General features: G+C 71.0%; 206 protein-coding genes, 5 tRNA genes and 2 pseudogenes (1 of these 213 running past the window's edge). 145 read left to right on the top strand and 68 right to left on the bottom strand.

The features are described 5' to 3' along the window. Nucleotides 1–676 precede the first annotated feature (676 nt). Entirely contained in the window at nt 677–1,351 is a 675-nt protein-coding gene (locus tag ACFYW3_RS13110) for a pyridoxal 5'-phosphate synthase (protein WP_389386252.1), read from the bottom strand. A gap of 380 nt (nt 1,352–1,731) precedes the next feature. Continuing rightward, complete coding sequence (locus ACFYW3_RS13105) at nt 1,732–2,937, bottom strand: acetyl-CoA acetyltransferase (protein ID WP_389386251.1); 1,206 nt, start codon at nt 2,935–2,937, stop codon at nt 1,732–1,734. Between the two features lie 135 nt (nt 2,938–3,072). Between ACFYW3_RS13105 and ACFYW3_RS13100 the strand changes: the two genes are divergently transcribed. The 3 genes from ACFYW3_RS13100 to ACFYW3_RS13090 all read left to right on the top strand — a co-directional run bounded on the left by ACFYW3_RS13100 (nt 3,073) and on the right by ACFYW3_RS13090 (nt 5,169). Further along, complete coding sequence (locus ACFYW3_RS13100; protein WP_389386250.1) at nt 3,073–3,324, top strand: hypothetical protein; 252 nt, start codon at nt 3,073–3,075, stop codon at nt 3,322–3,324. A gap of 103 nt (nt 3,325–3,427) precedes the next feature. Further along, entirely contained in the window at nt 3,428–4,693 is a 1,266-nt protein-coding gene (locus tag ACFYW3_RS13095) for an acyl-CoA dehydrogenase family protein (protein WP_389386249.1), read from the top strand. Next, complete coding sequence (locus ACFYW3_RS13090; protein ID WP_351758658.1) at nt 4,693–5,169, top strand: nitroreductase family deazaflavin-dependent oxidoreductase; 477 nt, start codon at nt 4,693–4,695, stop codon at nt 5,167–5,169. Before ACFYW3_RS13095 ends, ACFYW3_RS13090 begins: the two co-directional genes overlap by 1 nt. Nucleotides 5,170–5,369: 200 nt before the next feature. Here the strand turns inward: ACFYW3_RS13090 and ACFYW3_RS13085 are convergent, their stop codons facing one another. Then, nucleotides 5,370–6,017 (bottom strand): TetR family transcriptional regulator, encoded by a 648-nt coding sequence (locus tag ACFYW3_RS13085; protein ID WP_053681170.1) that lies wholly within the window; start codon nt 6,015–6,017, stop codon nt 5,370–5,372. A gap of 372 nt (nt 6,018–6,389) precedes the next feature. Here ACFYW3_RS13085 and ACFYW3_RS13080 point away from each other — a divergent pair, with 372 nt between their 5' ends. The 3 genes from ACFYW3_RS13080 (at nt 6,390) to ACFYW3_RS13070 (ending at nt 10,408) form a co-directional block, all read left to right on the top strand. After that, the gene (locus tag ACFYW3_RS13080; RefSeq protein WP_389386248.1) at nt 6,390–7,202 is read left to right on the top strand and encodes a VOC family protein; all 813 of its coding nucleotides are present in this window, start codon (nt 6,390–6,392) and stop codon (nt 7,200–7,202) included. Between the two features lie 222 nt (nt 7,203–7,424). Continuing rightward, nucleotides 7,425–9,857 (top strand): PQQ-binding-like beta-propeller repeat protein, encoded by a 2,433-nt coding sequence (locus ACFYW3_RS13075; RefSeq protein ID WP_351758663.1) that lies wholly within the window; start codon nt 7,425–7,427, stop codon nt 9,855–9,857. A 56-nt stretch (nt 9,858–9,913) separates the two neighbouring features. Beyond that, on the top strand, nt 9,914–10,408 hold the full coding sequence (locus tag ACFYW3_RS13070) for a peptidylprolyl isomerase (protein ID WP_053681176.1): 495 nt from the start codon (nt 9,914–9,916) through the stop codon (nt 10,406–10,408). Between the two features lie 98 nt (nt 10,409–10,506). On the opposite strand, the gene ACFYW3_RS13065 is transcribed toward ACFYW3_RS13070, so the two are convergent. Further along, nucleotides 10,507–11,349, bottom strand: coding sequence for an SDR family oxidoreductase (locus ACFYW3_RS13065; protein ID WP_389386247.1), 843 nt, complete (start codon nt 11,347–11,349; stop codon nt 10,507–10,509). Nucleotides 11,350–11,450: 101 nt separating this feature from the next. Between ACFYW3_RS13065 and ACFYW3_RS13060 the strand changes: the two genes are divergently transcribed. After that, on the top strand, nt 11,451–11,954 hold the full coding sequence (locus ACFYW3_RS13060) for a MarR family winged helix-turn-helix transcriptional regulator (RefSeq protein ID WP_389386246.1): 504 nt from the start codon (nt 11,451–11,453) through the stop codon (nt 11,952–11,954). Nucleotides 11,955–12,002: 48 nt separating this feature from the next. Here ACFYW3_RS13060 and ACFYW3_RS13055 read toward each other — a convergent pair whose 3' ends face one another. Next, complete coding sequence (locus ACFYW3_RS13055; RefSeq protein ID WP_389386245.1) at nt 12,003–12,704, bottom strand: hypothetical protein; 702 nt, start codon at nt 12,702–12,704, stop codon at nt 12,003–12,005. Nucleotides 12,705–12,854: 150 nt separating this feature from the next. After that, nucleotides 12,855–13,298, bottom strand: a complete 444-nt coding sequence (locus ACFYW3_RS13050; RefSeq protein WP_351758673.1) for an SRPBCC domain-containing protein — start codon at nt 13,296–13,298, stop codon at nt 12,855–12,857. Nucleotides 13,299–13,576: 278 nt separating this feature from the next. On the opposite strand from ACFYW3_RS13050, the gene ACFYW3_RS13045 reads away from it, so the two are divergent. Beyond that, complete coding sequence (locus ACFYW3_RS13045; RefSeq protein WP_389386244.1) at nt 13,577–14,194, top strand: hypothetical protein; 618 nt, start codon at nt 13,577–13,579, stop codon at nt 14,192–14,194. Between the two features lie 91 nt (nt 14,195–14,285). On the opposite strand, the gene ACFYW3_RS13040 is transcribed toward ACFYW3_RS13045, so the two are convergent. The 3 genes from ACFYW3_RS13040 to ACFYW3_RS13030 all read right to left on the bottom strand — a co-directional run bounded on the left by ACFYW3_RS13040 (nt 14,286) and on the right by ACFYW3_RS13030 (nt 16,749). Then, nucleotides 14,286–15,062 (bottom strand): enoyl-CoA hydratase/isomerase family protein, encoded by a 777-nt coding sequence (locus ACFYW3_RS13040; RefSeq protein ID WP_389386243.1) that lies wholly within the window; start codon nt 15,060–15,062, stop codon nt 14,286–14,288. Next, entirely contained in the window at nt 15,059–15,478 is a 420-nt protein-coding gene (locus tag ACFYW3_RS13035; RefSeq protein WP_351758719.1) for an OB-fold domain-containing protein, read from the bottom strand. The genes ACFYW3_RS13040 and ACFYW3_RS13035 overlap by 4 nt, the downstream gene beginning before the upstream one ends. A gap of 119 nt (nt 15,479–15,597) precedes the next feature. Then, nucleotides 15,598–16,749 carry a lipid-transfer protein gene (locus ACFYW3_RS13030; RefSeq protein WP_351758681.1) on the bottom strand — a complete coding sequence of 384 codons (1,152 nt, stop codon included), beginning with the start codon at nt 16,747–16,749 and terminating at the stop codon, nt 15,598–15,600. A 93-nt stretch (nt 16,750–16,842) separates the two neighbouring features. Between ACFYW3_RS13030 and ACFYW3_RS13025 the strand changes: the two genes are divergently transcribed. After that, on the top strand, nt 16,843–18,588 hold the full coding sequence (locus ACFYW3_RS13025; protein WP_389386242.1) for a FadD3 family acyl-CoA ligase: 1,746 nt from the start codon (nt 16,843–16,845) through the stop codon (nt 18,586–18,588). Nucleotides 18,589–18,615: 27 nt separating this feature from the next. Here ACFYW3_RS13025 and ACFYW3_RS13020 read toward each other — a convergent pair whose 3' ends face one another. From ACFYW3_RS13020 to ACFYW3_RS13010, 3 genes are all read right to left on the bottom strand, one after another. Beyond that, nucleotides 18,616–19,362, bottom strand: coding sequence for a class I SAM-dependent methyltransferase (locus ACFYW3_RS13020; RefSeq protein WP_351758685.1), 747 nt, complete (start codon nt 19,360–19,362; stop codon nt 18,616–18,618). Between the two features lie 197 nt (nt 19,363–19,559). Further along, nucleotides 19,560–19,751 carry a hypothetical protein gene (locus tag ACFYW3_RS13015; protein ID WP_351758688.1) on the bottom strand — a complete coding sequence of 64 codons (192 nt, stop codon included), beginning with the start codon at nt 19,749–19,751 and terminating at the stop codon, nt 19,560–19,562. Between the two features lie 172 nt (nt 19,752–19,923). Continuing rightward, nucleotides 19,924–23,046, bottom strand: coding sequence for a BTAD domain-containing putative transcriptional regulator (locus tag ACFYW3_RS13010; RefSeq protein ID WP_389386241.1), 3,123 nt, complete (start codon nt 23,044–23,046; stop codon nt 19,924–19,926). Nucleotides 23,047–23,189: 143 nt separating this feature from the next. Here ACFYW3_RS13010 and ACFYW3_RS13005 point away from each other — a divergent pair, with 143 nt between their 5' ends. Beyond that, nucleotides 23,190–24,410, top strand: coding sequence for an amidohydrolase family protein (locus ACFYW3_RS13005; RefSeq protein ID WP_351758693.1), 1,221 nt, complete (start codon nt 23,190–23,192; stop codon nt 24,408–24,410). A gap of 497 nt (nt 24,411–24,907) precedes the next feature. Further along, nucleotides 24,908–25,564 (top strand): trypsin-like serine peptidase, encoded by a 657-nt coding sequence (locus ACFYW3_RS13000; RefSeq protein WP_389386240.1) that lies wholly within the window; start codon nt 24,908–24,910, stop codon nt 25,562–25,564. 145 nt (nt 25,565–25,709) lie between these two features. On the opposite strand, the gene ACFYW3_RS12995 is transcribed toward ACFYW3_RS13000, so the two are convergent. Beyond that, nucleotides 25,710–26,150 (bottom strand): NUDIX domain-containing protein, encoded by a 441-nt coding sequence (locus ACFYW3_RS12995; RefSeq protein ID WP_351758698.1) that lies wholly within the window; start codon nt 26,148–26,150, stop codon nt 25,710–25,712. A gap of 231 nt (nt 26,151–26,381) precedes the next feature. Continuing rightward, nucleotides 26,382–26,993 carry an alpha/beta hydrolase gene (locus ACFYW3_RS12990; RefSeq protein ID WP_351758701.1) on the bottom strand — a complete coding sequence of 204 codons (612 nt, stop codon included), beginning with the start codon at nt 26,991–26,993 and terminating at the stop codon, nt 26,382–26,384. A gap of 856 nt (nt 26,994–27,849) precedes the next feature. Between ACFYW3_RS12990 and ACFYW3_RS12985 the strand changes: the two genes are divergently transcribed. Continuing rightward, nucleotides 27,850–28,683 carry a L,D-transpeptidase family protein gene (locus ACFYW3_RS12985; RefSeq protein WP_351758704.1) on the top strand — a complete coding sequence of 278 codons (834 nt, stop codon included), beginning with the start codon at nt 27,850–27,852 and terminating at the stop codon, nt 28,681–28,683. Here the strand turns inward: ACFYW3_RS12985 and ACFYW3_RS12980 are convergent. Beyond that, nucleotides 28,661–29,320, bottom strand: coding sequence for a hypothetical protein (locus ACFYW3_RS12980; protein WP_389386239.1), 660 nt, complete (start codon nt 29,318–29,320; stop codon nt 28,661–28,663). The genes ACFYW3_RS12985 and ACFYW3_RS12980 overlap by 23 nt on opposite strands. Before the next feature lie 269 nt (nt 29,321–29,589). On the opposite strand from ACFYW3_RS12980, the gene ACFYW3_RS12975 reads away from it, so the two are divergent. The 5 genes from ACFYW3_RS12975 (at nt 29,590) to ACFYW3_RS12955 (ending at nt 36,459) form a co-directional block, all read left to right on the top strand. Continuing rightward, nucleotides 29,590–30,537: an LLM class F420-dependent oxidoreductase gene (locus tag ACFYW3_RS12975; protein ID WP_389386238.1), complete on the top strand. Its 948-nt coding sequence runs from the start codon at nt 29,590–29,592 to the stop codon at nt 30,535–30,537. A gap of 16 nt (nt 30,538–30,553) precedes the next feature. Continuing rightward, entirely contained in the window at nt 30,554–31,339 is a 786-nt protein-coding gene (locus ACFYW3_RS12970; protein WP_389386237.1) for an SDR family NAD(P)-dependent oxidoreductase, read from the top strand. A gap of 108 nt (nt 31,340–31,447) precedes the next feature. Next, the gene (locus tag ACFYW3_RS12965) at nt 31,448–32,575 is read left to right on the top strand and encodes an LLM class flavin-dependent oxidoreductase (protein ID WP_351758712.1); all 1,128 of its coding nucleotides are present in this window, start codon (nt 31,448–31,450) and stop codon (nt 32,573–32,575) included. 675 nt (nt 32,576–33,250) lie between these two features. Beyond that, nucleotides 33,251–34,990, top strand: coding sequence for an amidohydrolase family protein (locus ACFYW3_RS12960; RefSeq protein ID WP_389386236.1), 1,740 nt, complete (start codon nt 33,251–33,253; stop codon nt 34,988–34,990). Continuing rightward, nucleotides 34,987–36,459 carry an aldehyde dehydrogenase family protein gene (locus tag ACFYW3_RS12955; RefSeq protein ID WP_389386235.1) on the top strand — a complete coding sequence of 491 codons (1,473 nt, stop codon included), beginning with the start codon at nt 34,987–34,989 and terminating at the stop codon, nt 36,457–36,459. The genes ACFYW3_RS12960 and ACFYW3_RS12955 overlap by 4 nt, the downstream gene beginning before the upstream one ends. A gap of 110 nt (nt 36,460–36,569) precedes the next feature. On the opposite strand, the gene ACFYW3_RS12950 is transcribed toward ACFYW3_RS12955, so the two are convergent. Further along, the gene (locus ACFYW3_RS12950) at nt 36,570–38,423 is read right to left on the bottom strand and encodes a hypothetical protein (protein ID WP_389386234.1); all 1,854 of its coding nucleotides are present in this window, start codon (nt 38,421–38,423) and stop codon (nt 36,570–36,572) included. A gap of 28 nt (nt 38,424–38,451) precedes the next feature. Continuing rightward, on the bottom strand, nt 38,452–39,567 hold the full coding sequence (locus ACFYW3_RS12945; protein WP_389386233.1) for a DNA alkylation repair protein: 1,116 nt from the start codon (nt 39,565–39,567) through the stop codon (nt 38,452–38,454). 271 nt (nt 39,568–39,838) lie between these two features. Here ACFYW3_RS12945 and ACFYW3_RS12940 point away from each other — a divergent pair, with 271 nt between their 5' ends. The 3 genes from ACFYW3_RS12940 to ACFYW3_RS12930 all read left to right on the top strand — a co-directional run bounded on the left by ACFYW3_RS12940 (nt 39,839) and on the right by ACFYW3_RS12930 (nt 42,409). After that, complete coding sequence (locus ACFYW3_RS12940; protein WP_351385089.1) at nt 39,839–41,398, top strand: APC family permease; 1,560 nt, start codon at nt 39,839–39,841, stop codon at nt 41,396–41,398. A 166-nt stretch (nt 41,399–41,564) separates the two neighbouring features. Then, a complete protein-coding gene (locus ACFYW3_RS12935; protein ID WP_351752180.1) occupies nt 41,565–41,861 on the top strand; it encodes a hypothetical protein in 297 nt (98 codons plus the stop codon). A 332-nt stretch (nt 41,862–42,193) separates the two neighbouring features. After that, entirely contained in the window at nt 42,194–42,409 is a 216-nt protein-coding gene (locus ACFYW3_RS12930; protein WP_351385093.1) for a DUF6243 family protein, read from the top strand. Nucleotides 42,410–42,555: 146 nt separating this feature from the next. On the opposite strand, the gene ACFYW3_RS12925 is transcribed toward ACFYW3_RS12930, so the two are convergent. Both ACFYW3_RS12925 and ACFYW3_RS12920 read right to left on the bottom strand, forming a co-directional pair. Further along, nucleotides 42,556–42,954: a VOC family protein gene (locus ACFYW3_RS12925; RefSeq protein WP_351752178.1), complete on the bottom strand. Its 399-nt coding sequence runs from the start codon at nt 42,952–42,954 to the stop codon at nt 42,556–42,558. A gap of 119 nt (nt 42,955–43,073) precedes the next feature. Next, nucleotides 43,074–43,592: an FBP domain-containing protein gene (locus ACFYW3_RS12920; RefSeq protein WP_351752177.1), complete on the bottom strand. Its 519-nt coding sequence runs from the start codon at nt 43,590–43,592 to the stop codon at nt 43,074–43,076. Between the two features lie 149 nt (nt 43,593–43,741). Here ACFYW3_RS12920 and ACFYW3_RS12915 point away from each other — a divergent pair, with 149 nt between their 5' ends. After that, nucleotides 43,742–44,077 carry a hypothetical protein gene (locus ACFYW3_RS12915; RefSeq protein WP_351385101.1) on the top strand — a complete coding sequence of 112 codons (336 nt, stop codon included), beginning with the start codon at nt 43,742–43,744 and terminating at the stop codon, nt 44,075–44,077. 9 nt (nt 44,078–44,086) lie between these two features. On the opposite strand, the gene ACFYW3_RS12910 is transcribed toward ACFYW3_RS12915, so the two are convergent. Both ACFYW3_RS12910 and ACFYW3_RS12905 read right to left on the bottom strand, forming a co-directional pair. After that, the gene (locus ACFYW3_RS12910) at nt 44,087–44,329 is read right to left on the bottom strand and encodes a DUF397 domain-containing protein (protein ID WP_351752176.1); all 243 of its coding nucleotides are present in this window, start codon (nt 44,327–44,329) and stop codon (nt 44,087–44,089) included. Then, nucleotides 44,326–45,162: a helix-turn-helix transcriptional regulator gene (locus ACFYW3_RS12905; RefSeq protein WP_351752174.1), complete on the bottom strand. Its 837-nt coding sequence runs from the start codon at nt 45,160–45,162 to the stop codon at nt 44,326–44,328. The genes ACFYW3_RS12910 and ACFYW3_RS12905 overlap by 4 nt, the downstream gene beginning before the upstream one ends. A gap of 127 nt (nt 45,163–45,289) precedes the next feature. Here ACFYW3_RS12905 and ACFYW3_RS12900 point away from each other — a divergent pair, with 127 nt between their 5' ends. The 3 genes from ACFYW3_RS12900 (at nt 45,290) to ACFYW3_RS12890 (ending at nt 48,030) form a co-directional block, all read left to right on the top strand. Next, nucleotides 45,290–45,730, top strand: a complete 441-nt coding sequence (locus ACFYW3_RS12900) for an ATP-binding protein (RefSeq protein WP_389386232.1) — start codon at nt 45,290–45,292, stop codon at nt 45,728–45,730. A 54-nt stretch (nt 45,731–45,784) separates the two neighbouring features. Then, complete coding sequence (locus ACFYW3_RS12895; protein WP_351752170.1) at nt 45,785–46,300, top strand: DinB family protein; 516 nt, start codon at nt 45,785–45,787, stop codon at nt 46,298–46,300. A 101-nt stretch (nt 46,301–46,401) separates the two neighbouring features. Beyond that, nucleotides 46,402–48,030, top strand: a complete 1,629-nt coding sequence (locus tag ACFYW3_RS12890) for an NACHT domain-containing protein (RefSeq protein ID WP_389386231.1) — start codon at nt 46,402–46,404, stop codon at nt 48,028–48,030. Nucleotides 48,031–48,045: 15 nt separating this feature from the next. On the opposite strand, the gene ACFYW3_RS12885 is transcribed toward ACFYW3_RS12890, so the two are convergent. Further along, nucleotides 48,046–48,624, bottom strand: coding sequence for a hypothetical protein (locus ACFYW3_RS12885; protein WP_389386230.1), 579 nt, complete (start codon nt 48,622–48,624; stop codon nt 48,046–48,048). A gap of 108 nt (nt 48,625–48,732) precedes the next feature. Beyond that, a complete protein-coding gene (locus ACFYW3_RS12880; RefSeq protein WP_389386229.1) occupies nt 48,733–49,593 on the bottom strand; it encodes a TIGR03619 family F420-dependent LLM class oxidoreductase in 861 nt (286 codons plus the stop codon). A 111-nt stretch (nt 49,594–49,704) separates the two neighbouring features. On the opposite strand from ACFYW3_RS12880, the gene ACFYW3_RS12875 reads away from it, so the two are divergent. Further along, entirely contained in the window at nt 49,705–50,457 is a 753-nt protein-coding gene (locus ACFYW3_RS12875; protein WP_389386228.1) for a hypothetical protein, read from the top strand. A 67-nt stretch (nt 50,458–50,524) separates the two neighbouring features. Here the strand turns inward: ACFYW3_RS12875 and ACFYW3_RS12870 are convergent. After that, nucleotides 50,525–51,637, bottom strand: a pseudogene (locus ACFYW3_RS12870) (ADP-ribosylglycohydrolase family protein). Nucleotides 51,638–52,098: 461 nt separating this feature from the next. On the opposite strand from ACFYW3_RS12870, the gene ACFYW3_RS12865 reads away from it, so the two are divergent. Then, the gene (locus ACFYW3_RS12865) at nt 52,099–53,181 is read left to right on the top strand and encodes a tyrosine-protein phosphatase (RefSeq protein WP_389386227.1); all 1,083 of its coding nucleotides are present in this window, start codon (nt 52,099–52,101) and stop codon (nt 53,179–53,181) included. A 165-nt stretch (nt 53,182–53,346) separates the two neighbouring features. Here ACFYW3_RS12865 and ACFYW3_RS12860 read toward each other — a convergent pair whose 3' ends face one another. Together ACFYW3_RS12860 and ACFYW3_RS12855 are read right to left on the bottom strand one after the other, a co-directional pair. Then, on the bottom strand, nt 53,347–55,938 hold the full coding sequence (locus tag ACFYW3_RS12860) for a bifunctional FO biosynthesis protein CofGH (protein ID WP_351752160.1): 2,592 nt from the start codon (nt 55,936–55,938) through the stop codon (nt 53,347–53,349). A 40-nt stretch (nt 55,939–55,978) separates the two neighbouring features. Continuing rightward, nucleotides 55,979–56,761, bottom strand: a complete 783-nt coding sequence (locus tag ACFYW3_RS12855) for an SDR family oxidoreductase (RefSeq protein WP_389386226.1) — start codon at nt 56,759–56,761, stop codon at nt 55,979–55,981. A 403-nt stretch (nt 56,762–57,164) separates the two neighbouring features. On the opposite strand from ACFYW3_RS12855, the gene ACFYW3_RS12850 reads away from it, so the two are divergent. Continuing rightward, the gene (locus ACFYW3_RS12850) at nt 57,165–58,943 is read left to right on the top strand and encodes a lytic murein transglycosylase (protein WP_389386225.1); all 1,779 of its coding nucleotides are present in this window, start codon (nt 57,165–57,167) and stop codon (nt 58,941–58,943) included. A gap of 196 nt (nt 58,944–59,139) precedes the next feature. Here the strand turns inward: ACFYW3_RS12850 and ACFYW3_RS12845 are convergent, their stop codons facing one another. Then, complete coding sequence (locus ACFYW3_RS12845; RefSeq protein WP_015610594.1) at nt 59,140–59,343, bottom strand: cold-shock protein; 204 nt, start codon at nt 59,341–59,343, stop codon at nt 59,140–59,142. Nucleotides 59,344–59,580: 237 nt separating this feature from the next. Here ACFYW3_RS12845 and ACFYW3_RS12840 point away from each other — a divergent pair, with 237 nt between their 5' ends. The 4 genes from ACFYW3_RS12840 to ACFYW3_RS12825 all read left to right on the top strand — a co-directional run bounded on the left by ACFYW3_RS12840 (nt 59,581) and on the right by ACFYW3_RS12825 (nt 64,483). Then, nucleotides 59,581–60,444 carry a menaquinone biosynthetic enzyme MqnA/MqnD family protein gene (locus ACFYW3_RS12840; protein WP_389386224.1) on the top strand — a complete coding sequence of 288 codons (864 nt, stop codon included), beginning with the start codon at nt 59,581–59,583 and terminating at the stop codon, nt 60,442–60,444. 353 nt (nt 60,445–60,797) lie between these two features. Further along, complete coding sequence (locus ACFYW3_RS12835; RefSeq protein ID WP_389386223.1) at nt 60,798–62,519, top strand: serine/threonine-protein kinase; 1,722 nt, start codon at nt 60,798–60,800, stop codon at nt 62,517–62,519. Nucleotides 62,520–62,607: 88 nt separating this feature from the next. Next, entirely contained in the window at nt 62,608–63,807 is a 1,200-nt protein-coding gene (gene mqnC / locus ACFYW3_RS12830; protein ID WP_351752154.1) for a cyclic dehypoxanthinyl futalosine synthase, read from the top strand. 13 nt (nt 63,808–63,820) lie between these two features. After that, the gene (locus tag ACFYW3_RS12825; protein ID WP_389386222.1) at nt 63,821–64,483 is read left to right on the top strand and encodes a hypothetical protein; all 663 of its coding nucleotides are present in this window, start codon (nt 63,821–63,823) and stop codon (nt 64,481–64,483) included. On the opposite strand, the gene ACFYW3_RS12820 is transcribed toward ACFYW3_RS12825, so the two are convergent. Further along, nucleotides 64,449–64,844 (bottom strand): helix-turn-helix transcriptional regulator, encoded by a 396-nt coding sequence (locus ACFYW3_RS12820; RefSeq protein ID WP_389386221.1) that lies wholly within the window; start codon nt 64,842–64,844, stop codon nt 64,449–64,451. The two genes, ACFYW3_RS12825 and ACFYW3_RS12820, sit on opposite strands and share 35 nt — an antisense overlap. 44 nt (nt 64,845–64,888) lie before the next feature. Continuing rightward, on the bottom strand, nt 64,889–65,818 hold the full coding sequence (locus tag ACFYW3_RS12815; protein WP_389386220.1) for a DUF3152 domain-containing protein: 930 nt from the start codon (nt 65,816–65,818) through the stop codon (nt 64,889–64,891). 256 nt (nt 65,819–66,074) lie between these two features. Between ACFYW3_RS12815 and ACFYW3_RS12810 the strand changes: the two genes are divergently transcribed. Both ACFYW3_RS12810 and ACFYW3_RS12805 read left to right on the top strand, forming a co-directional pair. Then, a complete protein-coding gene (locus ACFYW3_RS12810; protein ID WP_351752148.1) occupies nt 66,075–66,767 on the top strand; it encodes a demethylmenaquinone methyltransferase in 693 nt (230 codons plus the stop codon). 6 nt (nt 66,768–66,773) lie between these two features. Next, nucleotides 66,774–67,775: a glutaminase gene (locus tag ACFYW3_RS12805; protein ID WP_389386219.1), complete on the top strand. Its 1,002-nt coding sequence runs from the start codon at nt 66,774–66,776 to the stop codon at nt 67,773–67,775. A 22-nt stretch (nt 67,776–67,797) separates the two neighbouring features. Here ACFYW3_RS12805 and ACFYW3_RS12800 read toward each other — a convergent pair whose 3' ends face one another. After that, entirely contained in the window at nt 67,798–68,316 is a 519-nt protein-coding gene (locus ACFYW3_RS12800; protein ID WP_351752146.1) for a GNAT family N-acetyltransferase, read from the bottom strand. Nucleotides 68,317–68,413: 97 nt separating this feature from the next. Here ACFYW3_RS12800 and ACFYW3_RS12795 point away from each other — a divergent pair, with 97 nt between their 5' ends. Beyond that, on the top strand, nt 68,414–69,697 hold the full coding sequence (locus ACFYW3_RS12795; protein ID WP_053678931.1) for a geranylgeranyl reductase family protein: 1,284 nt from the start codon (nt 68,414–68,416) through the stop codon (nt 69,695–69,697). A 60-nt stretch (nt 69,698–69,757) separates the two neighbouring features. On the opposite strand, the gene ACFYW3_RS12790 is transcribed toward ACFYW3_RS12795, so the two are convergent. From ACFYW3_RS12790 to ACFYW3_RS12760, 7 genes are all read right to left on the bottom strand, one after another. Continuing rightward, nucleotides 69,758–70,207 carry a DNA-binding protein gene (locus ACFYW3_RS12790; RefSeq protein ID WP_351752145.1) on the bottom strand — a complete coding sequence of 150 codons (450 nt, stop codon included), beginning with the start codon at nt 70,205–70,207 and terminating at the stop codon, nt 69,758–69,760. Beyond that, the gene (locus ACFYW3_RS12785) at nt 70,201–70,443 is read right to left on the bottom strand and encodes a hypothetical protein (RefSeq protein WP_147420012.1); all 243 of its coding nucleotides are present in this window, start codon (nt 70,441–70,443) and stop codon (nt 70,201–70,203) included. Before ACFYW3_RS12785 ends, ACFYW3_RS12790 begins: the two co-directional genes overlap by 7 nt. A 126-nt stretch (nt 70,444–70,569) precedes the next feature. Beyond that, entirely contained in the window at nt 70,570–70,935 is a 366-nt protein-coding gene (locus tag ACFYW3_RS12780; RefSeq protein WP_389386218.1) for a hypothetical protein, read from the bottom strand. Nucleotides 70,936–70,981: 46 nt separating this feature from the next. After that, complete coding sequence (locus ACFYW3_RS12775; protein ID WP_389386275.1) at nt 70,982–72,238, bottom strand: ABC transporter permease; 1,257 nt, start codon at nt 72,236–72,238, stop codon at nt 70,982–70,984. Between the two features lie 245 nt (nt 72,239–72,483). Continuing rightward, nucleotides 72,484–73,248 carry an ABC transporter ATP-binding protein gene (locus ACFYW3_RS12770; RefSeq protein ID WP_389386217.1) on the bottom strand — a complete coding sequence of 255 codons (765 nt, stop codon included), beginning with the start codon at nt 73,246–73,248 and terminating at the stop codon, nt 72,484–72,486. Beyond that, the gene (locus ACFYW3_RS12765; RefSeq protein WP_389386216.1) at nt 73,245–75,089 is read right to left on the bottom strand and encodes a peptidoglycan-binding protein; all 1,845 of its coding nucleotides are present in this window, start codon (nt 75,087–75,089) and stop codon (nt 73,245–73,247) included. The genes ACFYW3_RS12770 and ACFYW3_RS12765 overlap by 4 nt, the downstream gene beginning before the upstream one ends. Continuing rightward, a complete protein-coding gene (locus tag ACFYW3_RS12760) occupies nt 75,086–75,571 on the bottom strand; it encodes a hypothetical protein (RefSeq protein WP_351752141.1) in 486 nt (161 codons plus the stop codon). Before ACFYW3_RS12760 ends, ACFYW3_RS12765 begins: the two co-directional genes overlap by 4 nt. A 245-nt stretch (nt 75,572–75,816) precedes the next feature. Between ACFYW3_RS12760 and ACFYW3_RS12755 the strand changes: the two genes are divergently transcribed. Next, a complete protein-coding gene (locus ACFYW3_RS12755; protein WP_351752139.1) occupies nt 75,817–76,224 on the top strand; it encodes a hypothetical protein in 408 nt (135 codons plus the stop codon). Nucleotides 76,225–76,251: 27 nt separating this feature from the next. Beyond that, nucleotides 76,252–77,226 (top strand): hypothetical protein, encoded by a 975-nt coding sequence (locus tag ACFYW3_RS12750; protein ID WP_389386215.1) that lies wholly within the window; start codon nt 76,252–76,254, stop codon nt 77,224–77,226. Nucleotides 77,227–77,847: 621 nt separating this feature from the next. Here the strand turns inward: ACFYW3_RS12750 and ACFYW3_RS12745 are convergent. Beyond that, entirely contained in the window at nt 77,848–78,717 is an 870-nt protein-coding gene (locus ACFYW3_RS12745) for an NlpC/P60 family protein (protein ID WP_351752135.1), read from the bottom strand. Between the two features lie 804 nt (nt 78,718–79,521). On the opposite strand from ACFYW3_RS12745, the gene ACFYW3_RS12740 reads away from it, so the two are divergent. From ACFYW3_RS12740 to nuoN, 14 genes are read left to right on the top strand one after another with little or no spacing between them, the layout of a single operon-like run. Further along, nucleotides 79,522–79,881 carry an NADH-quinone oxidoreductase subunit A gene (locus tag ACFYW3_RS12740; RefSeq protein ID WP_053678945.1) on the top strand — a complete coding sequence of 120 codons (360 nt, stop codon included), beginning with the start codon at nt 79,522–79,524 and terminating at the stop codon, nt 79,879–79,881. A 15-nt stretch (nt 79,882–79,896) separates the two neighbouring features. After that, the gene (locus tag ACFYW3_RS12735) at nt 79,897–80,451 is read left to right on the top strand and encodes an NADH-quinone oxidoreductase subunit B family protein (RefSeq protein ID WP_053678947.1); all 555 of its coding nucleotides are present in this window, start codon (nt 79,897–79,899) and stop codon (nt 80,449–80,451) included. Then, on the top strand, nt 80,448–81,188 hold the full coding sequence (locus ACFYW3_RS12730) for an NADH-quinone oxidoreductase subunit C (RefSeq protein WP_351752134.1): 741 nt from the start codon (nt 80,448–80,450) through the stop codon (nt 81,186–81,188). The genes ACFYW3_RS12735 and ACFYW3_RS12730 overlap by 4 nt, the downstream gene beginning before the upstream one ends. Continuing rightward, the gene (locus tag ACFYW3_RS12725) at nt 81,188–82,513 is read left to right on the top strand and encodes an NADH-quinone oxidoreductase subunit D (protein ID WP_351752132.1); all 1,326 of its coding nucleotides are present in this window, start codon (nt 81,188–81,190) and stop codon (nt 82,511–82,513) included. The genes ACFYW3_RS12730 and ACFYW3_RS12725 overlap by 1 nt, the downstream gene beginning before the upstream one ends. 50 nt (nt 82,514–82,563) lie before the next feature. Next, nucleotides 82,564–83,382 (top strand): NADH-quinone oxidoreductase subunit NuoE, encoded by an 819-nt coding sequence (gene nuoE, locus ACFYW3_RS12720; RefSeq protein ID WP_266950650.1) that lies wholly within the window; start codon nt 82,564–82,566, stop codon nt 83,380–83,382. Continuing rightward, nucleotides 83,382–84,731 carry an NADH-quinone oxidoreductase subunit NuoF gene (gene nuoF / locus ACFYW3_RS12715; RefSeq protein WP_351752131.1) on the top strand — a complete coding sequence of 450 codons (1,350 nt, stop codon included), beginning with the start codon at nt 83,382–83,384 and terminating at the stop codon, nt 84,729–84,731. The genes nuoE and nuoF overlap by 1 nt, the downstream gene beginning before the upstream one ends. Next, complete coding sequence (locus ACFYW3_RS12710) at nt 84,728–87,235, top strand: NADH-quinone oxidoreductase subunit G (protein WP_389386214.1); 2,508 nt, start codon at nt 84,728–84,730, stop codon at nt 87,233–87,235. The genes nuoF and ACFYW3_RS12710 overlap by 4 nt, the downstream gene beginning before the upstream one ends. Next, on the top strand, nt 87,232–88,602 hold the full coding sequence (gene nuoH / locus ACFYW3_RS12705) for an NADH-quinone oxidoreductase subunit NuoH (RefSeq protein ID WP_389386213.1): 1,371 nt from the start codon (nt 87,232–87,234) through the stop codon (nt 88,600–88,602). Before ACFYW3_RS12710 ends, nuoH begins: the two co-directional genes overlap by 4 nt. Next, on the top strand, nt 88,595–89,233 hold the full coding sequence (nuoI, locus tag ACFYW3_RS12700; RefSeq protein ID WP_389386212.1) for an NADH-quinone oxidoreductase subunit NuoI: 639 nt from the start codon (nt 88,595–88,597) through the stop codon (nt 89,231–89,233). Before nuoH ends, nuoI begins: the two co-directional genes overlap by 8 nt. Next, nucleotides 89,230–90,042 (top strand): NADH-quinone oxidoreductase subunit J, encoded by an 813-nt coding sequence (locus ACFYW3_RS12695; protein WP_351385182.1) that lies wholly within the window; start codon nt 89,230–89,232, stop codon nt 90,040–90,042. Before nuoI ends, ACFYW3_RS12695 begins: the two co-directional genes overlap by 4 nt. Then, on the top strand, nt 90,039–90,338 hold the full coding sequence (nuoK, locus tag ACFYW3_RS12690) for an NADH-quinone oxidoreductase subunit NuoK (protein WP_267798417.1): 300 nt from the start codon (nt 90,039–90,041) through the stop codon (nt 90,336–90,338). The genes ACFYW3_RS12695 and nuoK (ACFYW3_RS12690) overlap by 4 nt, the downstream gene beginning before the upstream one ends. A 13-nt stretch (nt 90,339–90,351) precedes the next feature. Next, nucleotides 90,352–92,247 carry an NADH-quinone oxidoreductase subunit L gene (nuoL, locus tag ACFYW3_RS12685; protein WP_351752123.1) on the top strand — a complete coding sequence of 632 codons (1,896 nt, stop codon included), beginning with the start codon at nt 90,352–90,354 and terminating at the stop codon, nt 92,245–92,247. Nucleotide 92,248: 1 nt separating this feature from the next. Then, on the top strand, nt 92,249–93,865 hold the full coding sequence (locus ACFYW3_RS12680; protein ID WP_351752122.1) for an NADH-quinone oxidoreductase subunit M: 1,617 nt from the start codon (nt 92,249–92,251) through the stop codon (nt 93,863–93,865). A gap of 5 nt (nt 93,866–93,870) precedes the next feature. Next, nucleotides 93,871–95,517: an NADH-quinone oxidoreductase subunit NuoN gene (nuoN, locus tag ACFYW3_RS12675; RefSeq protein ID WP_389386274.1), complete on the top strand. Its 1,647-nt coding sequence runs from the start codon at nt 93,871–93,873 to the stop codon at nt 95,515–95,517. A gap of 66 nt (nt 95,518–95,583) precedes the next feature. On the opposite strand, the gene ACFYW3_RS12670 is transcribed toward nuoN, so the two are convergent. The 3 genes from ACFYW3_RS12670 to fahA all read right to left on the bottom strand — a co-directional run bounded on the left by ACFYW3_RS12670 (nt 95,584) and on the right by fahA (nt 98,259). Next, entirely contained in the window at nt 95,584–96,183 is a 600-nt protein-coding gene (locus tag ACFYW3_RS12670; protein WP_389386211.1) for a Uma2 family endonuclease, read from the bottom strand. A 99-nt stretch (nt 96,184–96,282) separates the two neighbouring features. After that, entirely contained in the window at nt 96,283–96,897 is a 615-nt protein-coding gene (locus ACFYW3_RS12665; RefSeq protein WP_351752115.1) for a hypothetical protein, read from the bottom strand. 138 nt (nt 96,898–97,035) lie between these two features. Further along, nucleotides 97,036–98,259, bottom strand: a complete 1,224-nt coding sequence (gene fahA / locus ACFYW3_RS12660) for a fumarylacetoacetase (protein WP_389386210.1) — start codon at nt 98,257–98,259, stop codon at nt 97,036–97,038. Nucleotides 98,260–98,400: 141 nt separating this feature from the next. Here fahA and ACFYW3_RS12655 point away from each other — a divergent pair, with 141 nt between their 5' ends. Beyond that, a complete protein-coding gene (locus ACFYW3_RS12655; RefSeq protein ID WP_351752113.1) occupies nt 98,401–99,207 on the top strand; it encodes an HAD family hydrolase in 807 nt (268 codons plus the stop codon). A 31-nt stretch (nt 99,208–99,238) separates the two neighbouring features. On the opposite strand, the gene ACFYW3_RS12650 is transcribed toward ACFYW3_RS12655, so the two are convergent. Both ACFYW3_RS12650 and ACFYW3_RS12645 read right to left on the bottom strand, forming a co-directional pair. After that, nucleotides 99,239–101,242, bottom strand: a complete 2,004-nt coding sequence (locus ACFYW3_RS12650) for a CocE/NonD family hydrolase (RefSeq protein WP_389386273.1) — start codon at nt 101,240–101,242, stop codon at nt 99,239–99,241. Between the two features lie 243 nt (nt 101,243–101,485). Then, nucleotides 101,486–101,647, bottom strand: a pseudogene (locus ACFYW3_RS12645) (MFS transporter); the annotation flags it as partial. Nucleotides 101,648–101,864: 217 nt separating this feature from the next. Between ACFYW3_RS12645 and ACFYW3_RS12640 the strand changes: the two are divergent. From ACFYW3_RS12640 to ACFYW3_RS12625, 4 genes are all read left to right on the top strand, one after another. Continuing rightward, nucleotides 101,865–102,875, top strand: a complete 1,011-nt coding sequence (locus ACFYW3_RS12640) for a polyprenyl synthetase family protein (protein ID WP_267798408.1) — start codon at nt 101,865–101,867, stop codon at nt 102,873–102,875. A 254-nt stretch (nt 102,876–103,129) separates the two neighbouring features. Continuing rightward, nucleotides 103,130–104,344 carry a DUF2092 domain-containing protein gene (locus tag ACFYW3_RS12635; protein ID WP_351752110.1) on the top strand — a complete coding sequence of 405 codons (1,215 nt, stop codon included), beginning with the start codon at nt 103,130–103,132 and terminating at the stop codon, nt 104,342–104,344. Between the two features lie 119 nt (nt 104,345–104,463). Continuing rightward, nucleotides 104,464–104,667 carry a hypothetical protein gene (locus ACFYW3_RS12630; RefSeq protein ID WP_229886015.1) on the top strand — a complete coding sequence of 68 codons (204 nt, stop codon included), beginning with the start codon at nt 104,464–104,466 and terminating at the stop codon, nt 104,665–104,667. After that, nucleotides 104,664–105,080: a hypothetical protein gene (locus tag ACFYW3_RS12625; protein ID WP_234350048.1), complete on the top strand. Its 417-nt coding sequence runs from the start codon at nt 104,664–104,666 to the stop codon at nt 105,078–105,080. Before ACFYW3_RS12630 ends, ACFYW3_RS12625 begins: the two co-directional genes overlap by 4 nt. A 123-nt stretch (nt 105,081–105,203) precedes the next feature. Here the strand turns inward: ACFYW3_RS12625 and ACFYW3_RS12620 are convergent, their stop codons facing one another. The 3 genes from ACFYW3_RS12620 to ACFYW3_RS12610 form a co-directional block, all read right to left on the bottom strand. Next, nucleotides 105,204–106,523, bottom strand: coding sequence for a M28 family metallopeptidase (locus ACFYW3_RS12620; RefSeq protein WP_351752109.1), 1,320 nt, complete (start codon nt 106,521–106,523; stop codon nt 105,204–105,206). Nucleotides 106,524–106,729: 206 nt separating this feature from the next. Further along, entirely contained in the window at nt 106,730–107,704 is a 975-nt protein-coding gene (rarD, locus tag ACFYW3_RS12615) for an EamA family transporter RarD (RefSeq protein WP_389386209.1), read from the bottom strand. A gap of 179 nt (nt 107,705–107,883) precedes the next feature. After that, nucleotides 107,884–108,741, bottom strand: a complete 858-nt coding sequence (locus ACFYW3_RS12610) for an SDR family oxidoreductase (RefSeq protein ID WP_389386208.1) — start codon at nt 108,739–108,741, stop codon at nt 107,884–107,886. 123 nt (nt 108,742–108,864) lie between these two features. On the opposite strand from ACFYW3_RS12610, the gene ACFYW3_RS12605 reads away from it, so the two are divergent. Further along, nucleotides 108,865–109,227, top strand: a complete 363-nt coding sequence (locus ACFYW3_RS12605) for a winged helix-turn-helix transcriptional regulator (protein WP_389386207.1) — start codon at nt 108,865–108,867, stop codon at nt 109,225–109,227. Nucleotides 109,228–109,373: 146 nt separating this feature from the next. Here ACFYW3_RS12605 and ACFYW3_RS12600 read toward each other — a convergent pair whose 3' ends face one another. The 5 genes from ACFYW3_RS12600 to ACFYW3_RS12580 all read right to left on the bottom strand — a co-directional run bounded on the left by ACFYW3_RS12600 (nt 109,374) and on the right by ACFYW3_RS12580 (nt 116,434). After that, entirely contained in the window at nt 109,374–110,453 is a 1,080-nt protein-coding gene (locus ACFYW3_RS12600) for a 2-oxoacid:ferredoxin oxidoreductase subunit beta (protein ID WP_389386206.1), read from the bottom strand. Continuing rightward, on the bottom strand, nt 110,446–112,395 hold the full coding sequence (locus ACFYW3_RS12595) for a 2-oxoacid:acceptor oxidoreductase subunit alpha (protein WP_389386205.1): 1,950 nt from the start codon (nt 112,393–112,395) through the stop codon (nt 110,446–110,448). The genes ACFYW3_RS12600 and ACFYW3_RS12595 overlap by 8 nt, the downstream gene beginning before the upstream one ends. A gap of 234 nt (nt 112,396–112,629) precedes the next feature. Next, nucleotides 112,630–113,289 (bottom strand): response regulator transcription factor, encoded by a 660-nt coding sequence (locus ACFYW3_RS12590; RefSeq protein WP_351752187.1) that lies wholly within the window; start codon nt 113,287–113,289, stop codon nt 112,630–112,632. Between the two features lie 320 nt (nt 113,290–113,609). Further along, on the bottom strand, nt 113,610–114,938 hold the full coding sequence (locus ACFYW3_RS12585) for a sensor histidine kinase (RefSeq protein ID WP_389386204.1): 1,329 nt from the start codon (nt 114,936–114,938) through the stop codon (nt 113,610–113,612). A 305-nt stretch (nt 114,939–115,243) separates the two neighbouring features. Next, nucleotides 115,244–116,434, bottom strand: a complete 1,191-nt coding sequence (locus tag ACFYW3_RS12580; RefSeq protein ID WP_351752100.1) for a sensor domain-containing protein — start codon at nt 116,432–116,434, stop codon at nt 115,244–115,246. A 156-nt stretch (nt 116,435–116,590) separates the two neighbouring features. On the opposite strand from ACFYW3_RS12580, the gene ACFYW3_RS12575 reads away from it, so the two are divergent. From ACFYW3_RS12575 to ACFYW3_RS12520, 12 genes are all read left to right on the top strand, one after another. After that, nucleotides 116,591–116,998, top strand: a complete 408-nt coding sequence (locus tag ACFYW3_RS12575) for an NADH-quinone oxidoreductase subunit A (RefSeq protein ID WP_267796350.1) — start codon at nt 116,591–116,593, stop codon at nt 116,996–116,998. Next, a complete protein-coding gene (locus ACFYW3_RS12570; protein ID WP_351752098.1) occupies nt 116,989–117,594 on the top strand; it encodes an NADH-quinone oxidoreductase subunit B family protein in 606 nt (201 codons plus the stop codon). The genes ACFYW3_RS12575 and ACFYW3_RS12570 overlap by 10 nt, the downstream gene beginning before the upstream one ends. Further along, nucleotides 117,591–118,754, top strand: a complete 1,164-nt coding sequence (locus tag ACFYW3_RS12565; protein WP_389386203.1) for an NADH-quinone oxidoreductase subunit C — start codon at nt 117,591–117,593, stop codon at nt 118,752–118,754. The genes ACFYW3_RS12570 and ACFYW3_RS12565 overlap by 4 nt, the downstream gene beginning before the upstream one ends. Then, complete coding sequence (locus ACFYW3_RS12560; RefSeq protein WP_351385770.1) at nt 118,751–119,719, top strand: complex I subunit 1 family protein; 969 nt, start codon at nt 118,751–118,753, stop codon at nt 119,717–119,719. The genes ACFYW3_RS12565 and ACFYW3_RS12560 overlap by 4 nt, the downstream gene beginning before the upstream one ends. Further along, nucleotides 119,719–120,312 carry a NuoI/complex I 23 kDa subunit family protein gene (locus ACFYW3_RS12555; protein ID WP_389386202.1) on the top strand — a complete coding sequence of 198 codons (594 nt, stop codon included), beginning with the start codon at nt 119,719–119,721 and terminating at the stop codon, nt 120,310–120,312. Before ACFYW3_RS12560 ends, ACFYW3_RS12555 begins: the two co-directional genes overlap by 1 nt. Beyond that, nucleotides 120,309–120,893: an NADH-quinone oxidoreductase subunit J gene (locus ACFYW3_RS12550; RefSeq protein WP_351752095.1), complete on the top strand. Its 585-nt coding sequence runs from the start codon at nt 120,309–120,311 to the stop codon at nt 120,891–120,893. The genes ACFYW3_RS12555 and ACFYW3_RS12550 overlap by 4 nt, the downstream gene beginning before the upstream one ends. Next, nucleotides 120,893–121,249 (top strand): NADH-quinone oxidoreductase subunit NuoK, encoded by a 357-nt coding sequence (nuoK, locus tag ACFYW3_RS12545; protein ID WP_053682653.1) that lies wholly within the window; start codon nt 120,893–120,895, stop codon nt 121,247–121,249. The genes ACFYW3_RS12550 and nuoK (ACFYW3_RS12545) overlap by 1 nt, the downstream gene beginning before the upstream one ends. After that, a complete protein-coding gene (locus tag ACFYW3_RS12540) occupies nt 121,246–123,294 on the top strand; it encodes an NADH-quinone oxidoreductase subunit L (protein ID WP_351752093.1) in 2,049 nt (682 codons plus the stop codon). The genes nuoK (ACFYW3_RS12545) and ACFYW3_RS12540 overlap by 4 nt, the downstream gene beginning before the upstream one ends. A gap of 38 nt (nt 123,295–123,332) precedes the next feature. Next, nucleotides 123,333–124,886 carry a NuoM family protein gene (locus ACFYW3_RS12535; protein ID WP_389386272.1) on the top strand — a complete coding sequence of 518 codons (1,554 nt, stop codon included), beginning with the start codon at nt 123,333–123,335 and terminating at the stop codon, nt 124,884–124,886. Then, a complete protein-coding gene (locus tag ACFYW3_RS12530; protein ID WP_389386201.1) occupies nt 124,883–126,442 on the top strand; it encodes an NADH-quinone oxidoreductase subunit N in 1,560 nt (519 codons plus the stop codon). Before ACFYW3_RS12535 ends, ACFYW3_RS12530 begins: the two co-directional genes overlap by 4 nt. Nucleotides 126,443–126,695: 253 nt before the next feature. Then, complete coding sequence (gene htpX, locus ACFYW3_RS12525) at nt 126,696–127,559, top strand: zinc metalloprotease HtpX (RefSeq protein ID WP_266970183.1); 864 nt, start codon at nt 126,696–126,698, stop codon at nt 127,557–127,559. Continuing rightward, nucleotides 127,556–127,948 carry a YccF domain-containing protein gene (locus tag ACFYW3_RS12520; RefSeq protein ID WP_351752089.1) on the top strand — a complete coding sequence of 131 codons (393 nt, stop codon included), beginning with the start codon at nt 127,556–127,558 and terminating at the stop codon, nt 127,946–127,948. The genes htpX and ACFYW3_RS12520 overlap by 4 nt, the downstream gene beginning before the upstream one ends. 98 nt (nt 127,949–128,046) lie before the next feature. Here the strand turns inward: ACFYW3_RS12520 and ACFYW3_RS12515 are convergent, their stop codons facing one another. The 3 genes from ACFYW3_RS12515 to ACFYW3_RS12505 all read right to left on the bottom strand — a co-directional run bounded on the left by ACFYW3_RS12515 (nt 128,047) and on the right by ACFYW3_RS12505 (nt 130,661). Continuing rightward, on the bottom strand, nt 128,047–129,480 hold the full coding sequence (locus ACFYW3_RS12515) for a SulP family inorganic anion transporter (RefSeq protein WP_389386200.1): 1,434 nt from the start codon (nt 129,478–129,480) through the stop codon (nt 128,047–128,049). 426 nt (nt 129,481–129,906) lie between these two features. After that, nucleotides 129,907–129,981: transfer RNA gene (locus tag ACFYW3_RS12510), tRNA-Ala, on the bottom strand. A gap of 191 nt (nt 129,982–130,172) precedes the next feature. Continuing rightward, a complete protein-coding gene (locus ACFYW3_RS12505; protein WP_351752086.1) occupies nt 130,173–130,661 on the bottom strand; it encodes a YajQ family cyclic di-GMP-binding protein in 489 nt (162 codons plus the stop codon). A 200-nt stretch (nt 130,662–130,861) separates the two neighbouring features. Between ACFYW3_RS12505 and ACFYW3_RS12500 the strand changes: the two genes are divergently transcribed. After that, nucleotides 130,862–130,943 (top strand) — tRNA-Tyr (locus ACFYW3_RS12500). A 59-nt stretch (nt 130,944–131,002) separates the two neighbouring features. Here the strand turns inward: ACFYW3_RS12500 and ACFYW3_RS12495 are convergent. Then, entirely contained in the window at nt 131,003–131,500 is a 498-nt protein-coding gene (locus tag ACFYW3_RS12495; RefSeq protein WP_351752084.1) for a hypothetical protein, read from the bottom strand. Nucleotides 131,501–131,604: 104 nt separating this feature from the next. Here ACFYW3_RS12495 and ACFYW3_RS12490 point away from each other — a divergent pair, with 104 nt between their 5' ends. Continuing rightward, nucleotides 131,605–132,045, top strand: coding sequence for a DUF3574 domain-containing protein (locus ACFYW3_RS12490; RefSeq protein ID WP_351752082.1), 441 nt, complete (start codon nt 131,605–131,607; stop codon nt 132,043–132,045). A 44-nt stretch (nt 132,046–132,089) separates the two neighbouring features. Here ACFYW3_RS12490 and ACFYW3_RS12485 read toward each other — a convergent pair whose 3' ends face one another. Together ACFYW3_RS12485 and ACFYW3_RS12480 are read right to left on the bottom strand one after the other, a co-directional pair. Then, a complete protein-coding gene (locus ACFYW3_RS12485) occupies nt 132,090–132,746 on the bottom strand; it encodes an SDR family oxidoreductase (protein WP_351752081.1) in 657 nt (218 codons plus the stop codon). A gap of 64 nt (nt 132,747–132,810) precedes the next feature. Then, entirely contained in the window at nt 132,811–134,133 is a 1,323-nt protein-coding gene (locus tag ACFYW3_RS12480) for an amidohydrolase family protein (RefSeq protein WP_351752079.1), read from the bottom strand. 384 nt (nt 134,134–134,517) lie between these two features. Here ACFYW3_RS12480 and ACFYW3_RS12475 point away from each other — a divergent pair. From ACFYW3_RS12475 to ACFYW3_RS12455, 5 genes are all read left to right on the top strand, one after another. Continuing rightward, nucleotides 134,518–134,590 (top strand) — tRNA-Thr (locus tag ACFYW3_RS12475). A gap of 48 nt (nt 134,591–134,638) precedes the next feature. After that, nucleotides 134,639–134,711 (top strand) — tRNA-Met (locus tag ACFYW3_RS12470). A gap of 89 nt (nt 134,712–134,800) precedes the next feature. After that, a complete protein-coding gene (gene rpmG / locus ACFYW3_RS12465; protein ID WP_006604855.1) occupies nt 134,801–134,965 on the top strand; it encodes a 50S ribosomal protein L33 in 165 nt (54 codons plus the stop codon). Nucleotides 134,966–135,182: 217 nt separating this feature from the next. Then, nucleotides 135,183–135,635: a MaoC family dehydratase N-terminal domain-containing protein gene (locus ACFYW3_RS12460; RefSeq protein WP_351752077.1), complete on the top strand. Its 453-nt coding sequence runs from the start codon at nt 135,183–135,185 to the stop codon at nt 135,633–135,635. A 1-nt stretch (nt 135,636) separates the two neighbouring features. Then, nucleotides 135,637–136,065 (top strand): MaoC family dehydratase, encoded by a 429-nt coding sequence (locus ACFYW3_RS12455; protein WP_389386199.1) that lies wholly within the window; start codon nt 135,637–135,639, stop codon nt 136,063–136,065. Nucleotides 136,066–136,137: 72 nt separating this feature from the next. On the opposite strand, the gene ACFYW3_RS12450 is transcribed toward ACFYW3_RS12455, so the two are convergent. After that, nucleotides 136,138–136,686 (bottom strand): NADPH-dependent FMN reductase, encoded by a 549-nt coding sequence (locus ACFYW3_RS12450; RefSeq protein WP_389386198.1) that lies wholly within the window; start codon nt 136,684–136,686, stop codon nt 136,138–136,140. Between the two features lie 102 nt (nt 136,687–136,788). Here ACFYW3_RS12450 and ACFYW3_RS12445 point away from each other — a divergent pair, with 102 nt between their 5' ends. The 4 genes from ACFYW3_RS12445 (at nt 136,789) to ACFYW3_RS12430 (ending at nt 140,567) form a co-directional block, all read left to right on the top strand. After that, nucleotides 136,789–137,373: a TetR/AcrR family transcriptional regulator gene (locus tag ACFYW3_RS12445; protein WP_389386197.1), complete on the top strand. Its 585-nt coding sequence runs from the start codon at nt 136,789–136,791 to the stop codon at nt 137,371–137,373. Between the two features lie 111 nt (nt 137,374–137,484). After that, entirely contained in the window at nt 137,485–138,975 is a 1,491-nt protein-coding gene (locus ACFYW3_RS12440) for a DHA2 family efflux MFS transporter permease subunit (RefSeq protein ID WP_389386196.1), read from the top strand. Nucleotides 138,976–138,986: 11 nt separating this feature from the next. Continuing rightward, nucleotides 138,987–140,135, top strand: a complete 1,149-nt coding sequence (locus ACFYW3_RS12435) for a UDP-N-acetylmuramate dehydrogenase (RefSeq protein WP_389386195.1) — start codon at nt 138,987–138,989, stop codon at nt 140,133–140,135. Between the two features lie 15 nt (nt 140,136–140,150). Next, the gene (locus ACFYW3_RS12430; RefSeq protein WP_389386194.1) at nt 140,151–140,567 is read left to right on the top strand and encodes a hypothetical protein; all 417 of its coding nucleotides are present in this window, start codon (nt 140,151–140,153) and stop codon (nt 140,565–140,567) included. Here the strand turns inward: ACFYW3_RS12430 and ACFYW3_RS12425 are convergent. Next, nucleotides 140,557–141,576, bottom strand: coding sequence for an adenosine deaminase (locus ACFYW3_RS12425; protein WP_053682635.1), 1,020 nt, complete (start codon nt 141,574–141,576; stop codon nt 140,557–140,559). The two genes, ACFYW3_RS12430 and ACFYW3_RS12425, sit on opposite strands and share 11 nt — an antisense overlap. A 164-nt stretch (nt 141,577–141,740) precedes the next feature. Next, nucleotides 141,741–142,967: a pyridoxal phosphate-dependent aminotransferase gene (locus ACFYW3_RS12420; RefSeq protein WP_351752067.1), complete on the bottom strand. Its 1,227-nt coding sequence runs from the start codon at nt 142,965–142,967 to the stop codon at nt 141,741–141,743. Nucleotides 142,968–143,171: 204 nt separating this feature from the next. Between ACFYW3_RS12420 and ACFYW3_RS12415 the strand changes: the two genes are divergently transcribed. The 10 genes from ACFYW3_RS12415 (at nt 143,172) to ACFYW3_RS12370 (ending at nt 156,523) form a co-directional block, all read left to right on the top strand. Further along, nucleotides 143,172–143,244 (top strand) — tRNA-Trp (locus ACFYW3_RS12415). Nucleotides 143,245–143,349: 105 nt separating this feature from the next. Next, a complete protein-coding gene (secE, locus tag ACFYW3_RS12410; RefSeq protein WP_030298162.1) occupies nt 143,350–143,631 on the top strand; it encodes a preprotein translocase subunit SecE in 282 nt (93 codons plus the stop codon). Between the two features lie 84 nt (nt 143,632–143,715). Continuing rightward, nucleotides 143,716–144,633 carry a transcription termination/antitermination protein NusG gene (gene nusG / locus ACFYW3_RS12405; protein WP_389386193.1) on the top strand — a complete coding sequence of 306 codons (918 nt, stop codon included), beginning with the start codon at nt 143,716–143,718 and terminating at the stop codon, nt 144,631–144,633. 168 nt (nt 144,634–144,801) lie between these two features. Then, nucleotides 144,802–145,236 (top strand): 50S ribosomal protein L11, encoded by a 435-nt coding sequence (gene rplK, locus ACFYW3_RS12400; protein WP_053682632.1) that lies wholly within the window; start codon nt 144,802–144,804, stop codon nt 145,234–145,236. Between the two features lie 91 nt (nt 145,237–145,327). Beyond that, nucleotides 145,328–146,056: a 50S ribosomal protein L1 gene (gene rplA / locus ACFYW3_RS12395; protein ID WP_053682631.1), complete on the top strand. Its 729-nt coding sequence runs from the start codon at nt 145,328–145,330 to the stop codon at nt 146,054–146,056. A gap of 211 nt (nt 146,057–146,267) precedes the next feature. Further along, nucleotides 146,268–147,137, top strand: coding sequence for an LppX_LprAFG lipoprotein (locus ACFYW3_RS12390; protein WP_351752064.1), 870 nt, complete (start codon nt 146,268–146,270; stop codon nt 147,135–147,137). A gap of 286 nt (nt 147,138–147,423) precedes the next feature. After that, entirely contained in the window at nt 147,424–147,954 is a 531-nt protein-coding gene (rplJ, locus tag ACFYW3_RS12385) for a 50S ribosomal protein L10 (RefSeq protein ID WP_008739730.1), read from the top strand. A 110-nt stretch (nt 147,955–148,064) separates the two neighbouring features. Beyond that, complete coding sequence (gene rplL, locus ACFYW3_RS12380) at nt 148,065–148,448, top strand: 50S ribosomal protein L7/L12 (RefSeq protein WP_037792014.1); 384 nt, start codon at nt 148,065–148,067, stop codon at nt 148,446–148,448. A gap of 595 nt (nt 148,449–149,043) precedes the next feature. Beyond that, a complete protein-coding gene (rpoB, locus tag ACFYW3_RS12375) occupies nt 149,044–152,526 on the top strand; it encodes a DNA-directed RNA polymerase subunit beta (RefSeq protein WP_351385736.1) in 3,483 nt (1,160 codons plus the stop codon). A gap of 97 nt (nt 152,527–152,623) precedes the next feature. Next, complete coding sequence (locus ACFYW3_RS12370; protein ID WP_053682628.1) at nt 152,624–156,523, top strand: DNA-directed RNA polymerase subunit beta'; 3,900 nt, start codon at nt 152,624–152,626, stop codon at nt 156,521–156,523. A 288-nt stretch (nt 156,524–156,811) separates the two neighbouring features. Here ACFYW3_RS12370 and ACFYW3_RS12365 read toward each other — a convergent pair whose 3' ends face one another. Further along, nucleotides 156,812–159,301, bottom strand: a complete 2,490-nt coding sequence (locus ACFYW3_RS12365; RefSeq protein ID WP_389386192.1) for a YfhO family protein — start codon at nt 159,299–159,301, stop codon at nt 156,812–156,814. 464 nt (nt 159,302–159,765) lie between these two features. Here ACFYW3_RS12365 and rpsL point away from each other — a divergent pair, with 464 nt between their 5' ends. From rpsL to tuf, 4 genes are all read left to right on the top strand, one after another. Next, nucleotides 159,766–160,137, top strand: a complete 372-nt coding sequence (gene rpsL / locus ACFYW3_RS12360; RefSeq protein ID WP_007265893.1) for a 30S ribosomal protein S12 — start codon at nt 159,766–159,768, stop codon at nt 160,135–160,137. 2 nt (nt 160,138–160,139) lie between these two features. Next, nucleotides 160,140–160,610 carry a 30S ribosomal protein S7 gene (gene rpsG, locus ACFYW3_RS12355; RefSeq protein WP_215144016.1) on the top strand — a complete coding sequence of 157 codons (471 nt, stop codon included), beginning with the start codon at nt 160,140–160,142 and terminating at the stop codon, nt 160,608–160,610. Nucleotides 160,611–160,649: 39 nt separating this feature from the next. Continuing rightward, complete coding sequence (fusA, locus tag ACFYW3_RS12350) at nt 160,650–162,776, top strand: elongation factor G (RefSeq protein ID WP_053682625.1); 2,127 nt, start codon at nt 160,650–160,652, stop codon at nt 162,774–162,776. A 150-nt stretch (nt 162,777–162,926) separates the two neighbouring features. Further along, the gene (gene tuf, locus ACFYW3_RS12345) at nt 162,927–164,120 is read left to right on the top strand and encodes an elongation factor Tu (protein ID WP_053682624.1); all 1,194 of its coding nucleotides are present in this window, start codon (nt 162,927–162,929) and stop codon (nt 164,118–164,120) included. A gap of 174 nt (nt 164,121–164,294) precedes the next feature. On the opposite strand, the gene ACFYW3_RS12340 is transcribed toward tuf, so the two are convergent. Further along, nucleotides 164,295–165,236, bottom strand: a complete 942-nt coding sequence (locus tag ACFYW3_RS12340) for a helix-turn-helix domain-containing protein (RefSeq protein ID WP_389386191.1) — start codon at nt 165,234–165,236, stop codon at nt 164,295–164,297. 488 nt (nt 165,237–165,724) lie between these two features. Here ACFYW3_RS12340 and ACFYW3_RS12335 point away from each other — a divergent pair, with 488 nt between their 5' ends. The 37 genes from ACFYW3_RS12335 (at nt 165,725) to glmM (ending at nt 190,378) form a co-directional block, all read left to right on the top strand. After that, nucleotides 165,725–166,909, top strand: coding sequence for a hypothetical protein (locus ACFYW3_RS12335; protein ID WP_389386190.1), 1,185 nt, complete (start codon nt 165,725–165,727; stop codon nt 166,907–166,909). A gap of 462 nt (nt 166,910–167,371) precedes the next feature. After that, nucleotides 167,372–167,680 (top strand): 30S ribosomal protein S10, encoded by a 309-nt coding sequence (gene rpsJ, locus ACFYW3_RS12330; RefSeq protein WP_003948644.1) that lies wholly within the window; start codon nt 167,372–167,374, stop codon nt 167,678–167,680. Nucleotides 167,681–167,694: 14 nt separating this feature from the next. Then, the gene (rplC, locus tag ACFYW3_RS12325; RefSeq protein ID WP_053682621.1) at nt 167,695–168,339 is read left to right on the top strand and encodes a 50S ribosomal protein L3; all 645 of its coding nucleotides are present in this window, start codon (nt 167,695–167,697) and stop codon (nt 168,337–168,339) included. Nucleotides 168,340–168,343: 4 nt separating this feature from the next. Further along, nucleotides 168,344–168,994: a 50S ribosomal protein L4 gene (gene rplD / locus ACFYW3_RS12320; protein ID WP_031146574.1), complete on the top strand. Its 651-nt coding sequence runs from the start codon at nt 168,344–168,346 to the stop codon at nt 168,992–168,994. Continuing rightward, nucleotides 168,994–169,317: a 50S ribosomal protein L23 gene (gene rplW, locus ACFYW3_RS12315; RefSeq protein WP_037792012.1), complete on the top strand. Its 324-nt coding sequence runs from the start codon at nt 168,994–168,996 to the stop codon at nt 169,315–169,317. The genes rplD and rplW overlap by 1 nt, the downstream gene beginning before the upstream one ends. Nucleotides 169,318–169,357: 40 nt before the next feature. After that, nucleotides 169,358–170,194, top strand: a complete 837-nt coding sequence (rplB, locus tag ACFYW3_RS12310; RefSeq protein ID WP_008739715.1) for a 50S ribosomal protein L2 — start codon at nt 169,358–169,360, stop codon at nt 170,192–170,194. Nucleotides 170,195–170,206: 12 nt separating this feature from the next. Beyond that, the gene (gene rpsS / locus ACFYW3_RS12305; protein WP_023539342.1) at nt 170,207–170,488 is read left to right on the top strand and encodes a 30S ribosomal protein S19; all 282 of its coding nucleotides are present in this window, start codon (nt 170,207–170,209) and stop codon (nt 170,486–170,488) included. A gap of 43 nt (nt 170,489–170,531) precedes the next feature. Then, the gene (gene rplV, locus ACFYW3_RS12300; RefSeq protein WP_037792011.1) at nt 170,532–170,879 is read left to right on the top strand and encodes a 50S ribosomal protein L22; all 348 of its coding nucleotides are present in this window, start codon (nt 170,532–170,534) and stop codon (nt 170,877–170,879) included. Continuing rightward, nucleotides 170,879–171,718 (top strand): 30S ribosomal protein S3, encoded by an 840-nt coding sequence (gene rpsC, locus ACFYW3_RS12295; protein WP_053682620.1) that lies wholly within the window; start codon nt 170,879–170,881, stop codon nt 171,716–171,718. The genes rplV and rpsC overlap by 1 nt, the downstream gene beginning before the upstream one ends. Before the next feature lie 5 nt (nt 171,719–171,723). Then, complete coding sequence (gene rplP, locus ACFYW3_RS12290; RefSeq protein WP_030026326.1) at nt 171,724–172,143, top strand: 50S ribosomal protein L16; 420 nt, start codon at nt 171,724–171,726, stop codon at nt 172,141–172,143. Next, on the top strand, nt 172,143–172,367 hold the full coding sequence (gene rpmC / locus ACFYW3_RS12285; RefSeq protein ID WP_008739703.1) for a 50S ribosomal protein L29: 225 nt from the start codon (nt 172,143–172,145) through the stop codon (nt 172,365–172,367). Before rplP ends, rpmC begins: the two co-directional genes overlap by 1 nt. Continuing rightward, entirely contained in the window at nt 172,367–172,648 is a 282-nt protein-coding gene (gene rpsQ, locus ACFYW3_RS12280) for a 30S ribosomal protein S17 (protein WP_053682619.1), read from the top strand. The genes rpmC and rpsQ overlap by 1 nt, the downstream gene beginning before the upstream one ends. Nucleotides 172,649–172,771: 123 nt before the next feature. Continuing rightward, complete coding sequence (gene rplN, locus ACFYW3_RS12275; protein ID WP_053682618.1) at nt 172,772–173,140, top strand: 50S ribosomal protein L14; 369 nt, start codon at nt 172,772–172,774, stop codon at nt 173,138–173,140. A 2-nt stretch (nt 173,141–173,142) separates the two neighbouring features. Then, nucleotides 173,143–173,466, top strand: a complete 324-nt coding sequence (rplX, locus tag ACFYW3_RS12270) for a 50S ribosomal protein L24 (protein WP_053682617.1) — start codon at nt 173,143–173,145, stop codon at nt 173,464–173,466. Then, the gene (gene rplE / locus ACFYW3_RS12265; protein ID WP_030388859.1) at nt 173,466–174,017 is read left to right on the top strand and encodes a 50S ribosomal protein L5; all 552 of its coding nucleotides are present in this window, start codon (nt 173,466–173,468) and stop codon (nt 174,015–174,017) included. Before rplX ends, rplE begins: the two co-directional genes overlap by 1 nt. 5 nt (nt 174,018–174,022) lie before the next feature. Continuing rightward, entirely contained in the window at nt 174,023–174,208 is a 186-nt protein-coding gene (locus ACFYW3_RS12260) for a type Z 30S ribosomal protein S14 (protein ID WP_003956452.1), read from the top strand. Between the two features lie 223 nt (nt 174,209–174,431). After that, a complete protein-coding gene (gene rpsH, locus ACFYW3_RS12255) occupies nt 174,432–174,830 on the top strand; it encodes a 30S ribosomal protein S8 (RefSeq protein WP_007265911.1) in 399 nt (132 codons plus the stop codon). 20 nt (nt 174,831–174,850) lie between these two features. Then, on the top strand, nt 174,851–175,390 hold the full coding sequence (gene rplF / locus ACFYW3_RS12250) for a 50S ribosomal protein L6 (RefSeq protein WP_053682616.1): 540 nt from the start codon (nt 174,851–174,853) through the stop codon (nt 175,388–175,390). Nucleotides 175,391–175,392: 2 nt separating this feature from the next. After that, nucleotides 175,393–175,776: a 50S ribosomal protein L18 gene (gene rplR, locus ACFYW3_RS12245; protein WP_008739696.1), complete on the top strand. Its 384-nt coding sequence runs from the start codon at nt 175,393–175,395 to the stop codon at nt 175,774–175,776. Nucleotides 175,777–175,821: 45 nt separating this feature from the next. Next, nucleotides 175,822–176,424: a 30S ribosomal protein S5 gene (rpsE, locus tag ACFYW3_RS12240; protein ID WP_053682615.1), complete on the top strand. Its 603-nt coding sequence runs from the start codon at nt 175,822–175,824 to the stop codon at nt 176,422–176,424. Further along, nucleotides 176,424–176,606, top strand: coding sequence for a 50S ribosomal protein L30 (gene rpmD, locus ACFYW3_RS12235; protein ID WP_053682614.1), 183 nt, complete (start codon nt 176,424–176,426; stop codon nt 176,604–176,606). Before rpsE ends, rpmD begins: the two co-directional genes overlap by 1 nt. A 1-nt stretch (nt 176,607) precedes the next feature. Next, complete coding sequence (gene rplO, locus ACFYW3_RS12230; RefSeq protein WP_053682613.1) at nt 176,608–177,063, top strand: 50S ribosomal protein L15; 456 nt, start codon at nt 176,608–176,610, stop codon at nt 177,061–177,063. Nucleotides 177,064–177,249: 186 nt separating this feature from the next. Further along, entirely contained in the window at nt 177,250–178,563 is a 1,314-nt protein-coding gene (gene secY / locus ACFYW3_RS12225; protein ID WP_351754545.1) for a preprotein translocase subunit SecY, read from the top strand. Next, nucleotides 178,563–179,210, top strand: a complete 648-nt coding sequence (locus ACFYW3_RS12220) for an adenylate kinase (RefSeq protein ID WP_053682611.1) — start codon at nt 178,563–178,565, stop codon at nt 179,208–179,210. Before secY ends, ACFYW3_RS12220 begins: the two co-directional genes overlap by 1 nt. Before the next feature lie 92 nt (nt 179,211–179,302). Continuing rightward, nucleotides 179,303–180,139 (top strand): type I methionyl aminopeptidase, encoded by an 837-nt coding sequence (gene map / locus ACFYW3_RS12215; protein WP_053682610.1) that lies wholly within the window; start codon nt 179,303–179,305, stop codon nt 180,137–180,139. A gap of 143 nt (nt 180,140–180,282) precedes the next feature. Further along, entirely contained in the window at nt 180,283–180,504 is a 222-nt protein-coding gene (gene infA, locus ACFYW3_RS12210) for a translation initiation factor IF-1 (RefSeq protein ID WP_003956442.1), read from the top strand. A 73-nt stretch (nt 180,505–180,577) separates the two neighbouring features. Next, nucleotides 180,578–180,691: a 50S ribosomal protein L36 gene (rpmJ, locus tag ACFYW3_RS12205; RefSeq protein WP_003956441.1), complete on the top strand. Its 114-nt coding sequence runs from the start codon at nt 180,578–180,580 to the stop codon at nt 180,689–180,691. 200 nt (nt 180,692–180,891) lie between these two features. Then, the gene (gene rpsM, locus ACFYW3_RS12200) at nt 180,892–181,272 is read left to right on the top strand and encodes a 30S ribosomal protein S13 (protein WP_254387356.1); all 381 of its coding nucleotides are present in this window, start codon (nt 180,892–180,894) and stop codon (nt 181,270–181,272) included. Between the two features lie 54 nt (nt 181,273–181,326). Next, the gene (gene rpsK / locus ACFYW3_RS12195; protein ID WP_053682608.1) at nt 181,327–181,731 is read left to right on the top strand and encodes a 30S ribosomal protein S11; all 405 of its coding nucleotides are present in this window, start codon (nt 181,327–181,329) and stop codon (nt 181,729–181,731) included. A 137-nt stretch (nt 181,732–181,868) separates the two neighbouring features. Beyond that, nucleotides 181,869–182,891 (top strand): DNA-directed RNA polymerase subunit alpha, encoded by a 1,023-nt coding sequence (locus ACFYW3_RS12190; protein ID WP_008739666.1) that lies wholly within the window; start codon nt 181,869–181,871, stop codon nt 182,889–182,891. A gap of 98 nt (nt 182,892–182,989) precedes the next feature. Then, nucleotides 182,990–183,472 carry a 50S ribosomal protein L17 gene (gene rplQ / locus ACFYW3_RS12185; protein WP_351754538.1) on the top strand — a complete coding sequence of 161 codons (483 nt, stop codon included), beginning with the start codon at nt 182,990–182,992 and terminating at the stop codon, nt 183,470–183,472. A gap of 112 nt (nt 183,473–183,584) precedes the next feature. Then, a complete protein-coding gene (truA, locus tag ACFYW3_RS12180; protein ID WP_351754535.1) occupies nt 183,585–184,436 on the top strand; it encodes a tRNA pseudouridine(38-40) synthase TruA in 852 nt (283 codons plus the stop codon). Between the two features lie 44 nt (nt 184,437–184,480). After that, complete coding sequence (locus ACFYW3_RS12175; RefSeq protein ID WP_053682605.1) at nt 184,481–186,109, top strand: ABC-F family ATP-binding cassette domain-containing protein; 1,629 nt, start codon at nt 184,481–184,483, stop codon at nt 186,107–186,109. A 262-nt stretch (nt 186,110–186,371) separates the two neighbouring features. Continuing rightward, the gene (locus ACFYW3_RS12170) at nt 186,372–187,643 is read left to right on the top strand and encodes a glycosyltransferase family 87 protein (RefSeq protein WP_351754532.1); all 1,272 of its coding nucleotides are present in this window, start codon (nt 186,372–186,374) and stop codon (nt 187,641–187,643) included. A gap of 233 nt (nt 187,644–187,876) precedes the next feature. Beyond that, on the top strand, nt 187,877–188,320 hold the full coding sequence (gene rplM, locus ACFYW3_RS12165; protein WP_030230678.1) for a 50S ribosomal protein L13: 444 nt from the start codon (nt 187,877–187,879) through the stop codon (nt 188,318–188,320). A 42-nt stretch (nt 188,321–188,362) separates the two neighbouring features. Beyond that, complete coding sequence (gene rpsI / locus ACFYW3_RS12160; RefSeq protein ID WP_053682604.1) at nt 188,363–188,884, top strand: 30S ribosomal protein S9; 522 nt, start codon at nt 188,363–188,365, stop codon at nt 188,882–188,884. A 135-nt stretch (nt 188,885–189,019) separates the two neighbouring features. After that, complete coding sequence (gene glmM / locus ACFYW3_RS12155; protein WP_351754530.1) at nt 189,020–190,378, top strand: phosphoglucosamine mutase; 1,359 nt, start codon at nt 189,020–189,022, stop codon at nt 190,376–190,378. Nucleotides 190,379–190,391: 13 nt separating this feature from the next. Here the strand turns inward: glmM and ACFYW3_RS12150 are convergent, their stop codons facing one another. Both ACFYW3_RS12150 and coaA read right to left on the bottom strand, forming a co-directional pair. Beyond that, nucleotides 190,392–191,339 (bottom strand): DUF389 domain-containing protein, encoded by a 948-nt coding sequence (locus tag ACFYW3_RS12150; protein ID WP_351754528.1) that lies wholly within the window; start codon nt 191,337–191,339, stop codon nt 190,392–190,394. A gap of 29 nt (nt 191,340–191,368) precedes the next feature. After that, nucleotides 191,369–192,388, bottom strand: a complete 1,020-nt coding sequence (gene coaA / locus ACFYW3_RS12145; RefSeq protein ID WP_351380144.1) for a type I pantothenate kinase — start codon at nt 192,386–192,388, stop codon at nt 191,369–191,371. A 278-nt stretch (nt 192,389–192,666) separates the two neighbouring features. On the opposite strand from coaA, the gene ACFYW3_RS12140 reads away from it, so the two are divergent. From ACFYW3_RS12140 to ACFYW3_RS12105, 8 genes are all read left to right on the top strand, one after another. Beyond that, nucleotides 192,667–193,422 (top strand): hypothetical protein, encoded by a 756-nt coding sequence (locus ACFYW3_RS12140; RefSeq protein ID WP_351754525.1) that lies wholly within the window; start codon nt 192,667–192,669, stop codon nt 193,420–193,422. Between the two features lie 109 nt (nt 193,423–193,531). Continuing rightward, nucleotides 193,532–195,379: a glutamine--fructose-6-phosphate transaminase (isomerizing) gene (gene glmS / locus ACFYW3_RS12135; RefSeq protein WP_351754522.1), complete on the top strand. Its 1,848-nt coding sequence runs from the start codon at nt 193,532–193,534 to the stop codon at nt 195,377–195,379. 75 nt (nt 195,380–195,454) lie between these two features. Then, on the top strand, nt 195,455–195,823 hold the full coding sequence (locus ACFYW3_RS12130) for a holo-ACP synthase (protein ID WP_267796309.1): 369 nt from the start codon (nt 195,455–195,457) through the stop codon (nt 195,821–195,823). A gap of 126 nt (nt 195,824–195,949) precedes the next feature. Next, the gene (locus ACFYW3_RS12125) at nt 195,950–197,362 is read left to right on the top strand and encodes an NAD(P)H-hydrate dehydratase (RefSeq protein ID WP_389386189.1); all 1,413 of its coding nucleotides are present in this window, start codon (nt 195,950–195,952) and stop codon (nt 197,360–197,362) included. 71 nt (nt 197,363–197,433) lie between these two features. Continuing rightward, a complete protein-coding gene (alr, locus tag ACFYW3_RS12120) occupies nt 197,434–198,570 on the top strand; it encodes an alanine racemase (RefSeq protein WP_351754516.1) in 1,137 nt (378 codons plus the stop codon). Between the two features lie 68 nt (nt 198,571–198,638). Next, on the top strand, nt 198,639–199,778 hold the full coding sequence (locus tag ACFYW3_RS12115; RefSeq protein ID WP_389386271.1) for an alpha/beta hydrolase: 1,140 nt from the start codon (nt 198,639–198,641) through the stop codon (nt 199,776–199,778). Then, entirely contained in the window at nt 199,735–200,310 is a 576-nt protein-coding gene (tsaE, locus tag ACFYW3_RS12110; protein WP_389386188.1) for a tRNA (adenosine(37)-N6)-threonylcarbamoyltransferase complex ATPase subunit type 1 TsaE, read from the top strand. Before ACFYW3_RS12115 ends, tsaE begins: the two co-directional genes overlap by 44 nt. A 120-nt stretch (nt 200,311–200,430) precedes the next feature. After that, nucleotides 200,431–200,610: a hypothetical protein gene (locus ACFYW3_RS12105; protein ID WP_351754512.1), complete on the top strand. Its 180-nt coding sequence runs from the start codon at nt 200,431–200,433 to the stop codon at nt 200,608–200,610. A gap of 78 nt (nt 200,611–200,688) precedes the next feature. On the opposite strand, the gene ACFYW3_RS12100 is transcribed toward ACFYW3_RS12105, so the two are convergent. Continuing rightward, the gene (locus ACFYW3_RS12100) at nt 200,689–201,249 is read right to left on the bottom strand and encodes a hypothetical protein (RefSeq protein ID WP_351754510.1); all 561 of its coding nucleotides are present in this window, start codon (nt 201,247–201,249) and stop codon (nt 200,689–200,691) included. Between the two features lie 170 nt (nt 201,250–201,419). Here ACFYW3_RS12100 and tsaB point away from each other — a divergent pair, with 170 nt between their 5' ends. The 5 genes from tsaB (at nt 201,420) to ACFYW3_RS12075 (ending at nt 204,980) form a co-directional block, all read left to right on the top strand. Next, a complete protein-coding gene (tsaB, locus tag ACFYW3_RS12095) occupies nt 201,420–202,082 on the top strand; it encodes a tRNA (adenosine(37)-N6)-threonylcarbamoyltransferase complex dimerization subunit type 1 TsaB (protein ID WP_351754507.1) in 663 nt (220 codons plus the stop codon). Beyond that, a complete protein-coding gene (gene rimI / locus ACFYW3_RS12090) occupies nt 202,079–202,600 on the top strand; it encodes a ribosomal protein S18-alanine N-acetyltransferase (RefSeq protein WP_351754504.1) in 522 nt (173 codons plus the stop codon). The genes tsaB and rimI overlap by 4 nt, the downstream gene beginning before the upstream one ends. After that, nucleotides 202,593–203,729, top strand: a complete 1,137-nt coding sequence (tsaD, locus tag ACFYW3_RS12085) for a tRNA (adenosine(37)-N6)-threonylcarbamoyltransferase complex transferase subunit TsaD (RefSeq protein ID WP_351754502.1) — start codon at nt 202,593–202,595, stop codon at nt 203,727–203,729. Before rimI ends, tsaD begins: the two co-directional genes overlap by 8 nt. Next, nucleotides 203,726–203,998: a hypothetical protein gene (locus ACFYW3_RS12080; RefSeq protein WP_351380123.1), complete on the top strand. Its 273-nt coding sequence runs from the start codon at nt 203,726–203,728 to the stop codon at nt 203,996–203,998. Before tsaD ends, ACFYW3_RS12080 begins: the two co-directional genes overlap by 4 nt. Before the next feature lie 193 nt (nt 203,999–204,191). Then, nucleotides 204,192–204,980 (top strand): hypothetical protein, encoded by a 789-nt coding sequence (locus tag ACFYW3_RS12075; protein ID WP_389386187.1) that lies wholly within the window; start codon nt 204,192–204,194, stop codon nt 204,978–204,980. Here ACFYW3_RS12075 and ACFYW3_RS12070 read toward each other — a convergent pair. Next, the gene (locus ACFYW3_RS12070; RefSeq protein WP_389386186.1) at nt 204,886–206,172 is read right to left on the bottom strand and encodes a methyltransferase domain-containing protein; all 1,287 of its coding nucleotides are present in this window, start codon (nt 206,170–206,172) and stop codon (nt 204,886–204,888) included. The two genes, ACFYW3_RS12075 and ACFYW3_RS12070, sit on opposite strands and share 95 nt — an antisense overlap. On the opposite strand from ACFYW3_RS12070, the gene ACFYW3_RS12065 reads away from it, so the two are divergent. After that, nucleotides 206,155–207,090: a polysaccharide deacetylase family protein gene (locus ACFYW3_RS12065; protein WP_389386185.1), complete on the top strand. Its 936-nt coding sequence runs from the start codon at nt 206,155–206,157 to the stop codon at nt 207,088–207,090. The genes ACFYW3_RS12070 and ACFYW3_RS12065 overlap by 18 nt on opposite strands. Before the next feature lie 252 nt (nt 207,091–207,342). Continuing rightward, nucleotides 207,343–208,302, top strand: coding sequence for a polysaccharide deacetylase family protein (locus ACFYW3_RS12060; RefSeq protein WP_389386270.1), 960 nt, complete (start codon nt 207,343–207,345; stop codon nt 208,300–208,302). 153 nt (nt 208,303–208,455) lie between these two features. Here the strand turns inward: ACFYW3_RS12060 and ACFYW3_RS12055 are convergent, their stop codons facing one another. Together ACFYW3_RS12055 and ACFYW3_RS12050 are read right to left on the bottom strand one after the other, a co-directional pair. Next, entirely contained in the window at nt 208,456–209,892 is a 1,437-nt protein-coding gene (locus ACFYW3_RS12055; protein WP_389386184.1) for an FtsW/RodA/SpoVE family cell cycle protein, read from the bottom strand. Then, on the bottom strand, nt 209,880–210,302 hold the 3' portion of the coding sequence (locus ACFYW3_RS12050) for an LCP family protein (RefSeq protein WP_389386183.1). 732 nt of this gene lie beyond the right edge of the window; 423 of the gene's 1,155 nt are visible here — the last part of the coding sequence; its start codon lies off the right edge, out of view — the gene reads right to left on this strand; it ends in the stop codon at nt 209,880–209,882. The genes ACFYW3_RS12055 and ACFYW3_RS12050 overlap by 13 nt, the downstream gene beginning before the upstream one ends.

Below are 210,302 nucleotides of genomic sequence, written 5' to 3'. Positions count from 1 at the left end.
GGTGGTTGCGCGCCACAAATCCCACTTCTACGTCCCGGCCGACACCCCACCCCGTCCCCGCCCCCGACCGACAGTCCGACCCCCGTGGAGTGCAAACCGCCGCTCGGGTGTGCCGCCCTTCCGTTCCGGGTCCGGCACATTCAGCCTCGCCGGCGCCGGGTGGCCCTTCCGGTTCGGGCCCGTTGATTCAGCCTCGCCGGCGTTTGAGGCGCGGGGTATGGGGCGGAGCCCCGTGAAGCTCGGCGGAGCCGGGGGTGCTTCGCGCGATGGTGGTGCGGGTTGACGTACCGGCTTCGCCGTCTGTTTCCGGTTCGGGTCGCCCCATCCAGCCTCGCCGGCGTTTGAGGCGCGGGTGCCGAGCCGCTTTCCCGGTTCCGTCCGGCAATCCCAGCCTCGCCGGCGTTTGAGGCGCGGGGGTGCGGGGCGGAGCCCCGTGAAGCTCGGCGGAGCCGGGGGTGCTTCGCGCGATGGTGGTGCGGGTTGACGTACCGGCTTCGCCGTCTGTTTCCGGTTCGGGTCGCCCCATCCAGCCCCGCCGGCGTTTGAGGCGCGGGGCCTCCCGGTTCGGGCTCGCTGATTCGGCCTCGCCGGCGTTTGAGGCGCGGGGTGGAGCCCCGTGAGTTCGGCGGTGGCGCGGGCCTGTGGCAACCCCGGCGTTCGGCGCGGGGCGGGTCTGTCAGGGCCAGAGGAGGGTTCGGGTCCAGGGGCCGGTGGGGGTGCGGCGGTAGTGGAGGCGGGTGTGGCGGCGGGCCGCGTCACCCTGGAAGAACTCGGCTTCCGTCGCGTCGAGCACGTACCGCGTCCACGTCGGCGCCACCGCGTCCGGCTCGGCGCCCGCGCGCTCCCACGCCGCCGCCGATGCCTCGGCCAGGTCCGCGAGGGAGGGGAGGACCTCGCTCTGGTGTCCCGTCAGGGCGGCGGCGAGCGCGCCGCGGGACCTGACCGCGAGGTCCGCTCGGCTTTCCTCGGGTCCGCATGCCGTGACCCGGCCGCGGAGGCGGATCTGCCGGCCGACCGCGGGCCAGTAGAAGCCGAGGGCGGCTTCGGGGTGGGCCGCGAGTTGGCGCCCCTTCTCGCTGGTGGCGTGCGAGGCGAAGTGCCAGCCGCGCTCGTCGGCGTCGTGCAGCATCAGCGTGCGTACGTCGGGGCGCCCTTCGGCGTCCACCGTGGCCAGGGTCATCGTGTGCGGTTCGAGCTGTCCGGCCTCGGCGGCGTCGACGAGCCACTCCCGGAAGAGGGGGAGCGGGTCGCTCGGTGCCGTGTCCGGGTCGAAGGTGGGCAGCCGGGTGTCCCACACGCGCAGGGAGTGGAGGGTGGCGTGGAAGTCGGCGTCGCTCGTCTCACTGGTCATGGCGCCATCGAACACCATCGCACCAATGGGGGGATTGTCCTCACGCGGGCGAACTGCCGTTTACCACTGGTGGCCGGGCCGGCCGGTTCGCCGTCGGTGATCCGGTCCTCGGCTCCGGTGGCGCCGATCTCCGAGCCGCCGACGGCCTCGCCGACCCCGACGCCCACCCGGGTGGTGCTGCCGAAGGCGACCCCGGCCGACGAGGGCGCCGTCGGAGCCCGCGGCGGCGGATTGCGGGATCGTCTCCGACGCGGGGAACCGCTACAACGCCGGCCAGTTCTGCCGCGAGGTCGACGTGGGACGGTCCACCCGCGCGGGCAACGGCCGGTTCATCCACTGCCGGCAGGACGGCAAGCAGCCGCGCCGGCAGTACTGAGGTCTCAGCCCCGGCCCAGGATGACCGTCCCCGAGGAGCAGAACCAGCCGCCCGTGCCCGAGGCCAGGGCGACCTCGGGGAGTCGGCCGCCCGCCTTGGTGACCTGGCCGGCGCCGGCCTCGCCGCGGAGTTGGCGTACGGCCTCGACCAGCAGGAAGAGGCCGCGCATGCCGGGGTGGCAGGCCGAGAGGCCGCCGCCGTCGGTGTTGACGGGGAGTTCCCCGTCGCGCAGCAGCCGGCCCTTCTCGACGAACGCGCCGCCCTCGCCCTTCGCGCAGAAGCCGAGGTCCTCCAGGGTCACGAGGGTCATGTACGTGAAGGCGTCGTAGATCTCGGCGAGATCGACGTCCGCCGGGGTCAGTCCGGCGCGTTCGAAGGCCTGGCGGCCGGAGACTGCGGCCGGGGAGACGGTGAAGTCCTCCCATTCCGACATGGTGGTGTGGGAGACGGAGGCGCCGGTGCCCAGGATCCAGACCGGGGCCTTCGCCGTGTCCGGTACGAGGTCCTCGGCGACCAGCAGGACCGCGCAGCCGCCGTCGGAGCGGATGCAGCAGTGCAGTTTGGTGAACGGGTCCGCGATCATGTCGGAGGAGAGGACCTCGTCCACGGTGAGCGGGGTGCGGAACATCGCGTCCGGGTTGGAGGCGGCGTTCGCCCGGGCCTGTACGGCCACCGACGCGAGCTGTTCCAGGGTCGTGCCGTACTCGTGCATGTGGCGGCGGGCGGCCATCGCGTACTTGGCGACCAGTGTGTGTCCGTACGGGACCTCGAACTGGAGGGGTCCTCGTGCGCCGAAGGAGAGGTTCGCGGTGCGCCTGCGGGCCTTGATGTCGGCGCGGGCGGTGGATCCGTAGACCAGCAGGACGGCCCGGGCGTGGCCGGCGGCGATGGCGTCGGCTGCGTGGGCGGCCATCACCTCCCAGGTCGAGCCGCCGACCGAGGTGGAGTCGACCCAGGTGGGGCGCAGTCCCAGGTACTCGGCCACCTCGATCGGGGCCAGGGCGCCGAGGCCGGCGGAGGCGAAGCCGTCGATGACGGACCGGTCGAGCCCGGAGTCGGCGAGGGCTCGGCGGGCGGCCTGCGCGTGCAGGGCGTAGGGGGTGGGGCCGTCCACCCGGCCGCAGTCCGAGAGGGCGACGCCGGCGACCGCGACCCGGCGGCGCGGTGTGGGGGCGGTGGGGGTTCGGGGCGGTCCAGACAGTCCAGGCATGGGGCGACGGTATATCTGACGCTGCGTCAGACGCTAGTGCGTGAAGGGGGGTTGGCTCGGTTGTTCTCTTTCGTCGCGACCGTTCGCGCCGGAAGTGCGATGCGGGTCCCGCGCCCCGGCTCGTACGGTCGCCTCATGACTTCCTCGCCTTCCGCGGACCACCCGCTCAAGGGGGTGGTGGCCCTGCTCGGCGGTGTCCTGCTCGTCGGTGGCGTCAGCTCCCTGCTGCACGAGTGGTTCGGCTTCATCCGCTTCCTGGGCTTCATGCGCCTCCTGCGCTTCCTCGTCCCCGACGGTCTCGAGATCCTCGGCGGCGTCGTCATGGTCTGCCTGGGCTGCGCACTCCTCGCGCTCTCCAAGCTCCTCGGCGGGCGGGGTCGCCGCTGACCGCCCCCTCGCGGGTCGTCGAACCCCCCTCGCCCGCCCCCTGTGCATCTGGCTCCCGCCGCCCTAACATGACGGCCCGTCAGATACGGGGAGGAGCCCGACGATGGATGCCGCCTTCACCGCGGAGCAGCACGAGATGCGCCGCACCCTGCGCGAAATCCTGGGCAAACACTGTGGCCCGGACGAGGTCAGGGCCGCCGTTCGCACCGCCGCCGGACACGACCGTGAACTGTGGCGGCAGCTCGCCCGGCAGCTCGGCCTGCCGGGCATCGCCGTCGCCGAGGAGTACGGCGGCGTCGGATGCGCCCCGGCCGACCTCGCCCTGGCCTGCGAGGAGACCGGCCGGGTCCTGCTGCCCTCGCCGCTGCTCGCCACCGCCGTACTCGCCGCGCCGCTGATCGGCGCGCTCGGGACGGAGGCCCAGCGCGCCGCGCTGCTGCCCCCGCTCGCCGCCGGCGGGCTGACCGCCGCACTCGCCGTACCCGGGCCCGCCCTGGCCACGGCCCTCGCGCTGACCGCCGACAACGTGCCGGGGGAGTGGGCCGGCGGCGGTCGCGCCGGTGGGGTGCAGGCCACGTCGGGGGAGAGCGGCTGGCGGCTCTACGGGGAGGTCCCCCAGGTACTGGACGGCCACAGCGCCGGACTGCTCCTCGTCGCCGCGCACACCGGTGGTTTCGCCCGCAGTCGGACCCTGCTGTTCCTCGTGCGGGAGGACGCGCCCGGACTCGTACGTGCCCGGCAGTCCACCCTCGACGAGACCAGGCCCCAGGGCAGGATCCAATTGCGCGACGTGACCGCCGAATTGCTCGGGGACGGGCAGGGGGACGTGCCGGCGGCCCTCGCCGCCACCGGGCGCACCGCGGCCGGAGTGCTGGCCGCCGAGGCGGTCGGCGCGGCGGATCAGGCGCTGGCCCGCACCGTGGACCACGTACGGCAGCGCGAGCAGTTCGGTCGCGCCATCGGATCCTTCCAGGCGGTCAAACACCGCCTCGCGGACCTCTACGTCCAGGTGCAGGCGGCCCGCTCCGCCGCCTACTACGCCGCCTGGGACCCGGAACAGGGCGCCCTCGCCCTCGCGCAGGCGCTGGAGGCGCTGCGGATCACCTCGGGTGAGGCGATCCAACTGCACGGCGGCATCGGGTTCACCTGGGAACACGACGCGCACCTGTACTTCAAGCGGGCCGCGGCCGACGAACTGCTCTTCGGGCCGGTGCACCGGCTGCGGGCGCACGCCGCCCGGCGGGCGGGCCTGTTCGGCCCGACCGCGACCGCGACCGGGTCGACGTCCACGACCGCGGCCACATCCACGACCACCACCGAGTCCACGACCACCACCGAGTCCACGACCACGGAGAGGATGGCCGTCTGATGGCTCCCGTCGGCGTCAGGCTGATGCAGAAGGTCTCCTCGACCATGCTGTTCGCCAAGATCGCACCACACGTCATCCCTGCCATGGACAAGGCCGTGCACAGGCTGACCCGCGGCAAGGTCATCCTGAGCGCGCAGATGCTGCCCGGTGTGATCCTCACCGCCAAGGGGGCCAGGTCCGGGCTGCCGCGCACCACGCCGCTCGCCTGCATGCCGGAGGACGACGGCGCGAGCTGGCTGCTGATCGGCTCCAACTTCGGCCGCCCCGGACACCCTGCCTGGACCGGGAACCTGATCAAACACCCGGACGCGGAGGTGAGTTGGCGCGGTCGGGACATCGCCGTACGGGCCCGGCTGCTGCAGGGCGAGGAACGCGCGGCGGCGTGGCAGGCGGCGCTGAGGTTCTGGCCGCCGTACGCGACGTACCAGGCGCGCATCGAGCGCGAGATCCGGCTGTTCCGCCTGGAGCGTCGCTGACCGCGGCGGAGGTCCGGGTGAAGCCCGGCGGGAAGCCGGTGGAGCGCCGGCGGGAGGCCGGTGGTGGGCCGACGGGGTCGGCGGGTGTGGACCGGCGGGGTCGGCGGTGAGCGCCGGCGGGGACCGGTGGGGCGGTGGGGGCTGCGGGAGCGGGCCCGGGCGGCGGACCAGGACCCCTGGCGGGGGCCCGGGGTCCGCCGCTACTTGGTCGGCTTCTTGCCGGTGATGCCGAGGTGGACGAGCAGCGCCAGGTTCGGCTTGAGCTCGGCCTGCTTGACGCCCCAGGTCTGGAAGCCCTTCTGGTGCGAGGCGACCGCGGCCAGCATCGCGACCAGCGAACCGGCCATCGCCGCCGGGCTGAGGTCCTTGTCGACCTTGCCCTTGGCCTGGAGTTCCTTCATCGACTCCGTGAGGGAGTTGGTGACGGAGTTCAGGATCTTCATGCGGATCTTGTAGAACCGCTTGTCGCCCTCGGCCGCGCCGAGGTCGACGACCCGGAGGATCGCGTCGTTGCGTCGCCAGAACTCCAGGAACCCTTCGACGAGTTCCTCGGCCGCGGCCCAGCCGGCCTTGCCGACCCAGTTGCGGCCTTCGACGAGCGCCGTCAACTGCGCGCCCTCCGTGGCCATTTGTTCGGCGATCTCCAGGACGGCGCCCTCGACGTCCGGGAAGTACTGGTAGAAGGTCGCGGGGGAGGTTCCGGCCTTGCGGGCGACGTCGATCACCTTGACGTCGCGGTACGGCGAGGAGCTGAGCATCTCGCTGAGGCAGTCGAGCAGCTTCTGCCGCGTCGCCTGGCCGCGCCGGCCGGCGACACGCCCGTCGACGGTGCGTACTTGTCCTGTCATGCCGTCAGCTTACCGAGGGGTGATCGGGGCGCTATTCGGCCGCCTGCAAATGGGGTTACGAGGCCGCCGGCCTGCACGGAAGCGGCTGCCGGACGGCTCGCCGACCGGGCCTGCGGGGCGGGATCCGCGCCCTGCGGGCGAAGGTTCGCGCCGGCTGTTTCCGGCCGGCGCGCACCACCGGCGCCGCCCCCGTGCCCCGCCCGCGCCCCGCCCGCGCTCGGGACCTGCCCGCGCCCCCGATCGGGACCCGGTGCGTATCGTGACGTATCCCCCGAATAGTCTTGTCAACAGGCTGTGGACAAGTTTTCGGACACATCATGGCTGGGAGGTACGGAGGGTACACATCCCCGCAGAACGGAAGGAACCGGGCTGATGGCCGCATTCGCGGAAGGCTCCCCCTGCTGGGTGGACGCCTCGCTTCCGGACGTCGAGGCGGGCAAGCGCTTCTACGGTGAGCTCTTCGGATGGTCCTTCGGCGACAGCGCGGGCGCCCGGTACGGCCACTACACGCAGGCCTACGCCCGGGGCCACAACGTGGCCGCCCTCGCCCCCAAGCCCGACGGCCGGATGCCCACCGTCTGGGGCGTCTACCTGTACACCTCCGACGCCTACGCCTGCGCCGCCCGCATCCGGGCCGCCGGCGGCCAGATGGTGATGGACCCCCAGCCCGTGGGCCCGTACGGCACCGCCGCCATGGCGGCCGACCCCGGCGGGGCCGTCTTCGGGCTGTGGCAGCCCGGCACCCACCACGGCTTCGAAGCGCAGCAACAGCCCTACACCTACTGCTGGTCGGAGGTGTACACCCGGGCCCGCGACGCCGTGGACGTCTTCTACGGCAAGGTCTTCGGGTACGTCGCCGAGGACCAGGACGACCCCGAGACCGGCATCGAGTACCGCGTCTGGTCCCCGCCCGGCAACCGGGCCGGATCCGACACCGCCGTGCTGGGGCGCAGCCTGATCACCGACGCCTTCCCGGAGATCATGCCCGCGCACTTCCTGGTCTACTTCGCGGTCCCGGACTGCGACCAGACCGTCGCCACCGTGCAGCGCCTCGGTGGCCGCGTCACCGCCGATGCCTTCGACACGCCGTACGGGCGGATCGCCGTCGTCGCGGACGATCAGGGGGCCGTCTTCGGCCTGCTCTCGGAGCCCCGGACCAAAGCCGCTCCCGAAAGCCACGCCTGACCCGGGGCCGGACCCGGCGCGGGCCTGACAGAATCGAGCTTGCGCGACGTCCGGCACCGCCGGGGTGAGACGCTGCACGGGTGCGGTGGGGCGAACCCCCGTACGCGGGACCCGTACGCGGGACCCGCATGGCAGGCCCTGCGCGGAATCGACCGCCGTGCCGTTGTGCGTGCTGGTGGAAGCGGGTCCGGCGTGGGCCCGTACGGGGAGGTGTGGAGGCGAGTGGTGGAGCAGCTGACGCAGCACGACCCGAGACGGATCGGCCCCTTCGAGGTGCTGGGACGGCTCGGCGCCGGCGGCATGGGGCTGGTCTATCTCGCGCGGTCGGCGTCCGGACGTCGGGTCGCGATCAAGACGGTGCGGACCGAACTCGCCGAGGACCAGTTGTTCCGGGTGCGCTTCACCCGCGAGGTGGAGGCGGCGCGCGCCGTCTCCGGCTTCTACACCGCGGCCGTCGTCGACGCCGACCCGCGTGCGGCGGTGCCCTGGCTGGCCACCGCGTACGTTCCGGCGCCCTCGCTGGAGGAGATCGTCAACGAGTGCGGGCCCATGCCCGCGCAGGCCGTGCGGTGGCTCGCGGCCGGCATCGCCGAGGCCCTGCAGTCCATCCACGGCGCCGGACTCGTCCACCGCGACCTGAAGCCGTCCAACGTGCTCGTCGTCGAGGACGGCCCGCGCGTCATCGACTTCGGCATCGCCAGCGGGGTCTCCAACACCCGCCTGACCATGACGAACGTCGCCGTGGGCACCCCCGCCTACATGTCGCCGGAGCAGGCCAAGGACTCGCGCAGCGTCAAGGGCGCCAGCGACGTGTTCTCGCTCGGCTCCACGCTGGTCTTCGCGGCGACCGGCCACCCGCCCTACCACGGCGCGAACCCCGTCGAGACGGTGTTCATGCTGCTGCGCGAGGGTCCCAACCTCGAAGGGCTCCCCGACGAGCTGCGGCCGCTGATCGAGTCCTGCATGCAGATGGAGGCCGGCCGGCGCCCCAGTCCCGCCGACCTCCAGGCGCAACTGGCCCCGCACCTCTTCGACGGCGACGACGACAGCGGTACCGCCTCGGCGTGGCTCCCGGGGCGCGCCGTCGCGATGATCGAGGCCCGCCGCGCGGGCCTGCGCACCGCGGCCGTCCCGTCCGGTCGGCCCGCGTCCGGTCGGCCCGCGCCGGGCCGCCCCGCCTCCGGGGACGGCCACGGACCGGCCTCCGGCCCGTCCACGCACCGCCGCCAGCGCGGGGCCGACCCCTGGGCGGACCCGCGGACCGGCCAGGCCGCCCCGCCGCGCCCGCACCACCCGCCGCAGCCGGGCCTGGTGCCCTCCGGCGATCCCGTGCGGCTCGGCGCCTCGCCGGTGCCGATCGGGCCCGGGCCCCGCGCCACGGCCGCCGCGTCCTCCGCGATGGTGGCGGACAAGGCGACCGGCTGGATCCGGCCGCCCGGCGGCGGTACGGCCTCGGCGGTGGAGGCCGTGCCGGCCGTGACCGGCGCGCCCGCCGTCCCGAGCCCCGGCCCGTCCCCGGACAGCGGCCGCTGGCGCCCGTGGCGCTTCCGCATGTCCAACGAGGTCTGGGGCACCCCGACCGTCGCGGGCGATCTGCTGTACGTCACCTCCTTCGAGGTGCACGCCCTGGACGTCGGCAGTGGTCGCCGGCAGTTCAAGACCCGCGACGTCGCCTGGTCGATGGCCGTCTCCGACGGCCGTATCCACGCCTCCGACGGGCCCTCCCTGTACGCGCTGGACTCCTCCGACGGCTCCGAGCGGTGGCGTCTGGCCACCGACGCCTGGGTGTACGCGCTGCGCGCCGACCGGGGCACCGTCATCACCGCCACCCGCGGTGGCGGCGTCCAGGGATGGGAGGCCTCCAACGGCCAGAAGCTGTGGGAGCTGGCCGGCGCCCAGTCCGACTTCGAGACCCCCGAGGCGGCCCCCGTCCTGCACGAGGGCACCGTCTACGTGTGGCAGGACGCCCGGCTGCGCGCCCTGGACGCCCGCAGCGGCCTGGAGGCCTGGTCGTATCCCGTCGGAGACGCCGCCGCGTGCGGCAACGTCCCCGTACGGGTCACGCCGGCCCCCGACGGCAACGTCTACGTCGCCGCCGGCACCCGCGTGCTGTCCGTGGACCGGGCCTCCGGTCGGGTCCGCTGGCACTTCGAGGCCCCGGCGGTGTTCCTGGCGGCCCCGGCGTTCGCGCCGGGCGCGGCCGTGACCGGCGGCGGGGTCTACCTCGTCGACTACCTGGGCACCGTCTACGCCCTCGACGCGGTCACCGGCAAGGACCGCTGGCGCATCGCCACCGAGCCCCGGCAGTCGGCGGACCCGGTGGTCGTGGCCAACGGCAACGTCCACCTGGGGTCGGGCAGTGCCCTGTACACGCTCGACGCGGTCACCGGCACCCCGAAGTGGCGGTTCGCGGCGGGCGGCGAGATCACCGGCCTGCCCGCGGTCGCGGACGGCCGGGTGCACTTCGGCTCGGCGGACCACTGCCTGTACACCCTGGACGCGGCGGGCGGTCAGCTCCGCTGGAAGCTGGCGACCGGCGGCGAGATCACCGGGGCTCCGGTGGCGGAGGCGGGGGTGGTGTACGCGTGCAGCAAGGACCGCTGCGTGTACGCCCTGGACGCGGCGAAGGGCACGGGTACCCGTACCGGCACGTGACGGCGCCGCGGCCCCGCCGATTCGCGTACCGCACCGGGAGTGACAGGATGGACCCCATGAGCAACGTTTACTTCGACATCAACATCAACGGCGAGGCCGCCGGCCGCATCGTCTTCAACCTCTTCGACGAGGTCGTTCCGAAGACGGCGCAGAACTTCCGCGAGCTGGCCACCGGCCAGCACGGCTTCGGCTACGCGGGTTCGCCGTTCCACCGCGTCATCCCCCAGTTCATGCTGCAGGGTGGTGACTTCACCAACCAGAACGGCACGGGCGGCAAGAGCATCTACGGCGAGAAGTTCGCCGACGAGAACTTCGACCTGAAGCACGACCGCCCGTTCCTGCTGTCGATGGCGAACGCCGGCCGCAACACCAACGGCTCGCAGTTCTTCATCACCACCGTCGTCACCCCGTGGCTCGACGGCAAGCACGTCGTCTTCGGCGAGGTCGTCGAGGGTTCGGACCTGGTCCAGAAGATCGAGTCCCTCGGTTCCCAGTCGGGCGCCACCCGCGCCAAGATCGAGATCGCCGCCTCGGGCGTCGTCGAGAAGTGATCTGACCCACCCGCGTTCGCGCCGGACGGCCCCGCCCCCCTCGGGGGGACCGGGGCCGCCGCCATGTCCGGCCCCTTCCGCTCCCGCCGGCGGGGCGGTCAGCGGCCGGTGAAGGCGGCGGCGTTCTCGCGGGCCCACTGGCCGAAGGTGCGCGCGGGGGTGCCGAGCAGGGTCTCGGTGGTGTCGGCGAGGGCGACCGGGGTGACGGTGGCGGCTGCCCACAGGTCGAGCAGGGAGCCGACCACGGGGGCCGGCATGTGCCGGCCCATCTCCCGCTCGGCCTCGGCGCGGGTGATCTCCTCCACGGGGACGTCCCGACCGATGACGTCGGAGATCACGGCGAGCTGTTCGCGGAACGTCAGCGACCGGGGGCCGGTCAGGGTGATCGCGCGGCCGGCGAGGTCCTCGCCGGTGAGGGCGCGGACCGCGATGTCGGCGATGTCGTCGGGGTGGATGGGGGCGAGGGCGGCGTCGGGGTGGGCGAGCCGGACGGGCTGCCGACGGCCGATGGAGTGGGCCCAGCCCAGCGCGTTGCCGGCGAAGGCGTCCGGGCGCAGCAGCGTCACCGTGAACGGGGCGTCCGCCAGGGCGCGTTCGACCCGGAGGCTGTGCGAGGCGAGCGGATCGGTGTCGGCGCCGGGTGCGAGGACCGAGGCGGAGGACAGCAGCACGACGTGCTCCACGCCGGCGGAAGCGGCCGCCTCGACCAGGTCGTGGATGCCGTCGGGCTCGGGGTAGAGGAACACGCTGCGGATGCCGGCGAGTGCGGGGGCGAAGGTCTCGGGGCGGTTCAGGGTCAGTTCGACGGTGTCGACGCCGGCCGGGACGGCCAGTTCGGCGGGTTCGGCACTGGCGGCACGGACGGCGAGACCGCCGGCGTGGAGGCGGTCGAGGACCGCCCGGCCGATCCTGCCGCGGGCTCCGGTGACGAGGACGGTCATGGGACGGCTCCATTCATGGTTGCGTACATATGCATGCTTGCATGCATGTAATTTCACGTCAACACATATGTGGTCCCTGCCATGAATGTACGATGCGGCACATGACGACGAGCGAGCCGAACCAGCCGAAGACGGCCGAAGAGCTGTTGGACGCCGTGGGCCCGGCCTTCTCCAAGCTGCGCCGAACCTCACTGCTGGAGGTCGAGAACCCCATCTCGGCGAAGGACCTCAGCCGCACGCTGGTGCTCAACCACGTCATGGAGGCCACCAGGGACCCCGAGCAGGAGATCACCGTCGGAGGGGTCGCCGAACTCCTCGCGGTGGACCCCTCGGTCGCGAGTCGGATGGTCACCGACAACATCAAGGCCGGCTACCTGATCCGCGGCGCCTCCCAACAGGACGGCCGCCGCAGCGTGCTCCACCTCAGCCCGGCCGGGCACGAGCTCATGGAACGCTTCCGCCGCCATCAGCGCTCGGCCTTCGAGTACATCACCGCCGGCTGGCCGGAAGGCGAACGACTGGACTTCGCCCGCCTCATGCTCAAGTACGTCGACTCCCTTGACGACCTGCGCCAACGCGGCCCGGCCGCCGACGCCCCGCACTGAACCGACGCGCTGAACCGACCGCCGCGCCGACCCGACGGCCACGACGGACTACGGCTGCTCCCGCGTCGGGGGCGGCCGGTCCCACGGCTCGGTCGCCGGGTCGGCCGGGCCCGAAGGCGGCGGGTACGCGGTGTTCGGGCCCGGGGGATACGAACCCTGCGGCCGGTCGGGGGCCGGCGGGTACGAGGCGTCCGGAGGGTACGACCCACTCGGCGGGTGCGGGTCGCCCCGCGGGTACGAGGCGGGCGGGGGATACGGATCGCTCGGCGGGTACGAGGCGTTCGGCGGGTACGGGGCGTCCGTGGCGGGGAGGTCGCGCGGCCGGCGGCGCGCGGGGCGACCGCGCATCACGAACGCCGCGAGGATGAGCAGCGCGCCGCCCCCGAAGGCGTTGGCGACCCCGTCGCCGAGGCCCCCGCCGTCACCGCCGACCGAGAGGCTGCCCGCGGCCTGCCCCTGGCGGACCATCCACAGCACGGCGAAGCCGATGACGATCACGCCCGCGAGGGCCATCAGCAGCCGTGAGCGCAGCAGGATCGCCGTGAGGGTGAGGAGCGCGGCGAGCACGAAGGGCATCACGAACGAGGCGAGCAGCGCGCCCCTGGCGTCGGTCACTCCGGCGGACGAGAAGAGGTCCGCGAGGCGGTAGTCCCGCCCGTGCCGGCCCTCGTACCAGACGCGGAAGGGGCTCCACACGGCCACCGTCGCCCCGATCAGGCCCAGCAGGGAGCCGAGTACGTTGCGGATCAATGCCCGGCCCTCCGAGGTGGCGGTCGTGATCGAGCGGTCGTGATCCCGACGCTACGCCCCCGCCCCCCGACCCCGCACGCCGGACGGTGCGGGCGGGGTCGGGGCGGGGGAGGCCGGGCGCAGGCGGGGCGCCCGGCGGGTGCGGGCGGCTCAGGGGGTGGTGGGCGCGGATTCGACGCGGGCGCGCAGGGCCTCGTTCATCGCCGCGAAGTCGCGGGCGTTCCTCGTCAGGAGCCTGCCGAGGAAGGGGGCCAGTAGCCCGCGGACGCGTTCGCCGTGCTCCAGCCGGGTGGTGCGGCCCGGACCCTCGGTCAGGTGGAAGAAGTGCTCGGTGTCGAGGAGACCGGGGGCGAGGGTCCTGCGGACCCAGCGCAGTTCGGCACCGGGCCGGGCCGCCACGACCCTCGGCCGCAGGGTGATCGGGTCGCCGGCCTCCGGGTACGTCCGCAGGGTCAGCCGCTCGCCCGGGACCGGCTCGCCGTACGCCTCGCGGATGTACGGGTTCCACGTGCAGTGGCGGGGCAGGTCGGACAGGGTCGCCCAGACCTCTTCGGGCGTCGCGTCGATGGTGATGGTGGTGGAGATGGTGCGCACTGGTGCGGTGCTCCTCGTGGTGGTCGGTGTGCACCGAAGGGACGCGGGGGTGTGCGGTTCCGCCACCGGGTTCGGTGGTCGGGATGGAACCACGGATTCCGGCCGCCGTGACCGGCGGTCCGGGGATCTTCGCCGCCGGCGAAGAGAGCGGAATCAAGTCTTCCGGTCATGGTCAGACGTATGCCGATACGTCCGGCCACCGAGGCGTCCGGCCCCGTTCACCCGCCCCGCACGGCTGGTAGCGTGGCGCGCCGTTGCCCAGGGGGAGGGGTCAGGTCATGGTGGCTGGACGTCGTGTCAGGTTCATCGCCGTTCTCGTCGGGGTGGTGCTCGCGCTCACCGGCTTCTCCTCGCACGGCGGGTCGAGCGGCAAGAGCAAGAGCGGTGGAGGCGGCTGCTCCAGCTCCAAGAGCGGCTCCAAGAGGAAGTCCCACAGCGGGAGCAACAGCAGCAACAACAGCAGCGGCAACAACAGCAACAGCAACAGCGGGAACTCGACGTCCTCGCCCACTCCGACCGCCGGCGCCCGCGCGGAACTCGTCACCTGCGCCGCCCCGGGCCGACCCGAGGCCACGCTCAAGGTCACTTCCGGGTCGGGCGTCGAGGGCACCTTCTCGGTGTCCGTGGTCTTCGAGGGAGCGAACGGGCGGGTCGACTCCGGCTCCGCCGAGGTGCGGCTGAAGTCGGGCGAGAGCCGCACCGTGGACGTGCCGATGACGTCCCCGGACCGTGTCGCCGACGTCCTGCGGTGCGTGGTCGGGCGCGTCGAGACCGTCTCGTCCTCGACGGCCCGCCCGTCGTCGACCCCGAGCAGGGGCTCCGGCGGCACCTCGGGGTCCACGTCCACGAGCAAGCCCAGGACCACGACCAAACCGAAGTCGAGGTCCACCCGCTGAGCCCCAGGCCCGTCGCCCCCGGCCGTCGCGCCCGACCGCGCCGCGACCGGCCGCCGAGTCGTCGCCCGTCCGACCCGTCGCCGCCGCGCGGTCAGCGCACCCGCGGTTCAGGTGCCGATCGCCGGTCGGTGAACAGGGCCGCCTGGCGCTCCGGCGGCAGGTTGCCCAGGGTGATCAGCGCCGGTGCCTGGTCCAGGGCCTGGTGCAGCGCGGCCCGTTTCGCCGACCAGAGCGCGCGCACGGTGCCCTGTACCGCCTCCGTCGGATGGCCGGCCAGGATCTCGGCCGACCGCAGCGCCGCCGGCAGCAGTTCCTCGGGGGCGGTCACCTCCGAGACGAGGCCGATCTCGTACGCCCGCCGCGCGGAGAGCCGTTCGGCCGTGCCCATCAGCGACATCCGGGCGGCCTCGCCGAAGGGCATGCGCTGCGCCATGTACACGGCCTCGTAGGCGCTGACCATCCCGTAGCTGGTGTGCGGGTCGAAGTACGTCGCCGTCGACGAGGAGACGATGAACTCCGACTCGCCCAGCAGGTAGAACGCCCCGCCGCACGCCATGCCGTTGACGGCGGCGACCACCGGCTTCCACAGGTCGGCCGCCTTCGGGCCGATGGCGATCAGCGGATCGTCCATCGCGTACGGGGACGCGGGCTGCGGCACCTCCACGGACCGGTCGACGCCGGTACAGAAGGCCGCCCCGCCCGCGCCCGTGAGCACCACCGCCCGCACGTCCTCGTCGAAGCGGAACTCCCGCCATGTGGACGTCAGTTCGGCCGCCATGGCCAGGTCGACGGCATTGTGCCGGTGTTCCCGGTCCAGGGTGACCACCGCGACCCCGGTCGTCTTGTCCCGCTCCACCCGCACGGTCACGACTTCTCCAGGACCCAGCGCGGCACGGCGATCCCGCCGGTCTCGGTGAACACGACCTGGACCCGTGCCCCGATCCGCAGCCGGGCCGGGTCCACCGAGTCCAGCGGGGCGTCGGCCGAGGTCACGAGGTTGCCGACCAGCCGGATGTGCGGGGCGTCGGCGAGCTCGACGAGGATCACGTTGTACGGGGCCTGCGCGGCGTAGGCGGGCAGCAGGGGCGGGTGGGGCCGGACGTAGGACCAGATGCGGCCCCGGCCGTTCGTCGGCCGCCACTCGGAGGCGAAGGACCGGCAGTGCGGGCAGCAGGGGCGCGGCGGGAAGCGGAGTCGGCCGCAGTCGGAGCAGGCCTGGACGCGCAGTTCGCCCCGGGCGGTGTACTCCCAGAAGGGGGCGCCGTCCTCGTCCGGGACGGGCAGGAGGAGCGCGTCGGTACCGGGAACGGCCGCGTCCGCGGTCGAGGCGGAGGCGGGCGTCGCGGGCGGGGGCGTCGCGGCGGCGGGCGTCGCGGAGGGGGTCACGGCGGCGGTCACGGGGATCAGCTCCTCAGCAGGATCGCGGACGTCGGGACACCCTCGCCCGCCGTCACCAGGCAGGTCGCGGCGTCCGGAACCTGGGCGGTGGAGACACCGCGCAGTTGCTTGACGCCCTCGTTGATCAGGTTGAAACCGTGGACGTAGGCCTCGCTCAGCCCCCCTCCCCCGGTGTTGATCGGGAGCCGGCCGCCCATCTCCAGCGCCCCGCCCTCGGTGAACGCGGCGCCCTCGCCGCGCCCGCAGAAGCCGTAGCCCTCCAGGGAGAGCGGGATCAGCGGGGTGAAGGCGTCGTAGATCTGGGCGACGTGCACGTCCTGGGGCCCGAAGTCGGCCTGCTTCCACAGGTGCCGGGCGGCCGTCCAGGCGGGGCCGGAGAGCGGGTCGTCGTTCCAGTAGTTGACCATCCCGTGGTGCTGGGCGGGCAGGCCCTGGGCGACGGAGTGCACGTAGACGGGTCTCTGGCGGCAATCGCGGGCCCGTTCGGCGGAGACGATCACGCAGGCGAGCGCCCCGTCCGTCTCCAGGCAGTTGTCGAAGAGGCAGAGCGGGTCGCTGATCATGCGGGAGGTCATGTACATCTCGCGGGTCAACGGGCGCTCGTACATCATGGCGGCCGGGTTCTCGTTGGCCCGGTTGCGGCAGGCCATCGCGACGTTGAAGAGGTGGTCGCGGGTGGCCCCGTACTCGTGCATGTAGCGCCGGGCCAGCATGGCTATCTCGTCGGCCGGGCGCAGCAGTCCGAAGGGGCGGGTCCACTGGCCGGGCGTGGGCAGTTGCACGGCGGTGTTCTTCCACGGGCGCGGGCCGGAGCCGCGTTTGCGCGAGCGCCAGGCGACGCCGACGGAGGCCTGGCCGGTGGCCACGGCGGCGGCGAGGTGGCCGACGGTGGCGCAGGAACCGCCGCCGCCGTAGCCGACCTTGGAGAAGAAGGTGACGTCGCCGGCGCCGATGGCCTTGGCCACCTCCACCTCGTCGGTCTCCTCCATCGTGTACGAGGCGAACGCGTCCACCTCGCCGGGGTCGATGCCCGCGTCCGCGAGCGCCGCGAGGACGGCCCGGCAGGCCAGTTCCTTCTCGGAGCCCGGCAGTCGTTTGGCAAAGGGGGTCTGGCCGATGCCGACTATTGCCGTAGCGTCCTTGAGCGTTGCCGCCATCGCCACCTCCGGGGCTGCACCAGTACTGACAGCCGCGAAGGCTACAGCTAATCTGACGGATAGTCAGCTACTGGGCATCGGGGAGGGCGCACGATGGGCGAACACCGGCGCGACGAGGGCACCACGCGAGGCACCCCGCGAGGCGACGCGCGAACCACCGGGCGAACCACCGGGCGAAGCACCGGGCGGGGCGACGCGCACGACGGCCCTCCCGGCACCGGCGGGAACGACGACCCCCGCGGCGACCTGCGCTGGCGCAGCATCCCCGGCCTGGTGCGCGCCGCCGCCGCCCGCCACGCCGACCACGAGGCCGTCGTCGACGGCCGCGTCCGCGTCAGCTACGCCCAGCTCGGAGAGCGGGTCGAACGCGCCGCGGCGGCCTGCGTCGCCGCCGGCGTCGAACCGGGCGACCGGGTCGCCGTCTGGGCGCCCAACACCCTCGACTGGATCGTCTCCGCCCTCGGAGCCGTCTCGGCCGGCGCCGTGCTCGTCCCCCTCAACACCCGCTTCAAGGGCGCCGAGGCCGCGTACGTCCTGCGACGCAGCCGCGCCCGACTCCTCTTCGTCACCGGCACCTTCCTCGGCACCTCCTACGTGGCCTCCCTGCGCCGCGCCACCGCCGAGGGCGCCGGCACGGGCCCGCTGCCCGGGCTGCCGCACCTGGAACAGGTCGTCGTCCTCGCCGACGACGCCCCCGAGTCCTTCCGCACCTGGAAGGACTTCCTGGCGGGCGGCGACGGCGTGCCCGCCTCCGTCGTCCGCGAACGCGCCGAGGCCATCGCACCCGACGCCCCCTCCGACATCATCTTCACCTCGGGCACCACCGGCAGCCCCAAGGGCGCCGTCATCACCCACGCCCAGACCCTGCGCTGCTACGAGGTGTGGAGCGAGCTCGCCGGGCTGCGCGAGGGCGACCGCTACCTGATCGTGAACCCCTTCTTCCACACCTTCGGCTACAAGGCCGGGATCATCGCCTGCCTGATGCGGGGGGCCACGATGGTGCCCCAGTCCGTCTTCAACGTCGACACGGTCCTGGCCAACGTCGCCGCCGAACGGATCTCCGTGCTCCCCGGCCCGCCCACCCTCCACCAGTCCCTCCTCGACCACCCCCAGCGCGACCACCACGACCTGTCCGCCCTGCGCCTGGTCGTCACGGGCGCCGCCGTGGTCCCGCTGCGGCTCGTCGAACGGCTGCGGGGAGAGCTGCGCATCGGGGTCGTCCTCACCGCCTACGGGCTCTCCGAGGCCGGCGGCATCGTCACCATGTGCCGGCGGGGCGACCCGGCCGAGGTCATCGCCGCCACCTCCGGCCGGGCCATCCCCGACACCGAGGTGCGCGTCGCCGGCCCCGACGGGCTGCCCCGACCGGTCGGGACCGCCGGCGAGGTGTGGGTCCGCGGCCACCACGTCATGCGGGGGTACTTCGAGGACCCGGTGGAGACGGGCCGCGCCATCACCCCCGAGGGCTGGCTGCGCACCGGTGACGTGGGGGTGCTCGACCGGGCCGGGAACCTGCGCATCACCGACCGGATCAAGGACATGTTCATCGTCGGCGGCTTCAACGCCTACCCCGCCGAGATCGAGCAGCTCCTCGGCCTGCACCCGGACATCGCCGACGTCGCGGTGGTCGGCGTCCCGGACCCGCGCCTCGGCGAGGTGGGCAAGGCGTACGCGGTCCGCCGCCCCGGCTCCACCCTCACCTCCGACGACCTGATCGCCTGGTCCCGGCGGGAGATGGCCAACTACAAGGTCCCGAGGGAGGTGGAGTTCGTCACGGACCTGCCGCGCAACGCGAGCGGCAAGGTCCTCAAGACGGAACTCCGCGCGCGCCCCGCCTGAGAAGACCGCCGGCGCCCCGGTCGGTGATCAGCCGGAGGCCGACGGTCGGTCGGCCGGCCGTCGGGCCAGCGCGAGGCGCCAACGGGGAGCGCCGTCGGGGCGGTACCCGAAGTGTTCCAGCGGGATCGTCTCCACGGTGAAGCCCGCCGCGCGCAGGTCCGCGCGGACCGGGCCCCAGGGGAAGGTGCGGTAGTACATGACGAACGGCGGCCGCCACACGGCGTTGCGCACCCGCATCGCCGCGTCGAAGCCGGCCGTCGCCCACCACAGCGGGGAACTCGGCGGCAGCGGGGCCCCGATGGGGAAGGCGAGCACCCCGCCGGGACGCAGCGCGTCGCGCACTGCGGCGAAGAGCGCGGGCCGCTCGGCCGGGAGGAAGTGTCCGAAGGCCCCGAAACTGACCGCCAGGTCGTACGTGTCCCGGAGCGTGTCCGGCAGGGCCCGCGCGTCCGCCCGGAGGAGATCGACCCCCTCGGGGAGGGACCGCGCCGCCTGCGCGAGCATGCCCGCGCTCAGGTCGACCCCCGTCACCCGGCCCCGGCACAACCGGCGCAGCATCGGCAGTCCCGCGCCGGTGCCGCAGCAGACGTCCAGCCCGGCGTCGAAGGATCCCTCGTGCAGGGCCAGGGTCTCCTCGACGGAGTCGAGGATCCGGTCGGGGGTCCGGAAGGGCGTCGCGTCGAACTTGGGCGCGAGCAGGTCGTAGCCGCGCTCGACGGAGGAGAGGGCCTGTACGGCCAGTTCGCGAAGGCTTGGTCCCTGTGAGGTGAACACGCCCTCAGCCTAATGACCGACGGCGTCGGCCTGCCGCCGCCCGCTCGCGGTCCGGCCCGGAAGGGTCCGGACGCGCACGTGCGGCGGCCGCGGTGGTCCCCCCGGGCCACCGCGGCCGCCGTCCCCCGTACGTTCCCCCGAGTCGTTCCCCGTGGGTCCCCCGTACGTTTCCCCCGTACGTGTCGTGCTCGCCTCCGCTACGGACGCGGACCGGACGCGTGGTTGTCCAGCGTCACGATCTGCTCGTCCGCGGCCTTGTCTTCCTGCCCGAGCAGCGGCGTACCGCCCGAGGCATGGTTGTCCAGCGGTTTGATCTCGATGCCCGACGCGTGGTTGTCGAGCGGCTTGATGTCGCCTTCCTTGGGAAGAGCGTTCTCGTTCGTCGTCATCGGATCTCCTGATGGATGAGTCGGGCCCGTTCGGCGATTCCCCCGAGGACCGCCGAACGGGTAGTCCTCCAGTCGACCCGCGAGTCCCCCGACGCGTCGAGTCGATGTACCCATCATGGCCTGCGGCGATAAACGAACGATGAACGTCGCGTTCATCCGGCGAAAGTGCCGGTCAGGCAGCCAGCTGCGAGGCCAGCAGGGAGCGTACTTCGGCCAGTTCCGAGGAACCGAGCCGCTCGAAGACCGTTTCGGCGTCCCGCCAGCACACCCGCGCCCGGTCCGTCTGCCCCAACCGCACCAGCGCCTTGCCCAGCACCGTCAGCACCGTGGCCCGGCGCCACTCGCCGCCGATCCCGCGCAGCGCGATGGCCTGCTCGGCGTGCGAGGCCGCCAACGTGGGCCGGCGGGCGGCGAGATGGGCCTCGGCGAGCCGGAAGTGCGTCACGCCCTCCCACAGCGGTTGCCGGTTGTCGTGGAAGAGCGTCAACGCCTCCGCGAGCTGCGCCAGGGCCTCTCCCAGCCGGCCCGCCTGGGTGAGCGCGATGCCCAGCGCGTACCGGCCGTTGGCCAGCCGCAGGGTCAGGCCCATCCGGTCGTAGATGTCGATGCCCTGTTGCGCGAGCTCTATGGCACTGGTGAGCCGGCCCAGCATCACGTGGATCCGGGAGAGGTTGCACAGGGCGCTGGCCTCGCCGACGAAGTTCCCGTCGGCCCGGAAGTTCTCGATGGCCTCCAACAGGAACCGTTCGCCGTCCGCGTGCCGGCCCTCGTACAGGGCGATGATGCCGCGGTCGTTGGGAGCCCAGCAGTTCGGCAGCGGGTCCTCGGCCTCGCGGGCCAGCGCCATGGCCCGGCTGGCCTCGCCGTCGGCCTCGGCGAACCGGCCCGCGACCAGGTGCACGATGGTGAGCGTGATCCGCGCCCGCCCCTCGGCGTGCGGGTCCCCGGCGGCGCGCGCGGCCTCGCACAGGGCGACGGCCGCCGACTCGTACTGCTTGGAGTTGGCCCCCGACTCGGTGAGGTCCTTCGCCGCCCACAGCAGGTCCACGGAGCGGCGCAGCACGTCGACCAGGCCGCCGCGCCCGGTGGTGCGCACGGAGGCCTGTCGGACGCACGCCAACAGCGGGTCCGCCTCGGCGAACAGCCAGTCCAGCGCGGCGCGCGGCTCGGTGAAGACCAGGCCGGGGTGGTGGGTGGCGGCCATGTGGGCGGGCAGCCGGTCGCCGGGCCGCTCCAGGGCGTACACCCCGGCGGCGGTGGCCAGGTAGAAGTCCAGGAGCCGGTCGAGGGCGGCGTCACGCCCGCTCGGCGGCTGCTCGTCGCGCTCCGCGCAGGCCCGTGCGTAGAGACGGACCAGGTCGTGGAAGCGGTAGCGGCCGGGTGCGGCGGATTCGAGGAGGGAGCAGTCGACCAAGGCCTCCAGCAGGTCCTCGGTGTCGTGCTCGGGCAGGTCGAGCACGGCCGACGCGGCGGCGAGCGAGATGTCGGGTCCGTCGGCGAGCCCGAGGAGCCGGAACGCCCGCTGCTGGGCGGGCTCCAACTGTCCGTAGCCCAGCTCGAAGGTGGCCTTCACGGCGAGGTCCCCGGCCTGGAGTTCGTCGAGGCGGCGACGCTCGTCGGCGAGCTTGGCCGCGAGGACGGACACCGTCCAGGTGCGGCGGGCGGCGAGCCGGGACGCGGCGATGCGGATGGCCAACGGCAGGAACCCGCAGGCCCCGACCACGTCGAGGGCGGCCTGACGTTCGGCCGCGACCCGTTCGGCGCCGACGATCCGGGTGAACAACTGGAGCGCCTCGTCCGGGCTCATCACGTCGAGGTCGACGAGGTGGGCGCCGGCGAGGCCCGACATCCGGACCCGGCTGGTGACGAGCGCGGCGCAGCCGGCGGTGCCCGGCAGCAGCGGGCGGACCTGGGCGGCGTCGCGGGCGTTGTCGAGCAGGACCAGGACGCGACGGCCGTCGAGGATGGACCGGTACAGCGCGGCCCGTTCGGCGGGGGAGTCGGGAATGGCGGTGTCCGGGGTGCCCAGGGCCCGCAGGAAGGAGCCGAGCACGGCGACGGGCTCGGCCGGTCGCGGTTCGGTGCCCTGGAGGTCCACGTACAACTGGCCGTCGGGGAAGTGCGGGCGGGCGGCGTGCGCGACGTGCACGGCCAGGGTGGTCTTGCCGACGCCGCCGATGCCGGCGAGCGCGGACACCGCCATGACCTGGCCCTCCGCTCCGGAGAGGATCTTGCCGAGCTCGGTGACGAACGGGGCGCGTCCGGTGAAGTCCGGTACGGTCGCGGGCAATTGGGCCGGCCTCACGAGAACGGGTGCGGCGGCCGGCGTGGGGTCCTCGGCGAGGGCCAGTTCGGCGTCCGCGGACAGGATCCGGCCCTGGAGGGCGGAGAGTTCGGGCCGCGGGTCGACGCCGAGCTCGTCGGCGAGGAGCCGGCGGGTGTCGGCGTACACGGCGAGTGCCTCGGCCTGCCGGCCGCTGCGGTAGAGGGCGAGCATCAGCAGCTCGCGCAGCCGCTCCCGCAGGGGGTGGGCGGCGGTGAGGGCGGTGAGCTCGGAGACGGCCTCGGCGTGCTGGCCGACCTCCAGGTCGAGGTCCAGGCGCGTCTCCAGCAGTTGGAGCCGCCACTCGGCGAGCCGGGTGCGCTCGGTGTCGGCGTGCGGGCCCGGCACCCCGGCGAGGGGTTCCCCGTCCCACAGGTCCAGGGCGCGGGTCAGGAGCGTACGGGCGAGGGCGCGGTCCCCGCCGGCGCGGGCCTTCTCGGCGTCGCCGGCCAGGGCGCGGGCGATCCCGAGGTCCAGGGCTCCGGCGGGGGTGCGGATGGCGTAGCCGCCGGCGTCGGTGACGAGCAGCCCGGGGTCGAGGACCTTGCGCAGGCGGGAGGCGTACGTGCGGATGGTGGCGAGGGCCTGCTGCGGGGGGTCCTCGCCCCAGATGGCGTCGATGAGTTCGGGCGCGGTGGCGGTGCGGCCGTCGCGGAGCAGGAGGACGGCGAGCAGGGCCCGCTGCTGGGGGCTGCCGGAGGCCAGCAACTCGGGGCCGCGCCAGGCGCGGATGGGGCCGAGGACGGCGAAGCGGTTCCCGCAGGGGGTGGGTCGGGGCCGGTCGGTGTCCTGCGCGGCGGCCCTCGGGGTGGCGGTGCTCCCGGCGGGCGGGGTCTTCTCGGAGGTGGTCGCGGCGGTGCTCCCGGCGACGGTTCGGGAGGAGGTTTCGGGCGGGGTGTCGACCGCGTCCGTGGTGGTCCGGGCTGCCTCGGGGTGGTTCCGCTGGTGCGGGATGGCCGGTACGCCGTCCATCTGTCGTCCCCCCTGCCTTCCGTCGTTGTAAGGGTCAGTCTGCCCTGTCTTGCACGTACACGTCAGCCCGCGGCGGACTGATCGCTTCCCCGGTGCCGCCCAACTAGCTGACGGTTCGTCAGATCAGCGCTACCGTGGTTCGCATGGAGACCTTCCCGAAGATCATCTCGGTGGACGACCACACGGTGGAGCCCCCTCATGTCTGGCGGGACCGGCTCCCGTCCAAGTACCACGACATCGGCCCGCGCGTCGTCCGAGCCCCCCTGAAGGAAATGACCTTCCTCGGCGGCAAGTTCGCCCCCGTCATGGGAGCGAAGGGCGACGACGGCCCGATGGGCGACTGGTGGGTGTACGAAGACCTGCACCGCCCGCTCACCCGCCTCGACACCGCGGTCGGATACGACCGCGACGAGATCAAACTGGAAGTCATCACCTACGAGCAGATGCGCCCGGGGTCCTTCGCGGTTCCCGACCGGCTCGCGGACATGGACGTCAACCACGTCCAGTCGGCCCTGTGCTTCCCCACTTTCCCGCGCTTTTGCGGGCAGACCTTCACCGAGGCCAAGGACCGGGAGCTCGGACTGCTCGGCGTCCGCGCCTACAACGACTGGATGGTGGAGGAGTGGTGCGGCCCCGACGCCGCGGGCCGGCTCATCCCCCTCACCCTCGTCCCCCTGTGGGACGCCCGACTCGCCGCGGCCGAGGTCCGCCGCAACGCCGCCCGGGGCGTGCGGGCCGTCGCCTTCTCCGAGATACCGCCCCACCTCGGGCTGCCGTCCATCCACACCGACGACTGGGACCCGTTCCTCCAGGCGTGCGACGAGACCGGCACGGTCATCGCCATGCACATCGGTTCCTCCTCGCGCATGCCCTCCACCTCCGCCGACGCCCCGCCGGCGGTCGGCTCGACCATCACCTTCGCCAACTGCTGCTTCTCGATGGTGGACTGGCTGATGAGCGGCAAGTTCGAACGCTTCCCCAACCTGAAGATCATGTACGCCGAGGGGCAGATCGGCTGGATCCCCTACATCCTGGAGCGCGCGAACGTGGTGTGGGAGGAGAACCGCGGCTGGGGCGGGGTCGCCGACAAGGTGCTGCGCCCGCCGTCGGAACTCTTCGCCGAGCACGTCTTCGGCTGCTTCTTCGACGACGCCTTCGGTCTGCGGAACCTGGACTCCATCGGCGTGGCCAACGTCCTCTACGAGACGGACTACCCGCACTCCGACTCCACCTGGCCCAAGTCCCGGGAGGTCGGCGAGGCCCAGATGGGACACCTCGCCCCGGACGTGGTCGACCGCATCGTCCGCGGCAACGCCATCGACCTGCTGGGCCTCACCCCGGAGGGTCTCTGGGCGGGCGCGTAGCCCCTGCGGCCGACATCCCGCCCGGTCGGCGCCGGCCCGTGGCGGTCCTGATGGTCCGTGGCGGCATCTGGTGGTCGGCGCGGCCCGGCCCCGCGGTACGGCGATCGGCCCCGGACGGAACCCGTCCGGGGCCGATCGCCGTGGCGCGCGAGACACAAGGGGCCTGATCCGGCGCGACCTTGGCGCACCCCCGCCTTGCGGGCGGAAGCGACGCCAGGGCATGATTCGCCGGAGCAAACCGGGGGAGGACGACTGTGGTGGACAAGCGGACCGTGGTGACCGTGGTGTTGTGCGCGGTGGCCGCACTGGGGGCATCCGCCGCCATGACAAAGGTGGTGCCGGCCACTGACCAGGCGGCGGCCACACGGGCGGAGGGTGCCCCCTCGGGGTCGGCGTCACCCAGCCCGTCATCGCGATCGCAATCGTCGAAGCAACCGCAACTGTCCACGTCTCCGGCGCCCCGACCGAACGCCACGACCCCCGGCCCGGGTGGTCCCGTGAAGTTCGCCGGGGCGCTGTTCGAAGGCAACCCGGATGGTCGGGTGGACGGCGACCACTTCTGTACGGCGACCGTCGTGCACAGCCCCGGGCGGAACCTGATCGTCACCGCCGGGCACTGCCTGGTCCCCGGCGAACAAGGCGCGAACGGCCCGATATTCGCACCCGCGTACGCCGGCACCACGGCCCCGTTCGGTGCCTGGCGGCTCGAAGAGGTCTACGAGGATGAGCGTTGGACGGATGACGCGAACGACGACTACGACCTCGCCTTCGCCCGTCTCGCCCCCGACTCCTCCGGCCGCAACATCGAGGACGTCGCCGGCGCGGCCGTCCTGGACACCACGGGTCGCACGGGCGAGCAGGTCACGGTGACCGGCTACCCGGCCGACCGCAGCGTGCCGCGCACCTGCACGGCGGTGGCGGTGCACGAGAAGGCGGCGGAGCAGCGGTTCGACTGCGCCGACTTCCCCGGGGGCACCAGCGGCAGCGCGTGGATCGCCCGCGACGGCAAGATCGTCGGCGTGTTGACGGGCGGCGACACGGACGACGTCTCGACGAGCACCGTCCTGGGGGAGTACGCGGCCACCCTGTACCGCCGCGCGACCGGGACCGCGCCCGGGACCGCGAGTACGCCCGGGAGCGCCACACCGCACTGAGTCGTGCCGCACCGGGTCGTGCCGCACCGGGTCGTGCCGAGCGGTGCCGTGCCGAGCGGTGCCGTGCCTAGTCGGTACGTCGGCGCGGCGCCCCGCGGCGCACCGCGCCGACGTACCGACGGGCCGGAGCCGGGCCGGCCCCGGCTCACACCATCAGGCCGAGGTGCACCGGCTCGGCGGACACGTCCGCGAGCAGGTCCGCCAACCGCGGCGGCCACAGCGGCTCCCCGAGGGCGGCCAGCGCGTCCCGCGAGAGCCAACTCCACTGGGCGTCGGGCGACTCCGGGACGGGATCGCGAAGCGGCCCCGTGGTGACGTAGATGTGCTCGTGCTGCCGGACGGGGATGCCTTGATGGGTGAAGTCGTGCTCCCAGGTGCAGAGCAGTCGCCGAGGTTCGAGATCGGTCCACCCGGTCTCCTCGCGCAACTCGCGCCGCACACATTCCTGGGGGCTTTCCCCGGGGTCGATTCCCCCGCCGGGGGGAAGCCAGTGGATGCCCACTTCCACATTGTTCTCCCGAAAGAGAAATACGGATCCCGTGGGCGACAGGATCACAATGCGCGCTGCCTGACGTGGAGTTCTCATCAGATCAGGGTACGACCGAAAAGGTCGGACGGTAACTGTCGTGCAGCCGGACGCATTTCTCGAATTCCCCGGAACGGAGATGATTGAACAAGGCGAAATCGGGGGAGTCGGCTGTTTCCTCGGGGGCCGTTGACGAAATCGGGATCGGCGGTGGGCGGTACCCGCCCGGCGGTCGGCGGTACCCGCGCCCCCGAAAGGGCGCGGGCCCGGTTCACACGCCGCGGGCCCGGTTCACTCCGCGCGGGCCCGGATGGGAGCGTCGTCGTCGCGGCCGACGCACCAGTCGAGGAGCGAGGGCCAGGGGCCGTATCCCGCGTCCTCGCCCAGGTGACCCTGGCCGGCCAGGACGTCCACCGGCAGGCCGAGCGGCTCGGCGAAGACGGCGGCGGCGCCCCCCGGACAGCACGGGTCGTCGTCGCCGCCGACCATCCGGACGTACCCGGCCGTGGCGGACAACTGCGCGGACGACACCCGGGGCGGCGCGAAGGCGGCGACCTCCGGGTACCGCCCCAGGTAGCCCGCCGACGGCGGGGCGACGAGGAGCACCCGGTCGACCGGGACCGCCACCTCGCCCCGGGCCGCCGCGTGGAGCCACAGCACGCAGGCCAGGCTGTGGCAGACGACCGTGCGCCGCCGACCGCGCAGCGCGCCGAGCCGCTCGCGCAACTCGGCCAGCCACACCTCCAGGTCCGGATGGTCCGGGTCGGGGAAGGCCGGGTAGTCGACGGCGTGCCCCGAGGCCGTGAGCCGGTCGGCCAGCCAGTGTTCCCAGTGGCCGGTGGGCCGATGGTTCTGCCAACCGTGGAGTATCAGGAAGCCGTCCTCGGCCAGGGCGTCGGTCATCGTTCTCGCAATCGTGTGAAGACACCGGGAAGTTCGAAGCGATCATGGCCGCGCCCCGTCCCCCGGGTCCAGTCCCTCCGGTCCGGTCCTGTCCCGCCTACCCCGCCTGCAACGCCGGCGTCGGGGAGAGGCGGCCGGCGCGGACCGCCGGCCCCACCCCCGCGCCCGTTCCCGGCCTCACCCTCGCGCTCGGCCCGGACCCCGGCCCTGCCTCCGCGCCCGCGCCCGCTCCCGGCCTCACCCCCGCGTCCGGCCCGGATCCTGGTCCGTGACCCGCGCCCATTCCCGCCGGTGCCCGCGCCCGCCCTGCCTCCGCGCCCGTTCCCGGCCCTGCCTCCGCGCCCGCGCCCGTTCCCGGCCTCACCCCCGCGTCCGGCCCGGATCCTGGTCCGTGACCCGCGCCCATAACCGCCGGCGCCCGGGCCTCGTCGCGCCCGGCCCGGACCCCGGCCCGGATCCTGGATCCTGACCCGCGCCCATCCCCGCCGGCGCCCGCGCCCGTTCCCGGCCTCACCCCCGCGTCCGGCCCGGATCCTGGTCCGTGACCCGCGCCCATAACCGCCGGCGCCCGCGCCTCGCCTCGCCCGGCCCGGATCCTCGTTGCTGCCCCCGCCCGGACGCGCCCCGCCCCGCCCCGCCCCGGGCCCAGTCCGGCCGGCACCGCCGCCCCGGGCCCAGTCCGGCCGGCACCGCCGCCCCGGGCCCAGTCCGGCCGGCACCGCCGCCCCGCGCCCAGTCCGGCCGGCACCGCCGCCCCGCGCCCAGCCCCGCCGGCACCCCCGGCCCGCCGCCCCTGCCGCGCCGAAGAGGTCCCCCCTTCGGCGAATTGGAAGATCCGCTGTGTACGGTCGATTGAATGAGCAAGTACGTCCGAGCCCGCCCCGGTCGCCCCGTCCGCAACCGAGCCCCCCGGCAGCGCGACTTCCGGGGCCTCGCCGTCGCGGCGGGTCTCGGCCTGCTCGTCTTCACCGCCGGCTGGGTCCACGTCGCCCGTGACACCCCGGGGGCCGACCCCGGGTCGGCCCGCCCGGACTCCCGCCCGAGGACCGCGGCGGACCGTGCGGCACTCGCCGAGGACCAGGCCCGCCCCAGGGGCAACGACGCCCTCCCCGGTCTGGGCAAGGCCACCCGGGCCAGGATTCCGAAGGACTCCCGGCAGTTGATCGTGATCACGGGCAAGTCCGCGGGTTCCTCCGAGTCCGTCGTGACCCTCTGGTCGCGCTCCGCGCCCGGCGGCGACTGGAACCGGGCGGACACCTGGCCGGCCCGCAACGGCGCCAAGGGCTGGTCGGCGCCCGAGGAGCGCACCTACGGGGACCTGACCTCCCCGCAGGGCGTCTACTCCCTGACCGACGCCGGCGGCCTGCTGCCGAAGCCGCCGGGCACGAAGTTCCCGTACGACGAGGACGACGGCTTCGTCGCCACGGGCACCGGCGTGAACGGTGAGCCCCTGACCGGCGCCTTCGACTACGTCGTGGCGATCGACTTCAATCGGGAACGGGGGGTGTCGCCGCTCGACCCGCGCAAGCCGCAGGGCGAGGAGCGGGGCGGCAACATCTGGCTGCACGTGGACCACGACGGGCCCTCGCAGGGCTGCGTCGGCATTCCCAAGGAGGCGATGAAGAAGCTCCTGCAGACCCTGGACCCGGCGGCGAAGCCCGTCGTCGTCATGGGGCCGCCGGGCTTCTGACCGTGCTTGCGAGCGGCGCCTCCCGGCGACCGCCGCGGCCTTGCCGCGCGAGCAGCGCGACGTACGCGAGGTCGAACACCGAGCACAGCACCCCGAGCCCGAGGATGAACGGGGCGTCCTCGATCACCCCGAAGAGCACCGTCGGCGCCAGCGTCCCGAGCCACTTCGCGACGGCGATGACGAGGGACTGCCCGCGCGACCCGCGCCGGCCCGCGTACAGGGCGATGAAGAGGCCGGACATCAGCAGGTTCTGCAGGAACGCGGAGTAGCGCGAGGCGTCGTGCGTCCCGAACTGCGCCAGGAACAGCCACTGCACGGCGAAGGCGCCGGCGAAGACGAGCGCGCTCCACCCGGCGAACAGCGGCCGGGTCACGAACTCCGGCAGCTCCGCCCGCCCGAACCGCAGGTAGGTGCCGATGATGACGACGTCGGCGGCGGCCCACACCACGTTGACCACACCCTGCGCGGACACCCCGGCGAGGAAGTCGGTGGTGGCGTACGTCGCTTCCCAGGCGAAGTTCAACGCGAGGGCGGCGACCGGCATGGCGTAGGTCCGGTCCCGCAGCCCGACGCGGATCGCCTCGGCGTACACGAGCGTCCACGCCACCGCGCTGAACAGGGTCAGGAACAGTTCCACCCGCGTCTCCCGCGCTCGCAACTCCTCGGTCGCCGCACCCTAGGCGCCGGCCACCCGATCCCGCCAGGCCCGATCCCGCCAGGGCAGCACACGTCAGGCCCGATCCCGCCAGGGCAGCACCCGCCAGGCCCGATTCCGCGGAGGCCCATCCCGCCGGGGCCGCACCGGGTCCGGTCCAACCCCTTGCCTGACGGATCGTCAGCTATGACGATGGCCCCCGGTGTCGGCCTCCCGAACAGGTCGAAGTCGAGGGCGAGGTGGGGACGGTCATGGCGCGCGTGTTTCCCGAAGGCCGGCTGGTGTACGGGATGCAACTCCCGATCCAGTCGCAGAGCACCATCTACGCCGAGCCCTGGGAGGCGACGGCCGGCGCCGTCGAACTCGCCGAGGTGGCCCGGGCCGCCGACCGGGCCGGTTTCGGCTACGTGGCCACCTGCGACCACGTGGCCATCCCGCGCGCGATGGCCGGGCCCATGAGCACCGCCTGGTACGACCCGGTGGCCACCCTGTCCTTCCTCGCGGGGATCACCGAACACGTCCGGCTGCTGAGCCACGTCGCGATCGTCGGCCTGCGGCATCCGCTGATCACCGCCAAGCAGTACGCCACGCTCGACCACCTCTCCGGCGGCCGGTTGATCCTGGGGGTCGGGGCGGGGCACGTGCGGGAGGAGTTCGAGGCCCTCGGCGTCGACTTCGAGCGGCGCGGGGCCGTGCTCGACGAGACGCTGGACGCGCTGCGGGTGGCGCTCGGGCCGGAGGAGTACCCGGAGTTCGAGGGCGGGTCGTTCTCGTTCCGGGACCTGGGCCAGTTGCCCCGGCCCACCCAGACCCGCATCCCCTTCTGGGTCGGCGGCTCCTCGCCCGCCGCCGTGCGCCGCGCGGCCGTGCGCGGCGACGGCTGGCTCCCGCAGGGGGATCCGCGCGACCGGCTCCCGGAGCGGATCGCCCGGATCAGGGAGCTGCGCGAGGCGGCGGGAGTCACCCGCCCCATCGAGATCGGCGCCATCACCGAGCCCCTGTACGTGGGCGAGCCCGGCTGGGACACCGGCCGGCGGGCCCTCACCGGCAAGGCGGAGGCGCTCGCGGAGTCCCTGCGGGAGTACCGGGCGCTGGGCGTGGACCAGATCCAGGTTCGGTTCCGCAACCGCGACGTCGCCGAACTGACCGACCAGATGGCCGCCTTCGGGGCCGAGGTGGCCCCCCTCCTCAACGACTAGGGCAGGAGCACCCGCCATGGGCAAGTTGGACGGACGCGTCGTCGTCATCACGGGTGCGGCGCGCGGGCAGGGCGAGCAGGAGGCCCGGCTCTTCGCCGCGGAGGGCGCCAAGGTGCTCCTGGGCGACGTGTTGGACGAGCAGGGCGCCGCGGTCGCCAAGGAGATCGGCGAGGACCGGGCCCGGTACGTGCGCATGGACGTGAGCCGCGAGGAGGACTGGGCCGCCGCGGTCGAGGTGGCGAAGGCGGCTTTCGGTCGGATCGACGGACTGGTCAACAACGCGGGCATCCTGCGCTTCAACGAGCTGACCGCGACCCCGCTGGAGGAGTTCCGGCAGGTGATCCAGGTCAACCAGGTCGGCGCGTTCCTCGGCATCAAGACCGTCGCGCCCGAGATCGCGGCGGCCGGCGGGGGCACGATCGTCAACACCTCCTCGTACACCGGTCTGACGGGCATGGCGTACGTCGGCGCGTACGCGGCGACCAAGGCCGCGATCCTGGGTCTGACCCGGGTGGCGGCGCTGGAGCTGGCGGGGAGGAACATTCGCGTCAACGCCATGTGCCCGGGCGCCGTGGACACGCCGATGGCCAACCCGGGGCTGCTGGACCCGGCGGGGGTGAGCGACGAGGCCAGGGACGCGATGGCCGAGTTGTACAAGCGGGTCGTGCCCCTGGGGCGGGTCGGTCGGCCGGACGAGATCGCGCGCCTGGCGCTCTTCCTGACCGGCGAGGACTCCTCGTACATCACCGGGCAGCCGTTCGTCATCGACGGGGGCTGGACGGCCGGCGTCAGCATCCTGTAGCCAAGGCATCTGATGGAGCGTCAGGTATTGACGCTCCAGCCCCGGCGGTGGAACAGTCGGGACATCGAATCTGACGCAACGTCAGAAACCAAAGGACGGTGAACCCCCTTGGAATTCGGGCTCTTCGTGCAGGGATACGTGCCTGAGGCGCGGTCCAAGGTCGACCCCGAGGCGGAGCACAAGGCGCTGATCGAGGAGACCGAGTACGTCATCCAGGCCGACAAGTCCGGCTTCAAGTACGCCTGGGCCTCCGAGCACCACTTCCTGGAGGAGTACTCGCACCTCTCCGCGAACGAGGTGTTCCTCGGCTACCTCGCCCACGCCACCGAGCGCATCCACCTCGGCTCCGGCATCTTCAACCCGCTGGCCCCCGTGAACCACCCGGTCAAGGTCGCGGAGAAGGTCGCCATGCTCGACCACCTCTCCAAGGGGCGCTTCGAGTTCGGCACCGGGCGCGGCGCCGGCAGCCACGAGATCCTCGGCTTCCTCCCGGGCATCGAGGACATGAACGGCACCAAGGAGATCTGGGAGGAGACCATCGCGGAGTTCCCCAAGATGTTCCTCCAGGAGGAGTACGAGGGGTTCAGCGGCAAGCACTGGTCGCTGCCGCCGCGCAAGATCTTCCCCAAGCCGTACGGCAAGGCCCACCCGGCCATGTGGTACGCCGCCGGGTCCCCCACCTCGTACGCCATGGCCGCCAAGAAGGGCCTCGGCGTCCTCGGCTTCAGCGTTCAGAAGGTCTCCGACATGGAGTGGGTGCTGGAGCAGTACAAGACGGCCATCCAGGAGGCGAAGGCCATCGGCGCCTTCGTCAACGACAACGTCATGGTCACCTCCACCGCGATCTGCGCCGAGACCCACGACAAGGCCGTCGAGATCGCCGTCAACGCCAACATGAACCGCTTCCAGTCGCTGGTCTTCCGCTACCACGACACCTTCCCGCGGCCCGAGGCGATCCCGCAGTGGCCCGAGACGCTCCCCGAGTACAACGCGGAGATCATCGAGCTGCTGATCGCCGAGGAACTGCTGATCTGCGGAGACCCGTCCGAGGTGCTCCGGCAGTGCGAGCGCTGGGAGCGGGCGGGCGCCGACCAGTTGTCCTTCGGCCTGCCGACGGGGGTGTCCTACGAGGACACCATGACCACCGTGAAACTCATCGGGGAGCACGTCATCCCGAAGATAGACACGGACCCGGTGCACCGCACCACCCGCTTCCGTGAGGCCTCAGGGTCCTGAACGGACACCCGACCCGGGCGGCGTCTTCCCGGACCGCCGCCCCGGAAAACGGGCTTCGGGGGCCATGCCTTCGGGGCTCGCGCGGAACCGGCCGGAGTGCGCACGGGCCGCGGCCTGCCGTACGCCCTCCGGCCGCCCCGGGCCCTCCCGGCCCGGCCCCTCAGCCTCACCGGCACGAGGCCCGGGCCTGGCCCCTCCAGCCTCGCCGGCGCGAGGCCCGGGCCCGGCCCCTCCAGCCTCATCGGCGCGAGGCCCGGGCCCGGCCCCTCCAGCCTCACCGGCGTTTGAGGCGCGGGGTCTGGGGCGGAGCCCCAGGGGACCCCGGCTCCGCCGGGCAGGGGGGGGCGCCCCCCCCCCCCGCCCCCCCCCCCCCCCCCCGGGGGGCGGCCCCCCCCCCCCCCCCCCCCCCCCCCCCGCGGGGCGCCCCCCCCCCCCCCCCCCCCGCCCCCCCCCCGCCCCCCGCCGCGCGGCCCCCCCGCCGCCGCGCCGGGGCGGGCCGCGGGCCCGCCCCCCCCCCCCCCCCCGGAACCCCGGCTCCGCCGGGCACCGGGCTCCGCCCGGACCCGCGCCTCAAACGCCGGCGAGGCTGAAATGGCCGGACCCAGGCGAGGCTGAACCGGCCGCCCCCGTAAGACCGCGTCAGCGAACCCGTCAGGGACGAGACGAAGGGACGTCATGCTCGACCACCTGATCAAGGGAGCCACCGTCGTGGACGGGACCGGCGCCCCCGCGTTCATCGCCGACGTCGGGACGAGGGACGGCCGGATCGCCGTCATCGCCCCGCCGGGGACCGTCACGGAGGAGGCCCGGACCGTCGAGGACGCCACCGGGCTCGTCCTGACCCCCGGGTTCATCGACCCGCACACGCACTACGACGCCCAACTGTTCTGGGACCCGTACGCCACGCCCTCCATGAACCACGGCGTCACCACCGTCGCCGGCGGCAACTGTGGTTTCACGCTCGCTCCGCTCCACCCCGACCGGCCCGAGGACGCCGACTACACTCGGCGCATGATGAGCAAGGTCGAGGGGATGGCCCTCAAGGCCCTCGAGGAGGGCGTCGACTGGACCTGGTCCTCGTTCGGTGAGTACCTCGACGCCCTGGAGGGCCGGATAGCCGTCAACGCCGGTTTCATGGTGGGGCATTGCGCGCTGCGCCGGTACGTGATGGGTGAGGACGCCGTCGGCGGACAGCCCACGCCGGAGCAGATGCGGGAGATGCTCGACCTGTTCCACGACGCGATGAACGCGGGCGCCTGGGGCCTGTCCACCACCCAGTCCTCCACGCACTCCGACGGCGCCGGCTCCCCGGTGGCCTCCCGCCACGCGAAACCGGAAGAGCTGCTCGCGCTCTCCCGCGCGGTCTCCGAACACGAGGGCACCCAGCTCGAAGCGATCGTCGCGGGCTGCCTCGACCAGTTCTCCGACGAGGAGATCGACCTGTTCGTCGAGATGAGCGTCGCCGCCGGCCGGCCCTTGAACTGGAACGTCCTCACCGTCGACGCGTCCGTCCCCGAGCGCGTCCCGCGCCAGTTGATCCCCGGCGAGCGCGCCCGCAAGGCGGGTGGCCGGATCGTCGCGCTCACCATGCCGATCCTGACCCCCATGAACATGTCGCTCGGCACGTTCTGCGCGCTGAACCTCATCCCCGGCTGGGGCGAGGTCCTCGCCCTGCCCGTCCCCGAGCGGATCGCGAGGCTGCGCGACGCCGACGTGCGCGCCGAGATGCTGCGCCGCGCGGACAGCAGGGAGGCGGGCGTCTTCCGGCGGCTCGCCGACTTCGGGCGCTACGTCATCGGCGACACGTACAGCGAGGAGAACGAGGGCCTCTCGGGCCGGGTCGTCGGCGACATCGCCGCCGAACGGGGCCAGGACGCCTTCCACTGCCTGGTGGAGATCTGCGCCAATGACGACCTGCGCACCGTCCTGTGGCCGATGCCCACCGACAACGACCCGGCGAGCTGGGCCCTGCGCCAGGAGACCTGGCAGCACGAGGACGTCATGCTGGGCGGCTCCGACGCGGGCGCCCACCTGGACCGGATGTGCGGCGCCCCGTACACGACCCGTTTCCTCGGGGACTGCCTGCGCGGCCGCCGGCTCCTGCCGCTGGAACAGGCCGTACGGATGCTCACCGACGACCCGGCCCGGCTGTTCGGGCTGCGCGAGCGCGGCCGGATCACCGAGGGGTTCCACGCGGACCTGGTGCTCTTCGACCCCGAGCGGATCGAGGCCGGGCCGGCGACGCTCGTGCACGATCTGCCCGGGGACAGCCCGCGGTTGGACGCGCGGGCGATCGGGATCGTGTCCGTGCGCGTCAACGGCGTGGAGACCATCCGCGACGACGAGGTGACCGGCGCGATCCCCGGCATCGTGCTGCGTTCCGGCCGGGACACGAGGACGGTGAGCACCCGATGACCTCCGCCGGGCCGCAGCGGCTGTACATCGGGGGCGAGTGGGTCGAACCGGCCGCCGGCCACTACGAGGTGGTCAACCCGGCCGACGAGTCCGTCGTCGGTTTCGCCCCGGAGGCCACCCGCGCCCAGGTCGAGGAGGCGGCGCGCGCGGCGGCGGAGGCCTTCGAGGGCTGGTCGCGGACGACGCCCGAGGCGCGGGCCGCGATCCTCGACCGGGCCGCCGACGTCATGCAGCGCGAGTACGAGCCGTGGGCGGAGCTGGCCCGCGCCGAGACGGGCGCACCCACCGGCATCGCGCGCGGCATGCAGGTCGGGGTGGGCGTGGCCCGCTTCCGGCGGTACGCGAAGGGCGCCCTGGAGCCGGTGGAACGCGGCCTGCCGCCGCAGGTCACCGATGCCGGCCCGATGGGTCGGGCGAGCATCCTGGGCGCGCTGGAGGCGCGCCGGCCGGTCGGCGTGGTCACCTGCGTCACCTCGTACAACAACCCGTGGGCGAACCCGGCGGGCAAGGTGGCCCCGGCGCTCGCCATGGGCAACACGGTCGTGGTCAAACCGGCCCCGCAGGACCCGCTGTCGGTGTTCCGGATGGCCGAGGCCCTGCACGAGGCCGGGGTCCCGGCGGGCGTGGTGAACGTGGTGTGCGGCACCTCGGTCGAGGTCGGCGAGGCGGCCGTCGACTCCCGCCACGTGGACATGGTGTCCTTCACCGGCTCCACGGCCGTCGGGCAGCGCATCGCCGAGGTGTGCGGCCGGACGATGAAGCGGCAGTTGATGGAGCTGGGCGGCAAGGGCGCGGCGATCGTGCTGGAGGACGCCGACCTCGACGCGGCGGTGGCGGGCATCGGCACCACCTTCTCCTTCTACTCCGGTCAGATCTGCACCGCCCCGACCCGGGTGATCGTCCACCGGTCGGTGTACGAGCCGCTGGTGGAGAAGCTGACCGGCTACCTGGCGTTCATGAAGGTCGGCGACCCGGGCGAGCGCGGCACCGTGGTCGGCCCGGTGATCTCGGCGGCGCACCGCGACCGCGTGGAGTCGTACGTCGAGCTGGGCAGGAAGGAGGGCGCGCGGATCGCGTACGGCGGCGAACGCCCGGTCGTCGGGGCGGGCCGGGGCTTCTACGTCGCGCCGACGCTCCTGGTGGACTGCACGAACGACATGCGGGTGGTCCGGGAGGAGATCTTCGGGCCGGTCGTGGTGGTCGTCCCCTTCGACGGCGGCGAGGACGAGGCCGTGGCCCTGGCCAACGACAGCGACTTCGGACTGCTCTCCTACGTGTGGTCCGGGGACTCGGCGCGGGCCTTCCGGATCGCGGGGCGGCTGCGCGCGGGCGGCGTCGGCATCAACACCATCGGCCGGAACATGGAGGCCCCGTTCGGCGGCTTCAAGCGGTCGGGGGTGGGCCGGGACGTCGGCTCGTACGCCCTGCACGCCTACAGCGAGATCCAGTCGATCGTCTGGCCGGGCTGAGGGTCGAACCGGCGGCGGGGTCGGGCCGAGGACCGGTGGCCCGGCGCGGCCCGGCGCGGCCCGGCCCGGCCCGGCGCGGCGCGGCCGGGGGCCCGGCCGCGCCGCCGGTCCTACCCGCGCTCCGGCCAGGGGTAGCCGAGCCGCTCGGCGTGCTCCCGGCTGCCGCCCAGGACCTCGGCCCAGGACTTCGGGTCCGTCGAGGCCAACCGGTCCAGCACGGCGGCGGCCTGCTCCTCGATCGGGGTCCCAGCGGGCGGGATCCGCCACCCGAACTGGAGCCAGGGCCCCTCCGGGTCACGGTTCCCGGCCGCCAGACCGGGCCAGTACGTGAAGGACACCACCACGGTGTCGGGCTCGTCCCAGGCCGTGCCGACCCAGCCCCGCAGGGCGTCCCAGCGGGTCAGCAGATCGGGGCGGTCCCGCAAGCCGTCCGCGATCAGCTTCGCCGCGCTGCGGGCCGGCCAGGACCAGGGGCGGTCCCGGTCGGCGCGCTCCAGCTCGGCGTCGTAGGCGGCGGCGTCGAAGCGGTACTCCGGTGGGGTCGGTCCGACCGCCCCGCGCCAGTCGCCCCACACCACCTCGTCGCCCTCGCGGCGGATGGTCACGTACAGCGCCCCGCAGCAGCCCTCGGTGCAGTACGCCTCGGCGAGCCGCACCTCCCGGGGCTCGGCGCCGGCCCGCAACAGTCCGGTGTCGAGGAGCCGTTCCGGGCTCTCTCCCAGTCCCTTCCCGAACAGGGCGGGCACCAGCGGGCGGCCGTCGACCAGGATCCGGGTCTCGACGCCGCCCCGGTCACCGGGGTCCTCGGCGACCACCTCGATCCTCAGCCGCTCCCCGTCCGGCGGGACGCGGAACGGCTGCCGCCCGGTCCGCGCCGTCCAGTCGGCGCGCCGGCGTTCGGCGGGGTCGTCGAGCACGCCGTCGGGGGTCGGGGCGGCCGGCAGCCGCCCCAGCGCGTCCAACAGCGCCTCGCGCCGGCCGGGCCGCCAGCCGAGCAGCGCGGCGGGACCGCTGTGCAGGTCGAGGGCGATCGACAGGAGCACCGCCCGGTACGCGGGGGTGGGCTCCGGCAGGTCGGCGTGCCCGATCAGCGTCTCGTACGTTTCCATGGCCGGTCCGTAGTCGAGGATCTCGGCCCGGACGTCGTGCTGGTCCGCCATCCGGCGCAGCAGCCCGGCGGCCCGCAGGAGCAGCGCCGGGTCACGCGGATGCGCCCGGAGCAGCCGGTGGAGGTCGGCGGCCTCCGCCATCCGCCGGGCGTATCCCATCGTCCGGAAGTCGGGCGGCAGCCCGGTCAGGGCGGCGAGCGTGGCCTGGTCGTCGCCCGCCTCCACGGCGTCGAGCAGCGGGTCCAACGCGGCGTCCCGGAGACGGGTGCGCAACATCAGCAGGGCGGCGGCCTTCCGGTCCAGGCGGTCGAGCGCGGCGACGACCGGCCGCTCGAAGCCCCGGAGCGTTCCGAGGACCGTGAGCCAGGGCACGTCCTCCGGTTCGCCGAGGCGGCTCAGCAGCCCCAGGCCGACCTGGACGGCGGCCGGAGTGGTGCCGGTGCGGACCAATCGTCGGCCGGTCCGCCGGGCGGCGGCCTCGTCGGTCAGGGGCAGCCGAAGGACGCAGGCGCGAACGGTGCGGTGGGGCATGACGAGCGAGCGGACCCGCAGATGGACGGCGGCCGCGGCCCGGACCGGGTCGGGGTCGGCCAGCGTGTCGGCGAGGGCGGAGGCGACTTCCCCCTGCGCCTCGCGCAGGGTCAGTTGTGGCCGGTCGGGCTCCGGCGGACCGTCGGGCAGCGGGTAGCCGCGCGCGGGGACCCGGGCGTCCGGCTCGATGCCGCGGCGGAAGAGCGCGTAGTCGTGCAGGGAGGTGTCGTTCGCGCAGGACGCGTACGAAGTCGCCTGGGGCGCGCGCGTCTTGGGGGGAGAGGGCCGGGAGGTGGGCGCGGTGCGCTCCTCGGGGGCGCTCAACGGGCGGGGTGGTGCTCGATTCCGTGAGTCATGGGCCCGAGCCTGCCGGCCGGGTGCGGGGGACGTCCAGTGAGAATGCGGCCTCGCCGCGGACCCGGCCGTTGACCTGGAGCTGCACCAGGTGTTCCCCGGGGTGGTAGCGGCGGGTGGTGATCGGTTTGAAGGAGTGCCGCTTCGTCCCGGTGAGGGTCTCGCCGGGGGCGAGGCGGCGGGTGGTGAGCTTGAAGACCTTGGGGGTGCGGGTCCCGTTGGCCTTGACGTGGTGGATCACGTAGTCGACGACCAGTTCGGCGGGCAGTTCGCCGGTGTGGGTGAGCGCGTACGAGAAGACGAGGTGCTCGCCGACGGCGACGCGCGGGGTGCTCACCAGCGGCCCGTCGACGGTGACCGGGACGTCGGGGGAGTGGCCCAGCAGGGTCAGCGTCTCGGGGTGGCCGGCCTTGATCAGGGTGCGCAGCCCGTGCCGGACGACGCGATCCGTCGTGGTGTCGGCGTCGGCGCGCCACTTCGCGGCGATCTCCACGGCGAGCCCGGGGTGGTCCCGGCTGATGTCGTTGAGGTGGTTGGACACGGAGCGGCGTACGTACTCGGACGGGTCGCGGTGGAGGGCGTCGAGCACGGGCACGGCGGGGCGCGGGTCGGCGATGAAGGCGGGCAGCCGGGACGCCCACGGCAGCCGGGGCCGGGTGCCCTCGCTCGCGAGCCGTCTGACGTGCGGGTCCGGGTCGGCGGTCCAGTCGCGGATCACCGTCAGGGCGCGGTCGGGATCGGCCCGCAGGAAGGGGCGTACGGCGGATTCGGCGGTCAGTCGGGGCGTGAGGTCGCGCAGGAGCGCGAGCCCCGGTTCGAACGCCGTCAGCCCGCGGACGGCGATGGCCTCGTTGACGGGGAAGGTCATCCAGCCGGTGAAGTCGGGGTCCTCCATGGCGGTGCGCAGTACGGCCTCGAAGGCGGGCCAGTCCTCGGGCAGGTCGGCGAGGACGGCGTCGCGGACGGCGGCGACGCGTGCGCTGAAGCCGAGTCCGTCGAGGGATGCGGCGCGGGTGGTGAGGGCTCGGGAGCGGGGTGTGCGGGCCGCGCGGGCGAGCAGACCGGCCAGGTTACTGACGGTATCCGCGCTGAGGAGCTCGTCGGCTGTGGGCATGGGGCCAGTCTGGTGGACGGCGCCCCGGGATTGGGGGCCCGAAAAATTGCGCGGGAAAGTTTTGAAAGGGGCAAAACGGGCAAGGCTGCGGTTTCCGCATTCCGGAAGGTCCACCCCCGTGCCTTCCGAAACGTGAATAGATGCCTGAGTGAACCTTGTATTGCCAGAGTGTGAACTGTCTCGGCCTCAAGATTCCAAGGAAATTAGCCCCGTGCGGTAACGGACCTCGGTCCTCCGGATGAGGAAACCGCAGCATCTAACGTCCCTACCCATGACACAGCTGGACGTTCGGCCTCGGGTCGGAGACACGGTAAGCGGCGTCGCCGAGGGCGACGTTCGTGGCAAGGGCCTCGGGAAAGGGTCCGTCGGACTGGTGGGAAGCGCCGTCATCGGCATCTCCACCGTCGCCCCCGTCTACTGCCTGACCTCGACCCTCGGCTCCACCGCCGGGGAAGTCGGCGTCCAGATGCCGGCGGTGTTCCTGGCCGGCTTCCTCCCGATGCTCCTGGTCGCCTTCGCGTACCGCGAGCTGAACAAGGCCATGCCGGACTGCGGCACCTCGTTCACCTGGACCGTGAAGGCCTTCGGCCCGCGGATCGGCTGGATGTGCGGCTGGGGCCTGGTGATCGCCACGATCATCGTCCTGTCCAACCTGGCCGGCGTCGCCACCTCCTACTTCTGGCTGCTGGCAGGCGAGATCACGAACAACCCGTCGATCTCCGCGCTGGACGACAACAAACTCGTCCACATCGCCACCTGCCTCACCCTCATCGCCACGGCGACCGCCATCAGCTACCGCGGCATGACGGCCACCAAGGGCGTCCAGTACGCGCTGGTCGGCCTCCAACTCGCCGTCCTCGCCATCTTCGTCGCCATGGCCTTCCAGAAGGCGTCCGCCGGCTCCTTCGACACCGGCCTCGACTTCTCCTGGCAGTGGATGAACCCCTTCGCGGTCGAGTCCATGGCCGCCTTCACCGCCGGACTCTCGCTCTCGATCTTCATGTACTGGGGCTGGGACGCCTGTCTCGCCACCAACGAGGAGACCACCGGCTCCGCCAAGACCCCGGGCCGCGCCTCGCTCATCGCGATGATCGTCCTCGTCGGCTCGTACCTGGCCACCGGCATCGCCGCCCAGATGGCCGTCGGCTCCGGCACCTCCGGCCTCGGCCTCGGAAACCCGGACACCTCCGACAACGTCTTCGCCGCCCTCGCCGGCCCCGTCATGGGCCCGATGCTCGGCATCCTGCTCTTCGTCGCCGTCCTGGCCTCCGCCACCGCGTCCCTGCAGACCACCTTCATCCCGGTCGCCCGCACGGTCCTCGCGATGTCCACGTACGAGGCGCTGCCGCCCTCCTACGCCAAGGTCCACCCCCGGTTCAAGACCCCCGGCCGCGCCACCGTCATGGCGGGCGTCGCCACCGGCGTCTTCTACACCGTGATGACCCTCGTCAGCGAGAACGTCCTGACCGACACGATCTTCGCGCTCGGCCTGATGATCTGCTTCTACTACTCGCTGACGGCCTTCGCCTGCGCCTGGTACTTCCGCAAGGAACTGCGCAACTCGGCCCGCGACCTGTTCTTCAAGGGCGTCTTCCCGGTCCTCGGCGGCCTGCTCCTCGCCACCGTCTTCCTCAAGACCCTCATCGACATGTGGAACCCGTCCTACGGCTCCGGCTCCACGGTCCTCGGCGTCGGAAGCGTCTTCATCATCGGTGTCGGCCTGCTGGCCCTCGGCCTGGTCGTCATGTTCGTCACCGAACGCCGCAGCCCCGCCTTCTTCCGCGGCCAGGTCCTCACCAAGTCCACGCCGGCCCTGGTGGTCGAGGACTGACCCCGGCGGGCCCCGCGCCCCGCCCCCCCCCCCCCCCGCCACGCCGCCGTGTCATCCCCCGGGGCCCCGGATCGTTCCCCACGATCCGGGGCCCTCGGCGTCCGCCGGGTCGCCGGAAGCGGCGAGTCGGCTGTGACCGAGGCCGAGCGGAGTCGTTGTTCCGGCCATGAAGAAGACCATGAAGCGCAACCTCGCCGCCCTGGTTCTTTCCGGCGGCGCCGCCCTCGCCCTCACCCCGGCCGTCGCGCACGCCGACGGACCGGTCGTCCGGGGGGACACCCCGATCACCGAGCGGGTGGTGGAGATCGCCGACCACCCCGCGCAGACCGTCACCGACGCCAAGACGGCGGTCAACGCCACCGCCTCGGCGGCCGGCAGCGCCACCAAGGCCACCGACGCCTCCCTCTCCGGCGCCGGCACGGCCCTGACCGCCGGCCTGCCGAAGGCCCCCGGCATCGGCTGACCCCCGACCGCGCGCCCGCCGGCGCCAGAGAGCGATCGCGTTCCGTTCCACCCCGCGGACCTGGCGTTTCCCGCCGCACCCCGACCGCGTCCACCGGGGGGCGCCGCCGCCCGGACCCGACCCCGGGTGCTCGCCGAAGGCCCGGCCGACGCCGGGGTGGCGAAAGGGTTGGTGTGCGCGGCCGGCGGAACCGGGTAACGTCTTTGTCGGGTTCTTCCAGACGCCGATGCGCGAGTGACAGCGTGATGGGCCCCGGTTGACGTCCTTCGACGTCACCGCCCGTCCGCACCGATGGATCCGTCGATCACTTCGCATCTTCACCGGGAGAACCCGTGACCGTGAGCAAGAACATCAACAACCCCGTGGGCCAGGGTGGCGGCCAGCGCAAGCGGCAGTCCCGCGCCGAACGGCAGAACAACGGCCCGCACCGCAACCTCGACCGCCGGAGCGCGGCCGACCAGAAGGCGGAGCTGGTGCGCAAGATGCGCGAGAAGGCGGGCGTGACCGAGGGCGCCGCGCAGGCGGGCGACGACACCGCACAGAGCTGACGCACCGCCGCCGCACGGCGGCGCCGCACGGGACAGGGCCCGGACCGCGACGCGCGGTCCGGGCCCTGTCGCGGGTCCGAGGCTCCGCGGCCGTACCGGGCGCGGCCGGTTCTGTGCCGCTCTCGGGGCGTGAGGCCGCCGAAGCCTCAGCCCCAGGTACGGGAGCAGAGCACCAGGCGGTAGCCGTCGGGGTCGGCGACCGTGACGCCGTACTCGTCCCAGTAGGGGTTGTGGGAGGAGACGCGGGTGCCCCCGTGCTCGATCAGGCGCTGGATGAAGGCCGGCTCGGGCTCCCGGCCGAGGTAGACGACGAACAGGTCGTCGACCGTCGGGGACGGCGCGATCGGGTTCTCCGGGTCGTGCGTCAGCTCGAAGTGCCAGCCGCCCCCGGTGGGCCCGACCATCACCAGATCGTGCTCCCCCGACACGTGACCGCTGGTGCGCCACAGCACGTCCAGACCGAGCCCGTCCACGTAGAACCGCTCGGCGGCCTCCAGGTCGAGCGAGGGGCGGGCGACGCGAACGTGGGTGCGTGAATCGATCATGCGGGGCAGGGTACGCCGCCGCGCGCCGGGCAGCCGGGTCGCGGGCGGCGATCCGTCAGATGGGCGGATGGGCGGATGGGCGGGGCCGGGGGCCGTCAGGAGTGTCCGGCCCGGGGCGGTCAGGAGCCCACGCGCGCGCCGGTGACCTTCGCCGTGAACGCGTCGAGGTTCCCGAGCGCCCGCTCGATCCGCTCCTCCAGGCTCAGGGTCTCCACGTAGGCCCCCGTCGCCCGCTTGGACCGACGCTTGCCCCGCAGGTACAGCGAGCAGGCCAGATCGGCGCACAGGTAGATGCCGACGGTGTTGCCCTCCCGGCCGCGGGCCCCGGCGAGGGGAGCGGACAGCAGCGCCACGTCGGAGGAGGCGTGCCCGGTCAGGCAGACCATGCAGATGCTGGACTTCAGGGCACTGGTGCCGTTCGAGGCGGGCACGCGCAGGGTGATGCCCACGGGCACGCCGTCGGGGCCGGTCCGCACGAGGTGGGCGCGCAGCGGGGCACCCGGGTCCACCCAGCCGAGGAAGTCCAGGTCCTGCCAGGGCAGGTCGCCGAAGTCCAGCGGCAGCCGGAGGCGGGAGGCCTCGCCCTTCGTGCAGTTCACGAAGGAGCCACGGATCTGTTTCTCGGTGAGCGGGTCCATGCGGGGGACGATACGCCGATATGCGTGCCTACTGCATGTGCTTTGTCCCGCGCTGCCGCCCGTCGGATCCCGCGCCCGGCGGGCCGATCATGTGAAGTGACGGTGAAAAGCAGGTGCGGGCGGTCGGGGGCCCGCCCTAGCGTGAGGCGGTGAGCAGCGACTATCCATTCGCCGACGGGCACAATCTCGTCTGGGACCTGACCGGCTTCGGGCCGGACGAGGAGATGGTCGAGTCCTGCGCGCTCTCACGGGAACAGTTCCTGGTGGTCCGGCACCTGTTCGTGCTGGGCGACGATCCGTGGATGGTCGCGGGGGAGTACCGGGTGGTGCCCGGGATCTGGCCCCACCTGCGGCGCATCGTCCCGGGGCTCGGTTTCCAGCGCGACGCGGACTACTTCCTCGGCGCCCGTCAGGCCCTGCCTGACGGGCGTTTTTGGCGTCCGGCGATCGGCGTGACCGCGCCGGGACCGATACCCCCGCCGTGACGGGGTCCGTCAGCCGGTGACGCCGCCGAGGAACGCCGTCCACACGGCGGGCGCGACGGCCAGCTCGGGGCCGGCGGTGACCTTGGAGTCCCGGACGTGCACGGTGTCGGCGCAGGCGGCGACCTCGACGCAGTCGTCGCCCTCGCTGCCGCTGTAGGTGGACTTGTGCCAGGAGAGGGCGACCTCGACGCAGCTGTCGCCCTCGCTGCCGCTGTAGCTGCTCTTGAACCACCGCAACTCGGAGTCGTTCACAGAGAACCTCGCATTCGCATCAACAGGTCCGCGCTGTCAGCCGGATTGAGGGCCTGGATGCGAAGTTTGGCATACCGCTGGTGGAGGACGCTGACGGCTTTGGGGTCGGTGATCACATGGCCCGTCTTCTGTCCCTCGCTGTACCCCAGCCACTCGTGTTCCCAGGTTTCGAGGAGCCGGAAGGGCCCGTCGGCGCCCGCGTGCACCGGCTGGACGAGCGGCATGATCTGGATGTCCACGTTCGGCAGCAGCGAGCATTCCAGCAGGTGGTCGATCAGCTCGCGGGTGACCTCCTTCCCACCCGTCCGCCGTTCGATCAGGCTCTGCTCGACGATGAAGCTGAACATGATGTACGGGGTGCGCAGCAGCAGTTTCTGCCGTTCCGACCGCGCCACCATCCGCGCCTCCAGGTCCCCCGCGGTGGGCAGTGGCGGGACGGTCTCGAAGAGGGCCCGCGCATAGGGCTCGGGTTGCAACAGGCCGGGGACGGCCCGGCATTCGTACGTGTTGAGCGCGATCGCACCGTCCTCGTGCTCCGCCCACCGCCGGAACCACGACGCCAGCCCCCGCCTGCGCTGCAACTGCTTCGCCGCGAGCCGGATGACGCCGAAGGCGTCCAGTACCTCTTCCGCCTTCTCCACGAACTTCGTGGACGGGTGGCGGCGGCCCTGTTCCACCGAGCCGATGTACTGCACCGAGTAGCGGATCAGGGGGTGCAGTTGTTCCTGCGTCAGTCCGGCGCGTTTGCGGAAGGCCTTGACCGTCTCGCCGAAGTGGCGCAGATCGCCGTCCGGCTCGGGACCGCTTTCACCGTTGTCGTCGACACTCGCCATGGAGGTCACCTCCTGACGATCAGGTTCACGGTAGGTGACCACGCCTGTCCAGCGCGTGGACTCGTACAGATGAAAAGTAGCGGTCGGATTGCTGTGAACCGCCGTGCCCGAACGGGACGTTGATTGCATGACCGCACCCGCCGGACCCGCCGGCCACCTCGTACGTGTGTTCACTCAGCGTTTCAGCTCGACCCCTCGCGGCGCCCGCCTCGGCCGCCGGTTCGCCCTGCTGACGCTGCACGACTGGGGCATCCCCCACCGCTCCGAACTGTCGGACGACGCCGCGCTGCTCGTCGCCGAGCTCGCCGCGAACGCGGTCGTCCACGGCCGGGTCCCCGGGCGGGACTTCGAGCTGCGGATGGTGATGTGGGAGAGCGTGCTCCGCATCGAGGTGTCCGACGCGCGGGCCGGCGCCCGGCCGGCGGTGAGCCCGTACGTGCACCATGCGGAGGGCGGTCACGGCCTGCGGCTCGTCGAGGCCGTCGCGCACGACTGGGGGGTCGTGTCGAGGACGGTCGGCAAGACGGTGTGGGCGGAACTCGTCACGCCGACATCCGCCGCCCCCTGATGCGTTCGACTAATTCGTTCGACACGGGGTTCCCGCCGTACGACACTGCCCGCGATGACACGACGAACCGATACGCCCCCCGCCTGGGACGAGCGTACGCAACTGACCACCTTCCTCGACTACGCCCGCGACACGGCCCGCGCCAAGTGCGAGGGGCTCTCCGCGGAGGACGCCCGCAAGGCGCCGCTCCCCGGCTCGCCCCTGATGACGGCCTGCGGACTGATCGGCCACATCCGGTGGGTCGAATACCACTGGATCCAGGTCGTGTTCCTCGGCGAGGAGGTCGTCGGACCCTTCGCCGAGCTGACCGAGGAGGACCCCGACCCCGAGATGCGGCAGTCGCTCGACGTCCCGCTGCCCCGCCTCCTCGCCGAGTACGAGGAGCAGAGCGCCCGCTACCGCGCCCTGCTCGCCGAGCACGACCTGAACGCGAAGGCGGTCCGCACCATCCGGGACGGCCGTCACGTGGACCTCCGCTGGATCCTCCTCCACCTCATCGAGGAGACCTCCCGCCACAACGGTCACCTCGACATCATCCGCGAACTCCTCGACGGCCAGACCGGAGTCTGAGTCGTCCTTTCGCATCCCGCCGGTCACGTCCCGCGGCTAGGGTTGAGCGCGGGGCGCGCCGTTGGCCGGCGTGTCAAGGGAGCTTCCCGGCGGGGGAATTGATGCGGGGTACCAGAAGGCGGCGGCAGCGCGGCGGCATGGGCTGGATCATCACCGGCCTGCTCCTCCTGATGGGGTACCTGGGGCGCGAGACCGCAGCCGGACTGTTACCGGACCTGTTCAAGGCCGGCTTCGGTGACAAGCCCCTACAGGTGGCGATCGGTGTCCTGGTCGCCTTTGTCGTCGCGGGGTGCGCGATGTACATCCCGTACCGGCGTTCCCGAACGGAGGCCGGTGACGAGGCGTCGGAAGTCACCGCGGTGGCACTGGAGCGAGCCAGGAACGTGCTTCTGCACCGGGTGGACCAGATGTGGACCCGCGACCTGGACCACCGGTGGAACGACATCGTCCGGATTGAACTGGGGCTGGAGGACTCGCCCGCGGCCGTCGACGATCCGTGGGCCTCGGCAGCTCTTGTCACGCGGTCCGGTACGCCGCTCCCCCCGGGAACCACGATCAGCGCCATGTACGAGCGTCACGGTTCACAGTTGCTCGTCCTGGGCGCCCCCGGCGCAGGCAAGACGATCCACATGCTGGAGCTGACCCGGGCGTTGGTCGAACGTGCGAAGGCGGAAAGCGGCGCGCCCGTCCCGGTGTTCCTCCTGCTGACGAACTGGCGTGGGGAACGGATGGTGGACTGGATCGAGGAAGAGCTTCGACGCCGCTACCGGGTTCCGTCGGAGGTCGCCGGGAGCCTGTTGTCCCAGGGTGCGATCGATGTGATTCTCGACGGCCTGGACGAAGTGGATCCGAGCCGGCACGCACGCTGCGTCACCGAACTCAACACGTTCCTCTCCGCCGACGGACTCCCCCAGTGCGGCATCGCCATCTCGTGCAGGACCCTCGAATATGACGTTCTGCCCCAGCGGTTGACCGTCAACGGCGCGATTGCGGTCCAGCCGCTCCCGGTGGCCGTCGTCCACGCCTTTCTGAACGATGCCGGCCCGCAACTCGACGGATTGCGCGGCGTCGCCGCCGTGGATCCGGAACTGACCCGTTTGCTCACGACACCGCTCATGCTCGGCATCGCGGCCGTGGCCTACTCGGGGGTGGACGGGAGCGCCGTGCTCAGCATCGGTTCACTCGGTGAGCGTCGGGCGCTCGTCTACGACGCCTTCCTGGAAAAAATGGTCACGCGGGACCGGACCCTGAGCGGACGGAACGGCGCCACCCGGTACGACGTGGACGAGGTCTCCCGGCGGCTGATGCGGATGGCAGCAGACATGGCACAGTTCCACGCGACGGTGATCTACCCGAGGGATCCGATGCGGATGGCCCTGCAAGCGCCCAGCCACGTGCTGAGGGAAATGTATGGCGGCACCGCCCTCGGTTACGGGGCCTTCCCGCTGGTGGCTTTGGTGAGATGGTTGACCTACACCAGATGGTCTCCGTACGCGGCGGTTTGGCGCGTCTTCGGCGCCACCTTCGCGAGGTCGCTCCCTTACGTGAGGCCGGACTTCATCGCCTTCTGTAGTGAGCGGGCCCTTCTGCGTCGTTCGGGTGACGGATTGGCCTTCATCCACAAGACTTTCCAGGATCACCTGGCAGAGAGGTTCGCCCACCGCGACCGGCCAGGCTCCGGGTCCGGCACACAGGGCCCGGCCCCGTCCCGGAGCGGGGCCACGGGCTGACGGCCCGGCCGCGCCCTACGGCTTCGGCGGAAGCTTCGGCAGGTCCGTCGGGAGGTCGGTCGGCAGGGCGGTCGGGAAGCGGTCCGCCGCGTACCGGTCGAAGGTCTCCGTCGCGCCGCCGGCCCAGGCGACCTTCAGCTTCTTGGCGTCCACGGACTCCACCCGCCCCTTCGTCCGCTTGCCGGCCGCCGGGCACGCCAGGTCGATGGTCGCGCCGGTGGCGGAGCCCTCGCAGACGATGCCGGTCGCGGACTCCGACAGGAAGGCCGACTTGCCGTTGACGGTGAAGACGACGCCCATGCCCGGGGTCGCGGACGCGATCCAGGCGCCGTCCAGGCTGCCGGCCGCCGAGTCCTTGCCCGTGCCCCCGGCGGCGGATCCGGCCGCCGGGCCCGAGGGTGAGGCCGCCGGGGAGCCGGAGGCCGCCGGGGTGCCGGAGGCGGCGGGGGAGCCCGATGCGGACGCCGGGGGCTTCGCCTGCTCCCGCTTCGCGTCGTCGCCCTTGTCGGCACCGCCGCCACAGCCGGTGAGCGTGAGCGCGAGGGCGGCCGTCGCGCCGGCGGCGACGAGGCGGACGCGCTGGTTGGTGTGCATGAGTGATCCCCCGGTGGACGCGACCCGATCGGTCGAACGCGTCAACGTACCAGGGGTCCCCCGCCCCTTCGCCGGGAAGGCGGGCCGGTCCCGGTCACGGTGGGCCGGTCAGAGGTACGGGGCGAACTCGTCCAGGGTGCGGAGCACTTCGGCCTCGCCCGCCGACGGGAGTTGCAGCACCACCTCCTCGATCCCGAGGCTCTCGTAGTACGCGAGCTTGCCCGCGTTCGGGCGGACCGCGTACGGGACCACCTGGAGGTCCTTCGGGTCGCGCCCCGCGTCCTCCCAGACCTGCCGCAGCACCGGAACGGACTCGCCCAGGCCGCCGCCGCCGATCGGGAGCCAGCCGTCCGAGTGGTCGGCGATGGCCGCGAACAGCTTCGGGCCGGCCGCGCCGCCGATCAGGGTGCGGGGGCCGTGGAGCGTGCGCCCGGAGCCGAGGTCACGCGCGGGCCGCACCGGCTTCGGGTACGCCCGGCTGGCCTGGACGGAGCCGAACACGCCCTCGTACGCGGTGGGTTCCGGAGCCCAGAGGGCCCGCATCAGCGCCATCCGGTCCCGGACCAGTTCGCGCCGCCCGGACCACTCGACTCCGTGGTCGGCGGCCTCCTCGACGTTCCAGCCGTAGCCGATCCCGAGCGTGAACCGGCCGCCGCACAGGTGGTCCAGCGTCGCGACCTGCTTCGCGAGGGCGATCGGGTCGTGCTGGGTCACCAGGGTGATGCCGGTGCCGAGGTCGAGGCGCTCCGTCACGGCCGACGCCTGACCGAGGGCCACGAACGGGTCGAGGGTGCGCCCGTACTCCTCCGGGAGGTCCCCGCCCATGGGCGCCGGCGTGGCCCGACTCACCGGGATGTGGGTGTGTTCGGGCAGGTAGAGCCCGGAGAACCCGCGCTCCTCCAAGGCGCGGGCGAGGCCCGTGGGGGAGACGGTGAGATCGGTGAGGAAAATGGTGGCGGCGATCCGCATGGCCGAGGCACCTCCGAGACGTGGGGCGGCCAACGTACGGGGTTCGGCGTACGGACGGCAGAGGTTCGACACGGGTTCGACACGGTGGGTTCGACACGACGGGGTGACGACATGGGCGACATGAACGACACGGGGACGATCACGGTCCCGGAGCGACTGCAGGGCTATCCGGGCGTGGCCTTCGGCGGCTACGTGGCAGGGCTGCTGGCCGGCCGGACGGCACCCGGGGCGACGGCCGTACGCGTGGACTTCCGCAGGCCCGTGCCGACCGGGACGCCGGCCTGGCCGACCCCGGACCCGGAGGGCGGCACGGCCCTGCTGGACGCCGACGGGGTGGTGCTGGCCCGCGCGACCCGGGCCGCCCTGCCGCCGACCGGGGACGTACCGCCGGCACCCTCGCGGGAGGAGGCGGAGAAGGCCGCCGACGCCTTCCGGGCCCACCCGCCGGAAGGGCAGGCCGACTGCTTCGGATGCGGGCTGGGCCGCACCCCCGCCACCGGACTGCGCCTGCACTGCGGGCGGGTGCCCGGCCGGGACCTGGTCGCCGCCGCGTGGACCCCGGGGCCCGAACTCGCCGCACCGGACGGGACGTTGCCGCCCGAGCTGGTGTGGGGCGCGCTGGACTGCCCCGGCAACGCGGCGGGCCGCCTCCTCGCGCACCGGCCGGCCGGCGCGGTCACGGCGGCCCTGACGGCCCGCCTGCTGCGGCCCGTACCGGTCGGGGGCGCGGGCCTGATCTCGTACGCCTGGCTGCTCGGCGGCGAGGGCCGCAAGTACACGGCGGGCACCGCGCTGACCACGGCCGACGGTGAACTGTGCGCGGTGGCCGAGGCCCTGTGGATCGAGCCGCGCCCCCGGACCTGACGGGGCGCGGGGGCCGGGTCCGCGCCGGCCCGGCTGCGCCGCCGGCCCGGCTGCGCCGGCGGTCCGGTCAGCCGCGCGGGTAGCGGGCCAGCCAGCCGGGAGCCGAGACCGAGGGCCCGTGCAGGGCGGGCCCCTGCGTCATCTCCAGGGCGAAGTCGTCGGAGAGTTCCAGCATCGTGGACCGCCCCTCCAGATCGGCCAACCAGGCCGCCGGCAGGGCGGTCTCCCCGTGCAGGGCGCCCAACAGCGCACCGCACAGGGCGCCGGTGGCGGTGGAGTCCCCGCCGTGGTTGACGGCGAGCCGCAGCCCGTGCGGGACGTCCTCGGCCACCAGTGCGCAGTACACGGCCACGGCCAGCGCGTCCTCCGCGTCGCGGCCGTCGCCCGGGGACAGCGACTCGACCACCTTGGGGTCGGGTTCGCCCTGGGCGGCGGCCGAGACGGCCCGCCGGAGGGCGTCCGTGACCGGCTGATGCTGGGCGCGGGCGCCCAACAGGACCAGGGCCCGCCGGATCGCGGCGTCGAGGGACTCGCCCCGGGTCAACCCGTGGACGATCACCGCGAGGGCCCCGGCCGACAGGAACGCGGTCGGGTGCCCGTGGCTCTGCGTCGCGCACTCCACGGCGAGTTGCAGCACGAGCGCCGGCTCCCAGCCGACCAGCAGCCCGAAGGGGGCCGAGCGGACGGTGGCCGCCGCGTCCCGGGCGGTGGGGTTCTTCGGCTGTTCCAGGGTGCCGAGCGTCTCGTCGGCGAAGCCGGTCATGCACGCCCGGTCCGGGCCCCGCCGGGCGTACAGCCACTCCTCCTGCGCGAGCCAGCCGTTGTCCTTGCGCCGCTCGTCGGGGCCCCAGTCGTGCTGGGTCGCCGCCCAGCGCAGCTAGGCCCGGTGGACGTCGGTCGGCGGGTGCCAGCCGCCGGTGTCCCGGCGCACGTGGGCCCGTATCAGACCGTCCACGGTGAACAGCGTGAGCTGGGTGGACGCGGTGACCGTGCCCCGCCGGCCGTGGGCGGGGGCGAGTTCGGTCAGCCCCGCCAGGCCGTACGCCTCACGGATGCCGTCGAGGGAGAGGCCGGCGACGGGCGCGCCGAGCGCGTCCCCGATGGCGGCGCCGAGCAGGGTGCCGCGCACCCGACTGCGGAAGTCCTGCTGCTCGACCCGACCCCAGAGGGCGGGGCGCACGTTCGCGGGCACCTGGTCCGGGAGCTCCGCCTGCGCCTGCGGGGCCTGTGCCCGCGCCTCCCGCGCCTCCTGTGTGGCGGGAGCGTCCGTGATGGCGGACGCGGGCGTGGTCGGCGCCGCTTCCTCCACCTCCACCGACGTCGCCCCCGACGTCGCCCCCGACGTCGCCACCCCGTTCGTACCGGCTGTTCCCGTGCCGGCCGCGGTCGCGGTCGTCATCGTGTCCATGTCGTCCCCCCAAGCTCTGGCGCGCACTGTAGTGGACAGGTTCGGTCGAATCCGGAAGGAGTAAGTCACGCCGCCCATAAGTGGCCGGAGAACGGCCGGAATATGAATGGTTCCGGACAGGATCTCGCCGGATGAGACAATCGTGGCACGTTTTGCCACTGGCCTCGGACCCGGTCGTTTTCGGCCACACCGTGTTCACCCGGCGTTGTCCGCGGGCCCACAGCCTCGACGACATGAAGAAGGCACTCCTCGCCGCGACCGTCGTCGCCACCACGCTCACCGCCTCCCTGGTCGCGGCCCCCGCCGCCACCGCCGCGGCCTGGGACTCCCCCCGGGACGGCCGGCACCAGAACCGTTCCGCCATCCCCTTCACCGAGGCCTCCGTCACCGCCGGCGCCGACGGCGCGTTCACTCTCCGGTGGAACGCCCCCGGCACCGGACGCGTCGAGATCCGGGCGAACGGCAAGGTCGTCGCCAAGGGCGGCTCCCGAGGCCGGGCCGTGGTCACCGGACTGCCCGCCGCCGACCGCCAGTGGTTCGACTTCAAGCCGCAGCACGGCCAGGGCCTGCGCCTCGCCGACCGCCTCGTGCGACTGGAGGGAACGGCCAACTTCCGCGACGCCGGCGGCTACCGCACCACCGACGGCCAGTGGGTCAAGATGGGCGAGATCTACCGCTCCGACGCCCTGGCCAAGCTCACCGACAACGACCTCGCCAAGCTCCGCCGGCTGGGCGTGCGAACGGTCTTCGACCTGCGCACGACCGACGAGCGCACCAAGGACGTCGACCGCGTCCCGGCCGGCGCGACGTACGTCGTCGCCGACGTCTTCGCCGGCTCCGGCTCCTTCCAGGCCCTGCCGAAGACCCCCGAGGAAGCCGTCAAGGCGATGATCGACGCCGAGAAGAGCATGGTGTCCGGCGAGGGCGGCAGGAAGGCGTACGGCCGGGTCTTCCAGGGCATCGGCACCGACCGCGCCCGCGCCGTCCTCTTCCACTGCACCGCCGGCAAGGACCGCACCGGCTGGTCCAACGCCGCCCTGCTCACCGCCCTCGGCGTCCCGCGCGAGACCGTGCTGGCCGACTACCTGGCCAGCAACGACTACCGCAAGGCCGCCAACGACGCGGTCCTCTCACACCTGCCGCCCCAGCAGGCCGCCGTCTACAAGCCCCTGCTCGACGTGCGCCCCGAGTACCTCAACGCCGGCTACGACGAGGTCGAGGCCGCGTACGGATCCTTCGACCGCTACCTCGACAAGGGCCTCGGCATCGACCGCCGCGAACTGAGGGAACTCCGCGAGGACCTCCTCGTCGGCTGAACCCCGGACCTCCTCGTCGGCTGAACCCCGGACCTCCGCGTCGGCTGAACCCCGCACCCCGCCCGGCGGCGCCGCCGGGCACCGGGGCCCGACCCGGATCGATCCCGGTCGGGCCCCGCGCCGCGTCGTCGTCCCCGCGCGCCCCCTACCGTCCCCGCTCCGGCCCTACTCCGCGATCGGCAGCAGCTCCGGCAGATGCCCGTCCGAGGCCCCCGCCGCCCGCTGCCGCTCCTCGGGCACCTCCCCGTACAGCGTCGTACGGGCCTTCGCCGGCCGCCCGGCCGCCTCCGCGACCGCGATCAGGTCCCGCACCGACTTGTACGAGCCGTAACTCGACCCCGCCATGCGCGAGATGGTCTCCTCCATCAGCGTCCCGCCCAGGTCGTTCGCACCCGACCGGAGCATCTCCGCCGCACCCTCCGCGCCCAGCTTCACCCAGCTCGTCTGGATGTTGGTGATGTGCGGATGCAGCAGCAACCGGGCCATCGCCGTCACCGCCCGGTTGTCGCGGACCGTCGGACCCGGCCGGGCGATCCCCGCCAGGTACACGGGCGCGTTGGTGTGGATGAACGGGAGCGTCACGAACTCCGTGAACCCCTCCACGCCCTTGGCCACCGCGTCCCGCTGGATCCGGGCCAGCGTGCGGAAGTGCCCCAACCAGTGCCGCGGCTGGTCCACGTGCCCGTACATCATCGTCGACGAGGACCGGATGCCCAGCTCGTGCGCCGTGGAGACGACGTCGATCCAGTCCGCCGTCGGCAGCTTGCCCTTGGTGAGCACCCAGCGGACCTCGTCGTCCAGGATCTCCGCCGCCGTCCCCGGAATGGAGTCCAGCCCGGCCTCCTTGGCCGCCGTCAGCCAGTCCCGCACCGACATCCCGGTACGGGTGGCGCCGTTGACGACCTCCATCGGCGAGAAGGCGTGCACGTGCATGCCGGGAACCCTCTCCTTCACCGCCCGCGCGATGTCGAAGTACGCCGTCCCGGGCAGGTCCGGATGGATGCCGCCCTGCATGCACACCTCGACCGCGCCCACGTCCCAGGCCTGCGCCGCCCGGTCCGCGACCTGGTCCAGCGAGAGCGTGTACGCGTCCGCGTCCGTACGGCGCTGCGCGAACGCGCAGAATCGGCAGCCGGTGTAACAGACGTTGGTGAAGTTGATGTTCCGCGTGACGATGTACGTGACCTCGTCGCCCACCACCGACTTGCGCAGGTCGTCCGCGATCCGACACAGCGCGTCCAACGCCGGGCCGTCCGCGTGCAACAGGGCGAGGGCCTGCTCGTCGGTCAGCGCCGTCGGATCGTCCGCCGCCCGGGCGAGGGCCGCCCGGACGTCCGTGTCGATCCGCTCCGGGACCATTCCGGGCGCCGCGGCCTCCCGCAGGGCGTCCCAGTCCCCGTAGACGTGATCGAAGTCCTCGCGCCGATCGCCCGTCCGCCCCTCGGTGTCGATGGCGGTGTGCAGGTCCGTGCGTCCGTACGCGGCGAAACCCTCGTCGGGCTCCTGCCACGGCCGGCCCTCGACGGCGGCCGTCTCGTCCGCCAGCCCCGTCCCCGCGTCCGCCAACGCCCGCACGTGCGGCAGCAACCGGGGATCGAGCCACGGCTCCCCGCGCTCCAGGAACTCCGGATAGATCGTGAGGCGCTCGCGCAGCTCGAAGCCGGCGGCGGCCGTCCGCGCGGCCAACTCCTCGATGTGCGGCCAGGGGCGCTCGGGGTTCACGTGGTCGGGCGTCAGCGGCGACACCCCGCCCCAGTCGTCGATGCCCGCGCCGATCAGCAGCGCGTACTCCTCGTCGACCAGGTTCGGCGGGGCCTGGATGCGGGCCGACGGACCGAGCAGGTGCCGGGCCACCGCGATCGCGGCCGCCAGCTCCTCCAACTCCGCGTCCGGCATCCCGCGCATGGCCGTGTCCGGCTTCGCCCGGAAGTTCTGGACGATCACTTCCTGGATGCCGTGGTAGCTGCGCTGGATCCGCCGCAGCTCGAAGAACGCGTCGGCGCGCTCCTCGTAGGTCTCCCCGATGCCGATCAGCACCCCGGTGGTGAACGGGACGTTGGAACGCCCCGCGTCCTCCAGCACCCGCAGTCGGACCGCCGGCTCCTTGTCCGGGGAACCGTGGTGCGGGCCGCCGGGCTCGGACCACAGACGGGTCGCGGTGGTCTCCAGCATCATCCCCATCGACGGCGCGACGGGCTTCAGCCGCTGGAGCTCGGACCACGACAGCACACCCGGATTGAGGTGCGGGAGCAGACCCGTCTCCTCCAGGACCCGGATCGCCATCGCCCGCACATAGGCGAGGGTGTCGTCGTAGCCGTGCGCGTCCAGCCACTCACGCGCCTCGGGCCAGCGGTCCTCGGGCCGGTCCCCGAGGGTGAACAGGGCCTCCTTGCAGCCCATCGCGGCGCCCTTGCGCGCGATGTCGAGGACCTCGTCGGGCGAGAGGTACATCCCGTGACCGTCCCGGCGGAGCTTCCCGGGCACCGTGACGAACGTGCAGTAGTGGCACTTGTCGCGACACAGGCGGGTGAGGGGGATGAACACCTTGCGCGAGTACGTGATGACACCGGGCCGCCCGGCGGCTTCGAGCCCGGAGTCCCGCACCCGCGCGGCGGAGGCGGCGAGGTCCTTCAGGGACTCGCCGCGCGCCTGGAGGAGCACGGCCGCCTCGGTCGCGTCGAGCGCGACGCCGTCGCGGGCCCGCCGGAGCGCGCGGCGCATCGCGTTGTCGGTCGGAGCGTCACTCGGAGTGGTCATGGCCCGAGCATACGATCCACCGATCCGGCGGTGGAGGGGGTCATCGCATCAGCTCACCGGCGTTGACCAGCAGGGACTGGCCGGTTATCGCCCGTGCCCGGTCCGATGCCAGGAATGCGGCGGCGTCCGCGACGTCCCCGTCCGTCGCGAGATCGGGCAGCGCCATCCGCTCGGTGAGCCGGGCCCGCACCTCCTCCTCGGGCACCCCCTCGCCGTGCGCGGTGAACGTGACGAACGCCTGCACCGGCGGCCCCCACATCCAGCCCGGCAGCACGGTGTTGACCCGGATCCGGGCCGGCCCGAGCTCCCGGGCCATCGAATACATGGCGGAGGTCAGCGCCCCCTTGGAAGCCGCGTACGCGGCCTGCTGCACCTGCGAGGGACTCGCCACCGCCGACTGGGTCCCGATGATCACGACGGAGCCGCCGGCCCGCTTCAGCGCGGGCAGGGCGGCCCGCGTCATGCGCAGGGTGCCCAACAGGTTCACGTCGAGGATCTGCTGCCAGGTCCCGAAGTCGGCGTCCTCCAGGCCGCCGAAGTACGAGTCCCAGGCCGCCACGTGCACCACCGCGTCCACCCCGCCGAACCGCTCCTCGGCGAGGGCCACCAGAGCCTCGCAACGGGCCTCGTCGGTGATGTCGGTCGGCAGGTACGCGGTGTGCGCCCCGTCCGGGTCGATCTCGGCGGCGGACTTGACCAGGTTCGCCTCGGTTCGCGCCCCCAGTACGGCGTTCCCGCCGTCCCGCACCACGGTGGCGGCCACCTGGTGCCCCAGCCCGGCCCCGACCCCCGACACGATGACGGTCTTCCCTCGCAGCAGCATGGCGTGCCCTCCAGGCCGGTGATGCCGGCTCAGCAGATCTGACGGGGCGTCAGGGTAGGTGGTCGGGGCGGGGATGGGAAGGGCGGGGCGGCGCCCCGGCCGCGGGGCCGGGAGCAGTCCGGGAGCAGTCGGCGCCGGTGCTTCGCGCCGCGCCTGCCATCGCAACCGGACCAAAGGGCGAAGAGGGCGCGTACACGGGGTCATTGGGGCGTTTCGGGCCGGGATGAACGGCCCGCGCCGACCCCGCCGGCCGTCCCGACCGAACGAATGACGAAACCGAGACGAATGGTGTGTCATAACTGCCCGGCACCCGGTGAGTCGCGTCCGAATACCTGATAGACAGAAGATTCGCGGCGCGACCAGCCGCACGTACTGACGGCCGCCTCGGGGGGATCGCCGCACTGTGAAGCCGCTTCACCGTCATGTAGTCAACACCTCACGCAAGGTCCTGTGCACGGCCGCGCTCGCGGCCAGCCTGACCACCGCCGCGGTCGTGACCAACCCGTCGACCGCCGGCGCGGGGGAATCCGAACCGACACCGGACAGTCCCCAGGCCGCCGACCGCGGCGACGCCCGGTTGGACCTGCCCGAAGACCTCGCGAACCCGCAGCCGCCCGCCACCGCGGGCACCCCCGAGGGCGCGAGCGGCATACCGGGAACGGCCCTCGACGCCTACAAGCGCGCCGAGGTGGCCGTGGCCGCCGCGCTCCCCAACTGCAAGCTGCCCTGGCAGTTGGTGGCGGGCATAGGCCGGGTCGAGTCCGTGCACGCCTCCGGCTACGGGCTCAAGCCCGACGGGTCCACCGACCGTCCGATCCGCGGCCCCCGCCTGGACGGCAACGGCTACGCCCAGATCAAGGACACCGACAAGGGCCAGTGGGACGCGGACACCGAGTACGACCGCGCGATCGGCCCGATGCAGTTCATCCCCTCGACCTGGAAGACCTACGGCGCCGACGGCAACGGCGACGGCCGACGCGACCCCAACAACATCTACGACGCGGCGCTGGGCACCGGCCTCTACCTGTGCGCGGGCGACAAGGACCTCTCGAACCCGGCCAAGCTCGACGCCGCGCTCCTCAGCTACAACAGCTCCCGCGAGTACGTGAACACCGTCCTCGGCTACATGCGCCAGTACCAGGAAGGCGGCGTCGCCGGGGTCCCGAACCCGCCCGTCGGCACCTACCCGACACCGCCCCCCACGGGCACCCTGCCCGTCCCGCGGACGCCGGTCATCAGGACCCCGGCCACCAGGCCGCCGACGGGCGGCATCCCGCAGAAGCCGCCGACGAAGCCCACCACCCCGCCCACCAAGCCGACGACTCCGCCGACCAAGCCGCCCACCAAGCCGAAGCCGCCGGTCGTGCGCCTCGCGAAGCTGTCGCTGATCGGCGAGGCGGAACTGAAGGCCGAGGTCGGGAGCACCTTCACCCCGACCCCGAAGGTCAAGGCGCTGCTCGCCGACGGCAAGCCGGCCGTCGGACAGCAGGTCGTGTTCGCCGTGGAACAGGACGACACCACGGGCGGCACCGTATTCCGGGCCGCCAAGAAGAACTCCGTGGTCGTCACCACCGACGCCCAGGGCATCGCGACCGTCCCCGAGCTGACGGCCGGTCCGAAGCCGGGCACGTTTTCCTTCCGGGCCACGGCGTACGACCTGACGAGCCAGTTCACGGTCATGCTGAAGGGCACCGTCCTGGCGAAGCCCGCGGCGGACCTGCTGGTGCGCGTGGACAGCGGCGCCGACAAGCCGCTCCAGGTCGTCACCGGTACCAGCTTCAAGGGCGTGGAGCTGCTGGCCACCGCCAAGGGCAAGCCGATCGCCGGCACCAAGGCCGTCGCGGGCCTGGTCGTGAAGGACAAGGCCACCGGCGCGTGGGTCCCGGTGGACCCGGCGACCGCCAAGGTCCCGTACTTCAAGGGCAAGGACGGCGAGAAGCTGACCACCCTGGACCTGGCCGCGACGGGCGCCGACGGCAGGATCGCCCTGCCGGAGCTGTTCACCGACGGCGTGGCCCCGGGCACCTACCAGCTGCGCGTCCTCACCCCGGAGAAGGTCGAACTGGTCCTGAAGCTCCAGGTCGACGCCGCTCCGACGGTGCCGCCCACGACGCCGACGACTCCCACGAACCCGACGCCGACGAACCCGACGCCCACGATCCCGACGACGGCCAGGCCGTAACGGCGGTTGCCGGCCCGCCCGCTCCCGAACAACGCCCTGCCCCGGTCACCGTTCGACGGTGACCGGGGCAGCGGCATTCCCTCACACCGGAGAGCGGCGGGGAAAAGGCAGGAGCCCCGCCACCTCCGCTCGCACGGAGGAGGCAGGGCTCCTTGGGTACTGCTTTAATCCAACCGCGATCCGGTCGGCCAGGCGACTAGGCCGGGATGACGTTCTCCGCCTGCGGGCCCTTCGGACCCTGCGTGACGTCGAAGGTGACCTGCTGGTTCTCCTCGAGGGAGCGGAAGCCAGAGGCGTTGATCGCGGAGTAGTGGACGAAGACATCCGGGCCGCCGCCGTCCTGGGCGATGAAGCCGAAGCCCTTTTCAGCGTTGAACCACTTCACGGTTCCGGTAGCCATGAGCCCTCCTATGGGCCAAAGGGTCGCCCTGCTCCAGAACCTGCTAAGAAGTCTGAAAACTACAAAAGCCTGCGGGTCACATTCTCCGCAGGCCTCGTACTGCAAGGGAAACCAAACTGCAACTTGCGTCGAGCCTAGCATGCACCCTGCGGCCGAGACCAGAGGGAAAGATCACGTCACCCGGACGTTTGAGACCCGCCCGATCGCTGACGCGGAGCCGGGGGCTAGTCTCGCGATGTGGACGTCTATCGCAGCCGGCCCCGCGTCGGCCACATCCAGTTCCTGAACTGCCTGCCCCTCTACTGGGGGCTGGCCAGAACCGGCACGCTGCTGGACCTGGAGCTGACCAAGGACACCCCCGAGAAACTCAGTGAACGGCTCGTCCGGGGCGACCTGGACATCGCTCCGATCACCCTCGTCGAGTTCCTCCGCAACGCCGACCAACTCGTCGCCTTCCCCGACCTCGCGGTCGGCTGCGACGGCCCGGTGATGTCCTGCGTGATCGTCTCCCAGGTCCCGCTCGACCGGTTGGACGGAGCCCGCGTGGCTCTCGGATCGACCTCCCGGACGTCCGTACGGCTGGCCCAACTGCTGCTCGCCGAGCAGTACGGAGTACGGCCCGACTACTACACCTGCCCCCCTGACCTGGGGGTGATGATGCAGGAGGCCGACGCGGCGGTCCTGATCGGGGACGCCGCGCTGCGCGCCTCCCTGCACGACGCGCCCCGGCTCGGCCTCGCCGTGCACGACCTGGGGCTGATGTGGAAGGAGTGGACCGGACTGCCGTTCGTCTTCGCCGTCTGGGCCGCCCGCAAGGACTACCTCGAACGCGAGCCCGTCGTCGTGCGCAAGGTCCACGAGGCCTTCCTCGCCTCCCGGGACGTCTCCCTGGAGGAGGTCACCAAGGTCGCCGAGCAGGCCGCCCGCTGGGAGGCGTTCGACGCCGAACTGTTGGAGCGCTACTTCACGACGCTCGACTTCCGCTTCGGTCCGGATCAACTCGCCGGCGTCCGGGAATTCGCGCGCCGTACGGGATCGGCGTCGGGGTACGCGGCCGATGTCGCGGTGGAGCTCCTGAAGGTGGCCGTACCGGAGCATTGACGCGCCTTATGCCTCCGGCGCGAGTTCCGCATCCCGGAAAGGGGAATGTTTCGTTCACCGGGAATTCGTTCCCCTTTCGCATTTCCGTCCGCCGGTGGAACGCCCCACGGAACGGCCCACGGAACGCCCCAAGGAACGGCCCAAGGAACGCTCCACGGAACGGCCGGCGGAACGGCCGGCGGAACAAAGGGGCCGAGACCGGGTGCGCCGGTGCATTCGGCGGGATCGAACCACCGGTCCTCGCCGTGGTGCGGTAGTACTCCGGACACGATGGAAGCTCCCCGGCCGGCGGTCGACACCCCTAAGGTGCTGGTAGACCGTCAGCGAGCCACGAACCTCGGGGAGGGGACGCGATGCAGCCGCTCGAAGCGGGCGAACCGCGGACCATCGGCGCCTACCGGCTGCTCGGACGGCTCGGCGCGGGCGGCATGGGTCGGGTCTACCTGGGGCGCAGCGCGGGCGGCCGGACCGTCGCCGTGAAGATCGTCCACCCCCACTTCGCCTCCGACGAGGAGTTCCGCGCCCGCTTCCGCCGCGAGGTCGCCGCCGCGCGTCGGGTGGGAGGCGAGTGGACCGCGCCGGTCCTGGACGCGGACCCGGAGGCCCCGGTGCCGTGGGTGGCCACCGGCTACGTCGCGGGCCCGTCGCTGGACCGGGCCGTCGCGGGCCACGGGCCGCTGCCCGAGCATTCGGTACGGGCCGTCGGGGAGGGGCTGGCCCGGGCGTTGGTGGCGGTGCACGGGCTGGGGCTCGTCCACCGGGACGTGAAGCCGTCGAACGTGATGCTCACCCTCGCGGGCGGTCCGACGGGCGGGCCGCGCCTGATCGACTTCGGGATCGCCCGGGCCTCGGACGGCGCCGCCGCGCTGACCGTCACCGGCGCCTCCGTCGGTTCCCCCGGCTACATGTCGCCGGAACAGATCCTCGGCAACCCCGTGACCGGGGCGGCGGACGTGTTCTCGCTGGGCGCGGTCCTGGTCTTCGCCGCGACCGGCCGGGCCCCCTTCAGCGGGGACAACTCCGCGACGCTCCTCTACAAGGTGGTCCACGAACCGCCGGAACTCGGCGCGATCGGCCCCGGACCACTGAGGGACCTGATCGCGGCCTGTCTGGCGAAGTCACCGGCCGCCCGGCCCGCGCCGGCGGTGATCGCGGCCGCGCTGGACGGCGCCCTGGGCGTGTCGGGCTGGTTGCCGACCCCGCTGGTCGAGGAGGCCAACCGGGCCGCGGTGGCCCTGCTGGACCTGGACGAGGCGCTGCCGGAGTACCCCTCGGGCCCGGTGCCGTTCACCTCCTCCGCTTCCTACGGGGAGCAGCGGGTCGCCGCCGGGGGCATGGGCGCGCCGGACGGCTTCCCCGGCGGCACCACCCCGTACGGGCGGTCGTACGGCGAGGGGCCCGACGCGGGCGGGGCGGGGTACGGCGCCGGTGTGCCCGGGCCGCGCACCGCGTCCGACGCCGACGGGCGGCGGGTCTCCGTGCGCGCGGCCGGCCGGCGGTTCAGTTGCACCGTGGTCCTCGCCGCGGCGGCCGTGTTGGCGGTGCTGTCGGGCGGGCTGTACGGACTGGACCTGCTGCCCTGGCAGTCCGGCGAGAAGAGGGGTCTGGTGGCCGGCCCGCCGCCCTCCTCCCCGCGTACCGCCGATTCGGCCCCCGCGACGGGGCCCACCGCGGGCACGGGCGGCCCGACCCCGACCCCGTCCCCGGCGGCCCGGGACACCGTGCCGCAGGCGCTGGCCGGCACCTGGAAGGGCACGGTCACCACGGCCCGGCTGGGCGTGTCCAGCGAGTTCGAGATCACCATCAGCGGCGGCCGGATCGGGCAGGTCGTCGCCCGGGACAAGTCGGTCCTGCCCGTCCTCGGCACCGATTGCAGCGGGAACTGGAAGCTCGCCGCCGCCACCGACCGTTCGCTGGTCCTGGACACCACGGACGGCCCCAACCCGGCGCCCGGCGTGTGTTCCGACGGCTCCGCCGACGAACGCTTCACCCTGAACGCGAACGGCACCCTGCACTACCGGTCCGGGGACGCGGCGGCGGGCAACCCCGAGGGGGATCTGACCCGCCGGGGTTGACCCGCGCACCCCTGAACGGAGCCGAGGAGCGCCGGCGTACGCTGGATCGGTCCGGACCCTTGACACACCGCCGAAAGGTGACGCACCGGTGACCGACCAGGCCGCTCTCCAGTCTGTCCTCGACCGAGCCGCCGCAGGGGGCCGGATCACCCAGGACGAAGCGCTCGACCTCTACCGGCACGCCCCGCTGCACGCGCTCGGCCAGGCCGCCGACGCCGCGCGCCGGCTGCGCTACGCGGGTACGGAGCACATCGCGACGTACATCATCGAGCGCAACATCAACTACACCAACGTGTGCGTCACGGCGTGCAAGTTCTGCGCGTTCTACGCCGCCCCGAAGGACACCAAGAAGGGCTGGTCCCGCGGCCTCGACGACATCCTGCGCCGCTGCGCGGAGACCGTGGAGCTCGGTGGCACGCAGATCATGTTCCAGGGCGGGCACCACCCGGACTACGGCGTCGAGTACTACGAGGAGCACTTCTCCGCCATCAAGAAGGCGTACCCGCAGTTGGTCATCCACTCCCTCGGCGCGTCCGAGGTCGAGCACATGGCCCGCATCTCGGGCGTCTCGGCGGAGGAGGCCATCCAGCGCATCCACGCGGCCGGCCTCGACTCCTTCGCGGGCGCCGGCGCCGAACTGCTGCCGGCCCGGCCGCGCAAGGCCATCGCCCCGCTCAAGGAGTCCGGCGAGCGCTGGCTGGAGATCATGGAGATCGCCCACAAGCTGGGTGTCGAGTCCACCTCCACCATGCTGATGGGCACGGGCGAGACCAACGCCGAGCGCATCGAGCACATCGCGATGATCCGCGACACGCAGGACCGCACCGGCGGCTTCCGCGCCTTCATCCCGTACACGTACCAGCCCGAGAACAACCACCTCAAGGGCCGGACCCAGGCGACGATCTTCGAGTACCTGCGCATGATCGCCATCGCGCGGCTCTTCCTCGACAACATCGCCCACATCCAGGGCTCCTGGCTGACGGTCGGCAAGGAAGCGGGCCAACTGTCCCTGCACTACGGCGCGGACGACCTCGGCTCGATCATGCTGGAGGAGAACGTGGTCTCCTCGGCCGGTGCCAAGCACCGCTCGAACCGCATGGAGATCATCGAGCTGATCCGCAAGGCGGGCCGCACGCCGGCGCAGCGCGCGACGACGTACGAGCACCTCGTCGTGCACGAGGACCCGGCGAACGACCCGGTCGACGACCGCGTCGTCTCGCACATCTCCTCCACCGCCATCGAGGGCGGCACCGCGCACCCCGAGCTGAAGCTCATCTCCTCGAACTGACGCCGCCGAACCCATGCTGACGCTGCACACCGCCGAGCTCCTCGTCGCCGGGCCGGGTTCGACCCCGCTCCCCGGCGGCGCGGTGCTCGTCGAGGGCGACCGGATCGCCGGGGTGGGCCCGTACGAGGAGCTGGCCGCGGCGCATCCGCACGCCCGGGTCCGGCGCTGGCCCGGGGTGCTGACCCCGGGGCTGCTGGTGCGCGGGGCGGACGAGCTGTTGGAGCGCACGTACTACCCGGACGATCCGTACGAGGTCGCCGAACTCGGCGCCGACCCGATCGGCGGGCCGGCGCTGGCCGCGCTCACGATGACCGAGTCCCGGTGGGGCAACAGCGCCCGGCGCGGGACGCAGAGACTCCTGGCGCGCGGGGTGGTGGCGGTGACCGGCCGGTTCACGATCCCGTCGGTGCGGACGGCGGTGGTGCGGTCGGGTCTGGCGGTCCTGCCGCTGGCGGCGCGCTCCCAAGGGTCGCGGGGGGCGGGGCGGGAAGCCTCCCTGGACCCGTTCGCCGGGCTGGACGCGGCCGAACAGGCCTTCCACGGAGCCCTGGAGCCCGACGCCCCGGCCCGATTCGCGGTCTTCGCGGCGGCCGACCCGGGGGAACTGCTCACCCTGGGCGCGACGAGCTGTGTGGCCACGGTCATCGGGGGACGGCTGCTGCACCGCCGTCGCTGACGTCCCCGTGCACGTCGTCCCCGCGCGCTTCGTCGTCGGGCGCGTCGTCCCCGTACGCGTCGTCCCTGTGCACGTCGATGTCGGGCACGTCGTCGTCGGGCCGGCCGCCCTCGCGGGCGAGGGCGGCCAGCAGGCAGACCTGGAGGCGGCTCACCCCGCCGAGCTTGTTCCGGATGTTCAGCACGTGGAACTTGACGGTGCTGACGGACAGTTGCAGCGTCGCGGCCAGCTCCGCGTTCGAGGCGCCGGTCGCCAGCCACAGGAACACCGCCGACTCCTGGTCGGTGAGCTGGACCCGCGCCTGCGCCTGCGGGTCGCGGGCGGGGAACCACGACGGGACGCTGAAGCTGACGCTGCGCACGGTTTCCACCCCTTGCCCCCCGGCCGACGCGCTCGGCCCCCTGCCTAAGGGACGTTCGGGCCGGCCAGGTAGGTTCCGGCGGCGTCGAACGGCCAGGCGTTGGCCTTGCAGCCGAGCAGTCCCTTGATCTGTTGCATCATCGCCGGTGCCTGCTTGCCGGGGCCGGGGCAGGTCTCGTGCTCGCGACCGATTTCGTGGCCCACCTCGTGGTTGACGATCAGGGCCCGGTACTCCTCGACGGGACCGTCGAACTGCGGTGATCCCTCCTGCCAGCGCTTGAGGTTCACGACGACGGTGTGACCGGCGCGACAGTTGGTCTCGCCGATCAGCTCGGGGGTGACGACCTCGCACAGCCGGTCGGTGGTGGTGGGGGTGGCGATCTTCACGGTGAAGTCCACCGGTTGGCCGGGGCCGACGAGCCGGAACCCGTACGCGGGATCACGGGTCCAGCCGCGCGGGTCCCCGAGGATCGTCTCGACGGACCTGGCAGCGGCCTCCGGGTCGACCCCGCTGCCCTGCTCGACCTCGACCCGCCAGCGCCGCGCGCGCCCCTTGCCCTGCGGCGTGCCGGAGGCGGTGGACGCGGCGAAGACCCCGGGCCCGGTGGTCGGAACGGACGGGGACGGCTTCACCGGGGGCGAGGCCTTCGGCGTGCCCTTGGCCTCGGGCTTCGGCGAGTCCGCCGGGGAGGAGGCCGGCGGCTTGGCCCGCCCGCCGTCCGGGGCCGGCTCGGAGCCGCCGTCGGGCGTGGGTCCGCCCCCTTCGGCCTCCCGGGAGGGGGCGGCCGCGGCCGGTCGGTCGTCCGCGACCGCGGCGGTGCCGTCCTGCGGGCGCAGGGTGTAGGCGGTCACACAGGCGACCGCGATTGCCGCGGAGCCGATGAGGGTACGGTGCAGTCGTCGCCGCCGTTCGGCGGCCCGGCGCAGGGCGCGCACGTCGCCGCGGGAACGTCTGGTCGGATGGCCTTCCGGCATGCAGGAGCTTTCTGTTCGCGTGGTCCACGTCACCGAGCGGGCATGTGTCGAGCGGGCATTTCATGCGCTTGGTCGACGAGCGTGGCTTTTGTTCGACTCGTTTCGAGTCACACGCGCACCAGTCAAAGCCGATCCGGTCATCCCGCGTAACTGTCCTTCGGGTCAGTTGTGCCCCCGGCGGGTGGCACCGGGGCCGCCTGCGAGAATGGCAGCCAGACCCGCACCGCACCGCATCGCACCCGAGGGGCCCACGCCAGTGACCAGCGCTTCCCTGGACAAGCAGCCGCACGAAGTCGCCTCCATGTTCGACGGGCTGGCGGCGAACTACGACCTCGTCAACGACGTGCTCTCCCTCGGTCAGGCCCGCCTGTGGCGCAAGGAGGTCGCCAAGGCCGTCGGCGCCCGCCCCGGACACGCGATCCTCGACCTGGCCGCCGGAACCGCGACCTCCTCGCTGCCCTTCGCCGCGACCGGCGCGTACGTCGTCCCCTGCGACTTCTCGCTCGGCATGCTCCAGGAGGGCAAGAAGCGGCACCCCTGGCTGCCGCTGACCGCGGGCGACGCGACGAAGCTGCCGTTCAAGGACGACACCTTCGACACCGTGACGATCTCCTTCGGGCTGCGCAACGTCCAGGACACCGACACGGCCCTGCGCGAGCTGTACCGAGTCACGAAGCCCGGCGGCCAGGTCGTGATCTGCGAGTTCTCGCAGCCCACCTGGGCGCCGTTCCGGACGGTCTACACCGAGTACCTGATGCGAGCCCTCCCGCCGGTGGCCCGCGCCATGTCACCCAACCCCGACGCGTACGTGTACCTCGCCGAGTCCATCCGCGCCTGGCCCGACCAGCCGGAACTCGCCGCGCTCCTGCAGAAGGCCGGCTGGTCCAAGGTCGCGTGGCGCAACCTCAGCGGCGGCATCGTGGCCCTGCACCGCGGCGTCAAGGCGTAGGACGCGATGCCCGCCGCGCCCGTCGACGACGCGCCCCCGGGCGCCGCGCCCTCCGGCCCCGCCTTCCTCGGCCCGGAACCCTCCGAGACCGTGCGCTTCGACTACCAGGGACTGCTGGAGCGGATCGCGGCCGACATCGCGCCGGTGATCGGCCGCGGCACCCCGGCCGAGTACATCCCGGCGCTGGCGTCCGTGGACCCGGCACAGTTCGGGATGGCCGTCGTCGACCTCGAAGGCAACGCGTACGGGGTGGGGGACTGGCAGGTCCCCTTCTCCACCCAGTCCATCACCAAGGTCTTCGCGCTCGCCCTGGCCCTCGCGGAGGGCGGCGACAGCCTGTGGGAACGGGTCGGCCGCGAACCCTCCGGCAACCCGTTCAACTCGCTCGTGCAACTGGAGTACGAGAACGGCATCCCCCGCAACCCGTTCATCAACGCGGGCGCCCTCGTCGTCACCGATCGCCTCCAGACCCTGACGGGCGACGCGAGCAGCGAACTCCTGCAGTTCCTGCGGGAGGAGAGCGAGAACCCGGCCATAGGGTTCGACGCCGAGGTGGCCGCCTCCGAGCAGGCGCACGGCGACCGCAACGCCGCCGTCGCCCACTTCATGGCCTCCTACGGCAACATCGACAACCCCGTACCGGCCCTGCTGGAGCACTACTTCTGGCAGTGCTCCATCGAGATGACCTGCGCCGACCTGGCCCGCGCCGGACGCGTACTGGCCCGCCACGGGCTGCGCGCCGACGGCACCCGCCTGCTGACGCGCAGCGAGGCCAAGCAGATCAACGCGGTGATGCTGACCTGCGGCACCTACGACGCGGCAGGCGAGTTCGCCTACCGCGTCGGCCTGCCCGGCAAGAGCGGGGTGGGCGGCGGGATCGTCGCCGTCGTCCCCGGCCGGTGCTCGATCGCGGTGTGGAGCCCCGGGCTCGACGCCCAGGGGAACTCCGTCGCGGGTGTGGCGGCCCTCGACCGCTTCACGACGCTGACCGGCCTGTCGGTCTTCTGACCGGCGGATCCGGGGCGGCGGTCTACAGCGAGAGCGCGTAGCGGAGGGCCGGGTTCCCGTCCGGCAGCGTGGACTCCTCCTCCAGGTCCATCCCGAGCCGCTCCGCGACCGCCACCGAACGCACGTTCCGGGCGTCGATCAAGGCCACCACGCGCGTCACGCCGGCCGCCCGTACCCGCTCCAGCGTGGCCAGCGCGGACGCGTACGCGTACCCCCGGCCCCAGGCGGAGCGCGCCAGCCGCCAGCCGATCTCGATCTCCCCGACCGGCCCCCACTCCTTCTCGGCGGGCCACGGCTGCGCACCGGTGAAACCGATCACGGCGCCGTCCTCGTCCAGCAGGGTCCACAGGCAGTGGCCGAGCCGGGCGTCGTGCAACCGCTGGCGGGCCGTGAACTCCTCGTACTTGGACAGCTCGGCGGGACCGCCGAGGTACTTCATCACCTCCGCGTCGGCGAAGACCTGGTGCCAGGCACGGGCGTCCTCGTCGATGGGCACGCGCAACTGCACGGTGGGAAGCGGCCGGGCGGGCGAGGTGGTCATCGGAGGCACCCTTCGGATCGTGATCTCTCTCGCTGCATAGACTGCACGTGTCCGGTGCCGTTGGGCACCCTTTATCGAGCCTTCGGGAGACCCCGCAGTGACCGAGCCCCTCTCCGAACACTCCGCGGACGTGATCGTCGTCGGGGCCGGGCCCGCCGGCTCGACCACCGCGTACTACCTCGCCAAGGCCGGATTGGACGTCCTGCTCCTGGAGAAGACCTCCTTCCCCCGCGAGAAGGTCTGCGGCGACGGCCTCACGCCGCGCGCCACCAAGCAACTGGTCGCCATGGGCATCGACGTCTCCGAGGAGGCCGGCTGGCTCCGCAACAAGGGCCTGCGGATCATCGGCGGCGGACAGCGGCTCCAACTGGACTGGCCGGAACTCGCCTCCTTCCCGGACTACGGACTCGTCCGCAAGCGCGACGACTTCGACGAGACCCTGGCCCGCCAGGCCCAGAAGGCGGGCGCCCGCCTCTACGAGCGCTGCAACGTCGGCGAGCCCGTCCGCGACCCGCGCACCGGCCACATCACCGGCGTACAGGCGAAGCTCGGCGAGGAGAAGACCCCCGTCACCTTCAGCGCCCCGCTGGTCGTCGCGGCCGACGGCAACTCCTCCCGGATCTCCCTCGCGATGGGCCTGCACCGGCGCGAGGACCGCCCGATGGGCGTCGCCGTCCGTACGTACTTCACCTCGCCCCGTCACGACGACGACTACCTGGAGTCCTGGCTGGAGCTGTGGGACCGGCGCGGCGCGCAGGACCGGCTGCTGCCCGGCTACGGCTGGATCTTCGGCATGGGCGACGGCACGTCCAACGTCGGCCTCGGCATCCTCAACTCCTCCTCCGCCTTCAAGGAGCTGGACTGGCGCGAGGTCCTCAAGGCCTGGTGCGCGTCCATGCCGGAGGACTGGGGCTACACCCCCGAGAACATGACGCAGCCGATCCGCGGCGCGGCCCTGCCGATGGCCTTCAACCGCCAGCCCCACTACACCAAGGGCCTGCTGCTCGTCGGCGACGCCGGCGGTCTCGTCAACCCGTTCAACGGCGAGGGCATCGCCTACGCGATGGAGTCCGGCCAGATCGCCGCCGAGGTCATCGTCCAGGCACACGCCCGCGCCACCCCGGCCCAGCGCGAACTGGCCCTGCACAACTACCCGAAGGTCCTCAAGGAGACCTACGGCGGCTACTACACGCTGGGCCGCGCCTTCGTGAAGCTGATCGGCAACCCGAAGGTGATGAAGATCGCCGCGCAGCGGGGCCTGACCCACCCGGTGCTGATGCGCTTCACGCTCAAGATGCTGGCCAACCTGACCGACCCCACGGGCGGCGACGCGATGGACCGCGTCATCAACGGCCTCTCGAAGGTGGCCCCGAAGGCCTGATCGTTCAAGGCCGGGTCGCTCGGCGGGTAGTCGAGCGGCCCGGCTCGTGACGTGTGGCCGTCACACGTTGACGATCTTCACCTTCGGTGAGCCGGGAAGCTCCTCGGCGGCCTTGCACAGCGCGGGAATGTGTGACTTGTCGGAGGTGACGAGGAGGACCGGGGGAGCGCAGAGTGCGGCCGTGGCCACCACGAGCGCGTCCACGAGGCATTCGTGCCCGTCGAGGCCCGAGGCGTCCAGCAACTTCGCTGCTGCGTCGGTCACCGCGTCGTTGACCGGTTTCACGTCGAACCGGGACAGCAAGAACTGGAGTCGTTTGGCGGCTTCTCCCGTTCGGCGCACCTCCAAGGGCGTCAGGGCGGACAGCGCGACGCGCCGGCCACTCAGCTGAGCGACCTCGATGCGCGCACGCATCCTCTCGTCACCGTCGACGTGCAGTGAAAGCCCTTGGGCGTCGAGGACGAGCGTGCCCTCGCTCTTCGCCTTGATCTTGAGGCGCTTGCTTACCACTCCTGCTCCGCCTGTCGCCGCGCTTCGGCGGAGACGGGGCCGAACGCCTTGCGGTCCGCGGTCACGACCTCGCGGAGCTTCTGCGCGGCGAGCCATTCCTCCAGAGCTTCGGCCACAACGGAGGAGAACCCGCTCTTGCCGGCGCGTTCCTCGACTTCCTTGATCAATGACTGGGCGAGCGACACGGATCTCTTGCCGGCCCGCTCGACGGCCTGGGGTGCCACGTGACTGCTCATGACTAAAACGTAACACCACCGGTAGGAAATTTCTCGTCCGATGGTTACCTCGGTGGAACCAAGGTGGCCCCGAAGGCCTGATCGCGGCAGGCCCCGGCCCGTCCGTCCGCCCCTCTGTCCGAACGGTCAGTCGGCGGGCGGGCGGGTGGGGGTGTGCGCCGGGCGGGACGGTCCGTCGGGGGAGACGCCGCTGCGGGCCGTGGTGTTCCGGTCCGGGTGTCCGTCCGCGCATCCGTCCTCGTACGGAGCGCCGTGCACGGTCCGTACGCAGCGGGCCAACAGCACCACCCCGCACACCAGCAATGCCACCGAGGCCGTCCAGCCGAGCCCGAGGGTGACGGGGTGCCCCGGCTTCGCCCAGGGGCGGGCGGTGGTCAGCAACCAGCCGCCGACAGCGAGCAGGGCCAGACCCGCGGCGGCGGGCAACGCGGTGGGGTCCCCGGTGCCGCGGTCGGTGACCTCGGCGTTCTCGGCGGGCCGTCGGGTGAGCACGGGACCACCACCTCCAGGGTCGTTGACGCTCGGGCGAGCGCCCCGACTATCTTCGCAGGGCCTCGGCCGGTTCGATACGGGCCGCCCGCCAGGCCGGGTAGAGCCCGGCCGACAAGCCGGTGAGGAGCCCGGTGAGCGGGGCGGCGGCGACGGTGGCGGGATGGATCACCGGAGTCCAGTCGCGGGCCAGCGAGACGGCGACCACCGTCAGTTCGCCCAACGACGTGCCGACCAGCCCGCCCAGCGTGCCCAGCGTCGCGGACTCGGTGAGGAACTGGGCCGCTATGTGCCGCCCCCGGGCGCCCAGCGCACGGCGCAGCCCGATCTCCGACGTCCGCTCCAGCACCGCGACGAGGGTGGTGTTGGCGATGCCGACCGCGCCGATGACCAGACAGATCCCGGCGAGCAGCAGGAAGAGGGCGCTCAGGTCGGAGGTGACGCCGGACCGCAGCAGCCGGGGATCCGGGGGCGGTACGGCCTTCAGGTACTCGGGGTGGTCGGGCCGCAGCGCGAGCGGGGCGAGCTCCGCGGCCTGCCGGGCGGCGCCCAGCTCGGTGTCGAGGAGCATGGTGGCGCCGCCGGGCTCGGGCGGCCCCCACAGCTCCCGGGCGGTGGCCCGGGGCACGAGGACGGAGAGCAGGTTCTCCGGTTTGCGTTCCACGTCGGCGATGACGCCCGCCACGGTGAACGGCTCCTCGCCGATGTAGAGCGCGGGGCGGGTGGTCAGGGTGGTGATGCCGAGGCGTTCGGCGACCCCGCCGCCGATGAGCACGACGCGCTGCCGGCTCCGTTCGGCGAACTCGTCGTAGAGCCGGCCCTCCCGGAGGGTGGGCACCAGGGCGGCGACGGCCCCCGGGGAAGCGGCGACGACCGTGGTGCCGGTGGTGGTGCCGGTGGGTGTGCCGGTGGTGGTGGCGCCGCCGGCGGGCAGGACGCCGATCGTCGTGCTCGGATCGAGCCGTACCGTCCACAGCGTTCCGGCGTTGCGGATGCCCGCGACGTCGCGCAGCCGCTCCTCCGCGTCGGCGGGGAAACCGGAGCCGGCGAACTCGTTGACCTGGGGGGCGACGTCCTCGATGGTCACCTCGGTGGCGGTGAGGACGTTGAACCGGCCGTCGATCTGCGAGGAGATGGTGGCGGTCAGGCCGAGGACGGCCACGAAACTGCCGACGCCGAGCACGGTTCCCAGCGCGGTGAGGACCGCCCGCCCGGGACGGCGCAGCATGCCGGCGAGCGCCTCGGACAGGGCGTCGCGGGCGGCCAGCCCGGTCGGCTCGACCCGCGCACGGTCACCGGTGGCGATGGCGGCGCCGTCGTCTCCGCCCGGGCCGGCGTCTCCGCCCGGGCCGGCGTTCGTGCCCGTGCCGTCGCCCGTGCCCGGGCCGGCGTCTCCGCCCGGGCCCCCGTTTGTGCCTGCGCCCGTGCCCGCGCCCGTGCCGTCGCCCGTGCCCGGGTTCGTGCCACCGTCTGTGCCTGCGCCCGTTCCCGTGCCCCCGTTCGTGCCCGCGCCCGGGCCGCCGTTCGCGCCCCCCGTACCGTCGTCCCTGGTCACGGGGTCACCCGCTCGCGCAGCCGGCCGTCGCGGACGGTGACGGTCCGACGGCCGCGTGCCGCGACCTCGGCGTCGTGGGTGATCACCATGACGGTCATCCCCGCCGCGTGCAGCTCGTCCAACAGCGCCAACACGGAGGCGGCGTTGGCGGAGTCGAGGTTGCCGGTGGGCTCGTCGCACAGCAGCAGCGAGGGCCGTCCGACGAGCGCCCGGGCGATGGCCACGCGCTGGCGCTCGCCACCGGAGAGCCGACCGGGGACGGCCGCCGCCCGGTGGCCGAGGCCGACCTGGTCGAGCGCGGCGCGGGCCCGGGTGAGGCGCTGCGCGCGCGGGACGGAGGTGTAGAGCATGGCGAGGGAGACGTTCTCCAGGGCGCTGCGGTGGGGCAGCAGGTGGAAGGACTGGAACACGAATCCGATGCGGCGGCCGCGCAGGGCGGTACGGGCGTGGTCGGGCAGCCGCCCGGTGTCGATCCCGTCGAGGAGGTAGTGGCCGGAGGTGGGGGAGTCCAGGAGTCCCGCCACGTTGAGGAAGGTGGACTTTCCCGAGCCGGAGGGGCCGACGATGGTGACGAACTCGCCGCGGCGCACCGTCAGGTCGCAGGACTTGAGGGCCTCGACGGGCGGCGGCCCCGGGTAGGTGAGGGCGACCGCGCGGAACTCGATGACGGGGGCGTCGGGGCGGTCGGCGAAGTCGGGGGCGCCCGGGACGGGATCGTCCGGGGCGCCGCCGGACCGTCGGCGGGTGCGCGGGAACCTCACTCGGCCGGCCTCCGCGGCGACCCGGTGCCCTTCGGGTCCCGGCCGCCCTGCCCGTCCCGGCCGCCGCCCTGCCCGCCCTGGCCGTCCCCGCCGTCCTTGGGGGCGACTCCGATGACGACCTTGGCGCCGGCGGTGAGGGCGCCGGCCCGTACCGGGGTCACCGCCACATGGCCGTCGCCGCTGGTGCCCACCCGGACCTCGATGCGTCGCGGCGTTCCGTCGCCACCCACGGCGGTGACGATCGTGCCCCCGTCCGCGGTGGCGGAGACCGCGGTGACGGGAACCACGAGGGCCTGCCCGTCGGTCGAGGCGGACTCGATGGTCAGCCGTACGTCCTGACCGGCCAGGGCGGGGGGCAGCGGCCGGTCGGCGCGCACGACCATGCGGAAGCCGAGATCGCCGCCGCCCTTGCCCGTGGCGTCGCCCTGCCCGCCCTGCCCGCCTTGCCCGGGCTGCTGCCCACCCGCCGGGCGGCCGGTCGAGCGCTCGCCGGCGACCAGCGCGACCTTGCCCCGGGCATCGAGTCCCGTGGCCTCGGAGGCGATCACCACGCTCATGCCGGCGCGCAGGAGCTGCTTCTTGTCGTCCTTCAGGTACGTCTCGACGACGAGTTCCCCGGAGGACAGGGTGAGCACCGGACCGGAGACGGGGCCGCCGACCCGGCCGGCGATCCCGCTGACGCGGGCGGGGAAGGAACCGAGGACCACCGTCTCGGAGGCGGGGAGCATCGGCCCGTCGGCGGCCTCGACCGATGCCAGCTCGGCGCGGGCGTCGGCGAGGGACTGCCGGGCACGGGCGAGGACCCGACCGGAGTCGCCCTCGCCACCGCCGGTCTTGCCGCTTGTCCTGCCGCTCGTCTTGCCGTCACCGGTCGTCTCGCCGTCGCCGGTGCCGGACGTGGGGGTGACAGAGGGGCTGCCGGTGCCCGGCGTGCCGGAACGTCCCCCGGCCTCGGTCCCGGTCCCAGCTCCGGTCGCCGCCGTCGCGTCCTCGACGGCCCACTGCGCCGTCCGTACGGCCTGCCGCGCGGCCTTGACCGCCTGGCCGCCGTCCGTCACGGCGGGCAGCGGGTCGTATCCGATGGCCCGGTAGCGGGCGGTGAGCGCGGCTTTCGTACCGGCTCCGAACACGCCCTTCGCGTCGGCGCCGGTCCCGTGCCCGAGCGCGCGCAGCGCCTGCTGGAGCTGGGCGACGTCGTCGCCGGTGGCACCCGGCCTGAGGTCGCGGTAGACGGGCAGGGTCCCCTTCAGGGCGAACACCGGACGCCCGGAGACCTCCGCCAACAGTTGCCCGGCGGCGACCGCGTCCCCCGCCTTGAGCGGCAGCTGCGTGACGACGGCCGCTCCCGCGCCCTCGCCGGCGCGCGGCTGGGGGACCACGTCGACGCTCTGGTCGGCCACGACGGTCCCGCGCGTCACCACGGTCCGCGCGAGTACCCGCCGTTCGACCTCGGCGGTCAACAACCCCTGTGCGGGCGGCCCGGTCTCCGCCGCGACCTGCGCGGGCGATTTCACCAGCACGGTGGCCAACAGTCCGCCGACGGCCACGAGCGCGGCTCCGGCGACGACGCCGAGGACCACCCGGCGCCCCCGACCGAGCGCCCCGGAGTCGGGTGCCCCGGAGTCGGGTACCTCCGGCGCGGCATCGGCCGTGCCTGCCGGCCCGTCCCCGTCCGGTCCGTCCCCGTCGGGGTCCCGTCCGTCCCCGTCCCGTCCGTCCCCGTCCCGGTCCCGCGCGTCCCCGTCCGGCCCCACCACCTCCCCGCCCGGTTTCCCCGGGTCCCCGTCCGGCTGCACCCCGTCCCCGTCCGGGTCCACCGCGACGTCCCCCGGTTCGTTCACCCGCCGAGCACGCCGTTGCCACCGGAGCCCTTGTCGGGGCGGCACTTGCGGGTCGCCTCGACGTGTTTCGTCCGCAGTTCGGCCGTCTGCTCCGGGGTCACGGCCCGAGGGTCGTACGTACCCGTCGCCGGGTCGGGGTCCGGGTACCAGGAGACGCCCTCGGCCCGCAGGCACCTGGCCTCCTCGCGGGCGGCGGCCAGCACCTCGGGGTCGACCTTCGTGACGGGCGTCTGTTTCGGGGCCTTGCTCTCGCAGGCCTTCTCGGCGGCGGCGAGGTTGTCGTGCGGCTTGTCCTTGTCCACCCGGGGTGTGCCGGAGTCGAGGACGACGATCGGCACGCCGTGTTCCTCGAGGCAGTCGTAGTAGGCGACCTCCTCCCGGCTGGGCGGCGGGCTGTCGCTCGCGGAGGGTTCCTTCCCGCCGGAGCACGCACCGAGCGCGAGAGCCAGGGCGAGGACGGTGACCGGCACGTACTTGCGCATATGGCGCTTCCCTCGGGGTGCGGGCGTGGATGAGGGCGCCGCAGAGCGATATCACGTGCGAACGCAATTCGCGATCATAGGGAGGGCTCTGCGGACACACAAGTTCCGTTTGATGAACGCTTTTTGACAGTCCGTTGGCCGGGATATCGGCTTGTGCCCGGAACGGCTCTGCACTTGAATCCCGCTGGGCGTCGGGCTGTTGGCGTCGAGATCATTTTGTTGTTCCCACAGTGAGGAATGTGCAAATGAACAAGAACAAGCGCGTCCTGCGTCTCGCGCTCGCCCCGGTGGCCGTCGCCGGCGCCCTGCTCGTCTCGACGGCCTCGCCCGCTTCCGCGTGGGTGCACGACGGGTACCTGGAGCAGTTCGAGTTCGGGCTGTACTGGGACTCCGGGCAGAGAGGGTGCGTCTTCGACAGCAACAACGACGACGACAACCTGAACAACGACACGTTCCACGGGCCCTCGGGCTGCGGCGGCATCGGCAAGGGCGTGAACGACAACACGTACTCGTACAAGAGCCTGGACATCAAGGGCCGCCACGTCTACACCAACAGCAACTACGGCGGGATCAAGGGCTCCGTCCCCGCCGGTCACACCGGCGACGCGTCCAGCAACTTCAAGAACTCGATCAGCTCCCTTCGCTGGTACTGAGCCGCTCGCACCCCGGAGGAACCGCTGATGCACCACGCCCGGCGCCGCCGGACCCTCGCCGCCGCCCTCCTGACGGCCGCGGCCGTCCTGGTGGGCGGTTGCGCGGGCGACGACGGGGCGAAGGGGAAGGGCGCCCGCGAACCCGCGCTCGGCCCCGTCGCCGAGAACCCCGCCGGCTCCGCCCTCTCCCTCCCCCTGGACGCCTACACGGACTCGGACGCCGAGGCCCTGCGGATGGAGGCGGTCCAGAACCGGCTCATCGGCCAGTGCATGGCCCGGTACGGATTCACCTACGAGCCGCCGGCGGGCCGGGCCGACGCCGGTGCAGGGCCGCAACAGGGCCGCCACGCCGCCCTGTTCGGGGTCGCCGATCCCGCACAGGCGGCGGCCCGCGGCTACGCGGACGCCTCGGGGGCGGGGGACTCGGCCAAGCCGGCCCCGCCGCAACTCACCGGGAGCGCGACCGCGGTGCTGTTCGGCACCCGGCAGGGCGAGACGACTCCCTCCGGGCCGGACCCGAGGACCCAGGAGGAGGCCGAACGGACCGACAGCGGGATCGAGGCCGGCGGGCAGCGGGTGCCGGCCGGCGGCTGCCTGCGCGAGGGGTACCGCAAGCTGTACGCGCCCACCAAGGACAGCGTCGACCTGCTCTTCTCCTTCGGCCTCGCCTCCGAGGCGCACACCCGGTCCCAGAAGGACTCGCGGGTGGTCGCCGTCCTGAAGGACTGGTCCGCGTGCATGGACGAGGCCGGCTACGGCGGTGTCGGCACTCCGTACGACGTCGTCGAGAAGCTGGGCCTGGAGGGGGACGAGGCCGGTCCCAAGGCGGTCGCCGTCGCCGGCAAGGACGTCGCCTGCAAGCGCGAGGTGAATCTGGTGGGCGTGTGGGCGGCCGTCGAGACCGCGTACCAGCAACGGCTCGTGGAGGAGAACGCGGAGACGCTCGCGCTCTACAAGAAGCAGCGCGACGCCCGTTTCAAACTGGCGGCCTCACTCGCCTGACGCGACACGGTACGACGCGACGCGACTCGGTACGACGCGGCACGGTACGACGCGACACCACACGACCCCGGCCTTCGCGGCCGGGATCGTGTGCGTCGTACCGGGTATTCCGCACGGAATCGCGCATTTCCGCGTCGGACGGCACGGACGGGAAAGCGGGCGAAACGCGGGCGGAAACGCGGGCCGAAACGCGGCGGGAAACAAGGATGCCGTCCGCCCGCACACCCGCATTTCGGCCAGGCGCACGTGAATCGACCCGACGACGGCTTGTTCCGTTCCCCGATCGGGCGCGGGCACGCGAAAAGACGGCACGAAAAAGGACGCGGGCCCGAAAAAGGATACGAGCACGAAAAAGGACACGAGCACGCGAAAGGGCCGGTACTCCACCCCCGAGCGGGGGAGTACCGGCCCTTTCCGCGCACGCGCGGTCAGCCGAGGGGTGTCCGAGGGTGCCTGAAGGCTCCTCAGGCCGTCCGAGAGCGGCTCGGACGACCCGGAGGGTCCCACACCAGGCCCCAGGCACCTCTGGACGCCCGGGAAGGCTTCAGAGGCAGCGACGGCTGGGCAGCAAAAGCTTCAGAGGCGGCGACGACTCAAGACGGCTCAAGAGGCGGCGACGACTCAGAGGACGCGGACGGCGCCCGTCGGCATGTCGTAGCTCAGGCTGCGCTCGACGACGCCGGTGCTGGGGTTCTGCGCACCGACGAACTTGCCGCCGCCGACGTAGATGGCGACGTGGTACGCGCTGCCCTTGGCACCCCAGTACAGGATGTCGCCCGGCTGGAGGTTGCTCAGCGACACCGAGGTGCCGGCCGTGGACTGATCCTGCGACACACGGTCGAGGGTGATCCCGGCCTGGCGGTACGCGGCCTGGACGAGACCGGAGCAGTCGTACGCCGAGGAGCCGGTGGCGCCACTGACGTACGCCTTGCCGACCTGCGCGCGGGCGAAGTCGACGACGGCGGCGGCGGAGCCGGTGGCCGGCCTCGACGTGCTGCCGCCCTCGTCGGAGTTGCCGCCCGAGTTCTGACCGGGGGAGAAGGAATCGTCGTCCGAGGCGGAGGCGTTCGCCAGCGAGGAGCGGGCGGAGCTGCGGTTGGCGCGGTCGGCCTCGGCCTTGCGCGCCTGCTCCTCCTTGGCCTTCTTCTCGGCGTCGGCCTTCTGCTGGGCGTCTTCCTTCGCCTGCTTCGCCTCGGCGGCGGCGCCCGTGCGGGCGTGCTCCTCCTGGACGTTCAGCTCGCCTTCGACGGCGGCGGCGCGGGTGTTCTCGGCGGCCGTGGTGACGGCCGTCGCGACATCGGCGCTCAGGTCCAGGTCGAGGACGGGCATTTCGAGCGTCGTCTCGGCCACGGGCTCTGACGGGGACGCGCTCGCGGTGCCGGCCATGGCGAGGGTGCTGAGGACGCCACCGGCGATGCCGGCGCGGACCGCGAGCTTGGAGGCGCTGCGGCGGGGCTTCCGGTGGCTGGGTGTGTGAGCGGTGTGGGACATGGGACTAACCGCTATCAGGGGGCGGCCGGTCGCTTCAAGAAACGTGGTGTGCGCCACAGTTGTGCGCGAAGGCCGCGAACCGGACGCCTCGCGGCCGTTATTGACGCGGTAACGGGCGAAACGGACACACCCTCACAAGCCTGTGATCATGGGGTTTCCGCGATAAGTCCCAATTGATCCGGCGCCTACCATTCCGCCGGACAGTTGGCCAAGCCCCCTTTCGGCGGCGCGGATTCCATGTGACGCAGGTCACAGTTACCTACCGCTGTGCGGGCACTGTGGCCGCTCCGTGACCCGCCTGTGAGGTTCCCGTGCGGTTCGTGAACGGATGCACACGATCCGCGCGCCCTCCGCCCGGTCGCCCATCCCCCTTCGTTCAGGCCGGCCCGACGTCCACTCGCGTCCTCCCGAACCCCTCGTTCGGGGGGTGTGGATCCCCTTACCACTGCCGTGACAGTGGTGCCAATTTGCCTGCACTGGCCAACGTTTGATAGTGCGCACCCCCTTCCACCTGCGACGAAGGGCCCGGATGTCACCTTTGGTGTTCATGTGGATGCCTTGCGTATGAAGATCACCACTCATCGGACTTCATGATCGTTCGTCAGGTGGTGGAGATCACAAACTCGGTGTTGTTACCCGTGTCGCAGATCACAGACCGGCAGGCATAAGATGCGCACCAGTCCGGCTTGTGAACTGCCTCACATGCGCGGTCCCCTCCCACTCGGGTGATCTTCGCGGGAGGCGGGTCACTCGGCGCCGGCACAGCGGTCCAACGGTCAAGGACGACTGGAAGGAGCGAGGAGCGTGAATGCGTACGCGCCCATCCTCGTGCTCGGCGCCCTCGGCGCAGGGTTTGCGATCTTCTCCGTGGTCATGGCCACGCTGATCGGCCCAAAGAGGTACAACCGGGCAAAACTTGAAGCGTACGAATGCGGCATCGAGCCCACTCCGGTGCCGGCCGGTGGCGGTCGCTTCCCCATCAAGTACTACCTGACGGCGATGCTCTTCATCGTCTTCGACATCGAGATCGTCTTCCTCTACCCCTGGGCGGTCACCTTCGACTCCCTGGGGATCTTCGGGCTCGTCGAGATGTTGCTCTTCGTGCTCACCGTCTTCGTCGCCTACGCCTACGTGTGGCGCCGCGGCGGCCTGGAATGGGACTGAGGGGCTGAATTTTCCATGGGACTGGAAGAGAAGCTGCCGAGCGGCTTTCTGCTGACGACCGTCGAACAGGCCGCGGGCTGGGTGCGCAAGTCATCCGTCTTCCCGGCCACCTTCGGTCTGGCGTGCTGCGCCATCGAGATGATGACCACCGGAGCGGGCCGGTACGACCTGGCCCGCTTCGGCATGGAGGTCTTCCGCGGCTCACCGCGGCAGGCCGACCTGATGATCGTGGCCGGCCGGGTCAGCCAGAAGATGGCGCCGGTGCTGCGGCAGGTGTACGACCAGATGCCCGCTCCCAAGTGGGTCATCTCCATGGGCGTTTGCGCCTCGTCGGGCGGAATGTTCAACAACTACGCGATCGTCCAGGGCGTCGACCACATCGTCCCCGTGGACATCTACCTGCCCGGTTGCCCGCCCCGCCCCGAGATGCTGATGGACGCGATCCTCAAGCTCCACCAGAAGATCCAGGGCGGAAAGCTCGGCGTGAACCAGGAAGAGGCGGCGCGCGAGGCGGAGGAGGCGGCCCTCAAGGCCCTCCCCACCATCGAGATGAAGGGGCTCCTTCGGTGAGCGACGACCCGGCCGTGCGGAACGGCAACGGCAGCGGGGACGGGAACAACGTTCCCGCCCCCAGGGGCACCACCGGCCCCGAGGTGATCGGCGTCCGCAAGGGCATGTTCGGCGCCGCGGCCGGCGGGGACACCAGCGGCTACGGCGGCCTCGTCCGCACCGTGGCCATGCCCGGCGCGACGAGTCGCCCCTACGGGTCCTGGTTCGACGAGGTCGCCGACGAGTTCGAGGGCGCCCTGGAGGAACAGGGCCTGGTCCCCGAGCACGCCATCGAGAAGACGGTCGTCGACCGGGGCGAGCTGACCTTCCACGTGGCGCGCGAGCACCTCGTGCGCGTCGCACGGACCCTGCGCGACGACCCGGCCCTGCGCTTCGAGCTCTGCACCGGCGTCAGCGGGGTCCACTTCCCCGGGGACAAGGGCCGCGAGCTGCACGCCGTCTACCACCTGCGCTCGCTCACCCACGGGCGGATCCTGCGCCTGGAGGTGTCCGTCCCGGACGCCGACCGGCACCTTCCGTCGCTCGTCGAGGTCTACCCGACCAACGACTGGCACGAGCGCGAGGCCTACGACTTCTTCGGCCTGATCTTCGACGGCCACCCGGCCCTCACCCGAATCATGATGCCGGACGACTGGCAGGGGTTCCCGCAGCGCAAGGACTACCCGCTCGGCGGCATCGCCGTCGAGTACAAGGGCGCCCAGATCCCGGCTCCCGACCAGCGGAGGTCGTACAGCTGATGTCCACGTCCAACCACGCCTCCTCCAGGGAGACCACCGAGGGCCTCGTCTACACCGTCACCGGTGGCGACTGGGACGAGATCGTCCAGTCGGCGGCCCGCGCGGACGACGAGCGGATCGTCGTCAACATGGGCCCCCAGCACCCGTCCACCCACGGAGTGCTCCGCCTGATCCTGGAGATCGACGGCGAGACCGTCACCGAGGCCCGCTGCGGCATCGGGTACCTCCACACCGGCATCGAGAAGAACCTCGAATTCCGGAACTGGACGCAGGGCACCACCTTCGTGACGCGCATGGACTACCTGACGCCGTTCTTCAACGAGACCGCGTACTGCCTGGGCGTCGAGAAGCTGCTCGGCATCACCGAGCAGATCCCGGACCGGGCCACCGTCATCCGCGTCCTGCTGATGGAACTCAACCGGCTCTCCTCCCACCTGGTGTGCATCGCCACCGGTGGCATGGAGCTGGGCGCGACCACGATCATGATCTACGGGTTCCGCGACCGCGAGCTGATCCTCGACGTCTTCGAGCTGATCACCGGCCTGCGGATGAACCACGCGTTCATCCGCCCCGGCGGCCTGGCCCAGGACCTGCCCCCGGGCGCGATGGACCAGTTGCGCGACTTCGTGAAGACCATGAAGAAGAACCTGCCGGAGTACGACAAGCTCGCCACCGGCAACCCCATCTTCAAGGCCCGCATGCAGGACGTCGGATACCTCGACCTGACCGGCTGCATGGCGCTCGGCGCCACCGGCCCGATCCTGCGCTCCGCCGGCCTCCCGCACGACCTGCGCAAGACGGACCCGTACTGCGGCTACGAGACCTACGAGTTCGACGTGCCGACCACCGAGACCTGCGACTCCTACGGCCGGTTCCTGGTCCGCCTGGAGGAGATGCGCCAGTCGCTGCGGATCGTCGAACAGTGCCTGGAACGCCTGGAGCCGGGCCCGGTCATGGTCGCCGACAAGAAGATCGCCTGGCCGGCGCAGTTGGCCATGGGCCCCGACGGGCTCGGCAACTCGCTCGACCACATCAGGAACATCATGGGCACCTCCATGGAGGCCCTCATCCACCACTTCAAGCTGGTGACCGAGGGCTTCCGGGTGCCGGCCGGGCAGGTGTACGCGGCCGTCGAGTCCCCCAAGGGCGAGCTCGGCGTCCACGTCGTCTCCGACGGCGGCACCCGCCCCTACCGGGTCCACTTCCGCGACCCGTCCTTCACCAACCTGCAGGCCATGGCCGCGATGTGCGAGGGCGGCCAGATCGCCGACGTGATCGTCGCCGTCGCCTCCATCGACCCCGTGATGGGAGGCGTCGACCGATGACGACCGCGTATTCCGGCGGGGACACCCCTCCGGCCCCCCTCAGCCTGGGCATGCCCCAGCTGCCGGCCCCCGACTATCCGGCGGAGGTGCGCGAGCGGCTCGCGGCGGACGCCGCCGAGGTCATCGCCCGCTACCCCGACAGCCGCTCCGCGCTGCTGCCGCTGCTGCACCTGACCCAGTCCGAGGAGGGCTACGTCTCGCGCACCGGCATCCGCTTCTGCGCCGAGGTGCTGGGCCTGACCACCGCCGAGGTCACGGCCGTCGCGACCTTCTACACGATGTACCGGCGCAAGCCGTCCGGCGACTACCAGGTGGGCGTCTGCACCAACACCCTGTGCGCGGTGATGGGCGGCGACGCGATCTTCGACGAGCTGAAGGAACACCTGGGCGTCGGGAACAACGAGACCACCCCCGACGGCAAGGTCACGCTGGAGCACATCGAGTGCAACGCGGCCTGCGACTTCGCCCCCGTGGTGATGGTCAACTGGGAGTTCTTCGACAACCAGACCCCCCAGTCGGCCAAGGCCCTGGTGGACGACCTGCTGGCCGACCGCCCGGTCGAACCGACCCGGGGCGCGCCGCTGTGCACGTACAAGGAGACGGCCCGGATCCTGGCCGGGTTCCCCGACGAGCGCGAGGGCGCGGTCGAGGCCACCGGCGGAGCGGGTCCGGCCTCGCTGATCGGGCTGCGGCTCTTCCGCGGCGAGGCCCCCCAGCAGGGCGGCCGGGTGGTCGCCCCGCGCGGCGAGGCCCCGCACGACGCGCCGATGCCCGGCTCCCGACACCTCAGCTCGCACGACGCGCCACAGGAGACGTCGGCGTCCGACCCCGACCACCCGGCCGGACCGGCAGCCGAGGAGGGGGAGTGATGACGATGGCACCCGAGATCAACGAGAACGGCACCAGCCCGGAGAAGCTCCTGGCGCCCGTGCTGTCGGCGTTCTGGGACGAGCAGCGGTCCTGGACGCTGGAGACCTACCGGCGTCACGAGGGGTACGAGGGCCTGCGCAAGGCGCTCGCGATGACCCCGGACGACCTGATCGCCTACGTGAAGGACTCCGGTCTGCGCGGGCGCGGCGGCGCGGGCTTCCCCACCGGGATGAAGTGGCAGTTCATCCCGCAGGGCGACGGCAAGCCGCACTACCTCGTCGTGAACGCGGACGAGTCGGAGCCGGGAACCTGCAAGGACATCCCCCTCCTCTTCGCGAACCCGCACTCCCTCATCGAGGGAATGATCATCGCCTGTTACGCGATCCGGTCGACGCACGCCTTCATCTACCTGCGCGGCGAGGTCGTGCCGGTGCTGCGCCGCCTGCACGAGGCCGTGCGCGAGGCGTACGAGGCCGGCTACCTCGGCGAAGACATCCTCGGGAGCGGACTCGACCTCGACATCACGGTGCACGCGGGAGCGGGCGCGTACATCTGCGGCGAGGAGACGGCACTGCTCGACTCCCTCGAAGGCCGGCGCGGTCAGCCCCGGCTGCGTCCTCCCTTCCCCGCCGTCGAGGGGCTCTACGCCTGCCCCACTGTCGTCAACAACGTCGAGTCCATCGCCTCGGTTCCCGCGATCCTCAACAAGGGCAAGGACTGGTTCAAGGCGATGGGGACCGAGAAGTCCCCCGGCTTCACGCTGTACTCGCTCTCCGGGCACGTCTCGGGGCCCGGCCAGTACGAGGCCCCCCTCGGGATCACCCTGCGCCAGCTCCTCGACATGAGCGGCGGGATGCGCCCCGGGCACCGGCTGAAGTTCTGGACCCCGGGCGGTTCCTCCACCCCGATGTTCACGGACGAGCACCTCGACGTCCCCCTCGACTACGAGGGCGTGGGCGCCGCCGGGTCGATGCTCGGCACCAAGGCGCTCCAGTGCTTCGACGAGACGACCTGCGTGGTGCGGGCCGTCACCCGCTGGACCGAGTTCTACGCCCACGAGTCCTGCGGCAAGTGCACCCCCTGCCGCGAGGGCACCTACTGGCTCGTCCAGTTGCTCCGCGACATCGAGGCCGGCAAGGGCGTCATGTCCGACCTCGACAAGCTGAACGACATCGCCGACAACATCAACGGCAAGTCGTTCTGCGCGCTCGGCGACGGCGCCGCCAGCCCGATCTTCTCCTCGCTCAAGTACTTCCGCGAGGAGTACGAGCAGCACATCACGGGCAAGGGCTGCCCCTTCGACCCCAGGAAGTCGACCCTCTGGGCTGACACGGAGGTGAACGCATGACCGTCACCACTAACGCCCCCGCCGGTGGCGGCGAGGCGGCGGTGCCGCCGGAGAACACGGTGTCCCTGACCATCGACGGCATCGAACTGTCCGTGCCCAAGGGCACGTTGGTCATCCGGGCCGCCGAACAGATCGGCATCGAGATCCCCCGGTTCTGCGACCACCCCCTCCTCGACCCCGCCGGCGCCTGCCGCCAGTGCATCGTCGAGGTGGAGGGCCAGCGCAAGCCGATGGCCTCCTGCACCATCACCTGCACCGACGGCATGGTCGTCAAGACCCAACTGACCTCCCCGGTCGCCGACAAGGCCCAGCGCGGGGTGATGGAGCTGTTGCTCATCAACCACCCGCTGGACTGCCCGGTCTGCGACAAGGGCGGCGAGTGCCCGCTCCAGAACCAGGCGATGTCGCACGGCAACTCCGACTCCCGCTTCGACGGGCACAAGCGGACCTACGAGAAGCCGGTCCCGATCTCCACGCAGGTGCTGCTCGACCGCGAGCGGTGCGTGCTGTGCGCGCGCTGCACCCGCTTCTCCAACCAGGTCGCCGGCGACCCCATGATCGAACTGCTGGAGCGCGGCGCGCTCCAGCAGGTCGGCATCGGCGAGGGCGACCCCTTCGAGTCGTACTTCTCCGGCAACACCATCCAGATCTGCCCGGTCGGCGCGCTCACCTCCGCCGCCTACCGGTTCCGCTCCCGCCCCTTCGACCTCGTCTCCTCCCCGAGCGTGTGCGAGCACTGCGCGGGCGGCTGCGCGACCCGGACCGACCACCGTCGCGGCAAGGTGCTGCGCCGACTGGCCGCCGAGGACCCCGAGGTCAACGAGGAGTGGATCTGCGACAAGGGCCGCTTCGGGTTCCGCTACGCCCAGCGCCCCGACCGGCTCACCACCCCCCTGGTGCGCGGCACGGACGGGGTCCTCGCCCCGGCGAGCTGGCCCGAGGCCCTGGAGGCGGCGGCGAACGGTCTCGCGGCGGCCCGCGGCCGGGCCGGCGTGCTGACCGGCGGACGGCTCACCGTCGAGGACGCCTACGCGTACGCCAAGTTCGCCCGGGTCGTCCTCGACACCAACGACATCGACTTCCGGGCCCGGGTGCACAGCGCGGAGGAGTCCGAGTTCCTGGCCTCCTCGGTGGCGGGCACCGGCCGGGACCTCGACGGCAAGGGCGTCACGTACTCCGCGCTGGAGGCGGCGCCCGCCGTCCTGCTCGTCGGCATCGAGTCCGAGGAGGAGGCCCCCGGCGTCTTCCTGCGGCTGCGCAAGGCGCACCGCAGGCACAAGCAGCGGACGTTCGCGCTGGCCCCCTTCGCCACGCGCGGCCTGGAGAAGGCGGGCGGCACCCTGCTGGGCGCCGCCCCCGGCACCGAGCCCGCGTGGCTGGACGCGCTGGCCTCCCGCTCCGGTCTGGAGCGGGGCGGCCACGCCGCGGCCGACGCGCTGCGCGAGACCGGTGCGGTCATCGTCGTCGGAGAGCGCCTCGCGGCGGTGCCCGGCGCGCTGACCGCGGCCGTCCGGGCCGCCGCCGCCACCGGCGCGAAGCTGGTGTGGATCCCGCGGCGGGCCGGGGAGCGGGCCGCCGTCGAGGCGGGCGCCCTCGCGGCCCTGCTGCCGGGCGGCCGTCCGGCCACCGACCCGCGGGCCCGCGACGAGGTCGCCAGGGCCTGGGGCCTGGACGAACTCCCGCACCGCTACGGCCGCGACACCGGCCAGATCGTCGAGGCCGCCGCCGGGCGCGAACTGTCCGCCCTGCTGGTCGCCGGCGTCGAGGTCACCGACCTGCCGGACCCGGCCCGCGCCCGGATCGCCCTCCAGGAGGCCTTCGTGGTCTCCCTGGAACTGCGGCCCGGCGAGGTCACCGACCACGCCGACGTGGTCTTCCCGGTGGCCGCGGTCGCCGAGAAGGCGGGCGCGTTCATCAACTGGGAGGGCAGGCTGCGGCCGTTCGAGGCCGCGCTGAAGCCCGACCAGATGACCCGCCGGCTCGCCCCCGCCGACGGCCGCGTGCTGCACATGCTGGCCGACGCCGCCGACCGGCCGATCGCCCTGCCCGACGTGCACGCCGTACGCCGGGAGATCGACCGGCTCGGCCCCTGGGCCGGGGAGCGCGCCACCGCGCAGTCCGCGGACACCGTGCAGCCACCCCGTCCCGCCGCGGGCGAGGCCGTCCTCGCCGGCCACCGGCTGCTGCTCGACCAGGGCCGGCTCCAGGACGGCGACGAGGCCCTGGCCGGCACCCGGCACGAGGCCAGTGCCCGCCTGTCGGCCGCCACGGCCGCCGAGACGGGCGTCAAGACCGGCGACGTCCTCGCGGTGACCGGCCCGACCGGCCGGGCGGAACTGCCGCTGCGGATCACGGAGATGCCCGACCGGGTGGTCTGGCTCCCGATGAACTCCACCGGCGCCGGCGTCCTCGCCGACACCGGCGCCCGCCCGGGCACCCTCGTACGCATCGGCCCGGCGACCCCGGCCGCCGCGGACGACACCACTGCGGAGGTGGGCGCGTGAGCACCCTGCACATCGCTGCCGAGGACCTGTCCCTGTTCGGTCGGGACGTCTGGTGGCTCGTCCTCCTCAAGGCGGTCTTCTGCTTCGCCTTCCTGATGGTGACCGTGCTGTTCTCCATCGTGTGGGAACGCAAGGTCGTCGCCTGGATGCAGTTGCGCATCGGCCCGAACCGGCACGGCCCCTGGGGCATGCTCCAGTCGCTCGCCGACGGCGTGAAGCTGATGTTGAAGGAAGACATCGTCGTCAAGCGGGCCGACAAGATCGTCTACGTCCTCGCCCCGATCATCGCGGCGATCCCGGCGTTCATGGCGATCGCGGTGATCCCCTTCGGGCCCGCGGGCAACGAGGTCTCGATCTTCGGCCAGCGCACCACGATGCAACTGACCGACCTGCCCATCGCGATGCTGTACATCCTCGCGGTGGCCTCGGTCGGCATCTACGGCATCGTCCTCGCCGGCTGGTCCTCGGGCTCCACGTACCCGCTGCTCGGCGGCCTGCGCTCCTGCGCGCAGATGATCTCGTACGAGATCGCGATGGGCGCGGCCTTCGCCTCGGTCTTCCTCTACTCCGGGTCGATGTCGACCTCGGCGATCGTGGAGGCGCAGGCGGACCGCTGGTACATCATCCTGTTGCCGGTCTCCTTCATCATCTACGTCATCACGATGGTCGGCGAGACGAACCGCGCCCCCTTCGACATGCCGGAGTCCGAGGGCGACCTGGTCGGCGGCTTCAACACCGAGTACTCGTCGATCAAGTTCGCGCTGTTCATGCTGGCCGAGTACGTCAACATGGTCACCGTCTCGGCCGTCTCGGTCACCCTCTTCCTGGGCGGCTGGCGGGCCCCCGCGCCGATCTCCACCTACTGGGAGGGCGCGAACCACGGCTGGTGGCCGATGCTCTGGTTCGTCCTCAAGGTCCAGTTGCTGCTGTTCTTCTTCATCTGGCTCCGCGGCACGCTGCCACGCGTGCGCTACGACCAGCTGATGAAGCTCGGCTGGAAGGTGCTGATCCCGGTCTCCGTGGTCTGGCTGATGCTGGTCGCCACCGTCCGGGCGCTGCGCAACGAGAACTACGACTTCCAGCAGATCGTGCTCTACGTCGGCGGTGGGGTCATCGCCCTCCTGCTGCTGTCCTTCGTCGCCGACCTGTTCCGCGACAAGAAGCACAAGACGGCGGCGGAGGCGGCCGAGAAGGCGGCGGCGACGGAGCCCTTCGATCCGCTGGCGGGCGGGTTCCCCGTACCGCCCAAGCCCGGCCAGCACCTGGCACCCGTACCGCGCAGGCGACCTCGCGGCGATCGGGAGCTCATCGGCAGTGGCGCGGCGAATTCCGACAGTGACCGAGAGGAGGGTGCAGAGAATGTCTGACGCGGACCAGAACGAGAAGTGGCAGAACCCGGTGGCCGGCTTCGGCGTGACCTTCAAGGCCATGTTCAAGAAGCGGCTCACCGAGCAGTACCCGGAGCAGCAGAAGACGACCGCGCCCCGCTTCCACGGACGGCACCAGCTCAACCGTCACCCCGACGGTCTGGAGAAGTGCATCGGCTGCGAGTTGTGCGCCTGGGCCTGTCCCGCCGACGCGATCTACGTGGAGGGCGCGGACAACACCGAGGAGGAGCGCTACTCCCCGGGTGAGCGGTACGGCCGCGTCTACCAGATCAACTACGCCCGCTGCATCCTGTGCGGGCTGTGCGTCGAGGCGTGCCCCACGCGGGCGCTGACGATGACGAACGAGTTCGAACTGGCCGACTCCAGCCGCGAATCGCTGATCTACACCAAGGAGCAGCTGCTGTCGGGGCTGACGGAGGGCATGGTCGAGGCCCCCCACTCGATCTTCCCCGGCACCGACGACACCGACTACTACCAGGGCCTGGTGACCGGGGCCGCTCCCGGAACGGTCCGACAGGTGGCCGTCTCCAAGGGAGAGGTCGCCGAGGAGGCGGGCGCCGAGGAAGACGCCGCCAAGGAGAGCGACACGCACGAGGGGGTGGGGGCATGAGCGCCATCGCCGCCGCGGCCACCGTCACCTCCACCGGTGAGGCCGTCCAGTTCTGGGTCCTCGGCACGGTCGCCGTGATCGGCGCGCTGTGCACGATCCTGATGAAGAAGGCCGTGCACAGCGCGCTGTGCCTGGCCGGAACCATGATCATCCTGGCGGTCTTCTACCTCGCCAACGGGGCGTACTTCCTGGGCGTCGTCCAGGTCGTCGTCTACACCGGCGCCATTATGATGCTGTTCCTCTTCGTGGTCATGCTCGTCGGCGTCACCGCCGCGGACTCGCTGACCGAGACCCTCAAGGGGCAGCGCTGGCTGGCCGTCCTGTGCGGGCTCGGCTTCGGCATCCTGCTGATCGCCGGCATCGCCAACGCGGGGATCACCCACTTCAACGGGCTCGGCCGGGTCAACTCCGCCGGCCACGTCGAAGGCCTCGCCGAGCTGATCTTCACCCGGTACATCTTCGCCTTCGAGATCACCGGCGCCCTGCTGATCACCGCGGCCGTCGGCGCGATGGTGCTCACGCACCGCGAGCGCACCGAGCGGGCCCCCAGCCAGCGCGAACTCGCCGAACAGCGGGTGCGCGGGGGCGTACAGCTCCCGCCGCTGCCCGCCCCCGGCGTGTACGCCCGACACAACGCGGTGGACGTCGCCGGTCTCCTGCCGGACGGCACCCCGTCCGAGCTGACCGTGAGCAAGACGCTGCGCGCCCGCGGCCAGATCCGCGACGTCTCCAGCGAGGCGATCGGCGACCTCAAGGCGTTGGAGCAGAGTTCCTCGGAGCGCCTCGGCCGTGAGGAGGCCTCGAAGTGAACCCGGTCAACTACCTCTACCTGGCCGCCCTGTTGTTCACCATCGGCGCGGCCGGCGTACTCGTCCGGAAGAACGCGATCGTGCTGTTCATGTGCGTGGAGCTGATGCTCAACGCCTGCAACCTCGCCTTCGTCGCCTTCTCCCGGATGCACGGCAACCTCGACGGCCAGATCATCGCCTTCTTCACGATGGTCGTCGCCGCCGCGGAGGTCGTGGTGGGCCTCGCGATCATCGTGTCGTTCTTCCGCACCCGCCACTCGGCCTCGGTCGACGACGCCAACCTGATGAAGCTGTAAGGGGCGTTCAACAGTGGAGAATCTGATTGCGCTGCTGGTGGCGGCGCCCCTGCTCGGGGCGGTGGTGCTGCTGTGCGGCGGCCGACGCCTCGACAAGGCCGGCCACTGGCTCGGCACACTGCTCGCCGCGGCCGCCTTCGGCATCGGCGTGGCCCTGTTCACCGACATGCTGAGCCGGCCCGGCGACGACCGGGCCATGTTCCAGCGGCTGTACACCTGGATCCCGGTGGAGGGCTTCCAGGCCGACGTGGCGTTCCAACTCGACCAACTGTCGATGACGTTCGTCCTGCTGATCACCGGGGTGGGCACGCTCATCCACGTGTACTCGATCGGGTACATGGAGCACGACGAGCGGCGCCGCCGCTTCTTCGGCTACCTCAACCTCTTCCTCGCGGCGATGCTGCTGTTGGTCCTCGCCGACAACTACCTGCTGCTGTACGTCGGGTGGGAGGGCGTGGGCCTGGCCTCGTACCTGCTCATCGGCTTCTGGCAGCACAAGCCCAGCGCGGCCACCGCCGCGAAGAAGGCCTTCCTGGTCAACCGGGTCGGTGACATCGGCCTGTCGATCGCCATCATGCTGATGTTCACCACGTTCGGGACCTTCGCCTTCGGGCCGGTGTTCGGCGCCGTGGACGAGGCGGGCGAGGGCACGCTGACCGCCATCGCCCTGATGCTGCTGCTCGCGGCCTGCGGCAAGTCGGCGCAGGTGCCGCTGCAGTCCTGGCTCGGGGACGCGATGGAGGGCCCGACCCCGGTCTCGGCCCTGATCCACGCGGCGACCATGGTCACCGCCGGCGTGTACCTCATCACCCGGTCCGGGGCGATCTTCAACGCCGCTCCGGACGCGCAGACCGCGGTCGTCGTGGTCGGCGCCGTCACCCTGATCTTCGGTGCGATCGTCGGTTGCGCGAAGGACGACATCAAGAAGGCCCTGGCGGGCTCCACGATGTCGCAGATCGGCTACATGATCCTCGCGGCCGGCCTCGGCCCCATCGGCTACGCCTTCGCGATCATGCACCTGGTGACGCACGGCTTCTTCAAGGCCGGTCTCTTCCTCGGCGCGGGTTCCGTGATGCACGGGATGAACGACGAGGTGGACATGCGGCGCTTCGGCGGCCTGCGGAAGTTCATGCCGGTCACCTTCGTCACCTTCGGCCTCGGCTACCTGGCCATCATCGGCTTCCCGGGCCTGTCGGGCTTCTGGTCCAAGGACAAGATCATCGAGGCGGCCTTCGCGAAGGGCGGCACCGAGGGCTGGATCCTCGGCGCGGTCACCCTGGTCGGCGCGGCACTCACCGCGTACTACATGACCCGCGTGATGCTCCTGACGTTCTTCGGCGAGAAGCGCTGGCAGCCCGACGCCGAGGGCCACGAGCCGGACCCGCACGAGTCCCCGAAGTCCATGACGATCCCCATGATCGTCCTCGCCTTCGGATCGGTCTTCGCCGGCGCCCTCTTCAGCTTCAACGAGTCCTTCGTGAAGTGGCTGGAGCCCGTCACCTCCTTCGAGCACGGCCACTCCCCGCTCAGCGCCGGTGTCATCACCGCCGCGACGGTCGTGGTCCTGATCATCGGCGTGGGCATCGCGTACGCGCAGTACGGGAGGAAGCCCGTACCCGTGGTCGCCCCGCGCGGCTCGCTCCTCACCCGGGCGGCCCGCCGGGACCTGCTCCAGGACGACTTCAACCACGTCGTGCTGGTGCGCGGCGGGGAGCACCTGACCCGCTCCCTCGTGTACGTCGACCACAGTCTGGTCGACGGGGTGGTCAACGGGACGGCCGCCTCGGTCGGCGGGCTGTCGGGCCGGCTGCGCAAGCTGCAGAACGGCTACGCCCGCAGCTACGCGGTCTCGATGTTCGGGGGCACGGCGATCCTCATCGCCGCGACCCTGCTGATGAGGGCGGTGTGAGATGAATGTCCCGCTTCTGACGGTGACGGCGGCCGTGCCCGCGGTCGGCGCGATCCTGACGGCGGCCGTCCCGGCCGCCCGCAGGACCGCCGCCAAGTGGCTCGCGCTGCTGTTCTCGCTGGCGACACTGGCCCTGGCCGTGCTCGTCGCGATCCGCTTCGAGCCCGGTGGCGACCGCTACCAGCTCACCGAATCCCACGCGTGGATCGCCGACTTCGGCGTCCGCTACGAGCTGGGCGTCGACGGCATCGGGGTGGCGCTGATCGCGCTCACCGCACTGCTGATCCCCTTCGTGATCGGCGCCGGCTGGAACGACGCCGACCCCCTGGCCGAGCCGATCAGTGGCTCCGCCACGTGGCGCTCCTCGCGGTGGCGGCCGACACAGGGCTTCTTCGCCCTGATCCTGCTGGTCGAGGCGATGGTGATCATCTCCTTCGAGGCCACCGACGTCTTCCTCTTCTACATCTTCTTCGAAGCCATGCTCATCCCGATGTACTTCCTCATCGGCGGCTTCGGGGACCGGGCCCACGCCGGATCCGAGGAGAACGCGGCCGCCCAACGCTCCTACGCGGCGGTCAAGTTCCTCCTCTACAACCTCGTCGGCGGCCTGATCATGCTGGCGGCCGTCATCGGGCTGTACGTGGTCGCCGGGAACTTCTCGCTCCAGGAGATCGCCGCCGCCCGCGCGGCGGGCACCCTCGACATGGCGACCAACACCGAGCGCCTGCTGTTCCTCGGCTTCTTCTTCGCCTTCGCGGTGAAGGCCCCGCTGTGGCCGCTGCACACCTGGCTGCCGAACGCGATGGGGGAGTCCACCGCCCCGGTGGCCGTCCTCATCACCGCGGTCGTCGACAAGGTCGGCACCTTCGCGATGCTCCGCTTCTGCCTCGGGCTGTTCCCCGACGCCAGCAAGTGGGCCACGCCGGTCATCCTCGTACTCGCCCTGATCAGCATCGTCTACGGCGCGCTGGTCGCGGTCGGGCAGCGGGACATCAAGCGGCTGGTGGCCTACGCCTCGATCTCGCACTTCGGGTTCATCGTCCTGGGCATCTTCGCGATGACCTCGCAGGGGCAGTCGGGCGCCACCCTCTACATGGTCAACCACGGGATCTCGACGGCGGCGCTGATGCTGGTGGCCGGCTTCCTGATCTCGCGGCGCGGCTCCCGGCTCATCGCCGACTACGGCGGCGTGCAGAAGGTGGCCCCGGTCCTCGCCGGCACCTTCCTCATCGGTGGTCTCGCCACCCTGTCGCTGCCCGGACTCGCCCCGTTCGTCAGCGAGTTCCTGGTCCTGGTCGGCACGTTCGCCCGGTACCCGGTGGTCGGCGTCATCGCCACCGTGGGCATCGTGCTCGCCGCGCTCTACACCCTGGTGCTCTACCAGCGCACGATGACCGGCCCCGTGAAGGAGGAGGTCCGCACCATGCCGGACCTGCACCTGCGCGAGGTGCTCGTGGTCGCGCCGCTGATCGTGCTCCTGATCGGCCTCGGCGTGTACCCGAAGCCGCTGACCGAGATCGTCAACCCGGCGGTGAAGCACACCATGTCGGACGTGAAACAGACCGACCCGAAGCCAGAGGTCGTGGTCGACGCCAAGAACGGGGAGGCGGCGAAGTGAGCACCGTGACTGCTGCCCAGGGGTGGTGGGCGCTGGCGGCCGGGGACCCGGCCACCCGCATCCCGACCCCGCACATCGAGTACGCGCAGCTCTCGCCCATCCTGATCGTGGTGGGCGCGGCGGTCCTCGGAGTCCTCGTGGAGGCCTTCGTCCCGCGCAAGTCCCGCCACTACGTCCAGGTGTTCCTGGCCGTCGCCGCACTGGCCTCGGCCTTCGCGGCGATCGTCGGCCTCGCGGCCGGCGGGTACGGCTCCACCAAGGCCCACACCGCGGCCATGGGCGCCATCGCCGTCGACGGGCCGGCGCTGTTCCTCCAGGGCACCATCGTGCTCGCCTCGATCGTGGCCGTGTTCACCTTCGCCGAACGTCGCCTCGACCCGGCGGCGCACGGCAACCGGGTGGACTCCTTCGCCGCGCAGGCGGCCTCCGTACCCGGCAGCGACAGCGAGAAGGCCGCCGTCAAGGCGGGCTTCAGCACCACCGAGGTCTTCCCGCTGATGATGTTCGCGGTCGCCGGCATGCTGATCTTCCCGGCGGCGAACGACCTGCTGACGCTGTTCATCGCGCTGGAGGTCTTCTCCCTCCCGCTGTACCTGCTCTGCGCCGTCGCCCGCCGCCAGCGGCTGATGTCGCAGGAGGCCGCCGTCAAGTACTTCCTGCTGGGCGCGTTCTCCTCGGCGTTCCTGCTCTTCGGCATCGCGCTGCTGTACGGGTACGCGGGCTCGGTCTCGTACGCGGTCATCGCGGACGTGGTCGACGGCACCGTCCAGAAGATCGATCCGGCGCTGGCCGGCACGATGGGCAACGACGCGCTGCTGCTGATCGGCGGCGCGCTGATCCTGATGGGCCTGCTGTTCAAGGTCGGCGCGGTGCCGTTCCACATGTGGACCCCGGACGTCTACCAGGGAGCCCCGACCCCGGTCACCGGCTTCATGGCGGCGGCGACGAAGGTGGCCGCCTTCGGCGCCCTCCTGCGCCTGCTGTACGTGGTCCTGCCGGGCCTGCGCTGGGACTGGCGGCCGGTGATGTGGGGCGTCGCGATCGTCACGATGCTCGCGGGCGCCGTGATCGCGGTGACCCAGACCGACGTCAAGCGGCTCCTGGCCTACTCGTCGATCGCGCACGCCGGGTTCATCCTGGCCGGTGTGATCGCCACCTCGGCGGAGGGCGTCCAGTCCGTCCTCTTCTACCTGGCGGCGTACTCCTTCGTGACGATCGGCGCCTTCGCCGTGGTCACACTGGTCCGCGACGCGGGCGGCGAGGCCACGCACCTGTCGAAGTGGGCCGGCCTGGGGCGGCGCTCGCCGCTGACGGCGGCCGTCTTCGCGGTGTTCCTGCTGGCCTTCGCCGGCATCCCGCTGACCTCCGGCTTCTCCGGCAAGTTCGCCGTGTTCAAGGCGGCGGCGGAGGGCGGCGCCGGGGTGCTGGTCGTGGTCGGTGTGCTCTCGTCCGCGATCGCCGCGTTCTTCTACATCCGGGTGATCGTCCTGATGTTCTTCAGCGAGCCGAAGGCCGACGGCCCGACGGTCGCGGTGCCCTCGCCGCTGACGATGACGACCATCGCCGTCGGCGTCGCGGTGACGGTGGTCCTGGGCGTGGCCCCGCAGTACTTCCTGGACCTGGCGGGCCAGGCGAGCACGTTCGTCCGCTGACGCCGGCTTCGACGCGACAGGGCCCGGCCCCCTCGGGGGGCCGGGCCCTGTGGTGTGTGCGGAGGGTTACTCGGGCCGTGCCCGCTTCGCCGTGATGGCGGTGAGGTCGAGGTCGATGGAGAAGGGGACGGAGACCTTCAGGCGGTCGTGGAAGATGCCGGTGGCGACGTAGCCGCCGCCGGCCGGCTCCCGTTCGAAGACGTAGACGACGGCACGGCCGTCCTTGTTCTCCACGCGCCAGTAATGGGGGATCCCCGCCCGCGCGTACTTCAGGGGCTTGGTCTCGCGGTCGCGGTCGACGGACTCGGGGGAGACCACCTCGATCGCCAGGAGGACCGCCTCCGCGGCGAACCGGGTCTGGGCCATGTCCGTGAGGACGTCCTCACGGAACACGACGACATCGGGTTCGGGGCGGTTGCGCCGGTCGATGTCGATCGTGAACTCGCGCAAGACTTCCAGGCCGTCCGGGACCAGCGACCGCAGTCCCGAAGTGAAGAAATCGACCGCCCGTGTGTGGAAGAGGGTCTGCGGACTCACGAAAACCAAGCTCCCGTCGATCAGCTCCGTGTGCGGAGGCAGATTCGGAAGCGTGTCCAGGTCGTCCGCGGTCCAGCCGCCCTCGGGGGGGACCGGCCAGCTGTGTTCCGGGTTCATCAGTGCTCCCATGAGCCGGAGTCTCGCGAGTGCGACCAGCGTAGCGCCGGGGATCCGCGGAACACCGCCCTTCCGGGTGAGGCATGTGCGTTCGGCACGTGACGACGGCGCCTAGTGGCCGTGCGCGTGTCCGGAGTTCTCCGGCATGGTCTTGGAGCCGGCCTTCTTCGGGCAGGACAGGGCCGTGTTCCAGTTGTGGAAGCGGCCCGCAGGGTTCTTCTTGTACGCCCACATGTGCAGGTCGTAGTGCTTGGGCATGCCCGCCCAGTGGCCCGGCATCGGCCCGTCGAAGGGGAGTCCGAACATGCTCGGCCGGTCGTCCTTGGTCTTCAGGTCCTGGTCCCGGTCGGTGGACATCCACTCGACGGTCTCCAGCCGGCGGCGGCCGCTGCGGTCCTTCTCGCTGCTGTAGAGGAGCGCGGTCGGCCGGGCGGGGTCCTTCGAACCCCAGTTGGCCTGCTTGACGTAGTGGTAGCCCATCGCGCCCGCCCCGAACGGGTTGTTCATGCAGCTCTCGCCGTGCGGGACGTACCCGTCCTTGAGGGCCTGCCGCTCGTCCACGTACTTGGCCGTCACCCGGATCGCCGTCGCCATGTCCCTCATGGCCTGCCGGTCGCGCGGGTCGGGCGCCGGACCGTCGACGCCGTGCGCCGGGGCCACGGCGGCCAGCCCGAGCGACACCGCGGCCACGCAGGTGAGGACGGTCTTCCGGCGGCGTGCGTGCATGGCGGCTCCTCGCGGTGGCGGTACGGAGGCACGGTTGTCCCGTCCCGTGCGTCCACCATCGCGGGGCGCCCCGGGGTGCGCACGCGGGCCGCGCCCAAAGGGGTGGGTGCGGCCCCGGTGCCACCCCGGGGACGGGGCCTACCGGCCGGCCACGACGCGGCCGGTGACCTCGCCGAGGCCGACGCGGGTGCCGTCGGCGCCGGGGGCCCAGGCGGTGAGGGTGACGACGTCGCCGTCCTCCAGGAACGTGCGCTTGCCGTCGGCCAGTTCGATGCTGTCGCGGCCGTTCCAGGTGAGCTCCAGGAGCGAGCCGCGCTGGTCGACGTCCGGGCCGCTGACGGTGCCGGAGCCGTACACGTCGCCGGTGCGCAGGGAGGCGCCGTTGACGGTCATGTGGGCCAGTTGCTGGGCGGCGGTCCAGTACATCGAGGAGAACGGCGGCCTGGCCACCTCCTGCCCGTTGAGGGCGACGCTGATGTGGAGGTCGAAGCCGCCGGGCCGGTCGCTGTCGGCGTCGTCGAGGTAGGGCAGCAGCGGGAAGTCCCGGGCGGGCGGGGCGACGCGGGCCGAGTCGAGGGCCTCCAGCGGGGTCACCCAGGCGGAGACGGAGGTGGCGAAGGACTTGCCGAGGAACGGGCCGAGCGGCACGTACTCCCAGGCCTGGATGTCCCGCGCGGACCAGTCGTTGAGCAGGAACAGCCCGAAGACGTGGTCCTCGAAGTCGGCCAGTGGCACCGGGCGGCCGAGTTCGGACGGGGTGCCGACGACGAATCCGACCTCGGCCTCGATGTCGAGCTTGACGCTCGGCCCGAAGACGGGCGCCGGATCGGCGGGGGTCTTGCGCTGGCCGGAGGGCCGCACCACGTCGGTGCCGGAGACCACGAGGGTGCCGGCGCGGCCGTGGTAGCCGATCGGCAGGTGCTTCCAGTTGGGGGTGAGGGCGTCGCCGTCCGGACGGAACATCTGTCCGACGTTGGTGGCGTGGTGCTCGCTCGCGTAGAAGTCGACGTAATCGGCGACCTCGTACGGCAGGTGCCGCTCCACGGCGTCCAGCGGCAGCAGGTGCGGCTCCACGGCGGGCCGGTGGCCCGGATCGGTGACCCAGGCGGTCAGCGCCCGGCGCACGTCGCGCCAGGCCGTGCGGCCCGCGGCGAGCAGCGGGTTGAGGGAGTCCCGGCCGAGGAGTTCGGCGTACGGGGAGCCGAGCGCGACGGCGGCCGCCCCGGCGTCGAGCACGTGCCCGCCGATCCGTACCCCGATCCGCCGGCGCGGGTCCCCGGAGGTGGAGAACACGCCGTAGGGGAGGTTGTGCGGCCCGAACGGGTCGCCCTCGGGAACATCGAGGGGGCTCTGCTGGGGCATGGGTTACTGCCTCGCTTTCGACGCGGTCCGGGGGTGTCCCGGGGGCTGGTTGACACGTTACGTGGCTGGTGGGGCGGGCGGGAGGCCGGATTCGGGCGCTATTTGTAGGACTTGTCCGAGGGGGTCCGTATCCTTGGCGAGGTGACTTCCGCCCTCCCCTATGCACTAGTGGCCACCGATCTGGACGGGACTCTGCTGCGCGCCGGAGACACCGTCTCGGCCCGCTCCCACAAGGCCCTCGCGACCGCCCGAGCGGCCGGTGCCCAGCACATCATCGTGACCGGACGCCCGGTCCCGCAGGTTCGCCACGTACTCGACGGCCTCGGCTACACGGGGCTCGCGGTGTGCGGGCAGGGAGCGCAGGTGTACGACGCGGCGCGCGGACGCCTGCTGCACTCCGTGTCCATGGACCGGGGCCTCGCCGAGGTCGCCCTCGGGAAGATCGAGGCGGAGATCGGCGAGGTCTACGCCGCCGTGAACCAGGAGGGGGTGAACGCGGAGATGTTGATAGGGCCCGGCTACCGGATGTGGCACCCGCACCTGCCGACGGTCCGCGTCCACAGCCGCGCGGACCTGTGGTCCGCCCCGATCAACAAGGTGCTGCTCCAGCACCCGCGCCTGGACGACGACGAACTGACCCGGGTCGCGCGGGGGGTGGTCGGCGACCTCGTCAACGTGACGATGGCCGGGGAGCACACCGTGGAGCTCCAGCCGCCGGGCATCGACAAGGCGAGCGGCCTGGCCCGGGCGGCGGAGGTCCTGGACCTGCCGGCGTCCTCGACGATCGCCTTCGGGGACATGCCCAACGACGTCCCGATGTTCGCGTGGGCCGCTCACGGCGTGGCCATGGCCAACGCTCACCGAGAGCTGGTGGCCGTCGCCGACGAACTGACGCTGTCGAACGAGGACGACGGCATCGCGGTGGTACTGGAACGCCTCTACGGCTGACCCGGCCGGGTGCCGGAGGGTGGCCGGCGCGTCAGCCCGCCGCCCTCGGCAGGCGCCGTTCCCACGTCCGGTGGAACACCACCTCGTCGCCGTCCCGGCACACCACCTCGTTCGACGTCAGGAACCCGCCCTCGTCGCAACGGATCTCCGACCGGGTCTCCACCCGGGTGTCCCAGCCCAGGTCCGGTCGGTGCAGGCGGATCCGCCAGTCCGACCGGGTGCGGGCGGACAGCGGGTCCGAGGAGTCGATCTCGTACACCTCCACCGCGTCCTCGGAGAACTCCAGCCCGTCCGGGTACACCCGCGTCCCCCCGTGGCGGGGGTCCACCTCCAGCCGCCAGGTCCCGGCCGCGACGTCGCGTACGACGAGCCGCTCCGGTCGGGGCTCCTCCAGGGTGTCGGGGTACACCACGCGCAGCGGCTCGGACTGTTCCGGGGCCTCGAAGACGATCCCGTGGTCGGCGGGGCCGGGCGTGCGCAGGGGGAGTTCGAGGGTGCTGCCGGCCGGGTCGAGCGTCCACCCCGCCTCGGAGCCCGCCCGCGGCCAGATCCAGGGCCAGTACGCGGAGGACACCGCCAGCCGGATCCGGTGCCCCGGCGGGAAGGCGTGGCCGATGCCGTTCAGCTCGAAGGTGACGTCCTCGGTCGCGCCCGCCGGCCACGGCGCCGCCCGGTCCCGCCCGCGCCGCGCGGACAGGTTCAGCACGCCCCGCGTGACCAGGGTGGAGGACCCGTCCGGGGCCACGTCGCACAGCCGGGCGATCACCTGACCGTAGGGGACGTCCATCCGCAGCCGCAGGGTGACCGAGGGCCGGCCGAGGATCTCCACCGGTTCGCCCGGCGCCACGGGGAACTCGAAGCACGCCGACTTGGCGTCCTCCTCGCGCTGGTCCGGCGGCAGGTCCGCGTCGTTGCCGAAGGGGAGGAAACGCCCGGCGTCCAGACCGGTGTGCTGCGGCGAGGCGACGGCCACGGGCGGGCCCTGGAGCCCGTAGGAGACGGGAACGACCGAGGGCGAGGGCCAGGCGGTGTCGCCGACCCAGCGGCCCTCCAGGCGCTCGTACACGGTGGCAGGGGGGTGTGACTCGCTGATCCAGGAACGCAGCAGCGGCTCGTCCATGACCCCGTTGTCCTCGCCCCGGAGCCAGTGGTCCCACCAGCGCAGGGTCTCCTGGAGGAAACCGATGGCCGGGCCCGGCGGCAGGCCCCGGTCGGGGTACTGGTGCGACCAGGGGCCGATCAGCCCCCGCACCCGGCCCGCCGGCAGGTGCTCGACCAGGCGCAGCACCGTGTCCCGGTACGGGTCGTGCCAGCCGCCGACGGCCAGCACCGCCGCGCCGATGGCGGAGTAGTCCTCGCAGACGCTGCCGTGGCGCCAGTAGTCGTCCCGGGTCTGGTGCCCGAGCCAGGTGTGGATCAGCGGCTCCACGGCCTCCAGCCGGGCGAGCCACCGCTCCCGCCACCCCTCGCCCGCGTACAGCGGGTCCGGCGGGCGGGAGGCGAAGGCCAGCATCGTGGAGGCCCGGGCGTGCATGTCCACGGCCAGCACCGAGCCGCCCATGTAGTGCACGTCGTTGTCGTAGCGGTCGTCGGTGGAGCAGACGGTAACGACGGCCTTCAGCGCCTCGGGGGCGAGCGCGGCGATCTGGAGGCTGTTGAAGCCGCCCCAGGAGATCCCGAACATGCCCACCGCGCCCGTGCACCACGGCCGCGCGGCGAGCCATTCCACCACCGCGACGCCGTCGGCCAACTCCCGGGCGTCGTACTCGTCGCCGGGGTCGCCGCCGCTGCACCCGTGGCCGCGCACGTCGACGCGTACGGAGGCGTATCCGTGGCCCGCGTACCAGGGGTGTCGCCGCCAGTCGCGGGGCGCGGTCCCGTCGGTGAGCCGGTACGGGAGGTACTCCAGCAGGGCGGGCACGGGTTCGTCGGTGACCGGGCGCCAGATCCGGGCGTACAGCTCGACCCCGTCGGACAGCGGGATCCGGACGTCCTCGCGGGTGGTCGCGTACGGGAAATCGGTGCGGATGATCATGCGGGAACCAGTCTCCGATCGCCGGTCGGCCTCAGTGGACGGGGGTGCATGGTGCGCTTGAGCCAGGGCGCCAGGGCGATCACGACGAGGCCCGCGGCGACCGCGATGGCCCGTCCGGGCCCACAGCGCGGCCACGACCGGCGCCGGCGCCACCTCGAAGGCACCGAGCGCCGAGGCGTACCGGCCGGCGGGGAAGTGGAAGCCGAGGATCGCCGTGCGGGCGTTGGTCGAGGCCGGCAGCATCATGACGGCGGTCGGCACGGCCATGGCGTGGTGGCCGCAGGCGATCGGGATGCCGCCGCAGAGCACCGCTCGACAGGAACCGAGGATCCGGTCGGCGAGCCATCCGCCGGCGACGGAGACGAGGTAGACCATGGTCCCGTAGGCCGCCGAGACGGAGGCCGCGCCTCGATCGGCTGCAGTTCTGGACAAAACGCCTTCTCTGGTTGTTTCGGCTCCTCCAGAACATACCGGTGCGCATCGGGCGGTGCGCGCGTGGCGGCCGGGCGGGCGCCCTGGGTGATCGAAAACAGACCGGATACGCTGGCTTGAGTGATGGCAGCGACACATCGACAATCCATGTGATCGTCAAGGTGATCGTCAGCAGACAGGAGTACCCCTCGTGACCGTCGTCGGGCCGTTCGGACTGAGCGTGCGGGACCAGGCTCTTGAGACCGATGTCCAGGCCGGACTGGCCGCCGTCGAGGCGGGTCTGCTGGAGGCCACCAAGAGCGAAGTCCCCTTCATCACCGAGGCCGCGCAGCACCTGGTGCGGGCCGGAGGCAAGCGGTTCCGGCCGTTGCTGGTGATGCTCGCGTCCCGCTTCGGGGATCCCTACGCCCCGGGCATCGTGCCGTCCGCCGTGGTGGTGGAACTCACCCACCTGGCCACGCTCTACCACGACGACGTCATGGACGAGGCGGACGTGCGCCGCGGCGTGGAGAGCGCGAACGCCCGGTGGGGCAACTCCGTGGCCGTCCTCACGGGTGACTTCCTGTTCGCCCGCGCCTCGCACATCCTGGCCGACCTCGGACCCGAGGCCGTCCGGATCCAGGCGGAGGCCTTCGAGCGCCTGGTGACGGGCCAGATCCTGGAGACCGCCGGCCCCCGCGACGGCCGCGACCCGGTCGCCCACTACCTCGACGTCATCGCCGGCAAGACCGGCTCGCTGATCGCGGTCTCCGGCCGCTTCGGCGCGCTGATGTCCGGCGCCGACGAGTCGGTCGTCGACATCCTGACCCAGTACGGGGAGCGGCTCGGCACCGCCTTCCAGCTCGCGGACGACGTCCTCGACATCGCCTCCGACTCGCACGAGTCCGGCAAGACCCCCGGCACCGACCTGCGCGAGGGCATCCCCACGCTGCCCGTGCTGCGGCTGCGCGAGATGGCGGAGCGGGACGGGAACCCGGACGACCTGGAGCTCGTGGGGCTGCTGGACGGCGATCTGACGGACGACGCCCGACACGCCGAAGTGCTGTCCCGGCTGCGCGTCCACCCGGCCCTGGAGCAGGCCCGACGGGACACCATCCGGTACGCGCAGGAGGCGCGGGCGACGCTCGCGCCGCTGCCCGAGTGCTTCGCCAAGTCGGCGCTCGAAGAGCTGTGCGACGCGGTGGTGCACCGCGCGGGCTGAGCCCCGCGGCGGACACCCTCCGAGATGGCGTACCGGGCTCGGCAACCCCTACGGGTGGGGGATGCCGAGCCCGTGTCGTGTCATCCCTGCGAGGTACGTGAACTTGAGTCCGGGGAGTGACGCCCCACCGCCCTCTTCTTTGGTCAGATGGAGGCACATCCCCACCAGATCGGGTGAGAGTGGCGGCGCGGGGTGGACGTGTACATGAATGACGGGTAGGTCGCCGCCGTACACACAGAGGTAGGGCAGACAACATGGCAACGAACACGAAGACCCACAAGGCCGCTCGGTACGCCGTACCGGTCGCGGTGTTCGGGGTGGCCGCGGCGACCATCGCGATGGTCCCGGCCTTCGCGAACGCCGGAGGACCGGACCTGCCGAAGGTGACGGCTCAGCAGCTGATCGAGAAGATCGCCGCCTCGGACGTCCAGGAGCTGTCCGGCAGCGCCCGGGTCAGCACCGACCTCGGCCTGCCGACCCTGGCGAGCGGCCTGCTCGGCGGCGGGGGCGTCGCGGGCGGCTCGGCCGACCCGCAGGACAAGGTCGCGCAACTGGCCAACGGCACGCACACCTTCCGCGTCGCGGCCGATGGCCCGGACCGCCAGAAGCTCACGTTCCTGGACGGCAAGGACGAGTACAGCCTCATCCACAACGGCGCCGACGTGTGGGGCTACGACAGCCAGTCCAACGAGGCCTGGCACGAGAAGCACGAGGAGACGGCCGCCAAGGGCAAGGGCAACCACAAGACGGCCGAGCGGCTCGGCGCCTCGCCGCAGCAGCTTGCCCAGGACGTCCTGAAGGCCGCCGGCCCGACCACCGACGTCAGCGTCGGCGACACCGCGCAGGTGGCCGGCCGGGACGCCTACCAGCTCGTGCTGAAGCCCAAGCAGTCCGGTTCCACCGTCGGCTCCGTCCAGATCTCGGTCGACGCCAAGAACGGCGTGCCGCTGCGTGTGCAGTTGCTGTCCAGCCAGGGCGGCAAGCCGATCGTGGACGCCGGCTTCACCAAGGTGGACTTCGCCAAGCCGGCCGCCGACGTCTTCGCCTTCACCCCGCCCAAGGGCGCCAAGGTGACCGAGGGCGCCGCCGAGGCGGACAAGGGCGCCAAGGGCGAGCACGGCAAGGAGTGGAAGGCCCTGGACGCCTTCCCGGGCCTCGGTGCCCTGACCGGCGGCGCGGGCGACGGCGACGTGAAGGTGCTCGGCGAGGGCTGGGCGACGGTCGCACAGATCTCCGTACCGGGCGGCAAGGGCCTGAAGGACGCCGAGGCCGCGGCGAACGGGAAGGACGCCCCCAAGGAGGCCAAGCAGTTCATCGACTCGCTCGGTGAGAAGGTCAACGGCTCGTTCGGTTCCGGCCGGGTCTTCTCGACCCGCCTGGTCAACGCGCTGATCACCGACGACGGCAAGGTCTACGTCGGCGCCGTCACCAAGGACGCGCTGGTGAAGACGGCCAACTCGGCGAAGTAGCCCGGCCGGCCCCACCAAGGGGCCACGCGGGCACGGAGGGTGGCCGGGGACTTGTGTCCCCGGCCACCCTTCTGTCGTTCCTCTCCTGCGTACAGCACGACCGCTGTACGGTGAACGCCATGTCGAGACACGTCACCATCCGCCTGGACGAAGAGTTCCACGAGCGCCTCAAGGCGCGCGCGGCGGCTTTGGGGACGACGGTGACCGCGCTGATCACCGAGGTCACCGAACGCGAACTGGACGAGGACCGGAAGTCGTTCCTCTCCGGCATCGAGGAGTTCGCCGACCACTGGAGCTACTTCCAGGAGCGGTTCGGCAATTGAAGATCACCATGGAGTGGGCCTGGACGGCCCTGGCTCATCACCTTCCGTCGGATCCCGCCGTGTGGGATCCCTCCGGGGTGGCCGCCGCGGTCGCCCGGCACCAGAACGACCTCGTCCTGGTGCCCGAACAGCCCGCCCCGGACACCGCGTGGCGGGCCGCCGCGTTTCTGCACACCCTCGCGGTCTGCCCGGCGCTGGAATCCCCGATGAACGAGTTCTACGCGGCCGCCGCGACCCGCTCGTACCTGCGGGTGGCCGGGGCGAAGCAGTTGCCCTCCCCGGAGGAGTTGGGGGACCTCGTCGAGGCGGCGAAGCTGGGCCGGTTGGACATCGGCGCGGTCGCCGACGAACTGCGCAGCCTCATCAGGGAACCCCTGCCGGCCTCGCTGCGGGGCCACGCGGAGGACGCGTAGCACGGTGCGGCGAGGCCGGTCCGGGAGGTTCCGGAGGCTTGCGAGGGCGCCGGGATCCCCGGGGCCCGAGGGTCCCGTGGATCGCGGGGCCCCTGAGGACCCGGGTCCCTGGGTCCCGAGGTCCTAGAAGGTGATCTTCCAGCTGTTGATGTAGCCGACGTCCTGCGCCGCCACGTCCTTGACCTGGAGTTTCCAGATCCCGTTGGCGACCTCGCTCGACGCGTTGACCGTGTACGAGGCGACGACGTTGTCGGCCGAGTCCGAGCTGGAGGAGTTCTTCAGCCGGTAGGCGCTGCCGTCCGGGGCGATGAGGTCGATCTGGAGGTCACCCCGGTAGGTGTGGACGATGTTCACGTCCACCTTGGTGGTCGCCGGGGCGTTGCCCGTGACGCCCGAGACGGTGACCGGCGAACTCGCCGCGGCACCGGGGGAGTCGGGGATGTTCACGTCGGCGGTGTTCTCGAAGGACTTGCCGGGCGGCACCGGGGTGCCGGCGCCCAGGTTCCAGATCGCGTAGGCGATGGCGTCCGCGTTGCGGTCCAGGGCGGTGTCGTTGATGTTCGCGGTGGTGTCGCAGGAGGAGTGGTAGCAGCGGTCGAAGGCCTGACCGGAGGTGCCGCCCCACTTCTGCGCCTGGGCCGCCGTCTTGGTGTAGTCGGCGCCCGAGAACAGGCCGCCGACCGGGATGCCCGCGTTCTTGAACGGCGCGTGGTCGGAGCGTCCGTCGCCCTCGGTCTCTATCTCGGTGGGTATGCCGAGGCCCGCGTAGTAGTTCTTGAAGGTCTGCTCGATCGTGGGGTCGTCGTCGTAGACGAAGTAGCCCGGGTTCGGCGAGCCGATCATGTCGAAGTTCAGATAGCCGGAGAACTTCGCCTTCTCGGTGGCCGACAGGCTGTTGACGTAGTACTTCGAGCCGACCAGACCCAGTTCCTCGGCGCCCCACCAGCCGAAGCGCAGGTGCTTCGTGGGCTGGAGCTGGGCACGGGAGACGGCCAGCGCGGTCTCGAGGACGGCCGCCGATCCGGAGCCGTTGTCGTTGATGCCGGGACCGGCGGTCACCGAGTCCAGGTGCGAGCCGGACATCAGGACGGAGTTGGGGTCACCGCCCGGCCAGTCCGCGATCAGGTTGTAGCCGGTGGCGCCGCTGGAGGTGAAGGTCTGGAGGCTGGTGGTGAACCCGGCCGCGTCCAGCTTGGCCTTCACGTAGTCGATCGAGGCCTTGTAACCGGCCCTGCCGTGGGCACGGTTGCCGCCGTTGTTGGTGGCGATGGTCTGGAGCTGCGTCAGGTGCGCCTTGACGTTGGCCAGCGGGATGTCGGGAGGGGTGGGAGCGGCGTTGACCGCCGTGGGCGCGGCGAGCGCGGCGGGGGAGGTGGCGGCGAACAGGCCGGCGACCGCGATCGCGGTCACGGCGGCGAGGCGCCGAGGGACGGACAGGCTCATGTGGGGGCTCCGGAATTCCGTATGGGGATGAGACGGAACGTGCGGGGATAGAGCGGGTGAGCATGAGTGCGTCAGTGCGAGCCTGATGTTCAGCGAGAGTATGACTATTCGTCAAGACCACAATCCGGTCAGGGCGGTTCGGAAAACGGACGATCCCCGGTACGGGGGTTCCGTACCGGGGATCGTGGGGCGGGAGGAGCGAGCCGCTACGCGGGCTCGCGGGCCGTCGTCGGCTCCGTCGGAGCGCTCGCCGGGGCGACCGGCGCGAGAGTCGCGGCGGCGGCCGAATGGGCCCGGGAGCGGCGCGAGGTCCGCAGTGCGTCCCAGGTCAGCAGGGCCAGCGCGGCCCAGACCAGGGAGAAGCCCGCCCACCGCTCGGGCGGCATCGCCTCGTGGAAGTACAGGACGCCCAGCCCGAACTGGAACACCGGGGCCATGTACTGGAGCAGGCCCAGCGTCGACAGCGGCACCCGGATCGCGGCCGCACCGAAGAACACCAGCGGGACCGCGGTGACCAGTCCGGTGGCGGCCAGCAGCGCGGAGTGGCCGAGGCCCTCCGTCGCGAAGGTGGACCGCCCCTGCGCGGCCAGCCACAGCAGGTAGCCGAGGGCGGGCGGGAACAGCAGTGCGGTCTCCGCCGTCAGCGACTCCAGGCCGCTCATGTTGAGCTTCTTCTTGATCAGCCCGTACGTGGCGAAGGAGAAGGCCAGCGCCAGGGAGATCCAGGGCGGCCGTCCGTACCCGATGGCCAGCACGAGCACCGCGGAGAAGCCGATGCCGACGGCCACCCACTGGGCCCGGCGCAGCCGTTCGCCGAGCACCAGGACGCCGATCGCGATGGTGACCAGGGGATTGATGAAGTAGCCGAGGCTGGCCTCGACGACCTGGCCGTTGTTGACCGACCAGATGTACAGGCCCCAGTTCACGCTGATCACGGAGGCGGCCAGGGCGGTCAGGGCCAGTTTGCGCGGTTGGCGCACGAGCTCGCTCATCCAGCTCCAGTGGCGCAGGGCGAGGAGGGCGATCCCGACGACGGCGAGCGACCACACCATGCGGTGGGCCAGGATCTCGATCGCCCCGGACGGCTTCAGGAGGGGCCAGAAGAGGGGGACCAACCCCCACATCCCGTACGCGCCGAAACCGTAGAGCAATCCCGTGCGCTGCTCGTTCTCTGCCTTCACGGGGCCTCCAGTACGGCTTCCGGCCAACTCGCCACCCGAGTCACAACCCCACGAAGGTATCGCCGTACAGCCCGGATGTCATGCCCGTAAGGGGGAGATACTCATGACATCCGGGCTGGTGGGGTGGAGGTCGAGTCGGCCTCGAACGGGCCTTGAGTCGGGCCGGCCCCCGGCGCGGCTCAGGCCAGGGCCGAGGCGATGGCCGCGGCCACCGGGGTCGTCGGGCGGCCGATCAGGCGGGCCAGGTCGCCGCCGGTCCCCGCCAGCCGGCCGCGCGAGATCGCCGCGTCCACGTCGACGAGGAGCGCCGCGAAGCCCTCGGGCACCCCCGCGCCGGTCAGGATCCCCAGGTGGGTGTCGGCCGGCACCTCGGCGTACGCGACCTCGCGGCCGGACTGCCCCGCGACCTCGGCCGCGTACTCCGCCAGGCTCCAGGCCGTGTCGCCGGACAGCTCGTACACCGTGTTCAGGTGCCCCTCGCCGGTCAGCACCACGGCCGCCGCCGCGGCGTAGTCCGCCCGCGCGGCGGACGCGATCCGGCCCTCGCCGGCGCTGCCGACGACCGCGCCGTGCTCCAGCACCACGGGCAGTTGGGCGGTGTAGTTCTCGTGGTACCAGCCGTTGCGCAGGAAGGTGTACGGCAGTCCCGAGTCGAGGATCGCCCGCTCGGTGACCTTGTGCTCGGCCGCCAGGTCGAAGTCCGCCTCGGGCCCGCCGAGGATCCCGGTGTACGCGAGCTGTGCCACGCCGGCCGTCTTCGCCGCGTCGATCACGGCGGTGTGCTGCGGAACCCGGCGGCCGACCTCGCTGCCGGAGATCAGCAGTACCCGGTCGCCGGCCCCGAAGGCCCCGGCCAGGCTCGCCGGCTCGTCGTAGTCGGCGATCCGTACGTCGATGCCGCGCGCGGCCAGGTCGGCCGCCTTCTCCTTGTTCCGTACGACGACGGCGACGCGCTCGGCGAGGACCCGTTCGAGCAGTTCCTCGATGACGAGGCGGCCGAGGGATCCGGTGGCTCCGGTGACGACGATGCTGCTCATGGTGCGCTCCTTGGTGGGACCGGCGGTGAGACCGGCGGTGGGGCCGGCCGTGCGGGGTGATGTCACTACCGTACGGAGAGCGCTAACTATTCGGTAGTACCCACTCTGAAGTAAGGTACTTGCATGAAGGTAAGTGTGAAGGCTCCCATGTGCCCCTCCCGCGGCGTGCTGGAGCACGTCACCAGCCGCTGGGGCGTCCTCGTGCTCGCCGCCCTGGTCGAGCGCTCGTACCGGTTCAGCGAACTCCGCCGGGAGGTGGCCGGGGTCAGCGAGAAGATGCTGGCCCAGACCCTCCAGACGCTGGAGCGCGACGGATTCCTGCTGCGCGAGGCGCAGCCGGTGATCCCGCCCCGGGTGGACTACTCGCTCACCGACCTCGGCCGCGAGGCCGCCGAGCAGGTGTGGGCGCTCGCCCGCTGGACCGAGCGTCGGACGGCCGACGTCCAGGCGGCCCGCGCCGCGTACGACGAAGCCCGGACCGCGTAGCGCGCTCCGGGCTTCCGCCGCACTTCGTTCCGTCGTCCGCTCGGCGTGCTCGCGCGCCGTACCGCGCGCCGTACCCCCGAGCCGTACCGCTCGTCATGCGGTGCCGCGCGTGGCGCGGTCGGCGGCGCGCGCCGGCCGGCGGTCCGTCAGCCGACCACGGTCCAGGTGTCGTTGCCGGTCAGTAGCGTCGTCAGGTCGCCTTTGCCGTTTCGCTCGATCGCGGTGTCGAGTTGGTCGGCCATGAGGGTGTCGTAGACGGGCCGTTGGACGCTGCGCAGGACTCCGATGGGGGTGTGGTGGAGGGTGTCGGGGTCGGCGAGGCGGGAGAGGGCGAAGGCGGTGGTGGGGCTGGTGGTGTGGGCGTCGTGGATGAGGAGGTGGGGGGTGTTCTCGGGGGTGAGGGTGACGGCTTCGAGGTCGCCGGTGGTGGGGTTGCGGATGACGCCCTTGGTGTGGTCGGTGCCGAAGCGGACGGGTTGGCCGTGTTCGAGGCGGATGAGGGCGTCTTGGGCCTGGTTGTTGTCCTTGAGGGCTTCGAAGGCGCCGTCGTTGAAGATGTTGCAGTTCTGGTAGATCTCGACGAGTGCGGTGCCTTGGTGGTCGGCGGCTTGGCGCAGGACGTCGGTGAGGTGTTTGCGGTCGGAGTCGATGGTGCGGGCGACGAATCCGGCTTCGGCTCCGATGGCGAGGGAGACGGGGTTGAAGGGGGCGTCGAGGGAGCCCATGGGGGTGGATTTGGTGATTTTGCCGAGTTCGGAGGTGGGGGAGTACTGGCCTTTGGTGAGGCCGTAGATGCGGTTGTTGAAGAGGAGGATTTTGAGGTTGACGTTGCGGCGGAGGGCGTGGATGAGGTGGTTTCCGCCGATGGAGAGGGCGTCGCCGTCGCCGGTGACGACCCAGACGGAGAGGTCGCGGCGGGAGGTGGCGAGGCCGGTGGCGATGGCGGGTGCGCGTCCGTGGATGGAGTGCATGCCGTAGGTGTTCATGTAGTAGGGGAATCGGGAGGAGCAGCCGATTCCGGAGACGAAGACGATGTTCTCCTTGGCGAGGCCGAGTTCGGGCATGAAGCCCTGGACGGCGGCGAGCACGGCGTAGTCACCGCAACCCGGACACCAACGGACCTCCTGATCCGACTTGAAGTCCTTCATCGACTGCTTCCCCTCGGCCTTGGGCACGAGGGACAGCAGATGATGCCCGGCTTCGGACACCTCGGTGACTTCAGTCATTGATGGCCTCCTCGAGGACCGTCGACAGCTGTTCGGCCTTGAAGGGCATCCCGTTGACCTGGTTGTACGACGCGGCGTCCACCAGGTACTTCGCCCGGATCAGGGTGGCGAGCTGCCCGAGGTTCATCTCCGGCACCACTACCTTGTCGTAACGCTTCAGGACCTCCCCGAGATTCCTCGGGAACGGGTTGAGGTGACGCAGGTGCGCCTGCGCGATCGGCAGTCCGGCGGCCCGTACCCGGCGTACGGCCGCGGTGATGGGGCCGTAGGTGGAGCCCCAGCCGAGGACGAGGACGCGGGCCTCGTCGGGGTCGTCCACGTCCAGGTCGGGGACCCGGATGCCGTCGATCTTGGCCTGGCGGGTGCGGACCATGAACTCGTGGTTGGCGGGGTCGTAGGAGATGTTGCCGGTGCCGTCCTGCTTCTCGATGCCGCCGATGCGGTGTTCGAGGCCGGGGGTGCCGGGGACCGCCCACGGGCGCGCCAGGGTCTGCGGATCGCGTTTGTACGGCCAGAACACCTCGGTGCCGTCCGCCAGCTCGTGGTTCGGACCGGCCGCGAACTGCACCGTGAGGTCCGGCAGGTCCGTGACCTCCGGGATCTTCCAGGGCTCGGAGCCGTTGGCGAGGTAGCCGTCGGACAGCAGGAACACCGGGGTCCGGTACTCCAGGGCGATCCGGGCGGCGTCGATCGCCGCGTCGAAGCAGTCCGCGGGGGTGCGCGGGGCCACGATCGGGACGGGGGCCTCGCCGTTGCGCCCGTACATGGCCTGGAGCAGGTCGGCCTGCTCGGTCTTGGTCGGCAGCCCCGTCGAGGGACCGCCCCGCTGGATGTCCACGATCAGCAGCGGCAGCTCCAGCGACACCGCCAGACCGATGGTCTCCGACTTCAGCGCCACACCCGGACCCGAGGTGGTCGTGACCCCCAGGGCGCCACCGAACGCCGCGCCCAGGGCCGCGCCGATCCCTGCGATCTCGTCCTCGGCCTGGAAGGTCCGTACGCCGAAGTTCTTGTGCCGGCTCAGCTCGTGCAGGATGTCGGACGCCGGCGTGATCGGGTACGAGCCCAGGTACAGCGGGAGGTCCGCCTGTCGGGCCGCGGCGATGAGGCCGTACGACAGGGCCAGGTTGCCGGAGATGTTGCGGTAGGTGCCCGTCGGGAAGGACTTCGTCGCCGGGGCGACCTCGTAGGAGACCGCGAAGTCCTCGGTGGTCTCGCCGAAGTTCCAGCCGGCCCGGAAGGCGGCCACGTTCGCCTCGGCGATCTCCGGCTTCTTCGCGAACTTCGTCCGCAGGAAGGCCTCCGTGCCCTCCGTCGGGCGGTGGTACATCCACGACAGCAGACCCAGCGCGAACATGTTCTTGCTGCGCTCGGCCTCCTTCCGCGACAGCCCGAAGTCCTTCAGCGCCTCCACCGTCAGCGTCGTCAGGGGCACCGGATGGATGTTGTACGCGTCCAGCGAGCCGTCTTCCAGCGGTGACGTCGCGTAGCCGACCTTGGCCATCGGGCGCTTGGTGAACTCATCGGTATTGACGATGATCTCCGCGCCGCGCGGAACGTCCGCGATATTCGCCTTCAACGCCGCCGGATTCATCGCCACCAGCACATTCGGGGCGTCGCCCGGCGTCAGGATGTCGTGATCGGCGAAATGCAGCTGGAAGGACGACACGCCCGGAAGAGTTCCGGCGGGGGCACGGATCTCGGCGGGAAAGTTCGGCAGGGTCGAGAGGTCGTTGCCGAAGGACGCGGTTTCCGAGGTGAAACGGTCGCCGGTGAGCTGCATTCCGTCGCCCGAGTCACCCGCGAATCGGATGATCACACGATCGAGGCGGCGGACTTCCTTGCCGCTCCCACCGGGCCGCAGCGACGTGCGCTGCTCGCCGACCACTGAGCCTTCGGCCCCGTCGGCCTGCTCGGCCGGGCTACTGACCTGGCTGGTCACTGAACTGGACCTCCTTCGAGGCGTGGGCGCTCGCTCCCAAGGCCAACCCTACGTCCGTGAGGTCATTCGTCCCTGGGTCGCCCGAATTCTGGACCGTCCTTTGGGGGGCGGTCTGTCCGACAGACGTCGTGCAGTACGCGAAATATTCCAAACCTCCGGGCGATGGCGCCGGACCCCGAAAGGTGCGTTTCGGGGCCGGTGCCACCACACCTCACCTGACAGAGTGTCAGTCGATCAAGATCTTAGATAGGTGAGAACCGCCAGTACACGCCGGTGATCCCCCTCGCTCGGGGACAGACCGAGCTTCATGAAGATATTGCTGACGTGCTTTTCCACCGCGCCGTCGCTCACCACGAGCTGCTTCGCCACCGCGGAATTGGTGCGCCCCTCGGCCATCAGGCCCAGTACCTCGCGCTCGCGCGGCGTCAGGTTCGCCAGCACGTCCTGCTTGCGGCTGCGGCCCAGGAGCTGGGCGACCACCTCGGGGTCCAGGGCCGTACCGCCCCTGGCCACGCGCACCACCGCGTCCAGGAACTCCCGGACCTCGGCCACCCGATCCTTGAGCAGATACCCCACCCCGGTGCTGGAACCGGCCAGCAGTTCGGTGGCGTACTGCTCCTCCACGTACTGCGACAGCACGAGCACCCCGACCCCGGGATGGTCACGGCGCAGCCGCACGGCGGCCCGCACCCCCTCGTCGGTGTGCGTCGGCGGCATCCGCACGTCGGCCACCACCACGTCCGGCAGCGCGCCCTGCGCCGCCAGCTCGTCCACTGTCTTGATCAGGGCTTCCGCGTCCCCGACGCCGGCGACGACGTCATGCCCCCGGTCGGTCAGCAACCGGGTCAGGCCCTCGCGCAGCAGCACTGAATCCTCGGCGATGACCACCCGCACCCTGTCTTCCACTTCTCAGCAGCTCCCGCATCCACTCGTCACCCGCATACCTGGCAGACCCAAGCATCCCAGCCGGCCGCCGCGACGGCGGCGAATCCGAGCCAACTGGTCGCCGTCGGCCGGTATTCGACCGTGCGGTGCGGTGCCGTGCGGTGCCGTGCCGTGCCGTGCCATGCCATGCGGTGCCGTGCCGTGCCATGCGGTGCGGTGCGTCGGGCTCGGTGCACCGGCCGCCGGGCATGCGGACGGACCCCCGCCCACCCGGACGGGGGTCCCACCGCGCGACGGCGACGACAGGGGCTGGTGCCGCGGTCACAGCACTAGCGACCCGGTACGCCCGCCGGCTCGCGGTCGCGCCACGGCAGCTCGGCGGTGGCCGTCGTACCGCCGCCGGCGGGGGAGTCCAGGACGAGCACCCCGTCCACCGCGTCCAGCCGTCCGGTCAGCCCCGCCAGCCCCGACCCGGCCGCGGCCGACGCCCCGCCCCGGCCGTCGTCCGCGACCTGGATCAGCACCCGGTCGCCGGACCGCCAGACGTCCACGCTCGCGGTACGGGCCATCGCGTGCCTGCTGATGTTCTGCAGCAGCTCCGACACCACGAAGTACGCGATGCCCTCGATCGCCGCCGCCGGCCGGGCCGGCAGGTCCACCGACACCCGCACCGGCACCGCGCACCGCGCGGCCACCGAGGACAGCGCCGCGTCCAGCCCCCGGTCCGTCAGGACCGCCGGGTGGATGCCCCGCGCCAGGTCCCGCAGCTCCTGGAGGGCGATCTTCACCTCGCCGTGCGCCTCGTCCACCATCCGCGCGGCCTCCCGGGGGTCCTCGGTCAGCTTCTCCTTCGCCAGCCCCAGATCCATGGCCAGGGCCGCCAGCCGGGCCTGGGCCCCGTCGTGCAGGTCCCGCTCGATGCGTCGCAGGTCGGCGGCGGCGGTGTCCACCACGACGCCCCGGTCGGACTCCAGCTCCGTGACCCGGTGGGCGAGCCGGGAGGGGCCCAACAGGCCGGTGACCAGCACCCGGTCCACGGTCGTCAGGGCGCGCAGCACCCAGGGGGTGGCGAGGGTGACGGCGAGTCCGACCAGGGAGGTGGTGGCGATGGCGAGCGGGGAGTTCAGGTAGAAGGAGTAGTCGTCGTTCTGGAACACCTGCAGTCCGGGCTGGTCGGTGAAGGTCGGGAAGACCCAGACCCAGAGCGGGTACAGCAGGAAGCCCCACCCGTACGTCCAGAACACCAGGGCCACGCAGAAGCCGAACACCGCCCACGGGAAGTGGAGCAGCGAGTACAACACGTGCCGCCAGGCGCTTCCGTTCTTGAGCAGGGCCCCCATGGCGGCCATCGCCCCGCTCTTGCGGGCCCTGATCGGCTCGGGATCCGCGACGTCCACCCGCAGCAGCCCCCGCACCCGGGCTCGCTCCACCTGTCCGAAGCCGCGGCACATCGCGAGCACCCCGGCCAGGACCGGAACCCCGAGGAAGGTCACGAGCAGACCGCCGCCGAGGCTCACTCCGGTGACGGCGAGGCAGAAGTACACGGTGCTCAGCGGGAACCCGAGCATCAGGAACCCCAACTCCCGCCAGGTCCGCGCCGCCACGGGAGCCCGCAACACCGTGCCGATCCCCGTGCTCGTGCCCGTGTCCTTGCCCATGATCCCGACCCGCCCTTCGTGTCCGCCCTTTACCCCTCAACCCTGCCGCCGGGCCGTCCCCGGGACCATGCGGCGGGTCGGCCTGTCCGGAGGGGGGTTAACCCCACCCCGCCCATCACGCGCACGTGAACCGGCCCGCGCACGCGAAAGCGGGACCCCCGTCCACCCGGACGGGAGCCCCGCACCCACCACTTCGCCGACGAAGACGACGGAGATGAACGAGACGACGGAGACGACGGAGATGAACGAGCCGAACCAGCCGAACGAGCCGAACCAGCCGAACGAGCCGAACGAGACGACAGGGCCTAGCGGCCCGGTACCCCCGCCGGTTCGCGGTCGCGCCACGGCAGCTCCGCCGTGACCGTCGTCCCCACACCCTCCGGGGAGTCCACGACGAACACCCCGTCCACCGCGTCCAGCCGCTCGGTGAGCCCCGCCAGCCCCGACCCGGCCCGCGCGGACGCGCCACCGCGCCCGTCGTCCGACACCCGGATCAGCAGCCGCGGACCCGTCCGCCACACCTCCACGCCCGCGCCCCGCGCCGCCGCGTGCTTGCTCACGTTCTGCAGCAGCTCCGACACCACGAAGTACGCGATGCCCTCGATCGCCGCCGCGGGCCGCGCCGCCAGGTCCACGTGCACCTTCACCGGCACCAGGCACCGCGCGGCCACCGAGGACAGCGCCGCGTCCAGCCCCCGGTCCGTCAGGACCGCCGGGTGGATGCCCCGCGCCAGGTCCCGCAGCTCCTGGAGCGCCAGCTTCACTTCCCCGTGCGCCTCGTCCACCATCGCGGCCGCGCCCTCCGGGTCCTCCAGCAGCTTCTCCTTCGCCAGGCCCAACCCCATCGCCAGGGCCACCAGACGGGCCTGGGCCCCGTCGTGCAGGTCCCGTTCGATGCGCCGCAGATCCGCGGCCGAGGTGTCGACGACCACCGCCCGGTCGGACTCCAGCTCCGCGATCCGCCGCTCCAGCTCGTCGGACGGGGACAGCAGGCCCCGTACCATCGCCCGGTCCACGCTCGTCAGCCAGCGGGCCACCCACGGCAGGACCGGCCACAGCACGAACAGCCCCGTCAACGCGACGGTGAAGGTGAGCACCCCCCAGGGCAGCCGGACCAGTTCGAACAGCACGGTCCGCCAGGCGACCGGGTCCTTGATGCTCGACCACAGCCAGGGGAAGAACCCGCCGGAGCGCAGCGGGCCGGGGATCGGCGTCGGCTCGTCCACCCGTATGCCCAACAGCCACCGGGAACGGGCCCGTTCCAGCTTGCCGAGCTGCCGCGAACCGAGCAGCCCGCACGCGAGCAACGGCAGCCCGATCGCGGTCACGGACAGACCGCCCGCGGTCGAGACCATGACCACCGTGTAGACGAAACCGATCAGCGCCGCCGGCAGATTGCTCAGCAGGTACGCGATCTCCTTCCACGTGGCCGCGCCGAAGGCGGCACGTACGGGTGGGAGGAGGTCGTCCTGGGAAGTGCGGATGCTCGCGGTCATGCCGCACAGCCTGCCAATTTCCATCCGGCGTCGCCATGGGGTGGCCCGGCGGCGGTGAACGGGGGATAACCCCACCCCGCCTGGCCCAGGCCCTAGACTCCCGTGCGTACCAGATCACCCAGATCGTCGACAGTGGCCGAGGAGCGAGGAACGGACGTGCCCGACCCAACGGTATCGACCGTGACCGTGCACGCGGCGGACTACTTCCGAAGCTATTCGGTCGTCGGCCTGCTCGCCGTGCTCGGCGTGCTGTTCGTCGCCGTGGCCTTCGGCGCCGGCCGACTGCTGCGGCCCGTGGTCCCCACCCCCGAGAAGCTCCTGACGTACGAGTGCGGCGTGGACCCCGTCGGCGAGGGCTGGGCGCACACCCAGGTCCGCTACTACGTCTACGCGTTCCTCTACGTCATCTTCGCCGTCGACTCGATCTTCCTGTTTCCGTGGGCGACCGTGTTCGCCGCCGCCGGCTACGGCGCCACGACCCTGGTGGAGATGTTCGTCTTCCTGGGCTTCCTCGCCGTCGGCCTGCTCTATGCGTACAAGAAGGGCGTCCTCGAATGGCTGTGACACCGGCGGGGACACCGGCCGAGCCGCAGCCGCTTCCCGAGCCGAAGCGGCTGGGAGTGCTCTCCCGACTGGCACCCGAACCCATGAAGGTGGTCCTGAACTGGGGCCGCCGCTACAGCCTGTGGGTCTTCAACTTCGGCCTGGCCTGCTGCGCGATCGAGTTCATCGCCGCGTCCATGGCCCGACACGACTTCATCCGACTCGGTGTCATCCCCTTCGCGCCGGGACCCCGGCAGGCCGACCTGATGATCGTCTCGGGCACGGTCACCGACAAGATGGCCCCCGCCGTGAAGCGGCTCTACGAGCAGATGCCCGAGCCGAAGTACGTCATCTCCTTCGGCGCCTGCTCCAACTGCGGCGGACCGTACTGGGACTCGTACTCCGTCACGAAGGGCGTCGACCAGATCATCCCGGTCGACGTCTACGTGCCCGGCTGCCCGCCGCGCCCCGAGGCGCTGCTCCAGGGGATCCTCAAGCTCCAGGAGAAGATCGCCCGAGAGTCGCTCGCGGACCGCTACGCGAATCCCTCCGTCGCCCAGCTCACCAGCGGTCTGGTCACGCCCCCGCCCGCACCCTCGGCGGGAGCGGGCGCGTGAACCTCTACGACTCCCTGCCCGACGCGGCGGCGACCGTCTTCGGCGCCGAGGCCGTGGGCTCGTTCGCGTACGACGTCCTCACGGTCGACGTGCCCGTCGGATCCTGGATCCCCTCGCTGGAGATCGCCCGCGACAAACTGGGCTGCACCTACTTCGACTGGCTGAGCGCGGTGGACGAGCCGGGCACCGGCTTCCAGGTCTGCGCGCACGTCGTCTCGTTGGAGAACCACCGCGTACGACGCCTGCTGCTGCGGACCACCGTCCCGCACGCGGCGGCCTCGCTGCCCTCCGCCGTCGCCGTCTACGCGGGGGCGGAGTGGCACGAGCGGGAGACCTTCGAGATGTTCGGGGTGACCTTCACCGACCACCCCCACCTCGTGCCCCTCCTGCTCCCCGAGAACTTCGAGGGCCACCCGCTGCGCAAGGACTTCGTGCTCGCGGCCCGCGTCGCCAAGGCCTGGCCGGGCGCCAAGGAGCCGGGCGAGGCACACGACCCCGACGCGCCGAAGCGACGACAGATGCTGCCGCCGGGCGTTCCCGACCCCAATGACTGGGGCCCGCTCAAGGGCCAACTGCCGCCGGCCCCCACCCGCCCCGCCCGCACCCCGCGCGCGGCCGGCGGCGCGGGCGCCCCGGCCCGCACGCCCCGCGAGGGCGCGCCGGTCCGCCGTACCCGCTCGGTGGCCGAGGGCTCCGCGACCCAGGCACCCCCGGCCGAAGGCGACGCCCCGGCGCGTCCGGTGCGGCGCAGCCGGTCGGTCGCGGACGGCTCCGCGAGCCAGGCCGGCCCGCCCGCGCCCGCGCCCGCGCCCGCACCCGCTCCGGCGCCCGCTCCGGCGACCGGGGCCCCGGACGCGCCCGCCGCGCCGCCGCCGGCCGGGCGAAGCAGCGACGCGCCCTGGCACGACCCGAAGCCCGCCTTCGAGGAACCGGCGCCGGCCGCGACGCCCGCACCGCCCGAGCCGCCCCCGGCCCCGGCCCCGGCGGACGGACCCGCTCCGGACAAGTCCCCGGACGAAACCCCGGGCAAGAAGCCGGACACGGCCCCGGACGAAACCCCGGGCAAGAAGCCGGACCCGGCCCCGGGCAGGAAGCCGGAACCGGCTCCCGGGTCCGAGTCCACCCCCGACCCCACCCCCGACAACGGAGGCGACGCGTGAACGACGTCCTCGACGTCGCCCTGCGACTGATCGTCGTCTTCGTCGTCTTCCTCGTGCTCCCGCTCGTCGTCGGGCAGACCGAGCACAAGGTGATGGCCCACATGCAGGGCCGCCTCGGCCCCATGTACGCGGGCGGCTTCCACGGCTGGGCCCAGCTCGTCGCCGACGGCGTGAAGTTCGCGCAGAAGGAGGACATCGTCCCGGCCGACGCCGACCGGCGGATCTTCCAGCTCGCCCCCGCCGTCGCGCTGCTCCCCTACCTCCTGGTCCTCCTCGTCATCCCCATCGGCCCCGGCGAGGGCGCGGTCGGCCAGGTCGTCGACGCGGGCCTGTTCTTCGCCCTCGCCGTCATGGGCGTCGGCGTGCTCGGCAGCCTGATGGCCGGCTGGGCGTCCGCGAACAAGTTCTCCCTGCTGGGCGGCCTGCGTACCGCCGCCCAGCTACTGGCGTACGAGCTGCCCATGCTGCTCACGGCCGCCTCGGTGGCCATGGCGGCCGGCACGGTCTCCCTCCCCGGCATCGTCGACGCCTTCCAGTGGTGGTGGCTGCCCTGGCAGATCGTCGGCGCGCTCGTCTTCTTCATCGCCGGCCTCGCCGAACTCCAACGGCCGCCCTTCGACATGCCCGTCGCCGACTCCGAGATCATCTTCGGCGCGTACACCGAGTACACCGGTCTGCGCTTCGCCCTGTTCCTGCTCGCCGAGTACGCCGGCATCGTCGTCCTGTGCGGCCTCACCACCGTCCTCTTCCTCGGTGGCTGGCACGGCCCCTTCGGCGGGGACGACCTGGGCTGGGTCTGGACCCTCCTCAAGGTCGCCGTCCTCGCCTTCGTGGTGATCTGGCTCCGCGTGAGCTACCCCCGGCTGCGCGAGGACCAGTTGCAAAAGCTCGCCTGGACCGTACTCATCCCCCTCGCGCTCGCCCAGATCGCGCTCACCGGCATCGTGAAGGTGGCGATCAACTGATGCCCGTTCCCGGATCCGGCCTGGCCAAGGGCCTCGCCGTCACCCTGCGCACGATGACGAAGCGCTCGCACACCGCCCAGTACCCCGAGACGCAGCCCGAACTCCCGCCGCGCAGCCGTGGCGTCATCGCCCTGTTCGAGGAGAACTGCACGGTCTGCATGCTCTGCGCGCGCGAGTGCCCCGACTGGTGCATCTACATCGACTCCCACAAGGAGACGGTGCCCGCCGCCGCCCCCGGTGGCCGCGAACGCAGCCGCAACGTCCTCGACCGCTTCGCCATCGACTTCTCCCTCTGCATGTACTGCGGCATCTGCATCGAGGTGTGTCCCTTCGACGCCCTCTTCTGGTCACCGGAGTTCGAGTACGCGGAGACCGACATCCTCGAACTCACCCACGAGCGCGACAAGCTCCGCGAATGGATGTGGACCGTGCCGGCCCCGCCCGCCCTGGACCCGGCCGCCGAGGAACCCAAGGAGATCGCCGCCGCCCGCAAGGCCGTGGACAAGGCGGAAGCCGCGGCAGCCGCGGCGGCGGCAGCCGAAGCCGCGGCCACCGCGACCGAGACACCGACCGACCCGGAGGGAGACGCGTGAGCCCCGCCGCCACCCTGGCCGCAACCGGCCCCGGCTTCCTCTCCCCGACGGGCGTCGAGATCGCCTTCGTCCTCGTCGGCCTCGCCACCCTCGGCGCGGCGCTCGTCACGGTCACCACCAGACAGCTCGTGCACGCCGCGCTGTGGCTGGTCGTGGCGCTCGGCGGGATCGCCGTCGAGTACCTGCTGCTGACCGCCGAGTTCATCGCGTGGGTTCAGGTGCTGATCTACCTCGGTTCCGTGGTCGTCCTGCTCCTCTTCGGACTGATGCTGACCAAGGCGCCCATCGGCCGGTCCCCGGATGCCGACTCGGGCAACCGCCCCGTCGCCCTCGGCGTCGCGATCGTCGCCGCCGTCGCACTCGTCTGGGTCGTCGTCGACGCCTTCCGCACCACCTGGATCGACCTCGACGGGGCCGCCCAGGGATCCACCCGGGTCACCGGCGAGTTCCTCTTCCAGCACTGGGTGCTGCCCTTCGAGGCCCTCTCCGTGCTCCTCCTCGCGGCCCTGATCGGCGCCATCGTCCTGTCCCGCAGGAACGACACCGCCGCCGGCCCCGACGACCAGAAGGGGCCGCGCTGATGCACCTCGCCTACCCGGCCGTCCTCGCGGCGCTCCTCTTCTGCGTCGGCCTGTACGGGGTACTCGCCCGCCGCAACGCCATCCTCGTCCTGATGGCCGTCGAGCTGATGCTCAACGCCGTCAACCTCAACCTGGTGGCCTTCGATGTCTGGCTGCGCGACGCCCTGCACGCCGGCCAGGCCCTCACCCTCTTCACCATCGCCATCGCCGCCGCCGAGATCGGCATCGGCCTGGCGATCGTGCTGACGGTGTACCGCAACCGGGGCACCTCGGACGTCGACAGACTGCGCGACACCGCCGAGGGCCACGAGCCCGCCCCGACCGATCCGAGCATCCAGAGCGAGGTCACCGCGTGAGCACCACGACCCTCGCGGTCCTCGTCCCCCTCCTGCCGTTCCTCGGCGCGGTGGCGGGACTGCTGTGCGGCCGCGGTGCCCCCGGCTTCGTCCGGCCGCTCGCCATCCTGCCGACGCTGGGCGCCGCCGTGCTGGCCGTGCTCGTCGCCGTCCGCCAGGGCGGCGGCCCGGCCATCGACACCGCGACCGAGCTGACCCCGACCGGCTCCGTGCCGATCGAACTCGGCCTGTACCTGGACGGCTTCGCGGCCCTGGTCGCCGTGCTGGTCGGCGTGGTCGCCACCTGCGTACAGCTCTACTCCACGGCCTACCTGCGCGAGGACCCGCGCTACCCCTCGTACGCCGCCCTGGTCTCCCTGTTCACCTCCGCCATGCTGGTCGTCGTCTACTCCGGCGACCTGATGGTGCTGCTCGTCGGCTGGGAGGTCATGGGCATCTGCTCGTACTTCCTCGTCGGCCACTACTGGGAGACCGAGGCGGCCCGCTCCGCCTCCCTGAAGGCCTTCCTCGTCACCAAGCTCGGCGACGTTCCCTTCCTCATCGGCCTGTTCGCGCTCGCCACCGACGCCGGCTCCTTCCGGATCACCGAGATCCTGGACACCGTCGGCGCCGGCGGCCTCGACCACCCGACGCTGATCGCGCTGCTCCTGCTCGCCGGGGTCGCCGGCAAGTCCGCGCAGTTCCCGCTCCACACCTGGCTGCCCGACGCCATGGCCGGCCCGACCCCGGTCTCCGCGCTGATCCACGCCGCGACGATGGTCGCCGCCGGCGTGTACTTCGTCGCCCGCCTGCTCCCCGTCTTCGCGGCCTCCCGGGCCGCGCTGGTGGTGATGGCCGCCATGGCGGCCGTCACCATGGTCGGCTCGGCCCTCGCCGCCCTGGCCCAGGACGACATCAAGCGCGTACTGGCCTACTCCACGATCGGCCAGCTCGGCTACATGATCGGCGCCCTGGCCGTCGGCGATCGGGGCGCGGCCGTCTTCCACCTCCTGTCGCACGGCGCGTTCAAGGCGCTCCTCTTCCTCGGCGCGGGCGTGATCATCCACGCCGCCGGGACGAACTCCCTGGCCGCGATGTCCCGCACGGCCGGCCTGGCCAAGCGCATCCCCGACGCGTTCTGGACGATGACGCTCGCGCTCCTCGCGCTCGCCGCCATCCCGCCCTTCGCCGGCTTCTTCTCCAAAGAGGCGATCCTCGTCGCCGCCGAGCGCACCGCCACCGGCCACTCCGACTTCGCCCCCGGCGCGGCCGGCTGGCTGGTGCTCGTCTCCGGCGTGCTGACCGCCCTGCTCACCGCCGCCTACGCCACCCGGCTGTGGCTGATGGCCTTCCGCGGACGGGGCGCCGCCGCCCCCGACCACGGCAAGGAGCCCGTCGCCATGACCGGCGTGCTGTGGCTGCTGGCGATCCCCACGGTGGGCTTCGGTCTCGCCGCCGGCCCCCTCGCCGACTGGTTCGACGGCGAGCAGCTCACCCCGTCGCTGGTCACCTCGATCCTCGGAGTCGGCGCCGCCGCCATCGGCGTCCTGCTGACCTACGGCCTCTGGCAGCGCGCCGCCGCCACGGCGTACGCGGCCCCCGCCGCGATCGGACCCGCGGCCGCCGCCGTCACCGACGAGCCCGCCGCCGTCGCGGCCCGTGTCTCCGCCGCCACCGCCGCGGCGGAGTCCGCCGCCGAGACCCCCGAGGTCGCGGAGGTCGCCCACGAGCACCCCACCGTCCCCGCGGGCCCCGCCCCCGACCCCGGCAAGGCGCTCCTCGGCCCGCTGCACCGCCACGCCGCGGACGGCTTCCACCTCGACGCCGTCTACGACCGGCTGTTCGTCCGCCCCGTACGGGCCGCCGCCGGCCTGGTCCGCTTCCTCGACCGGGAGGTCGTGGACACGTACGTCCGCGGCGCGGGCGCGGGCCCCCGGCTGCTCGGCGCCCTCGTCCGCCGCGCCCAGACCGGCAACGTGCAGAGCTACCTGAGCGCCCTGCTCGCCGGCGCCGTGGTCCTGGCGATCGCCACCGCCGTCCTCGCCAACGTCAACGCCGGATCGTGAGCCGTGAGTCAGCCGTGATTGATATCAGCCCGTCCGTGATGCAGTTCCTCCTGGCGTTCGTCGTGGCCGTACCGCTCCTCGGCGCCGTCGCCGCACTCCTGCCGGCCCCGCCCGGCCTCAAGGGCAGGAGCCCCGAACAGGCCGTGCTGCGCCACGGCGTGAGCGTGACCGGCGTGGTCCTCGCCGCGGCGATCGCCCTGACCCTGGGCTTCGACCACGACGCCCCGTCCCGCTTCCAGGCGACGACGGACATCGGCTGGATCCCCGCGCTGGACATCCGGATCCACCTCGGCATCGACGGCATCTCGCTCCCCCTGCTCCTGATGACCGCGCTGTTGTTCTTCCTCTGCGCGCTCTACAGCTACTTCAAGTTCCCCGAGGGCCCCTCCCCGAAGGCCTTCGTCGCCCTGCTGCTCGTCCTGGAGTCCGGCACCCTCGCGACCTTCGCCGTCCTCGACCTGCTGCTGTTCTTCCTCGCCTTCGAGATGGTCCTCATCCCGATGTACTTCCTCATCGCCCGCTGGGGCGGCGCTCAGCGGCAGGCCGCCGCCTGGAAGTTCATCCTGTACACCCTCCTCGGATCCGTGGTCATGCTGCTCGGCCTGCTGCTGATCGGGCTGGACAGCGGCACTTTCGACATGGTGGCACTCGCCTCCGACAACGGCCGCGAACTGTCCCACACCACCCAGCTCCTGGCCGTGCTCGCCATCGGTCTCGGCCTCGCCGTGAAGACCCCCATGTGGCCCCTGCACAGTTGGCTGCCGGACGCGCACACCGCCGCCCCCACCGTCGGATCGGTGCTGCTGGCGGGCGTGATGCTGAAGATGGGCACGTACGGGTTCGTCCGCATCCTGCTGCCGATCACCCCCGACGGCATGGCCACCTTCGCCCCCTACCTCGGCGCGTTCGCCGTCGTCGGCATCGTCTACGGGTCCCTCGCCTGCCTCGCGTTGGCCCGCAAGGGCAACAAGGGCGACCTCAAGCGGCTCATCGCCTACTCCTCCGTCGGCCACATGGGCTTCGTGCTCCTCGGCATCGCCTCCATGACCCCCACCGGCGTCAACGGCGCGCTGTTCGCCAACATCGCCCACGGCCTGATCACCGGCCTCCTCTTCTTCCTGGTCGGCGCCCTCAAGGACCGCTACGGCACCGCCGACCTCGACACCCTCGCCGGGGCCACCGGCGCCGCCCTCTACGGCCGCGCCCCCCGCCTCGGCGCGCTCCTCGCCTTCGCCGCCGTCGCCTCCCTGGGACTGCCCGGCCTTGCCGGTTTCTGGGGCGAGATGCTGGCCCTGTTCGGCGCGTTCGACCCGGCCGAGGGACTGCCCCGGTCGGCGTTCCTCACGTACACGGCCGTCGGCGCGTTCGGCACGCTGCTCACCGCCGGCTACCTCCTGGTCGTCGTGCGCCGGGTCTGCATGGGCGACCCGAAGGCCGGACCCGAGATCACCGTCGCGGACGTCCGGCACTACGAGTTCGCCGCCTGGACCCCGCTCGTCGCCCTCACCGTCCTCGCCGGCCTGTGGCCCGCCGTCCTCCTCGGCCTCACCGACCCGGCCGTCCAGAAGCTCCTCGCAGGAGGCAACTCATGACGGTCCTGTCCGCCGCGGGCGCGCAGACCCCGAGCCTGGTCCAGTCCGTGGACTGGCTCGCCATCGCCCCCGTCGTCATCACCGCCGCCGTCGCCCTCGTCGTCCTGGTCGCGGACCTCTTCCTGCCCGAGCGGCGCAAGCCGCTGCTCGGCTGGGTCTCCGTGGCCGGGCTGGCCGCCGCGACCGTCTCCCTGCTGCCGCTGCGCGCAGGCGACCGCGCGACCTTCTGCCTCACCGGCGACCCCGGCGCGTGCAGCTACACCGCCGACCACTTCGCGCTCGTCGTGCAGTTCCTGGTGCTGGCCGGCGCCCTGGTCACCGCCCTGCTGTCGGTCACCGCCGTCCGCGACGCCCGCATGCCGGCGGGCGAGTACTGGTTCCTGCTGCTCTCCTCGGCCGCCGGCGCGGCCCTGCTGCCCGCGTCCCGGGACCTCGCCACCCTGATCGTCGCCCTCGAAGTCGCCTCGCTGCCGGCCTTCGCCCTCGTCGGCATGCGCCGCGGCGACCGGCTGTCCTCCGAGGCCGCCCTCAAGTTCTTCCTGTCCTCGGTCACCGCCACCGCCGTGTCCCTGATGGGCGTCGCCTTCGTCTACGCGGCCACCGGCTCCCTGCACCTCGCCCAGGTCGCCGATCGGCTCGAAGACGTCCCCGCGCGGTTCGACACCCTCGCCATGGCGGGCGTCGCCCTCACCCTCGTCGGCTTCGCCTTCAAGACGGCGGCCGTCCCCTTCCACTTCTGGGTCCCCGACACCTACGTGGGCGCCCCGCTGCCCATCGCGGGCTACCTCTCGGTGATCGGCAAGGCCGTCGGCTTCACCGGCCTCATCCTCGTCACCGTCATCGCCTTCCCGGCGTACTCCGACATCTGGGGCCCGGCGCTGGCCGTCCTCGCCGCGCTGACCATGACCGTCGGCAACGTCGCCGCCCTGCGCCAGTCCGCCGACCGACCCAACAGCGCCGTCCGCCTCCTCGCCTGGTCCTCGGTGGGCCAGGCCGGCTACCTGCTGGTCCCGATCGCCGCCGCCGCGTACTCCGACCGCGACCAGATCGGCTCCACCGTCGCCTACGCCCTCATGTACGCGGCCGTGAACCTCGGCGCCTTCGCCGTCGCCGCCCTGGTCGCCCGTACCAAGCCGCTGCACCGCATCGAGGACTACCGGGGCCTGTACGCCGAGCGCCCCGCCGCCGCCCTGGCCCTGGCCTTCTTCCTGCTGTGCCTGGCCGGACTGCCGCCCGGCCTCATCGGCCTCTTCGCGAAGGTCACCGTCTTCCGCTCCGCGGTCGACGCCGGCCTGGGCTGGCTGGCCGTGCTGATGGCGATCAACGTCGTGATCGCCCTGTACTACTACCTGCGCTGGACGGCCCTGCTCTTCCGCGCCCCGCGGGAGGCCACGAGCCAGTCCACGGGCGAGGGCGCGGCCCCCGCCGGGGCCCGGGTGAAGGCCCCCCTGCCGATCACCGTCGCCATCGTGCTCACCGGAGTCACCGCCCTGGTCCTCTCGGGCGCCCCGCAGCTCATCCTGCGCTTCGCCGCGGGCAGCCTCTTCCCGCAGTAGCCGCCCGCCCCGCACGCACGCCCGCCCCCGCACGCCCGCCCCGCCTGCCCGTCCCACACGCCGTGACCCGTATGGAGCAATGCCCACGGCCGCCCCGCCGCCCGGCCCACCGGTGCGGCGTCCCCGTCGTGCCCCGGGAACCAGACGCCCTCACCTCGCGTTGACCAGGAAGGAAGGGTCCACTGGACCGGAGACCCTTCGCACCGAAGATCCTGGACGGGGTCCCCCTGCCGCACCACTTGGAGGGCGTACCGTGCACCGCCGGCACAACGGGCTGAAGACCGCCGTACTCCTCGGCGGGCTGTCCGCACTCATCATCGTCATCGGAAGCTTCTTCGGGCGGGGCGGCCTGATCGTCGCCGTCCTCATCGCCCTCGGGACGAACGCGTACGCGTACTGGAACAGCGACAAGCTGGCTCTACGCGCGATGCGCGCCCGCCCCGTGAGCGAGTTCGAGGCCCCCGAGCTGTACCGCATGGTCCGCGAGCTCTCCACCTCCGCGCGCCAGCCCATGCCCCGGCTCTACATCTCGCCGACCGAGGCCCCCAACGCCTTCGCCACCGGCCGCAACCCGCGCAATGCCGCGGTCTGCTGCACCGAGGGCATCCTGCGCATCCTCGACGAACGCGAGCTGCGCGGGGTGATCGGCCACGAGCTGAGCCACGTCTACAACCGCGACATCCTCATCTCGTCCGTCGCCGGAGCACTCGCCTCCGTGATCATGTTCCTGGTCAACTTCGCCTGGCTGATCCCCATCGGCCGCTCGAACGACGACGAGGGACCCGGCCTGTTCGGCATGCTGCTGATCATGATTCTCGGCCCGCTGGCCGCGTCCGTGATCCAGCTCGCCATCAGCCGCTCGCGCGAGTACGAGGCCGACGCCTCCGGAGCCCAGCTCACCGGCGACCCGCTGGCCCTGGCGAGCGCCCTGCGCAAGCTGGACGCCGGCACCAAGCAGCTGCCGCTGCCCCCGGAACCACGCCTGGAGACGGCGAGCCACATGATGATCGCCAACCCCTTCCGCCCCGGTGAGGGATTGTCGAGGATGTTCTCGACACACCCCCCGATGGCCGAGCGCATCGCCCGGCTCGAACAGATGGCAGGCCGTACGCAGTGAAGACAATCCTGAACGTGATCTGGCTCGTACTCAGCGGCGTCTGGCTGTTCCTCGGCTACTGCCTCGCGGGTGTGATCCTCTGCATCACCATCATCGGCATCCCCTTCGGCATCGCCGCCTTCCGCATCGCGGTGTACGCCCTGTGGCCCTTCGGCTACACCACCGTCGAGCGCCACGACTCCGGCGCCGGCTCCTGCGTCGGCAACGTCCTGTGGCTGATCCTGGCGGGCTGGTGGCTGGCCCTCGGCCACATCGTCACCGGCATCGCGCTCTGCGTCACGATCATCGGCATCCCCTTCGGCATCGCCAACTTCAAGATGGTCCCGCTCTCCCTGCTCCCGCTGGGCCGTGAGATCGTCCGGACCGACGCCCCCTTCGCCTCCCGTTGACCCGCCCCGCCCCGTAGGACGAGGCGGGCCCACGGGCCCTGGTCGTCGCCCTGGGCCGTCTCTCGCGGGCCTGACCGGCAAGATCCGAAAGAGACGGCCTAGGCGACGCCCTCGCGGCCGGGGAGGGGGGTGCGGGCACGAGCCCGCTCCCATCCGTCGAGGGCCGTCAGGCAGGCGTGGTCGAGGTGCCGCAGCCCGTCCAGGTCCAGCCGTACGCGCTGCCCGGGCGGCAGCGCGTCCAAGGAGTCCAACAGCTTCGGCAGCCGCAGGAAGTTGGCGTTCCCCAGCACCCGGACACACAGCACCTCCCCCTCCCAGACCTCCTCCAGGTGCACATGGGAGCTTTCCCAGGCCGCCTTGGCGATGGCGACACCCAGTCCGACCAGCACCCCCTCGAACAGGTTGGTCGCCACGATCGCGGACGCGGTCACCACCAGCACCACGGCCTCGCCCCGGTGCGTCCGCCACAGCGCGGCCACCGCCCTGGCCGGCAGCAGCTTCCACCCGGCGTACAGCAGCACCCCGGCCAGCGCCGCGAGCGGCACCACCTCCAGCACCTGGGGGAGGGCCACGGCGAACAGCAACAGCCAAGCCCCGTGCATCACCCGAGCCGCCCGGGTCCGAGCCCCCGCCTCCACGTTCGCGGCGCTGCGCACGATCACCGCGGTCATCGGCAGCGCCCCGAGCAGCCCGCAGGTGAGGTTCCCGACGCCCTGGGCGACCAGCTCCCGGTCGTAGTGGGTGCGCGGTCCGTCGTGCATGCGGTCGACGGCCGCCGCGCTGAACAGGGTCTCCGCGGACGCGATGAGCGCGAGCGCCACCACGGTTCCGACGGCTCCCACGGACAGCAGCACCCTGAAGTCGTCCAGAGCCGGCAGGGTCACCGCCTCCAGCACGCCCGTCACCCGCACCCGGTCCACCGGGAGCCGCAACAGCGTGGCCGCGGCGGTCGCCGCCGCCACGCCGACGAGCGCCCCCGGCACGAGCCTGATCCGGGCCGGCACGTGGCGCCAGAGCACCATCACGGCGATGGTCCCGGCCCCGAGCGCCACGGCGGCCCAGTCGGCCTGCGCCCCGAGCACGTGCACCCCGCCCAGCTTCGCGAGGGTCTGCCCGGGGGCCCGGACCCCGCCCAGCGCGTACAACTGACCGGCGATCAGCACGAGCCCGATCCCGGCCAGCATCCCCTGCACCACGGCGACGGAGATCGCCCGGAACCACCGCCCGAGCCGGAGCGCCCCCATGCCGAGCTGCAGCAGCCCGGCGGCCACCACCAGCGCCCCGAGCGCGGGCGGACCGTACGTCTGCACGGCCTCGTAGACGAGTACGGTCAGCCCCGCGGCCGGGCCGCTGACCTGGAGCGAACTTCCGCGGAACCAGCCGGTGACGAGGCCTCCGACCACCCCGGTGACGATGCCGAGTTCGGCCGGCACCCCGGAGGCGACGGCGACGCCCACACAGAGCGGCAGCGCGACGAGCGCGACGACGACGGACGCCCCGAAGTCTTCGCGAAACGTACCGGCCCCAGGCATGCGAGAACCCCCTGCCACGTGATGGATGGTTGCCACCAGCGTGGTGGGCGCACCGGCCCGCGCCCAGTGACCACAGGGGTCGGCGACGGAGCACGCGCCGCACACGCCCCGCACACGCGCGGCCCACCACCCGGACGGCCCGGGGACGACGGGGCACCGCCCCGAACCGGCGACCACCGGCGCCGGAGCGCAGCGGGCCCGTCCACGGACACGAACGGGCGCAGCCGTGACGGGCCTCTTCACCTCGTTGCAGGTGGACACCTCACCGCGCGGCATCTTCGCCGCGCGGGGCCTTCGTCGCGGGCGGGGTCACGGACGCGGGAACGGCGGCCGACACGTCGCGGGCGGCCTCGCGACCGCGCGCGGGACGCGGCTCTGCCGGATCTCTCGACGGCAGGCCGATGAAAGGCCGTTCACGGTGGAAGGGGCGGGGCGGCCGGATTCGAACCGGCGTCCTCCTCCATGCTGTGTAGGCGCACTACCTCTGTGCTACGACCCCGCTTGCCGTGATCATAGCCGGCCCGCCCACCACGGGGCCGGCGATTTTTTTGCCGACAGGCGCGCCGAGCCGCCCCTGCGGCCGGACGGCGAGGGCACAACGCGAGCACACGTCGAGACGGTCCTCGGCGCTGTGCCCCCGTTGTGCCCCGCCAAGCTCACCTAGAAGCGTCGGTGCAGGTCAGAGACCCTGATCAGCGGTAGTTCACAAACTGGATCGCGAAGTCCAGGTCCTTGCCCTTGAGGAGGGCCTGGATGGTCTGGAGGTCGTCGCGGCTCTTGGAGCTGACGCGCAGCTCCTCGCCCTGGACCAGAGCCTTGACGCCCTTGGGACCCTCGTCACGAATGATCTTCGCGACCTTCTTGGCGTTCTCCTGGGAGATGCCCTCCTCGATCGTCGCGAAGATCTTGTACTCCTTGCCGGACAGCTGCGGCTCACCGGCGTCCAGGGCCTTGAGCGAGATCCCGCGCTTGACCAGCTTGGTCTCGAAGACGTCGAGGACGGCCTTCACTCGCTCCTCGGAGTTCGCCTCCAGCAGGATCTTCTCGCCGGACCAGGCGATCGACGCGCCCGTCCCCTTGAAGTCGTAACGCTGGGACAGTTCCTTGGCGGCCTGGTTGAGGGCGTTGTCGACCTCCTGCCGCTCGACCTTCGAGACGATGTCGAAACTGGAGTCGGCCATGTGCTGTGGCTCCTTGAAGTCGGCTGTGTGGTGCCCCGGAGGGCGCGGCCGGACAACCCCGGCCCGCTCCGCAAAGCCTAGCCACCGCGCCCACGTGCGGCGCTGATCAATCCTGTGGCGAAGCACCCCCGGCCATCGGGTATTGTTTACGTCGTTGCCACGGAGCGCCGCCGCAAGGCGGAAAAACGGCAACATCTCTTGGCGGTGTGCCCGAGTGGCCAAAGGGAGCAGACTGTAAATCTGCCGGCTCAGCCTACCCAGGTTCGAACCCTGGCGCCGCCACGCGAAAGAGGCCCCCGTTCACCCAGTGAACGGGGGCCTTCTTCGTTCCCCGGCCGACCTCACTCCACCGTCAGGTGGTACGTGATGTCGACCCAGAAGCCGTTCGTCGCGGACGCCGCGATCTCCAGTACGTACTGACCCGCCGGAAGCGGGTCGAGTCCGCACCACAGGCCCCAGGCGACCCGGGGTATCCCCAGGGACTGGAACGGCTTCGACGAGAACTCCTCCAGCCTCAGCGGCACGCTGTTCAGGGCCGCCCGCGCCCGCGCCACGGTCGGTATCCACGGTCTCGTGACGAACGGGACCGCCGCCCGCTGGGTGTTCAACACCGGGAAGAACAACCGGCGACCGCTCGGGACCGTGCACCGCCGCACCACGCGGCCACCGTGGGTCCCGGCGAGGAACCACAGGTCCTCGGGCTGACGCCACCCGGCGTCGCGCCCCGTGGTGTCACCGACGGGGCTGCGGTCCTCCGGCGCGGACAGGGCCCACTTCCACCACCGGGCGGCGAGCCGAGCCCCCTCCGCCTCGCCGATCCGCCAGTCGCCGTCGCCCATGCCCCACCCCGGTGCCTCGTACGACCGTCCCCGCGGCCGAATCCGCAGTGACCCTATCGGGCGCCTCCCGCGCACCGATGGGGACGCCGGATCGTTCAAGGGGCGTGCATGGGACATCGGACACACGAGGCAAGATCGGGGGCGGCGTCCTGCTCGCCCTGCTCGGCGCCGGCATCCCGGCCCTGGTCGGGGCGGCTCTGGACACCCGCGTGGGGGAGCCGTACCAGGAGACGCGGCTGTACTTCGGTACCGAGCGCCCGGGAGGTCAGGGGCCGGTCGGGGAGGGGGAGTTCACCCGCTTCCTGGACGACGAGATCACCCCGGCCTTCCCCGAGGGGCTCACCGTCCACCACGGGCGGGGCCAATGGCGCGGCCGTGACGGCCGGATCGTCCACGAGACCTCGTACGAGGTGGTGTTGCCGTACCCCGAGAAGGAGGCGCAGGAGCGCGGCGCGCGCATCGAACGCATCCGGCGGACGTACGAACACCGGTTCCGGCAGGACTCGGTGGGCCGCTCGGACGACAAGGTCAGCGCGGAGTTCTGAACAACCCGGGGCCCGGTCTCCCGGTCCGGGCCCCGCGTCCGACGTCAGTTGCCCGCCACGTCCTTGACGGCCACCGAGACCGGGGTCGAGCCCGAGAGCAGTTCCAGGATCAGGCCCGCCGTCGCCGGGGTCTCGATCAGCTCCGCGAGGACCGCCGCCACGTCGTCGAGCGGGACCGACCCCCGGCCCGTGTCCGCCTCCAGGCGGACCAGGCCCGTGCCGGCCTGATCGGTGAGCGCGCCCGGGCGCAGGATCGTCCACTCCAGGCCCAGCCGGGTGCGGAGGTGGTCGTCGGCCTCGCCCTTGGCCCGCAGGTAGAAGTCGAAGACCTCGTCCCCGTCGTGGCGGGCGTCGGCGCCCATCGAGGAGACCATCAGGAAGCGCCGTACGCGGGCCCGTTCGGCCGCGTCGGCGAAGAGGACCGCCGCGGCCCGGTCCACGGTGTCCTTGCGGTCGATACCGCTGCCCGCTCCCGCCCCGGCCGCGAACACGGCCACGTCGGCGCCCTGGAGGATCCCCGCCACGTGCTCGACGGTCGCCGACTCCAAATCGCAGAGCACCGGTTCGGCCCCCGCGTCCCGCAGGTCGTCGCCCTGCTCCGGGTCGCGGACGATGCCCGCGACCTCGTACCCGCGCGCGGAGAGCAGGCGCTCCAGCCGCAGCGCGATCCGACCGTGTCCACCCGCGATGACGATGCGCATGCCCCGACCGTACGTCGAGCCGGGCGCCCGCGCCCGCGAAGCGGCGGCGAACGGCCCCCGCCGCTCAGGGCCCGGGCTCGGTGCGCCCCTGCCGGGGCAGGTCCAGGGCCACCGCGACCGCCGAGTCGCAGTACTCCCGTACGGCACTCGTCCGGGCTACGACCCGACCCCGGTGGATCACGATCCGGCTGTACGCCAGCGACAGCACCCCGGCGATGCGGTCCCCGCGCACCGCGAGCAGTTCCGCCGGGAAGCCCGCCTCCACCCGCACCTCGGGCAGACCCATGGCCTCGCGGGCGCGGGCGCTGACCGTCTCGTAGGCCTCCGCCGCCCGGAGTCCGCCCTGGGAGGCCAACAGGTACGCCGCTTCGAGCGGGTCGCCCCGGCCGACCGGGTTGCCGGCGTCGCGCAGGGCCCCGCTCCCGGCCGCGACCCGGACCCCGGCGGCACGGAGCAGCCGGACCGGTGCGGTGCGCAGCCCGCGCCGCTCCAGGGCCGCGCAGTCCCCCTGCGGCAGGCAGGTGACCCGTACGCCGGCCGCGGCCAGTTGGTCGGCGGCGCGGGTCGCCACGTCCAGCGGGAGCCGGGACAGACCGCCGCAGGGGCCGATGCCGACACCGGGGCGCAGCCCGCCGGCCATGGCCGCGAGCCGGGCCAGGCGCACCGGGTCGTCCCCGTCCGTGTGGAGGTCCACGGGGCAGCCGTGCTCGGCGGCGAGCTCCAGGACGGCTTCGACGAAGCCGGTGGGGTCGGGGTCGAGGTCCGGGCAGCCACCGATCACGGAGGCCCCCATCTTGACGGCGTCACGGAGCATGGCGAGTCCGTCCGCCCCGGCGACACCGGTCAGCAGCCGGGGCACGGCGACGGTGGTCAGGTCGGTGAGGCCGCGCAGCGAGCGGCGGGCCTGGAGCACGGCCTCCATCGGGCCGAGCCCGTGGACGTCGCCGATCCGTACGTGGGAGCGCAGGGCGGTGGCGCCGTGCCCGAGCTGGAGCAGCGCCGCCTCGGTGGCCCGTCGCTGCACCTCGTCGGGGGCGTGGGAGACGGGCCCCTCGCCGTCCGCGGTCAGGGCTGTGTCGCCGTGCGCGTGCGGCTCGGCGGGGGCCGGCAGCAGCAGGTACCCGGTCAGGTCGACGCGGGACAGCGCGGGGGCGGGCAGGCTCCCGGGGGTCCCGACGGCCTGGATGCGGCCGCCCCCGCCGAGCCGGACGTCGACGGTGCGGCCGTCGGTGAGGCGGGCGCCGGCGAGCAGCAGGGTGGTGGACTCGGGTCCGGCGGCGGGACCGCCCGCGTGACCGCGGGGGCCGTGTGCGGGTCCATGGCCGCCACCCTCGCCCCGGCCGCCGTGCGGGGAGTGGGACGGCTGCTGCGGCGGGCTGTCGGACATCGCGCTCCTGCGGTGGCTCGGGCGCTTCCCGGGTCCGTGGCCGCGGCCCGCGGCCCAAGATCACGCAGCGTGCCCCGAGCCTAGGGCGCGGGGCTCTCCGGTTCGCGGAGGAGCGAAATAGTCGTACCGGTGTGGTGCCCCGCGACGGGATCCGGAGTGCGCCGGCGCGGAAGAGGGCGCTCGTGATGCACAGAGCGTGAGATCGGGGCGGAAGCATCGGTGCGGACCGTGTGACCTCGCCCACATTCGACCCGGAAAGCCGTGGAAATGGAGGCGGGAGAGGAGCGCGGGCCGATCCGGCGATCCGGGCCGGACCCCTCGGAGCCCGGCCCCCGCAAAGGATTTGGGCGATCGGCGGGCAACCGTGTAATGTCTTCCTCGCTCGCCCCAATAGCTCAGTCGGTAGAGCGTCTCCATGGTAAGGAGAAGGTCTGCGGTTCGATTCCGCATTGGGGCTCTGGTGAGAGAGGTTCCCCACCCTCGGGTGGGGAGTCGATCACATCAAAGCGGCGTAGCTCAGTCGGTAGAGCAAGCGGCTCATAATCGCTGTGTCACCGGTTCAAGTCCGGTCGCCGCTACACACAGTAGCCGATTGCGGGGTCGGTCTCCCGGTCGGCTACTCTTGTATGCGTTCATCCGTCCCAATTGTCCGTCAAGGAGCACTCACGTGGCTGCCACCGACGTCCGCCCGAAGATCACGCTGGCCTGCGTGGAGTGCAAGGAGCGGAACTACATCACCAAGAAGAACCGGCGTAACGACCCGGACCGTCTTGAGATGAAGAAGCACTGCCCGCGTTGCAACTCGCACACCGCGCACCGCGAGACCCGCTGACCCTGGCGAGTCTCGAATACAGGCACCGTCACGAGGCCGTCCCCTTTCATCGGGGGGCGGCCTCGTGTCGTTTCCGCGTCCGGATCCCTTCCCGCCCCACCCCTGTTCCCCGTGCGTGACGTTCCCCGCGCCCGAGGGGCCCGAGGTCGCCGCGCGGGCACACGATCCGCGACGCGTTCCTCGTGACTTTCAGTCCCTCAACAGGAGGTAGTGAGCCATGGCCCTCGACCAGACCTTCGTGGGGCGGAGCTACCCGCCCACCGATCCGTACGAGGTCGGCCGGGAGAAGATCCGCGAATTCGCCGTCGCCATCGGTGACGAGAATCCCGTCTACACCGACCCCGAAGCCGCGAAGGCGCTCGGTCACCAGGACGTGATCGCGCCGCCGACCTTCGTGTTCGCCATCACCTTCCAGGCGGCGAGCCAGGTCATCGAGGACCCGCAGTTGGGTCTGGACTACAGCCGCGTCGTGCACGGCGACCAGAAGTTCGCGTACGTCCGCCCCGTGCGGGCCGGCGACCGGCTCTCCGTGACCTCCACCATCGAGGCCGTGAAGTCGCTCGCGGGCAACGACATCATCGACATCCGGGGCGAGGTCCACGACGCCTCCGGCGAGCACGTGGTGACGGCGTGGACCAAGCTCGTGTCCCGCGCTCCCCAGGAGGCCTGAGATGACCGCGCAGATCCAGTACGCCGACGTGGAGGTCGGCACCGAACTCCCCGCGGGGTCCTTCCCCGTGACGCGCGCCACGCTCGTCCGGTACGCGGGCGCCTCCGGTGACTTCAACCCGATCCACTGGAACGAGAGGTTCGCCAAGGAGGTCGGGCTGCCGGACGTGATCGCGCACGGCATGTTCACCATGGCCGAGGCGATCCGGGTGGTCACCGACTGGCTGGGCGACCCGGGCGCGGTCGTCGAGTACGGGGTGCGCTTCACCAAGCCCGTCGTCGTCCCGGACGACGAGCAGGGTGCGCTGATCGAGGTCACCGCCAAGGTGGCGGCCAAGCTGGACGACAACCGGGTCCGGGTGGACCTGACGGCGATGAGCGCGGGACAGAAGGTCCTGGGCATGTCGCGCGCGGTGGTCCGACTGGCCTGAGGTCGGCGCACGCGACCGTCGGCCGGGGCCGTCCCGCCCCGGCAGGACGGTCGCGGCTCCGCCGCGGACGTCCTACCGGGGGGCCGCGGCGAGCAGTCGGCGGGCGGCCTCCGCGACCGCCTCGCGGACGGCCGGGTCGGTGATCGTCCCCGTCTCCTCGTCCACTGCGGCCCGGGGTACCGGCACCCGCGCGCAGGCCTCCTCCACGACGCTCGCCCCCGTGTACCCGAGGACCGTGCGCAACGCCCGATGAGCCCCGGCGGCGCCGGTCGGGGACGAGGACGCGTTGATCCAACCGACCGGCTTGTCCACGATCTCGACGCCGCCGACCGTCCAGTCCAGCAGGTTCTTGAACGAGCCCGGGAGATCGCCCGCGTACTCCGGCGTGCAGAACAGCACCGCGTCCGCCCGCGCGATCAGCTCGCGCAGCCGGACGACCTCGGCCGGCAGGGGTTCGACGTCGTCGTCCGGATTGAAGTGCGGGAGCCTCGCCAGGTCGAGGTAGGGCGTGGCGCGCACCGTGTCGCCGAGGACCTCGGGAACCGTCAGGATCACCGAGGTGTTGGTCGAGCCGGCGCGGGTGCTTCCGCTGATCAGGGCGAGGTGCGGGGTTCGGGTCACGGACGTGATGCTACGGCCGTGCGCCGCCCCGGCCGAGGGGGTCGGGGGTGCGGCCCGCGAGAGGCGTTGACGAAGTTAGTGATTGAGTACTAACTTATCCGTATGGCAAGGATGAGCGCAGACGAGCGACGCGAGAGCGTCATTCGTGCGGCGATGCACGAGTTCGCGCGTGGCGGTTACCACGGGACCTCCACCGAGACGATCGCCAAGCGGGTGGGCGTCTCGCAGCCGTACCTGTTCCGGCTGTTCCCGAGCAAGCAGGCGATCTTTGTCGAAGCCGTCGCCCGCTGCACCGAGGACATTCGGCTCGCCTTCGAGGAGGCCTCCGAGGGCCTCGACGGCGAGGACGCGCTCAAGGCCATGGCGGAGGCGTACACGCGGCTCATCGCCGAGCACCCCGACAAGCTCCTGATGCAACTCCAGTCGAACGTGGCCGTGGCGGCCGCCGAGGCCGAGGGGGAGACGGAGTTCGGGGTGATGGTCCGGGCCGGTTGGATGCGCCTGTGGGACACCGTGCGGGCGGCGATCGGCGGCGACGCCGACCAGACCGCCGGCTTCATGGCGCACGGGATGCTCATCAACACCCTCTCCGCCCTGGGCTTCCCGCCCGAGCACCGCGTCTGGGAGGGGTGCCGCCTCCTGGACGCGGCGGGCGATCCCGCACCCGACATCCGTACGAGCGCTTAGCGCGCGACCGGTCGCGTCTCGGCCGGGCCACCGTTCGACGCCGTCCCGGCGGTCGTGCGGGCAAGAAAGTTAGTCAGCAATAACTAACAAACAGTATCCGTAGGGGGAAACGTGGACAGGCAAGGCATCGCACCCGGCGACACGAGCGCCGACACCAGGCTCAAGGCACCCGCCGTCTGGGCCCTCATCCTCACCGGCGTCGCCAGCTTCATGGCGGCCCTCGACAACCTCGTCGTCACCACCGCCCTGCCCGCGATCCGCGAGGACCTCGGCGGCAAGCTGGAGGACCTGGAGTGGACGGTGAACGCCTACACGCTCACCTTCGCCGTGCTCCTCATGTTCGGCTCCGCCCTCGGTGACCGCTTCGGCCGCCGCCGGCTGTTCATCGTCGGCCTCTCGATCTTCACCGGCGCCTCCGCCGCCGCGGCCCTCTCGCCCGGCATAGACGAGCTGATCGCCGCCCGGGCCGTCCAGGGCGTGGGCGCGGCGATCATGATGCCGCTCACCCTCACCCTCCTCACCGCCGCCGTCCCGGCCGCCCGGCGCGGCATGGCCCTCGGCATCTACGGAGCCGTCACCGGCCTCGCCGTCGCCAGCGGCCCCCTCATCGGCGGCAGCCTCACCGAACACATCTCCTGGCAGTGGATCTTCTGGCTCAACGTGCCGATCGGTCTCGCCCTGATCCCCCTCGCCCGACTCCGCCTCGCCGAGTCCACGGCCCCCGACTCCCGCCTCGACGTCCCCGGCACGATCCTGATCAGCGGCGGCCTCTTCGGCATCGTCTACGCCCTGGTCAACGCCAACTCCGACGGCTGGACCAGCGCCCCCGTGCTCACCGGCCTGATCGTCGGCGGCGCGCTCGTCGCCGCGTTCATCCGCCACGGCATACGCCACGCGAACCCCATGCTCCCCATGCGGCTCTTCCGTAACCGGGGCTTCCTCGGGATCAACCTGGCCAGCCTGCTGATGTTCCTCGGCATGTTCGGATCGATCTTCCTGCTCGCCCAGTTCCTCCAGGGCGTCGCCGGCTACTCGCCCACCGAGGCCGGACTGCGCATGCTCCCCTGGACCGGCATGCCGATGATCGTCGCGCCGATCGCGGGCATCCTCTCCGACCGGATCGGGGGCCGGCCGGTCGTCGCCGCCGGACTGGCGTTCCAGGCCCTCGGCCTCGGCTGGTTCGCGATGATCCTCAGCGCCGACGTCTCGTACGCCGCCCAACTCCCCGCCCTCATCCTCAGCGGCATCGGCATGGCCCTGTACTTCGCCCCCGCCGCCAACGTGCTGATGTCCACCGTGGCCCCCGCCGACCAGGGCAAGGCCTCCGGCACCAACAACGCCCTCCGCGAGGTCGGCGGAGCCCTCGGAGTCGCCGTCCTCGCCTCCGTCTTCTCCGCCCAGGGCGGCTACGAGAGCCCCCAGGCCTTCACCGACGGCACGATCCCCGCCCTGTGGATCGGCGCCGTCGCCGTCGCCCTCGCCGCCGGCCTCGCCCTCCTGCTCCCGGGCAAGGCCAAGACGCGGGACCAGGACCGCCCCGGGACTCCCGCGAGCCCCGAAGCCGCCGCCCCGGCGCCGGCCAAGGTGCCCGCCGCCGGCTGAGGCAGGGCCCCGTGTCGGCGGGCACCCCGCCGACACGGGCGAAGAACCGGTACGGTCCGTGGCCCCGCAGGGATGCGAGGGGGACGGACCGTACTCTTGTCCCCGTGCAGGAACTCCACGACGCCCCCCTCGCCCCGCTGACCACCTTCCGCCTCGGCGGCCCCGCGGCCCGGCTGGTCACCGCGACCACCGACGCCGAGGTGATCGCCGTCGTCCGCGCCGCGGACGAGAGCGGCACCCCACTGCTGCTCATCGGCGGCGGCAGCAACCTCGTCATCGGTGACCGGGGATTCGCCGGCACCGCCCTGCGCATCGCCACCACCGGGTTCACCCTCGACGGCACGAGCCTGGAGCTCGCCGCCGGCGAGAACTGGAGCGACGCCGTCGCCCGCACCGTCGAAGCCGGCCTCGCCGGCATCGAGTGCCTCGCCGGGATCCCCGGCTCCGCCGGCGCCACGCCCATCCAGAACGTCGGGGCGTACGGCCAGGAAGTCCGCGACACCATCACCGAGGTCGTCGCCTACGACCGCACCACCGGCGAGACGGTCACCCTCCCCGCCGACGCGTGCGGCTTCCGCTACCGCAACAGCACCTTCAAGGACCAGCCCGACCGCTACGTCGTCCTGCGCGTGCGCTTCGCCCTCGAAGACGCCGGCGGCCTGTCCGCGCCGATCAAGTACCCCGAGACCGCCCGCGCCCTCGGCGTGGAGGCCGGTGACCGCGTCCCGGCCACCACCGCCCGCGAGACCGTACTGCGCCTGCGCGCCGGCAAGGGCATGGTCCTGGACCCCGCCGACCACGACACCTGGTCGGCCGGCTCGTTCTTCCACAACCCGATCCTGACCGACGAGGCGTACGCCGCCTTCCTCGCCCGCGTCCAGGACCGCCTCGGCGCCGAGACCGCCCCGCCCGCCTACCCCGCCGGCGACGGCCGGACGAAGACCAGCGCGGCCTGGCTGATCGACAAGGCCGGCTTCACCAAGGGCTACGGCACCGGCCCCGCCCGCATCTCCACCAAGCACACCCTCGCCCTCACCAACCGCGGCGAGGCCACCACCGAGGACCTCCTCGCCCTGGCCCGCGAGGTCGTCGCGGGCGTCCACGCGGCCTTCGGCGTCACCCTGGTCAACGAACCGGTGACGGTCGGCGTCAGCATCTGAGGAGTCCCGGCCGCCATGCAATGCCCCCTGCACGGTGCCGGCACGGACCCCACCCGGCTGGTGGGACGCACGATCAGCGGCGTCGTCGCGTCCTGGCACGTCTACGAGGGCGAACGCTCCGAGGCGCCGCTCGACGTGTGGCTGATCGACAACGAGGGCGAGTCCACCCGCATCACCACCGGGTCCGACCAGTGCCTCATCGTCGAGTCGGAGTCACCGCACGCGCCCTACGACATGGGGGAGTGGGGCCGCATCGAGGTCGGCGAGGACCTCGGCGACCACCCCTTCCTGCGCCACCTCGGCGAGACCGTCGCCACCGTGGCCGAGTACGCCGTCCCCGAGACCGGACGCACCCACCTGGAGATCGGCTTCGTCGACGGCGACCGGGTCCGGGCCGACTGTCACGAGGGAGACCTGCGGCTCACCCGGTGAGCCAGTGGTCGATCCCCGCCAGCAGCTTCCCCTGGACGTCCTCCGGCGCGGCCGAACCGCGCACCGACTGCCGGGCAAGCTCCGCCAACTCCGCGTCCGTGAAACCGTGGTGGCGGCGCGCGATCTCGTACTGGGCCGCCAGCCGGGACCCGAACAGCAGCGGGTCGTCCGCCCCCAGCGCCATCGGCACCCCCGCCTCGAAGAGCGTGCGCAGCGGCACGTCCTCGGGGCGCTCGTAGACGCCCAGGGCCACGTTGGACGCCGGACAGACCTCACAGGTGACCTGCCGGTCCGCGAGCCGCTTCAGCAGCCGCGGATCCTCGGCCGCCCGCACGCCGTGCCCGATGCGGGAGGCGTCCAGGTCGTCCAGGCAGTCCCGCACCGAGGCCGGGCCGGTCAGCTCCCCGCCATGCGGGGCCGCCAACAGGCCGCCCTCGCGGGCGATGGCGAAGGCCCGGTCGAAGTCACGGGCCATCCCGCGGCGTTCGTCGTTGGAGAGACCGAAGCCGACGATGCCGCGATCGGCGTACCGGACGGCCAGCCGGGCCAGGGTCCGGGCGTCGAGGGGGTGCTTCATGCGGTTCGCCGCGATGATCACCCGCATCCCCAGGCCGGTCTCCCGGGAGGCCGCGTCCACGGCGTCGAGGATGATCTCCACGGCCGGGATCATCCCGCCGAGGAGCGGGGCATAGGAAGTGGGATCCACCTGGATCTCCAGCCAGCCGCTGCCGTCCCGCACGTCCTCCTCGGCGGCCTCGCGCACCAGCCTGCGGATGTCGTCGGGCTCGCGCAGACAGGACCGGGCCGTGTCGTAGAGCCGCTGGAAGCGGAACCAGCCCCGCTCGTCGGTGGCCCGCAGCTTGGGTGGTTCACCGCCGGTCAGGGCCTCGGGCAGGCGCACGCCGTACTTGTCGGCGAGCTCCAGCAGGGTCGACGGGCGCATCGAGCCGGTGAAGTGCAGGTGGAGGTGGGCTTTCGGCAGAAGCGTGAGATCGCGTACGTGCTCCATCCGGTGATCCTGCCGTACTCACGCGCCGAGCGGGAGGGCGTTTTACCCATCGGGGTCTTGCTCGAACGGGTGAGCGACTCCCGCCGGACCCCGCGGACGCCCGAGCGGCGGCCCCCCGAACCGGGGAACCGCCGCTCGTGAACCGCTCGGAAAGCCCCGTAGGACTAGGCCTTGGCCTCCGCCAGCAGCTTCTGGATCCGGGACACGCCCTCCACCAGGTCCTCGTCGCCCAGCGCGTACGAGAGACGGAGGTAACCCGGGGTGCCGAAGGCCTCGCCCGGGACGACCGCGACCTCGGCCTCGTCGAGGATCAGCGCGGCCAGCTCGACGGAGGTCTGCGGGCGCTTGCCGCGGATCTCCTTGCCGAGGACGTCCTTGACCGACGGGTACACGTAGAAGGCACCCTCGGGCGTCGGGCAGAACACGCCGTCGATCTCGTTCAGCATCCGCACGATCGTCTGGCGGCGGCGGTCGAAGGCGACGCGCATCTCGTGGACCGCGTCCAGGTTGCCGGACACGGCGGCCAGCGCCGCGACCTGCGCCACGTTGGAGACGTTGGAGGTCGCGTGGGACTGGAGGTTGGTCGCGGCCTTCACGACGTCCTTCGGGCCGATGATCCAGCCCACGCGCCAGCCCGTCATCGCGTACGTCTTGGCGACGCCGTTCACGATGATGCACTTGTCGGCCAGCTCGGGAACGATCGCCGGCAGCGAGACGAACTTCGCGTCGCCGTAGACCAGGTGCTCGTAGATCTCGTCCGTCAGGACCCACAGACCCTTGTCGGCGGCCCAGCGGCCGATCGCCTCGGCGTCGGCCTCGGAGTAGACGGCGCCCGTCGGGTTGGAGGGGGAGACGAACAGGACGACCTTGGTGCGCTCGGTGCGCGCGGCCTCCAGCTGCTCGACCGAGACCCGGTAGCCGGTGGTCTCGTCGGCGACGACCTCCACCGGGACGCCGCCCGCGAGGCGGATCGACTCCGGGTAGGTGGTCCAGTACGGAGCCGGGACGATGACCTCGTCACCCGGGTCGAGGATGGCCGCGAACGCCTCGTAGATCGCCTGCTTGCCGCCGTTGGTCACCAGGATCTGGGAGGCGTCGACCTCGTAGCCGGAGTCGCGCAACGTCTTCGCGGCGATCGCGGCCTTCAGCTCCGGCAGACCGCCGGCCGGCGTGTAGCGGTGGTTCCTCGGGTTGCGGCAGGCCTCGACGGCGGCCTCGACGATGTAGTCCGGCGTCGGGAAGTCGGGCTCGCCGGCGCCGAAGCCGATCACCGGGCGCCCGGCGGCCTTGAGGGCCTTGGCCTTGGCGTCCACGGCGAGGGTGGCGGACTCGGAAATGGCGCCGATACGGGCGGACACCCGGCGCTCGGAGGAAGGCGTTGCAGAGGTCATGGGTCCAATCGTCCCAGACGGCCCGGAAGCGCCGCACACCGTTTCAGGTACCGGACGAACGAGATCCGGACGCCCCTCGCGGCGGCTTCTGTTCGACGTCAGGGCCAGGAGCACGTATGCTCACCTGTCGTTGGACCTCGCCGACAGCTCCAAAGCGTGCGCACTCCGTGCACTCGCTCGGATGCGGTAGGTTGGGGAACGCAAAGGGTCGTAGCTCAATTGGTAGAGCACTGGTCTCCAAAACCAGCGGTTGGGGGTTCGAGTCCCTCCGGCCCTGCTCCACACTCCTTCTCGGACGTGTGCGCAGGTACGTACTTCGATGCAACGCCGTGCGGCGCAACCGGGCGCGGCTACGGCCACGACCCGGATTCAGGTGAGAGACGTGACGGACGCCCTGGGCTCCATCGACATGCCTGACGCCGAGGACGACACTCGCGAGAAGAAGGCCCGCAAGGGCGGCAAGCGCGGCAAGAAGGGCCCTCTGGGCCGGCTCGCGCTGTTCTACCGCCAGATCGTCGCGGAACTCCGCAAGGTTGTATGGCCGACCCGCAACCAACTCACGACGTACACCACCGTGGTGATTGTCTTCGTCGTCATCATGATCGGTCTGGTGACCGTGATTGACTATGGGTTCCAGGAAGCCATCAAGTTCGTCTTCGGCTGATCCCCGCGGAGGGCGGCGCCTTGATGGGTGCCGCCCGTTTTCGCATGTTCGACCACCTTTTGTATCCAGGAAGAAGCAGCCACCGTGTCTGACCCGAACCTGAACGTGAGCCCCGACTCCGTCGAGTCCGTCGAGGACGAGCTCGACATCGTCGAGGCTGCAGACGCCGTGGACCCCGACGAAGCCGAGCTCGCCGACGCCGAGGCGGGTGCCGCGGCCGAAGAGGCCGCGCTGCACGTCGAGGACGAGGTTGACGCGCAGGCCGAGGACGACGCGGAGGCCGAAGAGGCCACCGACGACGTCGAGACCGACGACGAGGACGCCGAAGAGGCCGAGGACGACGAGGCTGCCGAAGAGGCCGCCGAGGTCGAGCCCGCCGAGCCGGTCGACCCCACCGAGGCCCTGCGCCAGGAGCTGCGCTCCCTGCCGGGCGAGTGGTACGTGATCCACACCTACGCGGGCTACGAGAAGCGCGTGAAGGCGAACCTGGAGCAGCGTGCCGTCTCGCTGAACGTCGAGGAGTTCATCTACCAGGCCGAGGTGCCCGAGGAAGAGATCGTCCAGATCAAGAACGGCGAGCGCAAGAACGTCCGGCAGAACAAGCTGCCCGGCTACGTTCTCGTCCGCATGGATCTGACGAACGAGTCCTGGGGCGTCGTCCGCAACACCCCCGGTGTCACCGGATTCGTCGGCAACGCCTACGACCCGTACCCGCTGACCCTGGACGAGATCCTCAAGATGCTCGCGCCGGAGGCCAAGGAGAAGGCCGACAAGGCCGCCGCCGAGGCCGCGGGCCTGCCCGCGCCCGCCGTCAAGCGCACCATCGAGGTCCTCGACTTCGAGGTCGGCGACTCGGTCACCGTCACCGACGGCCCGTTCGCGACGCTGCAGGCGACGATCAACGAGATCAACCCGGACTCGAAGAAGGTCAAGGGTCTCGTCGAGATCTTCGGCCGCGAGACCCCGGTCGAGCTCAGCTTCGACCAGATCCAGAAGAACTGATCACGTTCCTCTGAGCAACTGCTTCGAACAGGTCAGATCGCCCCGAAAAGGGTGGTCTGACCTGCTCGGTTTTTAGCCTCGCACCGATACCCGTTATCGTGGTGCGGTATGCCTCCATCCGGATGACCGGATGAAGGCGAAAACTCTCACTAGGACCCGGAGAGAGCAATGCCTCCCAAGAAGAAGAAGATCACGGGGCTTATCAAGCTCCAGATCAAGGCCGGTGCGGCCAACCCGGCTCCGCCGGTCGGCCCCGCGCTCGGTCAGCACGGCGTCAACATCATGGAGTTCTGCAAGGCCTACAACGCCGCGACCGAGTCGCAGCGTGGCATGGTCGTGCCGGTGGAGATCACGGTCTACGACGACCGTTCCTTCACCTTCATCACCAAGACTCCGCCGGCCGCGCGCCTCATCCTGAAGAGCGCGGGCGTGGAGAAGGGCTCCGGCGAGCCGCACAAGACCAAGGTCGCGAAGCTCACGCGTGACCAGGTCCGCGAGATCGCCACGCTCAAGATGCCTGACCTGAACGCCAACGACATCGACGCGGCCGAGAAGATCATCGCCGGCACCGCGCGTTCGATGGGCATCACGGTCGAAGGCTGATTCAGCCACACCGCCCGGCAACACCAGTGGTAGGGCCAAGCGCTGGTCCGCACCACGACTCCACGCCTGAAGTCACAACACAGGAGCAGAAGTGAAGCGCAGCAAGACTCTCCGCGCTGCGGACGCCAAGGTCGACCGGGAGAAGCAGTACGCCCCGCTCGAGGCCGTCCGTCTCGCCAAGGAGACCTCCGCCACCAAGTTCGACAGCACCGTCGAGGTCGCCTTCCGCCTGGGTGTAGACCCGCGCAAGGCCGACCAGATGGTCCGCGGCACCGTGAACCTCCCGCACGGCACCGGCAAGACCGCCCGGGTCCTGGTCTTCGCGACCGGTGACCGTGCTGCGGCCGCGGAAGCCGCCGGCGCCGACATCGTCGGCGACGACGAGCTGATCAACGAGATCGCGAAGGGCAACCGCCTCAACGAGTTCGACGCCGTTGTCGCCACCCCGGACCTCATGGGCAAGGTCGGCCGCCTCGGCCGCGTGCTCGGTCCCCGTGGCCTCATGCCGAACCCGAAGACCGGCACCGTCACGATGGACGTCGCCAAGGCTGTCACCGAGATCAAGGGTGGCAAGATCGAGTTCCGCGTCGACAAGCACTCGAACCTGCACTTCATCATCGGCAAGGTCTCCTTCTCCGATGAGCAGCTCGTCGAGAACTACGGCGCGGCCCTGGACGAGATCCTTCGTCTGAAGCCGTCCGCCGCGAAGGGCCGTTACATCAAGAAGGCCGCCCTGAGCACCACGATGGGTCCCGGCATCCAGCTGGACTCGAACCGCACCCGGAACCTCCTCGTCGAGGAAGACCCGGCCGCGGTCTGAGCCTCACGGCTCTGAGCCCTCGGGCTCGCTGAACGGCAGAACGGGCCCCTCGGCTCCCTCACGGGAGCCGAGGGGCCCGTTTTCTTTGCCCGAACCATGTGGAGCGCGCCACACCTGCACGGATTGACGGGAAATGCGCACGACGAGTGTGGATCACGCCACGTATGGTCGAAATTAGTCAAACAATCACACCAGGGGTGGGGACTCCAACATGCTCGTACACCGCAACAAGACCGCCGGCGCCGTGCTGGCCGCCGTCCTGCTCGTGGGTGGCGCCACGGCCTGCGAGGACGGCAAGAAGGACGGAGCGGCCAAGTCGGCGGCCCCGGCCGCCGCGGCGCCGTCCAAGGCCGCCATCGAGGTCTCGCCGGCCGCGTACCTGGAGAAGGTGAAGAAGAAGTCCGAGGAGATCACCTCGCTTCGCTACACCATGTCCGGGAGCGCCATGGGCCAGAAGGTCTCCGGCGAGGTCTCCATGCGCATGAAGCCCACGGTGGCCATGGCCATGAAGATGGCCACCCCCGCTGACACGGGCGCCGCCGGGTCGGTCGAGATGCGCCTGCTGGACGGTGCCATGTACATGGGCAGCGAGGGCAAGTGGATGAAGTTCGACATGAAGGCGATGGGCGCCGAGACCTCCAAGAAGATGGAAGGCCTCGGTCAGGGCGCGCAGGGTGAGAACCCGGGAGACAAGGCCGACGAGCTGCTCAAGTCCGAGGACCTCAAGTCCCTCGGCGAGGAGACCATCGACGGCGTGAAGACGCGGCACCTCGTCGGCACCGTCCCCCTGGAGAAGATGCGGGCCTCGCTGGCGTCGGGCACCCCGGAGACCAAGGAGCGCCGGGAGAAGTCCCTCAAGGCGATGGAGGACGAGGGCATCAAGAGCCTGACCGTGGACATGTGGATCGACGAGCAGGACCACACCAAGCAGGTCCGCACCCGCGGCACCGCCGCCAAGGGCCCGATGGACATGACCATGAAGTTCCTCGACTACAACAAGCCGGTCGAGATCGTCGCCCCGCCGGCCGACCAGGTCATGGACCTCGCCGAGATGATGAAGGACGGCGGCGAGCAGGGCTGATCGGCCCCCTCCCGAACCCGCCGTACGAGCTGATCCCGAGCGGATTTGCTTGACAACGTCTGGTTCACGTACGATTCCCCGGAAGCCAAAGACCGCTGGTCGTTGCCGTGCTCGCAAGGGTGCGGTGGCCGAAGGATCCGCTGAATGCGGACGTCCTGCGCAGGTGTTCGTGGAAAGTTCCCGAAGTCATTCGGTTGAGCTACGCCCCGTGCGCTTGCGCCGGGGCGTTCTTGTTGTTCAGCCCCTTCTGAGCGGTCCTCATCACCCGGAAGGAGGCCGAAGCGCTATGCCGACGCCCAACAAGGCTGCCGCGGTAGCCGAGCTCAAGGACGCGTTCCAGAGCTCGAACGCCGCCGTGCTGACCGAGTACCGGGGTCTCACCGTGGCGCAGCTCAAGACGCTGCGTCGTTCGCTCGGTGAGAACGCCCAGTACGCCGTGGTGAAGAACACGCTGACCAAGATTGCGGCCAACCAGGCCGGGATCACCGCGCTGGACGAGCACTTCGCTGGTCCGACCGCGGTCGCCTTCATCACCGGTGACCCGGTGGAGTCGGCGAAGAGCCTGCGTGACTTCGCCAAGGACAACCCGAACCTCATCATCAAGGCGGGTGTCCTTGATGGTAAGGCGCTCACCGCCGATGAGATCAAGAAGCTTGCGGACCTCGAGTCCCGCGAGGTTCTGCTCAGCAAGCTGGCCGGCGCGTTCAAGGGCAAGCAGTCTCAGGCTGCCTCGCTCTTCCAGGCGCTGCCGTCGAAGTTCGTCCGCACCGCGGAAGCGCTTCGCGTCAAGCTCGCCGAGCAGGGCGGTGCCGAGTAATTCGGCTCGCGCACTGATCCACGCCGCCTAGTGCGTGGGTCGTAGCGGGCCGTTACGCCCGCCTCTATATACATCCGGCACCTGCCGAATTAGTGGAAGGATCGCCCATCATGGCGAAGCTCTCTCAGGACGACCTCCTCGCCCAGTTCGAGGAGATGACCCTCATCGAGCTCTCCGAGTTCGTGAAGGCCTTCGAGGAGAAGTTCGACGTCACCGCCGCCGCGGCCGTCGCGGTTGCCGGCCCGGCCGGTGGCGGCGCCGCTGTCGAGGCCGTCGAGGAGCAGGACGAGTTCGACGTCATCCTCACCGGTGCCGGCGACAAGAAGATCCAGGTCATCAAGGTCGTGCGCGAGCTGACCTCCCTGGGTCTGAAGGAGGCCAAGGACCTCGTCGACGGCGCTCCGAAGCCGGTTCTCGAGAAGGTCGCCAAGGAGGCCGCTGACAAGGCCGCCGAGTCCCTCAAGGCTGCCGGCGCGGCTGTCGAGGTCAAGTAACACCTCAGAGGCTCTCTGAAGCCTCTTCAAAGGGCGATCACCCGTAAGGGTGGTCGCCCTTTGGCGTACCCGGAGTGCCTGACTTGCCCTGGTCTCGTTGGGGAGTAGGGTGATCTTCGTTGCCTCGAAGCAGGGTCGGGAGATGATCCGCTCGGAGCAGGGGGCCTTGACGAACGGCCGGTGGCGCGCAATTCTCAGACCCGTCGTGAGATGGGTCGGCTCGCTCCGGTGATCCGAGGCGAGGATCGACGATCCGAGGCATGGATCGACTACGAAGAGGGCAGTACTGATACGCGCTCTGTGTGCGAGAGCGCCGCAGCGTTGGATGCAGGGTTGGTTTTTAAACGACACGGGGAAGGCCTGTTGCCGGTTTCCGGAAACCTGGTCTGGACATCAGTGAGCCGAGTGGCTACACTGACCCTTTGCGCTGCCTGTTAGCTGCCCCCTGCCCGTCGCCAGGGGCATGCCCACGCTTGAGCACACTTGATTGATCCGTCCTGACCTGGTCTTTCGGCCAAGTCGGGGGCTTCCGTCTTCTGTGTCGGCTGGGACCGGTACGCGCGTAGTGAGTCCGAGCCCTCGGAAGGACCCCCTCTTGGCCGCCTCGCGCAACGCCTCGACCAATACGAACAACGGTGCCAGCACCGCCCCGCTGCGCATCTCCTTTGCAAAGATCAAGGAGCCCCTCGAGGTTCCGAACCTCCTGGCGCTGCAGACCGAGAGCTTTGACTGGCTTCTCGGCAACGCCGCCTGGAAGTCCCGCGTCGAGTCGGCGCTTGAGAGTGGACAGGACGTCCCCACAAAGTCCGGTCTGGAAGAGATCTTCGAGGAGATCTCGCCGATCGAGGACTTCTCCGGGTCGATGTCGCTGACCTTCCGCGACCACCGTTTCGAGCCGGCGAAGAACTCTGTCGACGAGTGCAAGGAGCGCGACTTCACGTTCGCGGCTCCGCTGTTCGTCACTGCCGAGTTCACGAACAACGAGACCGGAGAGATCAAGTCTCAGACGGTCTTCATGGGCGATTTCCCGCTCATGACCAACAAGGGCACCTTCGTCATCAACGGCACCGAGCGTGTCGTCGTGTCGCAGCTTGTCCGTTCCCCTGGTGTCTACTTCGACTCCTCCATCGACAAGACGTCCGACAAGGACATCTTCTCCGCCAAGATCATCCCGTCCCGGGGTGCCTGGCTGGAGATGGAGGTCGACAAGCGCGACATGGTCGGTGTCCGCATCGACCGCAAGCGCAAGCAGTCCGTCACCGTCCTCCTGAAGGCTCTCGGCTGGACCACCGAGCAGATCCTCGAGGAGTTCGGCGAGTACGAGTCCATGCGCGCCACCCTGGAGAAGGACCACACCCAGGGCCAGGACGACGCGCTGCTCGACATCTACCGCAAGCTGCGTCCGGGCGAACCGCCGACCCGCGAGGCCGCTCAGACGCTGCTCGAGAACCTCTACTTCAACCCGAAGCGCTACGACCTCGCCAAGGTCGGCCGCTACAAGGTGAACAAGAAGCTCGGCGCGGACGAGCCGCTCGACGCCGGTGTGCTGACCACCGACGACGTCATCGCGACCATCAAGTACCTGGTCAAGCTGCACGCCGGTGAGACCGAGACGACCGGCGAGTCCGGCCGCTCGATCGTCGTCGAGACCGACGACATCGACCACTTCGGCAACCGTCGTCTGCGCAACGTCGGCGAGCTCATCCAGAACCAGGTCCGCACGGGTCTGGCTCGTATGGAGCGCGTCGTCCGCGAGCGCATGACGACTCAGGACGTCGAGGCGATCACGCCGCAGACCCTGATCAACATCCGGCCGGTCGTCGCCTCCATCAAGGAGTTCTTCGGCACCAGCCAGCTGTCGCAGTTCATGGACCAGAACAACCCGCTGTCGGGTCTCACCCACAAGCGCCGTCTGTCGGCGCTCGGTCCGGGTGGTCTCTCGCGTGAGCGGGCCGGCTTCGAGGTCCGTGACGTGCACCCGTCGCACTACGGCCGCATGTGCCCGATCGAGACCCCTGAAGGCCCGAACATCGGTCTGATCGGCTCGCTCGCGTCCTACGGTCGCGTCAACGCGTTCGGCTTCGTCGAGACCCCGTACCGCAAGGTCATCGACGGTGTCGTCACGGACGACGTGGACTACCTGACCGCGGACGAGGAAGACCGCTTCGTGATCGCCCAGGCCAACGCCGGCCTGAACGACGAGATGCGCTTCACCGAGAACCGCGTGCTGGTCCGCCGTCGTGGTGGCGAGATCGACTACATCGCCGGCGACGACGTCGACTACATGGACGTCTCCCCGCGCCAGATGGTGTCCGTCGCGACCGCGATGATCCCCTTCCTGGAGCACGACGACGCCAACCGTGCCCTCATGGGCGCGAACATGATGCGCCAGGCCGTTCCGCTCATCAAGGCGGAGGCGCCGCTCGTCGGCACCGGCATGGAGTACCGCTGCGCCGTCGACGCCGGTGACTCGATTCGTGCGGAGAAGGACGGTGTCGTCCAGGAGGTCTCGGCCGACTACATCACCGTCGCCAACGACGACGGCACGTACACCACGTACCGCGTCGCGAAGTTCTCCCGCTCGAACCAGGGCACCTCGGTCAACCAGAAGGTCATCGTCAACGAGGGTGACCGCATCATCGAGGCGCAGGTCCTCGCCGACGGTCCCGCGACCGAAGAGGGCGAAATGGCCCTCGGCAAGAACCTGCTCGTCGCGTTCATGCCCTGGGAAGGTCACAACTACGAGGACGCGATCATCCTGTCGCAGCGCCTCGTACAGGACGACGTCCTCTCCTCGATCCACATCGAGGAGCACGAGGTCGACGCCCGTGACACCAAGCTGGGCCCCGAGGAGATCACCCGGGACATCCCGAACGTCTCCGAGGAGGTCCTCGCGGACCTCGACGAGCGCGGCATCATCCGCATCGGTGCGGACGTCGTCGCCGGCGACATCCTGGTCGGCAAGGTCACGCCCAAGGGTGAGACCGAGCTGACCCCGGAGGAGCGTCTGCTCCGCGCGATCTTCGGTGAGAAGGCCCGCGAGGTGCGTGACACCTCGCTCAAGGTTCCTCACGGTGAGATCGGCAAGGTCATCGGTGTCCGCGTCTTCGACCGCGAGGAGGGCGACGAGCTTCCTCCGGGCGTGAACCAGCTGGTCCGCGTCTACGTCGCCCAGAAGCGCAAGATCACCGACGGTGACAAGCTCGCCGGCCGCCACGGCAACAAGGGTGTCATCTCCAAGATCCTTCCGATCGAGGACATGCCCTTCCTTGAGGACGGCACGCCGGTCGACATCATCCTGAACCCCCTGGGTGTCCCGTCCCGAATGAACCCGGGACAGGTCCTGGAGATCCACCTCGGCTGGCTCGCCAGCCGCGGCTGGGACGTCTCCGGTCTCGCCGAGGACTGGGCCGAGCGACTGAAGGTCATCGGTGCCGACCGCGTCGAGCCCGGTACCAACGTCGCCACCCCGGTGTTCGACGGTGCCCGTGAGGACGAGCTTGCCGGCCTCTTCGAGCACACCATCCCGAACCGCGACGGTGACCGTCTGGTCCTCCCGTCCGGCAAGGCGCGTCTGTTCGACGGCCGCTCCGGCGAGCCGTTCCCGGACCCGGTTTCCATCGGGTACATGTACATCCTCAAGCTCCACCACCTGGTCGACGACAAGCTCCACGCTCGGTCGACCGGTCCGTACTCGATGATCACGCAGCAGCCGCTGGGTGGTAAGGCGCAGTTCGGTGGCCAGCGCTTCGGTGAGATGGAGGTGTGGGCGCTCGAGGCTTATGGCGCCGCTTACGCCCTCCAGGAGCTGCTGACCATCAAGTCCGATGACGTCACCGGCCGCGTGAAGGTCTACGAGGCCATCGTCAAGGGCGAGAACATCCCCGAGCCGGGCATTCCCGAGTCCTTCAAGGTGCTCATCAAGGAAATGCAGTCGCTCTGCCTCAACGTGGAGGTGCTGTCCTCGGACGGCATGTCCATCGAGATGCGCGACACCGACGAGGACGTCTTCCGCGCGGCGGAGGAGCTCGGTATCGACCTGTCCCGGCGCGAGCCGAGCAGCGTCGAAGAGGTCTGACGGGCCTGACGGGGGGCTCGCTCAAGAGCCCCCCGTCATCCCCGGGACCGTTCAGACCATGATTGAGACTCGACCCCGAAAGAGGGATTGACGCACAGTGCTCGACGTCAACTTCTTCGACGAGCTGCGGATCGGCCTTGCCACCGCGGACGACATCCGAACCTGGTCGCACGGCGAGGTCAAGAAGCCGGAGACCATCAACTACCGCACGCTCAAGCCCGAGAAGGACGGACTCTTCTGCGAGAAGATCTTCGGTCCGACCCGGGACTGGGAGTGCTACTGCGGCAAGTACAAGCGTGTCCGCTTCAAGGGCATCATCTGCGAGCGCTGCGGCGTCGAGGTCACGCGCGCCAAGGTGCGCCGTGAGCGGATGGGCCACATCGAGCTTGCCGCTCCCGTCACCCACATCTGGTACTTCAAGGGCGTCCCGTCGCGCCTCGGATACCTGCTGGACCTCGCGCCGAAGGACCTCGAGAAGGTCATCTACTTCGCCGCGTACATGATCACGTTCGTCGACGACGAGCGTCGCACCCGCGACCTCCCGTCGCTGGAGGCGCACGTCTCCGTCGAGCGCCAGCAGATCGAGAACCGCCGTGACGCGGACCTCGAAGGCCGTGCCAAGAAGCTCGAGACCGACCTGGCCGAGCTCGAGGCCGAGGGCGCGAAGGCCGACGTACGCCGCAAGGTGCGCGAAGGTGCCGAGCGCGAGATGAAGCAGCTCCGTGACCGCGCCCAGCGCGAGATCGACCGCCTCGACGAGGTGTGGGCCCGCTTCAAGAACCTCAAGGTCCAGGACCTGGAGGGCGACGAGCTCCTCTACCGCGAGCTGCGTGACCGCTTCGGCACGTACTTCGACGGTTGCATGGGCGCCGCGGCGCTGCAGAAGCGCCTGGAGTCCTTCGACCTGGAGGAGGAGGCCGAGCGCCTCCGCGAGATCATCCGTACCGGCAAGGGCCAGAAGAAGACCCGTGCGCTCAAGCGCCTCAAGGTCGTCTCCGCGTTCCTGCAGACCAGCAACAAGCCCAAGGGCATGGTTCTGGACTGCGTGCCGGTGATCCCGCCGGACCTGCGTCCGATGGTGCAGCTGGACGGTGGCCGCTTCGCGACCTCCGACCTGAACGACCTGTACCGCCGCGTGATCAACCGCAACAACCGCCTGAAGCGCCTTCTCGACCTCGGTGCCCCCGAGATCATCGTCAACAACGAGAAGCGCATGCTCCAGGAGGCCGTGGACGCCCTCTTCGACAACGGTCGTCGTGGTCGCCCGGTCACCGGTCCCGGCAACCGCCCCCTGAAGTCCCTGAGCGACATGCTCAAGGGCAAGCAGGGTCGATTCCGTCAGAACCTCCTCGGCAAGCGCGTGGACTACTCCGCGCGTTCCGTGATCGTCGTCGGTCCTCAGCTGAAGCTGCACCAGTGCGGTCTGCCGAAGGCCATGGCGCTGGAGCTCTTCAAGCCGTTCGTGATGAAGCGCCTGGTCGACCTGAACCACGCGCAGAACATCAAGTCGGCGAAGCGCATGGTCGAGCGCGGCCGCACGGTCGTCTACGACGTGCTCGAAGAGGTCATCGCCGAGCACCCGGTTCTGCTGAACCGTGCGCCCACGCTGCACCGCCTCGGCATCCAGGCCTTCGAGCCCCAGCTGGTCGAAGGCAAGGCCATCCAGATCCACCCGCTCGTCTGCACCGCGTTCAACGCGGACTTCGACGGTGACCAGATGGCCGTGCACCTGCCGCTGTCGGCGGAGGCGCAGGCCGAGGCCCGCATCCTGATGCTGTCCTCGAACAACATCCTGAAGCCGGCAGACGGTCGTCCCGTCACCATGCCGACCCAGGACATGGTGCTGGGTCTGTTCTTCCTCACCACCGACGGCGAGCTCCGTGACGTCAAGGGCGAGGGCCGCGCGTTCGGCTCCACGGCCGAGGCGACCATGGCGTTCGACAACGGCGAGCTGGCTCTCCAGTCGGCCGTCGACATCCGCTTCCCGGTGGGCACCATCCCGCCGCGCGGCTGGGTGGCGCCGGTCGCCGAGGAAGGCGAGCAGGAGTTCCAGCCGGGCGACAGCTTCCGTCTGAAGACGACCCTGGGTCGCGCGCTCTTCAACGAGCTGCTGCCCGAGGACTACCCGTTCGTCGACTACTCGGTGGGCAAGAAGCAGCTCTCCGAGATCGTCAACGACCTGGCGGAGCGCTACCCCAAGGTCATCGTGGCGGCGACGCTCGACAACCTGAAGGCGGCCGGCTTCCACTGGGCGACCCGTTCGGGCGTCACCGTGGCCATCTCCGACGTCGTCGTGCCCGAGGCCAAGAAGGCCATCGTCGCGGGCTACGAGGCGATGGACGAGAAGGTCCAGAAGCAGTACGAGCGCGGTCTGATCACCAAGGACGAGCGCACGCAGGAGCTCATCGCGATCTGGACCAAGGCGACCAACGAGGTTGCCGAGGCGATGAACGCGAACTTCCCCAAGACGAACCCCATCTTCATGATGGTTGACTCGGGTGCCCGAGGAAACATGATGCAGATGCGACAGATCGCCGGTATGCGTGGTCTGGTGTCGAACGCGAAGAACGAGACCATCCCGCGTCCGATCAAGGCGTCCTTCCGTGAGGGCCTCACCGTTCTGGAGTACTTCATCTCCACGCACGGTGCCCGTAAGGGTCTGGCGGACACCGCCCTGCGTACCGCCGACTCGGGTTACCTCACCCGTCGTCTGGTGGACGTCTCGCAGGACGTCATCATCCGCGAGGAGGACTGCGGCACCGAGCGCGGCCTCAAGCTCAAGATCGGTGTCAAGGACGAGGCCGGCGTTCTGCGCAAGGCCGACGACGTCGAGACCTCCATCTACGCCCGCATGCTGGCCGAGGACGTCGTCATCGACGGCAAGGTCATCGCGCCGGCCAACGTGGACCTCGGTGACGTGCTCATCGACGCCCTCATCGCGAACGGCGTCGAGGAGGTCAAGACCCGCTCGGTCCTGACCTGTGAGTCCGCGGTCGGCACCTGTGCCTTCTGCTACGGACGCTCGCTCGCCACCGGCAAGCTGGTCGACATCGGTGAGGCGGTCGGCATCATCGCCGCCCAGTCCATCGGTGAGCCCGGTACCCAGCTGACGATGCGTACCTTCCACACCGGTGGTGTGGCCGGTGACGACATCACGCAGGGTCTGCCGCGTGTCGTCGAGCTCTTCGAGGCCCGTACCCCGAAGGGTGTCGCCCCGATCTCCGAGGCCGCCGGTCGCGTGCGGATCGAGGAGACCGAGAAGACGAAGAAGATCGTCATCACGCCCGACGACGGCAGCGAGGAGACGGCGTTCCCGATCTCCAAGCGCGCCAAGGTCATCGTGCACGAGGGCGACCACGTCGAGGTGGGCCAGAAGCTCACCATGGGTGCCACCAACCCGCACGACGTGCTGCGCATCCTCGGTCAGCGCGCGGTCCAGGTCCACCTGGTCGGCGAAGTCCAGAAGGTCTACAACTCGCAGGGCGTGTCGATCCACGACAAGCACATCGAGATCATCATTCGGCAGATGCTCCGCCGCGTGACGATCATCGAGTCCGGCGACGCGGAGCTCCTGCCGGGCGAGCTGGTCGAGCGGTCGAAGTTCGAGACCGAGAACCGTCGTGTGGTCACCGAGGGCGGTCACCCCGCCTCCGGCCGTCCGCAGCTGATGGGTATCACCAAGGCCTCGCTCGCCACCGAGTCGTGGCTGTCGGCGGCGTCCTTCCAGGAGACGACCAGGGTTCTGACGGACGCGGCGATCAACGCCAAGTCCGACTCCCTGATCGGCCTCAAGGAGAACGTCATCATCGGTAAGCTCATCCCGGCCGGTACGGGTCTGTCCCGCTACCGCAACATCCGGGTCGAGCCCACCGAAGAGGCCAAGGCCGCGATGTACTCGGCCGTCGGCTACGACGACATCGACTACTCGCCCTTCGGCACCGGCTCCGGCCAGGCTGTCCCGCTGGAGGACTACGACTACGGCCCGTACAACGGCTGAGTCGGACCAGAGCAGTAACCGCAGGGCGGTCACCCGAGAGGGTGGCCGCCCTGCGGCGTTTCCACCGTGTGGCTCGGAGGTACCGCCGGAGGTGGTGCAGCCGGGTGCGGTGGTCGGGGTGGGTGGAGAGGACGCGCCCACGGCCCCGCACCGCTCCCTGCCTGGGCGCGGTGCGGGGTGGACAGACGAGCTCACGGTCGGCTGAAGAGCGGCTTCCAGCGGCTCTGGAACGCACGAATCGCCCTGCGCCGGCGCGTCAGGGGGTGGGCGTGGTGCGGCGCCGGCGCGTCAGGGGGTGGGCGTGGTGCGGCGCCGGCGGCGGTGGCCCGTGACCGTTACCGAGATCAGCGCCAGGAGGGCCAGGGCGGCGGCGGCGAGGCCGGGGGCGAGGCCCTTCGGGGTGAAGGTGCAGGAGACCTTGTCCGTGCCCGCGGGGAGGGGCAGGGAGACCAGGCCGTTGAAGTCGGCCGGGGGCGCGGCCGGTCCGGAGCCGGCCGAGCACTGCCAGCCCGGGACGGCGGTCATCGCGAACACGGCGGTGCCGGCGGCGCCCTTGGGGAGGGAGGCCTCGATGCCGTGGCCGCTCGCGGTGACCTTGGTGGCGCCAGTGGCGGTGAGCCGCTCGACGGCCGCGTCGAGCTTGGCGCGGTTCAGGCAGCCGATGGGGTGGGCACCGGCGTCGGCGTTCTTGGTCCGGGTGTTCACGGTGACGTCGAGGCGGCCGGAGGCGGGGACCTGGCCGAGGGGCAGGACGCCGCTCATGCGGTCTTCCAGGGGGAGCTTGACGCCGTCGGCGCGGAGCGTGCCGTTGAGGGCGGGGGAGTACCAGAAGGCCTCGGAGCCGGGCACGCACCGGGCCGTGTACGTCTGCTCGGTGGCGCTGCCGCCGCGGGTGACGTCGGGGACCTGGTGGACGGCGGCGCCCAGGACGTTCTCCTGGCGGGCGTAGACGCTGTCGGCCGGGGCGGGCGAGGTGAAGGGGCCCGTGCGCACGGTGACCAGGGGAGGGGCGGGGAACTTCGAGGCGTTCCAGCTGTTCTTCGAGTCGCCGGGCCGGACCCGGGCGCCGATCGAGAAGATCGCGTCCAGGACGGGGTTGTCGGCGCCGAAGAAGGTCCGGCCGTCGTTCTTGTAGCCGTAGCCGAGGGGCTCCAGGGCCTTGTAGGTGGCCTCCGGCAGGTAGCTGCTGTAGTACTGCGGACCCTCCGCCCGAAGGGACAGGGCGTCGTTGTACGAGGTCTGCGGCGTGCCCGAGTCCGTCCGGTACGCGGGCCATCCCTCCACGCCGCGGACGGCGTCGGCGTGGTTGCCGATCGATCGGTTCGAGGTGGCGGCCGGCTGCGCCCAGCGTTCGCGGGCCCGCCGGGTGTCGGCGTTGACCGCGGCGGCCGTGGACTCGGCGAAGACGACGCCGACCATCAGGACGGCGGCCACGGGGATCAGCACGCGGCGCTTCTCACCGAGGGCGAGCAGGACCAGGGCGAGCAGCGAGACCGCGCCGCCGCCGAGAACGGCCGGCCAGGTCGAGCCGCCGAAGTCGTCGGTGTCGCGGAGCACGAAGGTGGCCACGACCAGCAGGCCGGCGGCCAGGGCCACGTGCCGGGGGCGCGGCCTGTTGGCCAGCGCCAGCCATGCCACGGCCACCACCATGCCGCTGAAGACGAAGGCCTCGCGGTACGGATTGCCGTTCGGGATGGCCAGGCCGTGCCAGACGTACTGGGTCGGCGGGAACTGGAAGGACGCCACCACCAGCAGCGTCACCGCGGCCCACACCAGCCGGGTCTTCTTGGCGATCGCCGTGTTGAACACGAACGTCCCGGCCAGGATCAGTCCCAACGAGGCCACGTACAGTCGCGGCCGCCCGCCCCACAGGTGGGTGGCGGGCAGCATGCCCGCCAGGAACACGTCGATCCGTACCGGGTCGAACGCGGCGGCCTTGGTGGGCTGCGAGGCCCCGCTGGACAGGAACGACGGCAGGAGCAGCGGCAGGGTGAGCAGGATGCCCGTCGCGGCGGCGGTGGAGGCCCGCCACACGGCGCGCAGCCGCTGGGGACCCGTCATGTCACGGGTGAGGAGCCGGATCCCGAGCAGGACGCAGGCGGCGATGGTGGCCATCATCGCGGTGTAGAAGTTCCCGAACCAGGCGAGCGCGACGAACAGTGCCACGCCGGGCCAGCGCCGCCCCTCCAGGCACCATTCGACGGCGATGCCGAGCATCGGCAGCGCGACCAGGCCCCACAGCCACATCGGGATGTACGAGGCGTCGCTGAGCGCCCACCCGCACAGGCCGTACGTCGCTCCCAGCACGCCCCGCTGCCACCACGGGCCGGGCTGCAGCTTGCCGAGGTACACCGTCATCAGCGCGGCGGCGGTGCCCATGGTGATCGGGGTGATCGCGAAGACGGCCAGGTCCACGTGCTCCCGGGGGACCAGCACGGCCAGCCAGGAGAACGGGTTGCCGAGGTACGTGTGGTAGTCGGACAGGAACTGCTGGCCGAAGCCGCCGCGCCAGGTGAACAGCACGTCGCCGGCGGCCTGGCCGTGTACGAGGTCCCACAGCGCACGGTGGAAGGGCACGTACTGGTTGGCCTGGTCGTTGATGGCCCGGCCGGTGTTGCCGAAGGGGAAGGAACCGCGGGCGACCCACGCCGTGCAGAACGCGGCCGCGGTGACGAGGAAGGCGAGCAGCGGGCCGTACCAGCGGTGGAGCCGGCGCTTGGCGGCCGGCCTGCGCGGGTCGGGGGACGAGGTGTCCTGCGCTGTGGGCTCCGAGGCCACGGTCCCCAATGCACTGCTCCCTGCTGATCGACTGAGCCGGGCGACGTTTGTCCGGCTCGCCAGTCTAGGGCGGTGCACGGCGGCGTCCCGCGCCGCGGTGTGGGTGGAGGGGGCGTACCACATGCGCGCGGCTTCCGCACAGCCGTGCCGGCGGCGCAGGGCGTCGACGCCCCGAAACCCTTGGCGCGTCTGGCCTGCGGGTGTGCGGTCGAGGGCGGGTGAAAGTCGCTGCCGGGCTTTTGTTTTGACCGGAGTGCGCGCGGTAGGTACGCTCAGACCTTGTGCCTGGGGTGTGTCTGGGCTCCCGTGCGTGTCCATCAACCGCATAAGAGCCGAATCAGCCACCGCGATCCAAGCGTTTCCGTGCTTGCACGGAGGTCCGCCGGATCCGACACACCCGACCGCGTGGGTCGGCGAAGTTCCAGGTTAGTTTCACTACACGGCACACAGAAACCGGAGAAGTAGTGCCTACGATCCAGCAGCTGGTCCGGAAGGGCCGGCAGGACAAGGTCGAGAAGACCAAGACCCCCGCGCTTGAGGCTTCGCCCCAGCGCCGTGGCGTCTGCACGCGTGTGTTCACGACCACCCCGAAGAAGCCGAACTCGGCGCTCCGTAAGGTCGCGCGTGTGCGTCTGACCTCCGGCATCGAGGTCACGGCCTACATTCCGGGTGAGGGGCACAACCTGCAGGAGCACTCGATCGTGCTCGTGCGTGGTGGCCGTGTGAAGGACCTGCCGGGTGTTCGTTACAAGATCATCCGCGGTGCGCTTGACACCCAGGCTGTCAAGAACCGCAAGCAGGCCCGCAGCCGCTACGGCGCCAAGAAGGAGAAGTAAGAATGCCTCGTAAGGGCCCCGCCCCGAAGCGCCCGGTCATCATCGACCCGGTCTACGCATCTCCTCTGGTGACGTCGCTCATCAACAAGCTCCTCCTGAACGGCAAGCGCTCCACCGCCGAGCGCATCGTCTACGGCGCCATGGAAGGCCTCCGCGAGAAGACCGGCGCTGACCCGGTCATCACGCTGAAGCGCGCGCTGGAGAACGTCAAGCCGTCGCTCGAGGTCAAGTCCCGCCGTGTCGGTGGCGCCACCTACCAGGTGCCGATCGAGGTCAAGCCCGGTCGCGCGTCCACCCTCGCGCTGCGCTGGGTCGTGGGTTACTCCCGCGCCCGCCGCGAGAAGACCATGACCGAGCGCCTCATGAACGAGCTGCTCGACGCCTCCAACGGTCTTGGCGCTGCCGTCAAGAAGCGCGAGGACACGCACAAGATGGCCGAGTCCAACAAGGCCTTCGCGCACTACCGCTGGTAGTCCCACCCCACATCGAGACCGAGAGAAGACCGAAGCCTTATGGCTACCACTTCGCTTGACCTGGCCAAGGTCCGCAACATCGGGATCATGGCCCACATCGACGCGGGCAAGACGACCACCACCGAGCGCATCCTGTTCTACACCGGTGTGTCTTACAAGATCGGTGAGGTCCACGACGGCGCCGCCACGATGGACTGGATGGAGCAGGAGCAGGAGCGTGGTATTACCATCACGTCTGCCGCGACGACCTGCCACTGGCCCCTCGAAGACGTTGACCACACCATCAACATCATCGACACCCCGGGCCACGTCGACTTCACCGTCGAGGTGGAGCGTTCGCTCCGCGTCCTCGACGGTGCCGTCACCGTGTTCGACGGTGTCGCCGGTGTCGAGCCGCAGTCCGAGACGGTGTGGCGCCAGGCCGACCGTTACGGCGTGCCGCGCATCTGCTTCGTGAACAAGCTGGACCGTACCGGCGCCGAGTTCTTCCGCTGCGTTGACATGATCACGGACCGCCTCGGCGCGACCCCGATCGTCATGCAGCTCCCGATCGGCGCCGAGATGGACTTCCAGGGCGTTGTCGACCTGGTGCGCATGAAGGCCCTCGTCTGGTCCGCCGAAGCCTCCAAGGGCGAGATGTACGACGTCGTCGACATCCCCGCCTCGCACACCGAGCTCGCCGAGGAATGGCGCGGCAAGCTCGTCGAGGCCGTCGCGGAGAACGACGAAGAGCTCATGGAACTGTTCCTGGAGGGCGTCGAGCCCACCGAGGAGCAGCTCTACGCCGCTGTTCGTCGCATCACCATCGCGTCCGGCAAGGGCGGCGACACCACCGTCACCCCCGTGTTCTGCGGCACCGCGTTCAAGAACAAGGGCGTTCAGCCCCTGCTCGACGCCGTCGTGCGCTACCTGCCCTCCCCCCTGGACGTCGAGGCCATCGAAGGCCACGACGTCAAGGACCCGGAGGTCGTGGTCAAGCGCAAGCCGTCCGAGTCCGAGCCGCTGTCGGCCCTCGCGTTCAAGATCGCGAGCGACCCGCACCTCGGCAAGCTCACCTTCGTCCGGATCTACTCCGGTCGCCTGGAGGCCGGCACCGCGGTGCTGAACTCCGTCAAGGGCAAGAAGGAGCGCATCGGCAAGATCTACCGCATGCACGCGAACAAGCGTGAGGAGATCGACTCGGTGGGCGCCGGCGACATCGTCGCCGTCATGGGCCTGAAGCAGACCACCACCGGTGAGACGCTGTGTGACGACAAGAACCCGGTCATCCTGGAGTCCATGGACTTCCCGGCCCCGGTCATTCAGGTCGCCATCGAGCCCAAGTCCAAGGGTGACCAGGAGAAGCTGGGTGTTGCCATCCAGCGTCTCGCGGAGGAGGACCCCTCCTTCCAGGTTCACTCGGACGAGGAGACCGGCCAGACCATCATCGGTGGTATGGGCGAGCTTCACCTCGACATCCTCGTCGACCGCATGCGTCGCGAGTTCAAGGTCGAGGCGAACGTCGGCAAGCCGCAGGTGGCCTACCGCGAGACGATCCGCAAGACCGTCGAGCGTCACGACTACACCCACAAGAAGCAGACCGGTGGTACCGGTCAGTTCGCCAAGGTGCAGATCGCGATCGAGCCCATCGAGGGTGGCGAGGCGACCTACGAGTTCGTGAACAAGGTCACCGGTGGCCGCATCCCGCGTGAGTACATCCCCTCCGTGGATGCCGGTGCGCAGGAAGCCATGAAGTTCGGCATCCTCGCCGGCTACGAGATGACCGGCGTCCGCGTCATTCTTCTCGACGGTGGCTACCACGAGGTCGACTCCTCCGAACTCGCGTTCAAGATCGCCGGTTCGCAGGCCTTCAAGGAGGCCGCGCGCAAGGCTTCTCCCGTGCTCCTTGAGCCGATGATGGCCGTTGAGGTCACCACGCCCGAGGACTACATGGGTGAGGTCATCGGCGACATCAACTCTCGCCGTGGCCAGATTCAGGCCATGGAGGAGCGTCACGGTGCTCGCATCGTGAAGGGCCTCGTGCCGCTTTCGGAGATGTTCGGCTACGTCGGAGACCTCCGCAGCAAGACCTCGGGTCGCGCCAGCTACTCGATGCAGTTCGACTCCTACGCCGAGGTTCCCCGGAACGTCGCTGAGGAGATCATCGCGAAGGCCAAGGGCGAGTAACTCTTCCGAGTACACGCTTTAGGCTTGTCACCGGAGCCTCTGGGGCAACAGGAGCAAACCTCCCGCTGCCCCGGGGGAACCGGCTATCCAGCAAAGATCACCTGGCGCCGATCTGTAAGGCGTACAGAACCACTCTCCAGGAGGACCCCCGTGGCGAAGGCGAAGTTCGAGCGGACTAAGCCGCACGTCAACATCGGCACCATCGGTCACATTGACCACGGTAAGACGACCCTCACGGCCGCCATTACCAAGGTGCTGCATGACGCGTACCCGGACCTGAACGAGGCCTCGGCCTTCGACCAGATCGACAAGGCTCCTGAGGAGCGCCAGCGCGGTATCACCATCTCCATCGCGCACGTCGAGTACCAGACCGAGGCGCGTCACTACGCCCACGTCGACTGCCCCGGTCACGCGGACTACATCAAGAACATGATCACGGGTGCCGCGCAGATGGACGGCGCGATCCTCGTGGTTGCCGCCACCGACGGCCCGATGCCGCAGACCAAGGAGCACGTGCTCCTGGCCCGCCAGGTCGGCGTTCCCTACATCGTTGTCGCCCTGAACAAGGCCGACATGGTGGACGACGAGGAGATCCTGGAGCTCGTCGAGCTCGAGGTCCGTGAGCTGCTCTCCGAGTACGACTTCCCGGGCGACGACCTTCCGGTCGTTCAGGTCTCCGCGCTCAAGGCTCTTGAGGGCGACAAGGAGTGGGGCGAGAAGCTTCTCGGCCTGATGGCCGCGGTCGACGAGTCGATCCCGACCCCTCCGCGTGACACCGAGAAGCCGTTCCTGATGCCCGTCGAGGACGTCTTCACGATCACCGGTCGTGGCACCGTCGTCACCGGCCGCATCGAGCGTGGTGTCCTGAAGGTCAACGAGACCGTTGACATCATCGGCATCAAGCAGGAGAAGACCACCACCACGGTCACCGGCATCGAGATGTTCCGCAAGCTGCTCGACGAGGGCCAGGCGGGCGAGAACGTCGGTCTGCTCCTCCGTGGCATCAAGCGCGAGGACGTCGAGCGCGGCCAGGTCATCATCAAGCCCGGTTCGGTCACGCCGCACACCGAGTTCGAGGCCGCCGCGTACATCCTGTCGAAGGACGAGGGTGGCCGTCACACCCCGTTCTTCAACAACTACCGCCCGCAGTTCTACTTCCGTACCACGGACGTCACGGGCGTTGTGACCCTTCCCGAGGGCACCGAGATGGTCATGCCCGGTGACAACACCGACATGACGGTCAACCTCATCCAGCCTGTCGCGATGGAAGAGGGCCTGAAGTTCGCCATCCGTGAGGGTGGTCGTACGGTCGGCGCCGGCCAGGTCACCAAGATCACGAAGTAATTTCGCGGTCTGACCTGGTGGCTCGCGAGAGCGGGCACCACGTTTGACAGAGGGGCCCCCTCCCCGACGCTTCGGCGTCGAGGAGGGGGCCCTTCGTCGTACCCGGGGCGAGGTCGTGCCCGGGGCGAAGGGGGCGAAGGGGAGGGGCGGGGCGGGGCGGGCTCGGGGGGAGGTCTAGGCGGCGGCCGTGCCGGCCCGGCACTCACCGCACAGCCCCGGTACCGGTGACCGGAAGGCGAGGCCGCAGTCGTCGTTATCGCAGGTCTGGAAGGGGTCCGGCGGTACGTGGGCGGGCGCGCGGGGGCCTTCGTCGGGCAGGGCGGGCGGCAGTTGGGCGGTGAGCCGGTGGGCGATCAGTCCGGCGGGGTTGCGCGGCTGCGCCGGCAGGTTGGCGGTGAGCGCCGCGAGGATGCCGGCCGGTCGGGCCCCGCGCTCCAGCCAGGCCTCGACGGCCGGGGTGAGCCGCTCGATGTCCTGCCGGCCGAGCAGGAGCCGGGCGTCGGCGCGGCGGAGATCGGTCAGGACGGCCGTGGCGGCGTCGCGGCGCCAGGGGTTGTCCGGGTTCACCGGCCGGGGCAGAGCGGGACGCTGTGGGGCCACCGGGGCCACCGGGGCCACCGGGGCGTCCTGGGCCACCGGGGCCTCTGAGGCGGGGGAGAGCGGGGCCGGCGCCCGGTTCGGCGCCGGGGGTGTCACCGGGGGCGCCGGGGGCTCCGGGGGCGACGTGTCGGGCTCCGTGGCCTCCACCAGGAAGCCGGGGCGGTTGTAGGACACGGTCCGGGTGACGATCTGCCCGCCGGGGAGCCGTACGCGGGTCCGCTTCAGGTACCCGTGCCGCTCCAGCTCCCGCAGGGCGGCGGCGATGCGGTACTCGCTCTCGGGGAAGCGGGGGGCGAGGTCCCGGATGCCGATGGGGGCGCCGGTCGGCAGCGACTGGATGTGGACCGAGAGGCCGATCGCGACGAGTGACATCTCGGCGTGCTGCGAGAGGTGGTTGCCGACCACGATGAATCGCCGGGTGTGGCGGACGTTGACGTGGATGACGCCTGATCGAGGGGTGTCGCCCGGATTCCGTCCGGGGGCGCGCACGACGGCGGTACTCTTCTGGCTATCCATCGGGAAGCTCTCTACTTCCTTGCTGGTAGGCCCCCGCCGGGATTGCGAGTCCCGTCGGGGGCCGACGCGTGTCTGGGGTTGTCGCGGCGAGCATATGCCCGACAACCCCCGTGCATGCCGGCCCAGTTGGCGTAGTTCACTCGTGTGAGCGACGCGCCCCCCGCGGGAGGCTGGAGGGGTTTGGCGTGGTTCTTTGGCTTCCGGAGTACTTACACCAAGACGTCGAAGCGGACCGCGACGCGGCCCACCGTGTCGTGGTCCTCGCGACCCGGTCGCGGCGTGCGCGCGAGGACGGCCGGCGGCTCGGACAACCACCCCCGCAGGGAGACGAGTCGGGCGCGACCGGGCGTGGCGCCGACGCCTTCGGGACCCCGAACTCGAATGCAGGGAGGGGCTGTTCGCGCACCTTTCAGGCCCTGTGGAAGCGCGTTGCGCGGGGTGTGTAAAGATCCGCAGCGAATGGGTCGGATCTTTACGGGGGCGGGGAAATGGGCAACAACGACGACGCCGGCAGACCGGGCGTTTCCGACGAGGCCTGGGAGCGGTTCGTACGGGAGTCCGGTGCCGGGGGAGGGGCGGTTCCGCGCGAGCCGTCCGCACGGGCGCGGATGGTGACCGAGCGGCTGCGCCGGGAGGACGAGGCGCGGGCCGCGGCGGAGCGCGGACGGTGGCGGGGGCGCCGGGCCCGGGCCGCCGAGCCGGAGGGGTGGCGGACCGGGCCGGCGTGGCAGGGGCGGGACGGGGGCCGGACGGGCAACCGGCGCCTCAAGGCGACCGCGGGCATCGTGTTCATCGCCGCCCTGGCCCTGGTCGTCGTACGGCCGGAGCTGCTCATCGACCGGCTGACCGGGGAGGCCGGCCGAGAGGCGGCCTCGGCCGCGCCGCTGCCCGCCGAGTCGGTACGGCCCACGGAGGCCCCACCCGAGGCGTTCCCGGACCAGCCGACCCTGAGGGAGCCGTTCAGGGGCTCCCCGGCCCTCCAGTGGGCCGACGGCGCGGCCGGTATCGAGGTCCCCGAGGCGAAGGCCCTGGCCGGGCTGGACCGGGAGCAGGTGGCGGACGGGCTCGCCAGGACCCGGCAGTTGCTGACGGCGGCCAACCTGGATCCGAACACCCTCCGCGGCGGGCACCCCCGCGCGGCCCTGGAGATGCTGGACCCGCTCCAGCCGTCCGGCCGAGGCGTGCTGGAACGCGCGCTCGCGAAGCCCTCCGCGGAAGCGGACCCGCTCTGGCTGTTCAGCCGCTTCGACCCGGCCGAGGTGCGCCCCTACGGCGAGGTCGTCAAGACGCGCGGGCGCATGTGGTTCGACAGCGCCCGCGAGGGTCAGGTGCTGGTGCACACCGACTACACCTTCGTCTACCCGGTGGTGCGGGCCGCGCCCGGCTCGCAGGAGGTGGCACGCACCATCGTGCGCCGCGAACTCACGGTGGCGGTGTCCGATCCGCGGGTGATCGAGGTGACCCCGGGAACGCTGACCATCGTCACGTGGTCCGAATCGGCGGGCAACGACGACTGCGACCGGAGCGGAACCGGCTACCTGCACCCGATGTTCCGCTCGGACGCGCAGGCGCTGCCGGGCGCGGAGCCCTCGGGGCCGCGCACGGATCCGTACGACCGAAGCCGGGACATCTCGCGGCTGCCGGAGGAGTGCGGGACGGTCACGCGCTCCTGACCAGCGGCCCGACGCGGGCCCCCGTCGCGCGGCACGGTTTGACGTGTCTGCGCGGCGGGGTATTGTTCTGCGCCCGATTGGCGCAGTACGTGTCTTGTATGGCAGACTACTCAAGTTGCTCGGTTGAGTGCCGATGCTGCGCGCCTCCCGCCGGGAGGACCGGAAGCGAGTCCCACAGTACTCGTCGCCCTTACCTGCCCCTCAGGGCAGCAATGGGGGCGGACGTACGGGAATCTTCTGGGAAGTGTCAGCACGGTGCGGACCAGGCACCCGGTGGGTGTTTCTCCCCCGAAGCGCGGTCTTGGGACCGTACCCCCTTGGACGAGGGAATTTCCGTATGGGAATTTTCTGTAGAGGGTGTGCGACACGCCCGACCGCGTGGGTCGGAGGGAAGCAGTGGAGAGATCCACAGCCGCCCGGGAGCCAGAGCGTTTCCACAACAGACAGGACTACGGAGTAGCCATGGCGGGACAGAAGATCCGCATCCGGCTCAAGGCCTACGACCACGAGGTCATCGATTCGTCGGCGAAGAAGATCGTCGAGACGGTGACGCGCACTGGTGCGTCGGTCGCGGGCCCGGTGCCGCTGCCCACTGAGAAGAACGTGTACTGCGTCATCAAGTCGCCGCACAAGTACAAGGACTCGCGCGAGCACTTCGAGATGCGCACGCACAAGCGCCTGATCGACATCCTCGACCCGACCCCCAAGACCGTTGACTCGCTGATGCGCCTGGACCTTCCGGCCGGCGTTGACATCGAGATCAAGCTCTGAGAGGCGTCGAGAAGATGGCAAAGCAGATCAAGGGCGTCCTGGGCGAGAAGCTCGGCATGACCCAGGTCTGGGACGAGAACAACCGTGTCGTCCCGGTGACCGTGGTCAAGGCCGGACCCTGCGTCGTTACCCAGGTCCGTAAGAACGACATCGACGGCTACGAGTCGGTCCAGATCGCCTTCGGCGAGATCGACCCTCGCAAGGTGAACAAGCCCCTCAAGGGTCACTTCGCCAAGGCCGACGTCACCCCCCGCCGCCACCTGGTGGAGCTCCGCACCTCCGACGCCGGCGAGTACACGCTCGGCCAGGAGATCACCGCCGCTGTGTTCGAGTCGGGCGTCAAGGTCGACGTCACGGGCAACAGCAAGGGCAAGGGCTTCGCCGGTGTCATGAAGCGTCACAACTTCAAGGGCCTCGGTGCCGGTCACGGTGTCCAGCGCAAGCACCGCTCCCCCGGTTCGATCGGTGGCTGCGCCACCCCTGGGCGTGTCTTCAAGGGCATGCGCATGGCCGGTCGTATGGGCAACGAGCGCGTCACCACCCAGAACCTGACCATCCACGCGGTTGACGCGGAGAAGGGTCTGCTCCTCATCAAGGGCGCGGTCCCCGGTCCGAACGGCGGCCTCGTCCTGGTCCGTACCGCGGCCAAGGGGGCTTGAGGTAATGAGCACCATTGACATCCTTTCGCCGGCAGGCGACAAGGCCGGTACCGTCGAGCTCCCCGCGGAGATCTTCGACGCGAAGACCAGCGTTCCGCTGATCCACCAGGTCGTTGTCGCTCAGCTGGCCGCTGCCCGTCAGGGCACGCACAAGACCAAGCGTCGTGGCGAAGTCCGTGGTGGTGGCCGCAAGCCGTACCGCCAGAAGGGCACCGGCCGCGCCCGTCAGGGTTCGACCCGCGCTCCGCAGTTCGTCGGCGGTGGCGTCGTCCACGGCCCGCAGCCGCGTGACTACTCCCAGCGGACCCCGAAGAAGATGAAGGCCGCCGCTCTCCGCGGTGCCCTCTCGGACCGCGCGCGTCACTCCCGCATCCACGTCGTCACCGGCGTGGTCGAGGGTGCCGCCTCCACGAAGGCCGCCAAGACGCTGTTCGGCAAGATCTCGGAGCGCAAGAACCTGCTCCTGGTCGTCGACCGCGCCGACGAGGCCGCGTGGCTGTCCGCCCGCAACCTGCCCCAGGTTCACATCCTGGAGCCGGGCCAGCTGAACACGTACGACGTGATCGTCTCTGACGACGTGGTCTTCACTCAGGCCGCTTTCGAGTCCTTCGTGTCTGGCCCCAAGGCCGATGAGACCGAAGGGAGCGACGCCTGATGTCTGAGGCGACCGTTACCAGCAAGACCTTCACTGACCCGCGCGACCTGCTGATCAAGCCGGTTGTCTCGGAGAAGAGCTACGCGCTGCTGGACGAGAACAAGTACACGTTCATCGTCGCGCCTGGCGCCAACAAGACCCAGATCAAGCAGGCCGTCGAGGCGGTCTTCTCGGTCAAGGTCACCGGGGTCAACACGATCAACCGTCAGGGTAAGCGCAAGCGCACCAAGACCGGTTTCGGCAAGCGCGCGAACACCAAGCGCGCCATCGTGACCCTCGCTGAGGGCGACCGAATCGACATCTTCGGCGGCCAGGCCTCCTAACGGAGTCCTGAGTCGTCCGGAATCGGACGAGGACTGAGAAATGGGTATCCGCAAGTACAAGCCGACGACCCCGGGCCGTCGTGGCTCCAGCGTCGCCGACTTTGTCGAGATCACGCGGTCCACGCCGGAGAAGTCGCTGGTTCGCCCGCTGCACAGCAAGGGCGGCCGTAACAACACCGGTCGGATCACTGTTCGTCACCAGGGTGGCGGCCACAAGCGCGCCTACCGTGTGATCGACTTCCGTCGTCACGACAAGGACGGCGTGCCGGCGAAGGTCGCGCACATCGAGTACGACCCCAACCGCACCGCGCGCATCGCGCTGCTGCACTACGCCGACGGCGAGAAGCGCTACATCATCGCGCCGAAGGCCCTGAAGCAGGGTGACCGGATTGAGAACGGCCCGACGGCCGACATCAAGCCCGGCAACAACCTGGCGCTGCGCAACATCCCGGTTGGTACGACGATCCACGCGATCGAGCTGCGTCCCGGTGGCGGTGCGAAGTTCGCCCGCTCCGCCGGTGCGTCCGTGCAGCTGCTGGCGAAGGAGGGCACCATGGCCCACCTTCGTATGCCGTCCGGAGAAATCCGCCTGGTCGACGCGCGCTGCCGCGCCACCGTCGGTGAGGTCGGCAACGCCGAGCAGTCGAACATCAACTGGGGCAAGGCCGGCCGCATGCGCTGGAAGGGCGTTCGCCCCTCCGTCCGCGGTGTCGCGATGAACCCGGTCGACCACCCGCACGGTGGTGGTGAGGGTAAGACCAGTGGTGGTCGCCACCCGGTCTCCCCGTGGGGTCAGAAGGAGGGTCGTACTCGCTCGCCGAAGAAGGCTTCGAGCAAGTACATCGTCCGCCGCCGCAAGACGAACAAGAAGCGCTAGGAGCGGGTTTAGATGCCGCGCAGTCTCAAGAAGGGACCCTTCGTCGACGGACACCTCATCAAGAAGGTGGACGTACAGAACGAAGCCGGTACCAAGAACGTCATCAAGACCTGGTCCCGTCGCTCGATGATCATCCCGGCCATGCTGGGTCACACCATCGCGGTGCACAACGGCAAGATCCACGTCCCGGTGTTCGTCACCGAGTCGATGGTCGGCCACAAGCTCGGCGAGTTCTCGCCGACTCGCACCTTCCGCGGCCACGTCAAGGACGACCGGAAGTCGAAGCGCCGCTAAAGGCGGGGTGGTTATGACTATGACTTACACCGAAGGGACAACCATGGAAGCCAGGGCCCAGGCGCGGTACATCCGCGTCACGCCCATGAAGGCCCGCCGAGTGGTGGACCTTATCCGTGGCATGGATGCCACGGAGGCTCAGGCGGTCCTGCGTTTCGCCCCGCAGGCCGCGAGCGTGCCGGTTGGCAAGGTGCTGGACAGCGCCATTGCCAATGCCGCACACAACTACAACCACCCGGACGCCTCCACGCTGGTCATCAGCGAGGCGTTCGTGGACGAGGGCCCGACCCTGAAGCGGTTCCGTCCGCGTGCGCAGGGCCGTGCCTACCGGATCCGCAAGCGGACCAGCCACATCACCGTGGTCGTCAGCAGCAAGGAAGGTTCCCGGTAATGGGCCAGAAGGTAAACCCGCACGGGTTCCGGCTCGGCATCACCACCGACTTCAAGTCGCGTTGGTACGCCGACAAGCTGTACAAGGACTACGTCAAGGAAGACGTCGCCATCCGTCGGATGATGACGTCCGGCATGGAGCGCGCCGGCATCTCGAAGGTTGAGATCGAGCGCACCCGTGACCGCGTGCGTGTGGACATCCACACCGCTCGTCCCGGCATCGTCATCGGCCGTCGTGGCGCCGAGGCCGACCGCATCCGCGGTGACCTCGAGAAGCTCACGGGCAAGCAGGTCCAGCTGAACATCCTCGAGGTCAAGAACCCCGAGCTCGACGCTCAGCTGGTTGCCCAGGCCGTTGCCGAGCAGCTCTCCTCCCGCGTCTCCTTCCGTCGCGCCATGCGTAAGAGCATGCAGGGCACGATGAAGGCCGGCGCCAAGGGCATCAAGATCCAGTGCGGCGGTCGCCTCGGCGGCGCCGAGATGTCCCGCTCCGAGTTCTACCGCGAGGGTCGTGTGCCGCTGCACACGCTGCGCGCGAACGTGGACTACGGCTTCTTCGAGGCCAAGACCACCTTCGGCCGTATCGGTGTGAAGGTCTGGATCTACAAGGGCGACGTCAAGAACATCGCCGAGGTTCGCGCCGAGAACGCCGCGGCCCGTGCGGGCAACCGCCCGGCTCGTGGTGGCGCGAACGACCGTCCGGCCGGTGGCCGCGGTGGTCGTGGTGGCGAGCGTGGCGGCCGTGGCGGCCGCAAGCCGCAGCAGGCTGCTGGTGCCGAGGCCCCCAAGGCCGACGCTCCCGCCGCCGCTCCGGCTGAGAGCACCGGAACGGAGGCCTGACCGACATGCTGATCCCTCGTAGGGTCAAGCACCGCAAGCAGCACCACCCCAAGCGCCGCGGTATGGCGAAGGGCGGTACTGAGGTCTCGTTCGGCGAGTACGGCATCCAGGCGCTCACCCCCGCCTACGTGACGAACCGCCAGATCGAGGCGGCTCGTATTGCGATGACCCGTCACATCAAGCGTGGCGGCAAGGTCTGGATCAACATCTACCCGGACCGTCCGCTCACGAAGAAGCCCGCCGAGACCCGCATGGGTTCCGGTAAGGGTTCTCCCGAGTGGTGGATCGCGAACGTGCACCCGGGTCGGGTCATGTTCGAGCTGTCCTACCCGAACGAGAAGATTGCTCGTGAGGCGCTCACCCGCGCTGCTCACAAGCTTCCGATGAAGTGCCGGATTGTTCGGCGCGAGGCAGGTGAGTCGTGATGGCGACGGGAACCAAGGCGTCCGAGCTGCGTGAGCTCGGCAACGAGGAGCTCGTTGGCAAGCTGCGCGAGGCCAAGGAAGAGCTGTTCAAGCTGCGCTTCCAGGCGGCCACGGGCCAGCTGGAGAACAACGGCCGGCTCAAGTCCGTCCGTAAGGACATCGCCCGGATCTACACCCTGATGCACGAGCGCGAGCTCGGCATCGAGACGGTGGAGAGCGCCTGATGAGCGAGAAGAATGTGACTGAGACCCAGGACCGCGGCTTCCGCAAGACCCGTGAGGGCCTCGTCGTCAGCGACAAGATGGACAAGACTGTCGTCGTCGCCGTCGAGGACCGCGTGAAGCACGCCCTGTACGGCAAGGTCATCCGCCGTACGAACAAGCTCAAGGCTCACGACGAGCAGAACGCTGCCGGCGTCGGCGACCGCGTCCTCATCATGGAGACGCGTCCGCTGTCGGCGAGCAAGCGCTGGCGCATCGTCGAGATCCTCGAGAAGGCCAAGTAAGTACCTGAGGCCCTGAGCAGAAAGTTCAGGGGCCCCTCAGGTTCGTTCCGCCAGGCTCGGTGGGGGCCTCGCTCCTCGGAGTGAAGCCCCTGCCGGGAACCGGCAGACAATCAGGAGATAGACGTGATCCAGCAGGAGTCGCGACTGCGTGTCGCCGACAACACTGGTGCCAAGGAGATCCTTTGCATCCGTGTTCTCGGTGGCTCCGGTCGCCGCTACGCGGGCGTCGGTGACGTCATCGTCGCCACCGTCAAGGACGCGATCCCCGGCGGCAACGTGAAGAAGGGTGACGTCGTCAAGGCCGTCATCGTTCGCACCGTCAAGGAGCGCCGCCGCCAGGACGGCTCGTACATCCGTTTCGACGAGAACGCCGCTGTCATTCTCAAGAACGACGGCGACCCTCGTGGCACCCGTATCTTCGGCCCGGTGGGCCGTGAGCTGCGCGAGAAGAAGTTCATGAAGATCATCTCGCTCGCGCCGGAGGTGCTGTAAGCATGAAGATCAAGAAGGGCGACCTGGTTCAGGTCATCACCGGCAAGGACAAGGGCAAGCAGGGCAAGGTCATCACGGCCATCCCTACTGAGAACCGCGTCCTCGTCGAGGGTGTCAACCGGGTCAAGAAGCACACCAAGGCCGGGCAGACCGCTGGTGGTTCGCAGACCGGTGGCATCGTGATCACCGAGGCGCCGATCCACGTCAGCAACGTTCAGCTGGTTGTGGAGAAGGACGGCCAGAAGGTCGTCACCCGCGTCGGATACCGCTTCGACGACGAGGGCAACAAGATCCGCGTTGCCAAGCGGACGGGTGAGGACATCTGATGGCTACCACTCCGCGTCTCAAGACGAAGTACCGCGAGGACATCGCGGGCAAGCTGCGTGAGGAGTTCTCCTACGAGAACGTCATGCAGATCCCCGGCCTCGTGAAGATCGTGGTCAACATGGGTGTGGGCGACGCCGCCCGCGACTCCAAGCTGATCGACGGCGCCATCAAGGACCTGACGACGATCACCGGTCAGAAGCCGGCCGTCACGAAGGCCCGGAAGTCCATCGCGCAGTTCAAGCTGCGTGAGGGTCAGCCGATCGGCTGCCACGTCACCCTCCGTGGTGACCGCATGTGGGAGTTCCTGGACCGTACGCTGTCGCTCGCGCTTCCGCGTATCCGTGACTTCCGTGGTCTGTCGCCGAAGCAGTTCGACGGCCGTGGCAACTACACCTTCGGTCTCACGGAGCAGGTCATGTTCCACGAGATCGACCAGGACAAGATCGACCGTACCCGGGGTATGGACATCACCGTGGTCACCACGGCGACCAACGACGATGAGGGCCGTGCCCTCCTTCGTCACCTCGGCTTCCCCTTCAAGGAGGCGTAAGCGAGATGGCGAAGAAGGCTCTCATCGCGAAGGCTGCCCGCAAGCCCAAGTTCGGTGTGCGTGCGTACACCCGCTGCCAGCGCTGCGGTCGCCCTCACTCCGTGTACCGCAAGTTCGGCCTGTGCCGCGTCTGCCTTCGTGAGATGGCTCACCGTGGCGAGCTGCCGGGCGTGACCAAGAGCTCCTGGTAAATCCCTCCTGTCCTTAGGGACTTGGAGAGAACCAGAGACTCTCGGTAAGCATCTGGACGGCAGGGGCCCGGCCGCGCATGCCTTAGGCTTGTGTGGTTGGGCGTCTGCCGCCCATAACGACTTACTACGCCGTAGGTCCCCGCACCGCACCCGTCCCGCCACTGAGTGGGGAGAGGGATGGCGCATACAGGAAACCCCGGCGAGAGAGGCCGAAGGCCACTTCATGACCATGACTGACCCGATCGCAGACATGCTCACGCGTCTGCGTAACGCTAACTCGGCGTACCACGACACCGTCGTGATGCCGCACAGCAAGATCAAGTCGCACATCGCGGAGATCCTCAAGCAAGAGGGTTTCATCACCGGCTGGAAGGTCGAGGACGCCGAGGTCGGCAAGAACCTCGTCCTCGAGCTGAAGTTCGGGCCGAACCGTGAGCGCTCCATCGCGGGCATCAAGCGGATCTCGAAGCCCGGTCTGCGCGTGTACGCGAAGTCCACCAACCTGCCCAAGGTGCTCGGCGGCCTGGGCGTGGCGATCATCTCCACGTCCCACGGTCTCCTCACCGGCCAGCAGGCAGGCAAGAAGGGCGTAGGTGGGGAAGTCCTCGCCTACGTCTGGTAGTCGGGAACGGAGGAAAAGCAATGTCGCGAATCGGCAAGCTCCCCATCCAGGTTCCCGCCGGTGTGGACGTCACCATCGATGGCCGCACGGTCGCGGTGAAGGGCCCCAAGGGTTCCCTCTCGCACACCGTCGCTGCGCCCATCGCCGTCGCCAAGGGTGAGGACGGCGTTCTGAACGTCATCCGCCCCAACGACGAGCGTCAGAACAAGGCCCTTCACGGCCTGTCCCGCACGCTGGTGGCGAACATGATCACCGGTGTGACCACGGGATACGTCAAGGCTCTCGAAATCAGCGGTGTCGGTTACCGCGTCGCCGCGAAGGGCTCCGACCTGGAGTTCCAGCTTGGCTACAGCCACCCGATCCTGATCGAGGCGCCCGAGGGCATCTCCTTCAAGGTCGAGTCGCCCACCAAGTTCACGGTCGAGGGCATCGACAAGCAGAAGGTCGGCGAGGTCGCCGCCAACATCCGCAAGCTGCGGAAGCCCGACCCGTACAAGGCCAAGGGTGTCAAGTACGCCGGCGAAGTCATCCGCCGCAAGGTCGGAAAGGCTGGTAAGTAGCCATGGCATACGGTGTGAAGATCGCCAAGGGCGACGCGTACAAGCGCGCTGCCAAGGCTCGCCGCCACATCCGCATTCGCAAGAACGTGTCGGGTACGGCGGAGCGTCCGCGCCTCGTCGTGACGCGTTCCAACCGCAACATCGTTGCTCAGGTCATCGACGACCTCCAGGGTCACACCCTGGCGTCCGCGTCGACCCTGGACACCTCGATCCGCGGTGGCGAAGGCGACAAGAGCGCCCAGGCCCAGGCCGTCGGCGCGCTCGTGGCCGAGCGTGCGAAGGCTGCCGGAGTCGAGACCGTTGTCTTCGACCGCGGTGGCAACCGATACGCCGGGCGCATTGCCGCTCTGGCTGACGCCGCCCGCGAAGCCGGGCTGAAGTTCTAAGCCCCGGTTCCGGGACTCACGGACGTAACAGAGAGAGGTAATCCAATGGCTGGACCCCAGCGCCGCGGAAGCGGTGCCGGTGGCGGCGAGCGGCGGGACCGGAAGGGTCGCGACGGTGGCCCTGCCGCCGAGAAGACCGCTTACGTTGAGCGCGTTGTCGCGATCAACCGCGTCGCCAAGGTTGTCAAGGGTGGTCGCCGCTTCAGCTTCACCGCGCTGGTCGTGGTGGGCGACGGTGACGGCACTGTAGGTGTCGGTTACGGCAAGGCCAAGGAAGTTCCCGCGGCCATCGCCAAGGGTGTCGAGGAAGCCAAGAAGAACTTCTTCAAGGTTCCGCGCATCCAGGGCACCATCCCTCACCCGATCACGGGCGAGCGTGCCGCGGGCGTCGTGCTCCTGAAGCCGGCTTCCCCCGGTACCGGTGTTATCGCCGGTGGTCCGGTGCGCGCCGTTCTGGAGTGCGCCGGCGTTCACGACATCCTGTCGAAGTCGCTCGGCTCTTCCAACGCGATCAACATCGTGCACGCGACCGTGGCGGCCCTCAAGGGCCTGCAGCGTCCCGAGGAGATCGCGGCTCGCCGTGGTCTGCCCCTCGAGGACGTCGCCCCCGCGGCTCTGCTTCGTGCACGTGCCGGGGCGGGTGCGTAATGGCTCGCCTCAAGATCACGCAGACGAAGTCGTACATCGGCAGCAAGCAGAACCACCGCGACACTCTGCGTTCGCTCGGGCTCAAGCGCCTGAACGACGTGGTCGTCAAGGAGGACCGCCCCGAGTTCCGCGGAATGGTGCAGACCGTCCGCCACCTCGTGACGGTTGAGGAGGTTGACTAACATGGCTGAGAACAGCCCGCTGAAGGCCCACAACCTCCGTCCCGCCCCCGGCGCCAAGACCGCGAAGACCCGTGTCGGTCGTGGTGAGGCGTCGAAGGGTAAGACGGCCGGTCGTGGTACGAAGGGCCAGAAGGCCCGTTACCAGATCCCGCAGCGCTTCGAGGGTGGGCAGATGCCCCTCCACATGCGTCTGCCGAAGCTCAAGGGCTTCAAGAACCCGTTCCGCACCGAGTTCCAGGTCGTCAACCTGGACAAGCTCGGCGCTCTCTACCCCGAGGGTGGAGAGGTCACGGTGGCCGACCTGGTCGCCAAGGGCGCGGTTCGCAAGAACAGCCTCGTCAAGGTCCTGGGCCAGGGCGAGATCTCCGTTGCGCTGCAGGTCTCGGTTGACGCCGTTTCCGGCTCCGCCAAGGAGAAGATTGCCGCCGCGGGTGGCACGGTCACCGAGCTCGTCTAAGACGAAACTCAGTGATTAATAGCTGAAACCCGACCGGGGATGCCTCACATATGGGGCATCCCCGGTTGGTCGTTCCACGGAGGGCCGTGTCGCCGGTAAGGTGGCCTGCACCTTTGCTTGTACGTATTCGTCGATCCCTCAGACCGTCACCTCTGACGCAGTAGCGCGGGGGTCGCAGGAGGCACCGTGCTCACCGCGTTCGCCCGGGCGTTCAAGACGCCCGACCTGCGCAAGAAGCTGTTCTTCACGCTCGCCATCATCGTGTTGTTCCGCCTCGGGTCCCACGTCCCGGTGCCCGGCGTGAACTACAAGAACGTTCAGTTCTGTGTGGACCAGGCCGGAAGCGGCAACAGCCTGTTCGGTCTCGTCAACATGTTCAGTGGTGGCGCGCTGTTGCAGATCACGATCTTCGCGCTCGGCATCATGCCGTACATCACGGCGAGCATCATCCTGCAGCTGCTGACCGTGGTCATCCCGAAGCTGGAGAACCTCAAGAAAGAGGGTCAGTCCGGCACGGCGAAGATCACTCAGTACACGCGTTATCTGACGGTCGCCCTCGCGATCCTCCAGGGCACCGGCCTCGTCGCCACGGCGAAGAGCGGCGCCCTCTTCGGGTCCTGCCAGCTCCGCAGTCAGATCGTGCCGGATCACTCGATCTTCACCATGGTCGTCATGGTCATCACGATGACCGCCGGTACCTGTGTCGTCATGTGGCTCGGTGAGCTGATCACCGACCGCGGCATCGGCAACGGCATGTCGATCCTCATGTTCATCTCGATCGCCGCCGGCTTCATCGGCGCCCTCTGGCAGATCAAGCTCCAGGGCAAGATCGCCGACGGTTGGGTCGAGTTCGGCGTCGTCATCCTGGTCGGGCTCGCGATGGTGGCCCTCGTGGTCTTCGTCGAGCAGGCGCAGCGCCGCATCCCGGTCCAGTACGCGAAGCGCATGATCGGTCGTCGTGCGTACGGCGGCACCTCGACGTACATCCCGCTCAAGGTGAACCAGGCCGGTGTCATCCCGGTCATCTTCGCCTCGTCGCTGCTGTACATCCCGGCCCTGATCGTCCAGTTCAGCGGTTCCACCGCCGGCTGGGCCACCTGGATCCAGAAGCACTTCGTCAAGGGCGACCACCCGTACTACATCGCCGTCTACTTCCTCCTGATCGTCTTCTTCGCGTTCTTCTACGTGGCGATCTCGTTCAACCCCGAGGAAGTCGCCGACAACATGAAGAAGTATGGTGGCTTCATCCCGGGCATCCGCGCCGGCCGACCCACCGCCGAGTACCTCAGCTACGTACTCAACCGGATCACCTGGCCGGGGTCGCTGTACCTGGGTCTCATTGCTCTCGTGCCGACGATGGCGTTGGCGGGCTTCGGAGCGAACCAGAACTTCCCGTTCGGCGGGACGAGCATCCTGATCATCGTGGGTGTCGGTCTGGAAACCGTGAAGCAGATCGAGAGCCAGCTCCAGCAGCGCAATTACGAAGGGTTCCTCCGCTGATGCGAATCGTCCTCGTCGGACCCCCCGGTGCGGGCAAGGGAACGCAGGCCGCGTTCCTTGCCAAGAACCTGTCGATCCCGCACATCTCCACGGGCGACCTGTTCCGCGCCAACATCAGCCAGAACACGGAGCTCGGCCGGCGCGCCAAGGCGTTCATGGACGCCGGTGACCTCGTCCCCGACGAGATCACCATCGGCATGGCGAAGGACCGGATGGAGCAGGCGGACGCCGCGAACGGCTTCCTGCTCGACGGTTTCCCGCGGAACGTGTCGCAGGCCGTCGCCCTGGACGAGATGCTCCGGACCGCCGGCATGAAGCTGGACGCCGTCCTCGACCTGGAGGTCGAGGAGGACGAGGTCGTCAAGCGCATCGCCGGTCGCCGGATCTGCCGCAACGACTCCGCGCACGTCTTCCACGTGACCTACGCCCCGGCCAAGGCCGAGGGCGTCTGCGACACCTGTGGCGGCGAGCTGTACCAGCGCGGTGACGACTCGGAGGCCACGGTCCGCAACCGGCTGGAGGTCTACCACACGCAGACCGAGCCGATCATCGACTACTACAAGGCCCAGGGCCTGCTGGTGACCATCCCCGCCCTCGGTGAGGTCGCGGACGTCACGAAGCGCGCGATGGAAGCCCTGAAGAAGTAGTACCCCTGCTGTGCAGGTACGGCCGCGGTGTCCTCAGGGCGCCGCGGCCGTACTGTTGAGAAGTCCCGATTCAGAAGGTGGAAGGCACGTCCATGGTGCAGCTCAAGACGCCCGAGCAGATCGCCAAGATGCGGGAGGCGGGGCTGGTCGTCGCGGCCATCCACGCGGCGACCCGTGAGGCGGCCGTGCCGGGCGCCACGACGCGGGATCTGGACATGGTGGCCCGCAAGGTCATCGCGGACGCCGGCGCGAAGTCGAACTTCCTCGGCTACGGCGGCTTCCCGGCGACGATCTGCACCTCGGTCAACGAGGTCGTCGTCCACGGCATCCCGGACGACAAGACCGTCCTCAAGGACGGCGACGTGATCTCGATCGACGCGGGCGCCATCGTCGACGGCTGGCACGGCGACGCCGCGTACACCGCCTTCGTGGGCACTGGACACGCGCCTGAGCTCCTGGAGCTCTCCCGGGTGACCGAGGAGTCCATGTGGGCCGGCATCGCCGCCATGAAGCTCGGCAACCGTCTCGTGGACATCTCGAAGGCGATCGAGGGCTACATCCGCCGCCAGCCGCGTCCCGCGACGGGCAAGTACGGGATCATCGAGGACTACGGCGGCCACGGCATCGGGTCCGAGATGCACATGGACCCCCACCTGCTGAACTACGTCTCGCGCAAGCGGGGCAAGGGGATCAAGCTCGTCCCGGGCGTCTGCCTGGCGATCGAGCCGATGGTCTCCCTGGGCACGCCCCAGACGGAGGTACTGGCGGACGACTGGACGGTCATCACGACCGACGGCACCTGGTCCTCCCACTGGGAACACTCCATCGCCCTGACCGAGGCGGGTCCGATCGTGCTGACCAGCCCCGACTGCGGCAAGGCGAAACTGGCGGAGTACGGGGTCACCACGGCCCCGGACCCCCTCGGTTAATGATCTACAATGTGGGGCAAACTTTCCGGATTCGTCTTTCCGGATGCCCTGACGTAGACTGATGCGTCGGCTCTCGTGCATCCCCATGCCCTGCATGGGCGAGGCACGGCGCCGATCAAGGTAGCCGATTCGAAAGGCGAAGCGTGGCCAAGAAGCAAGGTGCCATCGAAATCGAGGGCACCGTGATCGAGTCCCTCCCGAACGCGATGTTCAAGGTGGAACTCCAGAACGGTCACAAGGTCCTCGCGCACATCAGCGGCAAGATGCGCATGCACTACATCCGCATCCTCCCTGATGACCGGGTTGTCGTGGAGCTCTCTCCGTACGACCTGACGCGTGGCCGGATCGTCTACCGATACAAGTAGATCTTGTCTTCACTCCCGTCTGGGCGTCTTGTCCTGGCGCGGGTGGTGGCACTGACCCGGAGAACCTCACCCAATGAAGGTCAAGCCGAGCGTCAAGAAGATCTGCGACAAGTGCAAGGTGATCCGCCGTCACGGTCGGGTCATGGTCATCTGCGACAACCTGCGCCACAAGCAGCGCCAGGGCTGACGCACGCCGACCGACCTGCACTCCGCAGTTCTTCGCGCGACGTAAAGAAAACGTACACACGCAGAATCCGCCCAGCCCTGACCAGGGCCGGCGGCACCTCCGGCGGGGGCCGGGGACCCGGACGTACCACCACCCATCAGGTGTGGTCGGCGGTCGGGGTTGATTCTGCTGAAGACCCCCGAACACACAGGAGCCATTGAATGGCACGCGTTTCCGGTGTTGACATCCCGCGCGAAAAGCGCGTGGAGATCGCACTCACCTACGTCTTCGGTGTCGGTCGCACCCGGTCCAAGGAAATCCTTGCGGCCACCGGTGTGAACCCCAACACCCGCGTTCGTGACCTGGCCGAAGAGGACCTGGTCAAGATCCGCGAGTACGTGGACGCCAACCTCCGCACCGAGGGTGACCTCCGCCGCGAGATCCAGGCCGACATCCGCCGCAAGGTCGAGATCCAGTGCTACCAGGGTGTTCGCCACCGTCGTGGCCTCCCGGTGCACGGTCAGCGCACCAGCACGAACGCTCGTACCCGCAAGGGTCCGCGTCGCGCGATCGCCGGTAAGAAGAAGCCGGGCAAGAAGTAGTCCTGTTCAGCGGTCTTGCGCTGTAGGACCGACCACCTCCCGTAGGAGATTTAGATGCCCCCCAAGGGACGTCAGGGCGCTGCCAAGAAGGTGCGCCGCAAGGAAAAGAAGAACATCGCTCATGGGCACGCCCACATCAAGAGCACGTTCAACAACACCATCGTCTCGATCACGGACCCCTCGGGCAACGTGATCTCCTGGGCCTCCGCCGGCCACGTCGGCTTCAAGGGCTCGCGCAAGTCCACCCCCTTCGCCGCGCAGATGGCCGCCGAGTCGGCCGCCCGCCGCGCGCAGGAGCACGGCATGCGCAAGGTTGACGTCTTCGTCAAGGGTCCGGGCTCCGGCCGCGAGACCGCGATCCGCTCCCTCCAGGCCACCGGCCTCGAGGTCGGCTCGATCCAGGACGTCACCCCCACCCCGCACAACGGCTGCCGTCCGCCGAAGCGCCGCCGCGTCTGACGCGACGGACGCACCTGTGCGTCTTTGAGTGTCCGGGCGGTACGAACCCCTCGCGGGGGACGTGCCGCCCGTACCCTTGCTGTACGTAGTGCCCGTCGGACGTCAAATAGTGGGCGTCCACGACTGAAGGAACACACATGCTTATCGCTCAGCGTCCTTCGCTGACCGAAGAGGTCGTCGACGAGTACCGCTCGCGGTTCGTGATCGAGCCGCTGGAGCCGGGCTTCGGCTACACCCTCGGCAACTCCCTGCGCCGTACGCTCCTGTCCTCCATCCCGGGTGCCGCTGTCACCAGCATCCGCGTGGACGGCGTCCTGCACGAGTTCACCACCGTGCCGGGCGTCAAGGAAGACGTCACCGACATCATCCTCAACATCAAGCAGCTGGTCGTCTCCTCGGAGCACGACGAGCCGGTCGTGATGTACCTGCGCAAGCAGGGTCCCGGCCTGGTCACCGCTGCCGACATCGCGCCCCCGGCCGGTGTCGAGGTGCACAACCCGGACCTCGTCCTCGCCACGCTCAACGGCAAGGGCAAGCTGGAGATGGAGCTGACCGTCGAGCGCGGTCGCGGCTACGTCTCCGCCGTCCAGAACAAGCAGCTGGGCCAGGAGATCGGTCGCATCCCGATCGACTCCATCTACAGCCCGGTCCTCAAGGTCACCTACAAGGTCGAGGCGACCCGAGTCGAGCAGCGCACCGACTTCGACAAGCTGATCGTCGACGTCGAGACCAAGCAGGCCATGCGCCCGCGTGACGCCATGGCGTCCGCCGGAAAGACCCTGGTCGAGCTGTTCGGTCTGGCCCGCGAGCTCAACATCGACGCCGAGGGCATCGACATGGGCCCCTCGCCGACGGACGCGGCCCTGGCCGCCGACCTGGCGCTGCCGATCGAGGAGCTGGAGCTCACGGTCCGCTCCTACAACTGCCTCAAGCGCGAGGGCATCCACTCCGTGGGTGAGCTCGTCGCCCGCTCCGAGGCCGACCTGCTCGACATCCGCAACTTCGGTGCGAAGTCGATCGACGAGGTCAAGGCGAAGCTCGCCGGCATGGGCCTGGCCCTCAAGGACAGCCCGCCCGGATTCGACCCGACCGCCGCCGCCGACGCCTTCGGCGCCGACGACGACGCGGACGCCGGTTTCGTGGAGACCGAGCAGTACTGAGCCTCGGCTCGCAGCAAGAGACTTTCCCGGGGCGTCCGCCCCGGGGGAACTGACACCGGTACCTGACACGGCCGGTGCAGATATGAAGGAGTATCACCATGCCGCGTCCCGCAAAGGGTGCCCGTCTGGGCGGCAGCGCCGCGCACGAGAAGCACCTCCTCGCGAACCTCGCGAAGGCGCTCTTCGAGCACGGCCGCATCACCACCACCGAGGCCAAGGCCCGCCGCCTGCGTCCCTACGCCGAGCGTCTGGTCACCAAGGCCAAGAAGGGCGACATCCACAACCGTCGCCTGGTGCTGCAGACGATCACGGACAAGAGCATCGTGCACACGCTGTTCACCGAGATCGCCCCGCGCTACGAGAACCGCCCCGGTGGTTACACGCGCATCACCAAGGTCGGCAACCGTCGTGGCGACAACGCCCCGATGGCGGTCATCGAGCTGGTCGAGGCCCTGACGGTCGCCCAGCAGGCCACCGGTGAGGCCGAGGCCGCCACCAAGCGCGCCGTGAAGGAGTCCGAGGCCAAGGCCGAGGCTCCCGCCGAGACCGAGGCTCCGGCCGAGGAGACCAAGGAGGCCTGATCCCCCTGGGGATCTCGCTTGCTTGAACGGCTCTGAACGGGCCCGCCCCTTTCCGGGGCGGGCCCGTTCTGCGTTGTCCGGTGGTTTCCGTGTTTCTGAGAGGATCGCTCACGTGAGTGACGAGGTGGAGCCCGGGCACGTCCGGGTGCGGCTGGACCTGTCGTACGACGGCAAGGACTTCTCCGGCTGGGCGAAGCAGCGCGTGCTGCGGACCGTGCAGGGCGAGCTGGAGTCGGCCCTGAAGACCGTGATGCGGCTGCCCGAGCCGGTCGAGCTGACCGTGGCCGGGCGCACGGACGCCGGGGTGCACGCCCGCGGCCAGGTCGCCCAGTTCGACCTGGCCGAGGAGGTGTGGGCCGAGCACCACGACAAGCTGCTGCGCAGGCTCGCCGGGCGGCTGCCGCACGACATCCGGGTGTGGCGGGCCACCGAGGCCCCCGAGGGCTTCAACGCCCGGTTCTCGGCGATCTGGCGCCGGTACGCCTACCGCGTCGGCGACCACCAGGCCGGCGTGGACCCGCTGCGCCGCGGGCACGTGCTGTGGCACCAGTGGCCGCTGGACGTGGACGCCATGAACGAGGCCTCCGTCCCGCTGCTCGGGGAGCACGACTTCGCCGCGTACTGCAAGAAGCGCGAGGGGGCCACGACCATCCGCACGCTCCAGCGGCTCTCCTGGGAGCGCGGCGAGGACGGGATCGTCACCGCGACCGTCCGGGCCGACGCCTTCTGCCACAACATGGTCCGCTCGCTGGTGGGGGCCCTGCTGCACGTCGGCGACGGCCACCGGCCTACCGACTGGCCGGGCAGGGTGCTGGCCGCCGCCGTACGGGATTCCTCGGTGCACGTGGTGAAGCCGCACGGGCTCACCCTGGAGGAGGTCGGCTACCCGGCCGACGAGCTGCTGGCCGCCCGCAGCAAGGAGGCGCGGAACCTGCGCACCCTCCCCGGGGCCGGCTGCTGCTGACCCCGGAGTAAACCGGTTTGGGCGCACGAGCGCCGGCCGGGAGAATGCCCGGCATGGGACATCTCGAAGTCAACCACCTGGAGTACTACCTTCCCGACGGGCGGGTCCTGCTCCCCGACGTCTCCTTCCGGGTGGGGGAGGGCTCGGTGGTGTCCCTGGTGGGGGCGAACGGCGCCGGAAAGACCACGCTGCTGAAGCTGATCTCCGGGGACCTCCAGCCGCACGGCGGCGGGGTCACCGTGAGCGGCGGGCTCGGCGTGATGTCGCAGTTCGTGGGCTCCGTCCGCGACGAGACGACCGTGCGCGACCTGCTGGTGTCGGTGGCGCAGCCGCGGCTGCGGGAGGCCGCCAAGGCCGTGGACCGGGCCGAGCAGCTGATCCTGACGGTGGACGACGAGGCCGCGCAGATGGCGTACGCGCAGGCGCTCAGCGACTGGGCCGACGTCCAGGGCTACGAGGCGGAGACCCTGTGGGACGTCTGCACCATGGCCGCGCTGGCGATCCCGTACGACAGCGCGCAGTTCCGCGAGGTGCGCACGCTGTCGGGCGGTGAGCAGAAGCGGCTGGTCCTGGAGGCGCTGCTGCGCGGGCCGGACGAGGTGCTGCTGCTCGACGAGCCGGACAACTACCTGGACGTCCCCGGCAAGCGCTGGCTGGAGGAGCAGCTGAAGGCGACGCGCAAGACGGTGCTGTTCGTCAGCCACGACCGGGAACTGCTCACCCAGGCCGCCCAGAAGATCATCAGCCTGGAGGCGAGCCCGACCGGCAGCGACGTGTGGGTGCACGGCGCGGGCTTCGGGACGTACCACGAGGCCCGCAAGGAGCGCTTCGCGCGCTTCGAGGAGCTCAAGCGGCGCTGGGACGAGGAGCACGCCCGGCTGCGGGCCCTGGTGCTGCGGCTGCGCAACCAGGCGGCCTCCAGCCCCGACATGGCCTCGCGGTACCGGGCGATGCAGACCCGCTTCCAGAAGTTCGAGGAGGCCGGTCCGCCGCCGGAGCCGCCGCGCGAGCAGGACATCCGGATGCGGCTCAAGGGCGGCCGTACGGGCGTGCGCGCGCTGACCGTGGAGAACCTGGAGCTCACGGGGCTGATGAAGCCCTTCTCGCTGGAGGTGTTCTACGGCGAGCGGGTCGCGGTGCTCGGCTCGAACGGCTCCGGCAAGTCGCACTTCCTGCGGCTCCTCGCGGGCGAGGACGTCAAGCACACCGGTACCTGGAAGCTGGGCGCGCGGGTGCTGCCGGGCCACTTCGCGCAGACCCACGCGCACCCCGAGCTCTTCGGGCGGACCCTCGTCGACATCCTGTGGACGGAGGCGGCGAAGCCGCTCGGCGCGGCGATGGGCGCCCTGCGCCGCTACGAGCTGGAGCGTCAGGCCGACCAGCCCTTCGAGAAGCTCTCGGGCGGGCAGCAGGCGCGTTTCCAGATCCTGCTGCTGGAACTGGCCGGCACCACGGCGCTGCTGCTGGACGAGCCGACGGACAACCTCGACCTGGAGTCGGCGGAGGCCCTCCAGGACGGTCTGGAGTCCTACGACGGCACTGTGTTGTGCGTCACGCACGATCGCTGGTTCGCTCGCACATTTGACCGTTATCTGGTCTTCGGTTCGGACGGTGTCGTGCGGGAGACTCAGGAGCCCGTGTGGGACGAGCGGCGGGTCGAGCGGAAGCGCTGAGACCCTGCGGTGCGTTTCGACGGGCGGAGTCCGGCGCGGCCGACCGAAGCCTCTGAGGCCCCTGGGCCGAAGGGTGCGAGGGCGGCGGTGAGGGATGGGTCTCAGGAGCCCGTGTGGGACGAGCGGCGGGTCGAGCGGAAGCGCTGAGGCGGGTCGAGCGGCGGAAACGCTGAGGCGGGTCGAGCGGAAGCGTCGGGGCGGACCACCCCGGCGCGGATTTCGAGGGGGAGACGGCGTGCGGCTGCGGCCTGGCATCTGGCTCGTGAGGCGGGATTCCCGACCTGGCGCGGGGGCGCCCGCGCCCGGGGGCGGGCGGCTCGCCTGGCTGCTCCGGCCGGCGCCCCGGTCCCTGTGGGCGGTCTCCCTCGCGATCGTGCTGACGATCGCGGTCTCGACGAGCCTGCGGGAGAACTGGGGCTCGGACAACGCCTTCGTGGTCAAGGCCGCGGACGCGCTCCTGAACGGTGTGTCCCCGTACGAGGACAAGCGGTTCCTCTACCTGCCGAGCGCGGTCCTCATGGCGGTGCCGGAGGCGCTGCTGCCCACGTGGGCGCTGCGCTGGCTGCTGCCTCTGGGGATGTCGGGGCTCGTCGGCGTCGGCTGGTGGGCCGCGCTGCGGCTGTTCGCGGTGCCGGTGACCTCGCGGTTCGCGATCGGCGGCTTCGGGCTCTTCGCCCTGGCCTACAAGCCGTACCTGAACCTGGTGCTGATCGGGAACTGGACGGCGATCTCGGCGGCCGCCCTGCCGGTGGCGCTGCTGCTGGCGCACCGGCGTTCGTGGGCGGCGGCGGGGCTGGTGGTGGGTCTGGCGATCGCCTGCAAGCCGATGCTGGTGCCGATCGGCGTGTTGTTCCTGGTGGCCCGGCAGTGGCGGGGGCTGGCCGCGGCGGTGCTGACACCGGTGGCGCTGTCGCTGCTGGGGGCGCTGATGATGCCGAGTCCGACGCTGTTCTTCACCAAGACGCTGCCGTTCCTGCTCCAGGGGCAGGACGAGTACGCCCTGCCGTGGGACGCCTCCCCGATCGCGGTGCTGCCGCGGCTGGGGGCGCCGGGGGTGGTCGCCGTGCTGGTGGCGTCGGCGGGGGCGGCGGGCGGCCTGTGGGCGGCCTGGGTCCGCTGGCGGCGTACCGACGACGCCGACGACGGGGAACTGAGGCTGGTCGAGACGGCCTGCATGGTGATGCTCGCCGCATTCCTGGTGTCGCGGCCCTCCTTCGACCACTACCTCCTGGTGGTGCTTCCGCTGCTGTTGGTGTCGGGGGTCCGGGCCGGTTCGACCCCGCGCTCGCCCTGGTTCTGGGCGGCGCTGGTGCCGCAGTTGGCGGGGGTCCCGTGGCCCACCGAGCTGGCCCGCAAGAGGCGGGCGTTCCGGGACTGCATGACGCTGTGCGGGCTCGCGATCGTGCTGGCGCGTCGTGGGTGGCCCTCCGGTCGGGTTACTCTGGACCCGGTAACAACTGCGGGGTCCCCACCCAGGACCGAACCGGAGTGCGCCGCGAAGCCGAGAGAGTCGGCATCGCGGACCGCGTTTTGACCCGTACGGGTCTGCTTGGGTACCCTGCTGGTTTGTTCTGCGTATTGGCTTGCTCATTCTCACGTGAAAGGGCCTTGCGCCGGTCCACCGGACCGATGACCAGCAGTTCGCACACGGGTTGCGTCCCCGTTGTGAACGAGGGCTGTCGTGATCGTCCGTGGTGACCCTGTCAGGACCTTCCCGTGGGGCTTGCGCCCTTGGGATACCACCACTGAAGAAGCGAAGGCATACGCGTGCGTACGTTCAGCCCCAAGCCCGGCGACATCTCGCGCCAGTGGCTCGTCATCGACGCCCAGGACGTTGTCCTCGGCCGTCTGGCGACCCAGGCCGCTGCCCTCCTGCGGGGTAAGCACAAGCCGACCTACGCCCCCCACATGGACATGGGCGACTTCGTCATCATCGTCAACGCCGACAAGGTTCACCTGTCCGGCAACAAGGCGACCCAGAAGATGGCGTACCGCCACTCGGGCTTCCCGGGCGGTCTCCGCTCGGTGCGCTACGACGACCTCCTGGCGAACAACCCGGAGAAGGCCGTCGAGAAGGCCATCAAGGGCATGCTCCCCAAGAACACCCTGGGCCGTCAGATGCTCTCGAAGCTGAAGGTCTACTCGGGCGACCAGCACCCCCACGCTGCCCAGCAGCCGGTGCCGTTCGAGATCACCCAGGTCGCGCAGTAGTTCCGGCCACCCCCTAAGACGTAGAAAATTCTGAGGAGCATCGTGGCCGAGACCACCGCCGAGACGACCCCCGTCGAAGAGTTCGAGGGCAACGTCGAGGAGTACACCAGCGAGTCCGAGGTCGTCGTCGAGGGCGACTACACCTCCGAGTCCCTTGCCGGTCGCTTCGGCGACCCCCAGCCGGCCGCCGGCCTGGGCCGTCGCAAGAACGCCATCGCCCGCGTCCGGATCGTTCCGGGCACCGGCAAGTGGAAGATCAACGGTCGCACCCTTGAGGACTACTTCCCCAACAAGGTGCACCAGCAGGAAGTCAACGAGCCGTTCAAGCTCCTGGAGCTGGACAACCGTTACGACGTCATCGCCCGCATCTCGGGTGGCGGCGTTTCCGGCCAGGCCGGCGCCCTGCGCCTCGGTGTGGCCCGTGCGCTGAACGAGGCGGACGTGGACAACAACCGCCCGGCGCTGAAGAAGGCCGGCTTCCTCTCCCGCGACGACCGTGCGGTCGAGCGCAAGAAGGCCGGTCTCAAGAAGGCCCGTAAGGCTCCGCAGTACAGCAAGCGTTAATCTGCGCCTGCTGTTCCGCAACGAAACCGCCCCGGCAGCACTCTTCGTGCTGCCGGGGCGGTTCGTTTACCGCCACAAGCGGCACATATTTGTCACAGCGGTCACAAAGCGAAGCGTTAACTCGGGAGGACAACAGTGGGACGACTCTTCGGGACGGACGGTGTACGGGGCGTTGCCAACGCGGATCTGACGGCCGAGCTCGCGCTCGGCCTCTCCGTGGCGGCCGCACACGTACTGGCCGAGGCGGGCACGTTCGCCGGTCATCGGGCCACCGCGGTGGTCGGCCGCGATCCGCGCGCGTCCGGTGAGTTCCTGGAGGCCGCGGTCGTCGCCGGCCTCGCGAGCGCGGGCGTGGACGTCCTGCGCGTCGGTGTGCTGCCCACCCCGGCGGTGGCGTATCTCACCGGTGCGCTGGGCGCCGACCTCGGCGTGATGCTGTCCGCCAGCCACAACGCGATGCCCGACAACGGCATCAAGTTCTTCGCGCGCGGCGGCCACAAGCTGGCCGACGACCTGGAGGGCCGGATCGAGTCCGTCTACGAGGAGCACCGCACCGGCGCTCCCTGGGACCGGCCCACCGGCTCCGGTGTCGGCCGGGTCTCCGACTACGACGAGGGCTTCGACAAGTACGTCGCGCACCTCATCGGTGTCCTGCCCAACCGTCTCGAAGGCCTCAAGGTCGTTCTCGACGAGGCGCACGGGGCGGCCGCCCGGGTCTCGCCCGAGGCGTTCACGCGGGCCGGCGCGGAGATCATCACGATCGGCGCCGAGCCGAACGGCCTGAACATCAACGACGGCTGCGGCTCCACCCACCTCGGGCTGCTCAAGCAGGCCGTCGTCGAGCACGGAGCCGACTTCGGCATCGCGCACGACGGCGACGCCGACCGCTGCCTGGCCGTGGACGGCAACGGCGAAGAGGTCGACGGCGACCAGATCCTCGCCGTGCTGGCGCTGGCCATGCGCGAGGCGGGCCAACTGCGCGAGAACACCGTCGTCGGCACCGTGATGTCGAACCTCGGCTTCAAGCTGGCCATGGAGGGCGAGGGCATCCAGGTCGTACAGACCGGTGTCGGCGACCGCTACGTGCTGGAGTCGATGAAGGAGCACGGCTACGCGCTGGGCGGCGAGCAGTCCGGCCACGTGATCATCCTCGACCACGCGACCACCGGCGACGGCACGCTGACCGGCCTGATGCTGGCCGCCCGCGTCGCCGCCACCGGCCGGTCCCTGGCCGACCTGGCGGGCGTCATGCAGCGGCTGCCGCAGGTCCTCATCAACGTCCCGGACGTGGACAAGTCCCGGGTCACCACCTCGGCCGAGCTGGCGGCGGCGGTCACCGACGCCGAGCGCGAGCTGGGCACCACCGGCCGCGTGCTGCTCCGTCCGTCCGGTACGGAGCCGCTCGTACGGGTGATGGTGGAGGCCGCCGACATCGAGCAGGCCCGCGCGGTCGCGGGGCGGCTCGCGGACGTGGTGAAGTCGGCCCTCGGCTGACCGGACCGGCGCCTCAGCTCTTCCCGTGGCGGACCCAGCGACCTCGCTGGGTCCGCCACAGCAGTTTCTGCCCGGCCAGGGTCAGGATGCCGGCGAGCATGATGCCGCCGAGGTTCACCATCAACTGCTCCGCGGAGCCCCACATCTGGGCGAACTCCCCGTAGCCGAGGGCCACGGCGGCGTTCGCGGCCGCCGGGACGGTGGTGACCGAGATCGCCACGCCGACCAGTGCCCCGGACTTCGCGGAGGTCAGCGAGAGCACCCCGGCCACGCCGGCGAGCAGCGAGACCACGAAGGAGAGCGGATCCGGCTTCCAGATGAAGCCGGTGTTCGGCCGGGGGCTGTCCAGCATCGTCCGGTCGAACTGGCCGATCCAGTCCATCCCCAGGGTGAACACCGTGGTGGCGACGATCGCGAGGGCGAAACCGATCAGCAGCGCGCTCAGCGAGCGCAGGGCGAGCCGGGGGACGCCGCGTACGACCGCCGTGCAGACCCCGGCGAGCGGGCCGAACTCCGGGCCGACCGCCATCGCGCCCACGATCAGGATCGCGTTGTCGAGGACCACGCCACAGGCCGCGATCATCGTCGCGAGCATCATGAAGGCGCAGTAGGTGATGGTGAGGGTGGACTCCTCGTGGGTCGCCTCGGTCAGTTGCTCCCACAGCACGGCGTCGGCGCCCTCGCCGGGAGCCTCCTCCTCGGCCGCGTCGGCCCGCCTCGACAGCGACAGGTCGATGTTCTCGACCGCGATCGAGCCGTCCTCGTCGATCTTCAGGGCGCGGAGTTCCTGGAGGAGTTCGTCACCGGCCTCCCGGGCGACGTCGCACAGGACGAGATCGCCGCGGGGGTCACGGCCGGCGCCGGGCAGGACGACGAGGTGGGCGGTGCCGACCGTGGACTCCACGACGTCGACGACGGCGTCCGTGCGTTCGGGCGGGATGATCATCCGCAGATGCAGCATGGCCGCACCCTAGTGCTGTGGCCGTGCGGTCAGAGCTTTCGCAGGCTCAACTTCTGGACCTTGTGGTCCGGGCCCTTGCGGACGACGAGCGTGGCCCGGCCGCGGGTGGGTGCCACGTTCTCCAGCAGGTTGGGCTTGTTGATGGTCCGCCACATGGTCTGCGCGTACTCCACGGCCTCTTCCTCGGAGACCTGCGTGTACTTGCGGAAGTAGGAGAAGGGGTTCTGGAAGGCGGTCTCGCGCAACTTCCGGAAGCGGCCCAGGTACCAGCGCTCGATGTCCTCGGGACGCGCGTCCACGTAGACGCTGAAGTCGAAGTAGTCGGCGAGACCCACGCGGGTGCGGCCGTCCTTGCCCGGCAGGGCCGGTTGGAGCACGTTGAGCCCCTCGACGATCAGGATGTCCGGGCGGCGCACGACGAGTTGCTCGCCCGGGACGATGTCGTAGATCAGGTGGGAGTAGACGGGGGCGGTGACCTCGTCCTTGCCCGCCTTGATGTCCGCGACGAAACGGGTCAGCGCGCGCCGGTCGTACGACTCGGGGAAGCCCTTGCGGGCGGTCAGGCCGCGGCGCTGGAGTTCCTTCATCGGGTACAGGAAGCCGTCCGTGGTGACGAGCTCCACGCGCGGGTGCTCGGGCCAGCGGGCCAGGAGGGCCTGCAGGAGGCGGGCGACCGTGGACTTGCCGACCGCGACGGAGCCGGCGACCCCTATGACGAAGGGGGTGCCCGTCTGGGCGCCGTGGCCGTTGCCCGCGTCACCGAGGAAGGTGTTCAGGGTGCCGCGGAGGTTGTTGGTGGCGCCGACGTACAGGTTGAGCAGGCGCGACAGCGGCAGGTAGACGTCCCGGACCTCGTCGAGGTCGATCACGTCCCCCAGACCCCGGAGCCGCTCGACCTCCTCGGCGGTGAGGGGGAGCGGGGTCCGTTCGCGCAGGGCGCTCCACTCGGCCCGGGTGAGGTCGACGTACGGGGAGGCGTCGGGAGCCCGGCGATGGCCGGCGCGCTCCGTTGCGCGGTCCGGCGTGCTTCGTGGCGGCGAAGTGATCACCCTGCCATTGTCGGGGCTCGGGACCGCTTGTGGGTGGTGTGGTCGGTCACGTGCGGCAGGGCCCGGGGGCGTGCGGCGGCCGGTCTCGATTCGACGCCCCGGCGGTATCACCGGGGTCACGATTGGGCCGATGGCCGAAAATCCCGATCGGGTCATCGGCTTTTACTTTATCTTGATGTGCGTCGCAGCTCCGATGCGCGCCCCTCACCTGGGCGTTTCCGGAGCCGTCCGGCATGCCTTTCGACTTTTCTGTGCACCGCCTGTGGGGGAGAAACACCGTGCGTTCCGCTCTTGTCCGTCGTACCGTCCTGACCGCTTCCGCCGTGTCCCTGACGCTGCTGGCCACCGCCTGCGGCTCCGACAAGGCCTCCGACACCAAGACGGACGGCAAGGCGTCCGCGCCGGCCGCTCCCGCCGCCAAGGGGAAGACGGCCGCCGAGCTGGCGCCGCTCCTGCTCACGCAGGCCGAGCTGCCCACGCACAAGATCGAGCCGTTCAAGGAGGAGAAGACCGGCCCGGTCGACTCCGACAAGCCCGAGTGCAAGGTGCTGGCCCAGGCCCAGTCCATGCAGCCGCTCGCCCCGTCCACCGGCGTGGGCCGGATCATGACCGTCGAGCTGCCCAAGCCGGCGGCCGAGGGCGCGAGCGTGGACGAGAAGCTGGAGGCGGCCATGGGCGCCCTGAAGTCGACGGCGACCTCGGTGACCCTCTCCTCCTACGACGGCAAGGGCGCCGAGGACGCGTTCGCCTCCGTCAAGACCGCGATCACGGCCTGCGCCGGCGGGTTCGCCGTCACTCAGAAGGGCGAGAAGAGCACCCCGATCGGGAACGTCGCGTCCGAGCCGACGACCTCCGGTGACGAGGCCGTCGGGTTCTCCAGCGCGATGGACATGGGCGACGGCCAGAAGAAGAAGACGCACACGGTCGTCGTGCGCAAGGGCAACGTCCTCGCGACGTTCTGGGCGCTGAACCTGGCCGGTGACTCCGTGCAGCCGAAGGCCGTCGTCGACGCGCAGGTCAAGAAGCTCGGCTGACCCCTGCGGCACAGCCGCCCCCACCGCCCCGGCGTGTCCGCCGGGGCGGTCTTTTTTCGTCCTGTTCAGGTACCGGGCAGGAGGCCGACCACGGCGTACCCTGCCGCCTATGTGCGGAATTGTGGGTTACGTAGGAGCGCAATCTGCGCTCGATGTGGTCATCGCCGGACTCAAGCGACTGGAATACCGCGGCTACGACTCGGCGGGCGTCGCCGTGCTCGCGGACGGGGAACTCTTCTCCGCGAAGAAGGCCGGGAAGCTCGTCAACCTGGAGAAGGAACTGGTCGGGCACCCGCTGCCGGCCGGGTCCACGGGCCTGGGGCACACGCGGTGGGCGACCCACGGCGGGCCCACCGACGTCAACGCGCACCCGCATCTCGACAACGCGGGCCGCGTGGCCGTGGTGCACAACGGGATCATCGAGAACTTCGCCGAGCTGCGCGCCGACCTGGCCGGGCGCGGGCACCGCCTGGAGTCCGAGACGGACACCGAGGTGGTCGCCCACCTGCTGGCGGAGCGGTTCGAGGTCTGCGGGGACCTCACCGAGTCGATGCGTCAGGTGTGCCGGCTCCTCCAGGGGGCGTTCACGCTGGTCGCGGTGCACGCCGACCAACCGGACGTGGTGGTCGGGGCGCGCCGCAACTCGCCGCTGGTGGTGGGCGTCGGGGAGAACGAGAACTTCCTGGCCTCGGACGTGGCCGCCTTCATCGCCCACACCCGGTCCGCGATCGAGCTGGGCCAGGACCAGGTCGTCGAACTGCGCCGCGACGGGGTCACGGTGACCAACTTCGACGGCTCGGTCGCGTCCGTGCGGGCGTACCACGTGGACTGGGACGCCTCGGCGGCCGAGAAGGGAGGGTACGACTACTTCATGCTCAAGGAGATCGCCGAGCAGCCGAAGGCCGTCGCCGACACCCTCCTGGGCCGCATCGACGCGAGCGGCCTGCTGACCCTCGACGAGGTGCGCATCCCGCCGTCCGTGCTGCGCGAGGTGGACAAGGTCGTGATCGTGGCCTGCGGTACGGCGTACCACGCGGGCATGATCGCGAAGCTGGCCATCGAGCACTGGACCCGCATCCCGTGCGAGACCGAACTGGCCAGCGAGTTCCGCTACCGCGACCCGATCCTCGACCAGCGGACGCTGGTGATCGCGATCTCGCAGTCGGGCGAGACCATGGACACCCTGATGGCGCTGCGCCACGCGCGCGAGCAGGGCGCCAAGGTGCTCGCCGTCTGCAACACGAACGGCTCCACGATCCCGCGCGAATCGGACGCCGTGCTGTACACGCACGCCGGCCCGGAGGTGGCCGTCGCCTCGACCAAGGCGTTCCTCACGCAGTTGGTGGCCTGTTACCTGGTGGCGCTGTACCTCGGGCAGGTGCGGGGCACCAAGTGGGGCGACGAGATCGAGTCCGTGATCCGGGAGCTGTCGGACATCGCGGCGGCCGTGGACACCGTCCTGGAGACGATGGAGCCGGTACGGCAGCTCGCGCGCTCGCTCGCCGACAAGAACACCGTGCTCTTCCTCGGCCGGCACGTGGGCTACCCGGTGGCACTGGAAGGCGCGCTCAAGCTCAAGGAACTGGCGTACATGCACGCCGAGGGCTTCGCGGCGGGCGAGCTGAAGCACGGGCCGATCGCACTGATCGAGCAGGACCTGCCGGTGGTCGTCGTCGTGCCGTCGCCGCGCGGGCGTTCCGTGCTGCACGACAAGATCGTGTCGAACATCCAGGAGATCAGGGCGCGCGGTGCGCGGACGATCGTCATCGCGGAGGAGGGCGACGAGGCGGTGGTCCCGTACGCCGACCACCTGATCCGGATCCCGGCGACCCCGACCCTGCTCCAACCGCTCGTGGCGACCGTTCCGTTGCAGGTGTTCGCGTGCGAGCTGGCGACGGCGCGGGGCAACGAGGTGGACCAGCCGCGTAACCTCGCCAAGTCGGTGACCGTGGAGTGAGCCAAGCCCGCGGGCGCCGATCCGTCGCCGCGGTGGTGACGGGGGAACACGGGCTGCGTGGGAGTGGTGTGCGTCGTGATTGTCGGTGTGGGCATTGACGTTGCCGAGATCGAGCGGTTCGGCGCCGCGCTGGAGCGGACGCCGAACCTGGCCCGACGGCTCTTCCTCGACGCCGAGTTGACGCTGCCGAGTGGCGAGCGGCGCGGCACCGCCTCGCTCGCCGCCCGGTTCGCGGCCAAGGAGGCGTTGGCCAAGGCGCTCGGCGCGCCCGGCGGACTGCTGTGGACCGACGCCGAGGTGTACGTGGAGGAGACGGGGCAGCCCCGGCTGCGGGTGTCCGGGACCGTCGAGGCCCGGGCGCTGGCCCTCGGGGTGAAGTCCTGGCACATCTCGCTCAGCCACGACGCCGGCGTGGCGTCGGCCGTGGTGATCGCCGAGGGGTAGGCCGGCTCTCGCGGCTCTCGCGGCTCTCGCGGCTCTCGCGGCTCCAGCGGCTCGCACGGGGCTCTTCCGGCTCCTGACGGGCTCGGGAGCCGGGGCCCGGGCCGGGTTTTCGGGCAGGCTGGTGCCATGCGTACTGCTTACAGCGTGGAGACCGTACGGGCCGCCGAGCGCGAGCTGATGGCCGGGTTGCCGCAGGGCGCCCTGATGCTGCGGGCGGCGGCCGGACTCGCCGCCGTGTGCGCGGGCCTGCTGACCCGGCGTCGGGGCAGGGTCTACGGGGCGCGGGTCGTGCTCCTGGTCGGCCCCGGTGACAACGGCGGAGACGCCCTGTACGCCGGCGCGCGGCTGGCCCGGCGCGGCGCCGGGGTGACGGCGGTGCCGATGGACCCCGCCCGGGTGCACCCGGGCGGGCGCGCCGCGCTGCTGGCCGCGGGGGGCCGCATGGCGTCGGACGTCCCGGAGCGCGCCGACCTGGTCGTGGACGGGCTCGTCGGGATCGGCGGGCGGGGCGGCCTGCGACCGGCGGCCGCCGCGCTGGTGGAACGGATCCCGACGGGCGCGGTGGTGGTCGCCGTGGACCTGCCGAGCGGGGTGGACGCGGACACCGGGGAGGTGGCGGGGCCGGCCGTACGAGCCGACGTGACGGTCACGTTCGGGGCGCACAAGCCCGGCCTGCTCATCGACCCGGGGGCCGAGCTGGCCGGGGTGGTGCGGCCGGTGGACATCGGGCTCGCGCTGCCCGCCCCGGAGCTGGAGGCCCTGCAACACGCCGACGTGGCCCGGCTGCTGCCCGAGCCGACGGCCGAGAGCGACAAGTACCGGCGCGGTGTCGTGGGCATCGTCGCCGGCTCCGCGCGCTACCCGGGCGCGGCGGTGCTGGCCGTGGCCGGCGCGCTGCGGGGCGGCGCGGGCGCGGTGCGGTACGTGGGCCCGGCGGCGGACGCGGTGCTCGCCCGGTACCCGGAGACCCTGATCGGGCCGGGCCGGGTGCAGGCGTGGGTGGTCGGGCCGGGGCTGGGGGACGCGCGGGCCGACGAGGTCGCGGACGTGCTGGCGCGGTCCGACGTACCGGTACTGGTCGACGCCGACGGGCTGCGCGGCCTGGACCCCGAGGTGCTGCGCGGGCGGTCCGCGGCGACCCTGCTGACCCCGCACGCGGGGGAGGCCGCGGCGCTGCTGGGCGTGTCACGGGAGGAGGTGGAGGCGGGGCGGCTGGCGGCGGTGCGCGCGCTGGCACGCCGCTACGGCGCCTCGGCCCTGCTGAAGGGCTCCACGACGCTGGTCGCCTCCGACGGCGATCCGGTCGTCCGGGTGAACCCGACGGGGACGCCGTGGCTGGCGACCGCGGGCAGTGGGGACGTGCTGTCCGGGGTGGCGGGGTCGCTGCTGGCGGCGGGGCTGTCCGGGGCGGACGCCGGGGCCGTGGCGGCGTACCTGCACGGACTCGCCGGCCGCTTCGCCTCCGACGGGGCGCCGGTCCTCGCGCAGCAGGTGGCGGACGCGGTGCCGAGGGCCTGGCGGGACGTCCGGTCCGGCTGACCCCGCACCCGTTCGGCCCCCGACACGCGGGGGAGCGGAGGCCCCCGGGGGGTTCTGAGAGACTGTGCGGGATGAACGAGACACCGACGCGCGCCTACGCCGAGATCGACCTTGCCGCCGTGCGGAGCAACGTGCGCGCGCTGCGCGAGCGGGCGCCCCGGGCCGCGCTGATGGCCGTCGTCAAGTCGGACGGCTACGGGCACGGGGCCGTGCCCTGCGCCCGCGCGGCCCTGGAGGCCGGGGCGACCTGGCTCGGGACCGCCACGCCCGAGGAGGCGCTCGCGCTGCGCGCGGCCGGCATCGAGGCGCGCATCCTGTGCTGGCTGTGGACGCCCGGCGGGCCCTGGCGGGAGGCCGTCGAGGCCGACCTGGACGTCGCGGTCAGCGGTATGTGGGCGCTGGAGGAGGTACGGGAGGCCGCGCGCGCCGCCGGGCGCCCCGCGCGGATCCAGCTCAAGGCCGACACGGGGCTCGGGCGCAACGGCTGCCAGCCCGCCGACTGGGCCGAACTGGTCGGCGCAGCCGTCGCCGCGCAGGCGGAGGGGACCGTCGACGTCACCGGCGTCTGGTCGCACCTCGCCTGCGCCGACGAGCCCGGACACCCCTCGATCGCGCTCCAGCTCGCCGCGTTCCGCGACATGCTCGCGTACGCCGAGAAGGAGGGCGTCGAGCCCGAGGTGCGGCACATCGCCAACTCGCCGGCCACGCTCACGCTGCCGGAGACCCACTTCGACCTGGTGCGCTGCGGGATCGCCGTGTACGGCGTGTCGCCGGCGCCCGAGTTGGGCACCCCGGCCCAACTGGGGCTGCGGCCCGCGATGTCCCTGAAGGCGTCCGTCGCGCTCGTGAAGAGCGTCCCCGCCGGCCACGGAGTCAGCTACGGGCACCACTACGTGACGGACCGGGAGACCCGACTGGCCCTGATCCCCACGGGTTACGCCGACGGGATCCCGCGCCACGCCTCCGGCTCGGGCCCCGTCCTGGTGGGCGGCGAGATCCGGCGGGTGGCCGGGCGGGTGGCCATGGACCAGTTCGTCGTCGACATCGGCGACGCCGATGTCGCGGCCGGCGATCCGGCGATCCTCTTCGGCCCCGGTGACCTCGGCGAACCCACCGCGGAGGACTGGGCTCAAGCGGCGCACACGATCGCGTATGAGATCGTCACCCGTATCGGGGGGCGCGTGCCCCGGGTGTACCGCAACGGCTGAGTGAGGACGGCGACGGCGTGAGCGAGAACTGGCGCAAGGCCGGCTGGGCCGGAGCCGCGATCGGTGTGATGGCCGCCGGCGCGGCGGCCGGTGTCGCCGTCGAACGGATCACGGTGGGCCGCGGCATCCGGATGAAGGCCCGGCTGGCCCTCGACGCCGCCGGGGACTACGGCTCCCTGCGCGGCACCCAGGGGACCGCCCGGGCCGAGGACGGCACCGAGCTGTACTACGAGGTGGACGAGCCGCCCGCGGAGGACCCGGGCAAGCGGCGCCGGCCGCGCCGCAGGACCCCGCCGGCGGTCACCGTCGTCTTCTGCCACGGCTACTGCCTGGGCCAGGACTCCTGGCACTTCCAGCGGGCCGCCCTGCGCGGGGTGGTCCGCGCCGTGTACTGGGACCAGCGCAGCCACGGCCGCAGCATGCGCGGCCTCGCCCAGGCCGCCGGCGAACCCGTCACCATCGACCAGCTCGGCCGCGACCTCAAGGCCGTCCTCGACGCCGCCGCCCCCGAGGGGCCGCTGGTGCTGGTCGGGCACTCCATGGGCGGCATGACCATCATGGCGCTGGCGGAGCAGTTCCCGGAGCTGGTGCGCGACCGCGTGCTCGGGGTGGCGCTGGTCGGCACCTCCAGCGGTCTGCTCGGCGAGGTGACCTACGGGCTGCCCGCGGTCGGGATGGGCGCGGTACGCCGGCTGCTGCCCGGGGTGCTCAAGGTGCTCGGCTCGCAGGTGGAGCTGGTGGAGCGGGGCCGGCGCGCGACCGCGGACCTCTTCGCGGGCATGATCAAGCAGTACTCGTTCGGTTCGCGGGACGTGGACCCGGGCGTCGCGCGGTTCGCCGAGCGGTTGATCGAGGCGACGCCGATCGACGTGGTCGCCGAGTTCTATCCGGCGTTCCAGATCCACGACAAGACCGCCGCGCTCCAGCGGTTCGCCGGGATCCCCGTCACCGTGATCGCGGGCGACCGGGACATGATCACCCCTCCGGAGCACAGCGTCGCCATGAAGGAGGCCCTGCCGGCCGCCGAACTGGTGGTCCTGGAGAACACCGGGCACCTGATGATGCTGGAGCGCCCGGAGATCGTGACCGGGCTGCTGACCGGGCTGCTGGCCCGCACCGGAGCCGTGCCGGACAGCGGATCCGAAGCCGCTAACGTTGGCGGGCATGGAAGAAGCATCGTGGGAAGCGCGGCGCGGCCAGGCTCTTGAGGCCGGCGCCGCCACCGAGACCCTGATCACCGTCGACTCGCCCGAATCCATGCAGGAACTGGGCCGTCGCGTCGCCGCCCTGCTGCGCCCCGGCGACCTGGTCCTGCTGACCGGCGAACTCGGCGCCGGCAAGACCACCCTCACCCGGGGCCTGGGCGAGGGCCTCGGCGTGCGCGGGGCCGTGACCTCGCCCACCTTCGTGATCGCCCGGGTGCACCCGTCGCTGGTCGGCGGCCCGGCGCTGGTGCACGTGGACGCGTACCGGCTCGGCGGCGGCCTGGACGAGATGGAGGACCTGGACCTCGACGTCTCGCTGCCCGAGTCCGTGGTCGTCGTGGAGTGGGGCGACGGGAAGGTCGAGGAGCTGTCCGACGACCGGCTGCACGTGGTGATCGCCCGGGCGGTGGGGCACGAGGAGGTCCTGGACGACGTACGCCAGGTCACGGTGCGCGGCATCGGATCGCGCTGGGCGGACGCCGGGCTCGCGGGGCTCGCCGAGGTGACCGGGCGGGTGGATCGGGCCGCGCGGTAAAAGGTACCGACAACTCGTCGGGAAAGCGTTGCGCAGGTGGGTGCGCTCGTGGTGACATGGTAGCGAGCGCTGGTTAGGTGTACCTAAGTGCGGCGTCCCGGGCCCGTCCAGGAGGCATCCATGTCGGCAGCAGGAGCAGCAGCGGGAGCGGAGCGAACCGCCCGCACGGTCGTGTCCATGCGGGCCCTGCTCGCCTCGTGCGCGGCCGCCAGAGCCGTCTCGACGCCGCCCGCGTGGGAACCGACCTCCCAGGCGCCCGTGAACACGGAACAGGCCGCTCCGGAGTCCGAAGCGGCCTGATTCCCACGTACGGGTGAAACGGGCGGACCCGCGCGCGGGTCCGGGAACGCGGTCCCGGTCGGGAACGCGGGTCCCGCGTCAGGGAACGACGACGACCTTCGAGTTGATCGTCGCGAACGTCCACATCGCGTCACCGTCGAGCCGCGACATGCGGATGCCGCCCGTCTTCTTGGCCGGGTCAGGCGCCGGGGTCTTGCCGTCCACCCGGGCGCTGAACCCGACCGAGACGCCGTCCACGCTCGCGAACCGCACCACGTGCTCGATCGGCGCCCCGTCCGAGCCGGGCACCGCGCCCGCGCGGGAACCGACGACGTAGGTGCCCGCCGCCGGGTGCACCGTGCTCGGCGTCACCGCGAAGGTCTTCGCCGCGCGGCCGTCCGCGGCCACCAGCCAGACCCGCTTCCCGGACACCGAGTACACGACGCGCTCGCCCGTGCCCGAGCCCTCCGGCACGGCGGTGGTCTTCGCCGGGTCCTGCTTGGCGGGGGACTGGCTCGGAGCGCCGGACGCCGGTGCCTGCGGGGAGGCCTTCACGGGGTGCGCGGGCGCCGTCGCGGAGGCCTGGTAGCCGAGGAAGCCGACGGCGGCGAGCGCCGCCACGGTGAGCCCGGCCACGATTCCCGAGCTGCTGCGTGCCACCTTGCTCCACCTCTCCGCGCGGTCCTGAAAGCGTTGTGCCGAAACGACCGGCCGGGCCTGCCCCGGGGCGTTCGGGCGGTACCTCGCGGTACCCCGGTCGAAAGGTAGCAGTCGGGGTGCCCGGCGACCGGCCGCAAGGGCCCGGGGCCCCGGAGTCGTAGGCTGTTCGCGTGCTCTTGCTCGCTGTAGATACCGCCACGCCCGCCGTCACCGTCGCCCTGCACGACGGCGAGTCCGTCGTCGCCGAGTCGAACCAGGTCGACGCCCGCCGCCACGGGGAGCTGCTGCTGCCCTCCGTCGACAAGGTGCTCGCCGAGGCCGGGCTGAAGCTCGACGCCGTCACCGGCGTCGTCGTCGGCGTCGGCCCCGGCCCCTACACGGGACTCCGTGTCGGCCTCGTCACCGCCTCCACCTTCGCCTCCGTCCTCGGCGTCCCCGTCCACGGACTGTGCACCCTCGACGGGCTCGCGTACGCCGCGGGCGCCGCCGGAGTCGAGGGCCCCTTCGTCGTCGCCACCGACGCGCGGCGCAAGGAGGTCTACTGGGCCCGCTACGAGGACCCGCGCACCCGTGTCGGCGAACCCGCCGTGGACCGCCCCGCCGACATCGCCGAACAGGTCGCGGGCCTGCCCTCCGTCGGCCAGGGCGCCGTGCTCTACCCCGACGTCTTCACCGACGCGCGGGCCCCCGAGCACCAGTCCGCCGGCGCCCTCGCGGCCCTGGCCGCGGAACGACTGGCGGCCGGGGCGGAGTTCCTGCCCCCGACGCCGCTGTACCTGCGCCGCCCCGACGCCCAGGTACCCAAGAACTACAAGGTGGTCACCCCGCAGTGACGGCCCCGACCGTGGTGCTGCGCGACATGCGCTGGTGGGACATCGAACCGGTGCTGGAGCTGGAGCACGAGCTCTTCCCCGAGGACGCCTGGTCCGCCGGGATGTTCTGGTCCGAACTCGCCCACGCCCGCGGCCCGCACGCCACCCGCCGCTACGTGGTCGCCGAGGACGGGGCCGGCCGACTGGTCGGCTACGCCGGACTGGCCGCCGCCGGCGACCTGGGCGACGTACAGACCATCGCGGTCGCCCGCGAACAGTGGGGCACCGGCCTCGGCGCCCGGCTGCTCACCGACCTGCTGCGCGCCGCGACCGCCTTCGAATGCGCGGAAGTGCTCCTGGAAGTGCGCGTGGACAACACGCGGGCCCAGAAGCTCTACGAGCGCTTCGGCTTCGAGCCCATCGGATTCCGACGCGGCTACTACCAACCGGGCAACGTCGACGCGCTCGTGATGCGCCTCGCCGACCCCGCGAACTCCCTGAGCTCCGCACAACCCGTGAGAAGTGAGTCCCATGGCTGACGAACCCCTCGTCCTCGGCATCGAGACGTCCTGCGACGAGACCGGCGTCGGCGTCGTCCGCGGCACCACCCTGCTGGCGGACGCCATCGCGTCGAGCGTCGACGAGCACGCCCGCTTCGGCGGAGTCGTCCCCGAGGTCGCCTCCCGGGCCCACCTGGAGGCGATGGTGCCCACCATCGAGCGCGCCCTGAAGGAGGCCGGGGTCAGCGCCCGCGACCTCGACGGCATCGCCGTCACCGCCGGCCCGGGCCTCGCCGGAGCCCTGCTGGTCGGCGTCTCGGCGGCGAAGGCCTACGCGTACGCCCTGGGCAAGCCGCTGTACGGGGTGAACCACCTGGCCTCGCACATCTGCGTCGACCAGCTCGAACACGGCCCGCTGCCCGAACCGACCATGGCCCTGCTGGTCTCCGGCGGGCACTCCTCGCTGCTCCTGGCCCCGGACATCACCACCGACGTACGGCCGCTCGGCGCGACCATCGACGACGCGGCGGGCGAGGCCTTCGACAAGATCGCGCGCGTGCTCCAGTTGGGCTTCCCCGGCGGCCCGGTCATCGACCGGCTCGCGCGCGAGGGCGACCCGAAGGCGATCAACTTCCCGCGCGGCCTGACCGGCCCCCGCGACGCGGCGTACGACTTCTCCTTCTCCGGGCTCAAGACGGCCGTGGCCCGCTGGATCGAGGCCAAGCGGAAGGCCGGCGAGGACGTGCCGGTGCGCGACGTGGCGGCCTCCTTCCAGGAGGCGGTCGTGGACGTGCTGACCCGCAAGGCGATCCGTGCCTGCAAGGACGAGGGCGTCGACCACCTGATGATCGGCGGCGGCGTCGCGGCCAACTCCCGCCTGCGCTCGCTGGCACAGGAACGCTGCGACGACGCGGGGATCGTGCTGCGGGTGCCGCGGCCGAAGCTGTGCACCGACAACGGCGCGATGGTCGCGGCGTTGGGCGCGGAGATGGTCAAGCGGAACCGACCTGCCTCGGACTGGGACCTGTCCGCGGACTCCTCGCTGCCGGTGACGGAACCGCACGTGCCGGGGACCGCGCACGACCACGACCACGAGGGCCACGCACACGGGCACTCCCACGACCACGACCACGTGCACGAGCTGAGCAAGGACAACCTCTACTCGTGAGCACCGTCACGCTGATGTGGGAGGCCCGCGCCGTCGCCGGGCGGGGCAACGAGCTGCTGGAATGGGCCCGTTCCCGGGTGCTGGCCCGGGAACCGCTGCGCCGCGAGGTGTTCCGCGCCGCCCAGGACCGGGTGCTGGTCCTCACCTGGTGGGACGCCCCCGAGGGGGCGTCGGCGGAACTCCCCGAACTGCCCGAGCCGGACGCGGACCTGATCACCCGGGCGGTGCACCGCTGGCGGTTCGAGTCGGTGGAGGTCACGGGCGGCTGAACCGGGGCTTTCGGCCGAGCGGGGCGGGCCCCGGGGGGCGGCGGCCCGGTGGCGGCTCCCGCGCCCGTCCCGGTTCCCTCCGGCGGTCCTGGTCCCCTCCGGCGTTCGCTGTTCCCTCCGGCGTTCCCTGTTCCCTCCGGCGGTCCAGGTTCCCTCCGGCGGTCCTGGAGCGGCCCCCGCTACGGTCGTGCGCATGCCTCGCCGTGACCTGCCTCCTCCGCCGCCGCCCGCGCACCTGCGCGAGTGGCTGGACGAGTCCGTCGTACGGGCGGACCGCGCGCGCTCCCTGGCGGAACTCGTCCGCCACAACCTGGGCATCGAGCGGCTCCTGCTGCTCTGGGCCGTCGCGGCCGTCTTCGCGCTCGGCTGGTCCTTCGTCGGCATGTCCCTGATGGCCTTCGAGGACGGCGGCACCCGCGCCCGCGCCCTCGGCCTCGTCTTCGCCGCGCTCGCCGCCGGGGTGCTGGTGTCCGGCGGCATCTGGTTCGGCCGGGGCGCCCGACTGGACCGGCGGATACGGCGACTGCAGTGCGCCTGGGCGGCCTCGGACCGCGACCCGGCCGCCGACCGCCGGCTGCGCGCCCCCGGCCGGAGCCTGGCCTGGCTGCTGTCCTCCCTCGCCCTGGGCGCGCTCGGGCTCCGGGTGACCTTCGGGGCGGCGGCCGGGACCCGGCCGGGGGAGGGCGCGTACGCGGAACTCGTCCTGACGATGGGACTCGGCCTGATCCTGTGGGTCACCGCCCTGCTCGGCCTCGGCAAGGCCGGCGCCCACTACCGCTGGGCACTGTGCGCCCTGCGATCCGCCGGGCCGGCCACGTCGCACGGGCCGGCCACGTCGCACGGGTCGCCCGCGTCGTACGGGCGGGCCACGACGTCCGGGCCTCGGATCAGTCCCGGGGAGCCGGCGCGCCGATCAGCATCGACGGGGCGCCCGCCACGCGCGTCAGGAACACGGTCGCGGAGTTCGGGCCCTGCGGTTTGACCTTCCTGCGCAGCTCCTCCGGCTCGATCGCCGAGCCCCGCTTCTTCACGGTCAGGATGCCCACCCCGCGCTCGCGCAGCAGGGCCTTGAGCTTCTTGAGGCCGAAGGGCAGGACGTCGGTGATCTCGTACGCGGTCGCGTACGGGGTCGCGCGCAGCTCGTCGGCGGTGATGTACGCGATGGTCGGGTCGATGAGCCGGCCGCCCAGCTTCTCGGCGACCTCCGCGACCAGATGGGCGCGGATCACGGCCCCGTCGGGCTCGTACAGCCAGCGCCCGACCGGTCCGGCCTCCGGGTCGGGCAACGGGTCGGCGGTCTCCAGTACGCGCGGTCCGGGCAGCAGGGTGGCGCGCACGGTGCCGGGCGAGGTCCCGAACCACAGCACCGCCTCCTTCACGTCGCCCTGGTCGGAGATCCACTCGGCCTCCGCCTCGGCGGGCACGGCCTCGTGCGGGATCCCGGGAGCGATCTTGATGGCGGCGTACCGGGCCGCCCGCGCGGCCTCCACGGCCCAGGAGAGCGGCGGCGAGTAGCCCTCGGGGTCGAAGATCCTCCCGCGCCCGCCGCGCCGGGCCGGGTCGATGAAGACGGCGTCGTACCCGGTGGTGTCCACGTCCGTCACGTCGGCTTCCCGGACCTCGATCAGGTCCGCCAGCCCCAGCGCCTCGGCGTTGGCCCGTGCGACGGCGACCGTCAGCGGGTCGCGGTCCACGGCCAGCACCCGGATCCCGAGGCGGGCCAGGGCCAGGGCGTCGCCGCCGATGCCGCAGCACAGGTCGGCGACGCCGCGCACGCCCAGGGCGGCGAGCCGCTCGGCGCGGTACCCGGCCACCGACGCGCGGGTGGCCATCTCGCCGCCGCCGGGCGTGAAGTACATCCGGAACGCGTCCTCGGCCCCGAACTTCGCGACCGCCCGCTGCCGCAGCCGGGCCTGACCGAGCGCGGCGGAGACCAGCGCGGCCGGGTGCTCGCGGCGCAGCCGGGTGGCGAGGGCGAGCTCCTGGGCGGGGTCGTGGTCGCGGAGCGAGGCGAGGAGGGCGTCGCCCTCGGGGGTGAGCAGTGCGGCGAAGTCTTCGGGGGTCACCGGTTCATTGTGGGCCAGTCGATGGAAGGTCCGGATCCGGCCGAGGTGTCGCCGGGGACGCGCCGGGCGGTGCTGTAAGGATCCGGCGTTATGCAGCCTGTACGACAAAAGGGAAATAAGACGCAACAAGGTCACCGGTCAGCGGCGCGTCCGCGCGGCCGGTACGGCGTGGCCCTCGCCGCGCTGCTGGTCGCCGCCCTCGGCACGGCGTGCAGCTCCACGGAATCGGGCCCCGCCACCAAGCCCGGGACCGGCGCCGAGGGCGCCGCCGGCGCGCTCGTCAACCCCGCCGAGCGGGCCAAGGCCGTCCAACGGGCCCGGGTCGTCGCGGCGAAGCGCTGGGGCCTGGCGAAGGTCCCGCTCGTCGCGCCGGCGCCGCCCAAGGTGAAGCCGGAGATCACCACGCGGGACGGCTTCGAGGTCGAGGACCAGTCGGAGTACCCGCCGGTCTTCACCACGATCCCCACCGAGGAGAAGGTCGTCTTCCTGACGGTCGACGACGGGGCCGAGAAGGACCCCGAGTTCCTGAAGATGATGAAGGAACTCAACATCCCGTACACGGCGTTCCTCAGCGACTACGTCGTGAAGGACAACTACCCGTACTTCAAGGAGATGCAGGCCGCCGGCGTCACCCTGAACAACCACACGCTCAACCACCGCTACATGCCCGCGCTCTCCTACGAGCAGCAGCGCGAGGAGATCTGCGGCCAGCAGGACACGATCCAGAAGCAGTTCGGCAAGCGGCCGAGCCTCTTCCGGCCGCCGTACGGCAACTACAACCAGGACACGCTGCGCGCGGCCAAGTCCTGTGGCATCAAGGCGGTCCCGCTGTGGAACGCCGAGGCCTTCCCCAACCGCATGGACTGGCGCGAATGGGACCGGGACCTGCACGCGGGCGACATCATCCTCACGCACTTCCGCGGCAAGGAGGACTGGAAGGCCACCATGACCGACATGGTGCGCCACACCCTGAAGACGGTCACGGACAAGGGCTTCGCCATCGGGCGGCTGGAGGACTACGTCTGATCCCCGCCGACTGATCCCCGCCGACTGACCCGCGTCGGCTGATCCCCGCCGACCGATCCGCGTCGGCTGCGTCGGCTGATCCTTGTCGACCGATCCGCGTCGACCGACGAGCGGTGGGCGTGCGGAATCCCTCCCCGCGGGGAAACCGGCTCCGCACGCCTCCGTCGTACCACCGGTACCGTGCGTTTCGGCCGCCCCGACTGGTCATATCAGCGGAATATCCCCATCCGGGTATAGATTCCGCACGTGCGTATGACTTTCAAACACCCTTCCCGTACTGCTCCTTCAGGGGGCGCGCGTCACTTCGGCGGTCGTCCCCTCGGCCCCACCGCCCGCCGAGGTCTGGCCGGGGCGCTCGCGATCGGCGCCCTCGTGGCGTCGCTGGCGGGATGCGGCAACAGCGTGGAGCCCATCGAACGACTGGGCCGCAAGACCAAAACGGAGTCGGGTGCGGCGTCCCCGTCCGCCTCGGTCTCGGCCCCGGTGTCGAGCGCGCCCGCCGGAGCGCCCGGGACGGCGGAGCAGCCCTACCTGAAGTGGGGGCTGAAGGCCCCGGTCGCCTACGCGCCCAAGCCGGCGCAGAAGCCCCGGCTCCCCAAGCCCGCCCCGGGCAGGCCGACTCTGGTGGACCGGATACCCGTGGCCCCCTCCGAGAAGGTCGTCTTCCTGACCTTCGACGACGGCGCGGAGAAGAACCCCGAGTTCCTGAAGATGGCGGCCGACCTGAAGCTGCCGATCGGCATGTTCCTCACGGACAACGTGGCCTCGTCCGACTACGGGCACTTCCAGGCCCTGCGCGACAACGGCAGCGGCAGCACGATCAACAACCACACCCTGACCCACCCCAACCTCCGGACCCTGTCCTACGCGGCGCAGAAGAAGGAGATATGCGGGCAGCAGGAACGCCTGGCGAAGCGGTTCGGCGCCAAGCCGACGCTCTTCCGGCCGCCGTTCGGCAACTACAACGACGACACCCTCAAGGCCGCCTCCGAGTGCGGCATATCGACGGTCGTCCTCTGGCGGGCGTCGATGCAGATCAACGACTTCCAGTACGCCGAGGGCTCCGCCCTCAAACCGGGCGACATCATCCTGGCCCACTTCCGCGGCCCGTCGGAGCTCAAGGGCTCCACCGAGATCGAGATGACGACCCGGATGCTCAAGCGCATCCAGGAGCAGGGCTACGCGATAGGCCGCCTGGAGGACTACCTGTAGGCGTACCGCGCGGGAACGTACCGCGCGGGAACGTACCGCGCGGGAACGTACCGCGCGGGAACGTACCGCGCGGGAACGTACCGCGCGGGAACGTACCGCGCGGGAACGGACCCGGCGGAGCCGAACACCCGGGGGCGGTCCGCCCGCGGGCGACTACCCCGGGGCGCCGGCCCCCGTCGAGGCCCGGTCCCCCGTGCCCGCCACCACCACCGGGGTGATCGTCGTCTCCGCCGGGCCGCGGGCGTCCGCCTCGCGTTGGCGTTCCGAGCTGTCGCTGATCCGCAGCAGCAGGGCGATCATGATCCAGTTGGCCAGGAGCGACGAGCCGCCCTTCGCCAGGAACGGCAGCGCCTTGCCCGTCAGCGGGATCAGCCCCGTCACACCGCCCGCGACCACGAAGACCTGGAGCGCCAGCGCCGCCGACAGGCCCACCGCGAGCAGTTTCCCGAACGGGTCGCGCGCGGCCAGCGCCATCCGCAGGCCCCGCTGGACCAGGAGCGCGTACAGGAGCAGCACCGCCATCACCCCGGCCAGGCCCAGTTCCTCGCCCACGGTGGTCAGGATGAAGTCGCTGCGCCCCGCGAACGCGATCAGCTCGGGGTGGCCCATGCCGAGACCGGTGCCGGTGACGCCGCCCGTGCCGAAGCTGAACAGCGCCTGCGCGGACTGGTCCGAGACGACCCCCGGCGGCCGGTCCTTCCAGTAGTAGGAGAGCGGATTCAGCCAGGCGGCCACCCGCCCCTTGACGTGCGGTTCGGTCGAGCCCACCACGAAGGCGCCGACCGAGGCCATCAGCACGCCGCAGACGATCCAACTGGTGCGCTCGGTGGCGACGTACAGCATCACCACGAACACGCCGAAGAAGATCAGCGACGTACCCAGGTCGCGTTCGAAGACGAGCACCAGCAGGGACAGGATCCACACGGTGATGATCGGCCCGAGCTGCCGCATGGGCGGCAACCGGACGCCCAGGAACCGCCGGCCCGTCAGCGCCAGCGAGTCCCGGTGGATCACCAGGTAGCCCGCGAAGAAGATCGCGATCATGATCTTGACGAACTCGCCGGGCTGGAGCGAGAAGCCGCCGACGACGATCCAGCGCTTCGCGCCGTAGGTGTCGGCCGGTGAGAACACCGGGGCGATCAGCAGCACCAGCGCCACGGCCATCGTGATGTAGATGAACCGTTGCAGCAGCCGGTGGTCGCGCAGCAGCGCCACCACGAGGATGCAGGCGGCGACCCCGACCACCGACCACAGCAGTTGGCCCGGGGCGTTCGCGTCCGAGTTGTACCGCTCGATGTACCCCTGGTCGAGCCGGTGGAGCAGGACCAGCCCCAGTCCGGTCAGCAGCATGGCGAGCGGGAAGATCAACGGATCCGCGTACGCCGCGAACCGGCGGATGCCCAGGTGCCCCACCAGTGACAGCAGCGTCAGGCTGATGACGAAGCCGGTGAGGTTGCGCGGCAGCTCGTCGTTCATCGCCAGGCTCGCCGAGCAGTGGCCGAGGACGGCGATGCCGACGACGAGGACGAGGAGCAGTGCCTCGGTGCGGCGGCGCGCGCCCGCCTCCGTCAGGGGCCTCAGTCCACGCACGGGACGCCGCCACCGTCGATCTTCTCCGGCTCCGAGGGCCCGGGAGACGGCGGTGCGGGCGGCGGTGAAGACGGCGGGGACGACGCGCCCGGTCCGGAGGGGGCGACGCCCGACGCGCTCGGACTCGCAGGGGCCTTGGGCCCGATCTGCTCGGCAATGAGGCGCTTTATCTTCATATCATCTACGACGTTGATGTCCCCGTCATGGTTCCTCGCGAAGCCCTCGACGGGGAGTGTCGAGAATTGCACTTTCCCGCCGGACAGGTTCTTGGCCTGCTTCACGAACGACAGCAGATCCCAGCCGGCGTCGGTCACCACGTCCTCCTTCGCCGCGTCGACGAGCCTGATCAACTTCACCGGGTCCGTGAAGGTGCCCGCCTCGTTCAGCTTCTTCGTCGCGCCCGCCAGGAA

The organism is Streptomyces sp. NPDC002602 (assembly GCF_042889445.1).
In the GTDB taxonomy this organism is placed as follows: domain Bacteria; phylum Actinomycetota; class Actinomycetes; order Streptomycetales; family Streptomycetaceae; genus Streptomyces.
This window is presented reverse-complemented; position numbering and strand designations above follow the sequence as displayed.

Bases quoted from the DNA above. Each gene is read 5' to 3' on its own strand.
- ACFYW3_RS13110 (WP_389386252.1), bottom strand. From the start codon at position 1,351: ATGACCAGTGAGACGAGCGACGCCGACTTCCACGCCACCCTCCACTCC.
- ACFYW3_RS13105 (WP_389386251.1), bottom strand. From the start codon at position 2,937: ATGCCTGGACTGTCTGGACCGCCCCGAACCCCCACCGCCCCCACACCG.
- ACFYW3_RS13100 (WP_389386250.1), top strand. From the start codon at position 3,073: ATGACTTCCTCGCCTTCCGCGGACCACCCGCTCAAGGGGGTGGTGGCC.
- ACFYW3_RS13095 (WP_389386249.1), top strand. From the start codon at position 3,428: ATGGATGCCGCCTTCACCGCGGAGCAGCACGAGATGCGCCGCACCCTG.
- ACFYW3_RS13090 (WP_351758658.1), top strand. From the start codon at position 4,693: ATGGCTCCCGTCGGCGTCAGGCTGATGCAGAAGGTCTCCTCGACCATG.
- ACFYW3_RS13085 (WP_053681170.1), bottom strand. From the start codon at position 6,017: ATGACAGGACAAGTACGCACCGTCGACGGGCGTGTCGCCGGCCGGCGC.
- ACFYW3_RS13080 (WP_389386248.1), top strand. From the start codon at position 6,390: ATGGCCGCATTCGCGGAAGGCTCCCCCTGCTGGGTGGACGCCTCGCTT.
- ACFYW3_RS13070 (WP_053681176.1), top strand. From the start codon at position 9,914: ATGAGCAACGTTTACTTCGACATCAACATCAACGGCGAGGCCGCCGGC.
- ACFYW3_RS13065 (WP_389386247.1), bottom strand. From the start codon at position 11,349: ATGACCGTCCTCGTCACCGGAGCCCGCGGCAGGATCGGCCGGGCGGTC.
- ACFYW3_RS13060 (WP_389386246.1), top strand. From the start codon at position 11,451: ATGACGACGAGCGAGCCGAACCAGCCGAAGACGGCCGAAGAGCTGTTG.
- ACFYW3_RS13045 (WP_389386244.1), top strand. From the start codon at position 13,577: ATGGTGGCTGGACGTCGTGTCAGGTTCATCGCCGTTCTCGTCGGGGTG.
- ACFYW3_RS13030 (WP_351758681.1), bottom strand. From the start codon at position 16,749: ATGGCGGCAACGCTCAAGGACGCTACGGCAATAGTCGGCATCGGCCAG.
- ACFYW3_RS13025 (WP_389386242.1), top strand. From the start codon at position 16,843: ATGGGCGAACACCGGCGCGACGAGGGCACCACGCGAGGCACCCCGCGA.
- ACFYW3_RS13015 (WP_351758688.1), bottom strand. From the start codon at position 19,751: ATGACGACGAACGAGAACGCTCTTCCCAAGGAAGGCGACATCAAGCCG.
- ACFYW3_RS13010 (WP_389386241.1), bottom strand. From the start codon at position 23,046: ATGGACGGCGTACCGGCCATCCCGCACCAGCGGAACCACCCCGAGGCA.
- ACFYW3_RS13005 (WP_351758693.1), top strand. From the start codon at position 23,190: ATGGAGACCTTCCCGAAGATCATCTCGGTGGACGACCACACGGTGGAG.
- ACFYW3_RS12995 (WP_351758698.1), bottom strand. From the start codon at position 26,150: ATGAGAACTCCACGTCAGGCAGCGCGCATTGTGATCCTGTCGCCCACG.
- ACFYW3_RS12990 (WP_351758701.1), bottom strand. From the start codon at position 26,993: ATGACCGACGCCCTGGCCGAGGACGGCTTCCTGATACTCCACGGTTGG.
- ACFYW3_RS12985 (WP_351758704.1), top strand. From the start codon at position 27,850: ATGAGCAAGTACGTCCGAGCCCGCCCCGGTCGCCCCGTCCGCAACCGA.
- ACFYW3_RS12975 (WP_389386238.1), top strand. From the start codon at position 29,590: ATGGCGCGCGTGTTTCCCGAAGGCCGGCTGGTGTACGGGATGCAACTC.
- ACFYW3_RS12970 (WP_389386237.1), top strand. From the start codon at position 30,554: ATGGGCAAGTTGGACGGACGCGTCGTCGTCATCACGGGTGCGGCGCGC.
- ACFYW3_RS12960 (WP_389386236.1), top strand. From the start codon at position 33,251: ATGCTCGACCACCTGATCAAGGGAGCCACCGTCGTGGACGGGACCGGC.
- ACFYW3_RS12955 (WP_389386235.1), top strand. From the start codon at position 34,987: ATGACCTCCGCCGGGCCGCAGCGGCTGTACATCGGGGGCGAGTGGGTC.
- ACFYW3_RS12945 (WP_389386233.1), bottom strand. From the start codon at position 39,567: ATGCCCACAGCCGACGAGCTCCTCAGCGCGGATACCGTCAGTAACCTG.
- ACFYW3_RS12940 (WP_351385089.1), top strand. From the start codon at position 39,839: ATGACACAGCTGGACGTTCGGCCTCGGGTCGGAGACACGGTAAGCGGC.
- ACFYW3_RS12935 (WP_351752180.1), top strand. From the start codon at position 41,565: ATGAAGAAGACCATGAAGCGCAACCTCGCCGCCCTGGTTCTTTCCGGC.
- ACFYW3_RS12925 (WP_351752178.1), bottom strand. From the start codon at position 42,954: ATGATCGATTCACGCACCCACGTTCGCGTCGCCCGCCCCTCGCTCGAC.
- ACFYW3_RS12920 (WP_351752177.1), bottom strand. From the start codon at position 43,592: ATGGACCCGCTCACCGAGAAACAGATCCGTGGCTCCTTCGTGAACTGC.
- ACFYW3_RS12905 (WP_351752174.1), bottom strand. From the start codon at position 45,162: ATGGCGAGTGTCGACGACAACGGTGAAAGCGGTCCCGAGCCGGACGGC.
- ACFYW3_RS12900 (WP_389386232.1), top strand. From the start codon at position 45,290: ATGACCGCACCCGCCGGACCCGCCGGCCACCTCGTACGTGTGTTCACT.
- ACFYW3_RS12895 (WP_351752170.1), top strand. From the start codon at position 45,785: ATGACACGACGAACCGATACGCCCCCCGCCTGGGACGAGCGTACGCAA.
- ACFYW3_RS12890 (WP_389386231.1), top strand. From the start codon at position 46,402: ATGCGGGGTACCAGAAGGCGGCGGCAGCGCGGCGGCATGGGCTGGATC.
- ACFYW3_RS12885 (WP_389386230.1), bottom strand. From the start codon at position 48,624: ATGCACACCAACCAGCGCGTCCGCCTCGTCGCCGCCGGCGCGACGGCC.
- ACFYW3_RS12880 (WP_389386229.1), bottom strand. From the start codon at position 49,593: ATGCGGATCGCCGCCACCATTTTCCTCACCGATCTCACCGTCTCCCCC.
- ACFYW3_RS12875 (WP_389386228.1), top strand. From the start codon at position 49,705: ATGGGCGACATGAACGACACGGGGACGATCACGGTCCCGGAGCGACTG.
- ACFYW3_RS12865 (WP_389386227.1), top strand. From the start codon at position 52,099: ATGAAGAAGGCACTCCTCGCCGCGACCGTCGTCGCCACCACGCTCACC.
- ACFYW3_RS12860 (WP_351752160.1), bottom strand. From the start codon at position 55,938: ATGACCACTCCGAGTGACGCTCCGACCGACAACGCGATGCGCCGCGCG.
- ACFYW3_RS12855 (WP_389386226.1), bottom strand. From the start codon at position 56,761: ATGCTGCTGCGAGGGAAGACCGTCATCGTGTCGGGGGTCGGGGCCGGG.
- ACFYW3_RS12845 (WP_015610594.1), bottom strand. From the start codon at position 59,343: ATGGCTACCGGAACCGTGAAGTGGTTCAACGCTGAAAAGGGCTTCGGC.
- ACFYW3_RS12835 (WP_389386223.1), top strand. From the start codon at position 60,798: ATGCAGCCGCTCGAAGCGGGCGAACCGCGGACCATCGGCGCCTACCGG.
- ACFYW3_RS12825 (WP_389386222.1), top strand. From the start codon at position 63,821: ATGCTGACGCTGCACACCGCCGAGCTCCTCGTCGCCGGGCCGGGTTCG.
- ACFYW3_RS12815 (WP_389386220.1), bottom strand. From the start codon at position 65,818: ATGCCGGAAGGCCATCCGACCAGACGTTCCCGCGGCGACGTGCGCGCC.
- ACFYW3_RS12805 (WP_389386219.1), top strand. From the start codon at position 66,774: ATGCCCGCCGCGCCCGTCGACGACGCGCCCCCGGGCGCCGCGCCCTCC.
- ACFYW3_RS12800 (WP_351752146.1), bottom strand. From the start codon at position 68,316: ATGACCACCTCGCCCGCCCGGCCGCTTCCCACCGTGCAGTTGCGCGTG.
- ACFYW3_RS12785 (WP_147420012.1), bottom strand. From the start codon at position 70,443: ATGAGCAGTCACGTGGCACCCCAGGCCGTCGAGCGGGCCGGCAAGAGA.
- ACFYW3_RS12760 (WP_351752141.1), bottom strand. From the start codon at position 75,571: ATGCGCAAGTACGTGCCGGTCACCGTCCTCGCCCTGGCTCTCGCGCTC.
- ACFYW3_RS12755 (WP_351752139.1), top strand. From the start codon at position 75,817: ATGAACAAGAACAAGCGCGTCCTGCGTCTCGCGCTCGCCCCGGTGGCC.
- ACFYW3_RS12750 (WP_389386215.1), top strand. From the start codon at position 76,252: ATGCACCACGCCCGGCGCCGCCGGACCCTCGCCGCCGCCCTCCTGACG.
- ACFYW3_RS12745 (WP_351752135.1), bottom strand. From the start codon at position 78,717: ATGTCCCACACCGCTCACACACCCAGCCACCGGAAGCCCCGCCGCAGC.
- ACFYW3_RS12735 (WP_053678947.1), top strand. From the start codon at position 79,897: ATGGGACTGGAAGAGAAGCTGCCGAGCGGCTTTCTGCTGACGACCGTC.
- ACFYW3_RS12725 (WP_351752132.1), top strand. From the start codon at position 81,188: ATGTCCACGTCCAACCACGCCTCCTCCAGGGAGACCACCGAGGGCCTC.
- nuoE (WP_266950650.1), top strand. From the start codon at position 82,564: ATGCCCCAGCTGCCGGCCCCCGACTATCCGGCGGAGGTGCGCGAGCGG.
- nuoF (WP_351752131.1), top strand. From the start codon at position 83,382: ATGACGATGGCACCCGAGATCAACGAGAACGGCACCAGCCCGGAGAAG.
- ACFYW3_RS12710 (WP_389386214.1), top strand. From the start codon at position 84,728: ATGACCGTCACCACTAACGCCCCCGCCGGTGGCGGCGAGGCGGCGGTG.
- nuoI (WP_389386212.1), top strand. From the start codon at position 88,595: ATGTCTGACGCGGACCAGAACGAGAAGTGGCAGAACCCGGTGGCCGGC.
- ACFYW3_RS12695 (WP_351385182.1), top strand. From the start codon at position 89,230: ATGAGCGCCATCGCCGCCGCGGCCACCGTCACCTCCACCGGTGAGGCC.
- ACFYW3_RS12680 (WP_351752122.1), top strand. From the start codon at position 92,249: ATGAATGTCCCGCTTCTGACGGTGACGGCGGCCGTGCCCGCGGTCGGC.
- ACFYW3_RS12670 (WP_389386211.1), bottom strand. From the start codon at position 96,183: ATGGGAGCACTGATGAACCCGGAACACAGCTGGCCGGTCCCCCCCGAG.
- ACFYW3_RS12665 (WP_351752115.1), bottom strand. From the start codon at position 96,897: ATGCACGCACGCCGCCGGAAGACCGTCCTCACCTGCGTGGCCGCGGTG.
- fahA (WP_389386210.1), bottom strand. From the start codon at position 98,259: ATGCCCCAGCAGAGCCCCCTCGATGTTCCCGAGGGCGACCCGTTCGGG.
- ACFYW3_RS12650 (WP_389386273.1), bottom strand. From the start codon at position 101,242: ATGATCATCCGCACCGATTTCCCGTACGCGACCACCCGCGAGGACGTC.
- ACFYW3_RS12635 (WP_351752110.1), top strand. From the start codon at position 103,130: ATGGCAACGAACACGAAGACCCACAAGGCCGCTCGGTACGCCGTACCG.
- ACFYW3_RS12630 (WP_229886015.1), top strand. From the start codon at position 104,464: ATGTCGAGACACGTCACCATCCGCCTGGACGAAGAGTTCCACGAGCGC.
- ACFYW3_RS12620 (WP_351752109.1), bottom strand. From the start codon at position 106,523: ATGAGCCTGTCCGTCCCTCGGCGCCTCGCCGCCGTGACCGCGATCGCG.
- ACFYW3_RS12610 (WP_389386208.1), bottom strand. From the start codon at position 108,741: ATGAGCAGCATCGTCGTCACCGGAGCCACCGGATCCCTCGGCCGCCTC.
- ACFYW3_RS12605 (WP_389386207.1), top strand. From the start codon at position 108,865: ATGAAGGTAAGTGTGAAGGCTCCCATGTGCCCCTCCCGCGGCGTGCTG.
- ACFYW3_RS12600 (WP_389386206.1), bottom strand. From the start codon at position 110,453: ATGACTGAAGTCACCGAGGTGTCCGAAGCCGGGCATCATCTGCTGTCC.
- ACFYW3_RS12585 (WP_389386204.1), bottom strand. From the start codon at position 114,938: ATGGGCAAGGACACGGGCACGAGCACGGGGATCGGCACGGTGTTGCGG.
- ACFYW3_RS12580 (WP_351752100.1), bottom strand. From the start codon at position 116,434: ATGACCGCGAGCATCCGCACTTCCCAGGACGACCTCCTCCCACCCGTA.
- ACFYW3_RS12570 (WP_351752098.1), top strand. From the start codon at position 116,989: ATGGCTGTGACACCGGCGGGGACACCGGCCGAGCCGCAGCCGCTTCCC.
- ACFYW3_RS12555 (WP_389386202.1), top strand. From the start codon at position 119,719: ATGCCCGTTCCCGGATCCGGCCTGGCCAAGGGCCTCGCCGTCACCCTG.
- nuoK (WP_053682653.1), top strand. From the start codon at position 120,893: ATGCACCTCGCCTACCCGGCCGTCCTCGCGGCGCTCCTCTTCTGCGTC.
- ACFYW3_RS12535 (WP_389386272.1), top strand. From the start codon at position 123,333: ATGCAGTTCCTCCTGGCGTTCGTCGTGGCCGTACCGCTCCTCGGCGCC.
- ACFYW3_RS12530 (WP_389386201.1), top strand. From the start codon at position 124,883: ATGACGGTCCTGTCCGCCGCGGGCGCGCAGACCCCGAGCCTGGTCCAG.
- ACFYW3_RS12515 (WP_389386200.1), bottom strand. From the start codon at position 129,480: ATGCCTGGGGCCGGTACGTTTCGCGAAGACTTCGGGGCGTCCGTCGTC.
- ACFYW3_RS12505 (WP_351752086.1), bottom strand. From the start codon at position 130,661: ATGGCCGACTCCAGTTTCGACATCGTCTCGAAGGTCGAGCGGCAGGAG.
- ACFYW3_RS12495 (WP_351752084.1), bottom strand. From the start codon at position 131,500: ATGGGCGACGGCGACTGGCGGATCGGCGAGGCGGAGGGGGCTCGGCTC.
- ACFYW3_RS12485 (WP_351752081.1), bottom strand. From the start codon at position 132,746: ATGCGCATCGTCATCGCGGGTGGACACGGTCGGATCGCGCTGCGGCTG.
- ACFYW3_RS12480 (WP_351752079.1), bottom strand. From the start codon at position 134,133: ATGTCCGACAGCCCGCCGCAGCAGCCGTCCCACTCCCCGCACGGCGGC.
- ACFYW3_RS12460 (WP_351752077.1), top strand. From the start codon at position 135,183: ATGGCCCTCGACCAGACCTTCGTGGGGCGGAGCTACCCGCCCACCGAT.
- ACFYW3_RS12455 (WP_389386199.1), top strand. From the start codon at position 135,637: ATGACCGCGCAGATCCAGTACGCCGACGTGGAGGTCGGCACCGAACTC.
- ACFYW3_RS12445 (WP_389386197.1), top strand. From the start codon at position 136,789: ATGGCAAGGATGAGCGCAGACGAGCGACGCGAGAGCGTCATTCGTGCG.
- ACFYW3_RS12430 (WP_389386194.1), top strand. From the start codon at position 140,151: ATGCAATGCCCCCTGCACGGTGCCGGCACGGACCCCACCCGGCTGGTG.
- ACFYW3_RS12425 (WP_053682635.1), bottom strand. From the start codon at position 141,576: ATGGAGCACGTACGCGATCTCACGCTTCTGCCGAAAGCCCACCTCCAC.
- ACFYW3_RS12420 (WP_351752067.1), bottom strand. From the start codon at position 142,967: ATGACCTCTGCAACGCCTTCCTCCGAGCGCCGGGTGTCCGCCCGTATC.
- rplK (WP_053682632.1), top strand. From the start codon at position 144,802: ATGCCTCCCAAGAAGAAGAAGATCACGGGGCTTATCAAGCTCCAGATC.
- ACFYW3_RS12390 (WP_351752064.1), top strand. From the start codon at position 146,268: ATGCTCGTACACCGCAACAAGACCGCCGGCGCCGTGCTGGCCGCCGTC.
- rplJ (WP_008739730.1), top strand. From the start codon at position 147,424: ATGCCGACGCCCAACAAGGCTGCCGCGGTAGCCGAGCTCAAGGACGCG.
- rplL (WP_037792014.1), top strand. From the start codon at position 148,065: ATGGCGAAGCTCTCTCAGGACGACCTCCTCGCCCAGTTCGAGGAGATG.
- rpsG (WP_215144016.1), top strand. From the start codon at position 160,140: ATGCCTCGTAAGGGCCCCGCCCCGAAGCGCCCGGTCATCATCGACCCG.
- fusA (WP_053682625.1), top strand. From the start codon at position 160,650: ATGGCTACCACTTCGCTTGACCTGGCCAAGGTCCGCAACATCGGGATC.
- ACFYW3_RS12340 (WP_389386191.1), bottom strand. From the start codon at position 165,236: ATGGATAGCCAGAAGAGTACCGCCGTCGTGCGCGCCCCCGGACGGAAT.
- ACFYW3_RS12335 (WP_389386190.1), top strand. From the start codon at position 165,725: ATGGGCAACAACGACGACGCCGGCAGACCGGGCGTTTCCGACGAGGCC.
- rpsJ (WP_003948644.1), top strand. From the start codon at position 167,372: ATGGCGGGACAGAAGATCCGCATCCGGCTCAAGGCCTACGACCACGAG.
- rplC (WP_053682621.1), top strand. From the start codon at position 167,695: ATGGCAAAGCAGATCAAGGGCGTCCTGGGCGAGAAGCTCGGCATGACC.
- rplD (WP_031146574.1), top strand. From the start codon at position 168,344: ATGAGCACCATTGACATCCTTTCGCCGGCAGGCGACAAGGCCGGTACC.
- rplW (WP_037792012.1), top strand. From the start codon at position 168,994: ATGTCTGAGGCGACCGTTACCAGCAAGACCTTCACTGACCCGCGCGAC.
- rplB (WP_008739715.1), top strand. From the start codon at position 169,358: ATGGGTATCCGCAAGTACAAGCCGACGACCCCGGGCCGTCGTGGCTCC.
- rpsS (WP_023539342.1), top strand. From the start codon at position 170,207: ATGCCGCGCAGTCTCAAGAAGGGACCCTTCGTCGACGGACACCTCATC.
- rplV (WP_037792011.1), top strand. From the start codon at position 170,532: ATGGAAGCCAGGGCCCAGGCGCGGTACATCCGCGTCACGCCCATGAAG.
- rpsC (WP_053682620.1), top strand. From the start codon at position 170,879: ATGGGCCAGAAGGTAAACCCGCACGGGTTCCGGCTCGGCATCACCACC.
- rplP (WP_030026326.1), top strand. From the start codon at position 171,724: ATGCTGATCCCTCGTAGGGTCAAGCACCGCAAGCAGCACCACCCCAAG.
- rpmC (WP_008739703.1), top strand. From the start codon at position 172,143: ATGGCGACGGGAACCAAGGCGTCCGAGCTGCGTGAGCTCGGCAACGAG.
- rpsQ (WP_053682619.1), top strand. From the start codon at position 172,367: ATGAGCGAGAAGAATGTGACTGAGACCCAGGACCGCGGCTTCCGCAAG.
- rplX (WP_053682617.1), top strand. From the start codon at position 173,143: ATGAAGATCAAGAAGGGCGACCTGGTTCAGGTCATCACCGGCAAGGAC.
- rplE (WP_030388859.1), top strand. From the start codon at position 173,466: ATGGCTACCACTCCGCGTCTCAAGACGAAGTACCGCGAGGACATCGCG.
- ACFYW3_RS12260 (WP_003956452.1), top strand. From the start codon at position 174,023: ATGGCGAAGAAGGCTCTCATCGCGAAGGCTGCCCGCAAGCCCAAGTTC.
- rpsH (WP_007265911.1), top strand. From the start codon at position 174,432: ATGACCATGACTGACCCGATCGCAGACATGCTCACGCGTCTGCGTAAC.
- rplF (WP_053682616.1), top strand. From the start codon at position 174,851: ATGTCGCGAATCGGCAAGCTCCCCATCCAGGTTCCCGCCGGTGTGGAC.
- rplR (WP_008739696.1), top strand. From the start codon at position 175,393: ATGGCATACGGTGTGAAGATCGCCAAGGGCGACGCGTACAAGCGCGCT.
- rpsE (WP_053682615.1), top strand. From the start codon at position 175,822: ATGGCTGGACCCCAGCGCCGCGGAAGCGGTGCCGGTGGCGGCGAGCGG.
- rpmD (WP_053682614.1), top strand. From the start codon at position 176,424: ATGGCTCGCCTCAAGATCACGCAGACGAAGTCGTACATCGGCAGCAAG.
- rplO (WP_053682613.1), top strand. From the start codon at position 176,608: ATGGCTGAGAACAGCCCGCTGAAGGCCCACAACCTCCGTCCCGCCCCC.
- ACFYW3_RS12220 (WP_053682611.1), top strand. From the start codon at position 178,563: ATGCGAATCGTCCTCGTCGGACCCCCCGGTGCGGGCAAGGGAACGCAG.
- map (WP_053682610.1), top strand. From the start codon at position 179,303: ATGGTGCAGCTCAAGACGCCCGAGCAGATCGCCAAGATGCGGGAGGCG.
- rpmJ (WP_003956441.1), top strand. From the start codon at position 180,578: ATGAAGGTCAAGCCGAGCGTCAAGAAGATCTGCGACAAGTGCAAGGTG.
- rpsM (WP_254387356.1), top strand. From the start codon at position 180,892: ATGGCACGCGTTTCCGGTGTTGACATCCCGCGCGAAAAGCGCGTGGAG.
- rpsK (WP_053682608.1), top strand. From the start codon at position 181,327: ATGCCCCCCAAGGGACGTCAGGGCGCTGCCAAGAAGGTGCGCCGCAAG.
- ACFYW3_RS12190 (WP_008739666.1), top strand. From the start codon at position 181,869: ATGCTTATCGCTCAGCGTCCTTCGCTGACCGAAGAGGTCGTCGACGAG.
- rplQ (WP_351754538.1), top strand. From the start codon at position 182,990: ATGCCGCGTCCCGCAAAGGGTGCCCGTCTGGGCGGCAGCGCCGCGCAC.
- ACFYW3_RS12175 (WP_053682605.1), top strand. From the start codon at position 184,481: ATGCCCGGCATGGGACATCTCGAAGTCAACCACCTGGAGTACTACCTT.
- ACFYW3_RS12150 (WP_351754528.1), bottom strand. From the start codon at position 191,339: ATGCTGCATCTGCGGATGATCATCCCGCCCGAACGCACGGACGCCGTC.
- glmS (WP_351754522.1), top strand. From the start codon at position 193,532: ATGTGCGGAATTGTGGGTTACGTAGGAGCGCAATCTGCGCTCGATGTG.
- ACFYW3_RS12125 (WP_389386189.1), top strand. From the start codon at position 195,950: ATGCGTACTGCTTACAGCGTGGAGACCGTACGGGCCGCCGAGCGCGAG.
- alr (WP_351754516.1), top strand. From the start codon at position 197,434: ATGAACGAGACACCGACGCGCGCCTACGCCGAGATCGACCTTGCCGCC.
- ACFYW3_RS12115 (WP_389386271.1), top strand. From the start codon at position 198,639: ATGGCCGCCGGCGCGGCGGCCGGTGTCGCCGTCGAACGGATCACGGTG.
- tsaE (WP_389386188.1), top strand. From the start codon at position 199,735: ATGGAAGAAGCATCGTGGGAAGCGCGGCGCGGCCAGGCTCTTGAGGCC.
- ACFYW3_RS12105 (WP_351754512.1), top strand. From the start codon at position 200,431: ATGTCGGCAGCAGGAGCAGCAGCGGGAGCGGAGCGAACCGCCCGCACG.
- tsaD (WP_351754502.1), top strand. From the start codon at position 202,593: ATGGCTGACGAACCCCTCGTCCTCGGCATCGAGACGTCCTGCGACGAG.
- ACFYW3_RS12075 (WP_389386187.1), top strand. From the start codon at position 204,192: ATGCCTCGCCGTGACCTGCCTCCTCCGCCGCCGCCCGCGCACCTGCGC.
- ACFYW3_RS12065 (WP_389386185.1), top strand. From the start codon at position 206,155: ATGCAGCCTGTACGACAAAAGGGAAATAAGACGCAACAAGGTCACCGG.
- ACFYW3_RS12060 (WP_389386270.1), top strand. From the start codon at position 207,343: ATGACTTTCAAACACCCTTCCCGTACTGCTCCTTCAGGGGGCGCGCGT.